The following is a 190,370-nucleotide window of genomic DNA, read 5'->3' as shown; positions in this document are numbered from 1 at the left end:
GAGCTGACGTCGGACAGCTGAGTCCCCGCGATCAGGCGGCGATACACCTGGTCGTAGGCCGCGATGTCCGGCACAACCACGCGCAGCAGGTAGTCCACATCGCCGCTCATCCGGTAGAACTCGACGACTTCCGGGATCGCCTCGATCGCCGCGCGGAACTGGTCGAACCAGGCCTGCGAGTGCACGTTCGTCCGCACCGACACGAACACCGTCACCCCGACGTTCACCTTCTTCGGGTCCACCAGCATCACGTTGCGAGTGATCACCCCCGACTCCTTGAGCCGCTGCACCCGGCGCCAGCACGGCGTCGTCGACAAGCCGACCTCGGCCGCCAACTCGCTCACCTGCACCGACGCGTCCCGCTGCAGGACATCCAGAATCTTGCGGTCGATGGAATCCAGTTTCGTCATATCAGCCAATCTTGGAATTCAATTGCCGAATTCGGCCAAGGAAAGATGGATTTTGCACGTGGATTCCAAGCGTGAATTCTGACAATCGACGGCCATGGAAATCTATCTCGACGCCAACGCCACCACCCCCGTCCTGCCGCAGGCCCGCGACGCCGCGCTCTCCGTGATGGCGGACGCGTTCGGGAACCCGAGCAGCATCCACGGCAGCGGCCTCAAGGCCCGGGCCCGGCTGGACGCGGTCCGCGCCACCGCGCGGCGCGTGCTCGGCGCACCGGGCGGCCGGCTGGTCTTCACCAGCGGCGCGACCGAAGGCATCCAGACCGCCGTGCTGTCCGCGCTGACCTCGCTCCGGCAGCGGCGCGAGGCCGGCCAGCGCATCCCGCCGCGGCTGCTTTACGGCGCGACCGAACACAAGGCCGTCCCCGAGGCGCTCAGGCACTGGAACACGCTGCTGGGCCTGGATCTGGAGGTCGTCGCGATCCCCGTCGGCATCGATGGCCGCCATGACCTGGCCTGGCTGCGCGCGCATGCGCTCTCGGCGGGATTGGTCTGCACGATGGCCGCCAACAACGAGACCGGCGTCATCAGCCACCTCGACGGCATCGCCGACGCGCTGCGCGGCAGCGGCGCGCTGTGGCTGGTCGACGGCGTGCAGGCGCTGGGCAAGCTCCCGCTGCTGCTGGGCGAACGCGCCATCGACTACGCGCCGTTCTCCGGCCACAAGCTCTATGCGCCCAAGGGCGTCGGCATGCTCTACGTCCGCGAGGGCGCGCCGTTCACACCGCTGATGGCCGGCGGGGGGCAGGAAGGCGCCCAGCGCTCGGGCACGGAGAACATGGCCGGCATTGCCGCGTTGGGCGCGGTGCTGGAGGCGCTGGAAGGCGGCGGCGTGTTCGCGTCGCTGGGGCAGCTGCTGGACCGCCGCCAGCGTCTGGCCGACGCGCTGCGCGAGGCCTTCCCCGGCGTCGTGTTCAACGCGCCCTTCGACATCAGCCTTCCGACGACGCTCAACGTCTCGGTCCCCGGGCTGAGTGCGAAGCTGCTGCTGGACCTGTTCGATGCCGCCGGCCTGCGCGTCAGCGGGGGCTCCGCCTGCGGTGCGGCGAAGGCGGCGCCCAGCGACGTGCTGCAGGCGATGGGCCTGCCGGCGTGGCGCGCGGGTTCCGCGGTGCGGCTGTCCTTCGGGGCGGCGGACACCGAGTCGACCATCGAAGAGGCCTGCAGACGCCTGCGCGCCTGCGGCGAGTCCCTGCGCGCGACCTGCCAGAGCCCCGCGCCGAACGAGACGCCTCAGGCGCCGGAACTGCTGACGCGTTTCGCCGTGGACGGGGCGTGCTGCTACGTCGTCGCCGACGTGGCGAGCCGCCGTTGCGTGGTCGTCGATCCGCTGCCGGAGCTGACCGGCACGCTGGCGCAGTGGATGCGATGTCGCGGGCTGACGCTGGCCGCGATCCTGGACACGCACAGCCACGGCGACCATGCGTCGTCGGCGCAGGCGCTGCGGGACGCGATGACGAGCCTGCTCGCCGAGGAGGCGCTCGCCGATCGCGTCGATGCGCTGGGCTGGCCGCGGGACGGCGAGGAGATCGTGCTTGGGGTGCACCGACTGACGCGCCTCGCGATTCCGGGACACACGGAAGATTCGACGGCCTACCTGCTGCGTGAGGCCGATGAGCTCATCGCGACCTTCGTGGGCGACACGGTGATGCCGGGCGCGCTGGGTCGCAGCGATTTCGAGCAGAGCGCACCGGCGGCCTTCGGGTCGTCCTTGAAGACGCTGGAGCGCCACGTCGGCCTGGACGGGCTGCTGCTGCCCGGTCATGACTACGACGACCGTTTCGCGACGACGCTCGCCGTGGAGTGCGGCGCGCAGCCGCTGCTCGACGGTGTGCTGAACGGCCGTCTGAGCGCGGAGGCGTTCGCGATCGGCAAGGGCGTGCTGGAGCACGACCTCGCGCCGACCGAATACCAGACCATGGCCTGCGGCGCGCGCGTGGATTGCGCGCGGGCGACGGAGCGTGTGGAACTCGACGTCGCCGGCCTGCAGGCGATGCTGGGCGACGGCTTCGGGCCGAAGCCGGTGCTGGTGGATGTGCGTGAGGCCTACGAAGCGCGCATGAGCCCCACCGAGGAGCTGGCGCCGGAAGCGGTGCCGCTGTCGGCGCTGGTCAACGCGTTGCCGCGCTGGCGCGCGCTCCCGGAACAGACGCCGGTGATCTTCTTCTGCCGCAGCGGCAACCGCAGCGCGCAGGCAGCACGGGCGCTGCGGCGCCTGGGCCATGGGCAGGCGTGGAGCCTGGCCGGCGGGCTGGCGCTGTGGCCGACCGCCCGGACCGCCACCGCGCTTCACGCCATCGCGATCTGAGCGGGCAGGTCCTGCCTCGACCCTCACCCCAACCCTCTCTCGCAGTGCGGGAGAGGGAGTAAGAGGCGTCAGGGCGTGGGAAGCGCCGCGCTGCCGAAGCGCGTGCGACAGACCTGCTGTCCGGCCGTGTTCGTCTCGAAGTCGCTCGCGAGCATGATCAGCCGCCTGCCGTCGGCGCTCGGCTGCAGCGGCGACGAATAGTTCTGGCACCAGTTCGTCTGCGCCGGCGCGTTGGTCAGCGTCACCGGCGCATCCATCGTCGTCCATGCGCCGCTGCCGTCGGCGGTGCTGCTCAGGAACACCGTCCGGCCGTTGCCGGCGGTGTCCACCTGGCCGGCCGCGTTGAACAACAACTGCCCGACCAGCGCGATCCGCTGACTCGCCGGCAAAGGCACATGCGTCGGCGTGTGGCGGAAGAAGCGGCCGTCGGCCGTCTTCGGCTCCTCGCCTCGTGCCGCAGGATCCCCCCAGTCCAGGCCGTCCGCCGAGAACTTCATCGCCACCCGGCAATCCAGCCCGGCGGTGCTGCAATGCTCGTAGGTCAGCAGGTAGCGGCCGTCGGCCAGCCGGCTCGTCACCGCCATGCCCGGGCGGTCGGTCGGTTTGACCGCGTCGACGATCACGCGGGGTGCCGTCCAGGTGACGCCGTCGGCGGTGCTCATCAGTTTCAGCGTCTGCGAGACGCCGGCCGCCGTGCCGTCGGTTTCGTCCGAATACAGGCAGGCGAGCGCCCCATCGCGCGTTACGAGGAACTCCGGCTCCCAGATCCCCGTCCCCTCGGCGCCGCGCGGCTTGTTGCCGACGCCGCAATTCGCGAGGAAGCGCCAGGTCTTGCCCCCGTCGTCGCTGCGGTGGATCGGATGTGTCATCGGCTGGCCGGGCGTGTCCTGCCCGACTGACGCCGACCACAGCAGCGTCCCTGCCGGCAGCGCGCCCACCGCCGTCGGGAGCTCGAATACCGAGCCGCAGCACAGGCCCTTCGGCCACGCACCATCGGTCACCGCACCCTGAGGCTGGAAGCTGGCGCCGTCGTCCTTGCTGAGGAACAGCTTGCCCTGTCCGCGATCGCCGTCGAAGGAGATGGTGCTGGCGAGCAGCGCGCCGTTCAGTGACGCGTCGGTCTGATGGCTCAGCCGGATCAGGCGCGGATAGAAGGCCGGCGCGTCCCCGTTCAGCAAGGTGCCAGTGCGGGCGACGGGCGGCGGGGTGGTCGGCGGCGGCGCGGTGGGCGACGCGGTGCCGGCGCTCGACGAGCCACCGCCGCAACTCGCGCAGGCGCCGAGCAGGGCGCCGATCAGCAAGGCCGAAGCGGCAGTCGCCAACGAGCGCAAGAGGCCGGGTTGAGAGACGGACAAGGAGAAGCGGGATCGGGGTGCCATGGCGTTCTCCGTTCAGACTTCGCCGGAGGGCTTGCGCTGCGGCACGCCTGCCGGGATGGCGCGACCGAAGTCCGGTTTCCCGTCCGCCGCCCAGGTGAAACGCTGGATGCGCATGGTGCGGCCGCGCGCGTCGTTTTCCGCGCTGTCCTTGGCGTGATAGACGAGCCAGTCCTCGCTGCCGTCGGGCGACTTGGTGAAGCTGTTGTGACCCGGGACGAAGACGCCGGGCGCGCCGCCGCCGGGGCTGGGCTCCGGGCTGAACACCGGCTTCGGATGCTTGGTCCAGCTCTTCGGATCCATCGGATCCTTGCCGGTCAGCTCCAGCAGGCCGAGGTAGTACACCGCCGCCGTGTGCCCCGCCGAGTACACGACGAAGTCGCGCCCGCCGTGACGCAGCGGCTGAGGCGCCTCGATCCAGTAGTCCTTGGCCTGGACCTGCCACCGGCCGTCGACCTGGTGCCAGCCGCGCTCCCAGTCGTGCTCGCCCTGGACGATGCGCACGCCAGGGCCGATCGCCTTGGCCGGGCTCGACATCGGCGCGATCCACAGGCCGGAGTCGGCGTACATCCAGAACAGCCGGCCGTCCGCCAGCTGCAGCACCGAGCCGTCGATCGAATAACGCTCATGCGCCAGATGCACGCGTCCGAGGTCGCGGTACGGCCCCATCGGATGGTCGGCTTCGAGCACGTAATGCCGGTGGTTCGCGTCGACCTGGTCGGAGGCGGTGAAGTACAGGTACCAGCGGCCGTTCAAGGGGTGCAGCTCAGGCGCCCAGATCATGGCGCTGCGCGGGCCGCTGGAATCCGCGGTCCAGACCTTCTTCCGCTCGGCGCCGCGCCAGTCGCTCAACCGGTTCGAGCGGTAGACCCACACGCCGCCGTTCGGATCGAAGGTCGCCGTCAGGTAGTACGCGCCCTCATGGAAGACGACGAAAGGATCGCCAGCCTCGCGGTCCGGCAGCACGGGGTTGGTGAAAGTGGTCGACATGGCGGTCTCGGAGGCGGTGGCCGAAGCGGCGGCGCCGGACGACGCGGCGGAGGGGCGGGCGGGTGAGGCACCGGCGCAGCCGGTCGACATCGCGGCGCCCGCGAGTCCCAGGCCGGCGGCCAGACCGAGCCAACGGCGGCGCGGCAGGTCCGCGTCCGTGTCTGGATGCATGGGAAGGTCTCCTGTCCCGCCGCATCGGCGCGGCCTCATGCCGCGCCCCGGGTGGGATCGGCGCGGATGGTAGACCGGATCGGTCGTTAATAACAAGTATGTTTGTTACTAACGAGCGTCGTGAAAGTGGGGCAGCGCCCCGGCGCCTGGGTCGCTCAGCGCATCTCGCGCGGTCTCGGCGATGCCGAAGCGTTGGCGCCCACCGCGTCGGGGCCGTGCCCGCGCGGGAAGTCGAACGCGATCCGCATGACGATGTCCTGCGGGTAGTTGCCGAACTTGCGGCCGAACAGGTTGAGGCCGCCGCGGTTGCGGGCGTCGTCCTTGATGCCCAGCCTGACCTTGATGTGGTTGGTCTGCGGCAGGTCCAGGTCGCCGATCTTGACCGCGCCCAGCGCCACGCCGTCGATCATCGAGCCCTTCTCCCCCACGCTCCACTGCTTGAGCAGGCCGTGGGTCGTGCGGTCCACCTGCCACCAGCTCGGCATCAGCAGCGAGGGCTTGCCGCCGTAGTCGCCGGGGCTGGTCCAGGTGCCGATCTCCCGGTCGTTGATCCAGAGCGTGATGTCGGACGGGAAGTCCTCGTTGAACTGCGGCGCCTCGGAGCAGATCTCCATCGACAGCTCGAGGTGGCTGGGTACCGCGCCGTAGGGCAGGTTGTTCGGGAAGGCGTAGTCCACGTAGCCCGAGCCGCCGAACCACAGCAGTTGCGCGTAGACATGCTCGGGCTCGAAGAACGAGCGCGAGTCGTCCAGCATGCCGATGATCTTGCTCTCGCTGACCAGACCGCAGGTGGGCTTGGCCTCGACATGGCGGTAGCTGCCGATCGGCATGCTGATCGAGATGACATTGGGCCGCGATTCGATCGCCGCGCCGGGCAGGCGCAGGCGCACCTCGTCGTAGCGTTTGGAGCAGAGCTTCTGCTGGCCGCGCGTGCCGGGCTCCACCTCGACCGAGACGAGGCCGACCGCCTGCAGCTGGTTGATGTTGAAGCTCACCGTCGAGTGCGGCAGGTTCATGGCACCGGCCAGCTCGGAGACGTTCAGCACCTGGTGGGTGAGCAGGCCCAGCATCGCCTGCCGCGTGTCCGACGCCAAGGCCTTGGCCACGGCCAATGCCGCGTCCCCCTCGACCATCAAGACCCGGCTGCCCGAGACCTCCACCATGCGCGTCCCCTCTGTGCTCGTCCCGGGTCAACGTTTGGACCCGACGGATTCGGGAGTTTATGGGATAGCCCTCCGCTTCTCTGGGACGGCGGACGCTTCCTAGGGTAAAGACGGATCATTAATAACAAACAAGTTCGTGATAATGGTGGCCATGAACCCCGCACACCACGACGGGCGAGGCGCCGAGACCGCCACCTCCGCTGATGCCCCCGGCCGCGTCCATCGCCGCCGCAATCCGCTGACCGGCCGTCACGTGCTGGTCTCCCCGCATCGCACGCAGCGGCCCTGGTTGGGCGCACAGGAGTCGCTCGACGAGACGCCGCTGCCCCGCCACGACCCGAGCTGCCATCTGTGCGCCGGCAATGTCCGCGCAAACGGCCAGCGCAACCCGGACTACACCGGCACTTTCGTCTTCACGAACGACTTCGCGGCGCTGCAGCCGGCGCGGGGCGATGAAGGGCGCCTCGCCGTCGCCGATGAAGCGGGCGCGGATCTCCTGCAGGCGATGCCCGTCGCCGGCGAGTGCCGCGTGCTGTGCTTCTCCCCGGACCATGCCCGCACGCTGCCTGAACTCGACGTCCCCGAGTTGCGCGCCGTCGTCCAGGCGTGGATGGACCAGTCCGCCGACATGGGCGCACGCCACCGCTGGGTGCAGGTCTTCGAGAACAAGGGCGCGGCGATGGGCTGCTCCAACCCGCATCCCCACGGCCAGATCTGGGGCCTGGACCAGCTGCCCGACGAGGCTGTGCTCGCCGATGCGCATCAGCGCGACTACCTCGATCGCCACGGCGAACCCCTGCTGGTGCGTTATGTCCGCGATGAGCTCGCCGCGGGCGACCGCGTGGTCGTCGAGACCGAACACTGGGTCTCCGTCGTGCCGTACTGGGCCGCGTGGCCGTTCGAGACGCTGCTGCTGCCCAAGGCGCCGACGCTGCGCCTCGACGCGATGACACCGGCGCAGGCCGAGGATCTCGCGGTCGCGGTGCGGCGCCTCACGACGCGCTACGACAACCTGTTCCAGTGCTCGTTCCCGTATTCGATGGGCTGGCACGGCGCGCCGCATGGCGCTGGCCAGCCGGACGACGACGCCAACCGCCATTGGCAGCTGCACGCGCATTTCTATCCGCCGCTGCTGCGTTCGGCGACGGTGCGCAAGTTCATGGTCGGCTTCGAGATGCTCGGCGAAGCGCAGCGCGACCTCACCCCGGAAACCGCCGCGCAGCGGCTGCGCGAGGCCAGCGACACGGTGCATTACCGGCAGGCGAAACCGCTCGGCCGCGGCGCCGCGCAGGCGGAGGGCGCATGAGCCAGGATCGCCAAGCGACACCGCGTGAACGCGCGGTGCAGGGATTCGAGCGCGCGTTCGGCCAGTCGCCGGAGCGCCTGAGCCGCGCGCCGGCGCGCGTCAACCTGATCGGCGAGCACACCGACTACAACGAGGGCTTCGCGATGCCCTGCGCGATCGACCGCGACACCGTCGTGGCCGCGGCGCACCGCGACGACGATGTCATCGAGGTCCTCGCCTGCGACCTGCCTGCCGAAGCGGGCGATCCGGGCGACGGCGCCCGCGGCCGCTTCCTCATCGGCGACGCGGCGGACGTCGCCGCCAGCCCGCAGTGGCTGCGCTATGTCCAGGGCATGGTCGCCGTGCTGCGCGAGCAGGGGCACGCCGTCGGCGGCGCGACGCTGTCCATCGCGGGCAACGTGCCGCAGGGTGCGGGGCTGAGTTCGTCGGCCTCGCTGGAGATGGCGATCGGCCACGCCTTCTCCGCGTTGAACGGCTGGTCCTTGCCGCCCTCGACGATGGCGCTTGCCGGCCAGCGCGCCGAGAACGTCTACGCCGGCTGCCGCTGCGGCGTGCTGGACCAGCTGTCGTCGTCGCTCGGCGTGAAGGGCCATGCGCTGCTGATGGACTGCCGCAGCCTGGCGGTCCGACCGATCCCGATGCCTGCGGATATCGCGGTGCTGGTGGTCGATTCGAAGATCCAGCGCGGCCTCGTGGACAGCGAATACAACCTGCGCCGCCAGCAATGCGAGGCTGCCGCCAAAGGTCTGGGCGTGACGGCGCTGCGCGACGTCGACGATGCGCTGTGGTCGCACCGCGCGGGCCAGCTCGATCCCGTCGTCCGCCGCCGCGCCCGGCACATCATCTGGGACAGCCGCCGCTGCGCCGGCCTGGCCGACGCGCTGACGCGCGGCGACCTCGCCGCGATCGGACACCTGATGCGCGAGTCCCACTGGTCCATGCGCGACGACTTCGAGATCACCGTTCCCCCGATCGATGCGCTCGCCGCGTTGATGCAGGATGTCATCGGCGATCACGGCGGTGCGCGCATGACCGGCGGCGGCTTCGGCGGCTGCGTCATCGCGCTCGCACCGCGCGCGATGGTCGACGAGATCCGCGTCGCCGTCGAACGCGGCTACCGGTCGCCGGACGGCCGCGCGGCGGAGGTCCACGTCTGTGCCGCTTCCGACGGCGCGGGGGTGCTGGCATGAGCGCGCTCAAGACCTTCGAGCTGCGCTCGCCCGACGGCCTGCGCATCACCGTCACCGACGCCGGCGCGTCGTGGATGTCCTGCATCGTCCCGTTGCACGGGCAGGACGGACAGGACCGGCAGGACGGGCCGGAAGGTGGGGAACGTCAGCAACGCGAAGTCCTGCTCGGGTACGAGACACCGGACGATTACCTCCGCCAGCCGGGTTACCTCGGCGCCGTGGTCGGGCGCTACGCCAACCGCATCGCGGGTGCGTCGTTCGAGCTCGACGGGCGGCGCTTCGCGCTCGACGCGAACGAGGGCCCGAACCAACTGCACGGCGGCCCCGTGGGTTTCCACCGCAAGGTCTGGGACGTGGCGCATCGGGATGAGCAGATGCTGGAACTGACGTTGTGCTCGGAAGACGGTGACCAGGGCTATCCCGGCCGATTGGACGTCCGCGTGACCTACCGCGTCGAGGCGCCGCTCACCGTCAGCGTGAGCTTCGAGGCCCGCTCCGACGCGCCGACGCTGGTGAACCTCAGCAGCCACGCCTACTTCAACCTCGACGGGCCGGATCGCCAGATCCTCGACCAGCAGTTGCAGATCGCGGGCGGCCGCTACCTGCCGGTACGCGCCGACCTGATCCCGACGGGCGAGCAGCAGGACGTCGCCGGCACGCCCTTCGACTTCCGCGAGCCGCGCCGCATCGGCGACGCGCTCGAGGCGCTGCGCCGACTCGATGTGCAACCGGCCTGCCACGATCATTGCTGGTTGATCGACGCGCCGGAGGGCGAGAGCGCCGCCGCCGTGCTGCGTTCCGGCGATGGCCGCCTGACGCTCGCGCTGCACAGCGACGCGCCCGGCCTGCAGTTCTACGCCGGCGAGTTCCTGCCCCAGACACCCGACCGCCACGGCCGTCCGCACAGCAAGCACGGCGGGCTTGCGATCGAGCCCGAGGCGCTGCCGGACAGCCCCCACCATCCCGAATGGCCGCAGCGTGATGCCGTGCTGCGCCCGGGCGAGGTCTATCGCCATCGCCTGACCTACCGCTTCACCCCGAAGACAAGACCATGAGCACTTCCACTTCCGCACTCGCCCGCTGGACGCCCGAGCAGGCGCATGCCTGGTTCCAGGCGCAGCCGCCATCGCTGGGCGCCAACTTCGTGCCCGCCTCCGCGATCAACCAGCTCGCCATGTGGCAGGCCGAGAGCTTCGACGCCGAGCGCATCGACCTCGAACTCGGCTGGGCCGCCGGCCTGGGCATGAACACGATGCGCGTCTTCCTGCACGACCTGTTGTGGGCGCAGGACGCCGCGGGCTTCAAGGCGCGCATCGGCCAGTACCTCGACATCGCCGACCGTCACGGCATCAGGACGATGTTCGTGCTGTTCGACTCCTGCTGGGATCCGCATCCGAAGCTGGGCCCGCAGCGCGAGCCCATCCCCGGCGTGCACAACTCCGGCTGGGTGCAGAGCCCGTCCGCGACGCAGCTCGCCGACCGCTCGACCTGGCCCGCGCTGCGCGCCTACGTCGAGGACATCGTCAAGACCTACGGCCAGGACCCGCGCGTCAGCTACTGGGACGTCTGGAACGAGCCCGACAACCAGGGCGGCGGCATGGGCTACTACCTGCCGCGCGAGGCCAAGGACAAGATCGCGCTGGTCGCGGAGCTGATCCCGCAGGTCTTCGACTGGGCGCGCGCGCAGAGACCCTCGCAGCCGCTGACCAGCGGCGTCTGGCTGGGCGACGACTGGGGCCCCGAGTCCAACGCACTGAACGCGGTGCAGAAGGCGCAGCTGGCCGGCTCCGATGTCATCAGCTTCCACGACTACAGCTGGCCGGAGAAGCTCGAATCCCGCATCAGGCAGCTCCAGGCCTACGGCCGCCCGCTGATCTGCACCGAATACATGGCGCGCAGCCTGGGCTCGACCTTCGACGTCGCGCTGCCGATCGCCTGGCGCGAGGACGTCGGCATGCTCAACTGGGGCTTCGTCGACGGCAAGAGCCAGACCAAGATGCCGTGGGACTCCTGGAAGAAGCCGTACACCATCGATCCGCCGCTGGTCTGGTTCCACGACGTGCTGCACACCGACGGCACGCCGTATCGCGAACGCGAGGCCGAGCTGTTGCGGCAACATGGCGCCCGCAAGCGCGGATCGACCCGCGCGGACTGAGACACGGTGAACGGGGCGCGATGACCTCGTTCACGATCGACCAGAGGCGTCGCGACCGACGGCGCCCGGCAGGAGACGTATGACTGCAAGCATTGAGTTCTCGAGCGTGGCCAAGCGCTACGGGTCCGTCGACATCATCCCGGACTTCTCGCTCACCATCGGCGCGGGCGAGTTCATCGTGCTGCTCGGCCCGTCGGGCTGCGGCAAGTCCACGCTGCTGCGCATGCTGGCGGGGCTGGAAAGCGTCTCCGGCGGGCGCATCCTGCTCGCCGATCAGGACGTCACCGCGCTGCCGCCCGGCCGGCGCGGGCTGGCGATGGTGTTCCAGCAGTACGCGCTCTACCCGCACATGAGCGTGTTCGACAACATGGCCTTCGGGCTGCGCAACATCGGCATCGCCGACGCCGAGGTGCGCCGCCGCGTCGAGGACGCCGCGCGCATGCTGGAACTCGACACGCTGCTGCAGCGCCGTCCCGCGCAACTGTCCGGCGGCCAGCGCCAGCGCGTTGCGATCGGGCGCGCCGTCGTCAAGGAGCCCAAGGCCTTCCTCTTCGACGAACCGCTGTCCAACCTTGACGCGAAGTTGCGCAACCGCACCCGCATCGAACTGGCCCGGCTGCACAAACGGCTGGGCGCGACGATGGTGTTCGTCACGCACGATCAGGTGGAGGCGATGACGCTGGCCGACCGCATCGTCGTGCTCAACGGCGGCCGCGTCGAGCAGGCCGGTCCGCCGATGGACATCTATCAACGCCCGCGCACGCGCTTCGTCGCGGGCTTCGTCGGCAGCCCGTCGATGAACTTCCTGCCGGTCGAGCGCATGGCCGATCAGCAGGGCCGCATCGCCGTGCGGTTGCCCGGCGGCGCGGTGGTGACGACGCAGATCGCGGCGACATCGATCGCCGGTCGACTCGAGGTCGGCGTGCGGCCCGAGGGCTTGCGCCTCGCCGCCGACGGCCCGGTCACCGGCTGCATCGAGCTGCTGGAGCGCCTCGGCGAGCGCAGCCTCGCGCACGTCGGCCTGGGCGACGGCACGGTCGTCGTGTCCGAAGTGCCGGTGAACAGCACGCTCGCGATGGGCGAGACGGTGCGCCTGCGTCCCGACCTGGCGCAGGTCCATCTCTTCGACGGCGCCGGCCTGGCGTATCACGCCGAGCCGGCGTCGGACGGCGTTCCGGTCGAGGCGCTCCTCGCCGGCGCCACCGCGGCGGAAGTCCGATGAGCGCCGCGACGCTCACCGCCGGCGCCGCCGCGGGCGAGGTGGCCGAGGTGGCCGAGGTGGTCTCCGGCGCCGAGCCGCCGCGCGGCGCACTCGGCCGCTCCGCGATGGACGGCCCGGCGTGGGTCGGCTGGGCCTTCATCGCGCCGTTCGCGCTCTGCTACCTCGGCCTGCTCGCCGCGCCGGTGCTGGAAGGCTTCTGGCTGTCCTTCCACGCCGTCGACCTGCTGACCGGCAAGGGCCAGTTCGTCGGCCTGGCCAACTTCCTGGACCTGCTGCGCGACGAGGTCTTCCTGCGCAGCGCGCGCAACACCATCCTTTTCGCGGCGATCTGCACGCCGGCCTTCGTCGGCCTGGGCCTGGCGCTCGCGCTGGTGCTGAACCGGCCGGGCCGCACCGGCGCCTGGCTGCGCGGCACCTTCTTCGCGTCCAACGTGCTGTCGGTGACGGTCGTCACGCTGATCTGGCGCCTGGTCCTGCTGCCCGACCGCGGGCTGCTGAGCCAGAGCCTCTCGGCCTTCGGCCTGCCGGACCTCGCGCCGCTGAGCAACGAATCCCTCGCGCTGCCCTTCATCGCGCTGGTCACGCTGTGGTGGGGCATCGGCCTGCCGATGATGCTGATCCTCGCCGCGCTGCAGCAGATCCCGCCGGACCTCTACGAGGCCGCCGCGCTCGACAACGCCAGCCGCTGGCGCAGCTTCCGCTTCATCACGCTGCCGGCGCTGCGCCGCACGCTGATCATGGTCGCGATCATCCAGGTCATCGGTCAGCTGCAGATCTTCGGCCAGGCGCAGCTGCTGACCAACGGCGGCCCCAACAACAGCACCCGCACGCTGGTGATGTTCATCTACGAAGCGCTCTTCGACCAGTGGGCGCTGGGCTACTCCGCCGCGGCGGCGCAGATCCTGTTCGTGCTGATGGTGCTCGGGGTCTCGTTCCAGCGCTGGGCCGAGCGCCGCGAAGGAGCGCAGTCATGAGCGCCCGCGTCTGGCAGAACGGTCCGTGGGACCGCGCGCTCCTCGGGGTCGCCATCGCGCTCGCGGTGCTGTGGATGCTGCCGCTCGGGTGGGTCTTCGCGCTGTCGCTGAAGTCCAACGCGGTGCTGATGGAGCGCACCGACGCCCTCCTCACCACGCCCTTCACGCTGCGCAATTACGCGGACATCCTCGCCAATCCGGCGGTGTTCCGCTGGGTGCTCAACAGCTGCGTGGTCGCCCTGGTGCAGACGGCGCTGGTGCTGTTCATCTCCTCGCTGGCCGGCTACGGCTTCGCGCGCTGCGAGTTCCCCGGTCGCCGCATCGCCTTCGCGCTGGCGCTCGCGGGCCTGGCGGTGCCGGAGCCCGCGGTGGTGATCCCGCTGCACCGCATCTTCGCGGAGCTCGGCCTGCACAACAGCTACGCCGGGCTGATCCTGCCGCGCCTCGCGGCGCCATTCGGCGTGTTCCTGATGACGCAGTTCTTCAAGGCGATCCCGCGCGAGCTCGAAGAGGCCGCGCTCATGGACAACGCTTCCCGCTGGAAGATCTTCTGGCGCGTGATCCTGCCGCAGACGCTGCCGGCGCAGGCGACGCTGGGAATCTTCAGCTTCCTCGCCGCCTGGAACGACTACCTCTGGCCGCTGATCTCCGCGACCCGTCCCGAGATGTACACGCTGACGCTGGGCCTGGCGGCCACGCAGACCAACTTCGCGCAGTCCGAAGGGCTGGGCTTCCTGATGGCGCAGGCGGTCTTCGCGGCGCTGCCGGTGCTGGTGCTCTACGCCTTCTTCCAGCGGCACATCGTCGCGGCGGTGGCGGGAGGGAAGGTCGCATGAAGCCCCATCGCATCAAGCCGGGCGCGGCTCTCCCCGTGCGGTCGCCGTGGCGTCGGCTCGTCGTCGCCTCGTGTCTGAGCCTTGCTGGCATCGCCGCGGTCGCGCAAGGACAGGCGGAGCAGGGCAGCGAAGTCCGCATCACGCTCGCGCGCTTCTTCGGCAGCTGCGACGCGGAGTACGGCCAGGTCACCGATCCGTCCAAGGCCAGCAGCGAGTGCGGGATCATCACCGCGCTCACCAACCGGTTCAACGCCCGCGAGGCCGGCCGCGTCCGCGTCGACACGCAGGTGGTGGAGCACTCGGCCTACTACCAGCAGCTCGGCGCGCGCATCGTCGGCGGCGACCTGCCGAGCCTCGCGATCATGCACAGCTCGGTGCTGGGCGATTTCGCCAAGCGCGACCTGCTGCAGCCGCTCGAGGACGGCTTCGAGCGCGAGGGTGTCGCGGTCGCCGACTTCACGCCGCATGCGCGCCACGGCGTGACCTTTGGAGGTCACGTCGTCGCGCTGCCCTACGACTCGCATGCGGCGCTGTGGCACATCAACCTCGGCCTCATGAAGCAGGCGGGACTGGTCGATGCGAAGGGCCATGCCCGTCTGCCCAGGTCGACGGCCGAGCTGCTCGATCAGGCGCGTGCCTTCAAGCGCGCGACCGGCAAGCCCTACTTCGTCTGGCTGACGCTGAACGATCCGAGCTTCTTCGCGCGTTCGGTGCTGGGGCTGGTCGCGCAGCAGGGCGGGACGCTGTTCCCACGCGGCGACCAGGCCGTCGATCTCACGAGCCCGCAGGTCCGCGAGGCCGTGCAGTTCATGCGCACCGTCTACGCGGAGGGCCTGTCCACGCGCAACATGGACTACAGCGCCGCGCTGCAGGCCTTCATGGCCGGCGCCGGCGGCGTGATGCCTAACGGCACCTGGCTGCTGGGCGATCTCACCACGCGCGCGGCCAAGCCCGGGAATCCGCTGAGCAGCCAGTATGAGGCGGTGCCGGAACCGACGCTCTTCGCGCGGCCCGCGACCTGGGCCGACAGCCACGTGTGGGTGATGCTGCGCAACCCGCGGCAGACGCCGCAGGAACGCGCCGCCGCGCTGCGTTTCCTGCGCTTCCTCAACGACGAGAGCCTGGCCTGGGCCCGCACCGGCCAACTGCCCGCGAGGCAGTCGGCGGTGGACAGCGCCGCGTTCAAGGCGCTGCCGATGCGGGCGTCGCTCGGTCCGGTGGCGGCGCATGGCACGGGCTTGCCGACGACCGTGGCGCGGCAGTCCCGCGTCATGGGCCTGCTGGGCGACACCGTGGCGTCCGTCGTCGTCTCCGGAGAGCCGCTGGGCGCGACCCTGGCCAAAGGCCAGCAGCGCATCAACCGCCTGCTGGAGCGCGAATCGCGCTTTCTCGGCGCAGCCCCCGCCGAGGCCGGCGTGGCGCCGACGGCACAGGCCGGCGTCTCTCATGGTTTGCGCTAGGTTTATAACGAATTAATTTGTGAATAATCACAAAAACCGAACGCTAAGGTCCTGAAAGACCGTGTCGGAATGCCCGGTTCACGCGGCGATACCGCGCGCCGGGGCGATGGCCAGCACCACCACGTGCCGGCAGGCGCCGAATCTCGTCGAATGCTGCAAGAAAAGTTGTTTGTATTAAAACCCGGCCCGGACCAGAGTGCGTTCCTCCCCGCGCACCGGTCACGAGGCCCCAGGAGACAACAATGAATCGGATCCCTCAGTCCCTCCGGCTTTCGCCAATCTCGGCCGCAGCCTGCCTGACGCTGTGTCTGGCCGGCCAGCAAGCGCTGGCGCAGGACGCGCGCAGGGCGCCTGCCGCACCCGCCGCACCTGCCTCGGCCGCCTCCGCATCCACCCCTGACGCGGTCGCTGCGCGCGCCGCGGACACGACGCTGGAACAGGTCGTCATCGTCGGCCAGCGCGCCAGCCGCGCGGCGGCGGTGCAGACCAAGCGTGATGCCGACCAGGTCGTCGAATCCATCGTCGCCGACGACATCGGCAAGTTCCCCGACAACACCGTGGCCGAGGCCCTGCAGCGCGTGCCGGGCGTGCAGACCGTCGTCAACTTCAACAACGAGATCGTCAATCCGCTGATCCGCGGCATCGGCGACATCATCACGACCGTCGACGGCCGCGAGATGTTCACCGGCGTGGGCCGCGGCTTCGCATTCCAGGACCTGCCCGCGGAAGCGATCTCGCGCGCCAACGTCTACAAGTCGGCCGGCGCCCACCTGATCGAAGGCGGAGTCGCCGGCGCGATCGACCTGAAGCTGCGCAAGCCGATGGAGTTCGCCAAGGGCGCGACGCTGGTCGTCAACGGCCGTGCGAGCCAGGGCGACTACGCCGACAAGCTCAGCGGCAAGCTGGGCGTGCTCGGCGCCTACCGCACCAACACCGGCGCGGGCGAGATGGGCGGCCTGATCGACATCTCCTACGCGGACCACAAGTTCAACCGGCCGATCTCGTTCAACTGCGATCCGCGCTCGGGCACCAACGGCCCGCCCGGAGCGGCCGGCCTGGTGCTGCCGACCTGCGTCGGCGGCCTGACCGATACCGGCGAATACCAGCGTCCGCAGGTGAACGCGTCCTTCCAGTGGCGCCCGAACCAGGAGAACGAGTTCTACGTCGACGGCCTCTACGCGGGCTACCGCGCGAAGTTCGCGACCTTCTTCATCTTCTCGGACATCTTCGCGGCGCAGAACATCACCAACCCGAAGGGGAGCGACGACTGCTTCGACGCGCACGTCGACGGCGCGGGCTTCCTGGGCCCGTCGTCGCAGCCGATCCAGCGCCTGTGCAACGGCGTGTCGGCGACCTTCAACAACGTGCCCGGCATGACCAGCACGCAGGCCAAGAAGCAGTCCACCGACCAGCGCGTGCTGGCGGGCGGCTGGAAGTACAACTCGGGTCCGCTGGCGGTGAACCTCGACGTGTCGCGGATGGAGTCGACCAACAGCAACCGGACCATCATCGTCGACATCGGCAAGCAGATCAGCGCCGTCGACATCGTCGTCAACAACGGCGGCTACGGCACCACCAGCATGCTGGGCAATCCGCTCGGCCAGGCGACGGATTTCCGTTTCGCCAACTCCCTGTTCCAGGACATCAACCGCGCGAAATCCAAGCAGGACGCGATCGCCCTGAGCGGCAACTATGAGCTGGGCGGCTTCATCAGCAACATCGACTTCGGCGCCCGCCTGACCAAGCGCGATTCGCATTGGCGCGCCAATGCGCCGGGCGGTCCGGACGCCCCCGGCGGCAACCGCTCCACGCTGGTGAGCAGCGCGACGCAGCTGCCCGGCAACTTCCTGATCCAGGCACCCAACTGCATCCCGCAGATCAACGAGTGCTCGCCGTGGATGACGCCGAATCCGGACTACCTGCTCAACAACACGGACGCGCTGCGCGCGCTGTACGGCGGCGCGGCGGGCGATCCGAGCTACGACCCGCTCAACAACTACGACAGCGACGAGAAGACCTACGCGCTCTACGTGCAGCCGCACTATGAGACCAAGCTGGGCGGCATGCCGCTGGACGGCGTCATCGGCGGGCGCTACGTGCGTCTGGAGCGCGACATCAGCGGCGCCGGCCGGATCAACGGCGTGGTGACGCCGCAGACCGCGTCGTCGACGGCCTCGCGCTTCCTGCCCAACTTCAGCGCCAAGCTGGAGGTCGTGCCCAACCTGCTGGTGCGCGCCACGGCCGGCAAGACGATGTCGCGTCCGACGCTGGGCGACCTCAACCCGACGCTGACCTACTCGGTGCCGACCAACGCCAACATCCGTCCGAGCGGCAGCGGCGGCAACTCGGAGCTGAAGGACCAGACCAGCACGGCGTACGACCTGTCGATCGAGAAGTACTTCAACAAGGGCAGCTACCTGCAGGCGGCGATCTACCACCGCGTGCTGAAGAACCGTGTCGTGCGCTCGACGGCGCCCGAGGTCATCGACGGCATCGAGTACGACATCAGCCGCCCGCGCAACCTGGGCAAGGCGACGCTGAAGGGCCTGGAGCTGAGCGGCCAGTACTTCATGGACTTCCTGCCGGGCGCGTTCAGCGGGCTGGGCATCTTCGGCAACTACACGCTGGCGGACAGCGAGGTCAACACCAAGAGCGATCCGCTGTTCGGCAAGCCGCTGCTGGGCGTGTCCAAGCACAGCTACAACGCCGGCGTGCTGTACGAGAAGTACGGCTTCACCAGCCGCCTGACCTACACCTGGCGCAGCAAGTTCAACGAAGGTTCCTTCGGCTGCCTGCTGGCGCCGTCGGTCGAGAACGGCATGGCCGTCGCGGCCTGCGATCCGGGCGTGGCGCCGACCTACAACCGGGTCAAGGACTACGGCCGGCTGGACTTCGCGATCGGCTACGCATTCAGCGAGAAGTTCAGCATGAGCTTCAACGCCAACAACATCACCGGGTCCAAGTACTACAGCTACTTCCAGAACGAGAGCTTCCCGCACGACATCCGGTCGGACGACAAGTTCTACGGGTTGAGCTTCAACGCGAAGTACTGACCGTACCGACCGACGCGCCTGCCTGCTCCCTCTCCCGCACTGCGGGAGAGGGCAGGGGAGAGGGCCCGCGACCGTTGCAGACAAAGGAGTTTCCATGCGCCGCCGTTTCGTTCTCGGATCCGTCGCCATGGGCGCGCTCGCCGCGCTCGGTGCGACCCCTGTCGCATTCGCCGCCGACAAGAAGATCGTCCTGGGCTTCTCCCAGATCGGCGCCGAGTCGGAATGGCGGACCGCCAATTCCGCCTCGATCAAATCGGCGGCGAAGGACGCCGGCATCGATCTCAAGTTCGCCGATGCGCAGCAGAAGCAGGAGAACCAAATCAAGGCCCTGCGCGCCTTCATCGCGCAGAAGGTCGATGTGATCGCGCTCTCGCCGGTCGTGGAGACCGGCTGGGGCACGGTGCTGCGGGAGGCGAAGGCCGCCGGCATCCCGGTGATCCTGACGGACCGCACGGTGCAGGAGACCGACACCACGCTGTGGGCGACCTTCATGGGTTCCGACTTCGTCGAGGAAGGCCGTCGCGCGGCGAAGTGGCTGACCGACAAGGTCAAGAGCCGCCCGGCGGGCAAGGAGATCCGCATCGTCGAGCTGCAGGGCACCGTGGGCGCGGCGCCGGCGCTGGATCGCAAGAAGGGCTTCGAGGAAGGCATCAAGGCCGACCCGCGCCTGAAGATCGTGCGCTCGCAGACCGGCGACTTCAGCCGCGCCAAGGGCAAGGAGGTCATGGAAGCCTTCCTGAAGGCCGAGGGTCGCCACATCGACGTGCTGTACGCGCATAACGACGACATGGCGATCGGCGCGATCCAGGCGATCGAGGAGGCCGGGCTCAAGCCGGCCAAGGACATCCTGATCCTCTCGATCGACGGCGTGAAGGGCGCGTTCCAGGCGATGGTGGCGGGCAAGCTCAACGTGACCGTCGAATGCAGCCCGCTGCTGGGCCCCCAGCTGATGCAGACGGTGAAGGACCTGAAGGCCGGCAAGACCGTGCCGCGCCGCATCGTGACCGAGGAAGGGGTGTTCCCCGCCGAGGTCGCGGCGCAGGAACTGCCCAAGCGGAAATACTGATGACCGTCGTGCTGGAGGCACGCGGGGTGGCGAAGGCCTTCCGCGGCGTGCCCGCATTGGTGGACGCGGCGCTGACGCTGCGCGCCGGCGAGGTGCAGGTGCTGATGGGGCAGAACGGCGCCGGCAAGTCCACGCTGATCAAGATCCTCGCGGGCGTGCAGGATCGGGATGCCGGCACAATCACGCTCGACGGCGTGGCCTTCGCAGCACGCTCGCCGCTGGAGGCGCAGCGCGCAGGCATCGCGGTCGTGCATCAGGAAGTCCAGCTCTGTCCGAATCTCTCGGTGGCGGAGAACGTGCTCGCAGGGCGGTTTCCACGTCGATGGGGCGGCGTCGCCATCGATTGGACGAAGGTGCGCGAGGAGGCTGCCGCGGCGCTCGCGAGGCTGGGCATCGCCGCGGACGTGCGTCGACCGATCGGGGACTTCCCCGTCGCCGTGCAGCAGATGATCGCCATCGCCCGCGCGCTACATCAGCAGGCACGGGTGCTGATCCTCGATGAACCCACCTCCTCGCTCGACGAGGCCGAGACGGCCCGGCTCCTCGCCATGATCCGACAGCTCCGCGACGAAGGCGTCGCCGTGCTGCTGGTCACCCACTTCCTCGATCAGGCCTACGCGGTGGCGGATCGATTCACCGTGTTCCGCAACGGGGAGTTCGTCGGGGAGCGCACGACGACGGCGCTGCCAAGGATGGGACTGGTTCACCTCATGCTCGGGACCGAGCACGAGGACAAGGCATCCGGTGGCACCCCTCAGTCAATCGCTTCGCAGGCTCCGCATTCCTTCGCGGTGCCACCGGACGCCTTGTCCTCCGAGACGCCTCCGGCCCGCGGAAGAGGCGCAGCGCCGACGTCGGCGCAGTCCCGGACGCCGCTGCTGGAGGTGCGCGGACTCAGCCGGCGCGGCGCCGTCGAAGACATCGATCTGCGCGTCGCCGCCAGCGAGGTGCTCGGCCTGGCCGGCCTGCTCGGCGCCGGCCGGACCGAAACCGCGCGACTGCTCTTCGGCGCCGATCGCGCCGACGCCGGCGAGATCCGCGTCGACGGCACCGCCGTGCGACTGCGCAGCCCGCGCGACGCCGTGCGCGCCGGCATGGCCTTCTGCCCGGAGGAGCGCAAAGTCGACGGGATCGTCGCCGAGCTCAGCGTGCGCGAGAACATCGTGCTCGCACTGCAGGCGCGACGCGGCATCCTGCGCACGCTCTCCGCCAGTGCCCAACGCGAACTCGCGCAGCGCTTCATCGACAAGCTCGGCATCAAGACCGCCGACGCGGAAACACCCATCGGTCTGCTCTCCGGCGGCAACCAGCAGAAGGCGATCCTCGCGCGCTGGCTCGCGACCGGGCCGCGCCTGCTGATCCTCGACGAGCCCACGCGCGGCATCGACATCGCCGCGAAGCAGGACCTGATGGATCAGGTGCTGTCGCTGTGCCGTCAAGGCATGGCGATGATCTTCATCTCATCGGAACTGCCCGAAGTCCTGCGCGCGAGCGACCGCATCACCGTGCTGCGCGAGCGCCGCCAGGTGGCCGATCTCCATGCCGCCGGACTCGGCGAAGACCAGCTGCTGCACGTCATGGCGGGCGCGGAGAGCCACGCATGACCGCCGCTTCCCCGTCTCATCATGACGCGGGCGCGCGACATGCGGCCTGCGTCCTGCTCGCGCTCTGGGCGTTGAACGCGGTCCTGAATCCGCAATTCCTCAGCCTGCGCTGGCAGGACGGCCACGCCTACGGGCCGCTGATCGACATCCTCAACCGCGCGGCGCCGCTGATGGTCGTGGCGATGGGCATGACGCTGGTGATCGCGGTGCGAGGGATCGACATCTCGGTGGGGGCCGTGGTCGCGATCGCCGGCGCGGTGGCCGCCTCGCTGGTGACGCGGGAAGGCGCGACGATGCCGATGACGGCCGCCATCCTCGGCGCGCTGGGCGCGGCGGCGGTGTGCGGCCTGTTCAACGGCCTGCTCGTCGTCGCCGGGGGGATCCAACCCATCATCGCGACGCTGATCCTGATGGTCGCGGGCCGCGGCATCGCGCAGCTGATCACCGACGGCCAGATCATCACGATCTATCACGAGCCCTATTTCTTCCTCGGCGGCGGCTTCCTGTCCGGACTGCCGTTCGCGCCCTGGATGGCGCTGGGCGTGGCGGCGCTGTTCGGCCTGCTGAAGCATCGCACCGCGCTGGGCCTGTTCCTCCAGGCGAGCGGCGCTAATCCGGCAGCCGCGCGACTGGCGGGCGTGCACGCCGCGGGTCTGATGCTGGCGGTCTACATCGCCTGCGGCCTCTGCGCCGGCGTCGCCGGCCTGATGATCAGCGCCAACATCAAGAGCGCCGACGCCAACAACGCCGGCTTGATGCTGGAGCTGGACGCCATCCTCGCAATCGCGCTCGGCGGCACCTCGCTGCTCGGCGGCCGCTTCAGCGTGCGCGGCAGCCTGCTGGGCGCGCTCGTCATCCAGACGCTGACGACGAGCATCTATGCACTCGGCATCGCGCCCGAGGTCACGCTGGTCGTGAAGGCCGCCGTCGTCTTCGCCGTGTCGATCAGCCAGGCGCCGGTGTGGCGCGCCTGGCGCGAGCGCTGGCAGCGGCGCGCGGGAGCGGCCTCATGAGCGCGCGTTCCCTCGTGCACGCGCGCGATCTGCCCAGTTGGGCCTCGGTGCTGCTGCTGGTCGCGGGCACGCTCGCCGGCGCCTCCGCCTATCCGGGACTGCTGTCCAGCCAGGTCCTGCTGAACCTGATGATCGACAACGCCTTCCTGCTGGTGGTCGCCGTCGGCATGAGCTTCGTGATCCTGTCCGGCGGCATCGATCTTTCCGTGGGATCCGTCGTCGCGCTGACGACGATGCTGCTGGCGCTCGGCGTCGAGCGGGCGCATCTGTCGCCGCTGGTGCTGATCCCGTTGCTGCTGCTCGGAGGCGCGGCGTTCGGGGCGGCGATGGGCGCCGTGATCCAGGTCTTCGCGATCCCGCCGTTCATCGTGACGCTGGCCGGCCTCTTCCTGGGGCGTGGCCTGTGCTATCTGCTGAGCGTCGATTCGATCCCCATCACCGATGCGACGCTCAGCGCTTGGTCCCAGGCGCGCTGGTCGCTGGGGCCGCTCGGCGAGATCACGCCCGGCGCGGTGAGCGCGCTGGCCGTGCTTGCGCTGGCGGTGGCCGTGTCGCGGGCGACGCCGTTCGGCCGCGCCGTGTTCGCGCTCGGCGGACAGGAAACTTCCGCGCGCCTGATGGGCCTGCCGGTCGCCGCCACGCGCATCGGCGTCTATGCCCTCAGCGGCGCTTGCGCCGCGCTCGGCGGCGTGCTCTTCGGCATCTACACGCTGTCGGGCTACGGCCTGCATGCGCAGGGCCTGGAGCTCGACGCCATCGCCGCGGTCGTCATCGGTGGCGCGCTGCTCAGCGGCGGCATCGGCCACGTGCTGGGCGCGCTGACCGGCGTGCTGATGCTGGGCCTGATCCAGACGCTGATCCTGTTCGACGGCACGCTGAGTTCATGGTGGACCCGCATCGTCATCGGCGCGCTGCTGGGTCTGTTCTGCGGATTGCAGCGCGTGATGGTGCTGTGGCACGGCCGCTCGTCGCGGCGAGCCTGATCAACGAGGAAACAGACCGATGTCTTCGAAGCATTCCCTGCGGATCGCCGCGACCCTGGCGACGACCTTCGCGGTGCTCGCGTCGCTGGGCGGCGCGGTCTCGGCCCAGCCCTGGCAGGACGCGCAGGCCGTCGTCGCGCCCGCGCCGCATGTCCGCCTGACCACGCCGTGGACCGACGAGGCCTTGACGGCCGCGGTGCCGTTCCCGGAGTACCCGCGTCCGCAGCTGGTCCGCACCGAGTGGCTCAATCTCAACGGCCAGTGGGACTACTGGGGCGGGAAGGGTGCGCCGGATGCGCGCGTGCCGCCGTCCTCCGCGCCGCGCTTCCCGGAAACGACCGAGCGCGTCCGCGTGCCGTATCCGGTGGAATCGATGCTGTCGGGCGTGGAGCGCCTGGGCGAAGTGAACCTCTGGTACCGCCGCGGCTTCGAGGTGCCGACCGCCTGGAAGGGCCGGCGCGTGCGCATCAACTTCGGCGCGGTCGACCGCCTGGCCACGGTCTACGTGAACGGCACGCGCGTCGGACAGCATGAAGGCGGCTACACGGCCTTCGGCTTCGACATCACGCCGCTGCTCAAGCCCGGACGCAACGAGCTGGTCGTCGCGGCCTTCGATCCAAGCACCAACGACGGCATGCTCGGCAAGCAGTCGCTGAAGCCCGGCGGGATCTTCTATACGCCGAGCTCCGGCATCTGGCAGACCGTGTGGCTGGAGCCGGTCGGACCGGACCACGTCGCGAAGCTCGACATGACGCCGGTCGTCGGCGAACAGCGTCTTGCGCTGACCGTCCGTGCCGGAGAGGCGAAGGGCTTGCAGGTCGAGGTGGCGGCGTTGAAGGAAGGCAAGGTGGTCGGCCGCGTGCGCGGCACCGCCGACAAGGCGCTCTCGCTGCCGGTGCCGCAACCGCGGCTGTGGTCGCCTGACGATCCCTTCCTCTACGACCTGAAGGTCACGCTGCGCCGCAACGGCAAGGTGGTCGACCAGGTCGACAGCTACTTCGGCATGCGCAGCATCGAGGTGGGCATGATCGACGGCGTGCCTCGCCCGCTGCTGAACGGCAAGTTCGTGTTCCAGTTCGGCCCGCTGGACCAGGGTTTCTGGCCGGACGGGCTCTATACCGCGCCGACCGACGCCGCGCTGCGATTCGATCTGGAGGAGACGAAGAAGCTCGGCTTCAACATGGTCCGCAAGCACATCAAGGTGGAGCCGGCGCGCTGGTTCCACCACGCGGACAAGCTCGGCCTGCTCGTCTGGCAGGACATGCCGCAAGCCTGGGACGCGGAATCGGACCTGGCCGTACGCGCGAAGACCGAGGTCGAGTGGCGTGAGATCGTCGACCAGCTGCGCTCGGAGACGTCCATCGTGACCTGGGTGGTCTTCAACGAGAGCTGGGGCGACTTCGAGCACCGCCGCATGGCCGCGCAGTTCCGCGCGCTGGACCCGACGCGGCTGATCAACGCGCACTCCGGCATCAACTTCGCGCCGCATGACGAAGGCGGCGGCGACCTGATCGACCTGCACGACTATCCCGGTCCGGCGGCACCGACGTATCAGCCTTGGCGCATCGCCGTGCTCGGTGAGTACGGCGGCAACAGCCTGAAGGTGCCCGACCACATGTACCGGCCGGAGTCGAAGTGCTGCTATCACCTGTTCGACAGCGCGGCCGCGATCAACGACGCCTATGTGGCGCAGGTCGACACGCTGCGCGGCTTCCGCGCCGACAAGGGCCTGAGCGCCGCGATCTACACCGAGACGACGGACGTGGAGGAAGAGCTCAACGGCTTCTTCACCTACGACCGCCGCGTGAAGAAACTCGACTTCGACCGCGTGACCAAGGCCAACAAGGCGCTGATCGACGGCCGATGAACGACCGTTCCGGATCGACTTCGATGCGATGAAGACCTGACCCCGGCGGCGGCCGCAGAGCCGCCCCATTCCCTGACCGGCGCCGCTTACCTCGCCGATCGACGACAGCAACGCGGCCCGCGAGGCCGCACATGGAGACACGCATGAGCAAGTTCGCTTGGAGTGGGTGGCGCTGGCTGCTCGCGATGGTGATGGCGGCGACGGCCTTCGTCGCCGGACCGTCGCAGGCGGCGGAGACGGTCCTGGGCAACCAGGACAGCTTCTATCCGCGCATGATCCGGTTGGCCGCCAGCGGTGGCGCCAACGGACGCCTGATCGCGTCCTACGACCTCGGCGGCGCGCAGTCGCTGATCTACGAAAGCACCAACCAGGGCGCGACCTGGACCCAGGTCGGCAGCGTCACGGTGCCCGAGCCCTGGCACTGCTGCAGCGGGATGTGGGAGGTGCCTCAGCAGCTGGGCTCGACCGCGCCGGGAACGCTCTTCTGGGCGACGACGACGCGCAACGGCAGCGCGTATTCGATCCGCATCTACCGCAGCACCGACGTCGGCCGGACCTGGACCTCGCACGCCATCGCGGCCACCGGCAGCGTCGGCACCTGGGAACCGGAGTTCTCCGTGGACAGCGCGGGCCGGCTGCTGATGTTCTATTCGAGCGAGGAGTACAAGTCCGGCGGCTTCAACCAGCTCATTGCGCACAAGGTGTCGACCGACGGCGGCCTGACCTGGAGCGCGGACACGATCGACGTCGGCATCAGCGACAACGGCGATCTGCGCCCCGGCATGCCCATCGTGCGCAGGCTGCCCAACGGCAGCTACGTGATGAGCTATGAGATCTGCGGTTCGCGCAGCTGCGACGTGTACATCCGGACCTCGTCCAACGGCAGCAGCTGGGGCACGGCGAGCAACATGGGCACGCGCGTCGAATCGACGGCGGGCAACCACTTCTCGCATGCGCCGACCGTGTCGTGGATGAATGACGGCAGCGCGCAGGGACGTCTCCTGCTGATCGGCCAGATCGTCCGCCGCAACGCCGGCAACGCGATCAACGACGACGTCAACGGCCGCATCTACATGTTCAGCACGAACGGCGCCGCCGGACCCTGGATCGAGGCCGCCGCGCCGCTGGTCACGCCCAACACCGGCACCGATCCGTGCAGCAACTACAGCAGCCAGCTGCTGCCGTCGACGGACGGCACGCGCGTGCTGCAGATGGCCAACATCGCCTGCCGCGTGCAGTTCGCGAGCGCGCCGCTGAACCATCCGGTCGCGGACGGCGTGTACCGGCTGGTGGCGAAGCACAGCGGACAGGTGCTCGACGTGACGGGCTGCTCGACGGCTGCCGGCACGCAGATCGAGCAGTGGACCTGGGCCGGCGGCGACTGCCAGCGCTGGCGCGTGACCAACACCGGTAACGGCGACTACACCTTGACGGCGCAGCACAGCGGGCAGCAGCTCGATGTCGACGGCTGCTCGACGACGAACGGCGGCAAGGTGCAGACCTGGACGGCGGTCAACAACAACTGCCAGAAGTGGCGCATCGAGCCGGTCGGCGACGGCTACTTCCGCGTCATCAACAAGAACAGCAACCTGGTGCTGGACGTCGATGCGTGCTCGACGGCGGCGGGGACCAAGGTGCAGCAGTGGAGCTGGATCGGCGGCGACTGCCAGCGCTGGAAGTTCGAGCGCGTCAGCCCCAACACCCTCGCCAACGGCACCTACAAGGTGATCGCGAAGCACAGCGCGCAGGCGCTCGACGTGGCGGCGTGCTCGACGGCCGCCGGCGGGCTGGTGCAGCAGTGGCCCTACAGCGGCGCCAACTGCCAGCGCTGGAATGTCACCGCGACGTCGGATGGCTTCTACGAGCTGACCTCGGTGAACAGCGGCCTGAAGCTCGAGGTTCAGGACGCCTCGCTGGCGATGGGCGCGCAGGTGCGCCAGTGGACGTCCAACAACGCGGCCACGCAGCGCTGGGGCATCGAGAACGTGGGCGCCGGCTACTGGCGCTTCATCAACAAGAACAGCGGCCGCGTGCTCGACGTGGACGCGTGTTCGACGACCAACGGCGCCAAGGTCCAGCAATGGGAGTGGCTGAGCGGCGACTGCCAGCGATGGGCGATCTCGGCGCCGTGACAGCGCCCTGACGGCGCAATGATGGCGCGCTGAGCAGCCGTCGGCCAGGATCGATTCAGCAGTGACAACAAGGAGAGAGACATGAGACGAATCCGGGCGCTTGCGGGCGCGATCCTGGCGATGGCCGCGATGTCGGCTGCCGTGGCGCAAGCCCCGGCGCCGGCCCATACAGCCGGTCCGCCGAGCGCGCCGACGCTCGCGAAGACCGGCCCCGAGGCCTATCTCTTCGCGCACATGACCGACGCGCGCTACGGCGTGCTGCACTACGCGGTGAGCCAGGACGGGCTGCACTGGACGAAGCTCAACGGCGGCAAGGCCGTCAACGAGGAGTACCACGGCCATCCGTCCATCGCGCAGGGCCCGGACGGGCGCTTCTACCTGGTCGGCAACAAGAGCGACGACGATCCGGACATCCGCTTCTGGGTCTCCGACGACTTGATCAAGTGGCAGGTCTTCGGGACGTACCGGCCGGACCTGTCGAAGGTGGCGGAACTCCCCAACGCGATGCAGCGCATCGGGGCGCCCAAGCTCTACTTCGACAAGCCGTCGAATCAGTTCGTCGTGCTGTGGCACACGGCGACCGTGCCCGGCGTGCCCGAGGATCCCGAGCGCTACTGGTCGAGCCAGCGCACGCTCTATGCGCTGTCGCCGGACCTGAAACGCTTCGATGCACCGCCCAAGCGGCTGTTCAAGTGGGAGATCGCGACCATCGACACCTTCCTGATCGCAAATCCTGAAGGTGGCTACTGCGCGGTGATCAAGGATGAGCGTTATCCGTCCTACATCTGGACGACGGGCAAGACGATCCGCATGAGCTGTGCGCAGGAGCTGCTCGGCCCATACCCCGAGCCGGGTCCTGCGCTGAGCCCCGCGTTCCGCGAGGCGCCGACCATCGTCCGCGCGCCCAACGGCATCGACTGGCTGCTGTACTACGAGCAGTACGCGGGCAACGGCTACGGCCTGTCGATGGCGCCGCGGCTGGAAGGGCCGTGGGTGGAGGTCTGGGGCAATTCGCGCCGCAAGGAGTGGGACCGCTTCGAGATGCCCGCGCAACTCCGCCACGGCTCGATGATGCCGATCACGAAGGCGCAGTACGAGGCGTTGCGGAAGGCGTATCCGGACCGTTGAGTCTCCCGATCCACTCTGCAGCGCCCCCCGTCAACGGGGGGGCCAATCTGCGACAGATCACCAGGGGACGCCCTGGAGAAAATTCACAAGCGATTGAGAGATCGCGCCGTTGAAGTGCAGATCGGGAAGGCCCTGACGGGATCCCTGAGGCTTGCTGATCACGACGCTCATCGGGTCGCCTGGGAAGAGAAACTGACCCGTAATACTGATTTGGGCCTTGAGACGCTCCGACTGTTTTGTGCTGACCGGGTCCGCGGATTGAGCGTGCTGCTTGAGAAGCGCGTCAGCAGCATGCCAGCGGGCGTTCCATTCTTTCTCCAACATGGGCGCAATGAGCTGTTCAAGAGTGCCAGACCTGCTGTTTGCATCATGAAAAACGAAAAGGCCGACATGAGGATTGCCTTTCACCCAGCCTCCATGCTGCAGAGGAGTCTTTCCCTTTAGCAGTGGCAAGAACTCCTGAGAGAACGCGGCTTCGCGCTGTGCGACTGCAGCGTCTGCATCAAAGAAGAATGCCGCGGCAATCGACTGGATGTCGGTTCCGAACGCCGGATTCAATAGAGCGCCTACGTCGTCAATGAGGTCCATGGCCGCCTGCGAAGCGCCGTCGCCCTGACATCGAATGAGTACGTACAACGTGTCCCCGCTGCGTACGATGGCATCAAACGCCGGAAGAGGGGCGTGCGCAGCGGCGCGCAACTGCAGTTCGTTCACAGCTCGGCCCGAGTATCGTTTCGCGATTAGACCTTCAAGCTTGGGCTTCAGCGGATTTAACGGATCGCGAACCGGACCCAGTGGCGACGGTAGCGCCCCAATTGGCCCACCGACCCAAGTTGCATTGGCCACTTGACCGAGACTCCGAGTGATGAAGGTGACATCGTGGTTCCCCTCACAGAATACGAAGACCGCTTTCATTCACAGCCTCCGCAGGTCAACGTCGCCGATCTCAACAGCCCGCTTCAGGTCGGGACCGCTAAATCGAATGACGCTCTTCTTGCCTGACTCCTCGCGCTTGAGGAGGTAAGACACGATTTCATCGATCCCATAACCGTTCATCAGGAAGGCATCGACGGTCTCTTTGCTGTGCGTTGTCAAAAAGACTTGGCACGCGAACTCAATCGCCAACTGATGTACGAACCTTGTGAACTCCATGAGGACGCCCGTATGCAGTGCGTTCTCAAATTCATCGATCAAGACAACGCCCCCACGAGCGCCTGCAAAGAGAAGGCCGGTTAAAAAGACTCGCTGGATTCCTTCACCGAACGAGGACAGATCGACCGCCTCACCAAAATCGTCATGGGTCACGAGAAAGCGACGATGTTCGTTTGCGAGCGCAACATCACGAACACCCGGATCAATTTGGGACCGAATGAAATCAACAACTCGTTCCTTTAGCTTCAATCGGATGCTCTCTTCATAGCAGCGTGCGAGGAGGTCCGGATCTGAAAGCGAGAACGGAGAATGGAACACCGAGCTACACAGCCAACGAGGGTCGCCTGTCAGTCGGGTGCGGCGAGACCGTCCTGCAAAGAAGTCTGTTGCGGAATGCTGGCGTTGGCCTGCGTATGAAGTGTCGATCGTCAACGTGCGCAGATAACTGGCCCAGTCTTCATCCTTGTCCTCGGGTTGATCAAGGACCGCGATTTGAAGAGCGAGTTCATTGTCCGCAAGCGATCCGAAGCGACCGCCCAATGTGGCGTTAGGAGGAAGTTGCGTGACGGCGAACGCTGGGGTTCCAGTCGCGTCAAGCCGTGTACGGCGGCGTAGAAGTTCAAGCAGTCCTCGGGGATCGGACTGATTGGCGAGGAGATAAACGGCCTCAAGCACGCTGGTTTTCCCGGCGTTGTTTATCCCCACGATGAGATTCACTCGCCCCAGGCCTTCGAAGCGAATGTCGTTCAAAGCACGATACCTGCCGATGGCTACGACATCGAAGTGAGCCCTTGGCGCCTCGTCGTAAACCCGCCAGGGCTGTTCAGATGTGCTCGCAGTCTCTGGCTGGCGCTTTCTTGACACCGCTACCGCTTCTAGGCGAGCAACAAGATCCTCTACGCGGTCGAGTTCGCTACTCGACATCTTGGGAGCCAGCTCGAACAGTCGAGCTGCGTCCTGGTGGCTGCGCTCGATTGCACCTTCTATCTCGTTCTTCACAAGCAGGTCACTGGATAGCGAAGCGGCCAGCAGACTGCGAGTCTCCTCGAGACGCTTCACCGCCGAAGGATCCTCAATGATCTTCGCAAGTTCCCGGATTTGCTGACCGGATGTGATCACCCGTTCTCCAAGGACTCTTCCTGAGTTTCGGGGTAGATCCTCTTCTTCGTCTTCGGGCTCGTCATCTGGCTCGCGAGAAAGCCAGGAGAACAGCCGCTCGAGATTCGCCGCTCGTTGTGCTCGTTCGGTATCGTTATCCCAATCAAGCCAATCGCGCAGTGATGGTGCCTTCAACACCTCACGAAAAAGATTGAACATCTCCGTCGTGAACTGGTCTCCATAGTCGCTTGCGCGATAGGCGTCCGCAAGCGCCAACGTGCGAAGGCTGAGGTTGAACTCGCGTTTGCTTACGCCGAGAGAAGCACAGATTTCGTCAGGATGCTTCTTGAATTCGTCGCGGAGGCGCCTCATCAGCCTTGCCTGATTGACGGCCGGCCATCGAGCCTTTCCGCTGATGTGATGCAAACCCATGACAACGAGATGATGAAAATCATCTCGTTCCTCGTAGAGGATGCACGGCACCTTGTCGAAGAAGTCGGGGTCAAGCTTCCCGAGTTGTCCAGTGGAGTCCGTCCAGCGCGCCTGGAGGTGCTTTAGCGTGGCAACGCGACGATTTCCCTCTACGACAAGATATTTCCGATCTGACAGCTTGCGGACATGGATGGGTTCGATGTCGAGCCACCCGTTCTGGCCGAGACTGGCTATCAGATCACTGACGTTCGCTTCGTTTTGTCCAAGGATGAATCGTAGGGAGCGCCGCTGAACCTCGTCGTCTGTGAGTTGGTCCTCCGGAACTTCCGAGTAGTCATCGTGATCGATGAAACGATAGTTATTCGGATCAAGGTACAGACTCGAAAGCGCCAGCGTCAAGCGGCGGCTCCTGCCTTCGGATTCGGGCGGTGCCAGGGATCCTACGTCGGTCATGTTTTCCTCTCTCGGTGGCGCCTTGACGCGCGTGTCGGTTGCCCGCTAAGCAACCCCTCAGATGATTTATGGGTTCCGCGGTGATTTTGGCCCAGTCTTGACTCCTTGCATGCATGACGGTCAAGTCTGTCTATGAGGCACCTACACGATGCGCCGCTCAGAGGCGGGCGACGAACCGTTGAGCGAACTCATGTGATCGCGATCGGCAGCGTCCGCATCGCGCCCCGCCTCCGGGCCATCCCTGAATTGACCATCCCGCCGACTGCCTCTATGCTCGCGTCATGAAAGCGCTTTCAAGCGCTGGCCTGGACACGACAACAAAGGTAGTTCGATGACGGAGACAACTTCAGCGGGCGCGCGTGCGTCCCTGCGATGGACCCTGTCCGCCAAAGGCGCGGACCTGGCGAGCTCGACGCGCCTGAAGGCGCAGCCCGAGCTCGCCCTGCAGCCGGTGGCGCAGCTGATGGCCGATGCCGCGATCGCCGGCATGCCCAAGCTGGTCGTCAACAGCGCCCGGCGCTTCCAGCGCATCGAGGGCTTCGGCGGTGCCTTCACCGAAGCCGCCGCGACGACCTGGCAGAAGCTGCCGCCCGCCGAGGCGAACGCGCTGCTGCAGGCCTATTTCGACGTCAACGCGGGCCACGGCTACACGTTCAACCGCGTTCACATGAACAGCTGCGACTTCTCGCTGGGCAACTACGCGCATGCGGACGTGCCGGGCGACGAGGCGCTTGAACACTTCAACATCGACCGCGACCGCCGCGCGCTGCTGCCGATGATCCACGCCGCGATGAAGGTCGCGCCGGGCCCGATGAAGCTGCTGGTGTCGCCGTGGAGTCCTCCGGCGTGGATGAAGACCAACGGGCAGATGAACAACGGCGGCAAGCTGCTGCCGCAGTACGCGAAGGCCTGGGCGCAGTGCTACGTGAAGTTCATCCAGGCCTATGAGGCCGAAGGCGTGCCCGTGTGGGGTGTGTCCGTGCAGAACGAGCCCGACGCGGTGCAGCGCTGGGACTCGTGCGTCTACACGGCGGAGGAGGAACGCGACTTCGTCCGCGACCACCTCGGCCCGGCGCTGCACGCGGCCGGACTGGAACGGATCAAGGTCGTCATCTGGGACCACAACCGCGACCAGATGGTGCAGCGCGCCGACGTCGTGTACTCGGACCCCGAGGCTTCGAAGTACGTCTGGGGCTGCGGCTTCCACTGGTACGTCGAGGACCATTTCGACCACGTCGGCCTGCTGCATGACGCGTATCCCGACAAGCAGCTGCTGTTCACCGAAGGCTGCCAGGAAGGCGGACCGCACATCGGCTCGTGGAACACCGGCGAGCGCTACGGGCGCAGCATCCTCAACGACCTGAACCGCTGGACCGTCGGCTGGATCGACTGGAACCTGCTGCTCGACGAGACCGGCGGTCCGAACCACGTCGGCAACCTGTGCAGCGCGCCCATGCTCGCGGACCGCGAGCAGAACCGGCTGATGTCGCAGAGCTCGTACGACTATCTCGGTCACTTCAGCCGCTTCATCAAGCCGGGCGCCTTCCGCGTGCTGTGCTCGGCGAGCAGCCAGGACCTCGAATGCACGGCCGCGGTCAACGAGGACGGCAGCATCGCCGTCGTCGTGATGAACCGCAGCGAACGCGAGCACCGCTTCTCGCTGCGCGTCGACGGCCAGGCCGGCGTCGCGTCGCTGCCCCCGCGCTGCATCGCGACCTACGTGCTGCCGCGCTGAGGGCGACGTGGACCGGCACTCCGCCCTGGCCGCGATGGCCGCCGTCCACGGCGATCGCTCGGCGACGTCGGCCACCACGCCCTCCGCGACGTCCTCCACGGCCTACGCCTGCGTCGAAGCGCTGTACGTGTATCCGGTGAAGTCCTGCGCCGGCGTGCGCGTGTCCGATCTGCGCTTCGACGCCGACGGACGGATCCTCGGCGACCGCGAATGGATCGTCGTCGACGGACGTGGCGAACTGGCGTGGCTCGGCTCGCATCCGAAGCTGGCGCTGGTGCAACCCCGGCTGATGGCCGAGGCCCTGCTGCTGTGCGCGCAGGGCCAGCAGCCCGTGCGTCTCGCGCGCGAGGCGGAAGGGGCGTCGACCTATGCCCTGATCTGGAGCCCGGACGAACGCCGCATGGTGAGCCATCGCGGTCGCGATGCCGGCGCCGTGGCGGCGCAGTTCCTGCGCGAGGTCACCGGTGACGATCTGCGACTCGTGAAGCTCGACCGGAGCGCGGCGCTGTCGACGGCGCCGAACGCCCTGCACGCGGTCTCCACCGGATCGGTGATCGAGCTCAACGAGCAACTGGCCGCGCTGGGACGCGCTCGCGTCGACGTGAGGCGGCTGCGGCCCAACCTCGTGCTGCGCGGCATGCAGGAGGCGCTGGTGCCGTTCATCGAGGAACACCTGATGCAGCTGGTCTGGCGGGACGGCGAAGGCTGGTGGCGACGCATGTCCCACGCGGCCGCCTGCGAGCGCTGCATCGTGCCCAATGTCGACCCCGACACCGGCCACGTCCAGGCCGGCGTGGACGCGGCGATCGCGGCGCTCAGCGCGCAGCGCTGGCCGGGACAGGCCTCGCGCTTCGGCGTCTACCTGCGGCCGCCGACCGGCGGCTCGATCAGCGAAGGCACGGTCATCACGATGGAGCTGGACTTTTGAGCGCGAACAGCGGAGAGGGCGGTCGCATCCGCCAGGGGCTGACCCGGCGCGGCATGCTCGCGGCGATGACCACACCGGCGTGGTCCGGCGTGCTGGTGGTGCCGGCGCTGGCGCAGACCCGCGAGGTGCTGACCATCGCGGCGTTCCCGCTGATGGACGAGATCGCCAAGGCGGCGATTCCGTCGTGGCAGGCGATGCATCCGGACGTGGAACTGCGCATCCTGATGCGCCAGTACTCCGACCACCACACGGCGATGACGACCGCGCTGTCGACGGCGGTGGGGCTGCCGGACGTGATGGCGCTGGAGTCGAGCTTCGTCGGCCGCTTCGCGCAGGGCGGCGGCCTGGAGGATCTTCGGCAGCCGCCGTTCGGCATCGAGGCCTTCCGGTCGCGGCTGGTCCCTTACGCCTATGACCAGGCCGTGGCGCGCAGCGGCGCGGTGGTCGCGGTGCCGGCGGACATCGGTCCTGGCACGATGCTGTACCGCAAGGACATCATCGAGCGCGCCGAGGTGGCGCCGGAGGAGCTGACGCGCAGCTGGGACAACTACGTCGCGACCGGCGAGCGCATCAAGTCCCGCACCGGCGCCTACCTGATCGCGAACGTGCAGGAGATCAAGGACATCCTGATCGCCGACGGCCTGAAGCCGGGCGAGGGCATCTACTTCGACACCGAGTCGCGCGTGCTGGTGAACTCGCCGCGCTTCGAGCGCGCGTTCGAGGTGTCGCTGCGGGCCCGCCAGAAGGGCCTCGACGCGAAGGTGCCCGCGTGGTCGAACGACTGGGGCGCGGGGTTCAAGCAGGGGCGGCTGGCGACGGAGCTGTCGGGCGCCTGGCTGGTCGGCCAGCTCAACGCCTTCATCGCGCCGGAGACCAAGGGGCTGTGGCGCGTCTCCTCGCTGCCGGGCGGCTCGCACGCGCCGTACGGCGGCACCTTCTACGCGATCGCGCGCAAGTCGGCGGCCTCGCGCAAGCGGCTCGCATGGGACTTCATCCAGCTGATGTCGCTGAACCCCCAGCGGCAACTGCAGGCGTTCAAGTCCTATGACGCCTTCCCCGCGCTGCGGGACGTCCACGACGACCCGTTCTTCAGCGAGCCGGTGGATTTCCTCGGCGGACAGCGCGCGCGGTTGCTGTGGCGCGACGACGCGCTGCGCATCACGGCGCTGCCGGTGCACAAGCAGGCCAAGTTCGCGGAGGAGGTCGTGCAGACCGAGCTCGACAAGGTGCTGCGCGGACAGAAGACGATCAAGGCGGCGCTCTCGGATGCCGAGCAGCTGCTGCAACGGCGCGCGAAGCGCTGAATTCCAATCGATACGGAGACCTGGCTCATGAAGCAACGACTGACGCGTCGCTGGGCGGCGCTGCCGCTGCTGGCGGCCCTGGCGATCGACGGCGGCGCAGCGCTCGCACAGGCGGAGGCGGGGGCGCAGACGGCGACGGGCAAGGGCGGCGCGGCGACCGGCCCGATCGGACTGCCGGCGGGATACACGCTGGTCTGGTCCGACGAATTCGACAAGGGCGCGCTGCCCGACGAGGCCAAATGGGCCTACGACACCGGCATGAACAAGCAGGGCTGGCACAACCGGGAGAAGCAGTACTACTCGGGCCCGCGCGCGGAGAATGCCGCGCTGAAGGACGGCCGGCTGGTGATCACGGCGCGCAAGGAGTCGCTGTCGTCGCAGCCCGACTGGGGCGGCCAGAAGTACACCTCCACGCGGCTGATCACGAAGGGCAAGGCCGAGTGGACCTATGGCTACTTCGAGATCCGTGCGAAGCTGCCCTGCGGCCAGGGCACGTGGCCGGCGATCTGGACGCTCGGCAGCCAGGGCGACTGGCCGGCGTCGGGCGAGCTCGACATCCTCGAGCACATGGGGCAGAAGCCGGATTGGGTGTTCAGCACGGTGCACACGACGTCGGGCCACGGCGGGCACGGCGTCGGCGACGGTCGGAAGCTCGCCACGGCCTGCGGCGGGTTCCACAACTACCAGATGCTGTGGACGCCCAAGGAGATCCGCTTCGGCATCGATGGCCAGGTTCACGCGGCGTATCCGAACCTCGGCCAGGGAACGGCGCAATGGCCGTTCGACAAGCCGCAGTTCCTGATCCTCAACCTCGCGATCGGCGGCGACCTCGGCGGCGAGATCGACGACAAGATCTTCCCGATCGGGTACGAGGTCGACTACGTGAAGGTGTATCAGGCGGGGAAGTGAGCGCGCCTGAGGCCCTGCCTCAGGGGCAGCTTCAGCTTCAAGCGTCTGCCAACGCCGCCGACAGCGCCACCGCATCCGCCCCCGCCGGAATCCGCATCGGCGCCTGCGGATCCGTGACGGCGCGCCAGACGGCCTCGGCCACGTCCTGCGCGACGGTCACCGGCGTCGACAGGTCGCGCACCGCCGCGAACACCTGATCGCGGAACGCCACGTAGGCCTCCGGCACGTCGGGGCTCATCAGCTTGCGCGCGTTGTCGCCGAAGCTCGTGCTCGGCGAGCGTCCGGGCAATACCAACCGCGCGCGGACGTTGAAGGGCGCCAGCTCCAGCGCGAGCGACTCGGTGAACGCATTCACCGCCGCCTTGCTGCCCGTGTAGACCGACAGCAGCGGGAGCGACTTCAGCGTGACGCTCGACGTGACGTTCACCACCACGCCCGAGCGACGCTCGCGCATCTGCGGCAGTACCGCCTGCGTCATCGCGATGGTGCCCAGCACGTTGGTCTCGTAGAGCGCGCGCGCGTTGACCATGTCGACGGCCTCCAGCGGCGCCAGCAGGCCGACGCCGGCGTTGTTCACCAGCGCATCGATGGGGCCGGCGTCCCTGAGACATTGACCGATGCTCCCGGCATCGGTGACATCGAGCGGCAGGACGCGCAGCGCCTCGGACCTCGGCAGCAGGTCCTCGCGCGGCTGGCGCATCGTGGCGACGACGCGCCAGCCCTTGTCGAGGAAATGGCGCGCCGTTTCAAGGCCGAAGCCGGACGAGCAACCGGTGATCAGGACGGTGGAAGCACGGGACATCAGGAACTCCTGGGTTGGGGATTTCCGCACGATAGGGATCGACCTAAGGACTGGCTACACTGCGAAGTCCATACATTTGTCGAGATCGTCCAGATGATCGACCCCCTGGCCGAAGTCGTGTCGCTGTTGCGTCCTCAGGCGCCGTTCTCGAAACTCGTCGTCGCCTCGGCGCCGTGGGCGGTGCGCCGCAGCGAGACGGGCCGGCCCTTCTACTTCGTCGCGCTCGAGGGGTCCTGTCATCTGACGATCGACGGCCCCGGTCCCAGCGAGACGATCACGGTGCACGAGGGCGACTTCGTGCTGCTCCCGGCCGCGCGCAACTTCGCGACCTCCAGCCTGGACCGCCAGCCGCCGCGCGAGGACGAACCCGTCACCACCCCGATCGTGCCGATGCCCGGCGGTGCGCGCATCGGCGATCCGGACGGAAAGGTCGACATGCGGATGCTGGTCGGCCACTGCGTGCTCGGTTCGCCGGATGCCGAGCTGCTGGTGTCGCTGTTGCCGCGGTGGGTGCATGTCCGCGGCGAGCGCCGTCTGTCGACGCTGGTCCAGCTCGTCGGCGACGAGTCGCGCGCCGATCGGCCGGCGCGGGAGATCGTCATGTCGCGTCTGCTGGAGGTGCTGCTGATCGAAGCCTTCCGTGCGACGGCCAGCACGGCGGCGACGCCGGGTCTGGTGCGCGGCCTGGCCGATCCCAGGCTGGCGCTGGCGCTGCGTCGCATGCACGAGGCGCCCGCGTCGCCGTGGACGGTCGTGGAACTGGCGAAGGAGGCGTCGATGTCGCGCTCCGCGTTCTTCGATCGTTTCAGCCGTGCGGTCGGCGTCGCGCCGATGGCATATCTGCTCGGCTGGCGCATGGCGCTGGCCAAGCAATGGCTGCGGCAGCGCGAGCTGTCGATCGCGGAGATCGCCGAGCGCGTGGGCTACAGCGCCGTGGGACCCTTCGGCGTCGCGTTCGCGCGGCATGTGGGCATGCCGCCGGGGCGATTCGCCCGGCGGGCCAACGAAAGCATGCATGTCGACGTCTGAGCTGTCGAAGTCCGTGTCGAGCGGCGCCACGCTGCTGGGCCTGTTGGCCATCCTGTTCTGGAGCACGTCCGTGGGCGTCACGCGCAGCACGATCGAGTTCCTCGGCCGGACCGGCGCGCCGGCGGTGCTGTTCACCGTGTCCGCGCTGCTGCTCCTGCCGACGCGCACCTCGCTGCGCGCGCTGCCGCGCCGCTATCTCTGGCTGGGCGCCGCGCTGTTCGTCGGGTACGAGCTCTGCTTCGTGCTGGCGCTCGGCTTCGCGCGGTCCCGCCATGAGGCCATCGAGGTCGGCATGGTCAACTACCTCTGGCCCAGCCTCACGGTGCTGTGCTCCGCGATCGCCGGCCGCAGGCGGCTGAACGTGCTGATGCTGGGCGGACTGGCGCTGGCGTTCGCCGGGGTGATCGCGGCGTCCTCGCCGCCGGAGGGGCTGTCGCTCAGCCAGTTCTTCCATAACGCGGCGTCGAATCCGCTCAGCTACGGCCTGGCCTTCATCGGCGCCATCGTGTGGGCTCTCTACAGCACCTGCACCAAGCACATGGCCGAGGGCAAGAACGCGCTCTGGTTCTTCATGGCGCTGAGCGCTGTCGGCTTCTGGGTCGTGCACGCGTTCAACGTGGAGCGCGCGCCGATGAACTGGTCGACGCACATCGTCATCCAGGTCGCGCTGGCGAGCGCGGCGGTGACGCTGGCCTACATGCTTTGGAACATCGGCGTGCTGCGCGGGAACATCCATGTGCTCGGCCTGGCGGCGAACGGGACGCCGTTGATGTCGGCGCTGTTCGCGTCGGTGCTGCTGAGCGCCCCGTTGCCGCCGGTGTTCTGGGGCGGCGCGGCGATGGTGGCGGTGGGGTCGCTGATCGCGGGGGTCGGGGCGAGACGATCGACCTGACCGCCTGATCGTTCTCCTTGCCGCATCGCGCCATCGCAGCGACGGCCTATCGTGACGCGCTGCCGAATCCTGTCAGCAGACTCTGCTGTCACGCAGCTGCTGTCCGTCTTCCTACATTGACCTCACCGGTCGCGTCATGCGTGGCAACGCAGCGCGATCCGGTTTGTTCAACGAGTCCAGGAACGACCATGGCATTGACCGTCACCCCCCACCTCAATTTCCGCGCCCAAGCCCGCGACGCGCTGAGTTTCTATCACGGCATCTTTGGCGGCGACCTGATGGCCGTGACCTACGGCGAAGCGCACGCCGCCCGATCCGAGGCTGACACGGCGCTCGTGCTCTTCGGCCAGGTCGTGGCACCGAACGGCTTCCGCGTCATGGCCTACGACGTGCCGACCGACCAGCGCTGGGACCGCGGCGACCGTGCCTTCTTCGTCTCGATCCAGAGCGGCCAGGCCGACGAGATCTCGGCGTTCTGGAAGCAGTTGGCCGAGGGCGCTTCAATCCTGCAGGATCTCGCGCCCTCGGCCTGGTCGCCGCTCTACGGGATGCTCACGGACAAGTTCGGCGTCACCTGGGTGCTGAGCGTCGCCGCGTTCTGAGCGGGGCAACACCTGACGCCGCGCAGGCTCACGCCTTCGCTTGCAGCAGCTCCACCTGCCGTTCGCTCAGCAGCGGCAGGATGCGCTGCACCACCAGCGCCTGGTAGTGGGGCGAGGCGCGATGCGCCTCGATGGCAGCCTGGTCCGAGTAGCGCTCAAGCAGGAGCAGTTCGGCCTCGGTTCCCACGCTGTGGAACGCCTCGTAGCCCTGGCAGCCCGGCTCGTCCAGCGACTGCTCACGCAGCGCGGCGATCAGCCCCAGCACCTCGGGCACGGCTTCCGGCGCCATCCGCCAGCGCGCCACGACCACGATCGGTGCCTCGGCGCTCATGCGCTGTCCTTGTTCAGGGCCGCCACGATCTCCTTGGCGAGTGGTGCGCCCGACGCCGGGTTCTGGCCCGTCATCAGGCGACCGTCCACGACCACCTTGGGCTGCCACACGTCGGCCTTCTCGTAGATCGCGCCTTGCTCGACCAACGCGCTCTCCAGCAGGAAGGGCACGTCGGCGATGGCGTAGCCTTCCTCCTCGGCATTCGAGAACCCGGTGACGCGACGCCCCTTCAGGAAGGGGGTGCCGTCGTCGAGCTGAGCGCCGGAGAAGGCCACCGGACCGTGACACACGGCGGAGACGATCTTGCCGCCGTTCCAGGCGCGGATCACGGCCCGCTTGACGTCGGGATCGGTGGCGATATCGGCCATCGGGCCGAGGCCGCCTGGGAAGAAGATCGCGTCGTAGTCCAGCACGTCGACCTCGGACAGCTTTCGGCTGCGCGACAGTCGGCGGAAGGCGGCGCTCTCACGGAAAGCGCGCTGTGCCGGATCGGACTCGTCGTACGCATCCGACGGCGGCGTGCCGCCGAGTGGCGACACGAAGTCCACCGCCACGCCGGCGTGGTCGAATACCTCGAACGGATGCGCCACCTCGGCGAAGAAGTAACCCGTCGGACGATGGTTCGGACCGATCTCGGCGGTGTTGGTCAGGACGAACAGGACATTCTTGACAGTCATGATGAGCTCCTTGGCGGTGCCCGCGTGGCGGGCGGATTCGAAGGTCGTCGCTCCTCGGGGGAGATGAATTTCGACGTCGCCAGGGAATGATGGGCGTTCGACTTCAATTCATGAAATTTATTCGATGGATATCAGTCATTCACAACGGAGCATGACTCCAGGGTTCGCCTGGCTCACCGAGGCCGCGCGCGTGCTGACCTTCCGCGCGCCGCGCTGGGAGCGGCTGAGCGGCGGGCCGTGGACCCTGGTCGCATTCGTGGCGCTGTCGCTGGCGGTCGGGCTCGGCCTGCAGCGCGAGGCGATCGCCGGCGCCGCCACCTTCGAGTGGAGCGCGATCTACAAGAGCTGGAGCGGCACGGTCGTGTCCGTGTGGATCTGCTGGCTGCTGCTCGCCTCGCCCGGGCGGCGCGAGCCGGGGCCAGCCAACGTGGGCACGCTGGTGACGCTGCTCGTCGCCGTGACGCTGTTGCTGAACATCGCCGACGGCGCATTGGCCAGACTCGCGCCGGCGGTGTTCGGTCCCTCGGAGGGCTGGCCGGACTGGGCCCGCTGGGTCGCATGGCTCTTCCCGATGGTCTGGGAAGGCCTGGCGAGTCTGCGACTGTGGTGGCGGCTCACCACCTCCGGCGTGGTGCGCGCGATCGCGCTCCTGCTCACGCCGCTGCCGATCGCGATCAGCGGCTGGCTCGATCCGATGTACTTCTGGTGGCCGGCGCGGTCCGCCGAGGCGGGCACGGAGTACTCAGGACTGTCGCTGAGCGAAGAGGTCCTCGACAAGCAGTCGACGCTGATCGCCGAAACCCTCCGAGCGTTGCCGCCGTCCCAACCGGGCCTGGTGAACGTCTACGCCGCCACCTACGCGCCGTATGCCTCCCAGGACGTATTCATGCATGAGAGTGCCGTCGTCGCGAAGACGATGACGGAGCGCTTCGGCACGGGTGGACGGACTGTCCAGCTGGTGACGAATGCGAAGTCGCAGGACACGATCCCCTGGGCGACGCGGCCGAACCTGCACCGGACGATCGCGCGTATCGGCGCCGTCATGGACCGCGAGAAGGACGTGCTGTTCCTGCACCTGACCTCGCACGGCGGTCGCGACGGTCTGCTCGCCACGGAGTCGTATCCGTTGGAGAGCGAGCCCATGACGCCCGCGCTGCTCAAGCAGTGGCTCGACGAGGCGGGGATCCGCTGGCGGGTGATCTCGGTCTCGGCGTGTTTCTCAGGCAGCTGGATAGCACCGCTGGCCGACGACGGCACGCTGGTGATGACGGCGGCCGACGCGACGCACACCTCGTATGGCTGCGGCTCGAAATCGCCGCTGACCTTCTTCGGCCAGGCGATGTATGTCGACGCGCTGAGGCAGACCCGGTCCTTCCAGGAAGCGCATGCGCAGGCGCGCAAGTTGATCGAGGTTCGAGAGAAGGAAGCGGGGAAGACCGATGGCTACTCGAATCCGCAGATCCGGGAAGGCGCGGCGATCGGCGAAGTGCTGAAGCGCCTGGAGGCGCAGCAGCGGGAACGTTGATGCTGACGGCGCCATGAAGAAGACCGCCCGAAGGCGGTCTTCCTTCTTCTTTGCGGAGTCATGTCAGCGCAGATAGTTGAGAAGCGCCATCGTGGCGGCCATCATCCCAAAGCCGCCGAACATCATCGCCATGGACGAACGTTGCATCTCGACCAGGCGCTGCGAGAGATCGCTCTTCAGGTTCGCCATGTCGACCTGGAGCTCCGACTTCAACTGCGCCAGATCGTTCTTGGTGGCCATGTCCTTCAGATCGCTCTTGCTTGCCATCTCCTTCAGATCGCTCTTGGTCGCCATCTCCTGCTGAGCGTCGCGGATCTGGTCAGCCTCCCTTCGGATCGACTCCGCTGCGGATCGAGCTTTGGCTTCAGACACCCCGGCGCTGGTCAACGCCAGGAACACATCGATTTCCATTCATCACCTCACTTTCAGCGAGTCATTGCGGAGAGATGAATCTACGCTCGCACGCCCGATCTGGCACTGACTGGTTCTGGGGTTTCGTCATCGTGAATAGACGCAGATGAGTAGTCGACATTGACAGCAATGAGCGGCCCCAGCGCACGCTGTCTATCCATCGCAACACCTGACCCCGAATCGAGTACGGTCATCGCGACAGCCCATTGCACGAGCGCGCGGGTTCGCTCAGAATCACGGCCATCATGAAGACCTCCCAAGTGATCAAGGCGACTTTCGCCACCTGACGCGCCCTCCGATCGCATTCGGAAGGCGTGCGCGCCTTCCGGTCTTCCACAGAACCCCGGCAGGCCCAGCGCCCTCCGGGGTTTTCTGTTTTCCGCTTTCCGTTTTCACCTCTCGTTTTCGATTTCAACCATGCGCACCCGCACCTACGACAAGCTGATCGCGACGATTCCCGTCCGCCGGACTTGCGTCCGCGCGCGCCCGCGCTCCGGCTCTCGATCCGGCATTCCGCCGCATCCCTCTCGACGCTAGCCCGCATCAGGTGAATCCGCCTGAGGGCAGCGTCTTGCCCTCAGATTTCGAAAGAAGGATTCACCATGAACTCGCGCCACACGACCCACAAGCCCCTGCGCAACCTCGGCGTCATCGCCCACGTCGACGCCGGCAAGACCACCACCACCGAACGCATCCTGTTCTACACGGGTGAAAGCCATCGCATCGGCGACGTCAACGACGGCACCACCCGCATGGACTTCGATCCGCAGGAACGCCGCCGCGGCATCACGATCAACAGCGCCGCCGTGTCCGTCCAGTGGAAGGGCACGCAGCTCAACCTGATCGACACGCCCGGGCACATCGACTTCAACATCGAGGTCAACCGCTCGCTGCGCGTGCTCGACGGCGCGGTCGTGGTGTTCGATGGCGTCGCCGGCGTGGAGCCGCAGACTGAGACCAACTGGCGCCTCGCGGACAAGTACCGCGTGCCGCGCATCGCCTTCATCAACAAGCTCGATCGCGTCGGTGCGGACTTCCTGCGCGTCGTGGCCATGATGGAAGAACGCCTCGGCGCGACCGTGCTGCCGCTGCAGCTGCCGATCGGCGCGGAGGGCGACTTCCGCGGCGTCGTCGATCTGATCGCGATGAAGGCGCTCGTCTGGGAACGCGACGACGCGTCGGCGCCGTACGTCGAATCGGACGTGCCCGCCGCGATGCTCGACCAGGCGCGCGCCCATCGCGCCCGCCTGATCGAGACCGTGGTCGAGCAGGACGACGCCGTGCTCGCCGCGTGGCTCGACGGTCAGCCGATCGATGAAGCGACGTTGCGCCGCTGCATCCGACGCGGCGTGCTGTCGGGCGCGTTCGTGCCGGCGCTCGCGGGCTCGGCGTTCCGCAACCGCGGCGTGGAGCCGCTGCTGGACGCAGTCGTCGACTACCTGCCGGCGCCGGAGGACATCCGTCGCGCCGACATCGACGTCGCGGAGAAGTCGCCGTCCGACCCGGACGGTCCCTTCGCCGCGCTCGCGTTCAAGGTGGCGGCCGACGGTCACGGGACGATGGTCTTCGTGCGTGTCTATCGCGGACGGCTGCGACGCGGCGACGCCGTGCTCGACGTCAACACGGGGCGCATGGAACGGGTCGGTCGGCTCTACGAGATCCACGCGGACGACCGCGTGGAGCGCGACGAGCTGCGCGCCGGCGACATCGCGGCCGTGATCGGCCTGAAGGAGACGCTGACCGGTCACACCCTGTGCGACCCGGCGAGCCCGTTGCATCTCGAGGAGATCAGCGTACCCGAGCCGGTGATCGACGTCGCGATCGAGCCGAAGACGCGCGACGACGTGGGGCAGCTGTCGAAGGCGCTGCAGGCCATGCTGCGCGAGGACCCGAGCCTGCGGATGCGGTATGACGCTGAGACCGGGCAGACGATCCTTTCCGGCATGGGCGAGCTGCAGCTGGAGGTCTCGATCGAGAAGCTGCGCGCGCGTCATGGCGTGGAGGTGCAGGTCGGCCGGCCGCAGGTGGCGTATCGCGAGACGCTCGGGCGGGCGGTGGACGTGCATCACGTCCACAAGAAGCAGAGCGGCGGCCCCGGGCAGTTCGCCGAGGTCGTGCTGCGCTTCGAGCCGCTGGCGCGCGGCGAAGGCCTGCGTTTCGAGAGCCGGGTCGTCGGCGGCGCGATCCCCCGCGAGTTCATTCCCGCGGTGGAGGCGGGCATCCGGCGCGCGGCACTCAGCGGCGTGATCGCGGGCTTCCCGTGCGTGGACTTCCAGGTCACGCTGCTGGACGGCGGTTTCCACGAGCGCGATTCGTCAGCGATGGCGTTCGAGCTCGCGGCGGCGACTGCGACGCGCGAGGCCTTCGCGAAGGCCGATGCACAGTTGCTGGAGCCGGTGATGGCCGTCGAAGTCGTCACGCCGGCCGAGTCGCTCGGCGACTGCATCGGCGACCTGAATCGTCGGCGCGGGCTGGTCCGTGGTCAGGCGCTGCGCGGCACCGCGATCGTCGTCGACGCCCAGGTGCCGCTGAGCGAGATGTTCGGCTACATCGGCAACTTGCGTGCGCTCTCGTCGGGACGCGCGTCGTTCTCGATGCAGTTCGAGCGTCACGAACTGGCACCGCGCAAGGTGCGCGACGCCGTGGTCCAGTGATCGTCTGAAGACCTGGCGGTCGGCTGATGGTCGACCGCCCGACGTCCGCCCGACGTCCGACCGACGTCCGATCGCCGTCCGATCGCCGTCCGATCGCCGCCCAAGTTGGCGGCCCCCAGGGAGCCCGTGAGCACGGGCTCCCTTTTTTCCGTCCGTGTGGTCAGTGCGAGGTCTTGCGACGACGCGTCGTGAACCCGAGCGCGCCCAGGCCCAGCGCCGCGAGCAGCACCGACGTCGGTTCCGGCACCGCCGACACCGCCAGGTTCAGCGACGCGTTGAGCGGCTGCACGTCGCTCCACAGGTAGCTGAGGCCGTGGTTGAGGTTGCCGGCATCGGTGATCAGGCCGATCTGCGCGAGGCCGCCCTGCAGCGCGTCGAAGTGCAGCGTGCCGAGCAGCAGCGAGGTCTGGCCGCCGTTGGCGACGCCGGGGAAGCTCGATCCGCCGAAGGTGCCGGCGCCCAGCCACGGGCTGTCGTCATCCCAGCCGGCCGCGGCGGTGAAGCTGCCGAAGGAGAGCTTGGTCGTGTCGTAGCTGAGGCGGAAGCCGAAGGACAGCAGCTCTTCATCGGAGGGCAGGCCGCCGAACGGATCCACCAGGCTGATGAGCAGGTCCACGCCTTCGCCGACCTTGGCCGGACCGGCGGCGGTGAGCGAAACGGTGGCGGCATGGGCATCCGGGGCGGTCAATGACGCGATCGCCAGTGCAGCGGCGGCGAGCAGGGGGTTGCGGAGCATGAGGGTCATGAGGGGTCTCACAGGGTGCTGAAGAGCTGGTACCAGACGCGGTAGTCCGCTTGCGTGATGCACTTGTCGCCGTCCATGTCGGCCAGCGGCTCGAAGCGCGCGTCGCCGGCGCAGCTGCCGATGGCGTTGCGCAGCGTGTCGCGGTCGGCGGCGGTGACGGCGCCGTCGGCGTTCACGTCGCCGTTCTTGCGGATGCGGACCGGCAGGCGCGCCGCGGCTTCGCCGTAGCCGTCGTTGAGGAACAGGCCGAGGAAGTAGTCGCCTTCCGGCTGACCCGCGAGCGCGAACACCTGCGATCCCGACGGGCTCGCCACATAGTTCCACTTCAGCGAACCCGGGCCGCCGGGCGTCATGCCGACGCGGTAGAGGCCGATCCAGTTCGTCGTGCTCGACGGCAGGCCGGTCCAGGTCAGCGAGACGTTGCCGCCGATCCGCACGCGGTCGACGTCGGCCTTGAACGTGGCCGTCGGCGTGCTGGGCGGCAGCACCGGCGGTGCATTCCACGTGACCTGCGCCAGGCCGTTCAGCACCGGGTCGGTGAAGTCGAGCCCCGCGCCTTCGACGTGTCCGGCCAGGCGGCGCTGGAAGGCGTTGTCGCCGTCGACGGTGACCAGCAGGTCGTACCAGCCGTAGCTCGACGTGACGGCGCGGACGTGGTCACGACTGGAGCCCGCCGGCACGTCCACCGTGACGACGGTCTTGTCGCCATAGGCGTTGTCGACCACGCGGAAGCGCATCGTCTGCGTGCTGGCGTTGCGCAGTGTCAGCGTGATGCTCGCGCTCGCGGGCTGCTCCTTCAGGCTGGTCGCGGCCAGGCGGCCGACGCCGTCGAAGCTCATGCGGAACTCGCGCAGGAAGCCGTTGTCGCCGTGCACGGCGAGCTGCAGCGGCGCGCTGCTCCAGTTCCAGACTTCCTGGTCGATGCGCTTGCCCGGTTCGACGGTGTAGTGCCATGGGCCGTCGGTGCGCAGCGTCGAGTAGACGATGAACGCGGCCGTGACGCTGCCTTCGTTGGCGAAGCTCAGCGCGAACTGTTTCGCGTTCGTCGCGGCGATGCCCTCGACGGTCGAGCGGTACGGCAGCGGGGCAGCGCGGCGCGGGACGCCGCTGGTGGCCTTCTCCTGGCGCGGCAGGCTCTGGTTGGCCGGCGGCAGCGCGTCCTTGGTGCCCCAGCCCTTGAAGTACACGGCGTTCGCCGGCACCGAGGACGGGAACTCGGCCCCGCCGGACTTGAAGTCGAAGGCGCTGGTCATGTCGCCGCAGACCGCGCGGCGCCACGGCGAGATGCCGTTGCACTGCACGCTGCTGCGCGGATGGCCGAGCGCGACCAGCCATTCCTCGGTGAAGCGGATCAGCGAGGTGTGGTCGAACAGCTGCGAGCAGACGCGGCCGCCCTTGCTCCACGGCGAGATGACCATCGTCGGCACGCGCGGGCCGAGGCCGATCGGCTGGCTGTTGGCGATCTCGCCTTGCGTGGCGTTGGTCATCGTCGTGCGGCCGCGGTCGCTGTTCAGCGGCGCCATCACCGACGGCATGTGGTCGAAGAAGCCGTCGTTCTCGTCGTAGGTCAGGATCAGCGCAGTCTTCGACCAGACCTCGGGCGTCTGCACCAGCGCCTGCAGCAGGCGCGCGGTGAAGTTCTCACCGGCGTTGGGCGTGTCGTCCGGGTGTTCGCAATACTCGGTCGGCGCGCAGATGTAGGACACGCGCGGCAGGTTGCCGCTGCGGACGTCGGCGGCGAACTGGTCGATCAGCCACTGGCCGGTCGTGCCCGCTGCGTTGGCCTGCGTCGAGCCGGCGGCCAGCGCGCGGCCCTTGCGGTACAGCGGCGAGGCGCTGGTCAGCTTCTGCCCGTTGGCGTCGGTGCGGAAGTTCTTGAAGTACTGGAGGTAGTTGTCGCCGTAGTTGTCCCACTCCTGGTAGACCTTCCAGCTCACGCCGGCGTTCTCCAGGGTCTCGGCGTAGGTCACCCACTCGTTGCCCTTGGCGGCGGGGTTGTCGTTGGCGATGTCGCCGTTGTAGGTGCCGTTGGTGACGTTGTAGAGCTTGGAGTCGGAGATCCCGGTCACCACCGCGTTGCTGTGGCCGGTGAGGGCGTAGAAGCGGTTGGGGTCGGTCGGTCCGAAGATCGAGCAGTGGTAGGCGTCGCAGACGGTGAACGCGTCGGCGAGGGCGTAATAGAAGGGCAGGTCGCTGCGGTCGAAGTAGCCCATGGTGCGGGACGACTTCTTGGGCACCCAGACGTTCCAGTCCTTCCAGGTGGTCTCGGTGCCTTTCCAGCTGTGGTCCAGGCCGACGCGCAGCGCGTTGGTGTTGCGGATGTCGAAGTGGTACGGGAGCACTTGGGAGCCTACGGCGGTGCCGGGCTGCATCCAGACGGGCTGGCCGGAGGGCAGGGCGATGGGGCGCGGATCGCTGTAGCCGCGCACGCCGGCGAGCGTGCCGAAGTAGTGGTCGAAGGAGCGGTTCTCCTGCATCAGGATGACCACGTGCTCGATGTCGGCGAGGGTGCCGGTGGCGTTGTTGGCGGGTGTGGCGAGTGCCTGTCGGAGGGTCTGCGCGAACGCATGGCTGCTGGCCATGCCGGCGACCGCGGCGGTCAGGAAGGACCGGCGGGATGTCGTGCTCATGAAGCTTCACCTGGGAGGTCGTGAAGCGCGTGATTTTTTTCGCGGAGGAAGTCAGCAGCGTGAAGGGCGGACGTAGCGCCCGGGGCCGGCGCGCCCATCCGGGCGATCAGCGAGCGTTCAGCGGGTGCCCAGCAGACCCCGGCGGGCCAGGCTCTCTCCTGTTGCGACGATCGCTTCGGCGTCGCCGCGGGGTTGCCAGTCGAGCACGCGTCGCGCCTTGAGGTTGGAGAGGTGCATCACCTTGCCGAGCTCGGGCAGCAGCTGGCGCAGCCCGGGCTTGAAGCGGGCGGTGAGGCGGACCAGCCAGTTCGGCAGCTGCCGCGTGGGCGCGAGGCGCGCCGCCTCGCCCAGACCGGCGCGCAGCATGCGCGCGACATCGAGCATCGATACGCAGTCGCCGGCGGAAGCGAGGAAACGTTGGCCCGCGGCCTGGGGATGCGTCATCGCGCGAAGATGCAGTTCGGCGACGTCCCGCACGTCCACCACGCCGAAGTGCAGTTGCGGACAGGCGCTGATCTGGCCGTCCAGCATGCGCTTGATCAAGCCGATCGATGACGAGTAGTCGGCACCGAGCACCGGGCCGAAGATGCCGACTGGATTGATCACGACGAGCTCCAGTCCTCGACCCGATGCGGCGACGAAGTCCCAGGCGGCGCGCTCGGCCAGCGTCTTCGACTTCACATACGCGGTGGTATCGGCTTCCAGGCGGCTTCAGTGGGACTCATCAAGCGGCTGTTCCAGACGGGCGTGCCCGTACCCGATCGCGGCGAAGGAGGACGTCAGCACCACCCGCGCCACACCCGCCGTCCGCGCGGCGCGCAGCACCCGGAGCGTGCCCTCGCGCGCGGGGACGATCAGCTCGTCCTCGTGCTGGGGCGCGCCCGGAGGAAACGGCGACGCCGTGTGCAGCACGTAGTCGCAGCCGGCGACGGCTTCGGCCCATCCGGCATCCGCACCGAGGTCTGCGATCACGATGTCGAGACGGGCGTCCGGATCGGCGCCGCCCTGGCGGACCATGTCCCGCACGACGGACGAGCGGCTCGCCGAGCGCACGGTGGTGCGGACCTCATGGCCGGCCTGCAGCAGTTGGACGATGCAGTGACCGCCGAGAAAACCGGATCCGCCGGTGACGAGGACCTTGCTCATGGATCATTCCTCCAGATGGCAGCAGACGCGCACGCACAGCCGGACGCGTTTCGAGAACTCCTGAGGTGTCGGCTTGCCGTCCTTCCAGGTGAGGCCGCACAGGAACAGCACTTGCGCGACGTCCTGCGGCGATCGGTTCGACGGGACATCCAAGAACTCCGGCGCCGATGCCAGCGCCTTGGCGATGCGCTGCTGGAAGGCGAGCTTCACTTTCTCGACCTCCTTCGAGGAGAGTTGGTCGCCGGCCTCGATCACGTCGAAAGCGCTCGGCGTGAAGGTGACGAGATGGCGACCGAACCAGGCGTCCATGGCGGCGGCGAGTCGCTTGGAGAGCGGCTGGTCTGTGCGGCCAAGCGCTTCGTCGACGAGCGTCAGACCGTCCGTGAGGTACTTCTGCATCGCGGCGACGAACACCTCGTTCTTTCCCGCGAAGTGCAGGTAGAGACCCTGCTTGGAGATCTGCGCCGCGGCGGCGAGATCCTCGATCGAGGTCTTGCGGTAACCGCGCTGTCCGAACTCCCGGATCGCCGCGTCGAGGATGGTGTCCCGTCGCGCATTGGGTGCGGGAGCCTGTGCTTCGCTGCTTGATTTCATTTGACCAAGTGTACTGAAATGGTCAAAACGGTCAACTTAATGGTTTTTCCCGTTGGTCCACTACCATGTGGCGGCATGAATGACGCCTCCGCTCTGCTCGCCGCCTACGACGACCAACTCCGCTCCGACGCCGAAACGCCGAGCGCCATTGCCGTCACGCGACTGGGACCGTTGCGGCTGGTGACCTTCGCGCGCGGCCGTGGCTTCGTGACGTATCGCGATCTCGGTGGTGCGGATGCACAGGAGATCCATCGGCTCGTCGGAGAAGCCGTGCGGCACTATCAGGCTGATCCCGCCATCACCCATGTCGAGTGGAAGTCGCGCGGGCACGACCTGGCACCGGGGCTGCATGAGGCGCTCCTGGCGCATGGCTTCGAGCCCGATCCGCCGGAGTCGATCATGATCGGCGAGGCGCAACTGCTGGTCGCCGATGTCCCATTGCCGGAGGGTGTGACGATGCGCACCATCCGTGAGCCGCAGGAGGTGGCGCGCATGTGCGCGATGCAGGCGGAGGTGTTCGGCGACCTCGATCCGGATCCGATGACGCAGTCGCTGCTGGAGCGGCTCGCGCGCGACGATGGGATGTCCTTGTGGATCGCGGAAGCCGATGGAGAGGTGATCACCGCCGGACGGCTGGAGCCGGTGGCCGGCACCACCTTCGCCGGGATCTGGGGCGGCGCCACGCGTCCGGCGTGGCGCGGGAAAGGCATCTACCGTGCATTGACCGCAGCGCGGGCGCACGAAGCGCTGGCGCTGGGGAAGACGCTGATCCACAGCGACTCCACGGACTTCTCGCGGCCCATCCTCGAAGCCTCGGGGATGGTGAAGGTGTCGACGACGACGCCGTACAACTGGCAGCGCCGGACGGCGCGCGGTGTCACGCCCTGACCCCCTCGGTCGCGGGAGCCGGTACCGAGAAGACGAGACCATCGTCGCTGGCGATGCGGCGCACACACTGCGCGGCGTCGCAACCAACCGCTCCGGCCTCCACGTCCATGTCGCCCCGCTTCATCTTCCTGGCCTTCAGCGTGCTGCTCTATCTGGGCTCCCTCGCGCTACCGGCGATCCGCTTCGCCAACGGCGACCATCACAGCGGCTTCTTCCTGCTGTGTCTGGGCTACCTCAACGGCACGGTCCATTGGCTGGCGAATCCCCTGGTGTGGGCGGCCTGGGCGCTGCTGGCCCTGCGACGGCCTGTGCTCACGCTGATCGTGCTGGGCGCGGCCGTGGCGTTGATGCTCGGAGCGCTCCAGGTGCGTGAGGCGCTCTGGTCCTGGAACAGCCTGGCGGCCGCCCGCTTGAAGGTCATCGGCCTTGATGCGGGCTATTGGGTCTGGCTCGCGAGCGCCGTCGTCGCCGGGATCGGCGCTCTGGTCGAGTGGGGCAGCCGGGTGGTCGAGAAGGCTGGCGAATCGCGGTGAGCGGAGCGCCGGCCTGGCGCGTTGCAACGCGTCGCTCACTTCGCCGGATCTTCTTCCGGATCCTGAGTGCCCTCAGCGGCATGACTGCCCGCTGCTCCGAGCCCAAGTCCTGCGCCGAGGCCTCCAGCACCTGCGGCGCCGCCACCGCCACCGCCACCGCGCGAGCCGCCTTCACGCCCACCGGCGCCACCGCTCTTGCCAGCGCCGCTGCCCGCGGGCCTCAGCGGACCTTGCTTCGGGATCACGACGGACGCCGGGATCGGATCGAGCTCCAGCACCTCGCGGATGAAGTCGCGCAGCGACGTGACGAGCGCCGCCGTCTCCACCGGCTTGCCCGTGACCATGTCCTGGGCCGCCTGCGCGGCGAGGCGCACCTGCTCGTCTGTGCCAAGCAGGATGATGTCCGACAGCGCGGCCTCGACGGCATCGCGCATGCGGCGCGCGCGATCGGAGGCGCCGATCGCCATCGTGCCGGGCTCGGCGAGTTGGCGCAGCTCGCGCAGATGGCGCGGGTCCACGGCGAGCGTGCCGGTGAACGAGCCCCCCAGCGTCTTGTACGCCGCGATCAACGTCTTGAGCCGTTCATTGATCTGCCGATTCGCGCGCTCGCGCCGCTGCTGCACCGACTGCATCACGAGCAGCCGCACGCCGACGGCGATCAGCGACACGATGACGAGTCCGATCAGCGTCGAGAGCATCGTCTGCCAGGAAGTGAAGTCGAGGGCGCCGCGCATGGAAGGTCTCCGGAACTGGCCTATCCGGCAATCGGTGCGCCAAGCGGAGTCGCCGGCGTTCAGCTCAGCGCGCGGGCTGCTCCCGCCCGTCGTCGTCCTCGAGCCGATAGGCCCCGGCCTCGAATTCCGCGATGGTCCTGTGGGCCGCGGCAGCTTCCGAAGCCGGCACCAGCACGCGCACACCGCCGAGCGCCGGCGACAGCAGCGAATAGTTCCGCACCATGTGCTCGTCCGCGAGATGCGGCGAGAGGTGGACGGCTTCCAGCACGCCCTTCAGCAGGTGCGCCTCGGTCGGTGAGTCCAGCGTCGCGACGCAGACGAAATCATCGGATGTCGGATCGTTGTGGGCTGGCATGGGTCCTCCGGTGTGGTGAAGCATACGGTGTCCGGAGACCTACACGCACAATCGACGGTCCCATCTACGTGCCCTGAGACCTCATGCGCCTGCTGCCCTTGATCGTCCTGAGTGCCTTGCTGTTCGCGCCCTTGGCGCATGCGCAGGACAAGGTGTTCGACTCCCACGTCCATCTGTGGAACGGCGAGACCTCGCTGCGGGAGTACCAACAGCAGTTGAAGTCCGCCGGACGGCCCGTGGACGGCCTGGCGGCCATGTGGTTCGGAGGACCGAATCAGGCGCTGGCCGGCGATGTCGAGAAGATCCGCGCCGGCAACGACAGCGTGATCGCGCTCGCGAAGCAGCATCCCGAGTTGCTGCCCGTTGCCACCGTGCATCCCTACGACGGGGATGCCGCGTTGACTGAGCTCACACGGGTCGCGAAGCTCGGCGTGAAGGTGCTGAAGATCCATCCGCACACGCAGCGCTTCGATCCGGACGACCCGCGCGTGCTGACGCTCGTGAAGCGCGCCGGTGAGCTCGACGTCATCGTGCTGATGGACAACGCCAACATCCTGCCCGGGGACAGCGAGAAGCTCTTCAATCTCGCGCTCAAGGCGTCGAAGACGAAGTTCATCTTCGCCCACATCGGCGGCTTGAACTTCCGCTTCTGGAACATCCTCGCGCTCGCCCGCACCGCCGAAGGGCTCTTCGGCGACAACATCTACTTCGACATCTCCGCGACCAGCGTCGTCGTCGCCGGCTCGCCCATCGCCGACGAATTCGTCTGGACGCTGCGCAACGTCGGCATCGACCATCTGTTGCTGGGATCGGACTACCCGCAGCTCACGCTGCCGCAGACGCTCGCCGCGCTCGACCGGTTGAAGCTCACCAACGAAGAGAAGGCGAAGATCCGTTACGGCAACGCGCGCAAGCTGTTCGGCTTGCCTTGAGCGATGCGCGGCGGGCGCGAAGATCGAGCGCCCGCCGACGATCACTCACGCCGGCACGGGCGCCTTCACGACCGCCGCCGGCGCATACCGCGTCACATACTGCTGATGCCCCGGCATCTGCGCCACGGTCTTGTCGACGCGCGCGGTGATGGCGCCGAGGAATCCCGAGAGCTCCTTGTCCCCCATCAGGTCCGCCGAGGGGTGATGCTGCTCGGGCATCAGCCCCTGGCCGAGCATCACCTGCACCCATGAGTTCTCGGTGAACAGCTCGTTGGGCACGCGGAACACGCGCCCCGTCTCGCGGAACAGGTCCAGACGGTGCTGCAGCGACGCCGGCACCGGCATCTCCCGCATGTCGCGCCACATCGGCGAGTCCGTGCGCTGCTGCAGGTGGTAGTGCAGCACGATGAAGTCGCGGATGTGCTCCAGCTCGTAGCGCATCTGCGCGTTGTATTCGTCGATGTCGGACTGTCGGATCCCGTCCTTCGGGAACATCTGCAGCAGCCGGATCGCCGTGCGCTGGATCAGGTGGATGCTGGTCGATTCCAGCGGCTCCAGGAAGCCGCTCGACAGCCCCGCGCCGACGCAGTTGCGCTTCCACACCACCTCGCGCTGACCCGGCTTGAAGCGGATCACGCGGTGCGGCGTCAGCACCTCGCCGTCGATGTTGCCGAGCAGCGCGGCGCGCGCCGCCTCGTCGTCGGTGTAGCGGCTGCTGAAGACCACGCCGTTGCCGACGCGGTGCTGGAGCGGGATCTGCCACTGCCAGCCCCACGGATGCGCGATCGATCGCGTGTAGGGCACGGCTTCCCGCACCGACGCGGTCTGCAGCGCAATCGCGCTGTCGCACGGCAGCCAATGCGACCAGTCTTCGTACCCCACCCCCAGCGCCCCGCCCAGCAGCACCGAACGCATGCCCGTGCAGTCGACGAAAAGATCGCCCTCGATCTCCGTCCCGTCCTGCAGCTTCAGCGCGCGGATGTCGCCGTCGGCGTGCATCAGCACCTCGGCGATCTTGCCTTCGAGGCGCTTCACGCCGAAGCCCTCGCTGAAGCGGCGCAGGTACTGGCCGTACAGGGTCGCGTCCAGATGGAAGGCGTAGTTGATGCCCTCGTCGGGCAGATGCGCGAACTTGAGCGCCTGCGCGGCCCGCGCCTCCAGGCAGTAGTCGGCGTAGTCGGACGCCAGCCCGCGTTCACGGCCCTTCAGCCAGAAATGCTGGAAACCCGCCGTCCAGTGATCGATGCCGGTGTTGCCGAACGCGTGGATGTAGGTCGAGTCGGTCTCGCGCCAGCCTTCGAACTTGATGCCCAGCTTGATCGTCGCCTGCGTCGCCGCCATGAACTCGCGCTCGTCGAGACCGAGCAGCTGATGGAAGGTCAGCATCGTCGGGATCGTCGCCTCGCCGACGCCGACGGTGCCGATCTCGTCCGACTCCACCAGCCGGATGTCCAGCTGCTTGCCGAGGTGCTTCGAGATGCAGGCCGCCATCATCCAGCCCGCCGTCCCGCCGCCGGCGATGACGACGCGCTTCACGGGGCGGCGAGGGGATTGTGATTCGGGTGCGGTGAAGGTCATGGCGTCTCCTCCATGTTGTCTCGGATGTTCAGCGTTGCTTGAGCCGCTGAATCAGATGTCCGCGCAGGTGGCCCGCGCCTTCCGCCGTGAGCGGAGCGAGCGCATGCCGCGCATGCGCGGGGATGTGGGCCGCCGTGTCGGCGTCCGCGTTGAACACGTAATGGTCGAAGATGCCGCGCCACGCCGCGCGCTGCGGCGCGGGCAGGTCGCGCATCGACAGCAGCGCCTGCATCAGCGCGAACAGCGGCGGATCCATGTGCGCCGGTGACTGGCGCCACCAGTAGTTGATCAGCACGTTGAAGGCGTCGAGCGCCTCCACCTGATGCCACCACATGCTGGGGATGTAGAGCGCGTCGCCCGGTCCGAGTTCGGCGACCTGCGCCTGCGCCAGCGCCTGGGCGAAGCGCGGGAAGCGCTCGAAGTCGGGGTGTTCCAGGTCCACCAGGCTGACCGGCTGTCCCGCCGGCGTGAAGTCGATCGGGCCGACGTAGAGGTTGGGCAACTGCTCCGGCGGAAACAGCGTGAAGCGCCGATGCCCCGCCGCGACGCAGGCGATGTTGTCCGGCAGGTCGTAGTGCGGCGCGATGCGGCTGCGATTGCCGAGCCACACGCTGGCAAGGGCCTCCGGCGCCACAGGATTGCCCAACGCGTCCGATCCGCCCAGCGGCGATAGATCCAGGTCGTTGTCGGCTTGGAAGCCCGGCAGGCAGGTATCCACCGACGTCGAGCCGACGTAGTAGCAGGGCGGGTGCTCGACGTCGGCCAGCTTGAGCAACTCCTCCATCAGCGCCGGCAGCGGCGCGTCGGCACGACCGAAGTTCATGCCGGTGAAGTCGTCGTTGTAGAAGATGCGGCCGGCGATCTCCGGCGGCCCCGTCATGATGGCCACCGGCGCGCCGCGCCAGCAACCGTGCAGGTAGTCGACGGCCGCGCGGTCGGAGCGCAGGGCCTCGCGCACCATCGGCCAATGCGACACGAGGCCGCGCAACACCACCGGTTGCGCGGCCTCGAGCAGGTCGGGAGGAAGCCGACCCGGGACCGGGTCGTGGATTTCCAGGATCGGCTTCATGCGGGCAGGGGCCCTCGCGGGCTCAGAACTTGTAGCGGAGTCCCAGCATATAGCGGCGGCCGGTCTGCGTGACCGAGTACACCTCTTCCGACGTCCGGCCGTGCTGGCGCAGGATCGAATCGCCGACGTTGATCACCTCGGCCTGCATGCTCAGCTTCTCGCTGAAGTTGTAGCCCAGGCTGATGTCCACCTGCGAGTACGGCTCCGTGAAGATCGGCGCCGAACGGCCCAGCTGGTTGCCGTCGTTGACCGCGGCCAGGAACTTGTCGCGCCAGTTGTAGGCCACGCGCACGCTGAACTTCGCGTCCTCGTAGAAGCCCACCAGGTTGGCGGAGTCGCTCAGGCCGACCAGCGCGTACTGCTGCGCGAAGCTCGCGTTGTCGTACTTCAATCCCGACTTGACCTTGGTGTAGTTGGCCGCGACGCCGAAGCCCGAGTTTCCGAACGCATGCTGCACGTTCAGCTCGAAGCCCTTCAGGCTGTTGGACTGCGTGTTGGCCGGCACCGTGATCTGGAAGTTGGCCACCGGATCGCCGGGCTGTCCGACGATGGTCCCCAGCGCATGGCCGTTGCTCTCGCCGGTCTTGGTCACGCCCGGCTGGCCGTCGTAGCGGTTGAGGATGTAGTCGCGGATGCAGGTGATGTCGCTGCCGCAGGCGCCGGTGGTCGAGGCCTCGTTGTAGTACGCGCCGCCGATCGGGGTGTGCAGGTTGAACGGGGTTGCGTTCTCCAGCGTCGAGCCGATGTAGTTGCTGATGTTCTTGCGGAACACGCCCGCCGCCACGTAGCTCGACCGCGCGTAGTAGTACTCCAGCGAGAAGTCGATGTTCTTCGACTTCAGCGGCTTCAGCCCCGGGTTGCCCTGCGAGCCGGTGCCGCCGCTCAGGCGCGCCAGGTCGTTCAGCGTCTGTCCGCCCTGGATCGCGTCCCAGCCCGGACGGCCGATCGTCGTCCCGTAGCTGGCGCGCAGCTTCAGCTTGTCGGTCAGGTCGGCCTGGTAGTCGATGTTGGGCAGCCAGTAGCTGTACTTGCCGTCCAGCGTCGTGAAGCCCGGATCGCCCTTGAGCACCGTCAGCTCGTTGTTGGAGCCCCAGGTGATGCCCGTCGCGATCGGCACCAGCGCGCTCGAGGTGACCTTGGTCTTCTCGTAACGCATGCCGACCGTGGCACTCATGGGCACGCCCAGTTCCCACTCGCGGGTGTACTCCGCGTAGGCGCTGCTGGACTTCTCCGTCGTGCGGCGGTCCGTCGAGAAGACGTTGGACGCCAGGTACTTCGACGGATCGCCGTTGCCCTTGGCCGCCAGGTCGCGGACGGTGCCGAAGTCGAAGGTGTAGAACAGCGTGAACAGCCGCGGGTCGCCGACGCCGCCGATCTTGCCGAAGAAGTCGCGCAGGTCCTGCGGGATCCAGACGTTGTCGGGGTAGTTGGCCGGACCGTTGGCCACGCCGCCCCAGTTGTCCAGCTGGACGTTGGAGTAGGCCGAGCGGTTCTTCGCCTTCGTCAGGCCGACGCCGAAGTCCAGCTTGGACTCGTCGGAGATGTCCCAGCTGCCGCTGATCTGCTGCTGGTCGACCTGCGCCTTCATGTAACTGTTGCGGAAGGACGAGCCGGTCACCTGCTGCAGTGCCGCGTTGCGCGTCGTCGTCGGCATGATCAGGATGGGCAGGTCCTGGCTGAAGTCGACGCCGGTCTGGCCGCGGTTGAAGCTGGCCGTGCCGATGACGTTGTTGCTGCCCCAGGGGCTGTCGGCGCCCGACTCCGCGGTGGAGTGATGCGCGTCGAACGCGAAGCGCAGCTTGTTGTTGACCTTCCAGTCGGCGTTGAAGCCCAGCGACTTGTTGTCGTTCTTGGTCGCGAAGTCGGCGCCGCCCATGGACAGGTCGGCGTCGCCGTTGGCGATCAGCTCGGTGTAGTTGAGCGGGGCGGAGATGGGGCCGCTGGTCCACGAGCTCGACGACGGACCGAAGCTGAACCAGGCCGACAGGTCGTTGCGGCGCGTGTGCACCTTGTTCTGCGAGGCCGTGTAGTCGAGCGTCGTCGTCAGCGACTTGGTCGGCGCGAACTGGAAGGTCACCTGACCGTTCGTGCGCTCCCGGCTGATCGCGTTCATGTTGTAGTTGACGTTCTGCGGCAGCGAGTAGACGTCGTTGGGGCCAGGACGGTTGGTGATCCGTTCCGATCCCGGCGCGCCCGGCAGCGGGATCGCGCCGTTGCCCGTCTCGTCGCCCTTGAACGGCAGCCAGCCGTTGGGCACGCCGGCGCTGTTGTAGCCAGCGTCGCGCTTCTGGAAGCTGCCCGACACGGACACGCCGAACATGCCTTCGCCGAAGGTCGTGCTGTAGATGCCCGAGACCTCGGGCGTCACGCTGTCGCCCTTGATGTTGTCCGGCAGGCGCGAGTTGCCGCCGTCGTGCACGGCCTTGACGCCGATGCTCGCGATGGTCTTCTTCGTGTCCAGCGGACGCGCGGTCTTGATGTTGATCGTCGCGCCGATGCCACCGGTCGGGGCGCTCGCGCGGCTGGTCTTGTAGACCTCCAGCGCGGCGATCGACTCGGTGGCCAGGTTGGCGAAGTCGAAGGCGCGCGAGTTCGACGGGCCCGTGTCCGCCAGCGTCGACGCCGGCATCTGGCGGCCGTTCAGCAGCACCAGGTTGAAGTCCGGGCCGACGCCCCGGACCGTGACCTTGGAGCCTTCGCCCATCGAGCGGTCGATCGACACGCCCGAGATGCGCTGCATCGACTCGGCCAGGTTGGTGTCGGGGAACTTGCCGATGTCCTCGGCCACGATGCCGTCGACCACGCCGCGTTGCTGGCGCTTGAGGTTCAGCGAGGTGTCCAGCGATTGCCGGATGCCGGTGATGACGACGGTGTCGATCGTCGCGTCGGCCTTGCGCTGCGCTTCGGACGCGGCCGTTTCAGGCGCGGCCGGCGCCTGCTGCGCGTGCGCGGCGGCGGCGAAGAAGAGGAGGGCGCAGGCAGCCGCGATGGGCTGGCGCTGCATACCGCGGGCCTGCCGCTGTCGGGTGGGGTGGACGTGCTTCATCTTGTCTCCTTGTTATCTCTCAGTCTTGACCAGTGACCCCCATGCGTGGCGGGCCCGATTGTCTGCAGGGCAAGCTGGATCCGTGTATTCGGCGGTAACTCTGAAAGCGCTTTCAGAATTTATCCGCTTCAGCCATGGGACCTCTACTGACTTTCCCTAGCGAGGGTTCCGCGCCACACGAGCGCGGGGGGTACTGCGAACCGGGGGGGCGGCTTCACGCCGCCGGAATCGTCCTGCCGGGGCTCACGCCGCGGCGGGCACCGGCACGCGCGGTTCGAGCGCGCGTGATTCGGCGTCGAAGGCCAGGGCGTGGTCGGCGGTGGCGAGCAGTCGGACGGTGTCGCCGTCATGCAGCGACGCCGCGCCGGCGGGGAGCTTGGCGGTGAGCAGGTCGGCGATGCCGTCGACGCGCAGGTGCAGGATGGAGGTGTCGCCCAGGTGCTCGGCGAGCACCACCGTGGCGGGCACCGCAGTCTCGTCGGTGCCTGTCCCCAGAAGCAGGTGCTCGGGCCGCAGGCCGAGGCGCTTCGCCGCGGGCCGCGAGGCGCCGCCGAGCGACTCCCACAGCCGCCGCGCCGCGCCGGGCGCGTTGGCCGTCGGACGCTCGACGAAGTTGATCTTGGGCGCGCCCAGGAAGCCCGCGACGAACTCGTTGGCTGGATGGCGGTAGAGGTCCATCGGCGCGCCGAGCTGCTCGATGCGGCCCTTGTTGAACACGGCGATGCGGTCGCCCATCGTCATCGCCTCGACCTGGTCGTGGGTGACATAGATCATGGTCGTGCCGAGCTGCTGGTGCAGCCGCGTCAGCTCGATGCGCATGTCCACGCGCAGCGCGGCGTCGAGGTTCGAGAGCGGCTCGTCGAACAGGAAGACCTTGGGCTTGCGCACGATCGCGCGGCCGATGGCCACGCGCTGGCGCTGGCCTCCGGACAGCTGCTTGGGCGTGCGCTGCAGCAGGTCGGTGATGCGCAGGATCTCGGCGGTGCGGCGCACCTGCTCGTCGCGCTCGGACCGGCCGACGCCGGCCATCTTCAGCGCGAAGCCCATGTTCTCCGCCACCGTCATGTGCGGGTAGAGCGCGTAGCTCTGGAACACCATCGCCGCGCCGCGGTCGGCGGGACGCAGGTCGTTGGCGCGGTGGCCGTCGATCAGCAGGTCGCCGCCGGAGATCTCCTCCAGCCCCGCGATCATCCGCAGCGTCGTGCTCTTGCCGCAGCCCGACGGGCCGACGAAGACCATGAACTCGCCGTCCCGGACGTCGAGGTCGATGCCCTGGATCACCTCGTGATCGCCGTAGCGCTTGCGGATGCCGCGCAGCGTGACTTGTCCCATGACGGTCTCCCGATCAGCCCTGGCGTGCCGCGCGCCGCTGCGACACCTGTTGCAACACAAAATCCCGGTACGCGAGCGCGCTGTCCTTGGGCGTGCGCTGCTGCGTCGCGTAGTCGACGTGCACGATGCCGAAGCGCTTCGCGTAACCGGAGGCCCATTCGAAATTGTCGAGCAGGCTCCACACCATGTAGCCGCCCATGGGTACGCCCTGCGCGATCGCGTCGCCGACGGCGGCGATGTGGGTGTCGAGGTAGCGGGTGCGGTCCTCGTCGTGCACCCGGCCGTCGGCGCCGACCGGATCGGGGAAGGCGCCGCCGTTCTCGGTCACGTACAGGCGCTTCGCGCCGGGGTAGTCGCGCTTGATCGACACCAGCAGATCGGTCAGGCCTTGAGGGTAGACCTCCCAGCCCATGTCGGTCAGTTCCAGCCCGCTGGTCTTGCTGTCGACCGGGCCGTCCGCGCTGATCATGCCGCGCGAGTAGTAGTTGATGCCGACGAAGTCGATGGGCACCTGGATCTTGGCCATGTCGCCGGCCTCGACGTAGGGCGCGTCGTGGCCGAGGTAGTCCAGCACGTCCTGCGGATAACGGCCCTCGAAGAGCGGGTCCATGTACCAGCGGCGCAGCTTGCCGTCCTCCAGGCGCGCCGCGGTGCGGTCGGCGTCGGAATCCGTCGCCGGGTACATCGGCGCCATGTTCAGCACGATGCCGAGCGAGGCCTTCAGCTTCAGCGCGCGCATCGCGGTGATCGCCAGGCCGTGGCTCAGCAGCAGGTGGTGGGAGACCTGCGCGGCGATGCGGCGGTCCTTGATGCCGGGCGCGAAGACGCCGGACTCGTGGCCGAGCTGCGCGACCACCCAGGGCTCGTTGTGCGTGGCGATGGAAACGACCTTGGACCCCAGGCGCTTCGCGATGCCCACGGCGTACTCGACGAAGCGTTCGGTCGTGACGCGGTTGCCCCAGCCGCCGATGTCCTGCAGCGCCTGCGGCAGGTCCCAGTGGTTCAGGGTCAGGTAGGGTTTCATGCCGCGGGCCAGCAGGCCGTCGACCAGCTTGTCGTAGAACGCCAGGCCGGCCTCGTTCCAGTCGCCCTGGCCCGTGGGCATCACGCGCGGCCAGGAGACCGAGAAGCGGTAGGCGTCGACGCCCAGGCGCTTGATCAGGTCGAGGTCCTCCTCCCAGCGCGTGTAGTGCTCGCACGCGACCTCGCCGTTGCTGCCGTCGGCGATCGCGCCGGGCTGGCGGCAGAAGGTGTCCCAGATCGAGGGGCCCTTGCCGTCGGCGTCGTGCGCGCCTTCGATCTGGAAGGCGCTCGTGGCGACTCCCCAGACGAAGTCGGCGGGGAAGTCCTTGGCGGCGGCCGTGGCGAGTGCGGTCGAGGCGGCGGAGACAGGCGTGGAAGATGACATGGAGGGTGTTGTTCTAGGTGTTGGAGGAGAGGCGCACGCGGCCGGCGTCACTTCACCGCGCCGACGGTCAGGCCCGAGATGAGCTGCCGCGAGCACAGGACGAAGAGCACGATCAGCGGCAGCGTCGCGATGGCGGATCCGGCCATCAGCGCGCCCCATTCGGTGTCCACCGGGCTCTGCAGCGATCGCAGGGCCAGCGGCAGCGTGTACATGTCGGGCGATCGCATGACGACCAGCGGCCCGATGAAGTTGTTCCAGGAGGAGATGAAGGTGATCAGCCCCAGCGTGCCCAGCGCCGGCTTGAGCAGCGGCAGCACGATGCGGGCGTAGATGCCGAGTTCCCCGCAGCCGTCCATGCGCGCGGCCTCGACCAGTTCGCGCGGCACGGCCGAACCGATGAACTGGCGCATCAGGAAGATGCCGAAGGCGCTGGCCGCGCCGGGGATGTAGAGCGCGCGCGGCTGATCGATCCAGCCGAGCAGGTCCATGATCATGAAGCTGGGGATCATGTTCATGAAGGTCGGGATCAGCATCGTGCCCATCACCAGGCCGAAGAGCGCCTTCTTGAAGCGGAACTCGTACATCGCGAAGGCATAGCCGCCCATGGAGCAGAACAGCAGCGTCAGGCCGGTGTTGCAGATGCCGACGTAGAGGCTCAGGCCGAGGTTGCGCCAGAAGGGCAGGCGCTTGGTGAGGATGTCGACGTTGTTCAGGAAGTCGTCGCCGAACCACATCGGCGGCGGCAGGCTGAAGATCTCGGTGCGCGAGTGCGTCGCGAAGACGAACATGAAATAGAACGGCGCCAGCATGAGCAGGGCCCCGGCGCCGACCAGCAGGTAGGCCGACCAGGTGGTCATGCGCGGCGGCTGCGCGGCGTGGGGGGCGGCGGCGTCGAGGGGGGCGTGCATCGTGGTGCTCATGGCGTTGCTCGGGGTCGGCCCTCAGTCGTCCTTGCGCTTGAACGCACGGTTGGTGAGCCAGGTCAGCCCGGCCACGATGAAGAACAGCAGCCACGACATCGCGCTGGCGGCGCCGAAGTCGTTGAAGTCGAACGCGTTGCGGTAGAGGTAGACGGCGGCGCTCATGCCGGCCTGGTCGGAGCCGCCCTTGCCGTTGGTGAGGATGAAGGGCTCCTCGAACAGCTGCAGTCCGCCGATGACGCTGAGCGTCACGCCGAAGAAGATCATCGGGCGCAGGCTGGGCAGCGTGATGTGGAAGAACTGCTGCATGCGGCTGGCGCCGTCCATGGTCGCGGCTTCATAGAGGTCGGGCGGGATGGTCTGCAGCGCGGCCAGGTAGAGCACGACGTTGAAGCCCACGTAGCGCCAGAACACGATCATCGAGATGGCGGGCTTGAGCGCGTCGGGGTCGTTGAGCCAGTCGACCGCGGCCTGCGGCATCAGGTGGCCGATCAGCGGGACCTCGCGCACGGTGGCGATGGCGAGGTTGATCAGGCCGTAGTCGGTCGAGAACAGCGAGCTGAACAGGATCGCGATCGCGACCGAGGAGGTGATGTAGGGCAGGAAATAGGCGCCGACCATCGGGTTGCGCCAGCGCTTGAAGGCCAGGTGCAGGAAGGTGGCGAGGGGGATGGCGACCAGGTGCTGCGGCACGCCCGAGGCGATCGCGAGCCAGCCGGTGTTGCGCAGCGACTTCCAGAACCATTCGTCCTGGAGCGCGAAAGTGAAATTGTCCAGGCCGACCCAGTGCATCGCGCCCAGGCCGCTGGTCGGCTCCCAGCTGTGGAACGCCAGGTAGAGCGAGAACAGCAGCGGGAACAGCCCGAAGACCGCGAACAGCAGCAGGAAGGGCGCGAGCAGCGCATACGGCGCGTACCGTGGCGACAGTCGCAGGGCTTGAGGGAGGCGGAAGCTCATCGGAAGGGTCCCGGTTCAGCGGTGCGCGCGCAGCTGCAGCAGACGCTGCGCGTCGGCCAGGGCGGTGGGGATGTCCTTGCCGCGATCGAGCACCTTGTCGAGTTCGGTGTCGATCACTTCCTTGGCGAAGTTGTCCTGCTTGTGCACGGGGAAGGCGCGGATGTGGTCGGCGGCCTCGCGCCAGTCGCGGCGGGCCTGCTGGCCGCCGAGGAAGGGCAGGGGCTGGTCGTAGAAGGGATCGGTCTGCGCGTCGATCAGGGCGGGGAAGGCGTCCTGCGCCTTGAAGGCGGCGAGCTGCTGCGTGCGGTTCATCGTCATGAAGCGGATGAACTCGTAGGCCACCGGCTTGCGGGACGCGTCGGCGTGGCGGGCGATGGCGAAGAAGGTGCCGCCGTAGGCCGCGAAGGCGCCCTCGGGGAGCTGCGCCGAGCGCCATTTGCCGCGGGTGCTGGGCGCGAGCCAGGTGTTCAGGTGGCCGGCCAGCCAGGCGCCCGACATCTGCGTGGCGATGCCGCCGCGCTTGAAGCCTTCGGACCAGTCGGACGACCAGGCGATGACCTTGGCGTCGAGCTGCTGGCGGCGCACCGCGCGGGCGAGTTCGAAGGCGCGGACGAAGCGCGGCGTGGTCACGAGGGGGCGGGAGTCCTTGTCGAAGAACAGGCCTTCGCCCGGCTCCAGGCCGGTGCGGATGAGGATGTCCTTCATGTCGCGGGCGTGGGCCATCAGGTAGGCGCCGGTGGCGGCCTTGATCTTCGCGCCGGCGGCGACGTAGCCTTCCCAGCTGGCGGTGAGATCGGACTCCTTGAGTCCTGCCTTGGCGAGGAGGTCGGTGCGGTAGAGCAGGGCGCCCGGACCGATGTCGGTCGGGACCGCGAGCACCGCGCCCTTGGGCGTGGTCGCCTGGTCGAAGGCGTAGGTGACGAAGCGTGCCTTGTCGACGCTCAGGTTGTAGGGCGGACCGGAGAGGTCCTCCAGCCCGGTGCCCTGCGCGAAGCGGCCGAGATAGCCGATCTCCAGCGCCATCACGTCGGGCAGGCCCTTGGCGGTCGAGAGTGCCGTCGTCATCGCGGTGTGGTGGTCGTTGAGCTCGCGGCTCACGATCCGGACCTCGACATCGGGATGCAGTGCCTTCCAGGCCGGCAGGGCGCTGCGGACGATCTCGTCGATGGCGGGGAAGGCGGCGACGGTCAGCGTGGTGGTGACGGCAGAGGGCGCGGTTGAAGGAGCGGCCGAAGGCGTCGTCGCGTGAGCGGAAGTCTGAGCGGCAACGCCTGACCCTGCCTGGGCGACGCCCAAGGTCAATGCCATCGCCCATAGGCATCGTGCCCACTGCCGCATGCTGTCTGTCTCCGTCGTCGTTCTGTTTATGAAAGCGCTTTCATGATAACGAACGCCATGGCTTCACCGTACCAGGGTTATCTCTAGGGAAGCGACGGGCGAGAGAGAAGTAGCTGACCTGCATGGCCCCCTCTCTGGCCCCTCTCTGGCCCCTCTCCCGCACCGCGGGAGAGGGAGTAAGAAGGAGGACTCCGCGTCAGAGCGAGCGTGTCGACGACCGGATGATCAGCCGCGGCTCGGGCAGTTGTGCGGTGGGGGTCTTGTTCCCCAGCAGATCCAGCAGCGCCTGCGCGGCGCAGCGGCCGAGCTCGAGGCCGGCCTGGTGGATGGTCGTCAGCGGCGGGATGCAATGCGCGGCGCCGGCCAGATCGTCGAAGCCGACGATGGAGACGTCTTCCGGCACGCGCAGACCGCGGCGGTAAAGCGCGAGCGACGCGCCGAACGCCATCTGGTCATTCGCCGAGAAGATCGCGGTGAAGGGCTCGCGGCTGTCGATCAGCCGCTCGACGGCCATCACGCCGCTGTCTTCCTGGAACATGCCGGGCAGCACCAGGGCCGGCTTGTACTTCACGCCGGCCGCCTCCAGCGCGGCGCGGTAGCCCCTCAGACGCTCCTGCGCATCGGGGTGGACCGGATCACCGGCGATGAACGCGATCTTGCGATGGCCCTGGGTCAGCAGGTGATGCGTGGCGAGTCGCGCGCCTTCGAAATCGTTGAAGTTCAACGCGTACAGGCTGGGCGCCTTCATCGTCCGGCCGGTGACGACGACCGGCAGTTCCTTCGCCAGCTTGCGCAGCGAGTCGTCGCTGAGCCGGCCGGTGAGCACGATGAGGCCGTCGACGCGGCGCGCGCGCAGCGTGTCGATGCAGCGCTGCTCTTCCTTGGCGTTCCAATGGCCGCTGGCGAACAGCGGCACGTAGCCGGCGGCGTCGAGCACTTCCTCGATGCCGCGCAGCGCGACGCCGTAATACGGGCTGTCGATGGACTGCGTCACCACGCCGACGCTCAGCGAGCGTCCGCCGGCGAGCACGCGGGCGATCGGATTCGGGACGAAGCCGAGATCCGCGATCGCGCGATCGACGGCGTCCTTCTTTTCCTGGCTGACGACGGCGGTGCCGTTGAGGATGCGCGAGACGGTGCTCGGCGAGACCCCGCTGACTTCGGCCACCATGCCCAGCGTCACCTTCGAGGGCGGCGTGCGGGCGGACTTGGTGCTCTTCATGAAGGGGATAGCGTTGTCGTTGCGCGGCGAGTGTAAGGGACGGTTGCCAGGGGGAGGCGAAGGCACCGTACGGCGTGCGAGCCTCGCATACCCAGCATCGGCGAGTCGGCGTTTCGTTAAATAACGCCGCATTCGCGCCGCTTGCGGCGGGCTTCAACCAGAGCACTCCGGGTTTTCCCGTCGCTGTAACGAAGCGTTGCAAGACTGGCGGCGCCTTCCCAGCACCGGCCTCCCAAGGTCCCGCCGCATGTCTCTCAAACACCGTCTCGCTGTCGTCGCGCTCCTGTGCGGCGCCGTCTGCCTGCTGCCCACCGCGCAGTTGGGTCTCAACCTCCTGGAAGCGCTGCGCACCGTGAAGGCGCAACGCGCCGCGCTGCCCGCCAACCAGGCGTGGCAACGCGTGATCGCCGATCTGTCCGAGCATCGGCTCGCCTCGGCCACCGCGTCCAGCCATCCGGAGCAGGCCGCCGCCCGCGACGCCGCCGCCGTGAAGATCGACAAGGATTTCGCGGTCGTGCTCGCCGAACTCGACGACGTGCGTCATGGCGACGCGCTCGCCGAGGAGGCGACAAAGGCCCGTGCGCAGTTCAAGGCGCTCCACGCCAAGGGCGTGAGCCAGATGCTCCAGGTGCAGACGCCGCAGTACCGCGCACTGTTCGATGCGATCTTCGACGCCGTCGCGCAGCTGAATGCGCGGTCCGGGCTGTTGATGCAGCACGACGGTGCGACCTACTTCAACGTCGTCGCCGGCCTGCAGGTCGCGCCGCAGCTGACCGACACGCTGGCGGAGCTCGGCGCAATCGGCGCTGCGGCCGCGGTGGACGATGTCGCCGCCGTCGGCAATGCCGCGGGTCGCTATCGCGCGGACCTGCGCCAGCTCAATGCCGCGCTTCGCCAGGCCGCCGTCGCCGACGAAGCGCATGCCGCCGACTACGCCGAGACGCTGCAACGCGTTGCGCAGCAGCGCCAGGTGGTGCTGGAGGCGCTCGACGCGTCGGCGAAGGATGTGAACTACCCGCTCGATCAACTCGTCGCCACGCTGAAGAAGGGGGCCGTGCTGCAGTCGGAACTGTCGGCGCGCGTGATGGACACGCTCGCCCAGCGGCTCGACGACAGCGAGTCCGCCGTCGCCCGTCGCTTCCTGCTGACGACCGTCGTCGTGATCGGCGGACTGGTGGCGATGGGCCTGGTGCTGTGGCGCACGCTGCTCGGCGTCTGGCGTCCGATCCGGGAGGCGGAGATGCTGACCGAGCGCATCGCGCAGGGGGACCTGAGCGCGGAGTCCTCCTGGCATACGAACGACGACCTGGGCCGGATGCTCGACGCGATCCGATCGATGCGCGACCGGCTGCGCGGTCTCGTGACGCAGATGCAGGTGGCGTCGGGCGAGATCCACGGCGCCGCCGACGAGATCGCATCCGGCAACCAGGACCTCAGCGTGCGCAGCGAACACGCCGCCGCGCGCGTGCAGGAAGCGTCGAGCAACGTGCAGCGGCTGTCGGAGACGCTGGACGGGACGGCGCAGGCCTCTGTGCGCACCCGCGGTCTCGCGGACCAGGCCAGCGCGAGCGCCGCCGCCGGCGGCCGCATGGTGCAGGGCTTCGTCGAGACGATGACGTCCATCGGCGCCAGCTCCAAGCGCATGTCGGAGATCGTTTCGGTGATCGACACGATCGCCTTCCAGACCAACATCCTGGCGCTGAACGCGGCCGTCGAGGCGGCGCGCGCGGGCGAGCAGGGCCGCGGTTTCGCGGTCGTCGCGGCCGAGGTGCGCAACCTGGCCAAGCGCAGCGCGGGCGCGGCCGGCGAGGTCAAGGTGCTGATCAGCGAATCGGTCACCCGCGTCGAACGCGGTCAGGCCGAAGTGCAGGCCGCGGGCACGGCCATCGCCGGCATCGAGCGCGGCATCGGCCTGGTCAGCGCGGAGATCGAGCGCATCGCGCATGAAGTGGCCGAGGAAGCCATCAGCCTCCAGCAGCTGCGCGGCACCTTCACCGATGTCGAACGCATGGTCCAGCAGAACGCCGCGCTGGTCGAGGAAGCCGCCGCGTCGGCCGCCTCGCTCAACGATCAGGCGGAGCGGATGAACGAGCTGGCGTCGGCATTCCGGCTGGGTTGATCGCCGGACCGATCGAGGGATCGGTCGCGGTTCCGATCGCATGACCCGCGCCGGCGACCAGCCGCGCACGGGCTTCGTCGAGCACGTCCACCAGCTCCGACGAGGCGACGTGCACCGCGAAGCTCGCCTGCGAGGCGCCGGGTTCGCCCGGCGTGTCCATGCGATCGACGCGTTCCGCGTCGTGCAGCCACAGGGCGAGCCGGTAGGCGCGCTCCAGCAGCGCCGCCAGTTCGCAGCGTTCATCCCGCGCGTTCATAGGCCTCGCCACAGGTTCGCAATGCCGAGCGCGATGAACACGACGAACAGCGCGCGCTGGAAGGTCGTCGGGCTGATCCTCGCCCGCACGGCGGCGCCGACGCCCAGTCCGGCGAACGCTGCGGCCAGTGCCACCATCGAGGACAGGGTCAGCACCGACCCGCTCTCGAACGAATGCAGCCGCGCGGCCAGCGACAGCGTCGCGACGGTGAAGGACAGGCCGAGCGCTTGGATCATCGCGTCCTTGTCCAGCCGCAGGGCCTGGAGGTAGGGCACCAGCGGCAGCGCGAAGACGGCGGTCGACGCGGTGACGAAGCCGGTCGCCAGTCCGGCGGCCAGGCCGATCCACCACGCGTGCGGCGATACCTGCGGCACGACCGGTTTCCACAGTCCCCACAGGCCGTAGGCGATGAGGATGACGCCCAACGCGAGCCGCGCGTCGATCGGAGCGATCGAAGTCAGGTCCGGTCCCCAGACGGTGCTGACGATCATCCCCAGCCACACGGGCCAGAGCGTCGTGACGATGCGGCGCCAGGCCGGGCCCTGGCACTGCGCGATGTTGGTCACGAGCGAGGGCATCACCAGCAGCGCGGCGGCCTGCGCGGGCGCCATCCACAGGCCGAGCAGGCTCATGGCGACGGTCGGCAGACCCATGCCGGTGACGCCCTTGACGCCGCCGGCCAGGACGAAGACGAGCCCGATGCCGAGCCAGGGTGCGAGCGTCGCGAAGGAGGTGGAAGCCATGCGGCGCATCTTCGAGTGGCGAGGGAACGCTGTCGATCTCGATGTACGGCGGATATCCTTCGTGATCGCAAGAGGATGAGGTCGGCGACCCCGTGTCGATCCCGCTACCTCGACGACCTGGATGGCTTCGATGACCGCAACGCGCACCACCGTCCGACCGATCGACTACCGCGTCGATCCCTTCGACCTGCAATTGTTCGAGGCGGTCATCGTGCATGGCTCGATCACCGCCGGCGCGGCGGCGATGAGCCTGTCGCTCGCGGCCGCGAGTGCACGCTTGAAAGGCCTGGAGCACCGGGTCGGCGTGCGGCGGCTGGATCGCTCCAAGTCTGGCGTGGTGGCGACCGACGCGGGTCGCGCGCTGTCCCGGCAGGCCAGGCGGGTGCTGTCCGAGTTGGATTCGCTGCACATCGAGATGTCGGCCTTCGGCCGCGGATTGCGTGGCACGGTGCGCCTGCTCGGCAACACGGCGGCGCTGGTCGAGGCGCTGCCGCCGCGGCTGGGCCGCTTCCTCGCGGAGCATCCGGACATCGACGTCGAGCTGCAGGAGGCGCCCAGCGACGCCGCGCTGCAGGCCTTGCGCGAAGGCGTCGCCGATGTCGTGATCGTCACCAACCACGTCGACACGACGGGGTTGACGGCGCGGCCCTGGGTGGAGGACGAGCTGGTCGCGCTGCTGCCCGCCGTCAAGCGGGGACGGGCGACGAAGAGCGTGCGTTTCATCGAACTGCTGGACCGTCCGTTCGTCGGCCTCGGCGCGGACGCCGGACTGAGCCGCTATCTGCTCGCGCAAGCCGCACGCAGCGGCCGCGTGCCGCATCACCGCGTGCGCGTGTCCGGCTTCGAGGCGATCGTCCGGCTCGTCGAAGCCGGGGCTGGCGTGGCGGTGATGTCGCGCAGCGCGGCGGAACGCGAGCGGACGGACGGCGTCCAGATCGTCCGCCTGGACGAGCCCTGGGCGCGCCGGACGCTGATGCTCTGCCATACGGAACAGGCGCTGGAACAGCCGGGGGTGAACGCGTTGGTGACGGCGCTGATGGAGGACGCGAATATCTGAAGTTCACCGATTCAATGTCATGAATCGCCGGTCAGCCCCTAGATTGGGAACACGCTCTTCCTGAAAGGACTTCCCATGGCCCTGAAAGACCTCCTCCCCGGCAAGCTGGGATTCGGCACCGCCCCGCTGGGCAACATGTTCCGCGACATCCCGGAAGCCGAGGCCCGCGCCACCGTCGACGCCGCCTGGAACGACGGCATCCGCTTCTTCGACAACGCGCCGTTCTACGGCGCCGGCCTGGCCGAGATCCGCATGGGCGAGGCGCTTGCCGGCCGCCCGCGCGACGAGTACGTCATCGCCACCAAGGTCGGCCGCCTGATCCTCGACGAGGTCGAGGACGTCAGCGCCCGCGACAACGGCGAGAAGGGCGATGTCTTCAAGTACGGCCGCCCCAACAAGATCGTCAACGACTACTCCGGGGACGCGACGCTGCGCTCCATCGAAGACAGCCTCAAGCGCCTGAAGACCGATCGCATCGAGATCGTCTGGGTGCACGACGTCGCGCAGGATTTCTACGGCGACGAGTGGCTGGGCGTGTTCGAAGGCGCGCGCAAGGGCGCCTTCAAGGCGCTCGACCGGCTGCGCGACGAGGGCGTGATCAAGGCCTGGGGGCTGGGCGTCAACCGCGTCGAGCCGATCGAGCTGGTGATGGCGCTCGACAGCGCGCGGCCGGACGGCTTCCTGCTCGCGGGCCGCTACACGCTGCTCGACCACGATCGCGCGCTGCAGCGCGTGATGCCGGAGGTCACCCGGCAGGGGCTGGGCATCGTCGTCGGCGGGCCGTACAGCTCGGGCGCGCTGGTCGGGGGCCCGAACTTCGAATACGCGCCCGCCACGCCGGCCATCCTCGACAAGGTCGCCCGCATCAAGGCGATCGCCGATCGCCACGGCATCAGCATGAAGGCGGCAGGACTGCAGTTCTCGCTCGCGAATCCGGCGGTCGCCGCGGTCATTCCGGGAGCCAGCCAGCCGAGCCGCCTCGCCGAGGATCGCGCCGCGCTGAACGAACAGGTGCCGGCCGACTTCTGGCGCGAGCTGCGTCAGGCGAAGCTGGTGCATCCGGAAGCGCCCCTGCCCGGCGGCGTGTAAGGCAGACGGCGAATGACGCGCGCGGCGGGTAAGGCGGGCGGCGCTGACCGCGGCCGGGCGTCCGGCTTGCCGGGACGGTTATCGTTCCAGCTTTCTGCCTCGCCTCGCGCCTCCTCGCCCATGCCCCTGCCGACCGACTCCCGCCTCCCGCCGCTCTTCGTCGTGTTCAACCGGGCATCGGGTCGCGGGAACCGGGATGAAGTCGGCCCCGCCGTCGAGAACGCCGGCCGGGCGGCCGGACGGGAGGTGCATCTCCTCCCCGTCGAGGCACCCGGCAAGCTCGCCGAGACTGCCCGGGAGGCCGTGCGCCGCGCCCGCGAAGTCGACGGCATCGTCGTCGCCGCCGGCGGCGACGGCACCATCAACTGCGTCGCCCAGGAGGTGCTCGGCAGCGGCTGCACCTTCGGCGTGCTGCCGCGCGGCACCTTCAACTATTTCGCCCGGACGCACGGCATTCCCTCCGACATCGACGGCGCGCTGCGCGTGCTGCTCGAGGAGACGCCGTCGCCGGTCCAGGTGGGCCTGCTGAACGACCGTGTGTTCCTCGTCAATGCGAGCCTCGGGCTCTACTCCCAATCGCTCGAGGATCGCGAGGTCTGGAAGAAGCAGTTCGGTCGCAGCCGCCTGATCGCCATCGGCGCGGTGCTGGCGACGATCCTGCGCGGCCATCGCAGCCTGGGCCTGACGATCGAATTGCACGGGCAGCCCCGCCAGGTCCGTACGCCGACGGTGTTCGTCGGCAACAACGCACTCCAGATGGAGCAGGTCGGCCTCCCCGAGGCCCAGGCCATCGACCGCGGCGAGCTGGCCGGCGTGATGCTCAAGCCGGTCGGGCGCTGGGGCCTGCTGAAGGTGTTGGCGCGCGGGGCGATGGGCAAGCTGGCCGAGGCGGACCAGGTCGTCAACTTCCCCTTCACCCGCTTGACCGTGCGCAACCGTCGCTTCGGCGCGCGTCGCGTCAAGGTCGCCACCGACGGCGAGGTGTTGTGGATGCGTCTGCCGGTGCGCTTCGAAGTCGCTCCGCAGCCGTTGATGCTGATCCGGCCCGATGGGCTTTCAGAAGAGCGACGTCAGGCTCAGGAGAGCGGCCGATGACGGTCGTGCTCCAGATGTCCGACCCGCATTTCGGCACCGAGCGGCCGATGGCCGTGGGCGCGCTGGAGCGGCTGTGCGGCGAACTGAAGCCCGACCTGCTGCTGATCACCGGCGACATCACCCAGCGCGCGCGGCCCGTCGAGTTCTCACGCGCGAAAGCCTTCGTCGAGAAGCTCGGCGTGCCGGCGCGCCTGGTCATTCCCGGGAACCACGACATCCCGTTGTACGCGGTGGCCACGCGCCTGCTGCATCCCTACCGACGCTACGAACGCGCCTTCGGCCCCGCCGAGGACGGCGAGTTCGAGGCCGACGACCTGCTGGTCGTGGCGCTCAACACGACGCGGCGCTACCGGCACAAGCACGGCGAAGTGTCCGATCCGCAGATCGAGCGCACGGCGCGGCGGCTGGCGCAGGCCAAGCCGGGACAGGTGCGGCTCGTGGCCGTGCATCAGCCGGTGGCAGTGACCCGCACGGACGACGTGGTCAACCTGCTGCGCGGCCACGCGAAGGCGGTGCGCCGGTGGTCCGAGGCCGGGGCCGATGCCGTCGTCGGCGGTCACATCCATCTGCCTTACGTGCTGCCGCTCCACGAACGCCGGCCAGACCTGCCGCGCCCGGTCTGGGCGGTGCAGGCCGGCACGGCGCTGAGCATCCGCGTGCGCGGCGGGATCCCCAATTCGGTCAACGTGATCCGGACGGGCCCGGCGCGCACCGCCGTCGTCGAACGGTGGGACGTCGACGAGACGGCGGGGCTCTTTCAGCGCGTGAACTCGACGCCGCTGGCCTGACGCCCGACGCGTCTTCGGCGCGCCCAGCGCGCCAGTTCGATGCTCACGATCGAGACGGTGAGCCAGGCGGCGCCGGAGGCGAAACCGGCCAGCACGTCGCTGGGGAAATGCACGCGCAGGAAGATGCGGCTCGCGCCGACCGAGAAGGCCAGCGCCACCGCCGCGATCCAGACCGGCACGTGCCAGCGCCTGGGCAGCAGGCGCACGGCGAGGTAGGCGAGCATGCCCATCGCGATCACCGAGCCGGAGCTGTGGCCGCTGGGGAAGCTGAAACCCTCCTCGGTCAGCCACTGGGTCGGGTGCACCGGGCGGGCGCGTTCGAAGATCTGCTTCAAGGTCGGATTCAACGCGGCGTTGCCCAGCATCGCCAGCGCCCAGCCCAGCGCCAGCCCACGGCGGCGCAGGGCCACCAAGCCCACCGCGACGGCGATGCCGAGCGTGACCAGCGTCTCCCGGTTGCCGACGAAGGTGATCAGGTAGAACGCCCGCAGCGCGAGGTCGGGCACGTGCTCGATCATCGCGACGATGAAGGCCTCGTCGAGCTGGCCGAGCGTCTGCTCGGTGTGGAGCTCCTCGGCGATCTCGGCGAACAGCATCGCGCCGCCGACGATGAACGCGAAACCGGCGGCGAAGCGCAGCAGCAACGACACCGGGGAGAGCGGTTCAGGCGCGGCGGCCTGGCCCCCGCGGTCCGGCATCAAGGCGCGCGCGACCAGCCAGGTCGTGCCGGTGACGAGCACCAGGAGCGCGCCGTAGATCGCCAGCGCATGGGCGCCAGCGTAGCTGGCAGCATCTAGGAGGGAGACGTGGGACATGCGTCGATTGTTAGCTCAAGATCCACGGATATTTCTGCATCGAACTTCGATACAGCCATTCGAAAAGATCGACGGCCACGGACACGTCGTTGCGCTCGTACACGCCGAGCATCGCCACCACGTCGTCCCTCGCCTCGACGCCGCCGAAGCTGAGCGGTGCGCAGTGGCCGGCCAGCAGAGGCATGTTGGCCGACAGTCGACCGGTGCGCTTGTTGCCGTCGGCGAAGGCCTGCAGGTAGGCGACATGGATCCAGAGGAAGAACGCGGCCTCGACCGGATTGCGAATCGCGGCCGCTTTGATGGCGATCTGGTGGAGCATCTCAGCGAGCAACGCGGGGACCCGCCCCGGCGCTCACGACACCCTGCTGCGGCGTCCGCGCGACAAAGAAAAAAGCCGGACCTCGCGGCCCGGCTTTTCCTTGCAGGAGGGACGCTGGTCAGGCGTCCTGAAGAAACTCAGTACATCATCCAGCCGTTGCGGGCGACGCGGCGCAGGGAGAAGGCCAGGTCCGGACGCTCGGCCGACTGCTCGGCGGCGGCTTGCAGGACGGCTTCGCGGGGGCGCAGCTCGACGGCGGCGTGGACGAATTCGACGACGGCGTGTGCGGCGCGCAGGACCAGGCTCACCAGACGCTCGCCGGCGGCGCTCGCGGTGCGAGCCCGGACTGCGTCGGCAGCCATCAGATGGACATTCAGCGTGGCGGTGGTCATGGCGGTTCCTTCTGGGGTGATGTTCGGTGGCGCTTGGCGGGTGGCCGTTGCGCCATGGACGTCATATTGCGGTTTTCACGTACGGCACGCCAATTGCACTTGGGAATCGCGTCATCACCGCCGGAAATGACCCGTGACGGAATTAGCATCCGGCTCATGAGCACCCCCCGCCCCGTCAACTTCCGCACACTGGACCTGAACCTGCTGCGCGTCTTCGACGTGGTGATGGAGGAACGCCACGTCACCCGCGCCGCCCACCGCCTGGCCATCACCCAGCCCGCCGTCAGCAACGCCCTGAGACGCCTGCGGGAAGCCACGCACGAGGAACTCTTCATCCCGAGCTCCACCGGCGTCGAGCCCACGCCCCACGCCCAATCGCTCTGGCCGGTCGTCCGCCGGGCCCTGGCGGCGCTGCAGCAGGCCCTGGAACCTCAGGTCTTCGACCCGCGCGCCGCCGGCAACACCGTCAGCTTCACGCTGGCGATGGCGGACGCGACCGCGGCGCTGGTCGTCCCGCAGCTGAGCCGGCGCTTCCTGGAGGAAGGCATCCACGTCGGCCTGCGCGTGGTGCCGCTGACCACCCGGGACCCCCGTGAACTGCTGGAACAAGGCTGGGCGGACCTGGCGATCGGCTTCTTCCCGGACCTGACCGAGCAGTTGCTGGTCGAGGATGACAGCACCGCCTTCCGGCGCGAGGCGCTCTATGCGAGCCGCTACGTCTGCGTCATGCGCGCCGACCACCCGCTGGCGGCGCCCGGTGCGCTGACGCTGGACGCCTACTGCGACGCGCCGCACCTGCGCGTGAGCTTCGCGGGCCGGGCGCACGGTTTCGTCGACGACGCGCTGGCGATGATCGGCCGCAAGCGGCGGGTGGCGATGACGGTCAACAGTTTCTTCACCGGCACGATGGCGGTGGAGCAGTCCGACCTGATCACGGTGCTGCCGGACAGCTTCGTCCCGGCCACGGGTTTCGCGGGCCGACTCGCCTGCCGGAACCTGCCCTTCGCGCTGCGCGGCATCGACATCAGCCAGGTCTGGCACATCCGCGCCGAGCCCGATCCGGCCCAGCGCTGGCTGCGGCAGGTGATCGGGGAGATCTCCGACGTCATCGCCGCCGGCGCGCGGGCGCTGCCGCAACTTCCCTGAGCGGTCGGAGTTCTCCTTCCGCCGCGCGGTTCCGCCGCCTGCAACAGGGTCGGAACGATGGCGGAGGGGCGGCTCGTCGAATGGAGGCAGTCCTGCGGCGGAACTGGCTTGAATCGGTGATTGAAGGCTGATCCGCCGGGAGGGAGCATCGACGGCTTCTCATGACGGAGTCCTCCATGCGACGCGGCCGCTCGGGCAGCTACGAATCCTGGATCGTCGACGGCGAGGCCTGCCGGGCCTTCGTGCCGGCACCGCTCCCCCCGCGACCCGCGCTGGCGCTCGATGCGGCGCTCCAGGAGCGTCTGGCAAGCGCGAACCTGGCGTTGGGCAGGCTCGACGGCGTGTCGGTGGCGATGCCGGAGGCCGTCGTGCTGCCGCCCCTCCTCGTGCGCAAGGAGGCGGTGATGTCATCGCGGCTCGAAGGCTCGCGTGTTTCGCTGGCCGACCTGCTGCTTGAGGAGGCGGGCGGTGTCCCCGCAGCGCCGCCAGGCGACGTGCGCCAGGTGCTCCGCTGCGTCGTGGCCATGGAGACCGGCGTTGCCCGGATGCGGCAGGGCCTGCCGATCTGCCTCCGGCTGATCGATGACATGCACGAGCGGCTGATGCCGCATGCACACGGGGCCCGAAGTTCGCCGGCGCATCGGCCGGGCGGGGGACTGCCCGAACTGGTGCGATTCATCAACGACGACGCTCAGCGCCAGCCGGCGCTGATCAAGGCGGCCCTGGCGTCCCTGCAATTCGACGCGATCCCGGCCCGTCCCGGCGGAAACGGCCTTCTCGGGCGCCTCCTGGTCCCGTTGATGCTGGTCGCCGACGGCGTGCTGCGCGACCCTCTGCTGCCCCTGTCGCTTTCCCTCGATGCACATCGAAGCGACTACGAGAGACTGCGCCACGAGGTGCGCGAGCATGGCGACTGGGAGGCCTGGATTTCCTTCTTCGTCGCCGCGGTGGAGGTCGCCGCCCTGCATGCGGTGAATACGGCATTGGCGATCAGGCGCCTCTTCGATGCCGACGGCGCGCGGCTCGCGGCGCTGGCCGAGGACGAGGCGATGCGGGTGCATCATCTGCTGCTCAGCAGTCCGGTGGCGAGGGCAGGCGACATCGCCGCCTGCCTGCGCGGGACCTCCGCGGTCGTCGATCGAGGCATCGCGGCGCTGGCGTCCATGGACATCGTCCGGACGGTGTGCGGAACGGCAGGGCAGGGCATCGTGGTGTACACCGCGTATCTCGACCTGCTGAATCGCGAAGACCCATGAGCGTTCTCATCCGCCCCGCCGTTCCGTCCGACATTGCCGCCTGCATCGACCTGCGGGGGCGCACGCGCGAGAACGCGGTGCCTGCCGCGCGGCTGGCCGAACTCGGCATCACCGAGGCGTCCTGGTCCGGCCAGGTCCGCGACGGCGAGCTGCCGGGATTCGTCGCGGAGTCCGCCGGCGTGCTCGCCGGCTACTGCTTCGGCGACGCCGGCAGCGGCGAGATCGTCGTGCTCGCGTTGCTGCCCGGTCACGAAGGCCACGGCCTCGGCCGCGCGTTGCTGGAGCGCACCGTCGCCCACCTGCGCGGGCTGGGGCATCAACGCCTGTTCCTCGGCTGTTCCGACAACCCGGCGCATCGCTCGCACGGCTTCTATCGCCGGCTCGGCTGGCGGCCGACCGGCGAGCGCGATGGTCACGGCGACGAGGTGCTGGAGCGCCTGCCCGACTGATCCCGTCGCGTGCGAAGCCAGGGGGCGGGCCCCTCGAACAGGGCGTGTCCCCCTCGGTTTCTCTTGATGCGAGCTTGATGCCGGACGGGCTACTCTCGGGAGAGCCCTGAGCCCCAGGGCGGTCGTGCATTCAAGAACAAGCGGGACATCCCATGCTCATCAACTGCGTCGCCTACCGCGACGGCCGCCGGCTGGCCGATATCCAGCCGGAAGAGATCAGCGACTACCTCCAGCTGCCCGACTGCTTCGTCTGGGTCGCGTTGCGCGACGCATCGACGGAAGAGGTCCTCGCGATGAAGGAGGAGTTCGACCTGCACGAACTCGCCGTCGAGGACGCGCTGCACGGCCAGCAGCGACCCAAGGTGGAGGAGTACGGCGACACGCTGTTCGCCGTCATGCAGACGGTGCAGTTCACGCCGACGGACGAGCTCTGCACCGGCGAGGTGTCGATCTTCGTCGGCAACAACTTCGTGCTGTCCATCCGCAACCGCGTCGCGCAGAGCCTGCTGGGCGTGCGCGCCCGCGCGGAGAAGGAGCCGCACATGCTCAAGCGCGGTCCGGGCTTCGTGATGTACGCCATCATGGACGCGGTCGTGGACCGCTACTTCCCCGTCATCGAGGCGCTGGAGACGGAGCTGGAGGCGATCGAGTCGCAGATCTTCGAACCGGGTGTCACGCGCGAGAACATCCGCCGGGTCTATGAACTCAAGCAGCGGGTGACCGTGGTCAAGCATGCGGTGTCGCCGCTGCTGGACGCCGTCGGCAAGCTGGTGCGCGGCCGCGTGCCGCCGGTCTGCGAGGACACCCGCGAGTACTTCCGGGACGTCTACGACCACCTGGAGCGCATGCAGTCGGCACTGGACTCGTTGCGCGATACCGCGACGACCGTTATCCAGGTCCATCTGTCGATGGCGGCGATCGAGGACTCGGAGACCACCAAGCGCCTCGCGGCCTGGGCCGGTATCTTCGCGGCGGCGACGGCGTTCGCCGGCATCTGGGGCATGAACTTCGAAGTCATGCCGGAGCTCAAATGGCGCTTCGGCTACCCCGTCGCGCTCGGCGTGATCGCCGCGACCTGCGGTGTTCTCTTCTGGCGCTTCCGCAAGGCCGGCTGGCTCTAGCGCGCCCGCTCTCCGGAGAACGCCCTCTCCCGCAGTGCGGGAGAGGGGCTCAGAAAGAGCTCAGAAAATCCAGGGATCAGATCAGATCAGATCAGCGATCGCCTTGCCCATCTCGGTGGTGTTCGCCGTGCCACCCAGGTCGCCCGTGCGCGGCCCCGACGCCAGCGTCTGCTCGATCGCCTTGAGGATCGCGTCATGCGCGTCCTGCTCGCCGAGGAACTGCAGCATCAGCGCGCCGGACCAGATCATCGCGACCGGGTTGGCGATGTTCTTCCCGTAGATGTCCGGCGCCGAGCCGTGCACCGGCTCGAACAGCGACGGGAAGTTGCGTTCCGGGTTCAGGTTGGCCGACGGCGCCAGGCCGATGGTGCCGGTCGTCGCCGGACCCAGGTCCGACAGGATGTCGCCGAACAGGTTGGACGCGACCACCACGTCGAAGCGCCCGGGCTGCAGCACGAAGCGCGCGCTCAGGATGTCGATGTGCTGCTTGTCCACGGTGACCGACGGATACCCGGCGCCGACCGCATCGGCGCGTCCATCCCACCACGGCATCGAGATGGCGATCCCGTTGCTCTTGGTCGCCACCGTCAGGTGCTTGCGATCGCGGCTCTGCGCCAGCTCGAAGGCGTACTTCAGCACCCGGTCCGCGCCGAAGCGCGAGTACACCGATTCCTGGATCACGATCTCGCGATCGGTGCCCGCGTACATCACGCCGCCGAGGTTGGTGTACTCGCCTTCGGTGTTCTCGCGCACGACGAAGTAGTCGATCTCACCCGGCTTCCGGTTGGCCAGCGGGCAGGGCACGCCGTCGAACAGGCGCACCGGGCGCAGGTTGATGTACTGGTCGAATTCGCGACGGAACTTCAGCAGCGAGCCCCACAGCGAGATGTGGTCCGGCACCGTCGCCGGCCAGCCCACCGCGCCGAAGAAGATCGCATCCTGGCCTTCCAGCTGCGCCTTCCAGTCGTCCGGCATCATCTGGCCGGTCTCGCCGTAATAGTCGCAGCTGGCCCACCCGATGTGGGTGAACTCGAACGGGATGCCGAAGCGCTTCGCGGCGGCGTCCAGCACGCGCAGCCCTTCGGGCATCACTTCCTTGCCGATGCCGTCGCCGGGGATGACGGCGATCTTGTACGTCTTGCTCATGGTCGTGCTTTCGATCGTGAATTCAACAGGTGTCCTGAACGGTCGTTCCGGGCAGGCGTTCAGTAAGGCGAACCGGTCGGGGCTGGCAGCGGCGGGGCCAGGTCGAAGTCTGCCGCAAGACGGCGCGTGGCCTGTGCGAGCAGCGTGACGTCGATGCCGACCGCCACGAAGGTCGCGCCCAGCGACAGGTAGTGCCGCGCGAGCTGCGCGTCGCCGGTCAGCGTGCCGGCGGCCTTGCCGCTGGCGACGATGGTGCGGATCGCGTCGTCGATGGCGGCCTGCACCTCCGGGTGGGTCGGATTGCCGCGATGGCCCATCGAGGCCGCGAGGTCCGCCGGCCCGATGAAAACGCCGTCGACGCCGTCCACGGCGCAGATCGCCGCGAGGTGCTTCAGCGCCGTCGCGGTCTCGGCCTGGACGAGCACGCAGGCATCGTCGCCGGCTTCGTCCAGATACTGACGCCGCAGGCCCCAGCGGGACGCGCGCGCCACCGCCGCGCCGACGCCGCGCACGCCCAGCGGCGGATAACGCGTCGCGGCGACGACCGCCGCCGCCTGCTCGGCCGTGTCGATCATCGGCACCAGCAGCGTCTGCACACCGATGTCCAGCAGCTTCTTGATGCCGTCCTTGTCCGCGTTGACCGCCCGCACCACCGGATGTGCCGGATAGGGCGCCACCGCCTGCAGCTGCTGCAGCGTGCTGGTCAGCTCGTTGGGGGCATGCTCGCCGTCGATCAGCAGCCATTGGAAGCCGGCGGTCGCGCAGAGCTCGGCGCTGTAGGCCTGGGCCATCGACAGCCACAGCCCGACCTGCGGCCGGCGCGCGGCCAGGCCTTGCTTGAAGGTGTTGGAGAAGTCCATGGAGGCGTGCTTGGATTCAGGCGTCGAGGCGGTCGTCGGAGCGCTGGACGGACTCACGACAGCCCGCCCTGGCAAACGTACTTGGTGTGGAGGTAGTCGTCCAGCCCGTGGGTGGAACCCTCGCGGCCGTAACCGGATTCCTTGACGCCGCCGAAGGGCGCTGACTCGGCCGCGATCGCGCCCTCGTTGAGGCCGACGATGCCGCTCTCCAGCGCGTCGGCGACGCGCCAGGCGCGGGCGATGTCGCGGGTGTAGAAGTAGGCCGCCAGGCCGAACGGCGTGTCGTTCGCGGCGGCGACGACCTCGTCCTCGGCCTCGAAGCGGAACACCGGCACGACGGGACCGAAGGTCTCTTCGTGCCAGAGCAGCATCCCGGTCGTCGCGCCCGTCAGCACGGTGGGGGCGAAGTAGTTGGGACCGGTCGCGATCTCGTCGCGCACGCGCTCGCCGCCGGTGATGACCAGGGCGCCGTGCTCGACGGCGTCATCCACATGGCGCTCGATCTTGTCCAGCGCGCGGGCGTTGATCATCGGGCCGATCTGGGAATCGGGACGGCTGGCCGGTCCGACCTTCAAGGCGCGGACGCGCGCGGCGAGCTGCTCGACGAACAGGTCGTGGATGCCGGCCTGCGCGAACACCCGGTTCGGGCACACGCAGGTCTGGCCGCCGTTGCGGAACTTGGCCGCCATCAGGCCCTCGACGGCCGCGTCGACATCGGCGTCGTCGAAGACGATGAACGGCGCGTTGCCGCCGAGCTCCAGCGAGAGCTTCTTCAGCGTCGAGGCCGATTCACGCGCGAGATGCTTGCCGACCGGCGTCGAGCCGGTGAAGGTGATCTTGCGCACACGGGCGTCGGCCAGCCAGACGTCGACGACCTCCGGCGTGCGCTCGCGCGACGCGCACACGATGTTGAGCACGCCGGGGGGCAGGCCGGCCTCGACGGCCAGTTCGACCAGGGCCAGCGAGGTCAGCGGCGTGTCCTCGGCCGGCTTGGCGACGACGGTGCAGCCGGCGGCGAGCGCCGGCGCGATCTTGCGGGCGATCATCGCGGCCGGGAAGTTCCACGGCGTGATCGCGGCCACGACGCCGACCGGCTCGCGCAACGCGAGCATGCGGCGGCCCTGGACCGGCGCGGGAATGACCTCGCCGTTCGAGCGCGTCGCTTCCTCGGCGAACCATTCGACGTAGCTCGCCGCGTAGGCGATTTCGGCGCGGCCTTCCGCCAGCGGCTTGCCCTGCTCCTGCGATATCAGCGCGCCGAGGCGGTCCTGGTCGCGCAGGATGAGGTCGTTCCAGCGCTTGAGGAGGGCCGCGCGCTGCTTGGCCGGCACGGCGCGCCAGCTCGCGAAGGCCGCGTGCGCGGCGTCGACGGCCGCGGACGCGTCTTGCGCGCGGCTGTCGGGCACGTCGGTGATGAGGCTGTCATCGGCGGGATCGACGACCGGGAAGCGGTCGCCAGCGGCCGCGTCGCACCAGCGACCGGCGATGTGGTTCTGCGTCTGCATGGGGGAGCCTCGGAGGCGGGAAGAAGGAAAACTCAGCTCACGATGCCCAGATGCCAGGGCACGAACTCGTGGTCGCCGAGGCCGAGCAGCTCGCTCTTGGTCGGCTCGCCCGACGCCGAGCGCAGGATGTGCTCGAAGATCCGCTGGCCCATCTGCTCGATGGTCAGCGCGCCGTCGATGACCAGGCCGCAGTTGATGTCCATGTCCTCTTCGAGGCGCGTGAACATCGGCGTGTTGCTGGCCAGCTTGATGGTCGGCGCCGGCTTGGAGCCGAACATCGAGCCGCGCCCGGTGGTGAAGCAGATGAGGTTCGCGCCGCTGGCGATCTGGCCGGTGACGGCGACCGGGTCGTAGCCCGGCGAATCCATGAACACGAAGCCCGACTGCTCGATGGGCTCGGCGTATTCGTAGACTTCCTGCAGCGGCGTCGTGCCGCCCTTCATCGCGGAGCCCAGCGACTTCTCGAAGATGTTGGCCAGGCCGCCGGCCTGGTTGCCCGGGCCGACGACGCCGTTGAACTGGCCGTTCTGGCCGCGGGTGTATTCCTCCCACCAGGCCAGCCGGTCCAGCAGCTTCTGCCCGACTTCGGGCGTGACCGCGCGGCGGGTGAGCATGTACTCGACGCCGTGGATCTCCGGCGTCTCCGACAGGATGGCGGTGCCGCCGTGGCGCACGAGGATGTCCATCGCGGCGCCCAGCGCCGGATTGGCGCCGATGCCGGAGAAGCCGTCCGAGCCGCCGCATTCCAGTCCGATCTTCAGGTGCGAGGCACTGACCGGCTGCCGCGTCACGCGGTTGGCGATGGGGAGCATGGCCTCGACCGCGCGGATGCCGGCCGCTATCGTGGCGCGCGTGCCGCCGGTGTCCTGCATCACGAGCGTCTTCAGCGTCTCGCCGGGGACCAGGTGCTGCGACTCCATCAGGCCGGCGACCTGGTTGCGCTCGCAGCCCAGGCCGACGATCAGCGCGCCGCCCAGGTTGGGGTGCTTCGCATAACCGGCGATCGTGCGGCGCAGCAGGTCGAAGTGGGGGCTGGGCGAGGACATGCCGCAGCCGGTGGTCTGCGCGAAGGCGACCACGCCGTCGACGTTCGGATAGTCCTTCAGCCGTTCCGGCGTGAAGTGCTCGGCGATGCGGTTGATCGCGGTCGACGAGCAGTTCACCGACGCCAGGATGCCGATGAAGTTGCGCGTCGCCACGCGGCCGTCGGCGCGCACGATGCCCATGAAGGTGGCGCGTTCGGACTCGGGCAGGTAATCGACCGGCTTCACGTCGGCGCCGAAGGCCGGATCGCGGTCGAACTCGACCAGCGCGATGTTGTGCGCGTGCACGTAGTCGCCAGGCTCGATGTCGCGCGCGGCGACGCCGATCACGGCGTTGTACTTGCGGATCGGCTCGCCCGCGGCGATGCGGCGGGCGGCGATCTTGTGGCCGGCCGGGACCTGCGCCTTCAGGCGCAGACCGAATTCCGGCAGCTCCTGGCCCAGCGTCAGCACCTGGCGGGCGATCAGGACGTTGTCGTCGCGATGCAGTCGCAGCAGCGGCGACGAGGTCGCCATCGCGGCCGACGCGGCGGCGACCGCGTCGGAGGTGGTGGCGCCGGCCGAGATCGCAGTCATGCTCAGCCCTTCGCCAGCAGTTCGCGCAGCTTCAGGCGCTCGATCAGCTGCGTGTCCTTGCGATAGGTGGCGGCGATGTACTTCTCGTAGTCGGGCTGGTCGAGGTACATCACCGGTGAGTCGATGCGATCGCAGGTGGCGATGAAATCGGGATCGGCGGCCGCCTTGCGGAACGCGTCGCGCAGCTTCGCGACCACCGCCGGGTCCATGCCCTTGGGGGCGCCGATGCCGTTGGGCGCGTCGACGACCAGGTCGTAGCCGGCCTCCTTGAGCGTGGGCACGGTGGCGAAGTCCTTGGTGCGCGTCTCGCCCCAGGTGACCAGCAGGCGCAGCTTGCCGGACTTGACGTGCGGGGCCCACGAGGTGGAGTCCGCCACCGCGTCCACCTGGCCGCCGAGCAGGTCCTGCAGCGCCGGGGCGCCGCCCTTGTAGGGGATGTGGTTCAGCTGGATGCCGGCGAGGAGGTTGAACTCCTCCATGCCCACGTGGGTGGCGCCGCCGATGCCGGCGCTGCCGTAGGTGATCATCCCCGGCTTGGCCTTGGCGGCGGCGACGAACTCGGCCAGCGTCTTCCACGGCGAGTCGGCGCGCACCACCAGTCCGAAGGTCTGGCCGTTGACGCGGGCGAGGTAGGTGAAGTCCTTGAGCGGATCGAGCTGCACGGTGCGCAGCTGCGCGAAGCGGGTCACGGAGATCGGCACCTGGCCGATCGTGTAGCCGTCGGGCTTGGACGTCGACAGCACCTTGGTGCCCAGCATGCCGGAGGCGCCGGCGCGGTTCTCGATGATGATGGTCTGGCCGAGCACCTTGCCCGCGGCCATGCACAGCGAGCGCATCGTCACGTCGGCGGTGCCGCCGGCGGGCCATGGGCAGATGAAGGTGATGGCGCGCTCGGAGGGATACGCGGCGGCGTGGGCGGATCTGACGAAAGGCGGCAGCGCGAGGGCGCTGGCGCCGAGGCCGGCGGCGCCGGCGAGCAGGACGCGGCGGCGGTCCATGCGGATGGTCATGTCTTGTCTCCTGGCTCGGGATCGATGCTCGCACCGATCGGACTCGTGGGCTGGGGCCTCGTTGGGCCGGTGCGCCATGGCGCGTCGTCGTCGAGGTCTCGATGCGACGCATTGTGGGCACCCGCTGCATGCGACTCAATTGAAGAACTGGACTGCCTTCATGTCATGAACGGAATGAAGGCGCGCCGGCGTCCTAAGATCGGCCCATGAGCCAGATCGACCGCGTGCTCCGTTCCAACCTGAAGCTGCGCCACCTGCAGATGCTGGTCGCGCTCGACCAGTTCCGCCACCTTGGCCGCGCGTCGGAATTCCTGTCGCAGACGCAGCCGGCGGTGTCCAAGTCGCTGGCCGAGGTCGAGCGCATGTTCGGGCTGGACCTGTTCACGCGTTCCACGCGGGGCACCGAGCCGACGCCCTTCGGCGAGGCCGTGGTGCGCTTCGCCCGCTCGGTGCTGTCGGACTACGCCCGCACCCGCGACGAGATCGCCGCCGTGGCCAGCGGCGCGGCGGGGCGGGTGAGCGTCGGCGCGATGGTGGTGGCGACGCCCGGCCTGGTGGCCGGCGCGGTCGAGCGGCTCAAGCGCCATTCGTCGCTGACGACCGTCCACATCGAGGAAGGCGACCTGACGCGCCTGCTGCCGCGGCTGCGCGTGGGCGAGCTCGACGTGATCGTGGCCCGGCTGGAGCCGGGTTACGCGTCGCCGGACCTGTCGACGGAGCCGCTGGTGGAGGAGGCGATGCGCATCGTCGTGCGGCCGGACCATCCGCTGGCCACGGCCCGCAGGCGCAGGCAGCCGCCGTGGGCGGAGCTCGCCGGCATGCCGTGGGTGATGCCGCCGCCGTGGGCCTCGTCGCGGATCAAGCTGAACCAGATGTTCTATTCACAGCAGCTGGATCCGCCGAGCGACATCGTCGAGAGCGCGTCCTTCCTGGTCACGCTGACCTTCCTGCGCCAGCGCGGGGCGGCGGCCTTCGTGGCGGACAACGTCGCGCGCTACCTCGCCAAGGAGGGCCTGGCGAAGGCGCTGCCCATCGACGTGCCGATCGAGCTCCCGCCGATCGGCCTGTTGACCCTGCGCAACCGCCGGCCGTCGCCGGCCGCGGAGCAGTTCATGAGCTGCTGCCGCGAGACGGCCGCGGGGAAGGACGTCGCGGCGAGGCCTGTCAGGTCGCGGGTCGTCTCCACGGCAGGGGTGTCCCGGAGGTGAGGCCTGGCGGCGGGGAACCTCCCAGCGCCCCCTGTGCACTCGGCGTCTCTTTCATCTCTGGAGATGCCATGTCCTTCTCGTTGCTGCCGGCTCGGCTGGAGAATGTTCAATCGTTGAAGGTCGACGATTCCGCCTCGAACGAGGGGGCGTCTCTGAAGTCGAGAAGACCCGATGACGCCGAGCCGGAAGTGGGTCGAAGGGCGCGTGGCCACCGCTTCCAGCCGTACGGACGGGGGGAACTGCGCAGGCAACAGGGGTCGGTCAGCGGAGCGCGCCATGCACCGATCGTCGACGCGTTCGTTGCGGGTCAGCCGGACGAGCTCGCCGTGCTCAAGATGACGGGCTCGTTGATCCGGCGGTGCGGCGGGGACTTGCCGGCTGCCGACGCTGGCATGCGGGAGCTGAGGCGGGCCGTGTGCCCGCACACCGGGAGGTTCGTCGTACGGGATGTCCACATGTTCACCGCCGTGATCTCAGCGCACGCGAAGGTCGGGGATGTGGAAGGCGCGCGCTCCTGGTTCCTGCACATGCTGAGCCGCAGGGTCTCGCCGAATGTGGTGACCTACAACGCGCTGATCTCGGCGTACGAGAAGGCCGGGGATGCGCAGGGGGCCACTGAATGGTTCGAGTACCTGTTGAAGCAGGGCATCCGTCCTGATCTTGAGACCTGCACGGCCATGATTGCTGTGTTCGAGAGAACCCATCGGTGGAAGGAGGCCGCCGACCAACTGAACGATGCCCTGGCGCGAGGGATTCTGCGGCCGTCGCTGGGTTACGACGACCGACGCAATTCGCTGGACCTTCATCGGTCTGCCGTGGCGACCGGTGAAGCAAGCTCGCGGTCCGGCATCAATCCGTGCCTGGCCCGCAACATCTTCCGTGCGTTGCTGGCTCAAGGTCGTCTTGATGAACGGACGGTCTTCATCGTGGGGCGTCATGGCGACGATCGCCTCAGGCAGGCCATGCGGGCCTGCATGGAGGCAGCCGGATGGACGCCCCGTCATCCGCTGGATCGTCATGGGCGAATCAACGAGGGGGCCTGGGTGGCGATGTAGGCCGCTCCGGCTCACCAACCCAAGGCGGCGTCCCGGAAACTGTCGAGTGCCAGCTCGTAGTTCAGTTCCCCGAGCAGGCCCACCAGCCGGTCGCGGTCCGCGTTCCAGGCGTCGACGACATGGCGCCAGGCCGGTGCCAGCGAACGCGGTTCGGCCTCCTCGTCGGGGATCTCAGCCTCGATCGAGGCCGGCGGCAGGTCCGACGGCACCATCAGCCGCGACGGCACGGGCGGCCGGTCGGCGTCCTCGTCGTACTGCGTGTCCAGGTCGCCCGCGTCGGTGCCGGGATCGATGCGCCAGCGGCCGTCGTCCTGCACGGTGATCCGCGGACGCAGCCAGGGCTCGTGGGCGCGCGGGTTCAGCAGGTGGCAGGTGCGATGGCGGGCGTCGACCACCAGCAGGCTCAGCACCGAGCCGCGGCCGTTGGCCAGTTCCTCGACGTAGTCGGGATGCTCCGGCGGGCCGTCGACGTCGACGACGAAGTAGCGGTCGTCGATCCACTCGCCCGAACCGTTGATCGAGCAGCCGAAGGTCAGCTCCTGCGGGTAGGGCAGCAGCCGGCCGTCCAGCCAGAGCGCCGCACCGTAGGGCATCTCGAAGACGCGCTCGGTGTCGGGGTAATCGGGGGCACGGCCGTCTTCCCACCAGACGACGGCCCGATGCAGCCGGCCCGGGGCGTCCGCGATGCGGAAGCCGGCGGTCCGCCATTCGGGCCAGGTACTCCAGACGCGGGACTCGACGCGCTCGTCCAGCCCCATCGCGCGCAGGTCGCGGGTGCTGGCGTGCTGCAATAGATGCTGTGCGAAGTGCCGCCACATGGCCGGACCCAGCGCGCGCGCGATGGGTTCGGCGTCGCGCAGCCAGTCCAGCAGCAGCGGCACCACCGGCGCCTGGCGGGACCACAGCGCGTGCGCGGCGATCGAATGGGCCCAGCGGCGCTCCAGTGCTTCGTCGCCCGCCGCATCGAGCGGGGAGGGCTCTGTCTCAGGGGCGGCGGGGTCGGGCCGCTCGTCGCTGGACGACAGCCCGAAAGGCGAAGGAGGCATCCCGACGGGCGAGGGCGGGATGGGCGAGGGAGGCAGGTGGTACAGCGGCATCAGGTGGGGCGCACCGGGGTGAGGGAGGCGGTGGCGCAGGACCGTGGGCAGATGAGAGTCCCGGGGCAGGGTGAGCCCGTCGCCGTCGTCGGGGACGCCCGAACGCGGGGTGCGGGGCCGGGTCTTGCGCGGACGGGCCCGCGCCGTTCGCAATGGCTGCCGAGACGGGAGCAGAGGTATCCCATCTATCGGGGATGACATTGCCGTGCCCGCGCACCATCCTGAATTCAAGATGAGGATTGTTTTGGGAAGGGTAGGCATGGCCGAGCACGAGAAAACTGCCGTCGTCACGGTGCACGGTGGGGCCGATCAGGCGCCTAGCGACTCCGTCCGCGCATTAGCCGCTCTACTCACTGCGCGATCGCCTGACGGAACCCGCTACAGCGACGCGACCTACAGCCGCCTGATGCTGCGAGTGCCGCCGGTGCGATCCCGCGGGCGCGCATCTTCGCGCGCTACGTCGCGCTGCTCGAGCATCTGAAGGAGGAAGGTGTGACGCGTGTCGTCATCGTTTCGCACAGCCAGGGCACCGTCATCACGGCCGACCTGCTGCGCTACCTGGCCTACCGTGGCCGACGCGGCGACGACAGCCGCGCGGCGGTGCTCGGCCAATGGCTGGAAGAGATCGAGGTTCACCTGTTCACCGCCGGCAGCCCGCTGCGCCAGCTCTATGCGGCGCGTTTCCCCGACCTCTATCGCTGGGTGCTGGATGGGCCGGAGCTCCGCGAGCTTGGCGTGGACAAGTGGACCAACGTGTTCACCGCAGGCGATTACGTGGGCCGATGGATCTGGCAGCCCAAACCCGAAGGTGCGCAGCGCGAACCGGCCTTCTACGAGCCGGGCGCCGTTGCGCTCGATGACCCGCCGCGCAAAGAGATATGCATCGGCGGCGGGGCCCACACGCACTACTTCGATCCGGACCCCGGCAGCGACGTGGTGGCGCGCTGCATCGACGAGCTGATCAGGCCCTGAGGGAGACGTGGGGCGGGCTGCCTCAGCACCTCGACGGCTGAGCGCCCGAGCGCCCGATCACCTCAGCGCCGCCGCCTCCACCACAACCATGCGCCGGTGACGCCCATCCCGAACAGCACCAGCCCGAGCACCCCGGTGATCGCGCGGTTGGCGAGGCCGAACAGCTCGCCCGCATGCAGCGGATAGATCCATGCGGTGGACCGTACCGCGAGGTCGAGGTCGTCCCAGCGCTGCTGGCTGAGCACGCGGCCGTCGACCGGATGCGCCCAGATCGAGGACAGCCCGTTCGGATGCGGATCGCCGGCCAGCTTGAAGCGCAGCCGCACCGGCCGCGTGTCCGCGGCGCCCAACTGGACGAAGCCGAGCTGCGCGCCCGGCCAACGCATGCGCGCCTCGGTGACGACCAGGTCCAGCGGCACGCGCTCGCCCTGCGCCTTCTCGATCTTGGGCGGCTTGGGTGCCGTGTCGCCGACGAGCGTGTTGAGCCAGCCGCCGATGGGCCGGTAGGCCATCCACGCGCCGCTGGCGACCGTCACGGCGATCAGCAGGCCCAGTACCGCACCGGCGAAGCGGTGCAGGTCGAACAGGCTGCGCGTGGTGCCCTTGTCCAGCTTCAGCTTGAAGGCGTGCTTCCACTGTGCCGCGTTCAGCGGCCACCACAGGATCAGGCCGGTGATCAGCAGCAGGAGATACGCCAGCGCGGTGAAGGCGAGCGTCGCCTTGCCGGTGTCGCCGAGCAGCAGCTCGCTGTGCAATTCGAAGACGAAGTTGGCCACGCCTTCCGTCTCGCCGCGCCGGCCGAGCTCGACGATGTCGACCGGGTCCAGGTAGACCGTGCCCGCCCAGGACGGCGAACGCACCGCCACGCGCAGCGACTCGCCTTCCTCGCGGGGCGGACGGATCGTCATCGTCGCCTTGGGTCCGAATTCATCGGCCACGCGGCGGCGCAGCGTCTCCAGCGGTGTGGCCGGCGGGATGAAGCCGGGCCGCACATCGATCACCGGCGCACGGAACAGTTCCGGATGCATGGCCTCGTCCAGCGGGCGCAGCACCGTCATCAGCGAACCGAGCAGCGCCGCCGCGGCGAGCAGCATTCCCAGCGTCAGCCCCATCCAGCGGTGCAGCCACATCCAGACGCGGCGCGCGGTCATCAGAGCCATGGTTCGTTGCTCCCGCGGTTCTGCGATCGGGCGATCAGAAGTCGACCTTGGCGGTCAGGCGCACCGTGCGCGGCGCGCCGACGCCCAGCAGATTGTTGCCGGCGGTGCTCCAGTAGTCCTTGTCGGTCAGGTTGTCGACGTTGGCCTGCAGGTTCACCGCCTTGTCCATGACGCGGAACTGGTAGCGCGCGCCGATCGACAGCGTCTCGTACGCACCGACCCAGCCCTGGTTGAGGTTGTTCACGGCGCGCTTGCCGAAGTGGTACACGCCGGCGTTCAGCGACAGGCCCGGCACGACCGGCACGCGGTATTCGCCGAACAGGCTCAGCGTGTTCTTCGGCGTGTTCTCCGGCGACTGGCCGAGCTCGCCCGCGTTGCTGGTGCCGACGCGGGTGATCTCGGCATCGAGCAGCAGCGCGGAGGCCACGATCGCGAAGTCGCGCCCGATCTCGCCGCTGGCGGAGAACTCCAGGCCGCGATAACGCGCCTCGCCGCCGACCTGGAAGACGCGGTTGATCGTCGTCGTCAGCGCGCGGTCCGTCTGGAACACCGCCGTCTGCAGCAGCACCTCGCCCACGCGCGCCTTCACGCCCAGCTCGCGCTGCTTGCTCACGGCCGGCGCCAGCACCTGGCCGGCGTTGTCGGCGGTGAGCGGCGCGGTGCCGGTCTCTTCCAGACCGCGCAGCAGGCTGCCGTAGACGCTCAGGTCCTTCATCGGCTTCCACATCACCGAGAAGTTGGGCGTGACCTTGTCCGCGCGATAGACGCTGACCGGCGCGGTGGGGCTGGTCGCCTCGCTGCGGTAGATCGTCTTGCGCAGGCCGGCCAGGAACTGCCACTGCTCGCCGACGGAGATGCGGTCGAACGCGTACAACCCGCGGTCGTTGATCTCGGACGGGAAGCCGGCCTGACGCAGCGTCGGGGTCAGCTGCGCGATGTCGACCGGCGCGTACAGGTTCTGAGGCGCGGTCGCCGTGCCGCTCATCCAGCCGGCGGACTCGCGCCGGTTGTAGGTCGCGCCGAAGGTCAGCTCATGGCCGATGCCGACCGTGTCGAAGCGGCCGATGGCCTCGACGCGGTGGTTCGTGTTGGTGTACTTCTGGCCCTTCAGCACGTTGACGCTGGCCGTGCCGGCGCCGGTCTGCGGGTTGTAGTTGATGAAGGTCGTGTTGTTGCGGTCGCGTTCGGTCTGGGCGCGGCCGGTCTCGATGCTCAGCACCCAGTCGTCGCTCAGCGCGAAGTCGCCGCGCAGCAGCACGTTGTCGGCCTGCGCGTCGTAGCGGGCCCATTCGGGCGCGAGGTTGGTCTTGTTGTCCGGCACGCTCGGCAGCGTGATCACGCCGTTCACCGCGGCGGGCAGCTGGATGGCGGCCTGCTCGCTGGTGTTCTTGCGGTAGTGCTCGACGTCGAGCTTGAAGTTGGCCCAGGACGTCGCGCGCCAGTCCGCGGCCAGTGTCAGCACGTCGCGATCGCCCTTGTAGCGGTCGATGCCGGTCTCTTCCTTGCTGGTCGCGGCGTTGACGCGGATGCCCACGCTGTCGTCTTCGCCGAAGCGCCGGCCGATGTCCATGTGGACCTTCGCGCCGCCGTGGTCGTTGACGGTGGTCGTGATCGACGTCACCGGCGTCGGGCCGGCGCGTTTGGTCACGAAGTTGACGATGCCCGACGGCGGCACCATGCCGTAGTACATCGACGAGGCGCCCTTCAGTACCTCGACCTGCTCCTTGTTTTCGAGCGGGATGTCGATCAGGTTGACGACGGGCAGGTTGCCGTTGAGGCGGTAGTTGCTGCGGTTCTCGACAATGATCCCGCGGATGGAGAGGTTGTCGTAGGTGGAGCCGCTGACCTGCGAGCGGGTCACGCCGGCGGTGTTCTTCAGCGCGTCGAACAGGCCCTGCGCGGCCTGCGCATCCAGCAGGTCGCGCGACATGACGTTGTTGGTCAGCGGCACGTCCAGCGGGTCCTGGTCGCGGAAGGCGCCGACGCGCACGGTGGTCGGCGCGAAGGTCTTCTTGCGCACGCCGGTGACGACGACCTCGTCCAGCAGCAGCTTCTTCTGCGTGCCGTCGCCCGTTGCGGCCGCCTGAGGGGTCGCGGTCGAGGACGTCGCATCGGCGGCCGGCGTCTCGGCAGGCACGGTCTGCGCGCGGGCCGCGAGCGGCACCAGCAGCGCCAGGACGGACAGGGAGATCAGGGACAGGCGGGGCGCGGAGGCGCGGAAGGCGTGGAGGGACATGGGGTGGGGACCGGGGGACGAGGAACGGGGACCGGGGACCGGGAGAGGGGCAGGGGCAGGGGCAGGGGCAGGGGCAGATCGGGCATTCAGCGTAACGCGACACGTTATCAAATGCGAATGGTTCGCAACATTGTGGTTGGGGCTGAGGGTGCGCAGGCCGCGCGATCCGCCCCCGTTCGCAGGGGAGAGCCGGAAAAACCGTGGCGGCGTTGCCACCCTTTTGGAGGTAGCGGCTTGGCGTGGGGGGATTGGCGGGGTGTGGGGAACAGGTCCGATTGCTGCCAGACGGCGGCAGCAGCGCGGCCTAGCATCCGTCGTCTGTCCCACTGAGGAAGCCGCCATGAGCACCGTGTCGACCCACGACGAACCCACCGTCGAGACCCTGGCCGCGATGGCCGCCGCGCTGCGTGCCTTGCACGAAAGACCTGACCCCTTCGTGATCGCGAACGCGTGGGACATCGCCTCGGCGAGGATGCTGGAAGCGGCGGGCTTCGCCGCGCTGGCGACGTCGAGCGCCGCGGCGGCCGAGGCCGTCGGACGCCGCGACGGCCAGCTCACGCGCGAGCAGACGCTCGCGCACATCAGGCTGCTCGCTGGCGCCACGCCCTTGCCGCTGAGCGCCGACCTGGGCAACGGCTTCGGACATCGCCCCGAGGATTGCGCGCTGACGATCCGCCTCGCCGCGGAGGCGGGCGCAGTCGGCGGCTCCATCGAGGATTCGTCCAGCGAGGGCGGGGCGCCCATCCTCGACTTCGATCTCGCCGTCGAGCGTGTGGCCGCTGCGGTCGAGGCGGCGCGAGTGTTGCCGTTCCCCTTCGTGGTCACGGCGCGCTCGGAGAACTTCCTCCACGGCATCAACGACCTCGACGACACGATCCGCCGCCTGCAGGCTTTCGAACGCGCGGGCGCCGATGTGCTGTTCGCGCCGCTGCTGCCGGACCTCGACGCGGTGCGCCGGGTCTGCGTCTCGGTGACGAAGCCGGTCAACTTCATGGCCGGCATTCCAGGGCGATCGTTCACGGTGCGCGAGCTCGGCGAGGCCGGCGTGAAGCGCGTGAGTCTGGCGATGTCGCTCTTCCGGCATGCGATGAAGGCGGCGCGACTGGCCGCGGAGGAGATCCGCGATCACGGCAGCTTCGGCTATCTCGATCAGCGTTGAAGCTGCTGAGGGCTGCTCGCGGGGAGAGAGGGAACGACACTTGCCTGCCTCGGCGCGCCGTTCCGTCGCCACTGGAGTTCCCCGTGATGAAGACCTTGTCTGCCGCCGCGCTCGCGGCATTCGCCCTCTGCACATTCAGCGCGAATGCGCAGAGCGCCCCGCCCACGAAGAGCGCGCCGTCGGCGCAGGACGCGCCCGCCTACGGCGCGCGCCTGGAGGGCTTCGACTACCCGCATCCGCAGCAGCGCTTCAAGCTCACCTCGCAGCGGCAGGCGCTGGAGATGGCCTACATGGACGTCGCCCCGACCGGTCAGCCCAACGGCCGGACCGCGGTGCTGCTGCACGGCAAGAACTTCTGCGGCGCGACCTGGGAGCAGACGATCACCGTGCTCACCGGCGCGGGCTACCGCGTCATCGCGCCGGACCAGATCGGCTTCTGTGCGTCGAGCAAGCCCGCCGGCTACCAGTTCAGCTTCAACCAGCTCGCGGCCAACACGCAGGCCTTGCTGCAGTCGCTGGGCATCGCGAAGGCGACCGTCATCGGCCATTCGATGGGCGGGATGCTCGCGATGCGTTTTGCGCTCGCGTATCCGGCGCAGGTGGAGCAGCTGGTCGTCGTGAACCCGCTGGGCCTCGAAGACTGGCAGGCCGCCGGCGTGCCGTACGCGACGATCGACCAGCTCTACGCGCAGGAGCTCAAGACGACGGCCGAGACCATCAAGGCCTACCAGCTGCGCTTCTATTACAACGGCCAGTGGAAGCCGGAGTACGACCGCTGGGTGCGCATGTCCGCCGGCCAGTACGCGGGACCGGGGCGAGAGCAGGTCGCGTGGAACCAGGCGCAGACGTCCGAGATGATCTTCACGCAGCCGGTGGTGCAGGAGCTGCCGCGGCTGAAGGTGCGCACGCTGCTGATGATCGGCGGCAAGGACCGCACCGCACCGGGCGCGGTCCGCGCACCGAAGGAGATCGCCGAGCAGCTCGGCGATTACGCGACGCTGGGCCGCTCGACCGCGAAGATGATTCCCGGCGCGTCGCTGGTCGAGTTCCCCGCGCTGGGCCACTCGCCGCAAGTGGAGTCGCCGAAGGAATTCCACGAGGCGCTGCTCAAGGGCTTGAGCGCGCGCTGAAGCCTCAACCCACCGCCAGATTGCTCGTCACCGTCTTCAGCGCCGGGGCGTGCGGCTTCTTGCGGAACAGTTGCGCCGGCCGATGGCTGCCGCCGCTGGTGAACGCGCCAGGGATCTCCTCGATCACGTCGAGCTCGTCGATGCGCCGGCGGAACCCGCGCTTGTCGAGCTCGGCGCCCAGCACCTGCTCGTAGGTGCGCTGGAGTTCGCCGAGCGTGAACGCCGCCGGCATCAGGTGCACCGGCAGCGACGAGTACAAGGTCTTCGACCGCACGCGCTCGACCGCCGTGCGCAGGATATGCGCGTGGTCGAAGGGCAGGGAACGCAGGCTGTCCACGGCGGCCCAGCGGAAGCGCGCGTCCGTGCCGGCCGCGGTGTCCGCACCGGCGTTGGCCCCCGCGTCGGCGTTCTCTGCCGCGCCGCGATCGACATCGGCCGGCACGACCGCGTAGTAGCTGACCGACAGCGACCACCCGCGCGAATCGCGGTGCATCCCCGAGAAGGTTTTGAGTTGTTCCAGGTAAGGCGACACCAGCCCGGCCTTCTCGCGCAGGATGCGCGCAGCGGCGTCGTCCGCATCCTGGTCCACGTCGGTGTGCACCCAGCCGCCCGGAAGCGTCCACGCGCCCGGCGCCGGCGCCTTCTCCCGCTGAGCGAGACCCGCTTGCAGCACGCCGTCGCGCAGCGTCAGCAGCACGATGTCGACGGTGACGATGGGGCGTTGGAAGTCCACGGGATCGTTCTTCTTAGTGCGGAAAAGCACGAATTATGAGCGGCGATCTGGCCACGCGTCAAACAGCGGCTCCGAACGGATCCTGGAATCAATGGCATCGATGGAGCCTTGGGCAACACTTGGTTTCATCACGCGCGACTGTTCCTTGATCACTTAGTGCGACAAAGCACGAAGTGGGGTATGCTGACGCCACGACATGACAAAGACGGAATCGGAGTTCGCATGACCACCCCACGCCCCCAGCCCCTCCAACTGCTGATCGTCGACCCGCAGAACGACTTCTGCGACATCGACGGCGCGACGCTGCCGGTGGCCGGCGCGGACGCGGACATGAAGCGCCTGGCCGCGCTGGTGGACCAGGCTGGCGCCGCCATCGCGGACATCGTCGTGACGCTGGACTCGCACCCGGTCTACGCGATCGAGCGGCCCGCGTTCTGGCAGCAGCCCGGTGCTGACGGCGCAGAGGGCGTCGAAGGCGCCCCGCTGCCGGGGTCGCCGGTCTCGCCGGTCTCGCCGTTCACGCAGATCAAGGCCGAGGACGTCCGCGCCGGCCGCTTCGCGCCGCGCGATGCGGCGTTGCGAGATCAGGTCCTGGCCTACCTCGATGCCCTGGAGGCCAGCCCGAAGAAGTACATCCTGATGGTCTGGCCGACGCACTGCGTCGTCGGCACCTGGGGCCACAACGTGCATGGCGAGCTTGCCGCCGCGCTGGGCCGCTGGGAAGCCACGCGGCTGCGCACGGTGGAGAAGGTCCTCAAGGGCCAGAATCCGATGACCGAGCAGTACAGCGCCGTGCGCGCCGAAGTGCCCATCGCTTCCGATCCCCGCACGCAGACCAACCGCGCGCTGGTCGACCGCATCGTCGGCTTCCCCGGCCTGACCTTCATCGCCGGCGAGGCCAGCAGCCATTGCGTCGCGGCGACGGCGGAGGACCTCTTCGGCGAGATGAGCGCCGAGCGGCTGTCCCGCATCGTGCTGATCGAGGATGCGATGAGCCCCGTCGGCGGCTTCGAGGCCGGTGCGACGGCCTTCGTCGACCGCGCCCGCGCGCTCGGCGTGCGGACGATGACCGCGGCGCAGGCGCTCGGCCTGCTGTCGGCCTGATCGGAGCGATGTCATGAACACCACGCCTGTCATCCGTTCGCTGCTGGAGACCGACCTCTACAAGTTCACGATGTGGCAGACCCTGCTGCACGCGTTCCCGGCCAACGACGCCGAGTACCGCTTCGTCTGCCGCAACACCCCGGCCTTCCCGCTGAGCGAGCTCAGCGACGCGGTCAACCGCGAGCTGGATCATCTCTGCACGCTGAGCTTCAGCGATGAGGAACTCGCCTACCTCGGCGGCCTGCGGTTCATGAAGTCGGACTTCATCGACTTCCTGCGGATCTTCCGATTCCAGCGCCGCTTCATCGAGGCGCGCCCCGGGGAGGACGCCGAGGCGGGCCAGCTGGTGATCGTCGCCAAGGGGCCGCAGGTCCACGTGATGGGCTTCGAGATCTTCGTGCTGGCCATCGTGAACGAACTGTACTTCCGTCGCCTGTGCGCGGGCCGCGAGGACGAGGTGCTGGCCGACGGCCGCGCACGGCTCGCCGCGAAGACGGCACGACTGCGCGACTACGCCGCGGCCGTGGCCGGGACGCTCGGCAAGGACGCCTATCCCTTCGAGTTTTTCGACTTCGGTCTGCGCCGGCGCTTCTCCGGCGACTGGCATGACGAGGTCGTCGCCATGCTGAAGCGCGAGATCCCCTCGGTCTTCAAGGGCACGTCCAACGTCGAGCTGGCGCGTCGCCACGGCCTGATTCCCATCGGCACGATGGCGCACGAGTACCTGCAGACCTACCAGGCGGTGGGCGTCCAGTTGCGCCTCTCGCAGAAGGCCGCGCTGGAAGGCTGGGTCCAGGAGTACCGCGGCGACCTGGGCATCGCGCTCACCGACGTGATCGGCATGGACGCCTTCCTCGCCGACTTCGACCTGTACTTCGCGAAGCTGTTCGACGGCCTGCGGCACGACAGCGGCGATCCGGTGGTCTGGGGCGAGAAGGCGCTCGCGCACTACGCGACGCTGCGCATCGATCCGTTCACCAAGCGCCTGGTGTTCAGCGACGGTCTGAACTGCGACGAGGCCTTCCGCCTGCACACGCACTTCGCGCGGCGCGTGCCGGTGGGCTTCGGCATCGGGACCCACCTGAGCAACGACCTGGGTCCCAAGCCGCTCAACATCGTCATGAAGCTGGTCCGGTGCAACGGGCAATCGGTCGCCAAGCTCTCGGACGCGCCGGGCAAGACGCTCTGCGACGACCAGACCTTCCTGGACTATCTGCGGCAGGTGTTCCGCGTCGGCACCGCATGAATGAACGGAGCGACGTCATGCTCAAGATCACCCTGGCCCAGATCAACCCGACGATCGGGGACCTCGACGGCAACCTCGCGTTGCATCTGGACGCCGCGCGGCAGGCGCGTCAGGACGGCGCGGACCTGGTCGTCTTCCCCGAACTCTCGCTGACCGGCTACTACCCGGCCGACCTGCTCGACGACGAGGACTTCCGCCGGCGCCTGGACCGGGCGATGACCGCGCTGCTGGCCGCGACGCGCGAGGTCGACTCGGTCTACTGGGTCGTCGGCGCGCCCACGCGCCATCCCGGCGCGGGCAAGGCCTTCCGCAATTCGCTGCTCGTGATCCGCGACGGCGAAGTGCTGCTCGACTATCACAAGCAGCTGCTGCCGACCTACAACGTCTTCGACGAACGCCGCCACTTCGAGCCCGGTCCGGACGTCGCGCGCGTGCTGCGCATCGGCGGCACGCAGGTCGGTTTCATGATCTGCGAAGACGGCTGGAACGACGACGGCAAGGACTATGCGGTCAATCCGTTCCAGCGCCTGGCCGACGCCGCGCCGGACCTGATCGTCTCGATCAATGCGAGCCCGAGCAACGTCGGCAAGCGCGAGCAACGGCATGCCGTGTTCCGCGCCGCCTGCTGGCGCCATCGCCTGCCGCTGGTGTTCGTGAACCAGGTCGGCGGCCACGACCAGCTCGTCTACGACGGCGCGTCCTTCGCGATCGAGCCGGAACCGGGCGTGGTCTTCGAGGCCGGGCGCTTCGAGTCGCAGGTCGTCACGCTGCGCTTCGAGACCGATCGCGGACTCTTCTCGTCGCGCGACGGCGGCGCGCTGCCGCCCCCGCCCGCGAGCGCGGGGCTCGACACGATGGCGTTCTACCGCCGTCAGATCGTGCTCGGCCTGCGCGACTACGCCCGGCGCTGCGGCTTCGACCGCGTCGTCGTCGGCTCGTCGGGCGGCATCGACTCCGCGCTGACCCTGGCGCTCGCGGTGGAGGCGCTCGGCGCGGACAAGGTCTCGGCGATCACGATGCCGTCGCGGTTCTCGTCGTCCGGCAGCGTCGACGATTCGAAGGCGCTGTGCGATGCGCTCGGCATTCCGCTGGACACCTGCCCGATCGAGGACATCGTGCGCCAGATCGGCGACACGATGGCGGCGAGCACGCTGGCGCTGCGGCCGTCCGGCCTCGCGCTGGAGAACCTGCAGGCCCGCGTGCGCGGGACGCTGCTGATGACCGTGTCCAATGCGCAGGGTCACCTGCTGCTGACGACCGGCAACAAGAGCGAGATCGCCGTCGGCTACTGCACGCTCTACGGCGACACCAACGGCGGGCTGGGGCTGATCGGCGATCTCTACAAGACGGAAGTCTTCGCGCTGAGCCGACATCTCAACGAGACCGCGGGTCGCGAGATCATCCCGGCGGCGATCCTCGACAAGCCGCCGAGCGCCGAGCTCGCGCCCGACCAGCGCGACACCGACAGCCTGCCGCCCTACGAGGTCCTGGACGAGGTGCTGAAGGTGCTGATCGAGGGCGAGCGCCTGGTCGACGACGAACGCGCCGGCGCGGAGGCCGCGGTCGCCGCGCTGCGCGGGAGCGACGAAGGTCAGGCGCTGATCGCGCGGATCAAAGGCATGATCGCCCGCAACGAATACAAGCGCCGCCAGGCGCCGCCCATCGTGCGGCTGCGGGCGCGGGCCTTCGGCAGCGGCCGCCAGTTGCCGATCGCGGCGAGGCACTACTGAACATCGCATCGAGAAACGGAAGGACCTTCATGACTCGCAAGACCGTCGCCGTCGTGGTCGGCCGCTGGCAGCTGGTGCACCTGGGGCAGGAGGCGCTGTTCCAGGCGGCCTTCGGCCTCGCGGACGAGGTGATCGCGGTGCTGGGCTCCTCGTACAAGGCGCGCGATCCGCGCAATCCCTTCGTCCATGAGGAACGCCGGCAGATGCTGCTGTCCAGCCTGACGCCGGCGCAGCAGCAGCGCCTGCACGTGCTGCCGGTGCGCGACTACTTCGACGACCAGCGCTGGAACGCCGCCGTGACGATGGGCGTTCGCGCCATCGCCGGCGAGGACGCGGACATCGTGCTGGTCGGCCATCAGAAGGACCACACGAGCTACTACCTCAACAACTTCCCGCGTTGGCGACAGCAACTGGTGGAACGGCTGGCCGATGTCGACGCGACGGCGATGCGGCAGGTGTTCTTCGAGGCCGACGATCCGGACGCCGCGCTGACGGTGATGACGCCTTACGTCAGCGCGCCGGTGCGGGCGTGGCTGCAGGCCTGGAGCCGCCTGCCGGAATACCGTCGGCGCAAGGCGGAGCACGCCGCGATCGCGAACTATCGGAAGAAGTACACGGCGGTCGCCTACATGACGGGCGATGCGGTCGTGACCGTGGGCGATCACGTGCTGCTGGTGCGGCGCAAGGGGCCGTTCGGCGAGGACCTCTGGGCGGTGCCCGGCGGCCACCTGGACCGCGGCGAGAAGCTGGTCGCGTGCGCGATCCGCGAGTTGATCGAGGAGACGCAGTTCCCGCTGCTGCCGTCTTCCATCCTCGCGGCGCTGCACGGCGTCGAGACTTTCGAGGATCCGCTGCGCAGCGCGCGCGGGCGGTTGATCACGATGGCGCACCATTTCAAGTTCGGCGAGATGGGCACGCTGCCCGAGGTCGTCGGGAGCGACGACGTCAAGGAGGCGCGCTGGTTCCATCGGAACGAACTGGCGGCGATGGAGTCGCAGCTGTTCGAGGACCACTTCGTGATCCTCGATCATTTCCTCAACATCATCGACAACTGATCCTCGACCCGGTCCATGGCCGGGGCTACAGCGGGAGACCGACGTAGTTCTCGGCCAGCGCTCGCTGGGCGGCTTCGGAGCTGAGCACGTAGTCCAGCTCGGCGGCTTGAAGCTTCGCCTGGAACGCGGACTCCTGGTCGAAGTTGTGCATCAGGCCGGTCAACCACCACGAAAAGCGCTCTGCCTTCCACACGCGGGCGAGGCAGCGCGCGGAGTAGCGGTCCAGACCGGCGTCGCTGCCGTCACGGTAATGCTCGACCAGCGCCTGCGACAGGTAGCGGACGTCGGACGCCGCGAGGTTGAGTCCCTTCGCGCCCGTCGGCGGCACGATGTGCGCCGCGTCGCCGGCCAGGAACAGCCGGCCGAAGCGCATCGGCTCGGCGACGAAGCTCCGCAGCGGCGCCACGCTCTTCTCCAGTGAGGGGCCGGTGATGAGCGATTCCGCGGCCTCGGGGTCGAGCCGGGCTCGCAGTTCGTCCCAGAAGCGCGCATCGCTCCAGTCCTCGACCCGCTCGGTTGACGGCACCTGCAGGTAGTAGCGGCTGCGCGTCGCCGACCGCATGCTGCACAGGCTGAAGCCGCGCGCATGCCGGCCGTAGATCAGCTCCCCGGACACGGGCGGCGTGTCGCTCAGCAGGCCGAGCCAGCCGAAGGGATAGACCTTCTCGTAGCGTTGGATGGCGCCGGAAGGCACGCTCGCGCGGCAGACACCATGGAAGCCGTCGCAGCCGGCGATGAAGTCGGCGGTGATGTCGACCGGCTCGCCATGGACGGTGCAGCGCGCGCGCGGCGTCGCGCGGTCGAATCCTTCGATGCGGACATCGGCCGCTTCGTACAAGGTGGGCAGGTCGGCCGCTGCACGCGCACCCATCAGGTCGCGCGTGACCTCGGTCTGCCCATAGACCAGCACCGTGCGTCCGCCGGTGAGCGCACGCAGGTCGATGCGGTGCCGCGCGCCGTCGACCGTGAGCGCGAACCCGTCGTGCACAAGCCCTTCCGCATGCATGCGCACGCCGACGCCGGCGTCGTCCATGAGATCGGCCGTGCCCTGTTCGAGCACGCCGGCGCGGATGCGCGACAGCACATGCTCGCCGCTCTGGCGCTCGACGACGACGGTATCCACGCCGGCGCGGTGCAGCAGCTGGCCGAGCAGCAGCCCCGAGGGTCCGGCGCCGACGATGAGCACCTGGGTGCGTAGAGCCTTCATGCGAGCTGAGCCTTGTTGCGAGGCCGCGGTGTTGTCTCCGATGAGCACTAGCCTATGAGGCCGCCGCGCGTCGGTGAATGGACGACTCCGACATGGACTTGCACAATCCGAACCCATGGCTGCCGACTCCGTGCTTCGTCGACCCTCCCGCCGCCGGGCGGAGACGCCGGTGTATTCGCTCTACGGCGAAGATGGCCGTTCCCCGGCGCTGGACGGCCTTCACCTGGAGTCCATCGCGGACCGCAGCCGCTTGCACAATTGGGAAATCCAGCCGCATCGCCACGGCGCGCTGGTGCAGCTGCTGCTGATCGAACGCGGCCGCGTCACCGTCCGCATGGACGAGGAGGAACGCGTGCTGCGCGCTCCGGCGCTGGTCTGGGTGCCGGCGCTGGCGGTGCACGGCTTCCGCTTCGCGCCGGAGACGGAGGGGCTGGTGATCACGCTGGACCAGAGCCGGCTGCGGGCGTTGCTCGATCACCTGCCCGAATTGCTGGACAGCCTGGCCGAGCCGCGGCTGGTCGCGCTCGACCGCGGGGCGACGGTGACGCGCGCGCTGTTCGCCGTCGGTCACGGCCTGAGGGAAGACTATGCGGGCGCCGGGGCGTGGCGCGCGCCCGCGCTGGACCACGCGGTGGCCCTGCTGGCGACGCAGGCGGCACGCTTGGGCGTGTCGGAGGGGGCGCCGCACGGGAGCGGGAACGGCAACTCCCACGCGCTGACGTCCGGCGACGGGCGCGCCCTGCAGCACCTGGCCCGCTACCGCGAGCAGGTGGAGCGCCACTACCGTCGCCAGCCCCCGGTGGCGGCGCTGGCCGAGCCGCTGGGCATCACGCCGACGCAACTGAACCGCCTGTGCCGCCGCCACCTGCAGTGCTCGGCGCTCGCCGTCCTGCACCAGCGCGTGCTGCTCGAAGCCAAGCGAGAGCTCGGCTACACCAACTTCATGGTGCGGCAGATCGCCGACGGACTCGGGTTCGCCGATCCGGCGTACTTCACGCGCTTCTTCCTGCGGCACACGGGGCGGTCGCCCAGCGCCTGGCGTGAGAGGGGCGCGGGAAGCTGACCGTCGGCCAGCGGTCGGCTACAGCGCCTGGCTCCGCCGCACCTGCACGAAGTTCTGGCCCGGATTCGGCCGCGCGATGTTGCCGTTGGAGAAGTGCTGGAACCGCAGCGACCACTCGCCGGCTGTCGGCCCGAAAAGCAGCCCGCCGACGGCGAGGTGGTCGCCGAAGTTGAAGGCGGTGCTGAAGCGCTTCTCGGTGGTGTGGAACACCGGCGTCACGACGTTGAGGCCGATGTGCCTGTCCGGCTTACAGGCCGAGCTCGGTCAATCCAGGATGGTCGTCCGGCCGCCGGCCCAGCGGCCAATGGAACTTGCGGTCCTCGGCCTTGATCGGCTGGTCGTTGATGCTCGCGTGGCGGTGCGTCATCAGACCCTGAGCGTCGAACTCCCAGTTCTCGTTGCCGTGGCTGCGGAACCAGTTGCCGGCGTCGTCGTGCCATTCGTAGACGAAGCGCACGGCGATGCGGTTGCCCTCGAAAGCCCACAGTTCCTTGATCAGGCGGTAGTCCAGCTCGCGCGTCCACTTGCGTTCCAGCAGCGCCTGCGCCTGATCACGGCCTTGCGGGAACTCGGCCCGGTTGCGCCACTTCGTGTCCGGGCTGTAGGCCAGCACGATGCGCGCGGGGTCGCGGCTGTTCCAGCCGTCTTCGGCCAGGCGGATCTTCTGGATCGCGGTGTCGCGGGTGAACGGCGGCAGGGGCGGGCGGGTGTCCATGGTCGGGGTCCTTTCTTGGAACGGGTCAGATCGGTTCATGTAGACAAGTCTGTCTACTTGGGTTGGATTCTGATGCATGTAGACAGGTCTGTCTACAATATCCGCATGAACGACATCGACCTTGGCGTGGACATCGGCGAACTCCCCGCCCGCGAGCGCATCCTGCGAACCGCCCACGACCTGTTTTACGCGGAGGGCATCCGCGCGACCGGCATCGACCGCGTGATCGCGGCGTCGGGCGTCACGAAGGTCACCTTCTATCGGCACTTCCCGAGCAAGAACGATCTGATCCTGGCCTACCTCGATCTCCGGCACGGACGGTGGATGGCCTGGTTCAACGGGGCGCTCGAACGGCACGGCGCAGCGACCAAGGATACGGACGGGCGCGCGGGCGTCGGTGCGCTGGTGCCGGCGATGGCCGAGTGGTTCGGCGGTCAGGCGCTCGGGGAGTTCCGTGGCTGCGCTTTCCTGAACGGCGTGGGCGAGATGGGCCCGACCCTGCCCGAGGTGGTCGAGGCGACCCGTCGCCACAAGCAGGACATGACCGATGCGATCGCCGGGCTGCTGCCCGCGTCGAGGCAGCGGAAGAAGATCGCCGCGGCCTTGTCCGTCGCGGTCGATGGGGCGATCGTGCAGGCGCAGTACGCCGAGGATCCCGCGGCGGTGCTGAGGAGTCTGCGGATGGTCGTGGAACTCGCGGCCCACAGCGGCGCCTGATCCCGAGGCGCCTGATCCGGCGTCGACGTGCGGGCCTCGCCCCGTCCGTCTCACTTCAAGGGGAAACGTGGAAGCGTTGGCGCAGGCACGCGCCTACGCTCGTCTGGCCGCGGCTGTCCGTCAGCTTTCCAGGGGCGCGCCGCGTCGGACAACTCAACCTCTAAGGAGACCGCGATGGACCGACGTTCCCTGCTCAACACCTCGGCCGCGATGGCCGCCGGCGCCGTGGCCGGCTGCGCGCTGCCGGGCCAGGCCGATACGACCTCCCCGACGGCCGGGACGACCCGAACGCCGTTCGACGTTCCGCAGACGACGATCCCCATCGTCGGCAGCGACCAGCGTTTCCCTGTGCGCCGCATTTATTGCATCGGCCGCAACTACGCGGCGCATGCGCGCGAGATGGGCAGCGACCCGACCCGCGAACCGCCGTTCTTCTTCCAGAAGCCGACTGACGCGATCCAGAACGTCGCGCCCGGCACCGTCGCCGATCACCCGTACCCGACGCTGACGAAGAACTACCACTACGAATGCGAACTGGTGGCCGCGCTCAACAAGGGCGGTCGCGACATCACGACGGAGCAGGCGCTCCAGCACGTGTTCGGCTACGCGATCGGCCTGGACATGACGCGCCGCGATCTGCAGCGCGGCATGGGCGACCAGAAGAAGCCGTGGGAGATCGGCAAGAGCTTCGACCGGTCGGCGCCCATCGGTCCGATCCACCCGGTCGCGCGGCTCGGCGGTCATCCGTCCAAGGGCGCGATCTGGCTCAAGGTCAACGGCCAGACCAAGCAGGACGCGGATCTGAGCCAGATGATCTGGAGCGTCGCCGAGCAGATCTCGCAGCTGTCGCGCGCCTTCGAGCTCAAGCCCGGCGACATCATCTACAGCGGCACCCCGGAGAACGTCGGCCCGGTGGTGAAGGGCGACGTCATCGACTGCCACATCGACGGCCTGCCGAACCTGGGCCTCCGGATCGTCTGAGGCCATCCCTCCGAGGAGGGGCTGCCTCATTCCGCAGCATTGCAAGCATTTCCCTGCCACGACAAGTACTTGCAGCATCCTTGCCCGGGCAGCCAACAGACTTGTCCACAGAGCGCGTGGACAGTCTGGCCGCCCGGTGCACAACCGGTGGGCACTGTGAGCAACTGCGCAGGTGGAACGAAGTTTGCCCACCGTGGTGCACCGTCGCGTCAAGGCCGGCTGGTCGCCAACCGCCCCCGTCTCCGGCCTGCCTTGTTTTGAAGCACGGCAAGCTTTTCCCTGTTGAAACAACGACTTGTGTCGCCCCTGCAAAGGCAGCCAACAGACTTATCCACAGTTCACAGGGACAGTCTGGCGAGCTTCGATGGATGGCTCGGATGGCCCGTTTGAGCCACTGCCTCATTTCGCGGCACCGCAATGAATTCCGTGAGGAATCAACGGCTTGCAGCATCCCTGCCCGTTGAGCCAACAGAGTTGTCCACAGAAGCCGTGGACAGTGTCAGGCCAGCGGGGCGGGGAGGGTGAGTCGGGCTTCCAGCCCCCCGCCCGTCCTGTTGTGGAGGGACAAGTTCCCTCCCATGGCGGTGGCGAGTTGCAGCGCGATCGCCAGACCGAGGCCGGTGCCGCCGGTGTCGCGGTTGCGCGAAGTCTCCAACCGGTGGAAGGGCTTGAACACGGCCTGCAACTGGTCGTCCGGGATCCCCGGTCCCCGGTCCAGCACCGCGATCGTGAGGCGAGGGGTCGGGTCTTGCGCGCCTTCCGGATGTCGCGCGCCGCTGCGCGTCACCTGGATCTCGGCCTGGCCGCCGAACGCCAGCGCGTTGTCGATCAGGTTGACCAGGATGCGCTTCAGCGCCTGCGGCTGCGCCATGATCGGCGTCCCGGCCTCGCCGGCCAGCGCCACAGCCTCCCCGGCGTCCTGGTAGTCCCCGACGATGCTCGCGAGCAGCGCATCGGCGTCCAGCCGGGCCGGCACTTCCGACGTGCCGTGCAGCGTGCGTGCGTAGGTCACCCCTTCGCGGACCAGCACCTGCATCGCGTGCAGGTCGTGGTGGAACTTGCCGCGCAGTTCCTCGTCGTTCATCAGGTCGGCGCGCAGGCGCATGCGCGTGATCGGCGTCTGCAGGTCGTGCGAGATCGCGGCCAGGATCTCCACCCGCTCCGCCGTGTAGCCGGCGATGCGCTGCTGCATCGCGTTGAACGCGCGCGCGGCGTGCGCGACTTCGGCGGGACCTTCCTCGGGGATCAGCGTGGGCGACAGGTCCGGACCGAGGTCGTCCGCCGCCGACGCCAGCGTCTTCAGCGGACGCGTCACCAGTCGCACCACCATCCAGCTGCACACCGCCAGCACGATGAGCTGTGCGCCCAGCACCCACATCACCCATTCGGGGATGGGCATGTCGACGCGTTGCGCGTGCACCGTCACCGCGGCGCCGTCGTTCAGGCGCACCAGCAGTTGATAGCGTTTGACGCCGAGCTGCACGGCGCGTTCGATGCGGAAGGGTTGCATCGCCTGCACCAGCGCGTCGACGAAGGGCCCGTTGAAGTCGGTCCGTTCCACCGGCCCGGCTGTCGGATCGAGTTCGTCGGCGAGCGCGAAGCGGTAGTTCGGGCGCTCGAGGCGCTTCAGCCAGTCGGCGCGTTCCGCCGCCGGCAGGCGGTCCAGCACCGCGACGCCGGTGGCGATGTCGCGTTCGACGCCCGACATCATCAGCGCCCGCAGGGCCATCGAACGCTCCTGGCGGATCGCGACGTAGGCCAGCGCCTGCGCGATCGCGATGCCGACGACCATCAGCCAGAACACGCGCGCGAAGAGCGTGCGCGGGCCGAAACGGCGCGTCTTGATCGAGGTTGCGGCCGATGCTGCGGCCGATGTGGCCGACGCAGTCGATGCGGGCGAGCGGCTCATGCGTTGGTGTTCGCGTTCGCCAGTTCGCGCTGGACGAAGTCCAGGCGGTCCTGGCCCCAGAAGAGCTCGCCGTCGATGACGTAACTCGGCGCGCCGAACAGGCTGGCGTCGATCGCGCGCTGCGTGTTGGCGTCGTACTGCGCGCCGATGTCGTCCTCCGCGGCGCGCGTCAGACGCTCGGCCGGCAGTCCCTGCTCGCCGAGGAGGGCGGTCAGCGTGACGTCGTCGGCGATGTCGCGCTGCTGCTCCCAGACCGCGCGCAGCAGCGCGCCGGTCAGGCGCATCGCGGCATCCGCGCCGTCGGCCTGGTCGACCGCGATGATCAGCCGTGCCGCCTTGTGCGGCGCGACCGGAAAGAACGTCGGCTCGACATTCATCGGCATGCCGAGATGCTGCGAGAAGCGCCGCAGCTCCAGCAGTCGGTAAGCCTGGCGCTGCGGCGGCCGCTGCGGCAGCGGCAGTCCGCCGGACACGGCGAACAGCTTGAGCAGGTCGACGGGGATCAGCCGCACGGTGGCGCCGGCCTCGCGCGCGATGGCGGCGAAGCGCTCATGGCCGAGGTAGGTCCAGGGGCTGTGCGGGGCGAAGAAGTAGTCGATGACGCGGCTCACGAGGATCTCCGAAGCGTTGTTGGCGGCGAATCCCGCAGGCCGGTTTATAGGCCCGCGCGCTCCGCTTGTGGGTACCTTTGTATTGGCGTGTATCCGTGTCCCGCCCCGGAGACACAACATTGCCTGTCCGTACCGGCGGCGGGGGCCGGGCCGGTACATTGCGCTCATCCCGTCCGAAGCCTCACCCCATGCAGACGTCCACCCCCACCCAGGATCATGTGTTGATCGTCGACGACGACCGCGAGATCCGCGAGTTGCTCACCACCTACCTGACCCGCAACGGCCTGAAGGTGACGGCCGTGCCGACCGGCCGGCACATGCGCATCGCGCTGGAGACCGGCACGCCGGTGGACCTGGTGATCCTCGACCTGATGCTGCCGGGCGAGGACGGCCTGTCGCTGTGCCGCGACCTGCGCGCGGGAAAACACAAGGCGACGCCGGTGATCATGCTGACCGCGCGCGGCGACGAGGCCGACCGCATTCTCGGGCTGGAGATGGGCGCCGACGATTACCTGGCCAAGCCGTTCGCGGCGCGCGAGCTGCTGGCGCGGATCAAGTCGGTGCTGCGGCGCGCGCGGATGCTGCCGCCCAACATGCGCGCGACGGACGAGTCGCCGCGGCTGGCTTTCGGCGAGTGGGTGCTGGACACGATCGAGCGTCACCTGATCGACCAGCAGGGCACGGTGGTGCCGCTCAGCGGCGCGGAGTACCGGCTGCTGCGCGTGTTCCTCGACCATCCGCAGCGGGTGCTGAGCCGCGATCAGCTGCTGAGCCTCACGCAGGGCCGCGAGGCCGAGCTCTTCGAGCGCTCGATCGACCTGCTGGTGAGCCGCATCCGGCAACGGCTGCGCGACGACGCGCGCGAGCCGAAGTACCTCAAGACGGTGCGCAGCGAAGGCTATGTCCTCTCGATGGCTGTCGAAGGACGGGAGTGAGGGTCGCGACCGAGCGTCGCGCCCTCTCCATGGATCAACCCTGCTGCCTGAGCAGCGCCTGGATCTGCGCTTCGGTCTGCTGGTACTGACCTTCGCCGAAGTGCGAGTAGACGATCTTCCCCTGCTTGTCGATGAGATAGATCGCCGGCCAGTAGCGGTTGCCGTAGCTCTTCCACGTCTTGAAGTCGTTGTCCTGCGCGACGGCGTGGCGGATGCCCAGACGGGCGATCGCCTCCTTGAGGCCGGCCGTGGAGCGCTCCTCCTCGTACTCCGGCGAATGCACGCCGACGACCACCAGCCCCTGGTCCTTGTACTTCTCGTGCCAGGCCTTCACGTGGGGCAGCTGGTTCAGGCAGTTGATGCAGGTGTAGGTCCAGAAGTCCACCAGCACGACCTTGCCGCGCAACTCGTCGATCTTCAGCGGCGGGCTGTTGATCCAGTGGTCGATGCCGGTGAAGGCGGGCGCCGGTTTTCCGTCCATCCCCGCGCCGCCGAAGAGCGATGCCGCCGCCGCATCGGACGCCATCGGCGGAAGCGAGAGGGTCACGGCCGCCACAGCGGACGCACCGGCCAGCAGCAAGGGGAACAGGGAACGTCGGGTGGTCGGTGACACGGTGGATCCTTTCCAGGCAAACAGCGGAATGCTGCGATGGAGCGGATTCTTCGAGCACCACGCGATCGGCGATACGGCTTTCGTATGCCTGTGTATCCCGCCCGGGAAGGAAAGACGATCCGATGCTCAGCGCAACAGATGCAGCGTGATGTCCGTCAGCTCGCGCTTGAAGCGCGCCGGGTCGTCCGGCAGCGTCGACACCGCCCGCATCACATGCGCGTAGGCGACGGTCTTGCTGATGCCGTTCATCAGCACCGAGAACAGCAGCGCGGGATCGCAGCGGTGCAGTTCGCCGGCGTCCATCGCGTCGCTGAACAGCGGCAGGCAGACGTCGTGGAAGGGCCGCACGATGGTGTCGACCAGCACGTTGAGCCGCTCGCCTTCCTCGGTCGCGGCGGTGGAGAAGAAGATGCCGATGTCCGGGTGCTCGAAGACGCGGTCGATGAAGGACAGCATGCAGCGCTCGACGCGCTGGCGCGGACCCAGCGAGGCGTTGATGCCCAGGTCCTTGGCGGTCTGCAGCATCGGATCCATCAGCACCTTGATCTGCTCGACCACCGCCAGCCACAGCGCTTCCTTCGATCCGAAGTGATGCGCGATCAGCGCGGGATCGACATCGGCCTGGCGCGCGATCTCGCGCACGCTCGCAGCCTCATAACCGCGCAGCGCGAAGATCCGCCGCGCCGTGCGCAACAGGTTGTCCGCGCCTTGCGCACAGTCCGCGCTCGGCCGCCCGCGCCTTCGCGGCGCCCCGCCAGTCTTCGGGGTCTTGTCCATCGATCGCCCGGCCTTTGTTATATTCATCACGCGTTGAATTATTTCAGGCTTTGACGCCGATTGTCCGGCGGATGAGAAAGGCGGTGTCGCATGTACAGGGATCTCGCAAGCGATCCGTCCCGGGACGGTTGGCTCCGCACAGTCGCGTGGCTCGGCAACGGCGGCGTGCCCGATACGCCCCCAGCCCCCTCCGCGCGGCAGTTCAAGACGGCACCGACCATCCACGTGCTGGACCGGCCCACGCCTCGCACGGCCGCCATCTCCTGGTCCGATCCAGGCGCCTGCCACTACGGGTACCAGATCTGGGACATGGTCCCGTCCAAGCGCGACGGCGTGTGCGTGCTCACGGGGTCCAGCATCCGCGCCGGGGAAATGATCTACACCCCGCGCGTCGATGAACCCTCGCCCATCAACGCCGGAGAAATGATCGCAGCAGCGTTCGTCGACGCCTGAAAGGCGAGTCGCCGCGGTCACTGATGAGAGGCCTCTCAATCAGTTGAGAAATGAAGTGGTAAAGCAGAGATCGCGGCGGCAAATCCATTCGTTAAACATTCGTGAATGAATTGATAGGAGATTGTTAGGAATTCTCCGCCGAGCTCCGAGGGGCGAATCACGCGTGTACCTTGATTTCGCTGCCGACTCCTCGGACAGTTTGCAGGAATGTTCGAACGCCGTCTGATGAGTCCTTTGGTGGCGCAGCCAGAATTCCCTCTGAATCGAAACTTCGAGACATCCCAAGCATTCTTCATGCCGGAACGTTTGGGTAGTTCGTCTCCCTATTTGGAGGGGGATGAATGGCGAGCATCACGGCGGGACAACAGCGACTCCATTAGCTTTCAGGGAGTCAAGATGGTGAAGATGATCGGCAGCGTATGCGCCTCACTGGCCATCGCAGTTCTCGGCATGTCTGCCTGCTCGTGGGCACACGCAACGGACGCTTCAACAGGTGGAACGGAAGTGCGTCAGAAGTGCGTTCGAGCAGCACGCAAGCTGAGGGATGAGCCAGACTATGGTCAGTTCATCCTTCAAGCCATCAGCAACCAATCTGCCAGGGAAGCTAAAGAGGCGGCGGACTACCTCTCACGCTGTTCGGTCGCAAAGAAGCTTCACGAAGCGCTGGAGAAATCGCGCGGAGGGACTCAACTGTCGAATGCGAAGCTCGGGAAGCTGATCGAGGGCGCTGAAGATCTGCAGAGAAAATGTCAAAGCGTTTCGGAAGATATGGCTGCTCATGGTGAAGAGTTGGCCTTGCGCGCGCTGCAGGGGGGCATTCCCGGCGCCGGGGTCGCCTATGGAGAGCGGGTCAATTACAGCCCTCCAGAAGCGATGAAAGTCCCGCTGCGTGAAGCCCTGAGGCTTGATGCGATGGCGGGAAGTGAGGTCGCCGTGCAGCGGCTGGCGCTGTATGGAAACAAACTCGGCTTGACATCCTATGAGCAGACCGCCTACTACGCAGTGGCCATGGAGCTTGGTTCGCAGCATCAGGCGGAGATGCTTCAGCGTGTTGTTGAAGCGCGGAATCCGCCAGCGCTTTCGGCCCAGGAGAAGGTCGAAGCGGATCGAATTGCCCAGCGGCTCCGAGCCAAGCTCGCGGCCAAGCCTCGCGGCATGTCGGATTCCTGATAGTCGACGCGCCTGAAGCCTTCTGACTCGAGATGGACTTGAATCTGCAGAAGTCCGTTTGCATGACCTATCTCACAGCACCACGAAGAGCCCCCACACCACCACCGGCGCGATCACCGTCACCGCGACTCCGTAGAGCAGCAGCAAACGGAAGAAACGATCGCGATCCATGCCCTTGGCATTCGCCAGCACGAGCGCGCCGTTGGTAGAGAACGGACTCACGTCCACGATCGTCGACGAGACCGCCATCGCGGCGATGAAGCCGATCGCCATCGTCGAGTTGTCACCGGTCAGGAACGGCACGCCCAAGGGGATCAGCGATCCCAGCACCGCCGTCGACGACGCGAAGGCCGACACCACCGCGCCGACGAAGCACAGCAGCAGCGCCGCCATCAGCGGCGATGTGAGATTCGCGACGCTGTGGCCGACGTAGTCGATCGTGCCCATCTTCTCCATCACGCCCACGTACGTGCTCACGCCGACGATCAGCATGATCTCCGGCCACGAGACCTGACCCAGCGCGCTCTTCTGCAGCCGCGGCTGCATCAGGCTCAGCACCAGGCCGATCGTGATCGACACGAAACCGATGTCCAGCTTGTAGACCAGCGTCAGTACCGCCAGCAGCAGCAGGCCCAGCGCGGTGATCACCTGATGCGGCCCCGTGTTCTGGAAGGTCTGCGTCTGGACCTGCCCCATCATCGACGACTTGCTCGCCGCGACGCGGCGACCCTCGCCGTACGAGGCGGCCTCCGCATCGCCGAAGACCTGCGGCCCGCCCTGGGCCCGCGCAACCGGCGGGATGGGCGCGAGTTCGCCGTCGTCCGCGACGCGCCCGCGCCGCATCAGCTGCAGCCCGCCGAGCGCGAGGAAGAGCCCCAGCGACACCGCGAAGTTGACACCGAAGCTCGCCAGCATGGTCGTGATCTCGTTGAGCGGCAGACCCGCCTTGGCGACGATCTTGTTGGTGATGCCGCCGTAGATGCTCATCGGCGAGAAGCCGCCCGCCTGCGCCCCGTGGATCACCATCAACCCCATCATCAGCGGATTGATGCCGTGGCGCGCGGCGAAGCCGAGCGCGATGGGCGCGATGATCGCGACCGCCGCCGGGCTGACCGCGCCGAATGAGGTCAGCAGCGCCGCGACCAGGAACATGATCCATGGAATCGCCGCGATGCGGCCCCGCACGGCGCGCACGGCGAGCCGCACCAGCCAGTCGATGGTGCCGTTGTTCTGCGCGAGCGCGAAGAGATAGGTGATGCCCGCCAGCGTCAGGAACAGCTCGGCGGGGAAGCCGGCCATGATGGCCTTGGCGCTCATGCCCGCGGCGAGCGTGCCGACGAGGAACGCGCCGACGAAGGCCAGCACGCCCATGTTGATCGGCAACGCCGTGGCCACGACGAACATGGCCGCCAGTGGAAGGATGGATATCCAGTGAATGTTCATCGCCGTCTCCTGTTGTGACGGTCCCGCGCGTGGCGCGCCGGCCGCATCGTTTCTCGATGGCATGCACGGTATCGAGCGCGCGGGCGAGCTTCAATCAAGCTCGTGACGGGACCTTTACGCGTGCTGCAACGATCGAGGGAGAACCCGTTCCACGCACCTCACGGCGCGCTGCGCTCGATCCACGCCAGCACACCGTCGAGCGTGCGGAACTCATCGGCGGAACGAGCGGGAATCGACGGATGCCGCTGTTGCCAGAGCCGCGCGAGCGCCTGGCCGCCGCCGATCTCCAGCACGCAGGACGGCCCGCGCGCGGCGAGCTGATCCATGACCTCGTCCCATCGCACGGTGTGGTCGATCTGGTGAGCGAGTCCGGCGCGCGCCTGGTCGGCGGTCCAGACGCGATTGGCGTCGCTGTCGAACAGCGGGAGCGTCGGAGCGCGGAGGCCGGCCGTCGATAGCGCGTTGCCGAACGCCTGCGCCGCCGAGCGCATCAGCGGCGTGTGCGAGGCGACGGAGACCGCGAGCCGCGTGCAACGCGCGCCGCGCGCGGCCAGCGCCGCTTCGACGGCATCGAGCGCGTCGCCACCGAGCGGACCGCCGATGACGACGGAGTCGTCGCCGTTGCGGATGGCGATGCTCACGGACGTTCCGAGCAGGACGGCTTCAACGTCCGCCGCCGCGATGCCGGTCACGCCGCAGAGTCCGCCCGCGAGCGACCGGCTCGCCTCGTCCATGAACGTCGCGCGCTGCGCCGCGAACTTCATCGCGTCTTCGGCATCGATCACGCCCGCCGCTGCGCAGGCGGCGAGCTCACCGACGCTATAGCCCGCGACGCCGTCGATCGCTATCGAAGCCGACATCAAACGCGATGCGATCTGCGACCACGCCGCGAGGCCGGTCGTCGTGATCAGCACCTGAGCGTGCGCGTTCATGCGTGCCCATGCGGGATCGGCGAGCGCCGCACGCCAGTCGGGGACGCCGAGCCGCGAACCCAAGGTCGCCATCGAGGCGTCGTCGCCCAGCCACGGCAGCATCGCGGGATGCTGGTTCCCCTGACCGCTGAAGACGACTGCGACGCTCACGGGAGGGCTAGGCGTGCCGGCACCTCTTCGACCTCATCGACCACGTCGATTGCGCCGAGGGCCCCGATCCGCCGCATCCAGCACACGGCGGCCAGCATGTCGGCGGAGCCGCCGGGCGAGAGCCTGCGGGCTTCGAAGTCGGCGGCGATCGCCGCGGCGCGATCGTCCGCATCCGCCGTCGCGGCGCCGCCTCGTGCGATGAAAACACGTGCCGCGCGCTGCGCGAAGCGCAGCCCGTCGAGACCGCCGCGATGCGCGAGGTTGCTGTCGTCCAGCGTTGCCATGAGATGGAAGAGCGTGTCGAGCTGCGCGCGCTCACGCGGGAGGCCGCGCTGGATGGCCGAGCGCATCGCCGGAATCGCCGTTTCGAAGACGGCCGGGAATCCGAGCGCGGCCTCCTCGGACGCACTGCGCAGCTTCAGCTGGCGCGCGGCGATACCGCCCGGCAGGTTGGATGGCCGGGACGAGCGGCGTCGCAGCGCGTCGCCCCAACGTTCGATGAGCGTCGTGCGCAAGGTCTCCGGCGTCAGTCGCCGACGCGTGGCGACGACGGCGCCGGCAGACGCGCAAAGCAATCCCAGCAGGAAGATCGCGCCGCGATGCGTGTTGACGCCGCCGGTCGCTGCGAGCATCCGCGCTTCAGCCTCGATGCCGGCGCGTTCGAGGTCGGAGAAGTCCGCCCCCGCTGCGCCGAGATGCGCGATGCGGACGAAGTACGGACGCAGCGACGAGAGGCTGCGCATGAAGGTCCGCGCATCCATGTCGCTGTGACTGCCGTTGCTGGTGAGGGTGACCAGGCCGGGCTTCGGCGACAGCGCCAGCTCGTCGTACAGCGCGGCGGCGGCGGCGCGGCCGATGGCGTCGGGTGTCATGCGTCGTTGGCGTTCATGCCGCCGCCTTGACGTCCCGGACGATCTCGCCGAGCTCCGTCGCGAGCCGGCTGCCGCCCATGGACTTGACCAGGATGGCGCGCACGCCGCTCGCCCGCCAGGTGAGCCATTCGCGCCAGGACACGGCGTTGTCGCCGTCGAAGACCAGTTCGCCGTCGAGACGCAGACCGGGGATCTCGGCGCCGGCCAGCAGCTCGGCGATCTGGTCGGCCTGCTCGGCGTCGGTCACGCCGACCCACAGGTCCGCATCGGAGTCGGCGCGGACATGGACCATCGCCGACAGCGCCTGCCAGCCGTAGCTGCCGTACACGCGCGGCTGGACGCCGCAGGCGAATGCCGCGCGGCACAGGTCTTCCCACGCGGCGCGGGCCGACGCAGGCAGCAACTTCGAGACGGCGCGCGCGGCGGGGAATTCGTCGAAGAACATCACCTCGCTGCGCGCGACGCTGACGCCGATGCGGCGCGACTCCCAGCGCAGCGGCGCCGACAGGCCCATCGCGATCGAGGCCGGCTCGGCGCCCGCATCGCAGCGCTGCTGCGTCACCACCAGCGGCAGCCCGCGCGAGGCCCACAGCGTGAGGCACTCGCGCTCGACGGCGTCGCGCGCGAGCGCGCGCAGGCGCTCCCATGCCGCGGGCGTCAAGTGCACGAGTTGATGGCGATGAAGGCGGGCCATGGCGGAGTCCGGTTCAGGCGCGGTTCAGGCGCGGTCCAGCGCGGCGTCAGGCGGCGTCGAGCACGCGCTGCATCACGTCGGCCGCGAGCCGGCGTCCGCCGCGCGCCGCGCCGTCGATCGCGCGACGGTCCTCGGCGGGCGCGTCGGCCAGCGCCTGGCGCAGCGCGGCCTGCAGGTCGCCGGTCCAGAGTCGCCGCACGCCGCCCATCGCGACGTAGTTGTCGACGCCGGGCGCGAACACCGGGTTGGTCTCCGACAGCGCGGCGAGCATCTCCTCGGGCAGCTTCGTCACGCGCGACATCGCCGGGATGCGCATCACGCGGATCTCGGCCTCCGGCAACGCGTCGCAGGCGTCGGCGATCAGGCCCGAGGTGATGAAGCCGCCCGACAGCGCCTGGTCGTACACGAGCCCGAGCACGCGATGTCCGCGGCGCCGCGCCAGGTCGATCGTCATGCCCAGGTGCGCCATCGCGCGGTTGATGCCGAGCAGCTCATCGCGCCGCCGCAGTTGCTGCCCCTGCGTATCGATCAACAGCAGGATCGGTCGGCCCGGATGGCGGGTCAGGGTGTCCAGCACCACGCGCGCCTGCGCCAGCGCGAGCTTCACGCCGATCGGCGCGTGGTTCGTCGTGCCGACGAGGGTCAGCGGCTCGCCGTCGAGCTCGACCGTGCCGTGCAGGAAATCCCCGTCCAGCGTCAGGTCGACGTCGTCACCGAACAGCGTCGCGGTCAATGTCTTCCAGTCCATCTTCGGATCTCCTTCGAGGCTCGTCTTCGAGACTCTTCTGTTCGGCCGGTCAGCAGTTCAGTCGTTCAATCGTTCAGCCGTTCAGCCGTTCAGCCGCTCAGCCGTGCAGCCGTGCAGCCGTGCAGCCGCTCAGCCGTGCAGCCGCTTCACGGTCTGCGGCGCGGCAGCCAGCGTGCGCAAGGGCACGACCTCGGCGACCTCCAGGTCCGGCACCTGCGCGGCCTGCGCGACGCCGAGCCGGTTCCACAAGGCCTGCACGTCGTCGCCGGTGACTGCGGCGTCGAGCAGCGACAGCCGATGGGCGAGCAGGGCGTGCTCCGTCTCCAACGCGTCGATCGTGACGGCGCGCGATGTCGGCAGCGTGTCCATCGCCGCGATCGCCGCCTGGCGGAAGGCGGCGACGTCGTCCTCGACGAGCGCGTCGCAGTCGCCGCTCAGCCAGCGGTGCTTGCCGCCGGTGGTGCGCCAGACCAGCGCGCGATCGCGGGCGTCGAATTCCTCGACGCCGTTGGACGCCTCGATGACCTCGGGACCCGACATCGCGAGCCGGCCAAGATCGCTCATGACGACGAAGTCGGTGCACCTCGCGACGATGCCCATGCCGCCGAAGCAGCCGTTGGCCGCGCCGATCAGCGCGATGACCGGGATGCGGGCGTCGCGCACGTCCAGCACCGCGCGCATGACTTCGGAGACCGCGATGAGGCCCGCGTTGGCCTCGTGCAATCGCACGCCGCCGGAATCGAGCAGCAGCAGCACTGCGGCGGGCCGGTCGCGCAGCGCGCGGCGCAGCAGGCCGACGAGCTTCGCGCCGTGGACCTCGCCCACGCCGCCCCCCATGAACGCGCCTTCCTGCGCGGCCACGAAGATGGCCCGACCGTCGAGCACCGCACGCCCGACCGCGACGCCGTCATCGAAGGCCGACGGCACGCCGAGCTGCGCCAGATGCGGGCTCATCACGCGCTCCTGCGGCGGCAGCCATTCGTGGAAGCTGTCCGGATCGAGCAGCAACGCCAGCCGCTCGCGCGCCGAGCATTCCGCGTAAGAGAGCGCCGTCATGGCCGCAGCTCCTGCACGGCCTGGTCGAGCCGCAGGCTGACGACCGCCGGCGTGGCGCCCATGTCGTTGATGGACACGCGAACGCCGGCCAGGTCGTGACGACGGTGGAAGTCGTCGAGCACCGCCTGCCAGATCGGTGCGAAGCCGCGTGCGGAGGTCTGGACGCGGACAGCGCAGTCGCCGCCGGCCTCCGCTTCGAGCATCACCTCCAGGTTGCCGGAGCCGACGACGCCCACCAGCACCGGCGCAAAGCCGCTCAGCGCGTGGGAGCCGGCGAAGCGGAAGTCCAGGGTCTCGAGACCAGGCGGAACGGGCGTCATGGCATCTCTCTTGTGTTGTCTCGTGGTGGCTCTCGACAGGTGCTGCTGTGGCTCACCAGTTGCGGAAGCGCTTGGGCGGCCGGTACAGGCCGCCGGACGCGCGCACCAGGTCGCGCATGCCGCGCGCGGCGAGCAGGTTGCGCGTGGCGTGGCGCGGGTCGATGCCCAGGTCCTCGGGGCGCCTGATCACGCCGCGGTCGCGCAGGTTCTCCACGGCGCGGCGGTCACGTCCCAGTCCCACGGCGGTGTAGCCGGCGACGCCGCGGATCGCCTGCTCGCGTTCCTCGTCGCTGCGGCACAGCAGCAGGTTGGCGATGCCTTCTTCGGTCAGGACGTGCGTCACGTCGTCGCCGTAGATCATGATCGGCGGCAGGTCCATGCCGGCCTGGCGCTGCAGTTCCCAGGCGTCGAGGTGGTCGACGAACGCGGGCTGCATGTGCTCGCGGAAGGTCTCCACCATCTGCACCACCAGCTTGCGGCCGCGCGGCGTGGCGGCGGCGCCGCTCAGGTGCGAGCGCGCCTCCTCGCCCGCCTTCAGCCAGGCGGGGCTGGCGTGGCGGCGGCCGCGCGCGTCGGCGCCCATGTTGGGCGCGCCGCCGAAGCCGGCGATGCGGCCCAGCGTCGCCGTCGAGCTGTTGCCCATCAGGTCCATCTGCAGCGTCGAGCCGATGAACAGGTCGCAGGCGTAATGCCCGGCTGCCTGGCTGAATGCGCGATTGCTGCGCAGGCTGCCGTCGGGGCCGGTGAAGAAGACGTCGGAGCGGGCGCGGATGTAGTCCTCCATGCCGAGCTCGGAGCCGAACGAATGGATCGACTCAACCCAGCCCGCCTCGATCGCCGGGATCAGCGCCGGGTGCGGGTTCAGCGCCCAATGCCGGCAGATCTTTCCCTTCAGCCCGAGCGACTCGCCGTAGGTCGGCAGCAGCAGCTCGATCGCGGCGGTGTCGAAGCCGATGCCGTGGTTCAGGCGCTGCACGCCGTACTCGGCGTAGATGCCCTTGATGGCCATCATCGCCATCAGCACCTGGATCTCGCTGATCTGCGCGGGGTCGCGGGTGAACAGCGGTTCGATGACGTTGGGCGTCGGCGCGCGCACCACGAAGTCGATCCAGTCGGCGGGCACGTCGACGCGGGGCAGGGCGGTGCCTTCGGGCAGCAGCTCGTTGACCTGCGCGATGACGATGCCGCCGGAAAAGGCCGTCGCTTCGACGATCGCGGGCGTGTCCTCGGTGTTGGGACCGGTGTAGAGGTTGCCGTGGATGTCGGCGGCCTGCGCGGCGATCAGCGAGACCTTGGGCGTCAGGTCGACGAAGTAGCGCGCGAACAGCTCCAGGTAGGTGTGGATCGCGCCGATCTTCAGGCGGCCGGCGGACAGCAGCTTGGCGAGTCGCGCGCCCTGCGGGCCGGAGAAGCTGAAGTCGAGCAGCCCCGCGATGCCGCGTTCGAAGACGTCCAGGTGTTCGGGCAGCGCGAGCACGGACTGGACCATGTGCAGGTCGTGGACGCGTGCGGGGTCGAGGCGGACCAGCGCCTTGGCGAGGAAGTCGGCCTGCTTCTGGTTGTTGCCCTCCAGGCAGACGCGGTCGCCGGGCTTGAGCACGGCGTGGAGCAGGTCGACGATCGCGTCGGTCTCGACGTGTCGTCCCGCCAGTCGCGTGCCGAGCGCGTCGCGGGCCGCGGCGAGCCGGGCGGCGCGGTCGCGGGCCTTGGTGTCCATGGGGATGCGGTCCATGGAGACGGAAGTTACGGGCGGGGCGCCGCCCGATCAATCAACCGGCGCGCGGGACGATTACGGGGAACGGAATGGTTGGCGGCGGACGCAGCCCAAAGCGCGGCCGTGTTGGCGTGCGAGGGAAGGGGATACCCGAGGGGGATCGGTTTTCCGGCTCAATGTCCGCCGAGTTTCAGTGTGCGGCTGGCTGCCAGCAGCGCGAGCAGGTTGGGATCGCGCTCGCGGGTGCGCAGGAAACACAGCGCGATGGTCTGGCGCACGGCGGCGTAGCGGTCCTGGAGCGGGATGAGTCGGACGCTGGGCGGCAGCACGCCGCGCACGCGGCCGGGCAGCAGGGTGCAGCCGATGCCGCCGCCGACGAGGTTCATCAGCGAGAAGATGTCGTTGGTCTTCATGACGATCTGCGGCTCGAACCCGGCGATGCGGAACGCGTCGACGAAGCGGCTGTAGGTGACGAAGCCTTCCTGCAGGCTGACGAAGCGCTCCTCGGCGCAGTCGCGCAGGTCGATGCTGGCGAGTCCTGCATACGGCGACTGGGCGGGCGCGGCGAAGAAGACGTCGTCCTCGAACAGGGCGTGGGTTTCCAGTTCCGGCGCGGCGTCGGGCTGGCCCATGACGGCGGCGTCGATGGTGCCGTCGCGCAGGCGCTGGACGAGGTCGGCATTGGAGCCGAGGATGAGTTCAGCCTGAACGTCGGGCCTGCGCGCCTTGAGCGCCATGATCATGGACGGCACGGTGCCGCTGGTCAGCGAATACAGCGAGCCGATGCGGATGCGTTCGGCGCCGTAGCCGGCGATGGCGCGGGTGGCGCTGATGCCTTCGTCCATGCGCTGGAGGATCTCTCGGGCGACGTCGGCGAGCGCGTGGGCGGCGTCGGTGGGCTGCAGGTTGCGGCCTTCGAGCCGGAACAGCGCGCAGCGCGTGCCGGCTTCGAGCGAATGCAGCGCGCGGTGCACGCTGACGGCGCTCGTGCCCAGCCGCTCCGCGGCGCGCGCGAGGCTGCCGCTCTCCAGGAACGTGATCAGGATCTCGAGCTTGCGGAAGGTGATCTCTTCGCTGATGCGGGGGAGCATGGGGCGCGACGTCGGGAGTCGGAGAAGACATCCATTGTGCGTGCAGCGAATGCTGGCTACAGATTTGCGCAGGGGCGGATCGCCCGAGATCGCCTGACGGCGATCAACAGTCTCTGCGGCGAACGTCGCCAGGGCCGTCGTCACTGACTGATTCCAGGGATCAGGCATCGCTCAAATCAGGCATCCATGGAGGCCCGCCGACCTTCATCTGCCGTTGGTGTTGCGCCCGCATCTACCAACGAATTGAGGATCGCCTTGCGGGGCGAGGCGCAGTGCAATGAGCCTCATGCAACAAGCACATCTGAAGGGCCGGTCGCAGCGGGTGGCCCTCGAACACCTGGTCAACCCGCCGCGCCTGTATCTGGACCCGGAGACCCCGACACCGTGGCCACCCAGTCCGCGTTGCTGGGATTCCGTGATTCACCCGTTCGAAGTGCGTCAGGAGTGGTACCGGGACTACCTGATCGAACTCGGAGAGGATCCGCTCCCGTTCGTCGGCAGCGTGACGGTGAACGGCATCCCGCACATTGCGGCGGCGTCCATCGTCGCCTTCCTCGGGAGTCGCGGAAGGACCTGCCTCTGGCCCGAGCCGCGGAACCATCTCTTCGACGTTGTCGTCGACATGGCGGAGGCCGCCGGCATTCTCGTGATGACGAGCCCCTGGAGCATGGAGGGCGGCGCCGGTCCGTTCGGCGCGGAGGAGGTGCTTGGTCTTACCCTCACTCACGAGCTGGCGCCCGTGATCGTTCTCAACGAGCGGCAGGGGAAGGACGATCAACTCCTGACGCTCGCCAGGCACCTCGCCTTGGTGTGGCTCGGGCAGTCGGGTGTCAGTACTGCGGCGGCTCCGGTCCGCAGCGACGCAAGCATGCCGCGATTTTGCGACGCCGTTGCGAGGGAGGTCGTGGCCCGGCTTCATCGGCATGCTGCCGCGAACAAGCTGGTCGTCCCGTCGATGCCGCCCATCGATGGCTGGTTGGCCGTCGCCACGCGGTCAAGCCGCACGTTCACCCGCGCCCTGATCTGCAACACGGGCGGCACGTCGACGACCTTCATGTCGGCGTTCCGGATGCTGGGCATCAAGTCCACCGACGTGTTGGACGCGATCGGCCGATCCCTTGATCTGGAGGTGTGAGATGGCCTATCTGCTGGACGCGAACGTGTTCCTGGAAGCCCGGAAGACCTACTACGGCATGGACTTCTGTCCTGCCTTCTGGCGATGGCTGACGGTCAGCCAGGCGGATGGTCAAGTGTTCAGCGTTACCCAGGTACGCGACGAACTCACCGACGAGGTGATCGTGCCGTGGGTTGCCGCGCAGTCGCCAGGCTTCTGGCTCGACGCGGATGAGACGGTGGCCATGGCCATCCACACCGTCGTGGAATGGGTCAACAAGCAGGGCTTGCTGGATCCCGTGCTCTTTGAGTTCATGGACTCCGCGGACATGTACCTCGTGGTTCATGGGCTCGCGCGTGGTGACACGGTCGTGACTTTGGAAAAGTCGGCGCGGGGCTCGAAGAAGAAGATCAAGATCCCGGACGTCTGCGCAGCAGTCGGCGTGCGCTGCATCGAACCGCACGTGATGCTGCGCGAGCTCCAAGCCCGCTTCGTCCTCGGCCCGATTCACGAGCCCTACGAAGGTGCGAATCTCGCGAAGATCTCGAAGGACGAACCGCCGAGAACTGCGGCTGCGGACGTTCAGGAAGCGCTGCTGCGTTCGGTGCCCACCGGCACGGATTGATTCGAGCAGGCCGCCAGCGCTTCATCCAGGTGGGTCTGCCAGATCGCCGTCCACGACGGCGGCGCGGATCGGGACAGCGCCTGCAGTGGTTCGACGAGGCGCGGATCGGCGAGCGCTTCGGCTGCGTCCAGTTCGTACAGGTGGCACTCGGGCGTGAGCTGCGTGATCAGGACATCCACGATGTCGTGATCGCCGCGCCTTGCGAGCCCCACCAGCGCCTCGCCGCGGACATCCTCGTCGCTATCCCGCAGATTCAGGCGCAAGGCTTCGCGGATCTCCGGCGTGTCGTCGTCGCGCAGCGTACCCAGCCCGAAGGTGGCCCAGTCGCGCACCTCGGCGGACGTGTCCGACGCGAGCCGGATCAGGCCTTCGATCGCTTCCGGTTCCTCGTAGGAGCCGAGCGCCACGGCGACCTGCCATCGCATCTTGCTGTCCGCGTGCGTCGACAGGCGCAGCAATCCCTGGACGCTCGCCCCATGCGGCCGTTGCCCGAGTCCGGCGACGGCGGCGCGGACCACGTCGTGATGCGGATCGGACAGACCTCGCAGCAGGAGCTGCTGCGTCTGCTGCTCGGCGAAGAGGACATCGCGGCCATGTTCCCGCCGCATCAGCTGTGCGGCGATCGACATTCCGACCGCGCGTCGGCGGACGCGCGGGCTGTCGCTCAGCGTCTCGATGCGGGCCAGCAGCGCGGGAGATCCTCGTCGCTGCAGAACCTCGACCGCACGCCATCCCTCCTGCGCATGCCAATGCCGCAGCGCGTGGCGCAGCAGACGATCGACGCTGAAGGACTTCAACCGCTTGCGGGCAAGGCGTTTCATCGGCGTGGGACTCGAAGACGCGATGTCCGACTCTACCCACAACGCTCGGTCTCCCTTACCCCCTCTCCCGCTTGCGGGAGAGGGCAGGGGTGAGGGCCAGCGGCGGCGGCAGTGCGACAGCCTTCTTCAACGCGTCGCCGTTTCCTCATCCCCCGTCGGCAACCGCAGCGCCCCGGTGTTGTAGTCGTACTCGAACACCTCGCCGTGCCGCGCCCAGGTCACCGCCGTCTGCAGCACCGCATCCGCCTCGGCGTCGTCGAGGTGCTCGCTCAGCAGTCTCAGCACCGGCTTGTCCGGCATCTCCCCGCTGGGTTCCTGCTCCAGGCTGTGCCGGATGTGCGCGATCAGCGGCACATGCGCCATCAACTGCTGGCCGAAGAGATCGCGACGCAGCCCGTGCGCGCCTTCGACGTACCGTCGCCCCAGCGGCGTCAGCTGCAAATCCCCGCTGTCGAGTTGCGCCAGCCCCAGCAGGGCCAGCGCATGCGCCACCGGCAGCAACTCCGAGTCCGGCAACCCCGCCTCCTCGCACAGCTGCGGCAGGTCCGCGCGCCCGTCGAAGGGCGGCTCGGCGAGCAGCTCCAGCAGCCCGTCCATCCGCGCCACGTCCGCTGCCGGCAGGCGCTCCGCCAGCGGCGCGGGCCTCGCGGCAACATCGCTCGTGCCCGCGGCCCGCGGCGGCCGCGCCGCGCCGGCCGTCATCAGCGCATACACCTCGTCGATCAAGGCCCGCACATCCGCGCTCTCCGGATCCCTCGGCCGCGGCAGCTGCACCGCCAACTGGCATCGGATCCGACCCGGATCGCTCGCGAAGATCAGCACCCGATCGGCCATCATCACGGCCTCCTCGATGTTGTGCGACACCACCAGCATCGCCCGCGTCGGCATGTGTCCGCCGTCCCACAGCTCCAGGATGTCCTCCCTCAACCGTTCGCCGGTCAGTACGTCCAGCGCGGAGAACGCCTCGTCCATCAGCAGCACGTCCGGATCCGTCACCAGCGCCCGCGCGATGCCGACCCGCTGCCGCATCCCCCCCGACAGTTCCCGCGGCAGCGCTCCTTCGAAGCCGCTCAGGCCGATCAGCGCGATCGCCGCCTCCGCCTTGGCTTCGCGCTCGGCCTTGGCGACGCCGCGCGCCTCCAGCCCGATCTCGACGTTCTGCTGCACCGTCAGCCACGGGAACAGCGCGAACGACTGGAACACCATGCTGATGCCGCGCGCCGGCCCCGACAGCGGCTGCCCGCGATACCGCACCTGCCCCGCGTCGGCCGGCACCAGCCCGGCCATGATGCGCAGCAGCGTGCTCTTGCCCGAGCCCGACTGGCCCAGCAGAGCGACGATCTCGCCTTCGCGCAGGTTGAAGTCGACGTCCGCCAGCACGGGCCGCGGATGGCCGTCGGCCGAGCGGAAGCGCTTCCCGACGCCGTGGAGTTCGATGATGGATGCGGTCATGCCGGTCTCCTCACAGATCGCAGTTCACAGATCACAATGCACCGTTCACAGATGCATGCGGTCCTCCGCCAGCCGGTACAGGCGGCGCCAGACGAAGTGGTTCAAGCCCATCACGAAGATGCACATCACGCCGATGCCCAGCGCGATCCGCGGGAAGTCGCCGCGGGCGGTCATCTCCGCGATGTAGCTGCCCAGGCCGTGGGCCTTGAGCGTGGTGTCGCCCCAGGAGACGTACTCGGCCACGATGCTCGCGTTCCACGAGCCGCCGCTGGCGGTGATCGCTCCGGTGACGAAGCTGGGGAACACCGCCGGCAGCAGGTAGCGCCGCCACTTCAGCCATCCACTCAGGCCCAGGTTGCGGGCCGCATGGCGCAGCTCGGCGGGGATGTTGGACGCGCCCGCGATGACGTTGAACAGCAGGTACCACTGCGTGCCGAAGATCATCAGCGGCGACAGCCACACATCCGGGTTGAGCTTCCATCGCACGATCAGCACGACCACCACCGGGAACAGCAGGTTGGCCGGGAAGGCGGCAAGGAACTGCGCCACTGCCTGCAGCCGGCCGGACCAGCGCGGATTCATGCCGATCCAGATGCCGACGGGCACCCACACCAGCGCGGCCAGCGCGATCAGCACCAGCACGCGGACCAGCGTGATCAGGCCGAGCGTGAAGACATGGCCGGCCTCGGACCAGCCGACCTCGGTGTGAACGAAACGGGTCAGGTGGTAGAGCGCCACCATCACCGCCGCGGCCACCACCGCGTCCCAGGCGCGGGTCCAGGTCGCGCTGGCGATGCGCGGTCGGGCGCGGATCGAGGTGCCGTCGTGATGCCGGCGGAACCAGATCATGCTGCCTTCGAGCCGGTCCACCAGCCAGGCCGCCGAACGGCGCGTGAACGAGGTGCGGCGCAGCCAGTTCAGCATCCATGAGCTCGGCGCGGCGTCGGTGCCGCTGTCCTCGAAGCGGAACTTGTCCGCCCAGGCGACCAGCGGCCGGAACAGGAGCTGGTCGTAGAGCACGATGCCCACGAGCATCGCGACGATCGCCCAGCCGATGGCGCCCAGGTCGCGCGCCTCGATCGCCAGGGCGATGTAGGAGCCGACGCCGGGCAGCTTGATGCTCTGGTCGGAGACCGAGATCGCCTCCGAGGCGACCACGAAGAACCAGCCGCCGGACATCGACATCATCATGTTCCACAGCAGGCCGGGCATCGCGTAGGGCAGCTCCAGCCGCCAGAAACGCTGCCAGCCCGAGAGCTGGAACACGCGCGCGGCTTCGTCGAGTTCCGACGGCACGGTGCGCAGCGATTGATACAGGCTGAAGGCCATGTTCCAGGCCTGCGAGGTGAAGATCGCGAAGATCGCCGCGCATTCGACGCCCAGCAGATTGCCGGGGAACAGCGCGATGAAGCCGGTCACCGTGATCGACAGGAAACCCAGGATGGGAATGGACTGGAGGATGTCGAGCATCGGCACCAGCACCTTCTCGGCGGCGCGGACCTTGGCCGCGAGCACCGCGAAGACCGCGCTGAACAGCAGCGCCAGCACCATCGCCGCCAGCATGCGCAGGTTGGTGCGCAGCAGGTAGTAGGGCAGGTGGGACGGATCCAGCGACAGCGGCATCGGATCGCCCAGCGCGAACGGACGCGCCATCTGCGCGGCGCCGTAGGCCAGCAGCACCAGCAGCGCCAGCACCAGCGGCAGCAGCGCCCAGTCCCAGCGGTTGGTGCCCGCCTCGACGACAGGACGGGGGAAGAATTGGCGGCGGTCCATGAGCTTGCCTTTTTGTTCTGCATGGATTCCAGAGGACAGACGGCCTTGAGGCCCCCCGCGCGAAGGTGCGCAGGATGCCTGGGCCTCCCTTCAGAAACCTGTCCGGTTTCTGAGGGGAATCTGTCCTCGGGAGACCGCCCACCTGAGTCGGATGAGCGTCGGCCGCGAGGTCGCAGGGCCCTGGCGTCAAGCGCCAGAACCCCGCGACCTCCCGTCCCCCATCGTCGCCTTACTGCAGCGGATTTGCTGCCGAGGACTGCGGGACATTCTTGAGGCCCGTGGCAGTGTCGAAGAACGAGGTGAGCAGCAAGCTGTCACGACGCTCCTTGAGGCAGTAGAGGTGCGTCTCGGTGAAGGCCGGGTCGCCATCGATACGCACCGGTCGGAAACGGACGTCGGGAATGAATTCCGCCTCCGAGACGACCCCGATGCCGATGCCGCGCGCGGCTGCTTCCCGCAGCGCCTCGCGGCTGCCGATCTCCATCGCGACGCGCGGTGCGATGCCCGCCTGCCGCAGCGCCGATTCCAGCGCGCGCCGCGTGCTAGATCCGTCCTCGCGCTGCAGCAGCGGCTGGTTCTCCAGCGCCTGCAGCGGCACGCTCTCGTGCTTCGCGAACGGATGATCGAGATGCACGAACAGGATGATCGCGTGCCGCGCGTAAGCCATCGTCTCGAAGCCCGGAGCGTCATGGAATCGCGCCAGCACACCGACGTCGATCACGTAGTTCTCCAGGTCCCCGAACACCTGCGCCGAGTTGCCCAGCCGGATCGACACATCCACCTTCGGATAGCGCTGGCGGTAGGCGTCCACCATCTCGATGACGTGGAATGGGCCGACCGCGCCCAGCTTGAGTTGCCCGCGTGTCAGTTCGCCGCAGTCATGCAGCAGGTTGTAGGCCTCGACCTCGAGCGCGGCCAGTTGCCGCGCGATCGGCAGCAGCTGATGTCCGACGGAGGTCAGCTCGATGCGATGGCCGCGCCGGTGGAAGAGCTCCACCTTGTGCTGCTGCTCCAGCCCCTGCACCTGGGTCGTCAGCGTGGGCTGCGACAGCCCGAGCGCCCGCGCCGCGGCGCTGAAGCTGCCGTGGCGGGCGACGGCAAGGAAGGCGCGGAGCTTGGCGGCCGACATGGGTATAGAGGCTCTCGATGATTTCGTGCGGTTCCCGATATTGATTCGATCGAGTGACGGTCACGTGACGTTCCTACGCTGCAGGGGCTTTCTGTCCACAACCCGCTCGTTCGAGCCTGGAGCCCTCATGACCCTCCTCCCCTCCCTGAAACGCCAGACGGCCGCGTTGCGTGCACTGGGCGCCGCCCTGGCCCTGGCGGCGCTCGCCCCCGTCGCCGTCGCCCAGTCCGCGCCGTCGCCGCTGGCGTCGTTCACCCGCACGATCAACGCCGCGATCTCGGGCTACAACCGCGAGCACCTGACCGCCGTGACCCCGGAAGCCTGCGCCGCCGCGTGCGTGAACGATGCGCGCAAGTCCTGGTGCGTCAGCTTCGACTTCTACAAGAACGCCCAGCAGTGCGACCTCAGCGACAAGCGCGCCGCCGATGTCGGCGGCCTGAAGACCGACTACGCCGGCAATCCGTATGACCATTACTCGCTGATTCCCGGCCCGGGCGTGCCCAATCCCATCGTGGGCCCGAACGGTCGCAAGCATGTGCTCGTGGTCGGCATCGACGGGTTGCGCGGCGACGCGCTGTTCTGCGCCGGCTGCGTCGCGACGCCGGCGCTCAGCGCGCTCGCCGGTAGCGGCGCGTTCCACGGCAACGTGCTCGCGGGCGGCTCGCAGGCCACGCTCAGCGGCCCCGGCTGGGGCACGCTGTTCACCGGCTTCTGGGCCGACCAGCACGGCGTCACCAGCAACGACATCGCGTTGCCGCTGAAGAAGCCGCACCTGTTCGACCGCATCAAGACGGCCTATCCGACGGCCACCGTGGCGGTCGTCGGCGACTGGGCCAACATCACCGGCAACCTGAAGCCGGCGGGCGCCGACTTCGTGGTTGCGAATGCGGCCAAGAACTCGCAGCAGGCCACCAACGCCGTCAAGGGCTGGCTGTCCTGGACGAATCCGCCGACGGCGATCTTCTATTACCTGCACAACGTGGACATCCACGCCGCCAGCTACGACCCGTTCAACGCGTACTACCAGTCCAAGATCGCGGGGGAGGACGCGCAGATCCAGCAGGTGCTGGATGCGCTCGCGGCGCGGCCGACCTATGCCGCGGAGGAGTGGCTGATCGTCGTCGTCTCCGACCACGGCGGCACGGGCACCGGCCACGGCGGACAGAGCGCCGGCGAACGCGATGCGACGCTGATCCTCACCAACAGCTACCGCAATCCGACGAAGCCGGCCTACTGCCAGGGCGACCTGACCGGCACGACGCTGCCGCAGACCGGCGCGCTGACGCCGCACGTGCTCGACTTCCTGGGCCTGCCCAACGATACGGCGGGAACGAAGCACCCGGCCTGCGGCCAGCACTGACCCGTCGTTGAGTCGCCACGCGCCATCGAGCGTGGCGGCGGCTCGCGGCAGGAGGCCTGCGGACGGCGTCAGGCCTCCGTGGCATCCATAGATCACCTCAATGGTTCGGTCATGAATTCAACATGGCATCGATGGATGTCCTGTCATGTGGGATTCATAGAGTGGCGGCATCCGCTCACCACCCCTGGATGCCCACATGTCCCCAGCCCGCTCCTCCGTTCTCCGCCGCGCTGTCCTGGCCGCTGCCGTCGCTGTCGCGACGGGGCTGCCGGCCGTGTCTTCCGCCCAGCAGCAGACGCTGACGATCGGGCTGATCCCGGCCGAGGATTCGCAGGCGATGATCGAGTCCAGCCGCCAGGTGCTGGACGCGCTGCAGCAGCAGCTCGGCATCACGGTGAAACCCTTCGTGGCCACCGACTACAACGGCGTCATCGAGGCGCTGCGCTCGAAGAAGCTGGACGTGGCCTACCTCGGTCCGTTCTCGTACGTGCTGGCCAGCTCGGTCGCGAACGTCGAGGCCTTCGCGGTCGCGGTCACCAGGAAGACCGGCCAGAGCGCCTACAAGAGCGTGATCCTGGCCCGCAAGGACAGCGGCGTTCACACGGTCGCCGAGCTGAAGGGAAAGAACTTCGCCTTCGTCGACCCGAGTTCCGCCTCCGGCCACCTGTTCCCGAAGGCCGGACTGCAGCAGGCGGGCTACGACCCGGACGCGCTGTTCGGCCGCGTGCTGTTCTCCGGCTCGCATGACGCCAGCATCCTGGCGGTCGCCAACAAGAAGGTCGACGCGGCCGCCGTCGCCGACCGCATCTTCGCCAGCGCCGTCGCCAAGGGCACGGTGAAGCAGGACGACTTCGTCGTGCTGTGGTCGTCCAGGCCCATCCCCGAATCGCCGATGGTCTGGCGCAAGGACCTCGATCCCGCGCTGAAGGACAAGCTGGCCAAGGCGCTGGCCAACCTGAAGGACGTGAAATGGGGCGACCAGGGCATGCTCAACGGCTTCCAGCCCACCAATGACGCCGCCTACGACGTCGTGCGCGACACGGCCAAGGTGCTCAAGCTCGACCTGCGGAGCATGAAGTGATCACGCTGCGCGGCGTCACCAAGCGCTTCGGCGACAACGCCGTGCTGCGCGGCGTGGACCTCGACGCGAAGGCCGGCGAGTTCCTCGTCGTGCTGGGCCCGTCGGGCGCGGGCAAGTCCACGCTGTTGCGCTGCATGAACCGGCTGGCGCAGCCGGACGCCGGCGCGATGACGATCGCGGGCCTGGACGCGATGTCCGCCTCGCGCGCCGTCGACGTCCGCGAGCTGCGACGCCGCGTCGCGATGGTGTTCCAGCATCACCACGTGGTGCCGCGCCTGAGCGTGGTGAAGAACGTGCTGACGGGCCGGCTCGGCGCGGTGTCGACCTGGAGCTCGGTGCTGCAGCTGTTCCGCGCCGCGGACGTGGCGCTGGCGCTGGAATGCCTGGACCGCGTGGGCCTCGCGCACAAGGCGCAGGAGCGCACCGACTCGCTCTCCGGCGGCCAGATGCAGCGCGTGGGCATCGCGCGCGCGCTGGCGCAGCGCCCGCAGGTGATCCTGGCGGACGAGCCGGTCGCGAGCCTGGATCCGCACACCGCGCGCCAGGCGCTCGGTTATCTGAAGCAGGCCTGCCGCGAGCTCGGCATCACCGTCGTCTGCAACCTGCACCAGGTCGACTACGCGAAGGAATTCGGCGACCGCATCGTCGGCCTGTCGCAAGGGCGGGTGTTGTTCGACCGGTTGCCCGGCGAACTCTCCGATGCGGAGCTTCATGAGCTCTACGCCGGCCATGCCGGGCTGCAGCTCATCGAGCCCGTGGCGCTGGAAGACGAAAGGAAAACCGCATGACGACGATGAATGCCGTCGACCGCGCCGCCGCCGGTCGCTATCGCTGGCTGGTCGGCCTGCCCACGACGCCGGGCGGCTGGACGAAGCTGCTCGCCGCGATGGTGCTGGGCCTGTGGGCGCTGCAGTGGAGCGCCAGCGGCGCGCAGCTGAGCCCGTCGGAGCTCGCGAACGGCCTGCCGCAGATCGCCGACTTCCTGGGCCGCACGTGGCCGCCGGACTGGCGCATCCTCGACCGGCTGTGGGCGCCGGCGCTGGAGACGATCCAGATCGCCGTGTGGGGCACGCTGCTGGGCGCGGTCGCCGCGGTGCCGGTGTCCTTCCTCGCGGCGCGCAACCTGCAGGGGCCGCGCTGGCTGTACCAGCTCACGCGGCAGGGCCTGAACGTGACGCGCAGCATCAACGAACTGATCCTGGCGCTGGTCTTCGTGTCGGCGGTGGGACTGGGGCCGTTCCCCGGCGTGCTGGCGCTCGCGGTGCACGGCGCGGGGATGCTGGGCAAGTTCTTCGCCGAGGCGATCGAGGAGATCGACCAGGGCCCGCTCGAGGCGCTGCGCGCCACCGGCGCCCGGCCGCTGCAGGTGATCGTCTTCGGCGTGCTGCCGCAGGTGGTGACCGCGTGGATCGCCGTCGTGCTGTACCGCTTCGAGGTCAACCTGCGCTCGGCGACGGTGCTCGGCATGGTCGGCGCGGGCGGGCTGGGTTTCGAGCTCGTGGGCAGCCTCAAGCTGTTCAAGTACCCCGAGACCGCGACCTGCATCATCGTGATCACCGTGATGGTGGTCGCCGCGGACTTCGTGTCGAGCCAGTTGCGCCGAGCCATCCAGGACAGCGGCCGGCACTGATCCCGGCGGTGCGCCGGCAACGAGAACCCGACGAGAACCCGACGAGTACCCGACGAGTACGCGACGAGTAACCAACGAGCACCCAACGAGAGACGACGAGGACAACGACGTGAAGGTCTGGAAGTTTCACAACCCGGTCGACGTGCGGGCCGGGATCGGCGCGCTGGAGCTGCTGCCCGGCCTGGTCGGCGGGCGCGATGCGCTGCTGATCGCCTTTCCCGAGGCGGAGCCGCTGGGGCTGGTCGGGCGGGTGAGGGCGATGCTGGGCGACCGCCTGGTGGCGGTGGAGACCGACATTTCCCCGAATCCCGATGTCCGCTGGCTCGCGCCGCTGTACGAGCGCCTGTGGCGCGACCACGGCAGCGCGCGTTGCGTGATCGCGCTGGGCGGCGGCAGCAGCATCGACGCGGCGAAGGCGATGCTCACCGCCACACCGTCGGGCCGCTTTGACGAACTGCTCGATCACCTGGTCGATCCGAAGGCGGCGCCGCTGCCGGTGGACGGTCCGCATCGCGCGCTGATCGCGATCCCGACGACCGCCGGCACCGGCAGCGAGGTCACGCCGTGGGCCACGCTGTGGGATGCCGGGCGCTCGCGCAAGCATTCGCTGCACCTGCCGTGGACCTGGCCGGAAGCCGCGATCGTCGACCCGTCGCTGATGGTCAGCCTGCCCGCGGGCGCCACGCTGGCCAGCGGCCTGGACGCGCTGTCCCATGCGCTGGAATCGCTGTGGAACGTGCACCGCAATCCGGTGTCGGCCAGCCTCGCGGCGAGCGCCGCGCGCGCCATCGTCGCCACGCTGCCCGCGCTGCTGCGGGAGCCGCGCCGCCTGGACCTGCGTGAGGCGCTGGCGGTCGCCGCGCTGCAGGCGGGCATGGCCTTCTCCAACACGAAGACGGCACTGGCCCACTCGCTGTCCTACGACATCACGCTGACGCACGGCACCGCGCACGGCATCGCGTGTTCGTTCAGCCTGCCACGCGTGATGCGGCTGGCCTTCGGCCGCGACGCGGCGCTGGATGCGCAGCTGCTGGCGATCTTCGACGCGGCCGACGCCGACGGCGCGGTCACCGCGCTGGAACGCTTCCTCGCCGCGCTCGGCGTCTCCACCGATCCCGCCGACTACGGCATCGCGCCCGCCGACTGGGACGCGCGCGTCGAACAGGCGCTGCGCGGTCCGCGCGGCCGCAACTTCATCAAGGCCTACGCATGAACACGCTTTATCCCCATCTCCAGGCAGTCATCTTCGACTGGGCCGGCACGCTGGTCGACCACGGCTCGCTGGCGCCGACGCAGATCTTCGTCGACGCGTTCGCTACCTTCGGCATCACGCTGACGCTGGCCGAGGCGCGCGGGCCGATGGGCCTGTCCAAGCGCGATCACATCCGCACGCTGCTCGACGACGCCTCGCTGCAGGCGCAATGGCAGGCGCGCTTCGGCCGCCCGTCGACCGCGTCCGACATCGACGCGATCTACGAGCGCTTCATGCCGATGCAGATCGAGAAGGTGGGGCGCTACTCGCAGCCGATTCCCGGTGCGGTCGAGATGCTGGCCGCGCTGCGCCGCGCGGGGCTGAAGATCGGTTCCTGCTCGGGCTATCCGCGCCAGGTGCTGGACGTGCTGCTGCCACAGGCGTTGGCCGATGGCATCGTGGCGGATCACGTCGTCGCCGGCGACGAGTTGGCCGCGGGGGGGCGACCGGGCCCCTTCATGGCGTTGGCGAACGTGCTGGCGCTGGGCATCGGCGATGTGCGCGCCTGCGTGAAGGTCGACGACACGACGCCGGGCATCGAGGAAGGCCGCCGCGCCGGCATGTGGACCGTCGGGTTGAGCCTGTCGGGCAATGAGACGGGCCTGACGCTGGAACAGCTCCAGGCGCTGCCGGATGCCGAGGTCGCCGCGAAGCGCGCTGCCGCCACGCAGCGACTGACTGCCTCGGGCGCGCATCTGGTGATCGATTCGGTCGCGCAGCTGCCGAAGGCGCTGGCGGAGATCGACGCACGGATGTCGCGCGGCGAACGGCCCTGAACGGCGCTGAGCGATCCCGGATGGTCCGATGCGTGCCGATCCGACAAGAGTTCAACCCATGCGCATCTCCCGAGGTGATTCAGGACGCCATGCCGACGTGCGAAACGCGTCCGCGCTCGGAGGTTTGCGTGGAGGCGCGCTCCTATCATCGACGGCGAACTCCCTGACTCCCTGAGGTCGCCGTGTCCGCCAACCCTTCGTCCGCCAGCCCCTCGTCCGGTGCTCCCCGCCGACTCCTCGTCCTGATGCCGACGGCGGAAGCGCATCTGTCGCAGTTCCGCGCGCGTTATGACGTGATCTACGCGCCGACGCCCGAAACCCGCGCGAAGGCGGTCGCCGCGCACGGCGCCGACATCGAGATCGTCCTCACCATCGGCGCCGTCGGCCTTCGCGCCGACGAGATGGAAGCGATGCCGAAGCTGCGCGTCGCCGCCGCTCAAGGCGCGGGCTACGAGGCCATCGACCTCGCCGCCGCCAAGGCGCGCGGCCTCACGCTGTGGAACGGCGCGGGCACCAACGATTCGTGCGTCGCCGATCATGCGATGGCGCTGCTGCTCGCTTCCGTGCGCGCCCTGCCGCAGCAGGAGCAGGCATTGCGCGCCGGGCTCTGGCGCGACGCGCTGCCGCTGCGCCCCAGCGTCAACGGGCGCAAGCTGGGCATCCTCGGCATGGGCACGATCGGACTGCGCATCGCCAGACGCGCCCTGGCCTTCGACATGGAGGTCGGTTATCACAACCGCCGCGAGCGCAACGACTCGCAGGGCTGCCAGTACTTCGGCTCTGCGCTCGACCTGGCGCACTGGGCGGACTTCTTCATCGTCGCCGCGCCGGGCGGCCCGACCACCAGACACATCGTCAACGCCGAGGTCCTGAAGGCGCTCGGCCCGCAGGGCCACGTCGTCAACATCGCCCGCGGCAGCCTGATCGACACGGCGGCGCTGGCCGCGGCCCTGGCGGCCGGCGAACTCGGCGGCGCCGCGCTCGACGTCTACGAATCCGAGCCCAAGCCGCCGGAGGCGCTGCTCGGTTTCCCGAACGTGATCCTCACGCCGCACATCGCGGGCTGGTCGCCCGAGTCCGTGCAGGCCACTGTCGACCTGTTCCTCGAGAACGCCCGGCGTTGGGAAGCGAATGAGCCGGTACTGACTCCGCTCTGAGCAGACGTGAACGCTCCGGTCTCTGTGGGGCCGGAGTACTGCTTGGGGTTCGCGGACGCGATGCCCCATGCGGTGCGGAGAGCCCGCGCTTGGCGATGGCAGTCTCAGTGGCCGCTGGCGGGGCTCATCGCATCGAGCCGGCGGACGGCGTCGGCGGGCAGCGTCAGTGCGGCCGCCTGCAGGTTCTGCCGCAGATGATCGACCGACGACGTGCCCGGGATGAGCACCAGGTTCGGCGAGCGCTGCAGCAGCCAGGCGAGCGCCACTTGCATGGCTGTCGCGCCCAGCTCGGTCGCGACTGTCGACAGCGAGTCCGACTGCAGCGGCGAGAAGCCGCCGAGCGGGAAGAACGGGACGAAGGCGATGCCGTCTCCAGCCAACTGGTCGAGCAATGCATCATCGTTGCGATGCGCGAGGTTGTACTGGTTCTGCACGCAGACGATGTCGACGATCTTGCGCGCATCGGCCACCTGACGCGACGTCACATTGCTCAGGCCGATGTGGCGGATCAGACCTGACGCCTGCAGCTTCGCCAGCGCGGTCAGCTGAGGTTCCAGCGAGCCTTCCGCCGGGCCGTGCACGTCGATCATGCTGCGCAGGTTCACCACGTCGAGCACGTCCAGACCGAGGTTCCGGAGGTTGTCGTGGACCTGCTGCGTCAGCGCTTCGGCCGACTGCGCGGGTTGCCAGGAGGCGTCCTCGCCGCGCCGGGCACCGACCTTGGTGACGATCGTCAGGCCGTCGCGGTACGGGTGGAGCGCTTCGCGAATGATCTGGTTGGTGACGTGCGGCCCGTAGAAATCGCTGGTGTCGATGTGATCGACGCCGAGCGCGACGGCTTCTCGCAGCACGGCGACGGCGGCGGCGCGGTCCTTCGGCGGCCCGAAGACCCCGGGTCCGGCCAGTTGCATCGCGCCGTAGCCGATGCGGGTCACCGTGCGGCTGCCCAGCTTGAACGTGCCGGCCTGCGCAAGGGGGCGGGGGGAAGTGCTGCTCATGGGATGTCCTTCAAGTTGAATTCTGGGAGGTCGGCGACGTCGTGGAAGGACTGTAGGCAACGGTCGGTCGTACGATAAGGGGATCGAATCCGCACGGGCTGTGCGAAATCAAGGACAGTGAGATGGAATTGGGCGATCTGTCGGCGTTCCTTGCCGTGGCGCGATCCGGCGGCTTCCGGGAGGCTTCTCGGCAGTCGGGCATGAGCCCGTCAGGACTGAGCGAGGCGGTGCGGCGGCTGGAGACGAAGCTCGGCGTCCGGCTGCTGCATCGGAGCACCCGCAGCGTCGCGCCGACGGAGGCCGGTGCGCGCCTGCTGGACCGACTCGGACCGGCACTGGGCGAGGTCGAGGCGGCGCTGGACGTCGTCAACGGTTTCCGCGAGCGGCCGGCCGGTACTCTGCGGCTCAATGTGTCGGCGAGTGCCGCGCGGCTCGTGCTGCCCAAGATCGTCCCGGCATTCCTGAAGGCGTATCCGGACATCAAGCTCGACATCACCGTCGAGGAGAGCTTCGTCGACGTGCTCGCCGCCGGCTGCGACGCCGGCATCCGCTATGAGGAGCGGCTGGAGCAGGACATGATCGCGGTGCCCATCGGCCCGCGGACGCAGCGCGTGGCCACGGCGGCGTCGCCGGCCTACCTCGCCGAGCACGGCCAGCCGGCACATCCGCGTGACCTGCTCGCCCACCGCTGCCTGAGAGGCCGCTTCCCGAGCGGAACGATGCCCGCCTACGAATTCCAGCGCGAAGGCGAAGTCGTCACCGTCGATCCCGACGGTCCGATGATCGTGCGCCTGGGCGGCGGCCTGGACCTGGCGATCGACGTGGCGGTCGCGGGTGGCGGCGTCATCCAGACCTTCGAGGATTGGGTGCGACCGCAGCTCGACAGCGGCGCGCTTGTGCCGGTACTCGAGGACTGGTGGGTGTCCTTCAGCGGTCCGTTCCTCTACTACCCAGGCCGGCGCTACCTGCCCGCGCCGTTGCGCGCCTTCGTCGACTTCGTGAAGGACGGACAGGCGGCACAGGACGGAAGGAGCGGACAAAAAAAGTCCGCCGCTTGAGCAACGTCCAGGACCGGGGTCAGGCGTTGCTCAAGTCGAGCGGACAAAAGCGTTGAGAACTGAAAGGCACTGAAAACAAAGGTCCCCTCGGGAGGGGACCCTGGCTCCGCGAACGGAACACTGGAGGCGAAGGGTTCGCCAGGCTGAGCTAAGCTCTCAACCCAGCAAGCCCGTCGCCAGTCCGAGGCAGGACATGACGCCGATGCAGACCACCCAGGCATCCGCGTTGTTCAACGAAGACCAGACCGTTTGCTTGAGCATCTGCATGACCATCTCCTGCTGCAGCCGGGTTGGCTGCGATGGAGTGAAATATACTGTATGCCCATACAGTGATCAACAGGGAAGCGCCGGATTGTGCGCGTCCCGCCACGGTCTTCCGACCCGCCCCCGTCGGATTCAGCGATTGCTTCAACGGTTGCTTCAACGGTTGCGTTTGGCCCGGCATTCCGGGTTCGAGCACAGCCCGTACAGCGCGAGCGCGTGCTCGACCAGTTCGTAGCCCCGCTCCTCGGCGATCTCGCGCTGGCGCTGCTCGATGCCGGCGTCGTAGAACTCCTCCACCCGGCCGCAGGCCAGGCACACCATGTGGTCATGGTGCTGCGCGGAATTGAGCTCGAACACGGCCTTGCCGGATTCGAAGTGCTGGCGCGCCAGCAGGCCCGCCTCGACGAACTGCATCAGCACCCGGTACACCGTCGCCAGGCCGATGTCCGCGCCGTCCAGCAGCAACTGGCGGTAGACGTCCTCGGCGCTGAGGTGGCGCTGGTCCGACTGCTCGAAGATCTGCAGCACCTTGATGCGGGGCAGCGTGGCCTTCAGGCCGCTGGACTGCAGGCTCTCGATCTGGTGCTTGGGGGAGTCGGGCTTGTTCGAATCAGGCATGTGCGGTGAGTGTGATCGTGCGGACTGGCGATCAGGCGGCCGCGGTTTCGGGATGCTTGGCGTCGTCGGGTTCGGCGCCCTTGCTGGCCTTCCTGGCGCCCTGCGGCTTGCGCAGCCACAGGTAGAGGCCGCTGCCGAGGACCACGATGGTCGCCACGTCCAGCAGCGCCCACAGGATCTTCATCGGCATGCCGCCGTAGTCGCCGAAGTGCAGCGGTTGCGACACCAGCAGCGCCGTCAGGTACCACGGCAGTTCCGGCGCGGCCGTCAGCCGCGAGGTCTTCGCGTCGATCAGCAGCGGCTGCAGCAGCTTGGAGGTCAGCGGCGTCGTGCCCTTCAGGAAGAAGGTGTTGTGGTGGGGGCTGGAGAACGAGGTCCCCGGGAACGCGATGAACGAGACCTTGCGCTGCGCGCCGACCTGCATCGCCGTGTCCATCGAGTCCTGCAGCGGCGCGCGTTCGGCGACCGTCAGCAGCGGCTGGTCCTTGTAAGGCACCAGCAGCGCGGTGATCTTGTCGTACTGCCAGTACTGCACCAGCAGCTCCGCCCAGGTGTTGATCATCCCGGTCGCGCCGACGACGAAGCACCACACCAGCGTGACGATGCCGATCAGGTTGTGCAGGTCCAGCCACTTCACCCGCGTCGAGCGGTCCTTGCGCACCGCGCCGAAGTCGAGCTTGCGCATGAAAGGCGCGTACAGCACCACGCCGCTGACCAGCGCGATCAGCAGCAGCAGGCCCATCAGCCCGAGGAAAAGCTTGCCCGGCAGGCCCGCGAACATGTCCACGTGCAGCCGGAACATCAGGTCCATGAAGCCTTCGCCGATGCGGTACTCGCGCACCGCCAGGCCGGTGCGCGCGTCGACGGCGACCGACTTGAACTGGTCGGTCGGCTCCGGCGTCGGCGCGAGCGTGAACCACCACAGGCGCGGGTCGTCCTCGTTCTCGCCGGCGAACTGGATCACCATCGTCGGATGCACCGCGTTGGCCGCCTTGGCCATCACGTCCAGCGACACGCGCTGCTTGTCCATCGCGGCGGGCAGCTCGGGCGCCTCGATCTCGTCCCCGAGCAGGTGACCGATCTCGTGATGGAAGATCAGCGGCAGCCCGGTCAGGCACAGCAGCAGCATGAACAGCGTGCAGACCAGGCTGGTCCACTTGTGGAGCCAGGTCCAGACCCGGATGGCGCGCGAACTCAGCATCGTCGTGTCCTCAGAAGTCCGCCGCCAGGCTCAGGTTGAAGCTGCGCGGCTGGCCGACCACCAGGTAGCTCTGGTCGGGGTAGCCGCCGGCCGAGGCCCAGTATTTGCGGTTGGTGACGTTGTCGATCCGCGCGCGCAGCGTCAGCAGCGTGCCCTGGACTTCGAACAGGTAGCGCGCGCCGGCGTCCAGGCGCGTCCAGGCCGGCACACGCAGCGTGTTGGCGCTGTCGGCGTAGGACTTGCCCGTGTGCACCACGCGCGCGTCGACCGCCAGACCCTGCAGCGCGCGGACTTCCCACTCCGTGCCGAGGTTGGCCTGGAGGCGCGGGATGCCCAGCGTGTACTTGCCCTCGGTGTCGGCCAGGCCGGTGCCGTGCTGCTTGGCGTCCAGCCAGGTCAGGCCGCCCAGGACCTTCAGGTCGCGCGTGGCTTCGCCGAAGGCGTTCAGCTCGATGCCGCGATGGCGGTCCTCGCCCTGCGCCACGTTCTGCGCCAACACCGCGCGTGGCTTGTCCGTCGTGAAGTACGCGGCGCCGAATCCCAGCCGGCCGCCGTCGTACTTGACGCCGACTTCCTTCTGCTTGGACTGGTAGGGCGCCAGGTCGCGCGCCGGCAGGCCGTCCTGCGCGGCCAGGCTGTCACCCTTGTTCAGGCCCTCGATGTAGTTGCCGTAGACCGACAGCTGCTTCGTGAAACGGTAGACCGCGCCGACGACCGGGCTGGTCCTGCTCTGGTCGTAGGTCGTGACCACGCCGCCCGGCGTGCCGAAGTCCGCGCCGTTGAAGTTCCACTGCACGCGCGGCGAGATGCTGTCCTGCTTGAGCGTCTGATGGCGCAGGCCGAGCGTCAGCAGGAAGGTGTCGTCGAACATCGACAGCGTGTCGCCGACGGCGACACTGCGGTTGCGCACGCGGGTGTTCAGGCGCGGATCGTCCACGCTGTTGCCGATATAGACGCCGGGCGAGAAGACCGGCAGCGGATCGGAGGTCGGGCTGTAGAGGTTGGTCGGCAGCAGGTTGCCGAAGTCCATCGCGTAGCCGTTCTTGGTGTCCAGCGAGAAGATCGAGGCGGAGACCACCCACTCGTGGCCGACCGCACCGGTGCGGAACTTGCCGCGCACGCCGGCTTCGGCGGTGTCGACGCTGTCCTTGCGGCCGTTGTCGAAGCGGTAGTAGGTGCCCGCGCCGGTGGTGGCGTTGGTGACGGTCAGGCCGGCCAGGCGGTTCTCTTCCTTGCTGCGGCGGGCGCCGTAGGCGGCCCAGGCGGTGACGGTGCCGGTCAGGTCCCACTCGCCGCGCAGCGTGCCGAAGGTGTCGCGCTCGTTGGAGAAGGTCCACGGCTGCGCGAAGTTGGCCTTGTTGTCCGGCACCGACGGCATCGCCGACAGGCCTTGCACGGTGACGCTCGGGCGCGTGCGGGTGAGCTGGTTGTCCTGCCAGCCGAGGTCGGCGCTCAGGCGGACGTCGCGGCTGCGCCAGTCCAGGCCCACGGCGACCACGCTGGTCTTGGCCTTCTCGTCATCGACGGCGGTGCCGCCGTCGCGGTAGGCGGCGTTGAAGCGCACGCCGGTCGCGTTGTCGGGACCGAAGCGTCGCGCCACGTCGAGCGCCGCGCCACCCGAGCCGCCGCTGCCCGCATTCACCGTCAGGCGCGTCAGCGGCTCGGCCGGCGCCCGCTTGGGCAGCAGGCTGATGTTGCCGCCGATGCCGCTGCCGCCGGGACTGGCGCCCATCAGGAAGGCGGAGGCGCCGCGCAGCACCTCGACCCGCTCGAACAGCTCCGACGCGATGTACTGACGCGGCAGCAGGCTGTAGAGGCCGTTGTAGGCGACGTCGTCCGAACTCAGGATGAAGCCGCGGATGAAGTAGGCCTCCTGGAAGTTGCCGAAGCCGCGGGCCGCGCGCACGCCGGGGTCGTTCTGCAGCACCTCGGCGACGCTCTTGGCCTGGCGGTCCTGGATCAGTTCGTTGGTGTAGGCGGTGATGGAGAACGGCGTCTCCATGTTGTCCTTGGTGCCCAGGATCCCGGCGCGGCCGCCGCGCGCGACCTGGCCGCCGGCATAGGCCTTGGACAGGCCCTGCTTGTCCGCGGTGGCGCTGACGGTCACGGCCGGCAGCTGGGACGGGCCGCCGTCCTTGGCCTCGTCCTTGTTCGCGTCCTTCGATTGGGCGGCGTCCTGCGCGATGGCGACAGGTGCGGCGAGACCGGACAGACCGAGGGCGATGGCGAGCGCCAACGGGCGCAGGGAAGGGGAATTCATGGGGCGGGGACCTTGCGGGACTTCTTCTGGAAAGAGAAAACGGCTGGGAAGCGGATGGGACGCGGCTGCCACATGGCGACGAAACGGCGACGACACGGCGACGACACGGTGACGAGATGGCGATGAAAGCGGCGCGGCGTTCAGCGCGCCGTCTGGGGACGCCAGGCGTACCAGGCGATGACCGCCACCGGCACGCCCAGGCCGACCCAGGACCAGGCGTCGCCCCAGTCGTCGGACACGAGCGCGGTCAGCAGGCCGGAAGTGCTCAGCACACCCAGCGCGATCGGCCAGGTCCAGAGACGGCGGGATTCGGAAGACAGCATCTGACGGCGCCCAGTTTGCAAATAACAACGATTCGCATTCTATGGCGAAGCGCTGTGCCGGGTGAAAGGGAGAGCCACAGATCAGGGAGGCGTTGAAAGCGCTGCCGCCCCGGCGAGGCGGGGCGGCGAGACGAAGAGGAACAGGAAGAGGACACGGGGGCGTGAGCCCCCGGGCTCAGACCGGGACGCGGGCCACGGCGGCGGGACTGAGGCGTTCGGCGCGCGCCGCATCCTGGCGGGCCAGGTACTGGTGGATGCTGGCGACGACCTGGGCGCCTTCGCCGATCGCGCCGCCGACGCGCTTCACCGAGCCCGAACGCACGTCGCCGACCGCGAACACGCCGGGAATGCTCGACTCCAGCGGCTCGGGCTTGTAATCGGACAGCGGGCAGGCGCAGGCGCGGCCCGTGATGATGAAGCCGGCCTGGTCCAGTTCCAGTCCGCATTCGGCGATCACGCCGGTTTCCGGTTCGGCGCCGATGAACATGAACAGGTGCTGCAGCGCCAGTCTGCGTTCCTGACCGTTGCGGCGGTCGCGCCAGCTCACGGCTTCGAGCGAGTCGCCTCCCTCGAGCGCCTTGAGTTCCTGGTGCGGCTGCAGCTCGATGTTGGCGGTGCCCTGGATGCGGTCGATCAGGTAGCGCGACATCGTCGCCGCCAGACCGGGGCCGCGGATCAGCATGATGACCTTGGCCGCGTGGTTCGCGAGGAACACCGCCGCCTGTCCCGCCGAGTTCCCGCCGCCGACGATGACCACCGTCTGCCGGCTGCAGATGCGGGCCTCGATCGGCGAGGCCCAGTACCAGACGCCCCGACCTTCGAAGCGGGTCAGCGCGTCGATCTCGGGCCGGCGGTAGCGCGCGCCGGTGGCGATCACCGCGGTGCGCGCGCGCACCTTGCGGCCGTCTTCGAGCGACAGGTGCAGCTCATCCTCCATGCCCTGCCGTTCGCAGCTCATCCGCGTGACCTTGGCGGGAATCAGCATGTCCGCGCCGAACTTCTGGGCCTGGACGAAGGCCCGCCCCGCCAGCGCCTGGCCGGAGATGCCGGTCGGGAAGCCGAGGTAGTTCTCGATGCGCGAGCTCGCGCCGGCCTGGCCGCCGAACGAGCGGCAGTCCAGCACCAGCACCGACAGGCCCTCCGAGGCCGCATACACCGCCGACGACAGTCCCGCCGGGCCCGCGCCGATGATGGCGACGTCGTAGAGCTCGGTCCGCTCGCGCATGTCGACGATGCCCATGCAGCGCGCGACCTCGTCGTCGGTCGGGTCGACCAGCACCTCGCCCCCGGGGCAGATGACCAGCATCTGCACGCCGTCGGTCATGTACTGGTCGGCCAGCGCCTTGGCGTCCTCGTTCTGGTCGGGTTCGAGCTGCTGGTGCGGGTAGCCGTTGCGGCCCAGGAAGCTGCGCAGCCGCATCACCGCCGCGGACTTGCCGCGGCCGATCAGCGTCGCGCCGCTGGCGCCGGCCTCGATCAGGCCGACGCGGCGCAGGATGAAGGCGCGCGTCAGGCGTTCGCCCAGGTCGGCTTCGCCGATCAGCAGCGCGCGCAGCTGCGGCGGGCTGACGTCGACCGCCTCGACCTCGGTCTCGGCGATCGCGTCGATGAAGGAGGGCCGGCCGCTGAGCTGGCCGACCTCGCCCAGGAAGCCGCCGGGGCCGTGCCGGTGGATGGGTGTCACATGACCGAGGCTGTCGCGTTGCGACACCGTGATCTCGCCGCTGAGGATGAGGATCATGCCCATGCCCGTATCGCCGGCACGCACGACCCATTCGCCTTGGGCATAACGCCGGAACCGGCCGAATCGCGCGACGCGCGCGATGTCGGCCACCCCGAGCGCGGGGAACATCTGGGCACCGCGCGTGTCGACGATGCTGGGCTGCTGGACCTGGGCCATGGAATCTCCTTGCGCGCACCCTAACCGAGGCCCGTGTCAGCGGCAAGCGCCAGAAGGGGGAGTCGCTCCCCGCGCCCGCCGCGACCCTCAGCTTCTCCGGACTCTGGCACCATGGCGGCCACTCCCTCACTCCCCGATCCGACGCCGGATCCCGCGCCATGGACCTGCCTTCCCACCAACTCACGATGACGGTGCTGATGACGCCGGACATGGCCAACTTCTCCGGCAACGTGCACGGCGGCACCATCCTGAAGCTGCTCGACCAGGCGGCGTACGCGTGCGCCAGCCGCTATGCGGGCCGCTACACGGTGACGCTGTCGGTGGACCAGGTGATGTTCCGCCAGCCGATCCACGTCGGCGAGCTGGTCAGCTTCCTGGCGTCGGTGAACTACGCGGGCACCTCGTCGATGGAGATCGGCATCAAGGTCATCACCGAGAACATCCGCGAGCAGGTGGTGCGCCACGCCAACAGCTGCTTCTTCACGATGGTGGCGGTGGGCGAGGACGGCCGCCCCGTGGCGGTGCCGCCGCGCACGCCGTCGACGCCGGACGAGAAACGCCGCTGGGACGCGGCGTTGGAGCGCAAGAAGCTGCGCCAGGAACTGCAGAGGCGACACGACGAGCTGCGCAGTTCGTCGCTGCCGGGCTGAGCGCCCGGCGCGGCGGATTCACCCGCGCAGTTGCGCGGGATCGAGGTACTGCTGCCGGAAGGTCTCGAAATCGATCGTGTCCGCCGCCTCGATCGCGGCCTGCGCCTCCAGCGAGGCACGCGCCGACTGGTCGAAGCGCGTCATCAGGCCGTCCGGCAGGGGCTGCTCCAGGACGTGGCGGCGGGAGAGCTCGGACTGCGCCGCGACGAAGGCCAGATGCGACGACTCGTGCTGGGCGCGCATCGCCGCCAGCACGCGGGTCGAAGGCAACTGATCCGGATCGTCCCAGCGCTCGACCGCCTGCGCGAGGGCCTCGCGGTACGACGAGCCGCCCAGCGCCGCGTCCACCTTGTCGGCGATCGGCGCGAATTCGGCCAACAGCTCGCGACCCCAGTCGCGCAGCGACACCTCGCCGCCGCGGCGCTCCAGCGTCAGGCCGGGCTCGCGACCGGCCGAGGCCGTGCGATGCTGGTTGCGCGCCAGCGCGCCAAGTTCCTCCGGGGTGTCGTTGGGGCTGTCGGTCAGCCAGCAGTGCAGCAGGAAGAGGTCCAGGAAGCGCATCGTGCCCGCGGCGATGCCGACCGGCTCGAACGGGTCCAGGTCCATGCAGCGGACCTCGATGTACTCGACGCCGCGCTCGCGCAGCGCGTGCAGGGGGCGTTCGCCCGAGCGGATCGTGCGCTTGGGGCGGATCGTGCCGTAGAACTCGTTCTCGATCTGCAGCAGCGTCGTCGACAGCTGGTTGTACTCGCCGCCCGGATTGACGACCCCGACCTGCTCGTAGGCCGGATAGGGACGCGTCAACGCGTCCTGCAGCGAGGCGGCGTAGCCGTCGATGCTGTTGTAGCTCACCGCCAGCGAGGCCTGGGCGTCGCTCTGGTAGCCGAGCCGCCCCATGCGCAGCGAGGTACCGTACGGCATGTGCAGCGTGCCGTCGACCAGCGGCTGCAGGCCGTGCTCGCGACCGGCGACGAAGCTCGCGCACAGCGCCGGCGAGGCGCCGAACAGCGTCAGCAGCAGGAAGGAGTGGCGACGGAAGTTGCGGATCAGCGCAAAGTGGTCCGCGTTGTCCAGGCCCGGCATCGACCAGTTGTAATGGATGCCGGAGATCGTCTGCATGCGCCGCCCGTAGCGGTGGCCCAGGCCCATGCGGTAGACACTCTTGGCGCGACCGATGTTGGAGGCGCCGTAACGGCCGATCGGGATGGTCTCGTCAGCCGGGAGTTGGCAGGGCATGCTCGACGCCCACATCAGTTCGTTGCCCAGACAACGGTAGACCGCCTGGTGGATCTCCGTAAGCTGCCGTTCGCAGTCCTCGGCGGACGCGTGCACGCCGGTGATCAGTTCAAGCTGCGATTCGCTGAAGTCGGTGGTGACAGTCTCGTGCGTGAGCGCAGAACCCAGCGCCGTCGGATGCGGCGTCAGCGCCAGCGACGCGCCGCTCGGTTGCGCGCGCAGGCTCTCCTTCTCCACGCCGCGGCGCATGCCCGCCAGACGGGCCGGATCCAGGGCCTCCAGTCGCTTCAACCAATCGTTCAAATGCCGCTCCTCGTTCACTGTGGGCGCGCAAGTTACCAGAAGTGCACGAATCCCGCTTGACTTGGATTTATGCAGTTTGTGCTAAGTCGACATGCGCTGGACGCGCCGCGGCAATCGTCGGGCCAGCCCCCCCCGGCGCACGCAGGGAGCACAGACGGCGGAGCCGGTGCCCCTCTTCTCTCACAGTCTTCGCTTCGCTCAGGGTTCGTTCAGAGGGACACCGGCTCCGCCGTCTCGATGTACTTCGACCGTCGCCATTCGACCGTCGCCATTCGATCGTCGATCTTCGGCGGGCGACGTCAGGCGTCGGCGCTCAGACGACGGCGGGTGCGGCGAAGTTGCTGGTCGGAGCTGAAACCCGCGGCGAGCGCGGCTTGCGCCGGGCTGGTGCCGCGCTGGAGCTCCCGCCGCGCCAGTTCGAGACGGATGGCGCGCAGGTAGTCGAGCGGCGTGGTGCCGCCGTGCTGGGTGAAGAGTCGCGTGAGGTGCCGCGGCGTGACATGGGCAACCTCGGCCATGCGGGCCAGGCTCCAGTCGGCGCGCGGATCGCCACAGACCGCGTCCTGCACACGGTGCAGCCCAGGATGCAGGTGATGCCGGTTCGCAAGCATCGGCGAGAGTTCCGGATCCTGCGCGCCGCGGCGCAGGTAGACAACCATCACCTGTGCGACAGAGGCGGCAATGGCCTCGCCGCAGTGCTCAGCGATGAGCGCCAGGACCAGGTCGATGCCGGCCGTGATGCCAGCGCTGCTGGCCAAGGGGCCGTCGAGCACGAACACCCGGTTGGCCTGCACGTCGGCGCGCGGGGCGGCGTCCCGCAGCGCGTCGAGCGCCTCGTGGTGGGTGGTGCAGCGACGCCCGTCGAGCAGCCCGGCCCGCGCCGCCAGCAGCGCGCCGGCGCAGATGCTCAGCAACCGGCCCTGACCGCCGGCCAGGAGCGCGCGGCCTTCCCGATGCAACCAGCGCTCGATGCGCAGTTCTTCCTCGCGATCGGCCGTGTCCGGTGGCGGATCGTCCGGGTGAGGATGCCGCCGGCCGCTCAGGATGAGCCAATCCCGCAGGCCGAGCGCTGGCAGCGGCTCCAACGCCGCCAGCGTCAGCCCCACCGAGGTGGGCGCGGATTCGCTCGCGGCGCAGTACCTGAGCCGGAACGCCTCGGGCTCGCCGCGTCGCCGCAACGCCTGGTTGGCGAGCCGCAGCGCTTCAGCGGCGCCGGCCAGGTCGAGCAGCAGGGTGTGGCGCTCGACCAGGATCCAGACGTCGATGGGGGCGACCTCGGCGTGGGTTCCGGCGCCGGTCGGCCGGGAGGCATCGAAAACGGACATCGCCGCAGTATGCGCTCAGCCGGCGCGGGCCAGCGCCTGCTCGACGGTCACGATGTCGGCGAAGCGGCCTTGCAGGGCCACCTCCGTGCGCAGCTTGAGGTCGTCGACGGAGACTACGACGCCGCTGGTGTGCGGGATCGGGAAGGTGTGCGTCGCCTCGGTCACGTAGTCGACGGTCCAGCCCTCGTCGCTGGCGTGGCGGGTGGTGGTCTCGCAGCACTGCTCGGTGCGGATGCCGGCGACGATCAGGCGGCGGATGCCGTGCTCGGTGAGCCAGATCGACAGGCCGGTGCCGACCAGCGCGCTGTGGCGGCGCTTGAGGAACTCGGCGGCGATGGGGACCTGGGCCAAGCCATCCAACGGGCGGACGTGGCCGCTGACCAGCGAAAAGGGGTTGTCCGCCGTCTCCGGGCCGTCGCTGTGGAGGACGCGGATGATCGGCAGCCCGCGAGCGGCGGCGCCGTCGAGCAGGGCGTTGGTGCGCTCCTGGAAGGCCGGCCAGGTGGCTTCGTCCCAGTAGGGACGATGGCGGAAGGATTCCTGGACGTCGATCAGCAGGACGGCGGTCGTGGGGGCCGCGTTGGCGGCGGTGTTCGAGGCGGTGGTCATCGAGGACTCCATCGGGTGGTTGATGGCAGTCATCGTGCCGCCGACCGGCATTGCCGTCGCGCCGCCGGAGGACCAGTCGCGGTCAAATCAGGACATCAGTCCTCGCGCGTGGTGCGCTGGGCCAGCGGCAGCTTGGCCTCGACGTCCAGCGCGTCCCAGCCCTTGCGGCCGATGCGGCGCAGCGTCTCGATGTTGGCTTCGTAGATCGCGTCGGTGTCGGGCATGGTCTCGACGGCGCGCTCGATGCTCTCCTCGCGCAGCAGGTGCAGCGTGGGGTAGGGCGAACGGTTGCTGAAGTTGTCGACGTCGTCCGCCTCCGTGCCGTCGAACTGGTAGTCCGGGTGGAAGCTGGCGACCTGCAGCACGCCGTCCAGGTCCAGGTCCTCGACCAGCGCATCGGCGGCGCCGAGGAAGTCGTTGAAGTCCAGGAAGTCGTTCAGCACCCAGGGATGGACGATCAGCGTGGTTTCGGTGTCCTCCGGATCCTCGCGGTTGAGCGCGAGCAGCTCATGCGCCAGGTCCTTGAGCAGGTCCTCCGGCGTGCGCGCCGCGCTGACCACGGTGCGCAGCCGCTGGTTGACCTCGACGCTCTTGGCGAAAGGACAGAGATTCAGGCCAATCACCGCCCGCTGCAACCAGCGGTGGGTGTCTTCGAGAACGGTCTTTTCCTGGTCGGGCGCGATCGTGCTGGTCATCGGGCGGTAGGCTGGACGTTGGCTGCTGGACGTTGGCTGCTGGACGTTGGCTGCTGGGCGTGGTCGGCGGCAAGGGTGCTCGGCGCTCAGGCCTTGACGGGCCGGGGTTGCTTGAACCACGCGTCGACCAGGCGCGCCCACATCGAACCGCCCAGCGGGATCAGCTCGTCGTTGAAGTCGTAGCTCGGGTTGTGCAGCATGCAGGGCCCGAGGCCGTGGCCGCCCTCGCGGTGGCTGCCGTCGCCGTTGCCGATGAGGAAGTAGCAGCCCGGCACCGACTGCAGGTAGTAGCTGAAGTCCTCCGCCCCCATGGTGGGCTCGAACTCCTGCACGTTGGGCGCGCCCAGCATCTCGGTCAGCACGCCGCGGACGAATTCGGTCTCGGCGGGGTGGTTGATCGTCGGCGGGTAGTTGCGGTGGAAGGAGAACTCGCACTCGCACTCGAAGGCGACGCCGGTGGCCTCGGTGATCTGCTTCATGCGGCGCTCGATCAGGTCCAGCGTCTCCAGCGTGAAGGTGCGGACCGTGCCCTGCAGCTCACAGCTTTCGGGGATGACGTTGGTGGCCTCGCCGGCGTGGATCATCGTCACCGAGATCACGCCCGCATCGATCGGCCGCTTGTTGCGGGTGATGATGGTCTGATAGGCCTGCACCAGGTGCGCCGCCACGACCACCGGGTCGGTGCCCAGGTGCGGCATCGCGCCGTGCGCGCCCTTGCCCTTGATGCGGACCCTGAACTCGTTGCTCGACGCGAAGACCGGTCCGCTCTTGAGCGCGAACTGCCCCGCAGCCATGCCCGGCCAGTTGTGGATGCCGAACATGGCCTCCATCGGGAATTTCGTGAACAGGCCGTCCTTGATCATTTCGCGGGCGCCGCCGCCGCCTTCCTCCGCCGGCTGGAACACGACGTAGACGGTGCCGTCGAAGTCGCGCTGCGCCGCCAGGTGCTTGGCGCCGGCCAGCAGCATCGCGGTGTGGCCGTCGTGGCCGCACGCGTGCATCTTGCCGGGGTGCCTGCTGGCGTGGGCGAAGGTGTTGTGCTCCGTGATCGGGAGCGCGTCGATGTCGGCGCGCAGGCCCAGCGTGCGGCCGCTGGCCCCGCCGTCGCGGCCTTTGATGATGCCGACCACGCCGGTCTTGCCCAGGCCGCGGTGGACCTCGATGCCCCAGTCGGTCAGGGCTTTCGCGACCACGTCGGCGGTGCGGTCCTCGTGGAAGCAGAGCTCCGGATGCGCGTGCAGGTCGCGTCGCAGCTTGGCGATGGCCGGGGCGTCGGCCAGGATGGGTTCGATCAGCTTCATGTGCGGGCACTCCGATGTCGTCGCGACAGCGCGTCGGGCTTGCCGCGGGCCAGAAAGGCCGCGGCGCCGCTCAGGGCGGCGCCGCTGTGGTCGGACCAGTGTACCCGCGGGCCGGTCAGCGCTTCACGCGACCGTCGTTGGTCAGCATCGTCATCTCGACGAAGGTCGAGCCGACATGCTTGTTGGGACGGAAGTTCACGTTGAAGCCGCCGACGTTGTAGTTCGACAGCGTGTCGAGCGCCGCGACCAGGCCGTCGCGGGTCGGGCGGGTCATGCGTCGGATGCCTTCGCTGATGACCTTGGCGCCGATGTAGCCCTCGATGGCGGTGTAGTTGAACTTCTGGCCGGCCTTGGTGGCGGCCTGCTGGTAGTCGTGGACCACGCCGACCTGCGAGCCGAACGGGTAGGGCATGACCTGGCTGACGACCACGCCGACCGCGTCCTTGCCGAGCTCGTCCAGCAGCGACTGCGTGCCGACGAAGGACACGTTGTAGAACACGCCGCCGTAGCCGGCCTTGCGCGCGGCGCGGATGAAGGCGGCGCAGCTCTTGTAGGCGCTGATCATGACGATGGCCTCGGGCGGCGAGCCGCTCTGCACCAGATCCTTGACCGCCTTGGCGACGTCGACGCTGTTGCGCTCGACGGTGGAGGTGGCCTGCGGCTGCAGCGCCAGCGGCTTCATCGCGCGCAGCACGCCGTCCATGCCGGCCTTGCCGTAGGCGTCGTTCTGGTGGAAGACCGAGATGCGCATCAGGCCCAGCTGGGTCAGCTGCTTCACGATCAGGGCGGTCTCGTCGTAGTACGACGCCCGCACGTGGTAGACCCACGGGCTGAACGGGTCGCGCAGCGCCTCGGCGCCGGTGAACGGGGCGACGAAGGGGATCTTGGCCTGGTTGACCAGCGGCAGCGCGGCCAGCGAGGTCGGCGTGCCGACGTAGCCGAACAGCGCGAACACGTCGTCGGCGATCAGCTTCTCGGTGTTGGCCTTCGCGCGGTCGGGCTCGTAGCCGTCGTCCAGCGTGCGCAGTTCGATGATGGTGCCGTTGATGCCGCCTGCGGCGTTCTGGGCGTCGAAGAACAGCTTGGCGCCGGCCTGCATCTGGAGGCCCAGCTGGGCCGCGGCGCCGGTCAGCGGAACCGACTGGCCCAGCACCAGTCGTTTGCCTTGGGCGCGGACGGCCGACGGGATCGGCAGGGTGGCGAGCGCGCCCAGGGCGCTGGCGGAGGCGAGAAGTTGACGGCGATCCAAAGGGGACTCCCAGAGGGGTACGAATTGATATTGTGGCGTCCGCCGGAGGGCAGGCGGCGCCAGGAGGCTCGACACGACCTATTTCGGCCTCCTGGTCTGTGAGCTTAGCGGTTCGTGTGTCCAGCGTTGTCGCTCTCTCGGGTAAGAAATCGCAAGGGTGTGGCGCCTGTGCAATAGTTGACGCATGTCGTCCGTGCCCTCTGAACCCGCCGTGAACCTCCCGCCACACGCCCTCCCGTTGCTGGCCGCCGACCGCGGCACGCGTGTCGTCAAGGGCGCCTGTCCGCACGATTGCCCGGACACCTGCGCGCTGCGCATCACGGTCGAAGACGGCAAGGTGGTGAAGGTCCAGGGCCAGCCCGAGCATCCGAGCACCCACGGCGCGCTGTGCACGAAGGTGTCGCGGTACCCCGAACGCACCTATCACGAGGAGCGGGTGCTGCACCCGCTCAAGCGCGTCAGCGCCAAGCACGAGCCGCCGCGCTTCGAGCGCATCGGCTGGGACCAGGCGATCGCCGAGATCGCCGGCCGGCTGAAGGCCGTCGCAGCGCGCGATCCGCAGGCGATCCTGCCCTACAGCTATGCCGGCACGATGGGCATGCTGCAGGGCGAGGCCATGGCGGGGCGCTTCTTCAACCGGCTGGGCGCCTCCTGCCTCGACCGCACGATCTGCGCGTCGGCGGGCGGCGCGGGGCTGGCGGCCACCTACGGGCACAAGGTCGGCATGCACCTGCCGCACTTCGCGGAATCCCGGCTCATCGTGATCTGGGGCAGCAACTCGATCGCGTCCAACCTGCATTTCTGGACCTTCGCGAACCAGGCCAAGCGCGCCGGCGCGAAGCTGGTCTGCATCGATCCGCGCAAGACCGAAACCGCCGACAAGTGCCATCAGCACCTGGCGCTGCTGCCGGGCACGGACGGCGCGCTGGCGCTGGGGCTGATGCACGAGCTGATCGCCAACGACTGGCTCGATCACGACTACCTCTTCCGGCATGTGGACGGCTGGGACGAACTGCGCGACCGCGCGCTCGCGTGGACGCCCGAACGAACGGCGGCCGAATGCGGGCTCACCGCGGACGAGGTCCGCGGCCTGGCCCGGGACTACGGGACGATGGCGCCGGCCGCGATCCGGCTGAACTACGGCATGCAGCGCGTGCGCGGCGGCGGCAACGCGGTGCGCCTGATCGCGCTGCTGCCGTGCCTGACCGGCGCCTGGCGCCATCGGGCGGGGGGACTGCTGCTGTCGAGTTCGGGCTGGTTCGCGCCGTTCAAGAACCCGGCGCTGGAGCGCCCGGACCTGCGCGCCGGCCGGCCGTCGCGGACGATCAACATGAGCACCATCGGCGACGACCTGCTGCGCGAGGCCTCGCCCGCGTTCGGCCCGAAGGTCGAGGCGCTGATCGTCTACAACAGCAACCCGGTCGCGGTGGCGCCGGAGTCGCCCAAGGTGGTGGCGGGCTTCCAGCGCGAGGATCTGCTGACGGTGGTGCTGGAGCACTTCATGACGGACACGGCCGACCTGGCCGACTACGTGCTGCCGGCGACGACGCAGATGGAGCACCTCGACATCCATACCAGCTACGGCCACACGGACGTGCTGCTCAACGAGCCGGCGATCGCGCCGGTCGGCGAGGCGCGTCCGAACACGCGGATCTTCCGGGACCTGGCGGCGGCGATGGGCTTCGACGAGGCCGCCTTCCACGAAGACGACGAGGCGTTGCTGCGCCAGGCCTTCCGCGACGACGTCGATCTGGTGCAACTGCGCGAACGCGGCTGGTTCAAGCTGCCGCTGGCGGAGGCCCCGTTCGCCGAGGGCGGCTTCCCGTCGGCGACCGGCAAGGCCGATGCGCGCGGCGCGGACTATGTGCCCAACTACGAAAGCCGCACGAGCGATCCGGCACTGGCGGCGCGCTATCCGCTGGCGATGATCTCGCCGCCGGCGCGCCATCATCTGAACAGCACCTTCGTGAACGTGAAGAGCCTGCGCGACATCGAGGGCGAGCAGGTGCTCGAGATGAGCGCCGGCGACGCGGCCGCGCGAGGACTTGCCGATGGCCAGCTGGTGCGCGTGTTCAACGATCGCGGCAGCTACGCCTGCCGGCTGGACGTGAGCGCCCGGGCGCGCGAGGGCGTCGTCCACGGCCTGGGCATCTGGTGGCGCAAGCTGGGCGCGGACGGGCGCAACGTCAACGAGGTCACGCACCAGCGGCTCACCGACCTGGGTCGCGCGCCGTGCTTCTACGACTGCCTGGTCGAGGTGTCGGCGGGATGACCAAGCGCGCACGACGGCTGCTCCTGATCCTGCTGGCCGCGCCGCTGCTGCTGGCGATGACGGCGCTGGGCGGCTGCGCCCAGCTGTCGTATTACGGGCAGTCGCTGTCGGGCCATCTGTCGCTGGTGCGATCGGCCAAGCCGGTCGACGACTGGCTGGGTCAGCCGGACCTCGATCCCGACGTACGCCAGCAGCTGGAGCTGTCGAAGTCCCTGCGCGACTACGCCTCCTCGGAGCTGAAGCTGCCGGACAACGACAGCTACCGCCGCTACGCCGATCTGAAGCGCGGCTCGGCGGTGTGGAACGTCGTCGCGACGCCGGAGCTGAGCCTGCAGCTCAAGACCTGGTGTTATCCGATCATGGGTTGCGCCGGGTACCGCGGCTACTTCGATCCGCACGACGCGCGCGAGCTGGCCCAGGAACTCCGCCAGGAGGGGCTGGAGCCCTACGTCTACGGCGTGCCGGCGTATTCGTCGCTGGGCTGGAGCAACTGGCTGGGCGGCGATCCGCTGCTGAACACCTTCATCCGCTACCCGGAGGCGCAGCTGGCTCGGATGATCTTCCACGAACTGGCCCATCAGGTCGCGTACGCCAGCGACGACACCGCGTTCAACGAGAGTTTCGCGACGGCCGTCGAGCAGATCGGCGTGGGGCGGTGGCTGAAGGACCGGCCCGAGGCGCTGCGCGACGACGAACGATCGCGCCGCCGACAGGACGAGATCCAGGTCTTGCTCAAGTCGACGCGGGAGCAGTTGCAGGACGTGTTCCGGAGCACGGCGAGCGATGACGAGAAGCGCGCCGGCAAGGCCGCGGCCTTCGCGAAGCTGAGGGCGGACTACGAGGCGATCAAGCGCGACCGCTGGAACGGCGACACGCGCTTCGACCGTTGGGTGCTGGGCCTGAACACGCCCGCGCTGGCGATCCAGGGCAGCTACACGGACCTGGTGCCGGACTTCGTGCGGCTCTTCGAACGGCAAGGCGCGGACTGGCCGCGCTTCTACGCCGAGGTGCAGCGGCTGGCGAAGCTGCCGAAGGAAGAGCGCCGGGCGGAGTTGGCGCGCCAGTGACGCGATGCCCTCAGAGGAGGGGAGCAGCGATCATCCAGGTGAACGCCCGGAAACGACGAAGCCGCCCTTGCGAGGCGGCCTCGTGGTCTGTCCGGCGCGGGCGCCGGCATTTGAAGGCTTACTTCAGGCCTTCGACCAGATCGATGTAGTCCTGCATCGCCTCGTCGTTGGTCTTGCCTTCGAGGGTCTTCCAGGCGTCCCACTTGGCGCGGTTGACGAAGTCCGTCATGCCGGGGCGGTCGCCGTCGACATCGCCCGCGGTCGCCTGCTTGAACAGCGCGTACAGCTTCAGCAACGTCTGGTTGTCCGGGCGCTCGGGCAGATTCTTGGAATCGGCGACGGCGGCGTCGAATTGGTCCTTCAGGCTCATGGTGTGTCTCCCGTGGCGGTGAGCAGGGCGTCCCGTTGGCGACAATCGGGACGGATGGCCGCGATGTTACCCACCCCACCCCCACGTTCGGACTGGGGTCGCCTCTCTAGATGACGGATGATCCGCTGCATCGCCTCGTCCTTCGCGTCGTTGTCCGCCCCGTCCGTCCAGGAGACCGCATTGCCCACTCCCGCCGCGTCCAGATCGTCCCCCCTGCGGAGCGCCAAGTCCACATCTTCGGCGGCTCCCGCCAAGCGTGCGCCCGCCGCAGGCACAGGGGCCAATGCCGCCAGGAACGGGAACGGCAAGCAGAACGGCAAGAGCGCGAGCAGCCTCGATCGTCCTGACGGCCTGCCGAAGGGCGCCGAGCCGATGTCCAAGGTCGACACCGCCTGGCTGCGCCTGGATACCGAAGCCAACCGGATGATCATCCACGGCGTGCTGCTGCTGAAGCCCCACGTCGCGCTTGACGACCTGCGCGCGCGCGTCGCTGAACGGCTGCTGCGTTTCCCCCGCTTCAGACAGCGCGTCGTGGAGGCCGGCGACAGCGCCTGGTGGGTCGAGGACGCCGATGTCGACATCACCCGGCACGTTGTGGCCGAAACCTTGAACCGTCGTCGCGGCCGACCGCTCGAAGGCGCGCTGCAGGACCGCCTCGCCGAACTGGCCGCGGAGCCGCTCGACCCGGCCCGGCCACTCTGGCAGTTGCACCTGATCGAACACTACGACGGCAGCAGCGCGCTCATCGCGCGCGTGCATCACTGCATCGCCGACGGCATCGCGCTGATCGCGGTGCTGCTGTCGATCACCGACGGCGGTGCCGTGCCGCCGGGCTTGCCGGGGACGAAGCCGGCCAAGGCGGGGCGGGCGGGGACGGGGAAGGGCGCGAAGGCGGCGATGGACGACGCCGCCGAGCCCGAATGGCTCGCCGATGCGATGGTCAAGCCGATCAACGCCTGGACCGTGCGCGAGATCCAGGAGCATGCCGGGTCCGGGACGCCGGACGTCTCCCCGGCGGAGCGCCTGGGCAAGCAGGTCCTCAAGGATGCCGCCGCGCTGACCGACGCACCGGACGACGCGAAGACCCGCCTCAAGGGCAAGGCCGGTCGCGCCAAGCGCGTCGCCTGGGGCGCGCCGCTGCCGCTGGACGCCGTCAAGGCGGTCGGCAAGTCGATGAACGTCTCGGTGAACGACGTGCTGCTGAACTGCGTCGCCGGGGCGCTCGGGCTCTATCTGCGCGAACACGGCGACGACACGCATGGCCAGGAGATCCGCGCGCTCGTGCCGGTCAACCTGCGTCCGCTGGAAACGGCCTGGCAACTGGGCAACCGCTTCGGCATGGTGCCGCTGCCGCTGCCGGTCGGCATCACGAATCCGGTCAAGCGGCTCTACGCCGTGCATGCCCAGACGCAGGCGCTGAAGAACAGCCTGCAGCCGGCCCTGGCCATGGGCCTGATGGCGACGTCGGGTTCGGTGGAGAAGGCGGCCCAGCGCGCGATGCTGAAGACGCTCTCCCGCAAGGCGACCGCGCTGATGACCAACGTGCCCGGACCGGCCCAGGCCCTGCAGCTGTGCGGATCGGCCGTCGAGCGGGTGATGTTCTGGGCGCCTCAGGCGGGCGACATGAGCCTGGGCATCAGCATCCTGACCTACGCCGGCCAGGTGCAGTTCGGACTGATCGCCGATGCCGGGCTCTGCCCGGATCCGGAACGCATCGTGGCCCACTTCGGGCCCGAGTTCCAGCAATTGCTCACGCTCGCGCTGATGCTGCCGTGGGAGGTCAAGGACTGACCCCGGTGCGACGGACCGGGTCCGCCGCCATGCAAAACGCCGCCCCGAGGGCGGCGTTTGTCACTCCGGAAGCCGGCGCTTCGAAGGAAGGTCCGTTTACTTTGCGGTCTTCTTGGCCGGCTGCGGGCGGCCCGCGGCGGTCGGGTAGGCGGACATCACCTTGACCGGGTCGGCGCTGGCCAGGTACTCGGCGTACTGGGTCTGGCCGCAGGAGACCGCCTGGCCGCTGGTGGCTTCGCCGCGGTACTCGCCGCGGTTGTAGACGAAGCGGTACTCGTTGGCGGCGGCGGCCTGCTCGAACTTCACGGCGTGCTGGCTGGCGCACTCGGCGCGCAGCGCCTTGGCGTCGGCGTTCTCGGCGGTGGCGGCCTGGGCCATCGGGGCGATCAGGGCCAGCAGGGCGGCGGTGGTCAGGATGCGCTTCATGAATCGGTCCCTTGATGTCGGTGAATACGATATCCCTAATTTATAGGGTGTCGTTTTCCGCCGCCAACCGCGACCAGGGGGTCCGGCTTCGCACGAATCCAGGGTTTGTGCGGAGGGCCGGACCCCGGCTTGCTGCTAGCCGTGTGGCGCGTCAATCGAACGGTGCCATCCGCAGCAGGCCGTAGTGAATGACGAACCCCGACGGACCCAGCGTCCGAAGTCGCTCCCAGTCGACCATCAAGGACGACGGGCTCCAAGGCGCGATGCTGGGGCGCAGTTCTCGCAACATGCTCAATGCTCCGTCAAGGTCAGCGGCAAAGTCGCCGCCCCTGAACCGTATTCATCGAGCTTCAGGCGAGCATGGCTCAAGCCAGTCAATCTGACTGACAGAGATGAGTCAACGGGCGAGAGGTTTGACAAGCATCAAGCGAGCGTCGAGTCCCGATGGCGGAACTTGCCCGATCATGCTTGGGAGGCGCCACCCGCTTGCGGCTGATACTTCCCCGCCAGCTGGAACAGGTGGTCGCGCGAGGCCGGTTCCAGATAGGGGAGCAGCAGCCCCAGCACGTGGAAGGCGCCGCGCATCAGCGCCTCGCCGGCGCGCTCGGGCTCGAGCGCGTTGCGCGGATCGCGCACGTATTCGTAGCTCAGCCAGTAGCTCAGCAGCACCACCATCGCGTTGGCCGTCGGCACCGCCTCGCGGACCTGCATCGTCAGCGCGCCGCTGGCCTGCAGGCCGCCCAGCATCCCCACCATCGCCTGCGTCTTCTGTTCCAGCACGTGCTGGAAGTGCGTTTCCAGCTTGCGGTTCTTCGACAGCAGGTCGTTGAGATCGCGGTACAGGAAGCGGTGCTGCCAGATCAGTTCGAACAGCATGTGGAAGAACAGCCAGGCGTCCTCCACGTTGCGCACGTTGCCCACCGCCCCCAGCAGCTCCGACAAGGCCTTGTCGTAGCGGTTGAAGAGCGCGTTGATCAGTTCGTCCTTGGCCGGGTAGTGGTAGTACAGGTTGCCGGGCGAGATGCCGAGCTCCGCCGAAATCAGCGTCGTGGAGACGTTCGGCTCGCCGAAGCGGTTGAACAGGTCCAGCGTGACTTCGAGGATGCGTTCGGCGGTGCGGCGCGGCTTCTTGGTGGCCATGGGCCCAGGGCGTTTGAGGGGTGGGGAGGTGGGCCATTCTGTCATGACCCCAGGCCAGCGCGGGCCGGGGCCCCTGCCTACAATCGCCGCCCATGCCCGCAAGCCCCCCACAACAGTCGGCCGCCATGTCCGTGCCGGCCGGCGGTCCGCCCGCCCTGCGTTTCAGCAATGTCAGCAAGACCTACCGCGACGGCCAGTTCCGCGCGCTGGACGGCGTCAGCTTCGACATCCAGCCCGGTGAGTTCTTCGGCCTGCTCGGCCCGAACGGCGCCGGCAAGACCAGCCTGATCAGCATCCTCGCCGGCCTCTCGCGCGCCAGCGGCGGGCAGGTGTCGGTGCTCGGCCACGACGTCGTCGACGACTATGCCGAGGCGCGCAAGAAGCTCGGCATCGTGCCGCAGGAACTGGTCTTCGACCCGTTCTTCAGCGTGCGCGAGACGCTGCGCATCCAGTCCGGCTACTTCGGCGTGCGCAACAACGAGGACTGGATCGACGAACTGCTGCACCACCTCGGCCTGGCCGACAAGGCCCACAACAACATGCGCCAGCTGTCCGGCGGCATGAAGCGCCGGGTCCTGGTCGCGCAGGCGCTGGTGCACCGCCCGCCGGTGATCGTGCTGGACGAACCCACCGCCGGTGTCGACGTCGAGCTGCGCCAGACGCTGTGGCAGTTCATCGCGCGCCTGAACCGCGAAGGCCATACCGTCCTGCTGACCACGCACTACCTGGAAGAGGCGGAGGCGCTCTGCCACCGCATCGCGATGCTGAAGCAGGGCAAGGTCGTCGCGCTGAACCGCACGTCGGAGCTGCTCGCGGGCACCGCGTCCACGATGCTGCAGTTCAAGACCGATTCGGCGCTGCCGATCGCGTTGTCCGAACGTGCCCGCATCACGGGCCGCATCGTCCAGCTCACCGCGCACGACGCCACCGAGGTTGAACAGATCCTCGCCACCCTGCGCGAGGCCGCCGTCCCCATCGAAGACCTCGAGATCGGCCGCGCCGACCTCGAAGACGTCTTCCTCGAGATCATGCAAGGAGGCCGGGCATGAGCGCGAGCCATTTCCCCATCCGCCTCGAAGGCGCGGCTCCGTTGTTCTACAAGGAAGTGCTGCGCTTCTGGAAGGTCGGCGCCCAGACCGTGGGCGCGCCGGTGCTGACCGCCGTCCTGTACCTGCTGGTCTTCGGCCATGTGCTGGAGGACCACGTCAAGGTCTACGGCACCGTGGGCTACACCAGCTTCCTCATCCCCGGCCTGGTGATGATGAGCGTGCTGCAGAACGCCTTCGCCAACAGCTCCTCCTCGCTGATCCAGAGCAAGATCAGCGGCAACCTGGTGTTCCTGCTGGTCACGCCGCTGTCGCACTGGGCCTGGTTCCTGGCCTACGTCGGCGCCTCGGTGATCCGCGGCTTGATGGTGGGGGCGGGCGTGCTCGCCGCCACCGTGTGGTTCGCGCCCCCGGGCGTGGCCAACCCGCTGTGGGTGCTGGCCTTCGCCGTGCTGGGCGCCGGGCTCATGGGCACGCTGGGGCTCATCGCCGGCCTGTGGGCCGAAAAGTTCGATCAGATGGCCGCCTTCCAGAACTTCATCGTCATGCCGATGACCTTCCTGTCGGGCGTCTTCTATTCGGTGCAGTCGCTGCCGCCGTTCTGGCAGGCCGTCAGCCACCTGAACCCGTTCTTCTACATGATCGACGGGTTCCGGCACGGCTTCTTCGGCGTCAGCGACGCCTCGCCGTGGTTGAGCCTGGCCGTGGTCGCGGCGGCCTTCGCCGTCGTCGCGGCGCTCGCGCTGGAGCTGCTGCGCCGCGGCTACAAGATCCGCCACTGACCCCAGGTAGAATCCCGCTCCATCATGGCCGATCCGACCCCCGCAGAAGTCCAGAGCTACATCGCCCAGGGTCTCGCTTGCAGCGAGCTCCAGGTCGAGGGCGACGGACGCCATTTCTTCGCGACGATCGTCTCGGCCGAGTTCGAGGGGCTGAGCCGGATCAAGCGCCACCAGCGCGTGTACCAGGCGCTGGGCGATCGCATGCGCGAGCAGATCCACGCGCTGTCGATGAAGACGCTGACCCCCGACGAGTTCGCGCAGCAAGGCACCGCGCACCACCATCACTGACAGCCACCCGGCCTGCAGGCGGGTGGCGGTGTGTCCCCGTCCGGTGAACCCGCTGCCGTCCCCCTGAACAGCCCGAGGCTGCGGCCAGAAGCTCCAGCCCGAAGCGCGCTTCCCGGAGCGCGCGTTCATCGAGGACACCGAGGACACCGCATGATCACCCTGGCACTTTCCAAGGGCCGCATCTTCGAAGAGACCCTGCCGCTGCTGGCCGCCGCCGGCATCCAGGTGCTCGAAGACCCGGACAGCTCCCGCAAGCTGATCCTCCCGACCAATCAGGCGCAGGTCCGCGTCGTGCTCGTGCGCGCGACGGACGTGCCGACCTATGTCGAATACGGCGGCGCCGACATCGGCGTGGCCGGCCGTGACGTGCTCATCGAGCACGGCGGCGCGGGCCTGTACCAGCCGCTGGACCTGCGCATCGCGCAGTGCCGCATGAGCGTCGCCGTGCGCGACGACTACGACTACGACCACGCCGTCCGCCAGGGCTCGCGGCTGCGCGTGGCGACCAAGTACACCACCATCGCGCGCCAGCATTTCGCCGACAAGGGCGTGCACGTGGACCTGATCAAGCTCTACGGCTCGATGGAGCTGGCCCCGCTGGCGGGCCTGGCCGACGCGATCGTCGACCTCGTCTCCACCGGCAGCACGCTCAAGGCCAACCGCCTGGTCGAGGTCGAACGGATCATGGAGATCTCCTCGCGCCTGGTCGTGAACCAGGCGGCGCTCAAGCTCAAGCGCGAGGCGCTCAAGCCGCTGATCGACGCGATCGCTTCCGCCATTCCCGCCGCCTGATCCGCCGCCCGGAGCCCGCCATGACGACGTCCCTTCGCACCCTCAACACCGCCGACGCCGACTTCGAGGCCCAGTTCCAGCGCGTGCTGCACTGGTCGGCCGAGACCGACGCCGCGATCGAGACCCGCGTCGCCGAGATCCTGGCCGACGTGCGCGCCCGCGGCGACGCGGCGGTGCTGGACTGCACCGCGCGCTTCGACGGACTGCAGGCGGCATCGCTGACGACGCTGGAGCTGACCCGCGAAGAGCTGAAGGCCGCCTTCGACGGTCTGCCCGCCGGGCAGGCGACGGCGCTGACGCAGGCCGCGGCGCGCGTGCGCAGCTATCACCAGCGCCAGAAGCAGGCCTGCGGCGAAAGCTGGAGCTACCGCGACGAGGACGGCACGCTGCTGGGCCAGAAGGTCACGCCGCTGGACCGGGTCGGCATCTACGTCCCGGGCGGCAAGGCCGCCTACCCGTCGAGCGTGCTGATGAACGCGATCCCGGCGCAGGTCGCCGGCGTGCCCGAGATCGTCATGGTCGTGCCGACGCCGCGTGGCGAGAAGAACCCGCTGGTGCTGGCCGCCGCCTATGTCGCCGGCGTGCACCGCGCGTTCACCATCGGCGGCGCGCAGGCCGTGGCCGCGCTGGCCTACGGCACCGCGACGGTGCCGCGTGTCGACAAGATCACCGGACCGGGCAACGCCTACGTGGCCAGCGCCAAGAAGAACGTCTTCGGCCAGGTCGGCATCGACATGATCGCCGGCCCGAGCGAGATCCTCGTGCTGGCCGACGGCAGCACCCCGCCGGACTGGGTCGCGATGGACCTGTTCAGCCAGGCCGAACACGACGAGATGGCGCAGAGCATCCTGCTGTGCCCGGATGCCGGCTACATCGCCCAGGTCCGCGAGGCCATCGAGCGCCTGCTGCCCGGCATGCCGCGCCGGGACGTCATCCGCGCGTCGCTCGAAGGGCGGGGCGCCCTCATCCAGACCCGCTCCATGGAAGAGGCCTGCGAGATCAGCAACCGCATCGCCCCGGAGCACCTGGAAGTCTCCAGCGCCGATCCGCACCGCTGGGAGCCGCTGCTTCGCCACGCCGGCGCGATCTTCCTCGGCGCCTACACCAGCGAGTCGCTCGGCGACTACTGCGCCGGTCCGAACCACGTGCTGCCCACGTCCGGCACGGCGCGCTTCTCCTCGCCGCTGGGCGTCTACGACTTCCAGAAGCGCTCCAGCCTGATCGAGGTCAGCGAGGCCGGCGCCCAGGTGCTCGGCCCCATCGCCGCGACCCTCGCCTACGGCGAGGGCCTGCAGGCCCATGCGCAGGCGGCGGAGTTCCGGCTCAAGCGCTGAGTCCTCCCGGGCGCACCGGCCCATCCGGCCCATCCGGCCCTTGCGGCCCCTCGCGGCCCCTCGCGGCCCTTGCGGCCCCTCGCGGCCCCTCGCGGCCCCGCCCGTGGCGTGGCTCACGCCGGGGCTCACGCAGGGGCTCGCGCAGATTTCACGCGGTGACGCCGGGCAAACCCTGGGCTGCGGATAAACCGCCACATTCCCCGTTGATTCGCGGTTCGCCCTTCCGCGCGAAACGCCTAGCATGCTTCGAACATCTTCATCACAGGACGTCGAAACATGAAGGTCTCAGATCTGCGCGTCGGAGTACGCATTTCCCTGGGATTCGCGGCCGTGCTGCTGGCCACCGTGCTGGTGGGCGTGGTGGCGATCAACCGCATGCAGGTGATCCAGGGCAACGTCGAGGACATGGGGTCCGACTGGATCCCGTCGATCAACGCGGTCAACGCCCTGCGCGGCGACCTCAACGAGTTGCGCCGGGCGGAGATGGCGATGTGCCTGAAGGACGTCATCCTGGAGGTTGAGCAGGAGCAGGACCGCATCAAGAACCTGCGCGAGAAGTCCTTGCCCGGGCTGGCCAAGGCCTACGAAGAGCTGGTGTCCTCTCCGGCGGAGGCCGAACAGTGGAAGGACGCGAAGGCGAAGTACGCCGCCTTCATCGCGGTGCAGGACAAGCTGATCGCCGCGCGCAAGGCCGGCAATCGCGGCGAGTACCAGTCCACCGTCAACGGCGAATCGCAGCAGGCCTTCTCGGCCATGATCGGATCGGTGCAGAAGCTGGTCGACATCAACACCGCCGGCGCCCAGAACAGCCTTGAGGAATCGAGGGCCGCCTACAAGGCGGTGTTGACCACCATGGTGGTGCTGATCGTCGCCGCGCTGGCGGCGGGTGGCGTGCTCGCCTTCTACCTGACCCGCAGCACGGTGCGACCGCTGACGGTCATGGTGGGCGTGGCCAGCCGCGTCGCCGAGGGCGACCTGACCGTCGACATCGACACCACGCGCCGCGACGAGCTGGGCCAGCTCGCCCAGGCCCTGTCGGCCATGCAGGGCGCGCTCAACCGCTCGCTGTCGGCGGTGCGCACCAGCGCCGAGAGCATCGCGATGTCCAGCGCCGAAGTCGCCGCGGGCAGCAGCGACCTGTCCGCGCGCACCGAGCAGATGGCTTCCAGCCTGGAAGAGACTTCCGCCACCATGCACGCGCTGACCGACACGGTCCGCCTGAACGCCGATTCCACGCGCCAGGCCAGCCAGCTTGCGCTCAATGCCAGCCAGGTCGCGGAGCGCGGCGGCGTGGTCGTCTCCGAGGTGGTCAGCACGATGGACCAGATCAATGCGTCCTCGCGCAAGATTTCCGACATCATCGGCACGATCGACGGCATCGCCTTCCAGACCAATATCCTCGCCTTGAACGCTGCGGTCGAAGCCGCCCGCGCGGGCGAGCAGGGCCGCGGGTTCGCGGTGGTCGCGAGCGAGGTCCGTTCGCTGGCCCAGCGCAGCGCCGAGGCCGCCAAGGAGATCAAGACGCTGATCGGTGCCAGCGTCGACCGTGTCGATGCGGGGTCGCGTCTTGTCAGCGATGCGGGCGAGACCATGCGCGAGATCGTGTCCGCCGTGCAACGCGTCACGGACATCATCCAGGAGATCTCCTCGGCCACGCAGGAGCAGAGCACCAGCCTCATGGAGGTCGGGCAGGCCGTCCAGCGCCTGGACGAGGTCACCCAGCAGAACGCCGCCCTGGTCGAGGAATCCTCCGCTGCTTCCGAGTCCCTTCGCGAGCAGGCGGGAAGCCTGCAGCACGTCGTCGCGCAGTTCCGTCTGCACGCCTGACGCAGTCAAAGAACCGGAGGCAGCGAGTCTCCGTGGGGCCGGAATGGTGCTGGGGGTTCCCGGAGGGATGCCCCCTGCACCGTGGAGTGCCCGCGCACGGCCTCTGAAGTCGGGCGTTCAAGTCGGCCTTCATCCAACACGAAGTTCGTGCAACACGAACTTCGTGTTAATCTGAAGGTCTGATGAAGAACGTCACCGTGACCATGGAAGACAGCGTCGCCGAGTGGGCGAGGCTGGAAGCTGCGCGACGCAATACCAGCGTATCGAGGCTGGTCGGCGAGCTGCTCGCCGAGAAGATGCGGCACGACGACGCCTACGAGCGCGCCTTGCAGGATTGGCTGCACCGTGAGCGCACCTGGTCCTCGGACGGCCAGCCGTATCCGGGACGGGAGCTGCTGTGAACGCCCCCGTCGCCGACCGTGCCCCCGTCGAGCTGACCGCCCCGGTCTTCGTCGACACCTCGGTGCTGATTCTCAGCGAGGACGGTGCCGATCCCGCGCGGCGCGCGCAGGCCATGGCCTGGTTGCGCTGCCTGTGGCAGCAGCGCCTGGGGCGTACTTCCAGCCAGGTGCTCAACGACTTCTACCGGTCGGTGACGACCAACATCGCGCCGCCCATGCCCAACGGCGACGCGCGCGCCGAGGTGCGCCGCTACCAGCGCTGGGCGCCGTGGGCGGCCGACCATGCGACGGTCGAATCGGCCTGGTCGCTGGAAAGCCGCTTCTCCCTGCCGTACGCCGACGCGCTGATCGTCGCGGCCGCCAAGGCGCAGGGCTGCGAGACCCTGCTGAGCCTGGCGCTCCCGCACGGGCAGCTGTTCGACAGCGTCCTGATCGTCGACCCGCTGCGCGCGTTGCCGGCGGGCGCTTCCCTCTCCGACTTCCTGCCGTCTCCGGCGACTGCTCCATGACCGCTGCCCTTGATAGAGCCCTCGGTGTCCTGCGCGAGGACGTCCGCGCGATGCACGCCTACCAGGTGCATCCGTCCGCTGGCCTGATCAAGCTGGACGCGATGGAGAACCCGTTCCGGCTGTCGCCGGAACTGCAGCGCGCGCTGGGCGAGCGTCTGGGCGCCGTCGCCATCAACCGTTACCCGGGCGAGCGCACGCTGGAGCTGGCCCAGGCGCTGGCCGCGCATGCGAAGCTGCCCGAGGGCCAGGCGCTGATGCTGGGCAACGGCTCCGACGAGTTGATCTCGCTGCTCGCGATGGCCGTCTGCCAGCCGGGCGAGCGCGTCGCCGTGCTGGCGCCGGTGCCGGGCTTCGTCATGTATGAGCTGTCGTCGAGGTACCAGCACCTGGACTTCGTCGGCGTGCCGCTGACGGCGGATTTCGAACTCGACGAGGCGGCGATGCTCGTCGCCATCGCCGAGCACCGTCCCGCGATCGTCTACCTGGCCTATCCGAACAACCCGACCGCGAACCTCTGGGACGACGCCGTCATCGAACGCATCGTCCAGGCCGCGCCGGGTCTGGTGGTCATGGACGAGGCCTACCAGCCCTTCGCCGCGCGCGACTCGATGGCGCTGATGGCGCGTCATCCGCAGGTGCTGGTCATGCGCACCATGAGCAAGTTCGGCCTGGCCGGCGTGCGCATCGGCTACATGATGGGCAACGCCGTGCTGATCCGGCACATCGACAAGCTGCGTCCGCCGTACAACGTCAGCGTGCTGAACGCAGAGGCCGGCCTCTTCGCGCTGGAACACGCCGAGGTCTATGAGCGCCAGGCCGCCGAGCTGCGCGCCGAGCGCGCGAAGTTGCAGACCGCGCTGGCCACGTTGGCAACGACCGTCGATCTGCACGCCTTCCCGAGCGAGGGCAACATGATCCTGGTGCGCGTGCCCGACGCCAACGCGCTGCATGCGGCGCTGAAGGCGCGCGGGGTGCTGGTCAAGAACGTCTCGGGCATGCATCCGCTGCTGGCGCGCTGCCTGCGCCTGACCGTGGGCACGCCGGATGAGAACGATGCCATGCTGGCGGCGATCGAAGCCGGTCTGACGCAGGTTTGACGCCGATCTGAAGCAAGCCTGATGCAAGCCTGAAGGTTCACTGTCCCTCCCTGATCCTCCTGATCCTCCTGATCTCCCTGGAATCCCCATGAGCTCCGAACGCATCGCCGAAGTCCGCCGCGACACCAAGGAAACGCAGATCCGCGTGCGCGTGAATCTGGACGGCACCGGACAGGCGTCGCTGAACACCGGCATCGGGTTCTTCGACCACATGCTCGACCAGATCGCCCGCCACGGGTTGATCGACCTCGACATCGAGGCCAAGGGCGACCTGCACATCGACGGGCACCACACGGTCGAGGACGTCGGCATCACGCTGGGCATGGCCGTCGCGCAGGCGGTCGGCGACAAGAAGGGGCTCACCCGCTACGGCCACAGCTACGTGCCGCTGGACGAGGCCTTGTCGCGCGTGGTGGTCGACTTCTCGGGCCGTCCGGGACTGGCAATGGACGTCAAGTTCACCGCCGGATCGGTCGGCGCCTTCGACACGCAGCTGACCTACGAGTTCTTCCAGGGCTTCGTCAATCATGCGCTGGTATCGCTGCACGTGGACAACCTCAAGGGCCACAACGCGCATCACCAGTGCGAGACGATGTTCAAGGCTTTCGGCCGCGCGCTGCGGATGGCCATGACGCTGGATCCGCGTTCGGCCGGTGTCATCCCCTCGACGAAGGGCACGCTGTGAGCGCCTCCGAAGACTCCACCGGCTCCGCCGGCTCCGCCGCCTCCACTGTCTCCCGGCCGCGCACCGTCGCGGTCGTCGACTACGGCATGGGCAATCTCAGGTCGGTGTCGCAGGCGGTGATCAAGGCGGCGCAGGACCAGGGCGTGCGTGTCGTCATCACTGCCGAGCCCGACGAGGTGTACGCCGCCGAGCGCATCGTCCTGCCCGGCCAGGGCGCGATGCGCGACTGCATGCGCGAACTCGCCGACAGCGGCCTGAAGGAAGCGGTGCTCGACGCCGCCGCGCGCAAGCCGCTGATGGGCGTGTGCGTGGGGATGCAGATGCTGCTCGACCACAGCGAGGAGCAGGACACGCCCGGGCTGGGCCTGATCCCGGGGCGCGTGAAGCGTTTCCGGCTCGACGGCCAGTTGCAACCCGACGGCAGCCGCTACAAGGTGCCGCAGATGGGCTGGAACCGCGTGCACCAGACGCGGCCGCATCCGGTCTGGGGCGAGGTGCCCGACGAGAGCTGGTTCTACTTCGTGCACAGCTTCTATGCCGAGACGTCGGACCCGCGCGACAGCGTCGGTCAGAGCGACTACGGCCCGCGCTTTACCTGTGCGGTGGCGCGGGATAACATTTTTGCCACCCAATTCCACCCCGAGAAAAGTGCCGCGTCCGGGCTCGCCCTGTATCGCAATTTCCTGCACTGGGCGCCCTGACGGCCGGACGCCGGGCTGCCGGCCCGGTGCCGCCGACGTCGCCAGCGCTGTTCTCGAGTTCCTCCGAACACTTCCCCTTCCTTCACCCCCACTGCCTCGGCCATGCTGCTGATTCCCGCGATCGACCTGAAAGACGGCAAATGCGTCCGCCTCAAGCAAGGCGACATGAACGACTCCACGACCTTCGGCGAGGATCCCGCCGAGATGGCGCGACGATGGGTCGATGCGGGCGCGCGGCGCCTGCACCTCGTGGACCTGAACGGCGCCTTCGCGGGCAAGCCGGTCAACGAGGCGGCCATCAAGGCGATCCTGCGCGAGGTCGGTGACGACATCCCCGTGCAGCTGGGCGGCGGCATCCGCGACCTGGACACGATCGAGCGCTACCTCGACGACGGCCTGTCGTACGTGATCATCGGGACCGCCGCGGTGAAGAACCCCGGTTTCCTGCAGGACGCGGCCTCGGCCTTCGGCGGCCACATCATCGTGGGCCTGGACGCCAAGGACGGCAAGGTGGCCACCGACGGCTGGAGCAAGCTCACCGGCCACGAGGTGATCGACCTGGCGAAGAAGTTCGAGGACTACGGCATCGAGGGTGTGATCTACACCGACATCGGCCGGGACGGCATGCTGACCGGCATCAACATCGACGCCACGGTGAAGCTGGCGCAGGCGCTGTCCATCCCGGTGATCGCCTCGGGCGGCCTGTCGAACCTCGCCGACATCGAGGCGCTGTGCGCGGTCGAATCCGAAGGGGTGAGCGGCGTGATCTGCGGCCGCGCGATCTATACCGGCGATCTCGACTTCGCCGGTGCGCAGCGACGCGCCGACGAGCTGAACGGAGACTGACCGGTGCTGGCCAAGCGGATCATCCCGTGCCTGGACGTGACCGGCGGTCGCGTCGTCAAGGGCATCAATTTCGTCGAGCTGCGCGACGCCGGCGATCCGGTCGAGATCGCGGCCCGCTACAACGAGCAGGGCGCCGACGAACTGACCTTCCTCGACATCACGGCGACCAGCGACGGCCGCGACCTGATCCTGCCGATCATCGAACGGGTGGCCTCGCAGGTCTTCATTCCGCTGACGGTCGGCGGGGGCGTGCGCTCGGTCGCCGACGTCCGGCGGCTGCTGAACGCGGGGGCGGACAAGGTGAGTTTCAACTCGGCGGCGGTGGCCGATCCCGAATTGATCCGCGCGGCCTCGGACAAATACGGCGCGCAGTGCATCGTCGTCGCCATCGATGCCAAGCGCCGTCGGAACGCCGACGGCACCACCGGGTGGGACGTCTATACGCACGGCGGCCGCAAGAACACGGGCCTGGACGCGGTGGCATGGGCCACGCGCATGGCCGAGTTCGGCGCCGGCGAAATCCTGTTGACCAGCATGGACCGCGACGGCACGAAGAGCGGCTTCGACCTGGCGCTGACGCGCGCGGTGTCGGACGCGGTGGGCGTGCCGGTGATCGCCTCGGGCGGCGTCGGCTCCTTGCAGGACCTGGCCGACGGCATCACGAAGGGCGGCGCCGACGCGGTGCTGGCCGCGAGCATCTTCCATTACGGCGATCACACCGTCGGTGAAGCCAAGGCGTTGATGGCCTCGCAGGGCATCCCGGTCCGCCAATGAGTACATCCAGCGGACGAGGCAAGGGTCGTGAGCGCGATCAGTCCCCGGAGATCGAGGGCCTGCGCCGCTCCGGCCGGCCCGGTCCGCGGGTGACGGTGGGCCAGGGCGCGGTCAAGCCGCGTCCGCGCGAGGCCGGACCGGGAGAGGTCCGCATCGTCGGCGGCGTCTGGAAGCGATCCAAGCTGCCGGTGCCGTACAGCCCGGGTCTGCGTCCCACGCCCGACCGCGTGCGGGAGACGCTGTTCAACTGGCTGGGGCAAGACCTGGCGGGCTGGCGCGTGCTGGACGCCTTCGCCGGCAGCGGCGCGCTGGGCTTCGAGGCCGCCTCGCGCGGCGCGACCGGCGTGACCCTGCTGGAGCGCGACGCCACGCTGGCGAATGCGCTGCGCGTCAACCTCAAGCGGCTGGACAAGGACGGCACGGTGCCGATGACGATCGCCAACGCGGACGCGCTGGCCTGGATGCGGCGCGGGGCGCCGGCCTCGTTCGATCTGATCTTCCTGGACCCGCCGTTCGCGGACGGCCTGTTCGTCGACGCACTTGCCGCGGCCGCACCGCTGCTGGCCGGGAACGGCCTGATCTACCTGGAGTCGCCGGAGGCGATCGAAGCGCCCGCGGCGCTGGGCTTGTCCGTGTGGAAGGAAGGGCGGGCCGGGGCGGTGCATTACCGCCTGCTGCGCCGCGGCGGATAATCCGCGCATGACCTCCCAGATCCTGCTGACGGCCGTCTACCCCGGCACCTTCGACCCCATGACCCTCGGCCACGAGGATCTTGTGCGTCGCGCCAGCCGTCTGTTCGAGCGCCTGGTGCTGGCGGTCGCGGCGGGCCATCACAAGAAGACGATGTTCAGCATCGACGAGCGCCTGGACATGGCGCGCCAGCTGGTGGCGCCGTATCCGAACGTCGAGGTGGTGGCCCTGGAGGGCCTGCTGAGCCACTTCGTGCTGGCGAACGGCGGCAAGGTCGTGGTGCGCGGGCTGAGAGCGGTGTCGGACTTCGAATACGAATTCCAGATGGCCGGCATGAACCGGCAGCTGATGCCCGAGGTCGAGACGGTCTTCCTGCCACCGTCGGACAACTACCAGTTCGTCTCCTCCACCTTTGTGCGGGAGATCGCCACCCTCGGCGGCGAGGTGGCCAAGTTCGTCTCGCCGCTGGTCCGCGAGCGCCTGGCAGAGCGCGTCGCCAAGAACCGCATGGAGCAGTAAGCCATGGCGTTGATGATTACGGACGAGTGCATCAACTGCGACGTCTGCGAACCCGAGTGCCCCAACCACGCCATCTCGATGGGCGAGGAGTACTACCAGATCGAGCCTAGCAAGTGCACGGAGTGCGTCGGCCATTTCGACGAGCCGCAGTGCGCGATGTTGTGCCCGGTGGCCTGCATCCCCGTCAATCCTGATCACGTCGAATCGCGCGAGACGCTGATGCAGAAGTACGTGCGACTGACCCAGCAGACAGCTTGAGTCATTCGCCTACTTGAACGGGCAATTGAAGCGTGAGGCGTGTTGGAGAGACGTCTCGATAGCTGAGGATGAAGCAGGTGTCTGGCCTCAGAGTTCCCAGCGCTCGGAGTAGGCTGGGGGCTGTGGCCACTGATCGGCGCTAGGCGGTCGGTCGGGATGCTCCCGCGCCCACCGCCTCGCCAGCATCCACCCGCCGTGGCTGATGACCAGCGCGCCGCCCGACCATGTCGAGGCGCGCTTGAGCAATGCCGTCAGCGACTCGCCGCCCTCCGGCGCGTAGCGCGCGAAGTCCGAGACCCACGCGTCGATCTCGTGCTTCGAAATCTCCGTCCATTGCCGGCCATCCCACGCGCCGAAGTCGATCTCCGCGAGCGCCGCGTCGGTGTGATGTCGCCAACCCCACTGCTTCAGCCATCGGCCGACATCGGCGCAGCGCTGAAGGGGCGACGTCCACACCGCATGCGGCAGTCGGTGTCGCCTCGCGTGGGCCTGGATGCGCCGCGCCAGCCGCTTGGCGCGGCGTCGTTCCACCGGCAGGTCGCAGCGAGCGCCCACGCATAGACCCTTCGCTCCTTCGGGCTGCGGATGTCGCCAGACGACGATGCTGGCGATCTCACTGCCGCTCATGCTCAATCCGCCGGGAACAGCGGCGCCATCGCCAGGAACGTCAGCAGCGCGCCCAGCTCGACGATCTGCTGCGTCGCACCCAGCGTGTCGCCGGTGTAGCCGTTCAGGCGGCGTTCCAGCATCGATTGCATGTAGAAGGTCAGGCCCGCGCTGACCACGACCGCCGCCAGCATCTCCGGCACGTTCTCCGGCGTGATCCAGGCGCCGGCGATCGTCGCGAGCACCACCAGCGCCAGCGCGATGGCAAGACCTGGTCCGCTGATCTGCATCGCCAACGGCTTGGCCTTCGCGTGTTCGGCATCGCCGGCGTAGGGCAGGGCGTGCAGCAGCCAGACCGGCGCCGCGCGCGAGGCCACGTGCGCCCAGACGATCGCGACCATGGTGAGGACCGGATCGATGTCAACGAGCCCGAGCAGCACCGTCGCCTTCAGTCCCAGCACGAGGATGAGGCCCAGCGCGCCGTAGCTGCCGATGCGCGAGTCCTTCATGATGGCCAGCGCCTTCTCGCGCGAGACCGAGCCGCCGAGCGCATCGCAGCTGTCGGCCAGTCCGTCCTCATGGAAGCCGCCGGTCAGCCAGACGCTGGCGGCCATCGCGAGCCCGACGGCGACCGTGGCCGGAAAGAGCTGCAGCGCTCCCCACAGCACCAGCGCGGAGAAGCCGCCGATCACCGCGCCGACGAGCGGAAAGTAGCGCGCGCACTGCTGCAGCCAGGCGGGTTCGAACCCGACCCATCGCGGCACGGGCACGCGGGTGAAGAACTGCAGGGCGACGAAGAACAGGCGGACTTGATGCATGGACGCGGACCGGGAAACCGGCCGCGATGATAGGTCGCCTAGCGCGTCCTATCCCGCTCCAACAGCCCTTCATACGCGATCGCGACATTGGCGCAGAAGATGTCGAGCATCTCCCGGCCTTCGTCGTCGAGGGGATCCGACAACACCATGTAGAGCAGGCTCTCGTTCCCCGAGTGCGTCCGGTAATAGCCGATGAACCGGCCGTCCTCGAAGCTGCTCTGCCGGGTGGCCAGCGCGCGGTCGAGTGCGTCGCGCACATCGGCGGGCAGGTCTGAGACCTGGGCGTCGGCGAGCAGTCCCTGGTAGTCCGACGTCGCCGCGAGCACCTGCAGCCGGCCTTCCGCGTGGGAGGCTGCGTACATGCGGCTCGCGCAGAGGCCTTGCGCCTGGTAGCCGAGCATGTGCCCGACCTGCTCCAGCAGCGCCGATGCGAAGTGGCGCAGATTGCTCGAGTCGTGGATCTGCGTGATCGCGTCGATGGAGCGGCGCAGCGCCGCGCGTGACTGAGACAGGATCACGATGTCGCGGTAGGACCGCAGCGCCGAGTAGAAGACCGTGATCAGCTTGCGCTTGGTCAGCTCGGTCTTCTCCTTGTAGTCGTTGATGTCGTAGGTCTTGATGACGTGTTCTTCGGGCGCCTGCCCGGGCTGCCCGGTGCGCAGCACGATGCGCACCTGGGTGTTGCGCAGCTCCTCCCTGATGAAGCGCGCCACGTCCAGCCCCGCGTGTTCCGACTCCATCACCACGTCCAGCAGGATCAGCGCGATGTCCCGCCGGTCGCGCAGCAGGTCCCGGGCTTCGGCGCCGCTGTACGCATTGAGGAACTGGAGCTTGCGACCCGCGAACTCGAAGTCCGCCATGACCAGCTGGGTCACCTGGTGCACCGCAGGATCGTCGTCGACGATCATCACCAGCCACGGGTCGAGGGGCCGCGATCGGGCTTCGTCGCCGGGGTCCGGCAGTTCGTCGGCGAACACCATGTCGGTCATCGGTTCCTCCCTGCTTGATCTTGTCGCGGGCCATTATCAACAGCCGAGGTGACATGGGAAGCCCGGATTTCAGCAGGACGGTTCCAGCGGCATCGGTCCTGTGCGGTCCCGGCCTTGCCGCGTCCGCTTGGCGTCATACATCCGCATGTCGGCGCATTCCATCAGCGCCGTCGCGTCTCGCCAGTCCTCCGGGCAGCGCGAGGCGCCCATGCTGGCCTTCAAGGGCAGGCTCCGGTCGACATAGGAGAAGGGGCCTTCCACCGCCGCGTGGATGCGCTGGAGCGTCGCTTCCAGCGTCGTCGCGGATCCCGCGTGCGTCAGCAAGATCGCGAACTCGTCGCCGCCCAGGCGGGCGACCGTGTCCGACTCGCGCGTGGTGCTTGCCAGGCGGCGGCTGAACTCGACCAGCGCCGCGTCGCCCGCCGCGTGACCCAGCGTGTCGTTGATGTGCTTGAGCCCGTCCATGTCCAGCAGCACGACGGCGATCGGCGGGTTCCCGCGCTCGACCTCCGCGGTGGCGTGGCGCAACCGGTCCATGAACAGCGAGCGGTTGGCCAGTCCGGTCATGTCGTCGTGCGTGGCGCGGTGGAACAGGTCGTCCCGGCCGTAGCGCGTGGCCCAGTACATCGCGGCGCCCAGCACCTTGGACATCAGCGACAGCACGTCCACCTCGCGCTGGCCGAAATTGCGGACCCGGGAGGAGAAGGCTTTCAGCACGCCGACGGGCGTGCCCTGGTGCGACAGCGGCAGCACGACCATCGATCGCAGGCCCACGCGCCGGCAGGCTTCGAGGTCGACGCGGCTGTCGGTGTCCACGTCCTCGCAGATCAGCGGGATGCCCTGGCGCAGGCAGGTGCCGGAGAGGCTGCCGTCGCGGCGCACGCGCACGCCGAGCTGGTGGCCGGCGGCGCCGGCGACGGCGCGGTAGACCAGTTCTTCGCCTTCCGCGAGTTCGATGGCCGCGCCGTCGGCATCCACGAGCTCCAGCGTGCCGTGGACCGACAGCGACATCACGCCCGCCAGGTCCAGCCCGAGCTGGGCGACCTGGCTCTGGATCTCGATGATGCGGAGTAGTGCTTCCCGGCTCGGCATCGACCGCCCCGAAAGGACCGCTCCCTGTCCCGCGACGGCCGCCTCCGCGCGCGCACTGGGTGCGTCGATGCACGGGACCACCTGCCGTCGTGCCGCCAGTCTAGACCTGGCGCCCGCGCGATTCACCCCCTGTTTCCGGTGACGTTGCGGCCCGGCACCGTCGCGTCTCGGGGAATCTCCCGATGGGGGCCATGTCTTTACGCTGCGGATACGAGGGATGCGCAGAATCGCGCCCCATGTCAGAAAACAAATCTTCCCCGGCCCCCGCCGCACCCGCGGCCATCGTGCCGTTCACCGCCTATCAGAAGCTGGCCGCCGGATTGATGGCGCTGCTGCAGTTCGCGGTGGTGCTGGACTTCATGATCATGTCGCCGCTGGGCGTGATGATCATGCCGGCGTTGCGCATGAGTTCCGGGGAGTTCGGCCTGGCCGTCTCCGCCTACGCCTTCAGTGCCGGCATCGCCGGCCTGCTGACGGCGGGCTTCGCCGACCGCTTCGACCGCAAGCGGCTGCTGCTGTTCTTCTTCTGCGGCTTCCTGCTGGGCACGCTGTGGTGCGGGCTGGCGACGAGCTTCGCCTCGCTGCTGGCGGCGCGCATCGTCACCGGACTGTTCGGCGGCGTCATCGGCTCCATCGTCATGGCGATCACCGCCGACCTGTTCCCGCCGGCGCAGCGCGGTCGCGTGATGGGTCTGCTGCAGGGCGGCTTCGCGGCCAGCCAGGTGCTGGGGCTGCCGTTCTCGATCTTCCTGGCGTCGCGCTTCGACTGGCATGCGCCCTTCATCGCGATCGTGCTCTTCGGGCTGCTCGCGGTGCTGGTGATCGCCTTCAAGCTGCAGCCGGTGAACGCGCACCTCGGCGCCGCCGGCACCGGCCAGCACAGCGCCGCGCGGCATCTGTTCCAGACGGTGCGCATCCCGCGCCAGCAGCTGGCCTTCGCGCTCACCGCGCTGCTGACCACCGGCGGGTTCATGCTGATGCCCTTCGCCAGCGCCTTCGTGGTGCACAACGTCGGCATCCCGCTGGACCACCTGCCCATCATCTACCTGATCACCGGCATCTGCACCCTGGTGTTCTCGCCGCTGATCGGCCGCCTCTCCGACCGCATCGGCGCGATGCCCGTGTTCTACGCCGGTTGCGCGATCACCATCGCCACCGTCGCGTTCTACACCCACCTGGGCACGTCGCCGCTGTGGGTGCTGATCGTGGTCAACGTGGTGATGTTCGTCGGGATCTTCTCCCGCATGATCCCGGCGCAGGTGACGCTGGCCGGCGTGCCGGCGCCGGAGCAGCGCGGTTCGTTCAACGCCATCAATTCGGCGCTGCAGCAGCTCGCCGGCGGGCTGGCCTCCCTCGTGGCGGGGCACATCGTGCACATCGGACCGGACGGTCACGTCAACGACTTCCCCTACGTGGGTTACGTCGTCATCGCGTCGACGCTCGTCGCGGCGCTGCTGATGCGCCAGCTCGTGCGCGGTCGTCCGGCAGGCGGCGTGACGGCGACGGTCAAGCCGGGGTGAGTTCGCCCATCGATCCGTGAGGGAAGTCACGGGCGGGCGGGCCTTCTTGTCAAACCGTCTAGAGTGAGCCCTCAAGCGGGGGGCATTGGTTACAGGTGAGGAACATCCGCTCCCTAGAATTCAGGGTTTTCACCGACCCGGAATTCCAGCATGTCCTCCGCGATCCGGCGCCTGAGCGGCGCTTCCGTCCTGTCCGCTGTTGCGCTGACGGCGCTGACCTCGCTGTCGGCGGCCGCCGCCGGCCCTGTCGTCGACACGATGGCCCGCATCAAGGACTCGAAGTCGATCACGCTGGGCGTGCGCGAAGCCTCGCGGCCGTTCTCGTTCGTCAACGAGCAGAAGCAGGGTCAGGGCTACTCGGTGGACCTGTGCCTGCAGGCTGTCGAGGAGATCAAGAAGGAACTGAAGCTGCCCGAGCTGAAGGTCAACTACGTGGTCGTGTCCGGCGCGGACCGGATCCCGAAGCTGCAGAAGGGCGAGATCGACCTGGAGTGCGGCTCCACGACCAACACGAAGGCGCGTCAGGAGCAGGTGGACTTCAGCTACACGATCTTCGTCGCGGGCATGCGCGTGCTGATCCCGAGCGGCGCCAAGGTCGACACGATCAAGGACCTGGACGGCATGACGATCGCGCTGGCCAAGGGCACGACCTCGGAGAAGCTGTTCACGCAGCTGAACACGTCGGGCGAGGCCAAGATGCAGCTGGTCCAGTATCCCAACAACACCGACGCCTTCAAGGCGTTGCGCGAGGGCAAGGCCCGCGCGTTCGCGCAGGACGATGCGCTGCTGCTGGGTCTGGCGTCCAAGGACAAGGCGCTGGACAGCCTGAGCCTGGGTCAGATGGCGTTCTCGGTGGAGCCCTACGGGATCATGATGCGCAAGGGCGACGCCAAGCTCGCGGCGGCCGTGGACCGCGCGCTGAGCCGCGTCTACAGCAGCGGCGAGATCGAGCAGCTCTACAACAAGTGGTTCCAGACCTCGGCGCTGTCGATCCCGATGAACCGCCTGACGCGCGACGGCTTCAAGCGTCCGAACCGCGAAGCGGGCGTGGCGATGCTGCTGGGCTATTCGATCTGAGCGTCGATCTGATCGATCCCTCCGGATCCTGGTGAGCAAGCGGACCTTCGGGTCCGCTTTGCATTGGTGGCGTTCCTTGGCCGCGCAGCCGCCGCTGTTGTCGCCGCCGTGTTGTCGGCGCCGCTCGTGTCCGCGCTGGCCCTCGACGTCCCGTCCGGCTGGACGCAGCGCGTGCACGAGGACGGCCTGCTGCTGCAGCCCGCCGATCTGCCGCCGGGCCAGGTGATGCAGCTCTGGGTCGCGCCGCCGTCGGAAGCCGGACGCGACGAGGGCGTTGGGATGAGGCGCTGCTCCAGCGCTACGGCGGCGGATTGAAGACGCTGTCCTCGAAGTCGAATGAACTGTGGCCCGCGTTGAAGGCGCTCGCCGGGGACGAGCGTCGCCAAGGCGAGGCCGCGGAACGGGCGGCCACGCTGGAGCGCCGCGCCGCTTCAAGCCGGAGCGCGTCCTGCAGTGGCGCCGCAGCGGCGGCGACTGGCAGATCAAGGACCACGACGACAGGGACTGGCGCACGATCAGCGGCACGCCGGCGGAGCCGGCCTCGGCGGGGCAGCGGCTGGACGGCACGTTCACGCACTCCTGGTATTCGATCCTCGGCGGCGGCAGTTCGCAGAACCGTTTCCACTTCCAGCCGGACGGCACTTTCGAGCAGACGGGCAAATCCGTGTTCGGCACCGGCGGCATGGCCGCGGCGAACGGCGTGGCGGGCATGGCGACCAGCACCTACTCGCGCGGCGGCAGCACGACGACCTCCTCCGTCAGCGCCGTCGGCGCCGGTGCGGGCGGGGCGCAGCGACAGCGCCGCAACGGCGGCGACTTCGTCGGCCGCTACCGGCTGGCCGCTGGGCCATGGTCGTCGAACGCGAGAACGGCGAGCAGGAGCGCGTGCTCTTCGCCTTCAACGGCGACAAGCAGCGGGCGGTGTTCATCAAGGATCAGGGCTACTCGAAGTAGGCCGGAGGCGAGCCGGAAGCCAACTGGAAACAGGCGACGAATGAGCGACGACGTTTTCGCTGGACTGCCACCGACGGAGCCGGATCGGTGGTTGCGGTCGCTGGGGCCGTTCGAGGACGAGCAGGGGAATCACTTCCGGCTCGCCATCGACTGCACGCTGGCCCGGTCGAGCTGGCCGGGCCGCAAGAAGCGCCTGCTGGCGGCGCTCGGCCTGCGTCGCGCAGCGGACCGGATCTCGCTTCACGCGCGCATCGACATCGACCTGTTCGGGGTCCAGCCGATTCATGGGGACCTCGTGGACCGCGACGGCGTGCCGCGCGAAGGCCTCTTCGTTCCGAACCCGCCGCGCGTGCGCGACCTCCAACTGGAAGTCACGCTCGGCCAGGGGGTTCAGTACTACCTCCTCAAGCTGACCACCGACGCGGGGAACGCGGAGTTCCCCTTGTTCGACGCTATCGTGCGGTGGAGCGTGCTGCGCAATCCCTGATCAGCAGATCGACGAGCAGACTCCCCTGCGTCGCATAGGTCCACTTGTCCGTCTTGAGCAGGGTGGCGATGGGCTTGCCGGCGTCGACTGAGCGATCGATCAACGCGACGTCGTAGGTCTTCGTCGCGTCGTCGAAGACGACCTCCGCGTCCATCGACCGCTTCAGCGTCACGGCGACGCGCCGCCGGTCCTTCCCGCTGCCTTGCTCGACCTCCAGCGCGCACCCCTCGCGCAGCGCGTAGCGCCAGCGCGGGCCGGGCGAGTCGCGGCCGACGACGTTGAGCTCGGCGACGCGTTCGGCATTGTTCATGTCGAAGGGACTGACCAGCGGCCGGTCCTCGCCGGGATAGCCTTCGGAGCAGGACACGAGCAGCGGCGCCGCCGCCACCACGATCGCCACCCGCGCGACGTCATGCCACCACATCGACGACCTCCGCGACCTCCACGACGCGAGACGCCAGCACCTTGTCGATGGTCTTGCCGTCCATGTCGACGATCTCGAAGCGCCAGCCCTCCCACTCCACCGAGTCCGCCTCGCGCGGCAGCCGGCCGGTGAGCAGCATCATCATGCCGCTCAGCGTGTGATAGCGGCCGCGTTCCTCCTCCGGCACTTCGTCGAGCGCCAGGCGATCCTTCAGCTCCGGCACCGGGATGTGGCCGTCGAGCAGCCAGGAGCCGTCCTCGCGCTGCACCGCCCAGGCGGTGGCCGGATCGCGCGGCTGGAATTCGCCGGTGATCGCCTCGACCAGGTCGTGCAGCGTGACCAGGCCCTGCACCTCGCCGTATTCGTCGATGACGAAAGCCATGTGCACGGCCGACAGGCGGAAGTTGGCCAGAAGCTCCATGCCGGTGATGGTCTCGGGCACATACAGCGGCGGGGCGAGGCGCTCATCCAACTTCGGCTTGCGGTCGCGCAGCAGCTCGGAGAGCAGCTGGCGCGCGTTGACCACGCCGACGATGTCATGCAGTCCGCCGCGCACCACCGGGAACAGCGCGTGGTCCGAGGCCTCGATGCGCGCGAGCGTCGTCTCCATCGGATCGTTCAGGTCCAGACAGACCACGTCGCGGCGCGACACCATCAGCGAGCCGATCTGACGGTCATCCAGACGGAAGACGTTGCGCACCATCGCGTGCTCGTGCGACTCGATGACGCCGGCGCTGGTGCCTTCGGCGAGCACGGCGTGGATCTCTTCCTCGGTGACGTTGAACGCGGCCGACTGCTTCACGCCGAGCAGGCGCAACAGCGCGTTCGTGGAGCCCGACAGCAGCCGGACGAAGGGTTTGGTGGCGACGGCGAGCGCGGCGATCGGGCGCGCGACCAGACGGGCGACGGCCTCGGGGTTGGACTGGCCGAGGCGCTTGGGCACGAGCTCGCCCAGCACGATGGAGAAGTAGGTGATCAGCACGACGACCAGGCCGGTCGCGGCGCCGCTGGCGTACTCCGCCGGCACGCCGTGGGAGGTGATCCACAGGGCGAGCGGCCCGGCGAGGGCGGCCTCGCCGACGATGCCGTTGAGCACGCCGATGGAGGTGATGCCGATCTGGATGGTCGAGAGGAATCGGGTGGGGTCCTCACCCAGCTTGACGGCCGCGGCGGCGGCGCTGTCGCCGTCGTCGATGAGCTTCTGCAGGCGCGCGCGGCGCGCGGTGACCAGTCCGATCTCGGACATGGCAAAGAGGCCGTTGAGCAGGATGAGGAAGAAAAGTAAGGCGATTTCCATGATGAGATGAGGAATGAACGCCGGCCCGCCGGCCCTCGAGGTCGAGGAGCGCGGAAGGGACGACGCGGACGCACGCGAGCGCGGGAAGCGCGACGCGTGCCGAAGGGAACGGGCGGGGAGGGGGAGGCGACGGAGCGCCTCGAAGCGGGCTACACGGGTCGCGTCAGACCCGCGGCGGCCGCAGGAGCGGCTGCGTGCAGCGCTGAGGCCCGTGCAGCTGGGGCGTAGGGAGCGGATTCATCTGCGGCGGCGCGACGCGCATCGGGCGCGCGTCGGGCTTGCAGTGGTCGGGCATGTCGTCCGAGGTGTCGCCGAGTTCGAAGAGCAGGGTGGCGATGTCGGCCGCCTGATCGTCGTCGGCGCCTGATTGCGCCGAGGCGATGGCGGCGACCGCAGGATCGGCGGGTTGCCCGTCGACCAGCAGATGCTGCGCATGCGAAACGCCCGCGGCGAACATCGTCACGCCGGCGGCGGCGATGCCGTACGCGGGGAGGAGGATCGTCAGGACGAGGATGCGGAACCAGCGGGTCACAGGCGTGATTCTATCGATCCACTCCGGAAGCACCCGCCGCGGGTGCTCGCATGCCGCGGTGATCTGCTACGGCGCCAGCAGACCCGCGACGCGATAGCCATCGATCAGCGTGTCAAAAAGCGCCAGGTCCGCCCGGCTGCGGGCCATGAGCTGCGCCCCGGACACCGCTGCAAAGATGGCTTTGGCCCTTTGTTCGACGGTTTTCTGACCTGTCATGCCGGCGGCCTTCAGGACCTTCGCGAGCCACGCCACATTCACCTCGCCAAACGCCTGAACCTCCGTTTTGACGCTGTCCGGCAAATCCTCGTACTCGGCCGACATGAAGCTGCACAGGCACAACCGGTTCCCGTTCTCGAGCGAGCGCCGGAAGATCCTCGGATAGCGGCGCAGTCGGTCCAACGGGTCCTCCGCTTCCTCCGCCAGGGTTTCGAGATCCGCGGCCGTGTCCTCGCGATAGCGTTGCGCCACCGCTGTCGCCAGGTCCGCCTTGCCCGGAAAGTGATGGTAGATGCTGGCTGCCTTGATGCCGACCGCGGTCGCGAGGTCGCGCATGTTCAGCCCGGCGTAGCCATGCGCCTGCGCCGCCTGGCGCGCGGCGGAAAGGATGGCTTCCTTCGAATTCACTGCGGTCATCGCGCTTCCTCAAGTTCTGGATCAAATTCTAACAAATGTTAGATAGGGTTGACTGTGTGCGCATTTTTGACCTAGGATTAAACCTTACAAACGTTAGGTAGCCATCATGATCAATGACATCACAGGCGTCGATGCCGTCGCTCTCGCCAACTTGATCCGCACGCGGCAGCTCTCGCCGGTTGAGGTCGTTCAAGCGCATCTGGACCGCATCGACGCGGTCGATGCCAAGGTCAATGCCATCGTCACGCTGGCCGACGGCGCGATGGACGCCGCCCGATCCGCCGAGGCAGACGTGATGGCGGGGAGACCGCTGGGGCCGCTGCACGGTGTGCCTTTCACGGCGAAGGATTCCATCGATACGGCCGGGGTTTTCACGCAGCGCGGCTCGCCCATCTTCAAGGGCAGATTGCCCAGCACGGATGCCACGTCCGTTGCTCGTCTGAAGGGCGCCGGAGCGATCCTCCTCGCGAAAACCAATTTGCCGGAGTTCTCCTACTGGATCGAAAGCGACAACCTGTTGAGCGGTCGCTCCAACAATCCCTGGGATCTCACGCGCACGCCGGGGGGATCAAGCGGCGGAGAGTCGGCGGCCATTGCCGCAGGCATGTCGCCGCTCGGCCTGGGCACGGACCTGGCCATCTCCGTGCGTGGCCCGGCTGCGCAAACGGGCATCGTGTCCTTGAAGGCCACGCATGGCCGCGTGCCGATGACCGGCATCTGGCCGCGCGCCCCGAGACGGTTCTGGCACGTCGGCCCGATGGCCCGCAGCATCCGCGACCTCGCTCTGGCCTTCGCGCAGCTGGCCGGCCCGGATGGCCATGACGCGTTCGCCGAAGCTGGCGGCATCTTCACGTTGGATCACGATCCCTCGTTGGACAGGCCGCTGCGCGTCGGCTGGTTGGTAGAGCCTGGCTTCGGGCCGATCGATCCGGAAGTCGCCGCCACCGTGCGAGCCGCGGCTGACGCCTTGCAGGCGGCAGGCGTTCAGGTCGAACAGGTTCGGATTCCCGCGCTGGAGCGTGACTTCGCCTTGGACGTGTTCAACAAGATCCACGTGATGGAGATGAAGCCGGCCTTCGCGGAAGCGACCGCGGGTCGGCGCACGGACGAGCTCTACAAGATGGCGAAGACCATGCTGGCCTTGCCCGACACGTCCATGGCCGACTTCATCGAGGCGGAGCAGGCCGCGGAGCGTCTGAAAGACGGCTTCGCCGAGTTTTTCTCCCGCTTCGATGCTCTGATCACGCCGGTGCTGCCTGTTCCGGCGCACAAGCACGGGGTATCGAACTTTGTCATCAACGGTCAGACGGTCGACGCCACGTATCTGCAGGGCGCCACCGTGCCGCTCAACGTGACCGGCCTTCCGGGGATCTCGATGCGTTTCGGCACAAGCAAGGAGGGCCTGCCTATCAACATCCAGCTGGTGGGTCGTTGGTTGGCGGAGTCGACCATCCTGCGTCTGGCGTCCCAACTTGAAGCCATTAGCCCGGTGAAGGGGCTGCGCCCGGCGCTGTGATGAGACGCGCTGCGATTCGCCGGATCAAATGTTCCGGCTGCTGCTTCGGGTCGCGCGAATCGGCGGTGTGATGTGGCGCAGCAGCGTCGGGGGAGGAGGACTCCCGGGTCGCCGCCAACGCTCCGGACGATGGCGACTCGGGCGTACCGATCGATAAGCGACCTTGCCGGGTTGCACGCAAGCCGCTGCCCGCGCCCTCATCCTTGCAGGAACGGCTCGATCCACCGTTCGAAGTCGTCCTGCGACTCCCGCTGCGCGGCCGCAAGAATGGGTTCCGGATCGTCGACCGGCGCCAGTTGCAGATCCTCGCGCAGCCACTCGATGTACGCGTCCAGTCCTTCGCTCTTGCGGTAGTGATGCTCGCTGCGGAAGTAGTGGACGCGGTCGAAGTCGATGCGCGGCTCCGCGTCGCAGGTGCTGACCCACAGCAGCTCGCGCACGTCGCGCGCGACGATCCACTCGCCGCCTTCGTCGCCGAAGGCCACCACCGGCCAGCGATCGGGCATCGGCGGCTGCGACGGGTCGGGATTCCACAGCGCATAGAACGACCCCGATGCCGTCGCTCGCGCAAACGGGATCAGCCGCGACAGGAAGGCGGGATCCTCCGACCAGCCGTATCGCAGGCCGTCGTGGTCGTCGTCGGTCAAGGTCAGGGCGGCGGAGTAGTTGCCGTAGCCGATGTCATTCTGAAAGCGCAGCAGCGCGAGCAGGGACTCGGGAACGGGCAGGTCTCCGAAGGGCGCGGCGAAGTCGGTCGGATCGATCATGGGAGGAGCGGGGGAGTCGGTGCAACGACCGGCTGGACCCGGCCAGCCCCGCTGCTCTGGACAGCAGTGGAGCCGTCGCGAATCTAGCGCCCATCGCGGTTCTCGGAACGTGACCTTCGTCCACTCCCGCGACCATGTCCCCTGACCCGGCGTCGCACGCGAAGCGTGCGTGCCTGCACCACGTCGACCCCGACGCCAAACGCCTCACCAGACCTGTGCGGCCGGCGTGCCCTGGTGGTAACGCATCTGCCAGCCCTGTGCCGTCTTCAGCCACAGCGAAGACCGCAACGTGTGGTGCACCAGCGCGCCGTCCTCCTGCCGATGTGCCGAGCGGTAGGTCAGCAGCGCCGCATCCGGCGCCAGCGGCGCGATGCGGAACTCGTCGGGCACGACCTTCGGCGGCTCGTGGTCGTCGGCGAGCCAGCGGATGATGGTCTCGCGGTCGTACTGACGGCCGGAACGGCCGACCTCGTGGAAATCCGGATGCAGCAGCTGCGACAGCCGCTCGGCGCTGCAGCGCACGCCGGGATGGTGCAGCTCGACCTCCAGCGCGCGGAGGGTGTCGAGCAGTGAGCGTTCGAGGTCGGACACGGGGGCTCCTTCGTGAGAGAAACGGCGGACCGGCGAGCATAGCGGCGTCGATTCGCCGCTCCGCCTTTGGGCTCAGGCCTTGTCGCTCACCCCCGCCGAATCGAAGCTCGCCATCTCGCCGAGCACGCGGCAGGCCGATTCCAGCAGCGGCCACGCCAGCGCAGCGCCGGAGCCTTCGCCCAGCCGCAGTCCGAGGTCCAGCAGCGGCTGCGCGTGCAGCGTGTCCAGCATCAGCCGGTGACCCTGCTCGTTGGACCGGTGCGCGAAGATGCAACGCTCCAGCACCGCCGGCTGCAGCTTCGCCGCGACCAGCACCGCCGCGCCGGTGATGAAGCCGTCGACCACGATCACGCGACGCTCCAGCGCCGCCTGCAGCACCGCGCCGACCATCATCGCGATCTCCAGCCCCCCCAGCGCGGCCAGCGCCGCCAGCGGCTCGTTCGCGCGCGGATGCTTCTCCAGCACGCGCGCCAGCACGCTCAGCTTGTGACGCAGCTGCGCGTCGTCGAGGCCCGTGCCGCGTCCGACGCAGTCCGCCAGCGGATACCCGCCCAACCGCGACAGCAGCAGCGCCGCCGACGAGGTGTTGCCGATGCCCATCTCGCCCAGCAGCAGCGCATTGCCCGGGCGCTTCTGCATCAGCGTCTTGCCTGCGGCGACCGCGGTCGCGCATTCGTCGGCCGTCATCGCCGGTCCCGCCAGCATGTCGCGGCTGCCCATCGCGATCTTCGCGATCAGCAGGCCGGGACGCGGCTGGAAGGTGTGACGCACGCCGGCGTCGACCACGCTCAACTGCAGCCCGTGCTGGCGCGCCAGCACGGACACCGCCGCGCCGCCCGCCAGGAAGTTCTCGACCATCTGCCAGGTCACGTCCGACGGGAAAGCCGACACGCCGTGCGCGGCGAGCCCGTGATCGGCCGCGAAGACCATCATCTGCGGCTCGACCAGCGCCGGTTGTTCCGTGCCCTGGATGAGACCCAGGCGCAGCATCAGACCCTCCAGGCGGCCCAGCGATCCCAGCGGCTTGGTCTTGCGGTCGATGCGGTGCTGCAGCGCCGTCGCCAGCGCCGCGTCGTGCAGCGAGGGGATCGCGGGAATCAGGTCTTGCTTCGTCATGGTGACTTCTCGGACGTCAAAGGGAGAGGGGCACGGGGAACGGGCGACAGCAGGCCCATCAGCACGCCGGGCGCGAAGTGGCGGTCGATGTAATCGGCGAGGTCGTCGAACACCTGGTCGAGCGGGCGCGCGGGGCGGTCGAAGAGCGCGGCCAGCACGCGATCGTCCTCGAACAGGCCGTGCAGGTAATGGCCGAGCACCGGGCCGTGCTGCCAGCCCACCGGCTCGCCGAGGCCGTCGAACAGCACTGGCCGCGCCGCGGGCAGGCCGGGGTGCTGCGCCGTGCGGCCGTGGTGGATCTCGTAGCCGCGCACGAACGCGCCGTTCAGCGCGGACCACGGCGCGTCCAGCGTCGGCGCGAAGCGGCACTCGGCCTCGCGCAGCAGTTTCTCGCGCTCGAAGAGCGTCACCAGCGGCAGCAGGCCCAGGCCTGGCGCGTTGCCGTCGAGTCCGTGCGGGTCGACGAGCGCCTCGCCCAGCATCTGCAGGCCGCCGCAGATGCCCAGCACGCGGCCGCCGGCGGCGGCGTGTGCGGCGACCGCGACGTCCAGCCGTTGCGCGCGCAGCCAGGCGAGGTCGGACGCCACCGCCTTCGAGCCGGGCAGGAGGATCCAGTCCACGCCGTCCAGTTCCGCCGGGGTGCGGGCCCAGCTCAGGCGCACGTCGGGCAGGTGGCGCAGCGGCTGGAATTCGTCGAGATTGGACAGCCGCGGATAGGCGATCACGGCGACGCGCACCGGCGTGCGTGCCTCGCCGCCGGAGCCACCGCCGATGCCGCCGGTCGTGCGGTCGTCGAAGACCCCGTCCTCCTCGGGCAGCCCGTGCCCGCGCCACATCGGCAGCGTCGCGAGCGTGGGCACGCCGGTCATCTGCTGCAGCATCTCCGGCCCCGGCGACAGCAGGGCCGCGTCGCCGCGGAAGCGGTTCAGCACGAAGCCGCGGATCAGCGCGCGTTCGTCCGGCGGCAGCAGCGCGTGCGTGCCGTAGAGATGCGCGAAGGCGCCGCCGCGGTCGATGTCGGTGACCAGCAGGCAGGCGGCGTCGGCCTCGCGCGCGGTGCGCATGTTCACGTAGTCGCTGCTGTGCAGGTTGATCTCGGCAGGCGAGCCGGCGCCCTCGATGACGACGACGTCGTTCTCGGCCAGCAGCTCATGCAGCGCGCCGCGCGCGCGGGTCCAGAGCGCCTCGCTGCGCTCGCGCCAGGGTGCGCGGCTGAGCGCCTCGTCGACGTCGCCGAGCACGACGACCTGCGAGGCGGTGTCCTTCTCCGGCTTCAGCAGCACCGGGTTCATGCGCACCTCGGGCCGCGCGTTGGCGGCGAGCGCCTGGAAGTACTGCGCCGAACCGATCTCGCCCTGGCGTCCGCCGAGACCCGGCACGACGCGCGCGTTGTTGCTCATGTTCTGCGCCTTGTACGGCGCCACGCGCAGACCCCGGCGCGCGTACCAGCGGCACAGCGCCGTGGTGAGGAAGCTCTTGCCCGCGCCGCTCGTGGTGCCGAGCACCATGACGGCCTTGCCGCGGCGGCTCATCGCGTCTCTCCCCGCACCGTGTCGCCGAAGGCGGACCCGCCCGGCGCCGTGTCGGACGGATGGGTCGTGTCGAAAGGAAGTGTCGTGTCGAACGCGCCGCGGCGCGATGGCGGCGATGGCAGCGGCGTGTGACCGCCGAAGGTGAGCATCGCCGCGGCCAGCGCCTCGACGGCTTCCGGCGATTGCACCGACACGCGCACCAGGCCCGGCAGACCGAAGGAGCTGGCGTCGCGCAGCTTGATGCCCGTCGTGCGCAGGCCTTCGAGCAGCGGCTCCGGGGTCTCGAGCCACGGGGACGGCAGCGCGGCCAGCCAGAAGTTGGCGGTGCCGCCGTCGATCTGGTCGAAGCCCATGGCTTCCATCCGCGTCCACTGCGACGCGCGCCATTCCCGCAGCAGCGGGAGCGAGGCTTCGAGTTCGCCACGGACGGACGGCGTGGTCCATGCTTCGAGCAAGGCCTGACCCTCGGAGGACAGCACCCAGCTCGGTGCGAGTTCCGCGACGCGCCCGATCCAGAGGCCGTCGCGCGGGCCAATCAGGTAGGCGCCGCGCACGCCGGTCAGGCCGAAGGCCTTGTTGGGGCAGACGAGCCGCCAGGCGCCGTCGGCGATGGCCTGCGGCAGCGCGCAGCCGCCGGACAGGCGCAGCGCATCGTAGGCCTGGTCGACGACCAGCTGCGAGCCGCTCTGGCCGAGCGCGAGCGCCACGGCCGTCCACTCGTCGAGGCCGTAGCTCGCGCCGGTGGGATTGTTGGGATCGCAGACCCAGACGAGCGAAGGCAGCGTCAGCGAATCGGCGAGCTGGAACGCGTCGTCGTAGGCGGTCACCTGCAGCCCGAGCGCGTGGGCGGCGGCGGCGTAGTCGCCGAAGCCGGGCTGCGGCACACAGACGCGGGTGACGCCGGACAGCATCGCGGCGAGCGTCAGGCGGCGGATCGCTTCCGATCCGCCGGAGGCCGGCAGCACGCGGTCGGCCTCGACGCCGTGCCAGTCGCCCAGGCGGGCGCGCAGCACGGCGTAGGCCGGGTCGGGATAACGCAGCCGGTCGGCGCGCAGCACCGCGTCGAGCGCGGCCGGCGGCGGGCCGAGCGGATGGGCATTCGTGGAGAAGTCGTGGCGCACCGGCGGCCCCGCGTCGGTGCCGCCGTGGGGGAGCGACTGGAAGCGGGTCACAGCGCGCTCCTCACGACGGCGAAGCCGCCGCGCAGCGCCGCGGCGCCCAGCGCCAGCAGGGCGGCGAGGGCCAGCATCGCGCCTGCGGCGAGGCGCTGCGCGTGGGCCATGTCTTCGGCGACGACCTCGCTGCCGGCCGGGTTGAGCCGGTAGTGGCCGGGCTTGCTCAAGGCGCGGCCGAGCCGCAGCGCCATCGCGCCCATCGGCCAGCCGCCGTTGGGCGAGGGCGTGCGCGCCGCTTCGCGCCGCAGCGGCGCGAGCAGCGCCGGCCGCAGCGCCACGAGCGCCAGCCCGGTCAGTCGCGCGGGGATCCACGACAGCGCGTCGTCGGCGCGCGCGGCCCACTTGCCGGCCCATTCCCAGCGACCGCGATAGCCCCACATCGCGTCGGCGGTGTTGGCGAAGCGGTAGACCGCCGCGCCGGGCAGTCCGGCGACCATGAACCAGAACAGCGGGGCGATGACGGAGTCGTTGAGGTTCTCGGCGAGCGTCTCGATCGCGGTTTCGCGGACCTCGAGCGCGGAGAGCTGCGTCGTGTCGCGGCTGACCAGGCGGGACAGCTGCGCGCGGCCCGCGTCGAGCGAGCGCGACAGCGCGGTCTCGACGGCGGCGACCTCGTCGCGCAGCATGCGCCACGCGAGCATCGGCTTCAGCGCGAGTCCCAGCAGCAAGGCCGCGACCGCGAGCCGCCAGCCGCCGAACCACGGTTCGAGCCCGGCGATGACGGCATGCTCGACGGCCCAGGCGGCGAGGGCGGAAAGCGTGATGCCCACGGTCCATGCGAACGCGCCGCCGATGAACGCGGCCTTCGCCGACAGTCCGCACAGGCGGTCGCCGAAGAGCCCGAGGAAACGTCCCATGCCGACGACCGGATGCACGGCGGCGGGCGGCTCGCCGAAGCATCGGTCGAGCAGCAGCGCGATCGGAATCGCGAGGGCGAGGAGCCAGGACATCGGACTCATGGGACGGGCGGCGTGAGGCGTCGGAAAGCGTCGGGAGGCGCCGGGTGACGGAGTAGGCGACAGTGAAAACTGGCGCGCAGCTTAGCGGTCAGACGGCGCCCGGAGGGAAGTCAATCCTCAATTCCGCGTTGTGCCGGCACTCCTGCCTTGAAGTGGTGCTTGATCATGGTCATTTCTGTCACGGTGTCTGCCAGATCCATCAATTCCTGAGGCGCGTTACGACCTGTCAAGCAGACGTGAACGTGCGCCGGGCGTGCGCGCAAGGTCTCCAGCACCGGCTCCAGCGGCAGCCAGCCGTAGCGCAGCGGATACATGATCTCGTCGAGCACGACGAGGAAATGTTCGCCGCCCAGGATCGTCGCCTTCGCGCGTTCCCAGCCGTCGCGCGCCAGCTGCGCCGAGTGCTCCAGGTCCTTGCTCTTCCACGAGAAGCCGTCCCCCAGTCCCTCGATCGGCACGCCGATCTGCTCGAACAGGCGGTGCTCGCCGAAGCGGGCGCTCGGCACCTTCATGAACTGGTAGATGTGGACCCGCTTGCCGCGCCCGTGCGCGCGCAGCGCCAGCCCGAAGGCGGCGGTGCTCTTGCCCTTGCCGTTGCCGGTGTGGACGATCACCAGCCCACGGCGTTCGCCGTCGGGAATGATGCGCACGCGGTCGACGGGCGGTTGTTCGATTTCCATGTCGGTGCTCCGGAGAATGGGACCTATCGAGGATCTACTCGGTCATCTCCCTCTCCCGCTTGCGGGAGAGGGCAGGGGTGAGGGCCAGCGGCGGTGGCCGTACGGAAGCCTCTTCAGATCCGCGCGCGCAGGCTGAGCCGGAAGGTGCGCGGCTCCATCGGATG

The 190,370-nt window shown here is 68.7% G+C and carries 176 protein-coding genes and 2 pseudogenes; 88 read left to right on the top strand and 90 right to left on the bottom strand.

The genetic code is table 11. The features are described 5' to 3' along the window. A partial coding sequence (locus PV762_RS25210) for an Lrp/AsnC family transcriptional regulator (protein ID WP_421037754.1) occupies positions 1-401 on the bottom strand: 401 nt, incomplete at its 3' end. A gap of 103 nt (positions 402-504) precedes the next feature. Between PV762_RS25210 and PV762_RS25205 the strand changes: the two genes are divergently transcribed. After that, on the top strand, positions 505-2,775 hold the full coding sequence (locus PV762_RS25205) for an aminotransferase class V-fold PLP-dependent enzyme (protein WP_421037746.1): 2,271 nt from the start codon (positions 505-507) through the stop codon (positions 2,773-2,775). A 68-nt stretch (positions 2,776-2,843) separates the two neighbouring features. Here the strand turns inward: PV762_RS25205 and PV762_RS25200 are convergent, their stop codons facing one another. The 3 genes from PV762_RS25200 to PV762_RS25190 form a co-directional block, all read right to left on the bottom strand. Continuing rightward, positions 2,844-4,154: a sialidase family protein gene (locus tag PV762_RS25200; RefSeq protein WP_421037745.1), complete on the bottom strand. Its 1,311-nt coding sequence runs from the start codon at positions 4,152-4,154 to the stop codon at positions 2,844-2,846. A 12-nt stretch (positions 4,155-4,166) separates the two neighbouring features. Next, positions 4,167-5,312 carry a family 43 glycosylhydrolase gene (locus PV762_RS25195; protein WP_421037744.1) on the bottom strand — a complete coding sequence of 382 codons (1,146 nt, stop codon included), beginning with the start codon at positions 5,310-5,312 and terminating at the stop codon, positions 4,167-4,169. A 155-nt stretch (positions 5,313-5,467) separates the two neighbouring features. Then, the gene (locus PV762_RS25190; RefSeq protein ID WP_421037742.1) at positions 5,468-6,475 is read right to left on the bottom strand and encodes an ArsR/SmtB family transcription factor; all 1,008 of its coding nucleotides are present in this window, start codon (positions 6,473-6,475) and stop codon (positions 5,468-5,470) included. 151 nt (positions 6,476-6,626) lie between these two features. Between PV762_RS25190 and PV762_RS25185 the strand changes: the two genes are divergently transcribed. From PV762_RS25185 to PV762_RS25110, 16 genes are all read left to right on the top strand, one after another. Continuing rightward, positions 6,627-7,781, top strand: coding sequence for a UDP-glucose--hexose-1-phosphate uridylyltransferase (locus tag PV762_RS25185; RefSeq protein WP_421037740.1), 1,155 nt, complete (start codon positions 6,627-6,629; stop codon positions 7,779-7,781). Continuing rightward, positions 7,778-8,971, top strand: coding sequence for a galactokinase (gene galK, locus PV762_RS25180; RefSeq protein ID WP_421037739.1), 1,194 nt, complete (start codon positions 7,778-7,780; stop codon positions 8,969-8,971). Before PV762_RS25185 ends, galK begins: the two co-directional genes overlap by 4 nt. Beyond that, on the top strand, positions 8,968-10,026 hold the full coding sequence (locus PV762_RS25175; RefSeq protein WP_421037738.1) for an aldose epimerase family protein: 1,059 nt from the start codon (positions 8,968-8,970) through the stop codon (positions 10,024-10,026). The genes galK and PV762_RS25175 overlap by 4 nt, the downstream gene beginning before the upstream one ends. Further along, a complete protein-coding gene (locus PV762_RS25170) occupies positions 10,023-11,126 on the top strand; it encodes a hypothetical protein (protein WP_421037737.1) in 1,104 nt (367 codons plus the stop codon). Before PV762_RS25175 ends, PV762_RS25170 begins: the two co-directional genes overlap by 4 nt. Before the next feature lie 79 nt (positions 11,127-11,205). Further along, complete coding sequence (locus PV762_RS25165; protein ID WP_421037736.1) at positions 11,206-12,348, top strand: ABC transporter ATP-binding protein; 1,143 nt, start codon at positions 11,206-11,208, stop codon at positions 12,346-12,348. Next, a complete protein-coding gene (locus PV762_RS25160) occupies positions 12,345-13,322 on the top strand; it encodes a carbohydrate ABC transporter permease (protein WP_421037735.1) in 978 nt (325 codons plus the stop codon). The genes PV762_RS25165 and PV762_RS25160 overlap by 4 nt, the downstream gene beginning before the upstream one ends. Continuing rightward, a complete protein-coding gene (locus tag PV762_RS25155; protein ID WP_421037733.1) occupies positions 13,319-14,158 on the top strand; it encodes a carbohydrate ABC transporter permease in 840 nt (279 codons plus the stop codon). Before PV762_RS25160 ends, PV762_RS25155 begins: the two co-directional genes overlap by 4 nt. After that, positions 14,155-15,618: an extracellular solute-binding protein gene (locus PV762_RS25150; RefSeq protein ID WP_421037732.1), complete on the top strand. Its 1,464-nt coding sequence runs from the start codon at positions 14,155-14,157 to the stop codon at positions 15,616-15,618. The genes PV762_RS25155 and PV762_RS25150 overlap by 4 nt, the downstream gene beginning before the upstream one ends. A gap of 242 nt (positions 15,619-15,860) precedes the next feature. Next, complete coding sequence (locus PV762_RS25145; protein WP_421037731.1) at positions 15,861-18,671, top strand: TonB-dependent receptor; 2,811 nt, start codon at positions 15,861-15,863, stop codon at positions 18,669-18,671. Between the two features lie 127 nt (positions 18,672-18,798). Next, positions 18,799-19,737: an ABC transporter substrate-binding protein gene (locus PV762_RS25140; RefSeq protein WP_421037753.1), complete on the top strand. Its 939-nt coding sequence runs from the start codon at positions 18,799-18,801 to the stop codon at positions 19,735-19,737. Then, positions 19,737-21,341, top strand: coding sequence for a sugar ABC transporter ATP-binding protein (locus tag PV762_RS25135; protein WP_421037730.1), 1,605 nt, complete (start codon positions 19,737-19,739; stop codon positions 21,339-21,341). The genes PV762_RS25140 and PV762_RS25135 overlap by 1 nt, the downstream gene beginning before the upstream one ends. Next, positions 21,338-22,354: an ABC transporter permease gene (locus PV762_RS25130; protein ID WP_421037729.1), complete on the top strand. Its 1,017-nt coding sequence runs from the start codon at positions 21,338-21,340 to the stop codon at positions 22,352-22,354. The genes PV762_RS25135 and PV762_RS25130 overlap by 4 nt, the downstream gene beginning before the upstream one ends. Beyond that, positions 22,351-23,337 (top strand): galactofuranose ABC transporter, permease protein YjfF, encoded by a 987-nt coding sequence (gene yjfF / locus PV762_RS25125; protein ID WP_421037728.1) that lies wholly within the window; start codon positions 22,351-22,353, stop codon positions 23,335-23,337. The genes PV762_RS25130 and yjfF overlap by 4 nt, the downstream gene beginning before the upstream one ends. 19 nt (positions 23,338-23,356) lie before the next feature. Then, the gene (locus PV762_RS25120; protein ID WP_421037727.1) at positions 23,357-25,204 is read left to right on the top strand and encodes a glycoside hydrolase family 2 protein; all 1,848 of its coding nucleotides are present in this window, start codon (positions 23,357-23,359) and stop codon (positions 25,202-25,204) included. Positions 25,205-25,347: 143 nt separating this feature from the next. After that, entirely contained in the window at positions 25,348-27,336 is a 1,989-nt protein-coding gene (locus PV762_RS25115; protein WP_421037726.1) for an RICIN domain-containing protein, read from the top strand. An 81-nt stretch (positions 27,337-27,417) separates the two neighbouring features. Continuing rightward, positions 27,418-28,464: a hypothetical protein gene (locus PV762_RS25110; protein WP_421037725.1), complete on the top strand. Its 1,047-nt coding sequence runs from the start codon at positions 27,418-27,420 to the stop codon at positions 28,462-28,464. Positions 28,465-28,521: 57 nt separating this feature from the next. Here PV762_RS25110 and PV762_RS25105 read toward each other — a convergent pair whose 3' ends face one another. After that, on the bottom strand, positions 28,522-29,379 hold the full coding sequence (locus PV762_RS25105; protein WP_421037724.1) for a DUF3226 domain-containing protein: 858 nt from the start codon (positions 29,377-29,379) through the stop codon (positions 28,522-28,524). Next, complete coding sequence (locus PV762_RS25100) at positions 29,380-31,545, bottom strand: AAA family ATPase (protein ID WP_421037723.1); 2,166 nt, start codon at positions 31,543-31,545, stop codon at positions 29,380-29,382. 385 nt (positions 31,546-31,930) lie between these two features. Here PV762_RS25100 and PV762_RS25095 point away from each other — a divergent pair, with 385 nt between their 5' ends. Genes PV762_RS25095 through PV762_RS25080 form a run of 4 tightly spaced genes read left to right on the top strand, consistent with a single transcriptional unit; the run spans position 31,931 to position 36,475 of the window. Then, positions 31,931-33,334: a glycoside hydrolase family 30 protein gene (locus PV762_RS25095; protein ID WP_421037722.1), complete on the top strand. Its 1,404-nt coding sequence runs from the start codon at positions 31,931-31,933 to the stop codon at positions 33,332-33,334. A gap of 7 nt (positions 33,335-33,341) precedes the next feature. Next, entirely contained in the window at positions 33,342-34,262 is a 921-nt protein-coding gene (locus PV762_RS25090) for an MOSC domain-containing protein (protein WP_421037721.1), read from the top strand. Beyond that, entirely contained in the window at positions 34,259-35,566 is a 1,308-nt protein-coding gene (locus tag PV762_RS25085; RefSeq protein WP_421037720.1) for an extracellular solute-binding protein, read from the top strand. Before PV762_RS25090 ends, PV762_RS25085 begins: the two co-directional genes overlap by 4 nt. A 27-nt stretch (positions 35,567-35,593) precedes the next feature. After that, positions 35,594-36,475 carry a glycoside hydrolase family 16 protein gene (locus PV762_RS25080; protein ID WP_421037719.1) on the top strand — a complete coding sequence of 294 codons (882 nt, stop codon included), beginning with the start codon at positions 35,594-35,596 and terminating at the stop codon, positions 36,473-36,475. A 37-nt stretch (positions 36,476-36,512) separates the two neighbouring features. Here PV762_RS25080 and PV762_RS25075 read toward each other — a convergent pair whose 3' ends face one another. Continuing rightward, on the bottom strand, positions 36,513-37,277 hold the full coding sequence (locus PV762_RS25075) for an SDR family oxidoreductase (protein ID WP_421037718.1): 765 nt from the start codon (positions 37,275-37,277) through the stop codon (positions 36,513-36,515). A 93-nt stretch (positions 37,278-37,370) separates the two neighbouring features. Here PV762_RS25075 and PV762_RS25070 point away from each other — a divergent pair, with 93 nt between their 5' ends. From PV762_RS25070 to PV762_RS25060, 3 genes are all read left to right on the top strand, one after another. Beyond that, the gene (locus PV762_RS25070) at positions 37,371-38,306 is read left to right on the top strand and encodes an AraC family transcriptional regulator (protein ID WP_421037717.1); all 936 of its coding nucleotides are present in this window, start codon (positions 37,371-37,373) and stop codon (positions 38,304-38,306) included. Beyond that, the gene (yddG, locus tag PV762_RS25065; protein WP_421037716.1) at positions 38,293-39,198 is read left to right on the top strand and encodes an aromatic amino acid DMT transporter YddG; all 906 of its coding nucleotides are present in this window, start codon (positions 38,293-38,295) and stop codon (positions 39,196-39,198) included. The genes PV762_RS25070 and yddG overlap by 14 nt, the downstream gene beginning before the upstream one ends. 188 nt (positions 39,199-39,386) lie before the next feature. Continuing rightward, positions 39,387-39,800 (top strand): VOC family protein, encoded by a 414-nt coding sequence (locus PV762_RS25060; protein WP_421037715.1) that lies wholly within the window; start codon positions 39,387-39,389, stop codon positions 39,798-39,800. A 28-nt stretch (positions 39,801-39,828) separates the two neighbouring features. On the opposite strand, the gene PV762_RS25055 is transcribed toward PV762_RS25060, so the two are convergent. Together PV762_RS25055 and PV762_RS25050 are read right to left on the bottom strand one after the other, a co-directional pair. Beyond that, the gene (locus tag PV762_RS25055; RefSeq protein WP_421037714.1) at positions 39,829-40,131 is read right to left on the bottom strand and encodes a putative quinol monooxygenase; all 303 of its coding nucleotides are present in this window, start codon (positions 40,129-40,131) and stop codon (positions 39,829-39,831) included. Continuing rightward, positions 40,128-40,808, bottom strand: coding sequence for a type 1 glutamine amidotransferase domain-containing protein (locus PV762_RS25050; RefSeq protein WP_421037713.1), 681 nt, complete (start codon positions 40,806-40,808; stop codon positions 40,128-40,130). Before PV762_RS25050 ends, PV762_RS25055 begins: the two co-directional genes overlap by 4 nt. Before the next feature lie 151 nt (positions 40,809-40,959). Here PV762_RS25050 and PV762_RS25045 point away from each other — a divergent pair, with 151 nt between their 5' ends. Then, positions 40,960-42,333, top strand: coding sequence for a C13 family peptidase (locus PV762_RS25045; RefSeq protein ID WP_421037712.1), 1,374 nt, complete (start codon positions 40,960-40,962; stop codon positions 42,331-42,333). A gap of 63 nt (positions 42,334-42,396) precedes the next feature. Here the strand turns inward: PV762_RS25045 and PV762_RS25040 are convergent, their stop codons facing one another. Further along, complete coding sequence (locus tag PV762_RS25040; RefSeq protein WP_421037710.1) at positions 42,397-42,744, bottom strand: hypothetical protein; 348 nt, start codon at positions 42,742-42,744, stop codon at positions 42,397-42,399. Between the two features lie 602 nt (positions 42,745-43,346). Between PV762_RS25040 and fusA the strand changes: the two genes are divergently transcribed. Then, positions 43,347-45,398, top strand: coding sequence for an elongation factor G (fusA, locus tag PV762_RS25035; protein WP_421037709.1), 2,052 nt, complete (start codon positions 43,347-43,349; stop codon positions 45,396-45,398). A gap of 160 nt (positions 45,399-45,558) precedes the next feature. Here the strand turns inward: fusA and PV762_RS25030 are convergent, their stop codons facing one another. The 4 genes and pseudogenes from PV762_RS25030 to PV762_RS25015 form a co-directional block, all read right to left on the bottom strand. Continuing rightward, entirely contained in the window at positions 45,559-46,143 is a 585-nt protein-coding gene (locus PV762_RS25030) for a cohesin domain-containing protein (protein WP_421037708.1), read from the bottom strand. Between the two features lie 8 nt (positions 46,144-46,151). Next, entirely contained in the window at positions 46,152-48,773 is a 2,622-nt protein-coding gene (locus tag PV762_RS25025) for a phosphocholine-specific phospholipase C (RefSeq protein ID WP_421037707.1), read from the bottom strand. 117 nt (positions 48,774-48,890) lie between these two features. Further along, a pseudogene (locus PV762_RS25020) lies at positions 48,891-49,919 on the bottom strand (SDR family oxidoreductase). 3 nt (positions 49,920-49,922) lie between these two features. Further along, complete coding sequence (locus PV762_RS25015; RefSeq protein WP_421037706.1) at positions 49,923-50,513, bottom strand: TetR/AcrR family transcriptional regulator; 591 nt, start codon at positions 50,511-50,513, stop codon at positions 49,923-49,925. A gap of 18 nt (positions 50,514-50,531) precedes the next feature. Here PV762_RS25015 and PV762_RS25010 point away from each other — a divergent pair, with 18 nt between their 5' ends. Continuing rightward, positions 50,532-51,401, top strand: coding sequence for a GNAT family N-acetyltransferase (locus tag PV762_RS25010; protein WP_421037705.1), 870 nt, complete (start codon positions 50,532-50,534; stop codon positions 51,399-51,401). Between the two features lie 107 nt (positions 51,402-51,508). Continuing rightward, entirely contained in the window at positions 51,509-51,934 is a 426-nt protein-coding gene (locus PV762_RS25005; RefSeq protein WP_421037704.1) for a hypothetical protein, read from the top strand. A 35-nt stretch (positions 51,935-51,969) separates the two neighbouring features. Here PV762_RS25005 and PV762_RS25000 read toward each other — a convergent pair whose 3' ends face one another. Together PV762_RS25000 and PV762_RS24995 are read right to left on the bottom strand one after the other, a co-directional pair. Beyond that, positions 51,970-52,668 carry a hypothetical protein gene (locus PV762_RS25000; protein ID WP_421037703.1) on the bottom strand — a complete coding sequence of 233 codons (699 nt, stop codon included), beginning with the start codon at positions 52,666-52,668 and terminating at the stop codon, positions 51,970-51,972. A 64-nt stretch (positions 52,669-52,732) separates the two neighbouring features. Next, positions 52,733-53,023 (bottom strand): putative signal transducing protein, encoded by a 291-nt coding sequence (locus tag PV762_RS24995; RefSeq protein WP_421037702.1) that lies wholly within the window; start codon positions 53,021-53,023, stop codon positions 52,733-52,735. 83 nt (positions 53,024-53,106) lie between these two features. Here PV762_RS24995 and PV762_RS24990 point away from each other — a divergent pair, with 83 nt between their 5' ends. Further along, the gene (locus tag PV762_RS24990) at positions 53,107-53,955 is read left to right on the top strand and encodes an amidohydrolase family protein (protein WP_421037701.1); all 849 of its coding nucleotides are present in this window, start codon (positions 53,107-53,109) and stop codon (positions 53,953-53,955) included. A 45-nt stretch (positions 53,956-54,000) separates the two neighbouring features. Here PV762_RS24990 and PV762_RS24985 read toward each other — a convergent pair whose 3' ends face one another. From PV762_RS24985 to PV762_RS24945, 9 genes are all read right to left on the bottom strand, one after another. After that, positions 54,001-55,533 carry a tryptophan halogenase family protein gene (locus PV762_RS24985; RefSeq protein ID WP_421037700.1) on the bottom strand — a complete coding sequence of 511 codons (1,533 nt, stop codon included), beginning with the start codon at positions 55,531-55,533 and terminating at the stop codon, positions 54,001-54,003. 28 nt (positions 55,534-55,561) lie between these two features. Continuing rightward, positions 55,562-56,602 carry a cupin-like domain-containing protein gene (locus PV762_RS24980; protein ID WP_421037699.1) on the bottom strand — a complete coding sequence of 347 codons (1,041 nt, stop codon included), beginning with the start codon at positions 56,600-56,602 and terminating at the stop codon, positions 55,562-55,564. A 22-nt stretch (positions 56,603-56,624) separates the two neighbouring features. After that, the gene (locus tag PV762_RS24975; RefSeq protein WP_421037698.1) at positions 56,625-59,648 is read right to left on the bottom strand and encodes a TonB-dependent receptor; all 3,024 of its coding nucleotides are present in this window, start codon (positions 59,646-59,648) and stop codon (positions 56,625-56,627) included. 243 nt (positions 59,649-59,891) lie between these two features. Then, positions 59,892-60,980 carry an ABC transporter ATP-binding protein gene (locus PV762_RS24970; RefSeq protein ID WP_421037697.1) on the bottom strand — a complete coding sequence of 363 codons (1,089 nt, stop codon included), beginning with the start codon at positions 60,978-60,980 and terminating at the stop codon, positions 59,892-59,894. Positions 60,981-60,993: 13 nt separating this feature from the next. Further along, the gene (locus tag PV762_RS24965) at positions 60,994-62,388 is read right to left on the bottom strand and encodes a GH1 family beta-glucosidase (RefSeq protein WP_421037696.1); all 1,395 of its coding nucleotides are present in this window, start codon (positions 62,386-62,388) and stop codon (positions 60,994-60,996) included. Positions 62,389-62,435: 47 nt separating this feature from the next. Next, positions 62,436-63,308 (bottom strand): carbohydrate ABC transporter permease, encoded by an 873-nt coding sequence (locus PV762_RS24960; protein WP_421037695.1) that lies wholly within the window; start codon positions 63,306-63,308, stop codon positions 62,436-62,438. A 21-nt stretch (positions 63,309-63,329) separates the two neighbouring features. After that, positions 63,330-64,265 (bottom strand): carbohydrate ABC transporter permease, encoded by a 936-nt coding sequence (locus PV762_RS24955; protein WP_421037694.1) that lies wholly within the window; start codon positions 64,263-64,265, stop codon positions 63,330-63,332. A 15-nt stretch (positions 64,266-64,280) separates the two neighbouring features. Beyond that, positions 64,281-65,573: an ABC transporter substrate-binding protein gene (locus tag PV762_RS24950; RefSeq protein WP_421037693.1), complete on the bottom strand. Its 1,293-nt coding sequence runs from the start codon at positions 65,571-65,573 to the stop codon at positions 64,281-64,283. Between the two features lie 226 nt (positions 65,574-65,799). Beyond that, positions 65,800-66,825 (bottom strand): LacI family DNA-binding transcriptional regulator, encoded by a 1,026-nt coding sequence (locus PV762_RS24945; RefSeq protein WP_421037692.1) that lies wholly within the window; start codon positions 66,823-66,825, stop codon positions 65,800-65,802. Positions 66,826-67,072: 247 nt separating this feature from the next. On the opposite strand from PV762_RS24945, the gene PV762_RS24940 reads away from it, so the two are divergent. Further along, the gene (locus PV762_RS24940) at positions 67,073-68,944 is read left to right on the top strand and encodes a methyl-accepting chemotaxis protein (protein WP_421037691.1); all 1,872 of its coding nucleotides are present in this window, start codon (positions 67,073-67,075) and stop codon (positions 68,942-68,944) included. On the opposite strand, the gene PV762_RS24935 is transcribed toward PV762_RS24940, so the two are convergent. Continuing rightward, complete coding sequence (locus PV762_RS24935; protein WP_088408510.1) at positions 68,889-69,200, bottom strand: hypothetical protein; 312 nt, start codon at positions 69,198-69,200, stop codon at positions 68,889-68,891. The genes PV762_RS24940 and PV762_RS24935 overlap by 56 nt on opposite strands. Further along, positions 69,197-69,943, bottom strand: coding sequence for a sulfite exporter TauE/SafE family protein (locus PV762_RS24930; protein ID WP_421037690.1), 747 nt, complete (start codon positions 69,941-69,943; stop codon positions 69,197-69,199). The genes PV762_RS24935 and PV762_RS24930 overlap by 4 nt, the downstream gene beginning before the upstream one ends. 130 nt (positions 69,944-70,073) lie before the next feature. Between PV762_RS24930 and PV762_RS24925 the strand changes: the two genes are divergently transcribed. The 4 genes from PV762_RS24925 to PV762_RS24910 all read left to right on the top strand — a co-directional run bounded on the left by PV762_RS24925 (position 70,074) and on the right by PV762_RS24910 (position 73,972). Continuing rightward, positions 70,074-71,000, top strand: a complete 927-nt coding sequence (locus PV762_RS24925) for a LysR substrate-binding domain-containing protein (protein WP_421037689.1) — start codon at positions 70,074-70,076, stop codon at positions 70,998-71,000. 75 nt (positions 71,001-71,075) lie between these two features. After that, positions 71,076-72,089 carry an aldo/keto reductase gene (locus PV762_RS24920; protein ID WP_421037688.1) on the top strand — a complete coding sequence of 338 codons (1,014 nt, stop codon included), beginning with the start codon at positions 71,076-71,078 and terminating at the stop codon, positions 72,087-72,089. A gap of 120 nt (positions 72,090-72,209) precedes the next feature. Then, on the top strand, positions 72,210-73,184 hold the full coding sequence (locus tag PV762_RS24915) for a diacylglycerol/lipid kinase family protein (RefSeq protein ID WP_421037687.1): 975 nt from the start codon (positions 72,210-72,212) through the stop codon (positions 73,182-73,184). Then, positions 73,181-73,972 carry a metallophosphoesterase family protein gene (locus tag PV762_RS24910; RefSeq protein WP_421037686.1) on the top strand — a complete coding sequence of 264 codons (792 nt, stop codon included), beginning with the start codon at positions 73,181-73,183 and terminating at the stop codon, positions 73,970-73,972. Before PV762_RS24915 ends, PV762_RS24910 begins: the two co-directional genes overlap by 4 nt. Here the strand turns inward: PV762_RS24910 and PV762_RS24905 are convergent. From PV762_RS24905 to PV762_RS24895, 3 genes and pseudogenes are all read right to left on the bottom strand, one after another. Further along, positions 73,942-74,787 (bottom strand): phosphatase PAP2 family protein, encoded by an 846-nt coding sequence (locus PV762_RS24905; RefSeq protein WP_421037685.1) that lies wholly within the window; start codon positions 74,785-74,787, stop codon positions 73,942-73,944. The two genes, PV762_RS24910 and PV762_RS24905, sit on opposite strands and share 31 nt — an antisense overlap. Before the next feature lie 10 nt (positions 74,788-74,797). Beyond that, positions 74,798-75,124, bottom strand: a pseudogene (locus PV762_RS24900) (Fic family protein); the annotation flags it as partial. A 119-nt stretch (positions 75,125-75,243) separates the two neighbouring features. Further along, on the bottom strand, positions 75,244-75,498 hold the full coding sequence (locus PV762_RS24895) for a hypothetical protein (RefSeq protein WP_421037684.1): 255 nt from the start codon (positions 75,496-75,498) through the stop codon (positions 75,244-75,246). 156 nt (positions 75,499-75,654) lie between these two features. Here PV762_RS24895 and PV762_RS24890 point away from each other — a divergent pair, with 156 nt between their 5' ends. The 4 genes from PV762_RS24890 (at position 75,655) to corA (ending at position 79,470) form a co-directional block, all read left to right on the top strand. Next, positions 75,655-76,644, top strand: coding sequence for a LysR family transcriptional regulator (locus tag PV762_RS24890; RefSeq protein WP_421037683.1), 990 nt, complete (start codon positions 75,655-75,657; stop codon positions 76,642-76,644). Between the two features lie 176 nt (positions 76,645-76,820). Further along, complete coding sequence (locus tag PV762_RS24885) at positions 76,821-77,900, top strand: Fic family protein (RefSeq protein WP_421037682.1); 1,080 nt, start codon at positions 76,821-76,823, stop codon at positions 77,898-77,900. Further along, positions 77,897-78,349 (top strand): GNAT family N-acetyltransferase, encoded by a 453-nt coding sequence (locus PV762_RS24880; RefSeq protein ID WP_421037681.1) that lies wholly within the window; start codon positions 77,897-77,899, stop codon positions 78,347-78,349. The genes PV762_RS24885 and PV762_RS24880 overlap by 4 nt, the downstream gene beginning before the upstream one ends. Before the next feature lie 152 nt (positions 78,350-78,501). Then, on the top strand, positions 78,502-79,470 hold the full coding sequence (gene corA / locus PV762_RS24875) for a magnesium/cobalt transporter CorA (RefSeq protein WP_421037680.1): 969 nt from the start codon (positions 78,502-78,504) through the stop codon (positions 79,468-79,470). 81 nt (positions 79,471-79,551) lie between these two features. On the opposite strand, the gene PV762_RS24870 is transcribed toward corA, so the two are convergent. The 5 genes from PV762_RS24870 to PV762_RS24850 form a co-directional block, all read right to left on the bottom strand. Beyond that, positions 79,552-80,616 carry a tartrate dehydrogenase gene (locus PV762_RS24870; protein WP_421037679.1) on the bottom strand — a complete coding sequence of 355 codons (1,065 nt, stop codon included), beginning with the start codon at positions 80,614-80,616 and terminating at the stop codon, positions 79,552-79,554. A 59-nt stretch (positions 80,617-80,675) separates the two neighbouring features. Further along, a complete protein-coding gene (gene hpaI / locus PV762_RS24865) occupies positions 80,676-81,476 on the bottom strand; it encodes a 4-hydroxy-2-oxoheptanedioate aldolase (protein ID WP_421037678.1) in 801 nt (266 codons plus the stop codon). A 53-nt stretch (positions 81,477-81,529) separates the two neighbouring features. Then, positions 81,530-82,981 (bottom strand): NAD-dependent succinate-semialdehyde dehydrogenase, encoded by a 1,452-nt coding sequence (locus tag PV762_RS24860; protein WP_421037677.1) that lies wholly within the window; start codon positions 82,979-82,981, stop codon positions 81,530-81,532. A gap of 32 nt (positions 82,982-83,013) precedes the next feature. Further along, complete coding sequence (locus tag PV762_RS24855) at positions 83,014-84,540, bottom strand: UxaA family hydrolase (protein WP_421037752.1); 1,527 nt, start codon at positions 84,538-84,540, stop codon at positions 83,014-83,016. Between the two features lie 62 nt (positions 84,541-84,602). Further along, positions 84,603-85,610 (bottom strand): tripartite tricarboxylate transporter substrate binding protein, encoded by a 1,008-nt coding sequence (locus PV762_RS24850; RefSeq protein ID WP_421037676.1) that lies wholly within the window; start codon positions 85,608-85,610, stop codon positions 84,603-84,605. A gap of 206 nt (positions 85,611-85,816) precedes the next feature. Between PV762_RS24850 and PV762_RS24845 the strand changes: the two genes are divergently transcribed. Beyond that, on the top strand, positions 85,817-86,818 hold the full coding sequence (locus PV762_RS24845; RefSeq protein WP_421037675.1) for a LysR substrate-binding domain-containing protein: 1,002 nt from the start codon (positions 85,817-85,819) through the stop codon (positions 86,816-86,818). A 68-nt stretch (positions 86,819-86,886) separates the two neighbouring features. Then, entirely contained in the window at positions 86,887-87,873 is a 987-nt protein-coding gene (locus PV762_RS24840) for a pentatricopeptide repeat-containing protein (RefSeq protein WP_421037674.1), read from the top strand. An 11-nt stretch (positions 87,874-87,884) separates the two neighbouring features. Here the strand turns inward: PV762_RS24840 and PV762_RS24835 are convergent, their stop codons facing one another. Next, positions 87,885-88,919: a hypothetical protein gene (locus PV762_RS24835; protein WP_421037673.1), complete on the bottom strand. Its 1,035-nt coding sequence runs from the start codon at positions 88,917-88,919 to the stop codon at positions 87,885-87,887. A 543-nt stretch (positions 88,920-89,462) separates the two neighbouring features. Here PV762_RS24835 and PV762_RS24830 point away from each other — a divergent pair. After that, the gene (locus PV762_RS24830; RefSeq protein ID WP_421037672.1) at positions 89,463-89,942 is read left to right on the top strand and encodes a hypothetical protein; all 480 of its coding nucleotides are present in this window, start codon (positions 89,463-89,465) and stop codon (positions 89,940-89,942) included. A gap of 62 nt (positions 89,943-90,004) precedes the next feature. On the opposite strand, the gene PV762_RS24825 is transcribed toward PV762_RS24830, so the two are convergent. Then, entirely contained in the window at positions 90,005-91,102 is a 1,098-nt protein-coding gene (locus PV762_RS24825; protein ID WP_421037671.1) for a PepSY-associated TM helix domain-containing protein, read from the bottom strand. Between the two features lie 34 nt (positions 91,103-91,136). After that, positions 91,137-93,338 carry a TonB-dependent siderophore receptor gene (locus tag PV762_RS24820; protein WP_421037670.1) on the bottom strand — a complete coding sequence of 734 codons (2,202 nt, stop codon included), beginning with the start codon at positions 93,336-93,338 and terminating at the stop codon, positions 91,137-91,139. Positions 93,339-93,678: 340 nt separating this feature from the next. On the opposite strand from PV762_RS24820, the gene PV762_RS24815 reads away from it, so the two are divergent. Further along, complete coding sequence (locus PV762_RS24815) at positions 93,679-94,497, top strand: isocitrate lyase/PEP mutase family protein (RefSeq protein ID WP_421037669.1); 819 nt, start codon at positions 93,679-93,681, stop codon at positions 94,495-94,497. Positions 94,498-94,583: 86 nt separating this feature from the next. Beyond that, on the top strand, positions 94,584-95,627 hold the full coding sequence (locus PV762_RS24810) for an alpha/beta fold hydrolase (protein ID WP_421037668.1): 1,044 nt from the start codon (positions 94,584-94,586) through the stop codon (positions 95,625-95,627). Positions 95,628-95,631: 4 nt separating this feature from the next. Here the strand turns inward: PV762_RS24810 and PV762_RS24805 are convergent, their stop codons facing one another. Beyond that, entirely contained in the window at positions 95,632-96,360 is a 729-nt protein-coding gene (locus PV762_RS24805) for an NUDIX hydrolase (protein WP_421037667.1), read from the bottom strand. Between the two features lie 222 nt (positions 96,361-96,582). Between PV762_RS24805 and PV762_RS24800 the strand changes: the two genes are divergently transcribed. From PV762_RS24800 to PV762_RS24785, 4 genes are read left to right on the top strand one after another with little or no spacing between them, the layout of a single operon-like run. After that, the gene (locus PV762_RS24800; protein ID WP_421037666.1) at positions 96,583-97,464 is read left to right on the top strand and encodes a cysteine hydrolase; all 882 of its coding nucleotides are present in this window, start codon (positions 96,583-96,585) and stop codon (positions 97,462-97,464) included. Positions 97,465-97,477: 13 nt separating this feature from the next. After that, on the top strand, positions 97,478-98,710 hold the full coding sequence (gene pncB, locus PV762_RS24795; RefSeq protein ID WP_421037665.1) for a nicotinate phosphoribosyltransferase: 1,233 nt from the start codon (positions 97,478-97,480) through the stop codon (positions 98,708-98,710). Between the two features lie 17 nt (positions 98,711-98,727). Continuing rightward, a complete protein-coding gene (locus tag PV762_RS24790) occupies positions 98,728-100,440 on the top strand; it encodes an NAD+ synthase (protein ID WP_421037664.1) in 1,713 nt (570 codons plus the stop codon). Between the two features lie 29 nt (positions 100,441-100,469). Then, positions 100,470-101,495, top strand: coding sequence for an NUDIX domain-containing protein (locus PV762_RS24785; protein WP_421037663.1), 1,026 nt, complete (start codon positions 100,470-100,472; stop codon positions 101,493-101,495). Between the two features lie 25 nt (positions 101,496-101,520). Here PV762_RS24785 and pobA read toward each other — a convergent pair whose 3' ends face one another. Next, positions 101,521-102,702, bottom strand: coding sequence for a 4-hydroxybenzoate 3-monooxygenase (gene pobA, locus PV762_RS24780; protein ID WP_421037662.1), 1,182 nt, complete (start codon positions 102,700-102,702; stop codon positions 101,521-101,523). 115 nt (positions 102,703-102,817) lie between these two features. On the opposite strand from pobA, the gene PV762_RS24775 reads away from it, so the two are divergent. Continuing rightward, the gene (locus tag PV762_RS24775) at positions 102,818-103,765 is read left to right on the top strand and encodes a helix-turn-helix domain-containing protein (RefSeq protein WP_421037661.1); all 948 of its coding nucleotides are present in this window, start codon (positions 102,818-102,820) and stop codon (positions 103,763-103,765) included. Between the two features lie 18 nt (positions 103,766-103,783). Here PV762_RS24775 and PV762_RS24770 read toward each other — a convergent pair whose 3' ends face one another. Together PV762_RS24770 and PV762_RS24765 are read right to left on the bottom strand one after the other, a co-directional pair. Beyond that, positions 103,784-103,984 (bottom strand): acyloxyacyl hydrolase, encoded by a 201-nt coding sequence (locus PV762_RS24770; protein ID WP_421037660.1) that lies wholly within the window; start codon positions 103,982-103,984, stop codon positions 103,784-103,786. Positions 103,985-104,012: 28 nt separating this feature from the next. Continuing rightward, positions 104,013-104,480, bottom strand: coding sequence for a DUF1348 family protein (locus PV762_RS24765; protein ID WP_421037659.1), 468 nt, complete (start codon positions 104,478-104,480; stop codon positions 104,013-104,015). Positions 104,481-104,585: 105 nt separating this feature from the next. On the opposite strand from PV762_RS24765, the gene PV762_RS24760 reads away from it, so the two are divergent. Then, positions 104,586-105,197, top strand: a complete 612-nt coding sequence (locus tag PV762_RS24760; protein WP_421037658.1) for a TetR/AcrR family transcriptional regulator — start codon at positions 104,586-104,588, stop codon at positions 105,195-105,197. Between the two features lie 174 nt (positions 105,198-105,371). Further along, complete coding sequence (locus PV762_RS24755; RefSeq protein WP_421037657.1) at positions 105,372-106,178, top strand: fumarylacetoacetate hydrolase family protein; 807 nt, start codon at positions 105,372-105,374, stop codon at positions 106,176-106,178. Positions 106,179-106,677: 499 nt separating this feature from the next. On the opposite strand, the gene PV762_RS24750 is transcribed toward PV762_RS24755, so the two are convergent. Then, entirely contained in the window at positions 106,678-108,087 is a 1,410-nt protein-coding gene (locus PV762_RS24750) for an ATP-binding protein (protein WP_421037656.1), read from the bottom strand. Beyond that, positions 108,084-108,698, bottom strand: coding sequence for a 2-hydroxychromene-2-carboxylate isomerase (locus PV762_RS24745; RefSeq protein WP_421037655.1), 615 nt, complete (start codon positions 108,696-108,698; stop codon positions 108,084-108,086). The genes PV762_RS24750 and PV762_RS24745 overlap by 4 nt, the downstream gene beginning before the upstream one ends. A gap of 188 nt (positions 108,699-108,886) precedes the next feature. Here PV762_RS24745 and PV762_RS24740 point away from each other — a divergent pair, with 188 nt between their 5' ends. Beyond that, positions 108,887-109,633, top strand: coding sequence for a response regulator (locus PV762_RS24740; protein ID WP_421037654.1), 747 nt, complete (start codon positions 108,887-108,889; stop codon positions 109,631-109,633). A gap of 34 nt (positions 109,634-109,667) precedes the next feature. Here the strand turns inward: PV762_RS24740 and PV762_RS24735 are convergent, their stop codons facing one another. Both PV762_RS24735 and PV762_RS24730 read right to left on the bottom strand, forming a co-directional pair. Then, positions 109,668-110,159: a thioredoxin family protein gene (locus PV762_RS24735; protein WP_421037751.1), complete on the bottom strand. Its 492-nt coding sequence runs from the start codon at positions 110,157-110,159 to the stop codon at positions 109,668-109,670. A 213-nt stretch (positions 110,160-110,372) separates the two neighbouring features. Continuing rightward, a complete protein-coding gene (locus tag PV762_RS24730) occupies positions 110,373-111,023 on the bottom strand; it encodes a TetR/AcrR family transcriptional regulator (protein WP_421037653.1) in 651 nt (216 codons plus the stop codon). Between the two features lie 90 nt (positions 111,024-111,113). On the opposite strand from PV762_RS24730, the gene PV762_RS24725 reads away from it, so the two are divergent. Together PV762_RS24725 and PV762_RS24720 are read left to right on the top strand one after the other, a co-directional pair. Beyond that, positions 111,114-111,476, top strand: a complete 363-nt coding sequence (locus PV762_RS24725; protein WP_421037652.1) for a DUF3331 domain-containing protein — start codon at positions 111,114-111,116, stop codon at positions 111,474-111,476. Positions 111,477-111,683: 207 nt separating this feature from the next. Then, a complete protein-coding gene (locus PV762_RS24720; RefSeq protein WP_421037651.1) occupies positions 111,684-112,646 on the top strand; it encodes a hypothetical protein in 963 nt (320 codons plus the stop codon). Between the two features lie 72 nt (positions 112,647-112,718). Here the strand turns inward: PV762_RS24720 and PV762_RS24715 are convergent, their stop codons facing one another. The 9 genes from PV762_RS24715 to PV762_RS24675 all read right to left on the bottom strand — a co-directional run bounded on the left by PV762_RS24715 (position 112,719) and on the right by PV762_RS24675 (position 121,666). Continuing rightward, positions 112,719-114,089 (bottom strand): SLC13 family permease, encoded by a 1,371-nt coding sequence (locus PV762_RS24715; protein ID WP_421037650.1) that lies wholly within the window; start codon positions 114,087-114,089, stop codon positions 112,719-112,721. A 158-nt stretch (positions 114,090-114,247) separates the two neighbouring features. Next, positions 114,248-115,171, bottom strand: coding sequence for an ACP S-malonyltransferase (locus PV762_RS24710; protein WP_421037649.1), 924 nt, complete (start codon positions 115,169-115,171; stop codon positions 114,248-114,250). Then, on the bottom strand, positions 115,168-116,043 hold the full coding sequence (gene mdcB / locus PV762_RS24705; RefSeq protein ID WP_421037648.1) for a triphosphoribosyl-dephospho-CoA synthase MdcB: 876 nt from the start codon (positions 116,041-116,043) through the stop codon (positions 115,168-115,170). Before mdcB ends, PV762_RS24710 begins: the two co-directional genes overlap by 4 nt. Before the next feature lie 13 nt (positions 116,044-116,056). Further along, positions 116,057-116,737, bottom strand: coding sequence for a malonate decarboxylase holo-[acyl-carrier-protein] synthase (mdcG, locus tag PV762_RS24700; protein ID WP_421037647.1), 681 nt, complete (start codon positions 116,735-116,737; stop codon positions 116,057-116,059). A gap of 46 nt (positions 116,738-116,783) precedes the next feature. After that, entirely contained in the window at positions 116,784-117,485 is a 702-nt protein-coding gene (locus PV762_RS24695; protein WP_421037646.1) for a biotin-independent malonate decarboxylase subunit gamma, read from the bottom strand. A 129-nt stretch (positions 117,486-117,614) separates the two neighbouring features. After that, positions 117,615-118,541: a biotin-independent malonate decarboxylase subunit beta gene (locus PV762_RS24690; RefSeq protein WP_421037645.1), complete on the bottom strand. Its 927-nt coding sequence runs from the start codon at positions 118,539-118,541 to the stop codon at positions 117,615-117,617. Continuing rightward, complete coding sequence (mdcC, locus tag PV762_RS24685) at positions 118,538-118,861, bottom strand: malonate decarboxylase acyl carrier protein (protein ID WP_421037644.1); 324 nt, start codon at positions 118,859-118,861, stop codon at positions 118,538-118,540. Before mdcC ends, PV762_RS24690 begins: the two co-directional genes overlap by 4 nt. 52 nt (positions 118,862-118,913) lie before the next feature. Beyond that, entirely contained in the window at positions 118,914-120,593 is a 1,680-nt protein-coding gene (gene mdcA / locus PV762_RS24680) for a malonate decarboxylase subunit alpha (protein ID WP_421037643.1), read from the bottom strand. Between the two features lie 155 nt (positions 120,594-120,748). Beyond that, entirely contained in the window at positions 120,749-121,666 is a 918-nt protein-coding gene (locus tag PV762_RS24675) for a LysR substrate-binding domain-containing protein (protein ID WP_421037642.1), read from the bottom strand. Positions 121,667-121,943: 277 nt separating this feature from the next. Between PV762_RS24675 and PV762_RS24670 the strand changes: the two genes are divergently transcribed. Together PV762_RS24670 and PV762_RS24665 are read left to right on the top strand one after the other, a co-directional pair. Next, positions 121,944-122,801: a hypothetical protein gene (locus PV762_RS24670; RefSeq protein ID WP_421037641.1), complete on the top strand. Its 858-nt coding sequence runs from the start codon at positions 121,944-121,946 to the stop codon at positions 122,799-122,801. Position 122,802: 1 nt separating this feature from the next. Continuing rightward, positions 122,803-123,405, top strand: coding sequence for a DUF4411 family protein (locus PV762_RS24665; protein ID WP_421037640.1), 603 nt, complete (start codon positions 122,803-122,805; stop codon positions 123,403-123,405). Here PV762_RS24665 and PV762_RS24660 read toward each other — a convergent pair. The 4 genes from PV762_RS24660 to PV762_RS24645 form a co-directional block, all read right to left on the bottom strand. Then, a complete protein-coding gene (locus PV762_RS24660; protein ID WP_421037639.1) occupies positions 123,363-124,226 on the bottom strand; it encodes a HEAT repeat domain-containing protein in 864 nt (287 codons plus the stop codon). The two genes, PV762_RS24665 and PV762_RS24660, sit on opposite strands and share 43 nt — an antisense overlap. 126 nt (positions 124,227-124,352) lie before the next feature. Next, complete coding sequence (locus PV762_RS24655) at positions 124,353-125,678, bottom strand: nitrate/sulfonate/bicarbonate ABC transporter ATP-binding protein (protein ID WP_421037638.1); 1,326 nt, start codon at positions 125,676-125,678, stop codon at positions 124,353-124,355. A 45-nt stretch (positions 125,679-125,723) separates the two neighbouring features. Further along, entirely contained in the window at positions 125,724-127,451 is a 1,728-nt protein-coding gene (locus PV762_RS24650; RefSeq protein WP_421037637.1) for an ABC transporter permease, read from the bottom strand. Positions 127,452-127,680: 229 nt separating this feature from the next. Beyond that, positions 127,681-128,580 carry a LysR substrate-binding domain-containing protein gene (locus PV762_RS24645; RefSeq protein WP_421037636.1) on the bottom strand — a complete coding sequence of 300 codons (900 nt, stop codon included), beginning with the start codon at positions 128,578-128,580 and terminating at the stop codon, positions 127,681-127,683. 127 nt (positions 128,581-128,707) lie between these two features. Between PV762_RS24645 and PV762_RS24640 the strand changes: the two genes are divergently transcribed. From PV762_RS24640 to PV762_RS24610, 7 genes are all read left to right on the top strand, one after another. Continuing rightward, a complete protein-coding gene (locus tag PV762_RS24640; RefSeq protein WP_421037635.1) occupies positions 128,708-129,940 on the top strand; it encodes an alkaline phosphatase family protein in 1,233 nt (410 codons plus the stop codon). A gap of 196 nt (positions 129,941-130,136) precedes the next feature. Beyond that, positions 130,137-131,021, top strand: coding sequence for a phosphonate ABC transporter substrate-binding protein (phnD, locus tag PV762_RS24635; RefSeq protein WP_421037634.1), 885 nt, complete (start codon positions 130,137-130,139; stop codon positions 131,019-131,021). Beyond that, positions 131,018-131,809, top strand: a complete 792-nt coding sequence (gene phnC, locus PV762_RS24630; RefSeq protein ID WP_421037633.1) for a phosphonate ABC transporter ATP-binding protein — start codon at positions 131,018-131,020, stop codon at positions 131,807-131,809. Before phnD ends, phnC begins: the two co-directional genes overlap by 4 nt. Positions 131,810-131,814: 5 nt before the next feature. After that, entirely contained in the window at positions 131,815-132,651 is an 837-nt protein-coding gene (phnE, locus tag PV762_RS24625; RefSeq protein ID WP_421037750.1) for a phosphonate ABC transporter, permease protein PhnE, read from the top strand. Positions 132,652-132,760: 109 nt separating this feature from the next. After that, complete coding sequence (gene psrA, locus PV762_RS24620; RefSeq protein ID WP_421037632.1) at positions 132,761-133,864, top strand: iron-containing alcohol dehydrogenase PsrA; 1,104 nt, start codon at positions 132,761-132,763, stop codon at positions 133,862-133,864. Next, entirely contained in the window at positions 133,861-134,679 is an 819-nt protein-coding gene (phnX, locus tag PV762_RS24615; RefSeq protein ID WP_421037631.1) for a phosphonoacetaldehyde hydrolase, read from the top strand. Before psrA ends, phnX begins: the two co-directional genes overlap by 4 nt. 245 nt (positions 134,680-134,924) lie before the next feature. Further along, positions 134,925-135,836: an NAD(P)-dependent oxidoreductase gene (locus PV762_RS24610; RefSeq protein ID WP_421037749.1), complete on the top strand. Its 912-nt coding sequence runs from the start codon at positions 134,925-134,927 to the stop codon at positions 135,834-135,836. A 104-nt stretch (positions 135,837-135,940) separates the two neighbouring features. Here PV762_RS24610 and PV762_RS24605 read toward each other — a convergent pair whose 3' ends face one another. Next, complete coding sequence (locus PV762_RS24605; RefSeq protein WP_421037630.1) at positions 135,941-136,834, bottom strand: aldo/keto reductase family oxidoreductase; 894 nt, start codon at positions 136,832-136,834, stop codon at positions 135,941-135,943. 122 nt (positions 136,835-136,956) lie between these two features. On the opposite strand from PV762_RS24605, the gene PV762_RS24600 reads away from it, so the two are divergent. After that, positions 136,957-137,892, top strand: a complete 936-nt coding sequence (locus PV762_RS24600) for a LysR family transcriptional regulator (protein WP_421037629.1) — start codon at positions 136,957-136,959, stop codon at positions 137,890-137,892. 420 nt (positions 137,893-138,312) lie between these two features. Here the strand turns inward: PV762_RS24600 and fur are convergent, their stop codons facing one another. From fur to PV762_RS24575, 5 genes are all read right to left on the bottom strand, one after another. Further along, a complete protein-coding gene (gene fur / locus PV762_RS24595) occupies positions 138,313-138,774 on the bottom strand; it encodes a ferric iron uptake transcriptional regulator (RefSeq protein WP_421037628.1) in 462 nt (153 codons plus the stop codon). Between the two features lie 31 nt (positions 138,775-138,805). Further along, positions 138,806-139,972, bottom strand: a complete 1,167-nt coding sequence (locus PV762_RS24590; protein ID WP_421037748.1) for a PepSY-associated TM helix domain-containing protein — start codon at positions 139,970-139,972, stop codon at positions 138,806-138,808. A gap of 13 nt (positions 139,973-139,985) precedes the next feature. Then, entirely contained in the window at positions 139,986-142,235 is a 2,250-nt protein-coding gene (locus PV762_RS24585) for a TonB-dependent receptor (protein ID WP_421037627.1), read from the bottom strand. Positions 142,236-142,375: 140 nt separating this feature from the next. Next, positions 142,376-142,558 (bottom strand): hypothetical protein, encoded by a 183-nt coding sequence (locus PV762_RS24580; protein ID WP_421037626.1) that lies wholly within the window; start codon positions 142,556-142,558, stop codon positions 142,376-142,378. A gap of 175 nt (positions 142,559-142,733) precedes the next feature. Continuing rightward, positions 142,734-144,458 (bottom strand): FAD-dependent oxidoreductase, encoded by a 1,725-nt coding sequence (locus PV762_RS24575; protein ID WP_421037625.1) that lies wholly within the window; start codon positions 144,456-144,458, stop codon positions 142,734-142,736. 158 nt (positions 144,459-144,616) lie between these two features. On the opposite strand from PV762_RS24575, the gene PV762_RS24570 reads away from it, so the two are divergent. Then, on the top strand, positions 144,617-145,108 hold the full coding sequence (locus tag PV762_RS24570) for an acyl-CoA thioesterase (RefSeq protein ID WP_421037624.1): 492 nt from the start codon (positions 144,617-144,619) through the stop codon (positions 145,106-145,108). Positions 145,109-145,126: 18 nt separating this feature from the next. On the opposite strand, the gene gshA is transcribed toward PV762_RS24570, so the two are convergent. From gshA to PV762_RS24540, 6 genes are all read right to left on the bottom strand, one after another. Continuing rightward, positions 145,127-146,593 (bottom strand): glutamate--cysteine ligase, encoded by a 1,467-nt coding sequence (gshA, locus tag PV762_RS24565; protein WP_421037747.1) that lies wholly within the window; start codon positions 146,591-146,593, stop codon positions 145,127-145,129. Positions 146,594-146,946: 353 nt separating this feature from the next. Continuing rightward, complete coding sequence (locus tag PV762_RS24560; RefSeq protein ID WP_421037623.1) at positions 146,947-147,972, bottom strand: GlxA family transcriptional regulator; 1,026 nt, start codon at positions 147,970-147,972, stop codon at positions 146,947-146,949. A 15-nt stretch (positions 147,973-147,987) separates the two neighbouring features. Further along, a complete protein-coding gene (locus PV762_RS24555) occupies positions 147,988-148,581 on the bottom strand; it encodes a cysteine hydrolase family protein (protein WP_421037622.1) in 594 nt (197 codons plus the stop codon). 95 nt (positions 148,582-148,676) lie between these two features. Further along, on the bottom strand, positions 148,677-149,276 hold the full coding sequence (locus tag PV762_RS24550) for a DUF1415 domain-containing protein (RefSeq protein ID WP_421037621.1): 600 nt from the start codon (positions 149,274-149,276) through the stop codon (positions 148,677-148,679). 86 nt (positions 149,277-149,362) lie between these two features. Further along, complete coding sequence (locus PV762_RS24545) at positions 149,363-150,577, bottom strand: M20 aminoacylase family protein (RefSeq protein WP_421037620.1); 1,215 nt, start codon at positions 150,575-150,577, stop codon at positions 149,363-149,365. A 115-nt stretch (positions 150,578-150,692) separates the two neighbouring features. Further along, positions 150,693-151,826, bottom strand: a complete 1,134-nt coding sequence (locus PV762_RS24540) for an ABC transporter substrate-binding protein (protein WP_421037619.1) — start codon at positions 151,824-151,826, stop codon at positions 150,693-150,695. A 184-nt stretch (positions 151,827-152,010) separates the two neighbouring features. Here PV762_RS24540 and PV762_RS24535 point away from each other — a divergent pair, with 184 nt between their 5' ends. Both PV762_RS24535 and PV762_RS24530 read left to right on the top strand, forming a co-directional pair. Continuing rightward, positions 152,011-154,098: a molybdopterin-containing oxidoreductase family protein gene (locus PV762_RS24535; RefSeq protein ID WP_421037618.1), complete on the top strand. Its 2,088-nt coding sequence runs from the start codon at positions 152,011-152,013 to the stop codon at positions 154,096-154,098. Beyond that, positions 154,095-155,165, top strand: coding sequence for an aminopeptidase (locus PV762_RS24530; RefSeq protein ID WP_421037617.1), 1,071 nt, complete (start codon positions 154,095-154,097; stop codon positions 155,163-155,165). Before PV762_RS24535 ends, PV762_RS24530 begins: the two co-directional genes overlap by 4 nt. 118 nt (positions 155,166-155,283) lie before the next feature. On the opposite strand, the gene PV762_RS24525 is transcribed toward PV762_RS24530, so the two are convergent. After that, a complete protein-coding gene (locus PV762_RS24525) occupies positions 155,284-155,535 on the bottom strand; it encodes an acyl-CoA-binding protein (protein ID WP_421037616.1) in 252 nt (83 codons plus the stop codon). Positions 155,536-155,715: 180 nt separating this feature from the next. On the opposite strand from PV762_RS24525, the gene PV762_RS24520 reads away from it, so the two are divergent. Next, positions 155,716-157,326, top strand: a complete 1,611-nt coding sequence (locus PV762_RS24520; protein ID WP_421037615.1) for a wax ester/triacylglycerol synthase family O-acyltransferase — start codon at positions 155,716-155,718, stop codon at positions 157,324-157,326. A gap of 96 nt (positions 157,327-157,422) precedes the next feature. Here PV762_RS24520 and PV762_RS24515 read toward each other — a convergent pair whose 3' ends face one another. From PV762_RS24515 to PV762_RS24505, 3 genes are all read right to left on the bottom strand, one after another. Beyond that, positions 157,423-157,752, bottom strand: a complete 330-nt coding sequence (locus tag PV762_RS24515) for a hypothetical protein (RefSeq protein WP_421037614.1) — start codon at positions 157,750-157,752, stop codon at positions 157,423-157,425. Between the two features lie 151 nt (positions 157,753-157,903). Beyond that, positions 157,904-158,041 (bottom strand): hypothetical protein, encoded by a 138-nt coding sequence (locus PV762_RS24510; protein WP_421037613.1) that lies wholly within the window; start codon positions 158,039-158,041, stop codon positions 157,904-157,906. Between the two features lie 173 nt (positions 158,042-158,214). Next, complete coding sequence (locus PV762_RS24505; protein WP_421037612.1) at positions 158,215-158,892, bottom strand: TetR/AcrR family transcriptional regulator; 678 nt, start codon at positions 158,890-158,892, stop codon at positions 158,215-158,217. A 92-nt stretch (positions 158,893-158,984) separates the two neighbouring features. Between PV762_RS24505 and PV762_RS24500 the strand changes: the two genes are divergently transcribed. The 16 genes from PV762_RS24500 (at position 158,985) to PV762_RS24425 (ending at position 171,441) form a co-directional block, all read left to right on the top strand. Beyond that, a complete protein-coding gene (locus PV762_RS24500) occupies positions 158,985-159,941 on the top strand; it encodes an ABC transporter ATP-binding protein (protein WP_421037611.1) in 957 nt (318 codons plus the stop codon). Further along, a complete protein-coding gene (locus tag PV762_RS24495; protein ID WP_421037610.1) occupies positions 159,938-160,720 on the top strand; it encodes an ABC transporter permease in 783 nt (260 codons plus the stop codon). The genes PV762_RS24500 and PV762_RS24495 overlap by 4 nt, the downstream gene beginning before the upstream one ends. A 24-nt stretch (positions 160,721-160,744) precedes the next feature. Then, positions 160,745-161,008 (top strand): BolA family protein, encoded by a 264-nt coding sequence (locus PV762_RS24490; protein ID WP_088408428.1) that lies wholly within the window; start codon positions 160,745-160,747, stop codon positions 161,006-161,008. A gap of 150 nt (positions 161,009-161,158) precedes the next feature. Further along, positions 161,159-161,800 carry an ATP phosphoribosyltransferase gene (gene hisG / locus PV762_RS24485; protein ID WP_421037609.1) on the top strand — a complete coding sequence of 214 codons (642 nt, stop codon included), beginning with the start codon at positions 161,159-161,161 and terminating at the stop codon, positions 161,798-161,800. Positions 161,801-161,820: 20 nt separating this feature from the next. Further along, entirely contained in the window at positions 161,821-163,134 is a 1,314-nt protein-coding gene (hisD, locus tag PV762_RS24480; protein ID WP_421037608.1) for a histidinol dehydrogenase, read from the top strand. Positions 163,135-163,410: 276 nt separating this feature from the next. Further along, a complete protein-coding gene (locus PV762_RS24475; RefSeq protein ID WP_421037607.1) occupies positions 163,411-164,961 on the top strand; it encodes a methyl-accepting chemotaxis protein in 1,551 nt (516 codons plus the stop codon). A 182-nt stretch (positions 164,962-165,143) separates the two neighbouring features. Then, complete coding sequence (locus tag PV762_RS24470; protein ID WP_088408424.1) at positions 165,144-165,362, top strand: CopG family transcriptional regulator; 219 nt, start codon at positions 165,144-165,146, stop codon at positions 165,360-165,362. Further along, positions 165,359-165,871 (top strand): PIN domain-containing protein, encoded by a 513-nt coding sequence (locus PV762_RS24465; RefSeq protein WP_421037606.1) that lies wholly within the window; start codon positions 165,359-165,361, stop codon positions 165,869-165,871. Before PV762_RS24470 ends, PV762_RS24465 begins: the two co-directional genes overlap by 4 nt. Next, a complete protein-coding gene (gene hisC / locus PV762_RS24460) occupies positions 165,868-166,968 on the top strand; it encodes a histidinol-phosphate transaminase (RefSeq protein ID WP_421037605.1) in 1,101 nt (366 codons plus the stop codon). Before PV762_RS24465 ends, hisC begins: the two co-directional genes overlap by 4 nt. Positions 166,969-167,056: 88 nt before the next feature. Continuing rightward, positions 167,057-167,653, top strand: a complete 597-nt coding sequence (gene hisB / locus PV762_RS24455; protein WP_088408422.1) for an imidazoleglycerol-phosphate dehydratase HisB — start codon at positions 167,057-167,059, stop codon at positions 167,651-167,653. Continuing rightward, on the top strand, positions 167,650-168,354 hold the full coding sequence (gene hisH, locus PV762_RS24450) for an imidazole glycerol phosphate synthase subunit HisH (protein WP_421037604.1): 705 nt from the start codon (positions 167,650-167,652) through the stop codon (positions 168,352-168,354). Before hisB ends, hisH begins: the two co-directional genes overlap by 4 nt. A 102-nt stretch (positions 168,355-168,456) precedes the next feature. Next, positions 168,457-169,200, top strand: a complete 744-nt coding sequence (gene hisA, locus PV762_RS24445; RefSeq protein ID WP_421037603.1) for a 1-(5-phosphoribosyl)-5-[(5-phosphoribosylamino)methylideneamino]imidazole-4-carboxamide isomerase — start codon at positions 168,457-168,459, stop codon at positions 169,198-169,200. Positions 169,201-169,203: 3 nt separating this feature from the next. Beyond that, positions 169,204-169,974, top strand: a complete 771-nt coding sequence (gene hisF, locus PV762_RS24440) for an imidazole glycerol phosphate synthase subunit HisF (protein ID WP_421037602.1) — start codon at positions 169,204-169,206, stop codon at positions 169,972-169,974. Beyond that, positions 169,971-170,666 (top strand): 16S rRNA (guanine(966)-N(2))-methyltransferase RsmD, encoded by a 696-nt coding sequence (gene rsmD, locus PV762_RS24435; RefSeq protein WP_421037601.1) that lies wholly within the window; start codon positions 169,971-169,973, stop codon positions 170,664-170,666. Before hisF ends, rsmD begins: the two co-directional genes overlap by 4 nt. A 7-nt stretch (positions 170,667-170,673) precedes the next feature. Then, on the top strand, positions 170,674-171,183 hold the full coding sequence (gene coaD / locus PV762_RS24430) for a pantetheine-phosphate adenylyltransferase (RefSeq protein ID WP_421037600.1): 510 nt from the start codon (positions 170,674-170,676) through the stop codon (positions 171,181-171,183). Positions 171,184-171,186: 3 nt separating this feature from the next. Beyond that, positions 171,187-171,441: a YfhL family 4Fe-4S dicluster ferredoxin gene (locus tag PV762_RS24425; RefSeq protein WP_088408418.1), complete on the top strand. Its 255-nt coding sequence runs from the start codon at positions 171,187-171,189 to the stop codon at positions 171,439-171,441. 87 nt (positions 171,442-171,528) lie between these two features. On the opposite strand, the gene PV762_RS24420 is transcribed toward PV762_RS24425, so the two are convergent. The 4 genes from PV762_RS24420 to PV762_RS24405 all read right to left on the bottom strand — a co-directional run bounded on the left by PV762_RS24420 (position 171,529) and on the right by PV762_RS24405 (position 174,946). Next, positions 171,529-172,068, bottom strand: a complete 540-nt coding sequence (locus PV762_RS24420) for a histidine phosphatase family protein (protein ID WP_421037599.1) — start codon at positions 172,066-172,068, stop codon at positions 171,529-171,531. A gap of 2 nt (positions 172,069-172,070) precedes the next feature. Then, positions 172,071-172,865 (bottom strand): adenosylcobinamide-GDP ribazoletransferase, encoded by a 795-nt coding sequence (locus PV762_RS24415; protein WP_421037598.1) that lies wholly within the window; start codon positions 172,863-172,865, stop codon positions 172,071-172,073. Between the two features lie 38 nt (positions 172,866-172,903). Beyond that, positions 172,904-173,854 (bottom strand): DUF3369 domain-containing protein, encoded by a 951-nt coding sequence (locus PV762_RS24410; RefSeq protein ID WP_421037597.1) that lies wholly within the window; start codon positions 173,852-173,854, stop codon positions 172,904-172,906. A gap of 69 nt (positions 173,855-173,923) precedes the next feature. Continuing rightward, complete coding sequence (locus PV762_RS24405) at positions 173,924-174,946, bottom strand: diguanylate cyclase domain-containing protein (protein WP_421037596.1); 1,023 nt, start codon at positions 174,944-174,946, stop codon at positions 173,924-173,926. Between the two features lie 236 nt (positions 174,947-175,182). Between PV762_RS24405 and PV762_RS24400 the strand changes: the two genes are divergently transcribed. From PV762_RS24400 to PV762_RS24385, 4 genes are all read left to right on the top strand, one after another. Further along, positions 175,183-176,466 (top strand): MFS transporter, encoded by a 1,284-nt coding sequence (locus tag PV762_RS24400; protein ID WP_421037595.1) that lies wholly within the window; start codon positions 175,183-175,185, stop codon positions 176,464-176,466. 150 nt (positions 176,467-176,616) lie between these two features. Continuing rightward, a complete protein-coding gene (locus PV762_RS24395) occupies positions 176,617-177,543 on the top strand; it encodes an amino acid ABC transporter substrate-binding protein (protein ID WP_421037594.1) in 927 nt (308 codons plus the stop codon). Between the two features lie 126 nt (positions 177,544-177,669). Next, positions 177,670-177,858, top strand: coding sequence for a hypothetical protein (locus PV762_RS24390; RefSeq protein ID WP_421037593.1), 189 nt, complete (start codon positions 177,670-177,672; stop codon positions 177,856-177,858). A 28-nt stretch (positions 177,859-177,886) separates the two neighbouring features. Beyond that, positions 177,887-178,984, top strand: a complete 1,098-nt coding sequence (locus tag PV762_RS24385) for a hypothetical protein (protein ID WP_421037592.1) — start codon at positions 177,887-177,889, stop codon at positions 178,982-178,984. Here the strand turns inward: PV762_RS24385 and PV762_RS24380 are convergent. From PV762_RS24380 to PV762_RS24365, 4 genes are all read right to left on the bottom strand, one after another. After that, positions 178,950-179,408 (bottom strand): hypothetical protein, encoded by a 459-nt coding sequence (locus PV762_RS24380; protein ID WP_421037591.1) that lies wholly within the window; start codon positions 179,406-179,408, stop codon positions 178,950-178,952. The two genes, PV762_RS24385 and PV762_RS24380, sit on opposite strands and share 35 nt — an antisense overlap. Then, the gene (locus PV762_RS24375) at positions 179,395-180,705 is read right to left on the bottom strand and encodes a hemolysin family protein (protein ID WP_421037590.1); all 1,311 of its coding nucleotides are present in this window, start codon (positions 180,703-180,705) and stop codon (positions 179,395-179,397) included. The genes PV762_RS24380 and PV762_RS24375 overlap by 14 nt, the downstream gene beginning before the upstream one ends. 163 nt (positions 180,706-180,868) lie before the next feature. Further along, positions 180,869-181,237, bottom strand: a complete 369-nt coding sequence (locus tag PV762_RS24370) for a hypothetical protein (protein WP_421037588.1) — start codon at positions 181,235-181,237, stop codon at positions 180,869-180,871. 66 nt (positions 181,238-181,303) lie between these two features. Beyond that, positions 181,304-181,870, bottom strand: a complete 567-nt coding sequence (locus PV762_RS24365; protein WP_421037587.1) for a TetR/AcrR family transcriptional regulator — start codon at positions 181,868-181,870, stop codon at positions 181,304-181,306. A gap of 106 nt (positions 181,871-181,976) precedes the next feature. Here PV762_RS24365 and PV762_RS24360 point away from each other — a divergent pair, with 106 nt between their 5' ends. Further along, on the top strand, positions 181,977-183,386 hold the full coding sequence (locus PV762_RS24360; RefSeq protein ID WP_421037586.1) for an amidase: 1,410 nt from the start codon (positions 181,977-181,979) through the stop codon (positions 183,384-183,386). A 197-nt stretch (positions 183,387-183,583) separates the two neighbouring features. On the opposite strand, the gene PV762_RS24355 is transcribed toward PV762_RS24360, so the two are convergent. The 7 genes from PV762_RS24355 to cobO all read right to left on the bottom strand — a co-directional run bounded on the left by PV762_RS24355 (position 183,584) and on the right by cobO (position 190,206). After that, entirely contained in the window at positions 183,584-184,153 is a 570-nt protein-coding gene (locus PV762_RS24355) for a hypothetical protein (protein WP_421037585.1), read from the bottom strand. A gap of 204 nt (positions 184,154-184,357) precedes the next feature. Continuing rightward, positions 184,358-184,744, bottom strand: a complete 387-nt coding sequence (locus PV762_RS24350) for a DUF4440 domain-containing protein (protein ID WP_421037584.1) — start codon at positions 184,742-184,744, stop codon at positions 184,358-184,360. A 72-nt stretch (positions 184,745-184,816) separates the two neighbouring features. Further along, the gene (cobT, locus tag PV762_RS24345) at positions 184,817-185,860 is read right to left on the bottom strand and encodes a nicotinate-nucleotide--dimethylbenzimidazole phosphoribosyltransferase (protein ID WP_421037583.1); all 1,044 of its coding nucleotides are present in this window, start codon (positions 185,858-185,860) and stop codon (positions 184,817-184,819) included. Continuing rightward, on the bottom strand, positions 185,857-187,392 hold the full coding sequence (locus PV762_RS24340; RefSeq protein ID WP_421037582.1) for a cobyric acid synthase: 1,536 nt from the start codon (positions 187,390-187,392) through the stop codon (positions 185,857-185,859). The genes cobT and PV762_RS24340 overlap by 4 nt, the downstream gene beginning before the upstream one ends. Beyond that, positions 187,389-188,564, bottom strand: coding sequence for a pyridoxal phosphate-dependent aminotransferase (locus tag PV762_RS24335; protein WP_421037581.1), 1,176 nt, complete (start codon positions 188,562-188,564; stop codon positions 187,389-187,391). The genes PV762_RS24340 and PV762_RS24335 overlap by 4 nt, the downstream gene beginning before the upstream one ends. Next, positions 188,561-189,517 carry an adenosylcobinamide-phosphate synthase CbiB gene (gene cbiB / locus PV762_RS24330; protein ID WP_421037580.1) on the bottom strand — a complete coding sequence of 319 codons (957 nt, stop codon included), beginning with the start codon at positions 189,515-189,517 and terminating at the stop codon, positions 188,561-188,563. Before cbiB ends, PV762_RS24335 begins: the two co-directional genes overlap by 4 nt. A gap of 119 nt (positions 189,518-189,636) precedes the next feature. Next, positions 189,637-190,206, bottom strand: coding sequence for a cob(I)yrinic acid a,c-diamide adenosyltransferase (gene cobO, locus PV762_RS24325; RefSeq protein WP_421037579.1), 570 nt, complete (start codon positions 190,204-190,206; stop codon positions 189,637-189,639). Between the last annotated feature and the right edge of the window lie 164 nt (positions 190,207-190,370).

It is taken from the genome of Mitsuaria sp. CC2, assembly GCF_048957715.1.
In the GTDB taxonomy this organism is placed as follows: Bacteria; Pseudomonadota; Gammaproteobacteria; order Burkholderiales; family Burkholderiaceae_C; genus Roseateles.
The sequence above is the reverse complement of the archived record's forward strand: the minus strand, read 5'-3'. Positions and strand labels throughout refer to the sequence as shown.

Bases quoted from the DNA above. Each gene is read 5' to 3' on its own strand.
- PV762_RS24555 (WP_421037622.1), bottom strand. From the start codon at position 148,581: ATGACCACCGCCTCGAACACCGCCGCCAACGCGGCCCCCACGACCGCC.
- PV762_RS24405 (WP_421037596.1), bottom strand. From the start codon at position 174,946: ATGCCGAGCCGGGAAGCACTACTCCGCATCATCGAGATCCAGAGCCAG.
- PV762_RS24600 (WP_421037629.1), top strand. From the start codon at position 136,957: ATGGAATTGGGCGATCTGTCGGCGTTCCTTGCCGTGGCGCGATCCGGC.
- PV762_RS24545 (WP_421037620.1), bottom strand. From the start codon at position 150,577: ATGAAGCTGATCGAACCCATCCTGGCCGACGCCCCGGCCATCGCCAAG.
- PV762_RS24970 (WP_421037697.1), bottom strand. From the start codon at position 60,980: ATGGGACAAGTCACGCTGCGCGGCATCCGCAAGCGCTACGGCGATCAC.
- PV762_RS24810 (WP_421037668.1), top strand. From the start codon at position 94,584: ATGAAGACCTTGTCTGCCGCCGCGCTCGCGGCATTCGCCCTCTGCACA.
- PV762_RS24750 (WP_421037656.1), bottom strand. From the start codon at position 108,087: ATGAGCCGCTCGCCCGCATCGACTGCGTCGGCCACATCGGCCGCAGCA.
- PV762_RS25075 (WP_421037718.1), bottom strand. From the start codon at position 37,277: ATGTCCCGTGCTTCCACCGTCCTGATCACCGGTTGCTCGTCCGGCTTC.
- PV762_RS25040 (WP_421037710.1), bottom strand. From the start codon at position 42,744: ATGGAAATCGATGTGTTCCTGGCGTTGACCAGCGCCGGGGTGTCTGAA.
- PV762_RS24955 (WP_421037694.1), bottom strand. From the start codon at position 64,265: ATGAGCTTCCGCCTCCCTCAAGCCCTGCGACTGTCGCCACGGTACGCG.
- PV762_RS25170 (WP_421037737.1), top strand. From the start codon at position 10,023: ATGAGCACTTCCACTTCCGCACTCGCCCGCTGGACGCCCGAGCAGGCG.
- PV762_RS24775 (WP_421037661.1), top strand. From the start codon at position 102,818: ATGGCTGCCGACTCCGTGCTTCGTCGACCCTCCCGCCGCCGGGCGGAG.
- PV762_RS24580 (WP_421037626.1), bottom strand. From the start codon at position 142,558: ATGCTGTCTTCCGAATCCCGCCGTCTCTGGACCTGGCCGATCGCGCTG.
- galK (WP_421037739.1), top strand. From the start codon at position 7,778: ATGAGCCAGGATCGCCAAGCGACACCGCGTGAACGCGCGGTGCAGGGA.
- PV762_RS24960 (WP_421037695.1), bottom strand. From the start codon at position 63,308: ATGAGCACCACGATGCACGCCCCCCTCGACGCCGCCGCCCCCCACGCC.
- PV762_RS24535 (WP_421037618.1), top strand. From the start codon at position 152,011: ATGTCGTCCGTGCCCTCTGAACCCGCCGTGAACCTCCCGCCACACGCC.
- PV762_RS24665 (WP_421037640.1), top strand. From the start codon at position 122,803: ATGGCCTATCTGCTGGACGCGAACGTGTTCCTGGAAGCCCGGAAGACC.
- PV762_RS25025 (WP_421037707.1), bottom strand. From the start codon at position 48,773: ATGAGCACGACATCCCGCCGGTCCTTCCTGACCGCCGCGGTCGCCGGC.
- PV762_RS24490 (WP_088408428.1), top strand. From the start codon at position 160,745: ATGGCCGATCCGACCCCCGCAGAAGTCCAGAGCTACATCGCCCAGGGT.
- PV762_RS24575 (WP_421037625.1), bottom strand. From the start codon at position 144,458: ATGGCCCAGGTCCAGCAGCCCAGCATCGTCGACACGCGCGGTGCCCAG.
- PV762_RS24980 (WP_421037699.1), bottom strand. From the start codon at position 56,602: ATGAAGCCGATCCTGGAAATCCACGACCCGGTCCCGGGTCGGCTTCCT.
- PV762_RS24945 (WP_421037692.1), bottom strand. From the start codon at position 66,825: ATGAAGAGCACCAAGTCCGCCCGCACGCCGCCCTCGAAGGTGACGCTG.
- PV762_RS24395 (WP_421037594.1), top strand. From the start codon at position 176,617: ATGTCCTCCGCGATCCGGCGCCTGAGCGGCGCTTCCGTCCTGTCCGCT.
- PV762_RS24570 (WP_421037624.1), top strand. From the start codon at position 144,617: ATGGACCTGCCTTCCCACCAACTCACGATGACGGTGCTGATGACGCCG.
- PV762_RS25150 (WP_421037732.1), top strand. From the start codon at position 14,155: ATGAAGCCCCATCGCATCAAGCCGGGCGCGGCTCTCCCCGTGCGGTCG.
- PV762_RS24740 (WP_421037654.1), top strand. From the start codon at position 108,887: ATGCAGACGTCCACCCCCACCCAGGATCATGTGTTGATCGTCGACGAC.
- PV762_RS24815 (WP_421037669.1), top strand. From the start codon at position 93,679: ATGAGCACCGTGTCGACCCACGACGAACCCACCGTCGAGACCCTGGCC.
- corA (WP_421037680.1), top strand. From the start codon at position 78,502: ATGCTCATCAACTGCGTCGCCTACCGCGACGGCCGCCGGCTGGCCGAT.
- pobA (WP_421037662.1), bottom strand. From the start codon at position 102,702: ATGAAGGCTCTACGCACCCAGGTGCTCATCGTCGGCGCCGGACCCTCG.
- PV762_RS24915 (WP_421037687.1), top strand. From the start codon at position 72,210: ATGCCCCTGCCGACCGACTCCCGCCTCCCGCCGCTCTTCGTCGTGTTC.
- PV762_RS24820 (WP_421037670.1), bottom strand. From the start codon at position 93,338: ATGTCCCTCCACGCCTTCCGCGCCTCCGCGCCCCGCCTGTCCCTGATC.
- PV762_RS24920 (WP_421037688.1), top strand. From the start codon at position 71,076: ATGGCCCTGAAAGACCTCCTCCCCGGCAAGCTGGGATTCGGCACCGCC.
- PV762_RS24825 (WP_421037671.1), bottom strand. From the start codon at position 91,102: ATGGCTCTGATGACCGCGCGCCGCGTCTGGATGTGGCTGCACCGCTGG.
- PV762_RS24420 (WP_421037599.1), bottom strand. From the start codon at position 172,068: ATGAGCGGCAGTGAGATCGCCAGCATCGTCGTCTGGCGACATCCGCAG.
- PV762_RS24610 (WP_421037749.1), top strand. From the start codon at position 134,925: ATGCCGACGGCGGAAGCGCATCTGTCGCAGTTCCGCGCGCGTTATGAC.
- PV762_RS25010 (WP_421037705.1), top strand. From the start codon at position 50,532: ATGGTCAAAACGGTCAACTTAATGGTTTTTCCCGTTGGTCCACTACCA.
- PV762_RS24560 (WP_421037623.1), bottom strand. From the start codon at position 147,972: ATGTCCGTTTTCGATGCCTCCCGGCCGACCGGCGCCGGAACCCACGCC.
- PV762_RS24835 (WP_421037673.1), bottom strand. From the start codon at position 88,919: ATGCCTCCTTCGCCTTTCGGGCTGTCGTCCAGCGACGAGCGGCCCGAC.
- PV762_RS24995 (WP_421037702.1), bottom strand. From the start codon at position 53,023: ATGCCAGCCCACAACGATCCGACATCCGATGATTTCGTCTGCGTCGCG.
- fusA (WP_421037709.1), top strand. From the start codon at position 43,347: ATGAACTCGCGCCACACGACCCACAAGCCCCTGCGCAACCTCGGCGTC.
- PV762_RS24645 (WP_421037636.1), bottom strand. From the start codon at position 128,580: ATGTCGGCCGCCAAGCTCCGCGCCTTCCTTGCCGTCGCCCGCCACGGC.
- PV762_RS24605 (WP_421037630.1), bottom strand. From the start codon at position 136,834: ATGAGCAGCACTTCCCCCCGCCCCCTTGCGCAGGCCGGCACGTTCAAG.
- PV762_RS24515 (WP_421037614.1), bottom strand. From the start codon at position 157,752: ATGAAGCGCATCCTGACCACCGCCGCCCTGCTGGCCCTGATCGCCCCG.
- PV762_RS24755 (WP_421037657.1), top strand. From the start codon at position 105,372: ATGGACCGACGTTCCCTGCTCAACACCTCGGCCGCGATGGCCGCCGGC.
- PV762_RS24505 (WP_421037612.1), bottom strand. From the start codon at position 158,892: ATGGCCACCAAGAAGCCGCGCCGCACCGCCGAACGCATCCTCGAAGTC.
- PV762_RS25055 (WP_421037714.1), bottom strand. From the start codon at position 40,131: ATGAGCGCCGAGGCACCGATCGTGGTCGTGGCGCGCTGGCGGATGGCG.
- fur (WP_421037628.1), bottom strand. From the start codon at position 138,774: ATGCCTGATTCGAACAAGCCCGACTCCCCCAAGCACCAGATCGAGAGC.
- yddG (WP_421037716.1), top strand. From the start codon at position 38,293: ATGTCGACGTCTGAGCTGTCGAAGTCCGTGTCGAGCGGCGCCACGCTG.
- PV762_RS24860 (WP_421037677.1), bottom strand. From the start codon at position 82,981: ATGCAGACGCAGAACCACATCGCCGGTCGCTGGTGCGACGCGGCCGCT.
- cbiB (WP_421037580.1), bottom strand. From the start codon at position 189,517: ATGTCCTGGCTCCTCGCCCTCGCGATTCCGATCGCGCTGCTGCTCGAC.
- mdcB (WP_421037648.1), bottom strand. From the start codon at position 116,043: ATGACACCCGACGCCATCGGCCGCGCCGCCGCCGCCGCGCTGTACGAC.
- PV762_RS24790 (WP_421037664.1), top strand. From the start codon at position 98,728: ATGCTCAAGATCACCCTGGCCCAGATCAACCCGACGATCGGGGACCTC.
- PV762_RS24885 (WP_421037682.1), top strand. From the start codon at position 76,821: ATGCGACGCGGCCGCTCGGGCAGCTACGAATCCTGGATCGTCGACGGC.
- PV762_RS24655 (WP_421037638.1), bottom strand. From the start codon at position 125,678: ATGACCGCATCCATCATCGAACTCCACGGCGTCGGGAAGCGCTTCCGC.
- PV762_RS25165 (WP_421037736.1), top strand. From the start codon at position 11,206: ATGACTGCAAGCATTGAGTTCTCGAGCGTGGCCAAGCGCTACGGGTCC.
- PV762_RS25135 (WP_421037730.1), top strand. From the start codon at position 19,737: ATGACCGTCGTGCTGGAGGCACGCGGGGTGGCGAAGGCCTTCCGCGGC.
- PV762_RS25095 (WP_421037722.1), top strand. From the start codon at position 31,931: ATGACGGAGACAACTTCAGCGGGCGCGCGTGCGTCCCTGCGATGGACC.
- PV762_RS25130 (WP_421037729.1), top strand. From the start codon at position 21,338: ATGACCGCCGCTTCCCCGTCTCATCATGACGCGGGCGCGCGACATGCG.
- PV762_RS24950 (WP_421037693.1), bottom strand. From the start codon at position 65,573: ATGGCATTGACCTTGGGCGTCGCCCAGGCAGGGTCAGGCGTTGCCGCT.
- PV762_RS25005 (WP_421037704.1), top strand. From the start codon at position 51,509: ATGTCGCCCCGCTTCATCTTCCTGGCCTTCAGCGTGCTGCTCTATCTG.
- hisB (WP_088408422.1), top strand. From the start codon at position 167,057: ATGAGCTCCGAACGCATCGCCGAAGTCCGCCGCGACACCAAGGAAACG.
- PV762_RS25145 (WP_421037731.1), top strand. From the start codon at position 15,861: ATGAATCGGATCCCTCAGTCCCTCCGGCTTTCGCCAATCTCGGCCGCA.
- PV762_RS25000 (WP_421037703.1), bottom strand. From the start codon at position 52,668: ATGCGCGGCGCCCTCGACTTCACTTCCTGGCAGACGATGCTCTCGACG.
- PV762_RS24760 (WP_421037658.1), top strand. From the start codon at position 104,586: ATGAACGACATCGACCTTGGCGTGGACATCGGCGAACTCCCCGCCCGC.
- PV762_RS24890 (WP_421037683.1), top strand. From the start codon at position 75,655: ATGAGCACCCCCCGCCCCGTCAACTTCCGCACACTGGACCTGAACCTG.
- PV762_RS24935 (WP_088408510.1), bottom strand. From the start codon at position 69,200: ATGAACGCGCGGGATGAACGCTGCGAACTGGCGGCGCTGCTGGAGCGC.
- PV762_RS25140 (WP_421037753.1), top strand. From the start codon at position 18,799: ATGGGCGCGCTCGCCGCGCTCGGTGCGACCCCTGTCGCATTCGCCGCC.
- PV762_RS24660 (WP_421037639.1), bottom strand. From the start codon at position 124,226: ATGAAACGCCTTGCCCGCAAGCGGTTGAAGTCCTTCAGCGTCGATCGT.
- PV762_RS24720 (WP_421037651.1), top strand. From the start codon at position 111,684: ATGTTCGAACGCCGTCTGATGAGTCCTTTGGTGGCGCAGCCAGAATTC.
- PV762_RS24585 (WP_421037627.1), bottom strand. From the start codon at position 142,235: ATGAATTCCCCTTCCCTGCGCCCGTTGGCGCTCGCCATCGCCCTCGGT.
- phnD (WP_421037634.1), top strand. From the start codon at position 130,137: ATGTCCCCAGCCCGCTCCTCCGTTCTCCGCCGCGCTGTCCTGGCCGCT.
- PV762_RS25185 (WP_421037740.1), top strand. From the start codon at position 6,627: ATGAACCCCGCACACCACGACGGGCGAGGCGCCGAGACCGCCACCTCC.
- PV762_RS24340 (WP_421037582.1), bottom strand. From the start codon at position 187,392: ATGAGCCGCCGCGGCAAGGCCGTCATGGTGCTCGGCACCACGAGCGGC.
- PV762_RS24495 (WP_421037610.1), top strand. From the start codon at position 159,938: ATGAGCGCGAGCCATTTCCCCATCCGCCTCGAAGGCGCGGCTCCGTTG.
- PV762_RS24870 (WP_421037679.1), bottom strand. From the start codon at position 80,616: ATGAGCAAGACGTACAAGATCGCCGTCATCCCCGGCGACGGCATCGGC.
- PV762_RS24640 (WP_421037635.1), top strand. From the start codon at position 128,708: ATGACCCTCCTCCCCTCCCTGAAACGCCAGACGGCCGCGTTGCGTGCA.
- coaD (WP_421037600.1), top strand. From the start codon at position 170,674: ATGACCTCCCAGATCCTGCTGACGGCCGTCTACCCCGGCACCTTCGAC.
- PV762_RS25195 (WP_421037744.1), bottom strand. From the start codon at position 5,312: ATGCATCCAGACACGGACGCGGACCTGCCGCGCCGCCGTTGGCTCGGT.
- PV762_RS24380 (WP_421037591.1), bottom strand. From the start codon at position 179,408: ATGTGGTGGCATGACGTCGCGCGGGTGGCGATCGTGGTGGCGGCGGCG.
- PV762_RS25070 (WP_421037717.1), top strand. From the start codon at position 37,371: ATGATCGACCCCCTGGCCGAAGTCGTGTCGCTGTTGCGTCCTCAGGCG.
- mdcC (WP_421037644.1), bottom strand. From the start codon at position 118,861: ATGACGCCCGTTCCGCCTGGTCTCGAGACCCTGGACTTCCGCTTCGCC.
- PV762_RS25200 (WP_421037745.1), bottom strand. From the start codon at position 4,154: ATGGCACCCCGATCCCGCTTCTCCTTGTCCGTCTCTCAACCCGGCCTC.
- PV762_RS24425 (WP_088408418.1), top strand. From the start codon at position 171,187: ATGGCGTTGATGATTACGGACGAGTGCATCAACTGCGACGTCTGCGAA.
- PV762_RS25050 (WP_421037713.1), bottom strand. From the start codon at position 40,808: ATGACTGTCAAGAATGTCCTGTTCGTCCTGACCAACACCGCCGAGATC.
- PV762_RS24525 (WP_421037616.1), bottom strand. From the start codon at position 155,535: ATGAGCCTGAAGGACCAATTCGACGCCGCCGTCGCCGATTCCAAGAAT.
- PV762_RS24365 (WP_421037587.1), bottom strand. From the start codon at position 181,870: ATGACCGCAGTGAATTCGAAGGAAGCCATCCTTTCCGCCGCGCGCCAG.
- PV762_RS25160 (WP_421037735.1), top strand. From the start codon at position 12,345: ATGAGCGCCGCGACGCTCACCGCCGGCGCCGCCGCGGGCGAGGTGGCC.
- PV762_RS24470 (WP_088408424.1), top strand. From the start codon at position 165,144: ATGAAGAACGTCACCGTGACCATGGAAGACAGCGTCGCCGAGTGGGCG.
- rsmD (WP_421037601.1), top strand. From the start codon at position 169,971: ATGAGTACATCCAGCGGACGAGGCAAGGGTCGTGAGCGCGATCAGTCC.
- PV762_RS24765 (WP_421037659.1), bottom strand. From the start codon at position 104,480: ATGGACACCCGCCCGCCCCTGCCGCCGTTCACCCGCGACACCGCGATC.
- PV762_RS24925 (WP_421037689.1), top strand. From the start codon at position 70,074: ATGACCGCAACGCGCACCACCGTCCGACCGATCGACTACCGCGTCGAT.
- hisD (WP_421037608.1), top strand. From the start codon at position 161,821: ATGACGACGTCCCTTCGCACCCTCAACACCGCCGACGCCGACTTCGAG.
- PV762_RS24930 (WP_421037690.1), bottom strand. From the start codon at position 69,943: ATGGCTTCCACCTCCTTCGCGACGCTCGCACCCTGGCTCGGCATCGGG.
- PV762_RS24735 (WP_421037751.1), bottom strand. From the start codon at position 110,159: ATGGCGTCCGATGCGGCGGCGGCATCGCTCTTCGGCGGCGCGGGGATG.
- PV762_RS24785 (WP_421037663.1), top strand. From the start codon at position 100,470: ATGACTCGCAAGACCGTCGCCGTCGTGGTCGGCCGCTGGCAGCTGGTG.
- pncB (WP_421037665.1), top strand. From the start codon at position 97,478: ATGAACACCACGCCTGTCATCCGTTCGCTGCTGGAGACCGACCTCTAC.
- PV762_RS24475 (WP_421037607.1), top strand. From the start codon at position 163,411: ATGAAGGTCTCAGATCTGCGCGTCGGAGTACGCATTTCCCTGGGATTC.
- hisG (WP_421037609.1), top strand. From the start codon at position 161,159: ATGATCACCCTGGCACTTTCCAAGGGCCGCATCTTCGAAGAGACCCTG.
- hisA (WP_421037603.1), top strand. From the start codon at position 168,457: ATGCTGCTGATTCCCGCGATCGACCTGAAAGACGGCAAATGCGTCCGC.
- PV762_RS24985 (WP_421037700.1), bottom strand. From the start codon at position 55,533: ATGACCTTCACCGCACCCGAATCACAATCCCCTCGCCGCCCCGTGAAG.
- PV762_RS24880 (WP_421037681.1), top strand. From the start codon at position 77,897: ATGAGCGTTCTCATCCGCCCCGCCGTTCCGTCCGACATTGCCGCCTGC.
- PV762_RS25060 (WP_421037715.1), top strand. From the start codon at position 39,387: ATGGCATTGACCGTCACCCCCCACCTCAATTTCCGCGCCCAAGCCCGC.
- PV762_RS24400 (WP_421037595.1), top strand. From the start codon at position 175,183: ATGTCAGAAAACAAATCTTCCCCGGCCCCCGCCGCACCCGCGGCCATC.
- PV762_RS24910 (WP_421037686.1), top strand. From the start codon at position 73,181: ATGACGGTCGTGCTCCAGATGTCCGACCCGCATTTCGGCACCGAGCGG.
- PV762_RS24355 (WP_421037585.1), bottom strand. From the start codon at position 184,153: ATGATCGATCCGACCGACTTCGCCGCGCCCTTCGGAGACCTGCCCGTT.
- PV762_RS24675 (WP_421037642.1), bottom strand. From the start codon at position 121,666: ATGCTCCCCCGCATCAGCGAAGAGATCACCTTCCGCAAGCTCGAGATC.
- PV762_RS24500 (WP_421037611.1), top strand. From the start codon at position 158,985: ATGCCCGCAAGCCCCCCACAACAGTCGGCCGCCATGTCCGTGCCGGCC.
- PV762_RS24725 (WP_421037652.1), top strand. From the start codon at position 111,114: ATGTACAGGGATCTCGCAAGCGATCCGTCCCGGGACGGTTGGCTCCGC.
- phnE (WP_421037750.1), top strand. From the start codon at position 131,815: ATGAATGCCGTCGACCGCGCCGCCGCCGGTCGCTATCGCTGGCTGGTC.
- PV762_RS24550 (WP_421037621.1), bottom strand. From the start codon at position 149,276: ATGACCAGCACGATCGCGCCCGACCAGGAAAAGACCGTTCTCGAAGAC.
- PV762_RS25105 (WP_421037724.1), bottom strand. From the start codon at position 29,379: ATGAAAGCGGTCTTCGTATTCTGTGAGGGGAACCACGATGTCACCTTC.
- PV762_RS24730 (WP_421037653.1), bottom strand. From the start codon at position 111,023: ATGGACAAGACCCCGAAGACTGGCGGGGCGCCGCGAAGGCGCGGGCGG.
- PV762_RS24855 (WP_421037752.1), bottom strand. From the start codon at position 84,540: ATGGCGACCTCGTCGCCGCTGCTGCGACTGCATCGCGACGACAACGTC.
- PV762_RS25205 (WP_421037746.1), top strand. From the start codon at position 505: ATGGAAATCTATCTCGACGCCAACGCCACCACCCCCGTCCTGCCGCAG.
- PV762_RS25030 (WP_421037708.1), bottom strand. From the start codon at position 46,143: ATGACCCTCATGCTCCGCAACCCCCTGCTCGCCGCCGCTGCACTGGCG.
- PV762_RS24800 (WP_421037666.1), top strand. From the start codon at position 96,583: ATGACCACCCCACGCCCCCAGCCCCTCCAACTGCTGATCGTCGACCCG.
- PV762_RS24410 (WP_421037597.1), bottom strand. From the start codon at position 173,854: ATGACCGACATGGTGTTCGCCGACGAACTGCCGGACCCCGGCGACGAA.
- PV762_RS25190 (WP_421037742.1), bottom strand. From the start codon at position 6,475: ATGGTGGAGGTCTCGGGCAGCCGGGTCTTGATGGTCGAGGGGGACGCG.
- hisC (WP_421037605.1), top strand. From the start codon at position 165,868: ATGACCGCTGCCCTTGATAGAGCCCTCGGTGTCCTGCGCGAGGACGTC.
- PV762_RS24965 (WP_421037696.1), bottom strand. From the start codon at position 62,388: ATGTCATCTTCCACGCCTGTCTCCGCCGCCTCGACCGCACTCGCCACG.
- cobO (WP_421037579.1), bottom strand. From the start codon at position 190,206: ATGGAAATCGAACAACCGCCCGTCGACCGCGTGCGCATCATTCCCGAC.
- PV762_RS24375 (WP_421037590.1), bottom strand. From the start codon at position 180,705: ATGGAAATCGCCTTACTTTTCTTCCTCATCCTGCTCAACGGCCTCTTT.
- PV762_RS24905 (WP_421037685.1), bottom strand. From the start codon at position 74,787: ATGTCCCACGTCTCCCTCCTAGATGCTGCCAGCTACGCTGGCGCCCAT.
- PV762_RS24895 (WP_421037684.1), bottom strand. From the start codon at position 75,498: ATGACCACCGCCACGCTGAATGTCCATCTGATGGCTGCCGACGCAGTC.
- PV762_RS25155 (WP_421037733.1), top strand. From the start codon at position 13,319: ATGAGCGCCCGCGTCTGGCAGAACGGTCCGTGGGACCGCGCGCTCCTC.
- hpaI (WP_421037678.1), bottom strand. From the start codon at position 81,476: ATGGACTTCTCCAACACCTTCAAGCAAGGCCTGGCCGCGCGCCGGCCG.
- PV762_RS24650 (WP_421037637.1), bottom strand. From the start codon at position 127,451: ATGGACCGCCGCCAATTCTTCCCCCGTCCTGTCGTCGAGGCGGGCACC.
- PV762_RS24715 (WP_421037650.1), bottom strand. From the start codon at position 114,089: ATGAACATTCACTGGATATCCATCCTTCCACTGGCGGCCATGTTCGTC.
- mdcG (WP_421037647.1), bottom strand. From the start codon at position 116,737: ATGGCCCGCCTTCATCGCCATCAACTCGTGCACTTGACGCCCGCGGCA.
- PV762_RS24990 (WP_421037701.1), top strand. From the start codon at position 53,107: ATGCGCCTGCTGCCCTTGATCGTCCTGAGTGCCTTGCTGTTCGCGCCC.
- PV762_RS25115 (WP_421037726.1), top strand. From the start codon at position 25,348: ATGAGCAAGTTCGCTTGGAGTGGGTGGCGCTGGCTGCTCGCGATGGTG.
- mdcA (WP_421037643.1), bottom strand. From the start codon at position 120,593: ATGGACCGCATCCCCATGGACACCAAGGCCCGCGACCGCGCCGCCCGG.
- PV762_RS24530 (WP_421037617.1), top strand. From the start codon at position 154,095: ATGACCAAGCGCGCACGACGGCTGCTCCTGATCCTGCTGGCCGCGCCG.
- PV762_RS24670 (WP_421037641.1), top strand. From the start codon at position 121,944: ATGAGCCTCATGCAACAAGCACATCTGAAGGGCCGGTCGCAGCGGGTG.
- PV762_RS24975 (WP_421037698.1), bottom strand. From the start codon at position 59,648: ATGAAGCACGTCCACCCCACCCGACAGCGGCAGGCCCGCGGTATGCAG.
- PV762_RS24850 (WP_421037676.1), bottom strand. From the start codon at position 85,610: ATGACCATCCGCATGGACCGCCGCCGCGTCCTGCTCGCCGGCGCCGCC.
- PV762_RS25175 (WP_421037738.1), top strand. From the start codon at position 8,968: ATGAGCGCGCTCAAGACCTTCGAGCTGCGCTCGCCCGACGGCCTGCGC.
- PV762_RS24690 (WP_421037645.1), bottom strand. From the start codon at position 118,541: ATGACGGCGCTCTCTTACGCGGAATGCTCGGCGCGCGAGCGGCTGGCG.
- phnX (WP_421037631.1), top strand. From the start codon at position 133,861: ATGAACACGCTTTATCCCCATCTCCAGGCAGTCATCTTCGACTGGGCC.
- PV762_RS25015 (WP_421037706.1), bottom strand. From the start codon at position 50,513: ATGAAATCAAGCAGCGAAGCACAGGCTCCCGCACCCAATGCGCGACGG.
- PV762_RS25045 (WP_421037712.1), top strand. From the start codon at position 40,960: ATGACTCCAGGGTTCGCCTGGCTCACCGAGGCCGCGCGCGTGCTGACC.
- cobT (WP_421037583.1), bottom strand. From the start codon at position 185,860: ATGACGAAGCAAGACCTGATTCCCGCGATCCCCTCGCTGCACGACGCG.
- PV762_RS24695 (WP_421037646.1), bottom strand. From the start codon at position 117,485: ATGGACTGGAAGACATTGACCGCGACGCTGTTCGGTGACGACGTCGAC.
- PV762_RS24940 (WP_421037691.1), top strand. From the start codon at position 67,073: ATGTCTCTCAAACACCGTCTCGCTGTCGTCGCGCTCCTGTGCGGCGCC.
- PV762_RS24510 (WP_421037613.1), bottom strand. From the start codon at position 158,041: ATGTTGCGAGAACTGCGCCCCAGCATCGCGCCTTGGAGCCCGTCGTCC.
- PV762_RS25080 (WP_421037719.1), top strand. From the start codon at position 35,594: ATGAAGCAACGACTGACGCGTCGCTGGGCGGCGCTGCCGCTGCTGGCG.
- PV762_RS24840 (WP_421037674.1), top strand. From the start codon at position 86,887: ATGTCCTTCTCGTTGCTGCCGGCTCGGCTGGAGAATGTTCAATCGTTG.
- PV762_RS25110 (WP_421037725.1), top strand. From the start codon at position 27,418: ATGAGACGAATCCGGGCGCTTGCGGGCGCGATCCTGGCGATGGCCGCG.
- PV762_RS24415 (WP_421037598.1), bottom strand. From the start codon at position 172,865: ATGCATCAAGTCCGCCTGTTCTTCGTCGCCCTGCAGTTCTTCACCCGC.
- PV762_RS25120 (WP_421037727.1), top strand. From the start codon at position 23,357: ATGTCTTCGAAGCATTCCCTGCGGATCGCCGCGACCCTGGCGACGACC.
- PV762_RS24360 (WP_421037586.1), top strand. From the start codon at position 181,977: ATGATCAATGACATCACAGGCGTCGATGCCGTCGCTCTCGCCAACTTG.
- yjfF (WP_421037728.1), top strand. From the start codon at position 22,351: ATGAGCGCGCGTTCCCTCGTGCACGCGCGCGATCTGCCCAGTTGGGCC.
- gshA (WP_421037747.1), bottom strand. From the start codon at position 146,593: ATGCGCCGCGGCGTGGAGAAGGAGAGCCTGCGCGCGCAACCGAGCGGC.
- PV762_RS24845 (WP_421037675.1), top strand. From the start codon at position 85,817: ATGAGCCAGATCGACCGCGTGCTCCGTTCCAACCTGAAGCTGCGCCAC.